The organism is Xanthomonas sp. DAR 80977, assembly GCF_041240605.1.
In the GTDB taxonomy this organism is placed as follows: domain Bacteria; phylum Pseudomonadota; class Gammaproteobacteria; order Xanthomonadales; family Xanthomonadaceae; genus Xanthomonas_A; species Xanthomonas_A bundabergensis.
The window spans coordinates 3,702,013-3,932,698 of the sequence record NZ_CP162487.1 but is presented as its reverse complement, the minus strand read 5'-3'; the positions used below and the strand labels follow the sequence as shown (position 1 = coordinate 3,932,698).

General features: G+C 69.8%; 179 protein-coding genes, 1 tRNA gene and 1 riboswitch (2 of these 181 running past the window's edge). Of the genes, 93 read left to right on the top strand and 87 right to left on the bottom strand.

Annotation, left to right across the window (positions count from 1 at the left end; translation table 11 throughout):
* The 4 genes in view from AB3X10_RS16505 to AB3X10_RS16490 are tightly spaced (at most 45 nt apart) and all read right to left on the bottom strand, a layout consistent with a single transcriptional unit that may run on beyond the window.
* Positions 1–272 carry the beginning of an SDR family NAD(P)-dependent oxidoreductase gene (locus tag AB3X10_RS16505; RefSeq protein ID WP_369976419.1) on the bottom strand. The gene continues 481 nt to the left of window position 1, outside the view, so 272 of the gene's 753 nt are visible here — the first part of the coding sequence; its start codon is at positions 270–272; its stop codon lies off the left edge, out of view.
* Between the two features lie 45 nt (positions 273–317).
* Positions 318–1,643: an MFS transporter gene (locus tag AB3X10_RS16500; protein ID WP_369976417.1), complete on the bottom strand. Its 1,326-nt coding sequence runs from the start codon at positions 1,641–1,643 to the stop codon at positions 318–320.
* The gene (locus tag AB3X10_RS16495; protein WP_369976416.1) at positions 1,640–3,883 is read right to left on the bottom strand and encodes an oligoalginate lyase; all 2,244 of its coding nucleotides are present in this window, start codon (positions 3,881–3,883) and stop codon (positions 1,640–1,642) included. The genes AB3X10_RS16500 and AB3X10_RS16495 overlap by 4 nt, the downstream gene beginning before the upstream one ends.
* Complete coding sequence (locus tag AB3X10_RS16490; protein WP_369976415.1) at positions 3,880–6,078, bottom strand: polysaccharide lyase 6 family protein; 2,199 nt, start codon at positions 6,076–6,078, stop codon at positions 3,880–3,882. The genes AB3X10_RS16495 and AB3X10_RS16490 overlap by 4 nt, the downstream gene beginning before the upstream one ends.
* Before the next feature lie 281 nt (positions 6,079–6,359).
* Here AB3X10_RS16490 and AB3X10_RS16485 point away from each other — a divergent pair, with 281 nt between their 5' ends.
* The 10 genes from AB3X10_RS16485 (at position 6,360) to AB3X10_RS16440 (ending at position 24,021) form a co-directional block, all read left to right on the top strand.
* The gene (locus AB3X10_RS16485; RefSeq protein ID WP_369976414.1) at positions 6,360–9,290 is read left to right on the top strand and encodes a TonB-dependent receptor; all 2,931 of its coding nucleotides are present in this window, start codon (positions 6,360–6,362) and stop codon (positions 9,288–9,290) included.
* Positions 9,291–9,395: 105 nt separating this feature from the next.
* Positions 9,396–10,139, top strand: coding sequence for a FadR/GntR family transcriptional regulator (locus tag AB3X10_RS16480; RefSeq protein WP_179570743.1), 744 nt, complete (start codon positions 9,396–9,398; stop codon positions 10,137–10,139).
* A 51-nt stretch (positions 10,140–10,190) separates the two neighbouring features.
* The gene (locus AB3X10_RS16475) at positions 10,191–10,469 is read left to right on the top strand and encodes a hypothetical protein (RefSeq protein ID WP_369976412.1); all 279 of its coding nucleotides are present in this window, start codon (positions 10,191–10,193) and stop codon (positions 10,467–10,469) included.
* Positions 10,470–10,572: 103 nt separating this feature from the next.
* Entirely contained in the window at positions 10,573–19,281 is an 8,709-nt protein-coding gene (locus AB3X10_RS16470; protein WP_369976410.1) for a GH36-type glycosyl hydrolase domain-containing protein, read from the top strand.
* Positions 19,278–19,502: a hypothetical protein gene (locus tag AB3X10_RS16465; RefSeq protein WP_369976408.1), complete on the top strand. Its 225-nt coding sequence runs from the start codon at positions 19,278–19,280 to the stop codon at positions 19,500–19,502. Before AB3X10_RS16470 ends, AB3X10_RS16465 begins: the two co-directional genes overlap by 4 nt.
* A gap of 121 nt (positions 19,503–19,623) precedes the next feature.
* The gene (locus AB3X10_RS16460) at positions 19,624–20,787 is read left to right on the top strand and encodes a zinc-dependent alcohol dehydrogenase (RefSeq protein WP_369976406.1); all 1,164 of its coding nucleotides are present in this window, start codon (positions 19,624–19,626) and stop codon (positions 20,785–20,787) included.
* A 210-nt stretch (positions 20,788–20,997) separates the two neighbouring features.
* On the top strand, positions 20,998–21,981 hold the full coding sequence (locus AB3X10_RS16455; RefSeq protein WP_369976404.1) for an acyl-CoA dehydrogenase: 984 nt from the start codon (positions 20,998–21,000) through the stop codon (positions 21,979–21,981).
* Positions 21,969–22,733, top strand: coding sequence for a PIG-L deacetylase family protein (locus AB3X10_RS16450; protein WP_369976402.1), 765 nt, complete (start codon positions 21,969–21,971; stop codon positions 22,731–22,733). Before AB3X10_RS16455 ends, AB3X10_RS16450 begins: the two co-directional genes overlap by 13 nt.
* On the top strand, positions 22,730–23,326 hold the full coding sequence (locus AB3X10_RS16445; RefSeq protein ID WP_369976400.1) for a class I SAM-dependent DNA methyltransferase: 597 nt from the start codon (positions 22,730–22,732) through the stop codon (positions 23,324–23,326). Before AB3X10_RS16450 ends, AB3X10_RS16445 begins: the two co-directional genes overlap by 4 nt.
* A complete protein-coding gene (locus tag AB3X10_RS16440) occupies positions 23,323–24,021 on the top strand; it encodes a glycosyltransferase (protein WP_369976399.1) in 699 nt (232 codons plus the stop codon). The genes AB3X10_RS16445 and AB3X10_RS16440 overlap by 4 nt, the downstream gene beginning before the upstream one ends.
* A 1,176-nt stretch (positions 24,022–25,197) precedes the next feature.
* Here the strand turns inward: AB3X10_RS16440 and AB3X10_RS16435 are convergent.
* Entirely contained in the window at positions 25,198–27,312 is a 2,115-nt protein-coding gene (locus AB3X10_RS16435; protein WP_369976398.1) for a catalase, read from the bottom strand.
* Between the two features lie 460 nt (positions 27,313–27,772).
* On the opposite strand from AB3X10_RS16435, the gene AB3X10_RS16430 reads away from it, so the two are divergent.
* Positions 27,773–29,248 (top strand): GGDEF domain-containing protein, encoded by a 1,476-nt coding sequence (locus AB3X10_RS16430; RefSeq protein ID WP_369976397.1) that lies wholly within the window; start codon positions 27,773–27,775, stop codon positions 29,246–29,248.
* A 303-nt stretch (positions 29,249–29,551) separates the two neighbouring features.
* Positions 29,552–30,283 (top strand): hypothetical protein, encoded by a 732-nt coding sequence (locus AB3X10_RS16425; RefSeq protein ID WP_369976395.1) that lies wholly within the window; start codon positions 29,552–29,554, stop codon positions 30,281–30,283.
* Positions 30,284–30,709: 426 nt separating this feature from the next.
* Here AB3X10_RS16425 and gcvP read toward each other — a convergent pair whose 3' ends face one another.
* On the bottom strand, positions 30,710–33,571 hold the full coding sequence (gcvP, locus tag AB3X10_RS16420; RefSeq protein WP_369976394.1) for an aminomethyl-transferring glycine dehydrogenase: 2,862 nt from the start codon (positions 33,569–33,571) through the stop codon (positions 30,710–30,712).
* A 101-nt stretch (positions 33,572–33,672) separates the two neighbouring features.
* Positions 33,673–33,780: riboswitch (glycine riboswitch) on the bottom strand.
* A gap of 357 nt (positions 33,781–34,137) precedes the next feature.
* Here gcvP and AB3X10_RS16415 point away from each other — a divergent pair.
* The 5 genes from AB3X10_RS16415 (at position 34,138) to AB3X10_RS16395 (ending at position 43,386) form a co-directional block, all read left to right on the top strand.
* Positions 34,138–35,388: a multidrug effflux MFS transporter gene (locus tag AB3X10_RS16415; protein ID WP_369976392.1), complete on the top strand. Its 1,251-nt coding sequence runs from the start codon at positions 34,138–34,140 to the stop codon at positions 35,386–35,388.
* A 53-nt stretch (positions 35,389–35,441) separates the two neighbouring features.
* On the top strand, positions 35,442–35,852 hold the full coding sequence (locus AB3X10_RS16410; protein WP_145701340.1) for a hypothetical protein: 411 nt from the start codon (positions 35,442–35,444) through the stop codon (positions 35,850–35,852).
* Between the two features lie 4 nt (positions 35,853–35,856).
* Complete coding sequence (locus AB3X10_RS16405) at positions 35,857–36,387, top strand: GNAT family N-acetyltransferase (RefSeq protein ID WP_369976390.1); 531 nt, start codon at positions 35,857–35,859, stop codon at positions 36,385–36,387.
* 457 nt (positions 36,388–36,844) lie between these two features.
* Positions 36,845–42,430: an RHS repeat protein gene (locus tag AB3X10_RS16400; RefSeq protein ID WP_369976388.1), complete on the top strand. Its 5,586-nt coding sequence runs from the start codon at positions 36,845–36,847 to the stop codon at positions 42,428–42,430.
* 11 nt (positions 42,431–42,441) lie between these two features.
* Positions 42,442–43,386: an RHS repeat-associated core domain-containing protein gene (locus tag AB3X10_RS16395; protein WP_369976386.1), complete on the top strand. Its 945-nt coding sequence runs from the start codon at positions 42,442–42,444 to the stop codon at positions 43,384–43,386.
* Between the two features lie 875 nt (positions 43,387–44,261).
* Here AB3X10_RS16395 and AB3X10_RS16390 read toward each other — a convergent pair.
* The 3 genes from AB3X10_RS16390 to AB3X10_RS16380 all read right to left on the bottom strand — a co-directional run bounded on the left by AB3X10_RS16390 (position 44,262) and on the right by AB3X10_RS16380 (position 48,809).
* Complete coding sequence (locus AB3X10_RS16390; RefSeq protein WP_369976384.1) at positions 44,262–46,235, bottom strand: M2 family metallopeptidase; 1,974 nt, start codon at positions 46,233–46,235, stop codon at positions 44,262–44,264.
* A 109-nt stretch (positions 46,236–46,344) separates the two neighbouring features.
* On the bottom strand, positions 46,345–48,030 hold the full coding sequence (locus tag AB3X10_RS16385; RefSeq protein WP_369976382.1) for a phosphoethanolamine transferase: 1,686 nt from the start codon (positions 48,028–48,030) through the stop codon (positions 46,345–46,347).
* Positions 48,027–48,809 (bottom strand): phosphatase PAP2 family protein, encoded by a 783-nt coding sequence (locus AB3X10_RS16380; RefSeq protein WP_369981870.1) that lies wholly within the window; start codon positions 48,807–48,809, stop codon positions 48,027–48,029. Before AB3X10_RS16380 ends, AB3X10_RS16385 begins: the two co-directional genes overlap by 4 nt.
* A 306-nt stretch (positions 48,810–49,115) precedes the next feature.
* Here AB3X10_RS16380 and AB3X10_RS16375 point away from each other — a divergent pair, with 306 nt between their 5' ends.
* Both AB3X10_RS16375 and AB3X10_RS16370 read left to right on the top strand, forming a co-directional pair.
* Entirely contained in the window at positions 49,116–49,817 is a 702-nt protein-coding gene (locus tag AB3X10_RS16375) for a response regulator transcription factor (protein ID WP_369976381.1), read from the top strand.
* Positions 49,807–51,099, top strand: a complete 1,293-nt coding sequence (locus AB3X10_RS16370; RefSeq protein WP_369976378.1) for a sensor histidine kinase — start codon at positions 49,807–49,809, stop codon at positions 51,097–51,099. Before AB3X10_RS16375 ends, AB3X10_RS16370 begins: the two co-directional genes overlap by 11 nt.
* A gap of 402 nt (positions 51,100–51,501) precedes the next feature.
* Here AB3X10_RS16370 and AB3X10_RS16365 read toward each other — a convergent pair whose 3' ends face one another.
* From AB3X10_RS16365 to AB3X10_RS16345, 5 genes are all read right to left on the bottom strand, one after another.
* The gene (locus AB3X10_RS16365; RefSeq protein WP_369976376.1) at positions 51,502–51,999 is read right to left on the bottom strand and encodes a hypothetical protein; all 498 of its coding nucleotides are present in this window, start codon (positions 51,997–51,999) and stop codon (positions 51,502–51,504) included.
* A 244-nt stretch (positions 52,000–52,243) separates the two neighbouring features.
* Positions 52,244–52,501, bottom strand: coding sequence for a cell division topological specificity factor MinE (gene minE / locus AB3X10_RS16360; RefSeq protein WP_009608870.1), 258 nt, complete (start codon positions 52,499–52,501; stop codon positions 52,244–52,246).
* A 2-nt stretch (positions 52,502–52,503) separates the two neighbouring features.
* Positions 52,504–53,313 carry a septum site-determining protein MinD gene (gene minD / locus AB3X10_RS16355; protein WP_369976374.1) on the bottom strand — a complete coding sequence of 270 codons (810 nt, stop codon included), beginning with the start codon at positions 53,311–53,313 and terminating at the stop codon, positions 52,504–52,506.
* 37 nt (positions 53,314–53,350) lie between these two features.
* The gene (gene minC, locus AB3X10_RS16350; protein ID WP_369976372.1) at positions 53,351–54,106 is read right to left on the bottom strand and encodes a septum site-determining protein MinC; all 756 of its coding nucleotides are present in this window, start codon (positions 54,104–54,106) and stop codon (positions 53,351–53,353) included.
* A 2-nt stretch (positions 54,107–54,108) separates the two neighbouring features.
* Complete coding sequence (locus AB3X10_RS16345; protein WP_145701320.1) at positions 54,109–54,702, bottom strand: GNAT family N-acetyltransferase; 594 nt, start codon at positions 54,700–54,702, stop codon at positions 54,109–54,111.
* Between the two features lie 139 nt (positions 54,703–54,841).
* On the opposite strand from AB3X10_RS16345, the gene AB3X10_RS16340 reads away from it, so the two are divergent.
* From AB3X10_RS16340 to AB3X10_RS16320, 5 genes are all read left to right on the top strand, one after another.
* On the top strand, positions 54,842–56,032 hold the full coding sequence (locus AB3X10_RS16340; protein WP_369976370.1) for a sensor histidine kinase: 1,191 nt from the start codon (positions 54,842–54,844) through the stop codon (positions 56,030–56,032).
* Complete coding sequence (locus AB3X10_RS16335; RefSeq protein ID WP_003465620.1) at positions 56,032–56,673, top strand: response regulator; 642 nt, start codon at positions 56,032–56,034, stop codon at positions 56,671–56,673. The genes AB3X10_RS16340 and AB3X10_RS16335 overlap by 1 nt, the downstream gene beginning before the upstream one ends.
* Before the next feature lie 612 nt (positions 56,674–57,285).
* Positions 57,286–58,452 (top strand): polyketide cyclase, encoded by a 1,167-nt coding sequence (locus AB3X10_RS16330; protein ID WP_369976368.1) that lies wholly within the window; start codon positions 57,286–57,288, stop codon positions 58,450–58,452.
* Positions 58,453–58,551: 99 nt separating this feature from the next.
* The gene (locus AB3X10_RS16325) at positions 58,552–58,923 is read left to right on the top strand and encodes a DUF423 domain-containing protein (RefSeq protein ID WP_369976366.1); all 372 of its coding nucleotides are present in this window, start codon (positions 58,552–58,554) and stop codon (positions 58,921–58,923) included.
* 4 nt (positions 58,924–58,927) lie between these two features.
* The gene (locus AB3X10_RS16320) at positions 58,928–59,602 is read left to right on the top strand and encodes a DNA-3-methyladenine glycosylase family protein (RefSeq protein WP_369976365.1); all 675 of its coding nucleotides are present in this window, start codon (positions 58,928–58,930) and stop codon (positions 59,600–59,602) included.
* Positions 59,603–60,059: 457 nt separating this feature from the next.
* Here AB3X10_RS16320 and AB3X10_RS16315 read toward each other — a convergent pair whose 3' ends face one another.
* The 11 genes from AB3X10_RS16315 to AB3X10_RS16265 form a co-directional block, all read right to left on the bottom strand.
* On the bottom strand, positions 60,060–60,500 hold the full coding sequence (locus AB3X10_RS16315; protein WP_369976363.1) for a hypothetical protein: 441 nt from the start codon (positions 60,498–60,500) through the stop codon (positions 60,060–60,062).
* A 185-nt stretch (positions 60,501–60,685) separates the two neighbouring features.
* Entirely contained in the window at positions 60,686–62,119 is a 1,434-nt protein-coding gene (locus AB3X10_RS16310; protein ID WP_369976361.1) for an FAD-binding oxidoreductase, read from the bottom strand.
* Between the two features lie 39 nt (positions 62,120–62,158).
* Complete coding sequence (locus AB3X10_RS16305; RefSeq protein WP_369976359.1) at positions 62,159–62,749, bottom strand: hypothetical protein; 591 nt, start codon at positions 62,747–62,749, stop codon at positions 62,159–62,161.
* A complete protein-coding gene (locus AB3X10_RS16300; RefSeq protein WP_369976357.1) occupies positions 62,746–63,552 on the bottom strand; it encodes a M15 family metallopeptidase in 807 nt (268 codons plus the stop codon). The genes AB3X10_RS16305 and AB3X10_RS16300 overlap by 4 nt, the downstream gene beginning before the upstream one ends.
* 15 nt (positions 63,553–63,567) lie before the next feature.
* A complete protein-coding gene (locus tag AB3X10_RS16295; RefSeq protein ID WP_369976355.1) occupies positions 63,568–64,125 on the bottom strand; it encodes a PH domain-containing protein in 558 nt (185 codons plus the stop codon).
* 5 nt (positions 64,126–64,130) lie between these two features.
* Positions 64,131–65,423, bottom strand: a complete 1,293-nt coding sequence (locus AB3X10_RS16290; RefSeq protein WP_369976353.1) for an alpha/beta fold hydrolase — start codon at positions 65,421–65,423, stop codon at positions 64,131–64,133.
* Between the two features lies 1 nt (position 65,424).
* Positions 65,425–65,610, bottom strand: coding sequence for a DUF4177 domain-containing protein (locus AB3X10_RS16285; protein ID WP_179570776.1), 186 nt, complete (start codon positions 65,608–65,610; stop codon positions 65,425–65,427).
* The gene (locus tag AB3X10_RS16280) at positions 65,607–65,786 is read right to left on the bottom strand and encodes an Arc family DNA binding domain-containing protein (protein WP_369976351.1); all 180 of its coding nucleotides are present in this window, start codon (positions 65,784–65,786) and stop codon (positions 65,607–65,609) included. Before AB3X10_RS16280 ends, AB3X10_RS16285 begins: the two co-directional genes overlap by 4 nt.
* 61 nt (positions 65,787–65,847) lie before the next feature.
* The gene (locus AB3X10_RS16275) at positions 65,848–66,732 is read right to left on the bottom strand and encodes an SPFH domain-containing protein (protein ID WP_369976350.1); all 885 of its coding nucleotides are present in this window, start codon (positions 66,730–66,732) and stop codon (positions 65,848–65,850) included.
* A gap of 421 nt (positions 66,733–67,153) precedes the next feature.
* Positions 67,154–67,780: a DapH/DapD/GlmU-related protein gene (locus AB3X10_RS16270; protein WP_369976349.1), complete on the bottom strand. Its 627-nt coding sequence runs from the start codon at positions 67,778–67,780 to the stop codon at positions 67,154–67,156.
* Positions 67,770–68,921 (bottom strand): aromatic ring-hydroxylating oxygenase subunit alpha, encoded by a 1,152-nt coding sequence (locus AB3X10_RS16265; protein WP_369976347.1) that lies wholly within the window; start codon positions 68,919–68,921, stop codon positions 67,770–67,772. Before AB3X10_RS16265 ends, AB3X10_RS16270 begins: the two co-directional genes overlap by 11 nt.
* Positions 68,922–69,259: 338 nt before the next feature.
* Here AB3X10_RS16265 and purT point away from each other — a divergent pair, with 338 nt between their 5' ends.
* A complete protein-coding gene (gene purT / locus AB3X10_RS16260; RefSeq protein WP_369976345.1) occupies positions 69,260–70,447 on the top strand; it encodes a formate-dependent phosphoribosylglycinamide formyltransferase in 1,188 nt (395 codons plus the stop codon).
* Between the two features lie 80 nt (positions 70,448–70,527).
* On the opposite strand, the gene AB3X10_RS16255 is transcribed toward purT, so the two are convergent.
* From AB3X10_RS16255 to AB3X10_RS16225, 7 genes are all read right to left on the bottom strand, one after another.
* Positions 70,528–71,148 carry a hypothetical protein gene (locus AB3X10_RS16255; protein WP_369976343.1) on the bottom strand — a complete coding sequence of 207 codons (621 nt, stop codon included), beginning with the start codon at positions 71,146–71,148 and terminating at the stop codon, positions 70,528–70,530.
* Positions 71,145–71,786: a hypothetical protein gene (locus tag AB3X10_RS16250; RefSeq protein ID WP_369976341.1), complete on the bottom strand. Its 642-nt coding sequence runs from the start codon at positions 71,784–71,786 to the stop codon at positions 71,145–71,147. The genes AB3X10_RS16255 and AB3X10_RS16250 overlap by 4 nt, the downstream gene beginning before the upstream one ends.
* Positions 71,787–71,796: 10 nt before the next feature.
* The gene (locus tag AB3X10_RS16245; RefSeq protein ID WP_369976339.1) at positions 71,797–72,552 is read right to left on the bottom strand and encodes a PhnD/SsuA/transferrin family substrate-binding protein; all 756 of its coding nucleotides are present in this window, start codon (positions 72,550–72,552) and stop codon (positions 71,797–71,799) included.
* On the bottom strand, positions 72,549–73,049 hold the full coding sequence (locus AB3X10_RS16240) for a PAS domain-containing protein (protein WP_369976338.1): 501 nt from the start codon (positions 73,047–73,049) through the stop codon (positions 72,549–72,551). Before AB3X10_RS16240 ends, AB3X10_RS16245 begins: the two co-directional genes overlap by 4 nt.
* Positions 73,050–73,059: 10 nt before the next feature.
* A complete protein-coding gene (locus AB3X10_RS16235; protein ID WP_206229898.1) occupies positions 73,060–73,443 on the bottom strand; it encodes a roadblock/LC7 domain-containing protein in 384 nt (127 codons plus the stop codon).
* A gap of 132 nt (positions 73,444–73,575) precedes the next feature.
* Positions 73,576–74,889 (bottom strand): endonuclease/exonuclease/phosphatase family protein, encoded by a 1,314-nt coding sequence (locus AB3X10_RS16230; RefSeq protein WP_369976336.1) that lies wholly within the window; start codon positions 74,887–74,889, stop codon positions 73,576–73,578.
* Between the two features lie 81 nt (positions 74,890–74,970).
* Positions 74,971–75,783, bottom strand: coding sequence for an arginyltransferase (locus AB3X10_RS16225; RefSeq protein WP_369976335.1), 813 nt, complete (start codon positions 75,781–75,783; stop codon positions 74,971–74,973).
* A gap of 163 nt (positions 75,784–75,946) precedes the next feature.
* Here AB3X10_RS16225 and AB3X10_RS16220 point away from each other — a divergent pair, with 163 nt between their 5' ends.
* Positions 75,947–76,561 carry an EF-hand domain-containing protein gene (locus AB3X10_RS16220; RefSeq protein WP_369976333.1) on the top strand — a complete coding sequence of 205 codons (615 nt, stop codon included), beginning with the start codon at positions 75,947–75,949 and terminating at the stop codon, positions 76,559–76,561.
* A 320-nt stretch (positions 76,562–76,881) separates the two neighbouring features.
* Here AB3X10_RS16220 and AB3X10_RS16215 read toward each other — a convergent pair whose 3' ends face one another.
* The 3 genes from AB3X10_RS16215 to AB3X10_RS16205 all read right to left on the bottom strand — a co-directional run bounded on the left by AB3X10_RS16215 (position 76,882) and on the right by AB3X10_RS16205 (position 79,177).
* Complete coding sequence (locus tag AB3X10_RS16215) at positions 76,882–77,412, bottom strand: putative signal transducing protein (protein ID WP_369976331.1); 531 nt, start codon at positions 77,410–77,412, stop codon at positions 76,882–76,884.
* Between the two features lie 10 nt (positions 77,413–77,422).
* A complete protein-coding gene (tesB, locus tag AB3X10_RS16210; protein ID WP_369976329.1) occupies positions 77,423–78,334 on the bottom strand; it encodes an acyl-CoA thioesterase II in 912 nt (303 codons plus the stop codon).
* Between the two features lie 63 nt (positions 78,335–78,397).
* Complete coding sequence (locus tag AB3X10_RS16205) at positions 78,398–79,177, bottom strand: enoyl-CoA hydratase/isomerase family protein (protein WP_369976327.1); 780 nt, start codon at positions 79,175–79,177, stop codon at positions 78,398–78,400.
* A gap of 48 nt (positions 79,178–79,225) precedes the next feature.
* On the opposite strand from AB3X10_RS16205, the gene AB3X10_RS16200 reads away from it, so the two are divergent.
* Positions 79,226–79,711 carry a copper chaperone PCu(A)C gene (locus tag AB3X10_RS16200; protein WP_369976326.1) on the top strand — a complete coding sequence of 162 codons (486 nt, stop codon included), beginning with the start codon at positions 79,226–79,228 and terminating at the stop codon, positions 79,709–79,711.
* Between the two features lie 179 nt (positions 79,712–79,890).
* On the opposite strand, the gene AB3X10_RS16195 is transcribed toward AB3X10_RS16200, so the two are convergent.
* Together AB3X10_RS16195 and uvrA are read right to left on the bottom strand one after the other, a co-directional pair.
* Positions 79,891–80,322, bottom strand: a complete 432-nt coding sequence (locus AB3X10_RS16195) for an acyl-CoA thioesterase (RefSeq protein WP_369976324.1) — start codon at positions 80,320–80,322, stop codon at positions 79,891–79,893.
* Complete coding sequence (gene uvrA, locus AB3X10_RS16190; protein ID WP_369976323.1) at positions 80,319–83,282, bottom strand: excinuclease ABC subunit UvrA; 2,964 nt, start codon at positions 83,280–83,282, stop codon at positions 80,319–80,321. The genes AB3X10_RS16195 and uvrA overlap by 4 nt, the downstream gene beginning before the upstream one ends.
* Before the next feature lie 294 nt (positions 83,283–83,576).
* Between uvrA and rplU the strand changes: the two genes are divergently transcribed.
* The 3 genes from rplU (at position 83,577) to cgtA (ending at position 85,478) form a co-directional block, all read left to right on the top strand.
* Positions 83,577–83,897 carry a 50S ribosomal protein L21 gene (rplU, locus tag AB3X10_RS16185; protein WP_145701260.1) on the top strand — a complete coding sequence of 107 codons (321 nt, stop codon included), beginning with the start codon at positions 83,577–83,579 and terminating at the stop codon, positions 83,895–83,897.
* A gap of 12 nt (positions 83,898–83,909) precedes the next feature.
* Positions 83,910–84,185 (top strand): 50S ribosomal protein L27, encoded by a 276-nt coding sequence (rpmA, locus tag AB3X10_RS16180; protein ID WP_369976321.1) that lies wholly within the window; start codon positions 83,910–83,912, stop codon positions 84,183–84,185.
* A gap of 222 nt (positions 84,186–84,407) precedes the next feature.
* Positions 84,408–85,478 (top strand): Obg family GTPase CgtA, encoded by a 1,071-nt coding sequence (gene cgtA, locus AB3X10_RS16175; RefSeq protein ID WP_369976319.1) that lies wholly within the window; start codon positions 84,408–84,410, stop codon positions 85,476–85,478.
* 124 nt (positions 85,479–85,602) lie between these two features.
* Here the strand turns inward: cgtA and rpsT are convergent, their stop codons facing one another.
* Positions 85,603–85,875, bottom strand: a complete 273-nt coding sequence (gene rpsT, locus AB3X10_RS16170) for a 30S ribosomal protein S20 (RefSeq protein WP_003469619.1) — start codon at positions 85,873–85,875, stop codon at positions 85,603–85,605.
* Between the two features lie 116 nt (positions 85,876–85,991).
* Between rpsT and murJ the strand changes: the two genes are divergently transcribed.
* From murJ to AB3X10_RS16140, 6 genes are all read left to right on the top strand, one after another.
* Positions 85,992–87,584, top strand: a complete 1,593-nt coding sequence (gene murJ, locus AB3X10_RS16165) for a murein biosynthesis integral membrane protein MurJ (RefSeq protein WP_369981868.1) — start codon at positions 85,992–85,994, stop codon at positions 87,582–87,584.
* A 290-nt stretch (positions 87,585–87,874) separates the two neighbouring features.
* Complete coding sequence (locus AB3X10_RS16160; RefSeq protein ID WP_369976316.1) at positions 87,875–88,897, top strand: bifunctional riboflavin kinase/FAD synthetase; 1,023 nt, start codon at positions 87,875–87,877, stop codon at positions 88,895–88,897.
* A 6-nt stretch (positions 88,898–88,903) separates the two neighbouring features.
* Positions 88,904–91,735 (top strand): isoleucine--tRNA ligase, encoded by a 2,832-nt coding sequence (ileS, locus tag AB3X10_RS16155; RefSeq protein ID WP_369976314.1) that lies wholly within the window; start codon positions 88,904–88,906, stop codon positions 91,733–91,735.
* Between the two features lie 109 nt (positions 91,736–91,844).
* Entirely contained in the window at positions 91,845–92,348 is a 504-nt protein-coding gene (lspA, locus tag AB3X10_RS16150) for a signal peptidase II (protein ID WP_369976312.1), read from the top strand.
* Positions 92,349–92,355: 7 nt separating this feature from the next.
* On the top strand, positions 92,356–93,306 hold the full coding sequence (ispH, locus tag AB3X10_RS16145; RefSeq protein ID WP_369976309.1) for a 4-hydroxy-3-methylbut-2-enyl diphosphate reductase: 951 nt from the start codon (positions 92,356–92,358) through the stop codon (positions 93,304–93,306).
* A gap of 35 nt (positions 93,307–93,341) precedes the next feature.
* A tRNA-Thr gene (locus AB3X10_RS16140) sits at positions 93,342–93,417 on the top strand.
* A gap of 138 nt (positions 93,418–93,555) precedes the next feature.
* On the opposite strand, the gene AB3X10_RS16135 is transcribed toward AB3X10_RS16140, so the two are convergent.
* The 12 genes from AB3X10_RS16135 to AB3X10_RS16080 form a co-directional block, all read right to left on the bottom strand.
* The gene (locus AB3X10_RS16135; RefSeq protein WP_369976307.1) at positions 93,556–95,454 is read right to left on the bottom strand and encodes an XVIPCD domain-containing protein; all 1,899 of its coding nucleotides are present in this window, start codon (positions 95,452–95,454) and stop codon (positions 93,556–93,558) included.
* 35 nt (positions 95,455–95,489) lie between these two features.
* Positions 95,490–96,035, bottom strand: coding sequence for a hypothetical protein (locus AB3X10_RS16130; RefSeq protein WP_369976305.1), 546 nt, complete (start codon positions 96,033–96,035; stop codon positions 95,490–95,492).
* 114 nt (positions 96,036–96,149) lie between these two features.
* Entirely contained in the window at positions 96,150–97,889 is a 1,740-nt protein-coding gene (locus tag AB3X10_RS16125) for a peptidase M61 (RefSeq protein ID WP_369976303.1), read from the bottom strand.
* Positions 97,890–97,914: 25 nt separating this feature from the next.
* Positions 97,915–99,618, bottom strand: a complete 1,704-nt coding sequence (locus tag AB3X10_RS16120; RefSeq protein WP_369976301.1) for a hypothetical protein — start codon at positions 99,616–99,618, stop codon at positions 97,915–97,917.
* A complete protein-coding gene (locus AB3X10_RS16115) occupies positions 99,615–100,055 on the bottom strand; it encodes a RidA family protein (RefSeq protein WP_369976299.1) in 441 nt (146 codons plus the stop codon). The genes AB3X10_RS16120 and AB3X10_RS16115 overlap by 4 nt, the downstream gene beginning before the upstream one ends.
* Positions 100,052–101,329, bottom strand: coding sequence for an aminotransferase class V-fold PLP-dependent enzyme (locus AB3X10_RS16110; protein ID WP_369976297.1), 1,278 nt, complete (start codon positions 101,327–101,329; stop codon positions 100,052–100,054). Before AB3X10_RS16110 ends, AB3X10_RS16115 begins: the two co-directional genes overlap by 4 nt.
* A 23-nt stretch (positions 101,330–101,352) precedes the next feature.
* The gene (locus tag AB3X10_RS16105) at positions 101,353–101,880 is read right to left on the bottom strand and encodes a RidA family protein (RefSeq protein ID WP_369976296.1); all 528 of its coding nucleotides are present in this window, start codon (positions 101,878–101,880) and stop codon (positions 101,353–101,355) included.
* Positions 101,877–103,907, bottom strand: a complete 2,031-nt coding sequence (locus AB3X10_RS16100) for an amidohydrolase family protein (protein WP_369976294.1) — start codon at positions 103,905–103,907, stop codon at positions 101,877–101,879. The genes AB3X10_RS16105 and AB3X10_RS16100 overlap by 4 nt, the downstream gene beginning before the upstream one ends.
* Positions 103,904–105,406, bottom strand: a complete 1,503-nt coding sequence (locus AB3X10_RS16095) for a S10 family serine carboxypeptidase-like protein (RefSeq protein ID WP_369976292.1) — start codon at positions 105,404–105,406, stop codon at positions 103,904–103,906. The genes AB3X10_RS16100 and AB3X10_RS16095 overlap by 4 nt, the downstream gene beginning before the upstream one ends.
* A 58-nt stretch (positions 105,407–105,464) precedes the next feature.
* Positions 105,465–107,702: a TonB-dependent receptor gene (locus AB3X10_RS16090; RefSeq protein ID WP_369976291.1), complete on the bottom strand. Its 2,238-nt coding sequence runs from the start codon at positions 107,700–107,702 to the stop codon at positions 105,465–105,467.
* Between the two features lie 85 nt (positions 107,703–107,787).
* Complete coding sequence (locus AB3X10_RS16085; RefSeq protein ID WP_369976289.1) at positions 107,788–109,233, bottom strand: S10 family peptidase; 1,446 nt, start codon at positions 109,231–109,233, stop codon at positions 107,788–107,790.
* A gap of 78 nt (positions 109,234–109,311) precedes the next feature.
* Positions 109,312–110,901, bottom strand: coding sequence for a S10 family serine carboxypeptidase-like protein (locus tag AB3X10_RS16080; protein ID WP_369976288.1), 1,590 nt, complete (start codon positions 110,899–110,901; stop codon positions 109,312–109,314).
* Positions 110,902–111,165: 264 nt separating this feature from the next.
* Between AB3X10_RS16080 and AB3X10_RS16075 the strand changes: the two genes are divergently transcribed.
* From AB3X10_RS16075 to cyoD, 5 genes are all read left to right on the top strand, one after another.
* A complete protein-coding gene (locus AB3X10_RS16075; protein ID WP_369976286.1) occupies positions 111,166–111,939 on the top strand; it encodes a helix-turn-helix transcriptional regulator in 774 nt (257 codons plus the stop codon).
* 382 nt (positions 111,940–112,321) lie between these two features.
* The gene (cyoA, locus tag AB3X10_RS16070; RefSeq protein ID WP_369976284.1) at positions 112,322–113,263 is read left to right on the top strand and encodes a ubiquinol oxidase subunit II; all 942 of its coding nucleotides are present in this window, start codon (positions 112,322–112,324) and stop codon (positions 113,261–113,263) included.
* Positions 113,263–115,263, top strand: a complete 2,001-nt coding sequence (gene cyoB / locus AB3X10_RS16065) for a cytochrome o ubiquinol oxidase subunit I (RefSeq protein WP_369976282.1) — start codon at positions 113,263–113,265, stop codon at positions 115,261–115,263. Before cyoA ends, cyoB begins: the two co-directional genes overlap by 1 nt.
* 3 nt (positions 115,264–115,266) lie before the next feature.
* Positions 115,267–115,881, top strand: a complete 615-nt coding sequence (gene cyoC, locus AB3X10_RS16060; RefSeq protein ID WP_369976280.1) for a cytochrome o ubiquinol oxidase subunit III — start codon at positions 115,267–115,269, stop codon at positions 115,879–115,881.
* Positions 115,881–116,219 (top strand): cytochrome o ubiquinol oxidase subunit IV, encoded by a 339-nt coding sequence (cyoD, locus tag AB3X10_RS16055; protein WP_369976278.1) that lies wholly within the window; start codon positions 115,881–115,883, stop codon positions 116,217–116,219. The genes cyoC and cyoD overlap by 1 nt, the downstream gene beginning before the upstream one ends.
* A gap of 298 nt (positions 116,220–116,517) precedes the next feature.
* On the opposite strand, the gene AB3X10_RS16050 is transcribed toward cyoD, so the two are convergent.
* The 3 genes from AB3X10_RS16050 to AB3X10_RS16040 form a co-directional block, all read right to left on the bottom strand.
* A complete protein-coding gene (locus AB3X10_RS16050; protein WP_369976277.1) occupies positions 116,518–117,348 on the bottom strand; it encodes an SDR family NAD(P)-dependent oxidoreductase in 831 nt (276 codons plus the stop codon).
* A gap of 102 nt (positions 117,349–117,450) precedes the next feature.
* Complete coding sequence (locus AB3X10_RS16045) at positions 117,451–118,452, bottom strand: NADP-dependent oxidoreductase (RefSeq protein ID WP_369976275.1); 1,002 nt, start codon at positions 118,450–118,452, stop codon at positions 117,451–117,453.
* A 79-nt stretch (positions 118,453–118,531) separates the two neighbouring features.
* Entirely contained in the window at positions 118,532–119,362 is an 831-nt protein-coding gene (locus tag AB3X10_RS16040; RefSeq protein WP_369976273.1) for an alpha/beta fold hydrolase, read from the bottom strand.
* 310 nt (positions 119,363–119,672) lie between these two features.
* Between AB3X10_RS16040 and AB3X10_RS16035 the strand changes: the two genes are divergently transcribed.
* Positions 119,673–120,257, top strand: coding sequence for a TetR/AcrR family transcriptional regulator (locus tag AB3X10_RS16035; RefSeq protein ID WP_369976271.1), 585 nt, complete (start codon positions 119,673–119,675; stop codon positions 120,255–120,257).
* A gap of 67 nt (positions 120,258–120,324) precedes the next feature.
* On the top strand, positions 120,325–120,858 hold the full coding sequence (locus AB3X10_RS16030) for a PaaI family thioesterase (RefSeq protein ID WP_369976269.1): 534 nt from the start codon (positions 120,325–120,327) through the stop codon (positions 120,856–120,858).
* A 51-nt stretch (positions 120,859–120,909) separates the two neighbouring features.
* On the opposite strand, the gene AB3X10_RS16025 is transcribed toward AB3X10_RS16030, so the two are convergent.
* Entirely contained in the window at positions 120,910–121,389 is a 480-nt protein-coding gene (locus AB3X10_RS16025; RefSeq protein ID WP_369976267.1) for a VOC family protein, read from the bottom strand.
* Positions 121,390–121,566: 177 nt separating this feature from the next.
* Here AB3X10_RS16025 and AB3X10_RS16020 point away from each other — a divergent pair, with 177 nt between their 5' ends.
* From AB3X10_RS16020 to AB3X10_RS16010, 3 genes are all read left to right on the top strand, one after another.
* The gene (locus AB3X10_RS16020; protein WP_369976266.1) at positions 121,567–123,456 is read left to right on the top strand and encodes a M61 family metallopeptidase; all 1,890 of its coding nucleotides are present in this window, start codon (positions 121,567–121,569) and stop codon (positions 123,454–123,456) included.
* Positions 123,457–123,731: 275 nt separating this feature from the next.
* A complete protein-coding gene (gene radA / locus AB3X10_RS16015; protein WP_369976264.1) occupies positions 123,732–125,117 on the top strand; it encodes a DNA repair protein RadA in 1,386 nt (461 codons plus the stop codon).
* Positions 125,118–125,201: 84 nt separating this feature from the next.
* The gene (locus AB3X10_RS16010; RefSeq protein WP_369976263.1) at positions 125,202–125,588 is read left to right on the top strand and encodes a DUF805 domain-containing protein; all 387 of its coding nucleotides are present in this window, start codon (positions 125,202–125,204) and stop codon (positions 125,586–125,588) included.
* Positions 125,589–125,899: 311 nt separating this feature from the next.
* On the opposite strand, the gene AB3X10_RS16005 is transcribed toward AB3X10_RS16010, so the two are convergent.
* The 6 genes from AB3X10_RS16005 to AB3X10_RS15980 form a co-directional block, all read right to left on the bottom strand.
* The gene (locus tag AB3X10_RS16005; protein WP_369976262.1) at positions 125,900–127,204 is read right to left on the bottom strand and encodes a jacalin-like lectin; all 1,305 of its coding nucleotides are present in this window, start codon (positions 127,202–127,204) and stop codon (positions 125,900–125,902) included.
* Between the two features lie 112 nt (positions 127,205–127,316).
* Positions 127,317–128,618, bottom strand: a complete 1,302-nt coding sequence (locus tag AB3X10_RS16000; RefSeq protein ID WP_369976261.1) for a histidine-type phosphatase — start codon at positions 128,616–128,618, stop codon at positions 127,317–127,319.
* A gap of 155 nt (positions 128,619–128,773) precedes the next feature.
* Positions 128,774–131,668, bottom strand: a complete 2,895-nt coding sequence (locus AB3X10_RS15995) for a TonB-dependent receptor (protein ID WP_369976260.1) — start codon at positions 131,666–131,668, stop codon at positions 128,774–128,776.
* Positions 131,669–131,999: 331 nt separating this feature from the next.
* Entirely contained in the window at positions 132,000–133,010 is a 1,011-nt protein-coding gene (locus tag AB3X10_RS15990) for a FecR family protein (protein WP_369981866.1), read from the bottom strand.
* Between the two features lie 65 nt (positions 133,011–133,075).
* Positions 133,076–133,600: an RNA polymerase sigma factor gene (locus AB3X10_RS15985; RefSeq protein ID WP_145701194.1), complete on the bottom strand. Its 525-nt coding sequence runs from the start codon at positions 133,598–133,600 to the stop codon at positions 133,076–133,078.
* Between the two features lie 244 nt (positions 133,601–133,844).
* On the bottom strand, positions 133,845–135,569 hold the full coding sequence (locus AB3X10_RS15980) for an IlvD/Edd family dehydratase (RefSeq protein WP_369976258.1): 1,725 nt from the start codon (positions 135,567–135,569) through the stop codon (positions 133,845–133,847).
* Positions 135,570–135,742: 173 nt separating this feature from the next.
* On the opposite strand from AB3X10_RS15980, the gene AB3X10_RS15975 reads away from it, so the two are divergent.
* Positions 135,743–136,540 carry an SDR family NAD(P)-dependent oxidoreductase gene (locus tag AB3X10_RS15975; protein WP_369976257.1) on the top strand — a complete coding sequence of 266 codons (798 nt, stop codon included), beginning with the start codon at positions 135,743–135,745 and terminating at the stop codon, positions 136,538–136,540.
* A gap of 278 nt (positions 136,541–136,818) precedes the next feature.
* Here AB3X10_RS15975 and AB3X10_RS15970 read toward each other — a convergent pair whose 3' ends face one another.
* Positions 136,819–137,814 (bottom strand): LysR substrate-binding domain-containing protein, encoded by a 996-nt coding sequence (locus tag AB3X10_RS15970; protein WP_369981864.1) that lies wholly within the window; start codon positions 137,812–137,814, stop codon positions 136,819–136,821.
* A 151-nt stretch (positions 137,815–137,965) separates the two neighbouring features.
* Here AB3X10_RS15970 and araD1 point away from each other — a divergent pair, with 151 nt between their 5' ends.
* The 10 genes from araD1 to AB3X10_RS15920 all read left to right on the top strand — a co-directional run bounded on the left by araD1 (position 137,966) and on the right by AB3X10_RS15920 (position 150,704).
* Positions 137,966–138,973, top strand: a complete 1,008-nt coding sequence (gene araD1, locus AB3X10_RS15965) for an AraD1 family protein (protein ID WP_369976255.1) — start codon at positions 137,966–137,968, stop codon at positions 138,971–138,973.
* Positions 138,974–138,990: 17 nt separating this feature from the next.
* Positions 138,991–140,430, top strand: coding sequence for an aldehyde dehydrogenase family protein (locus tag AB3X10_RS15960; protein ID WP_369976253.1), 1,440 nt, complete (start codon positions 138,991–138,993; stop codon positions 140,428–140,430).
* Between the two features lie 97 nt (positions 140,431–140,527).
* Positions 140,528–141,520 (top strand): ABC transporter substrate-binding protein, encoded by a 993-nt coding sequence (locus AB3X10_RS15955; RefSeq protein ID WP_369976251.1) that lies wholly within the window; start codon positions 140,528–140,530, stop codon positions 141,518–141,520.
* A gap of 12 nt (positions 141,521–141,532) precedes the next feature.
* Positions 141,533–143,047, top strand: a complete 1,515-nt coding sequence (locus AB3X10_RS15950) for a sugar ABC transporter ATP-binding protein (protein WP_369976249.1) — start codon at positions 141,533–141,535, stop codon at positions 143,045–143,047.
* Positions 143,044–144,099 (top strand): ABC transporter permease, encoded by a 1,056-nt coding sequence (locus AB3X10_RS15945; RefSeq protein ID WP_369976247.1) that lies wholly within the window; start codon positions 143,044–143,046, stop codon positions 144,097–144,099. Before AB3X10_RS15950 ends, AB3X10_RS15945 begins: the two co-directional genes overlap by 4 nt.
* On the top strand, positions 144,096–145,124 hold the full coding sequence (gene yjfF / locus AB3X10_RS15940; RefSeq protein WP_369976245.1) for a galactofuranose ABC transporter, permease protein YjfF: 1,029 nt from the start codon (positions 144,096–144,098) through the stop codon (positions 145,122–145,124). Before AB3X10_RS15945 ends, yjfF begins: the two co-directional genes overlap by 4 nt.
* A complete protein-coding gene (locus tag AB3X10_RS15935; protein ID WP_369976243.1) occupies positions 145,121–147,079 on the top strand; it encodes a glycoside hydrolase family 127 protein in 1,959 nt (652 codons plus the stop codon). The genes yjfF and AB3X10_RS15935 overlap by 4 nt, the downstream gene beginning before the upstream one ends.
* On the top strand, positions 147,055–149,046 hold the full coding sequence (locus AB3X10_RS15930) for a glycoside hydrolase family 97 protein (protein ID WP_369976240.1): 1,992 nt from the start codon (positions 147,055–147,057) through the stop codon (positions 149,044–149,046). Before AB3X10_RS15935 ends, AB3X10_RS15930 begins: the two co-directional genes overlap by 25 nt.
* Positions 149,047–149,266: 220 nt before the next feature.
* Positions 149,267–149,887 carry a glutathione S-transferase family protein gene (locus tag AB3X10_RS15925; protein WP_369976238.1) on the top strand — a complete coding sequence of 207 codons (621 nt, stop codon included), beginning with the start codon at positions 149,267–149,269 and terminating at the stop codon, positions 149,885–149,887.
* Positions 149,888–149,984: 97 nt separating this feature from the next.
* Positions 149,985–150,704: a hypothetical protein gene (locus AB3X10_RS15920; protein WP_369976237.1), complete on the top strand. Its 720-nt coding sequence runs from the start codon at positions 149,985–149,987 to the stop codon at positions 150,702–150,704.
* A gap of 105 nt (positions 150,705–150,809) precedes the next feature.
* Here the strand turns inward: AB3X10_RS15920 and AB3X10_RS15915 are convergent, their stop codons facing one another.
* On the bottom strand, positions 150,810–151,076 hold the full coding sequence (locus tag AB3X10_RS15915) for a DUF2798 domain-containing protein (protein WP_369976236.1): 267 nt from the start codon (positions 151,074–151,076) through the stop codon (positions 150,810–150,812).
* Between the two features lie 143 nt (positions 151,077–151,219).
* Here AB3X10_RS15915 and AB3X10_RS15910 point away from each other — a divergent pair, with 143 nt between their 5' ends.
* Positions 151,220–152,152 (top strand): LysR family transcriptional regulator, encoded by a 933-nt coding sequence (locus AB3X10_RS15910; RefSeq protein WP_369976234.1) that lies wholly within the window; start codon positions 151,220–151,222, stop codon positions 152,150–152,152.
* A 21-nt stretch (positions 152,153–152,173) separates the two neighbouring features.
* Here the strand turns inward: AB3X10_RS15910 and AB3X10_RS15905 are convergent, their stop codons facing one another.
* Complete coding sequence (locus AB3X10_RS15905) at positions 152,174–153,442, bottom strand: cation:proton antiporter (RefSeq protein WP_369976233.1); 1,269 nt, start codon at positions 153,440–153,442, stop codon at positions 152,174–152,176.
* A 197-nt stretch (positions 153,443–153,639) separates the two neighbouring features.
* Here AB3X10_RS15905 and AB3X10_RS15900 point away from each other — a divergent pair, with 197 nt between their 5' ends.
* Positions 153,640–154,803: a dipeptidase gene (locus AB3X10_RS15900; protein ID WP_369976231.1), complete on the top strand. Its 1,164-nt coding sequence runs from the start codon at positions 153,640–153,642 to the stop codon at positions 154,801–154,803.
* Positions 154,804–154,860: 57 nt separating this feature from the next.
* On the opposite strand, the gene AB3X10_RS15895 is transcribed toward AB3X10_RS15900, so the two are convergent.
* Together AB3X10_RS15895 and AB3X10_RS15890 are read right to left on the bottom strand one after the other, a co-directional pair.
* The gene (locus tag AB3X10_RS15895) at positions 154,861–155,943 is read right to left on the bottom strand and encodes a GlxA family transcriptional regulator (protein ID WP_369976229.1); all 1,083 of its coding nucleotides are present in this window, start codon (positions 155,941–155,943) and stop codon (positions 154,861–154,863) included.
* Positions 155,944–156,019: 76 nt separating this feature from the next.
* The gene (locus AB3X10_RS15890; RefSeq protein WP_369976228.1) at positions 156,020–157,024 is read right to left on the bottom strand and encodes a DJ-1/PfpI family protein; all 1,005 of its coding nucleotides are present in this window, start codon (positions 157,022–157,024) and stop codon (positions 156,020–156,022) included.
* An 820-nt stretch (positions 157,025–157,844) separates the two neighbouring features.
* On the opposite strand from AB3X10_RS15890, the gene fusA reads away from it, so the two are divergent.
* A complete protein-coding gene (fusA, locus tag AB3X10_RS15885) occupies positions 157,845–159,899 on the top strand; it encodes an elongation factor G (protein WP_369976226.1) in 2,055 nt (684 codons plus the stop codon).
* A gap of 128 nt (positions 159,900–160,027) precedes the next feature.
* Entirely contained in the window at positions 160,028–160,486 is a 459-nt protein-coding gene (locus tag AB3X10_RS15880; RefSeq protein WP_369976224.1) for a hypothetical protein, read from the top strand.
* A 98-nt stretch (positions 160,487–160,584) separates the two neighbouring features.
* Here AB3X10_RS15880 and AB3X10_RS15875 read toward each other — a convergent pair whose 3' ends face one another.
* The gene (locus AB3X10_RS15875; RefSeq protein WP_369976222.1) at positions 160,585–162,177 is read right to left on the bottom strand and encodes an alpha-N-arabinofuranosidase; all 1,593 of its coding nucleotides are present in this window, start codon (positions 162,175–162,177) and stop codon (positions 160,585–160,587) included.
* 624 nt (positions 162,178–162,801) lie between these two features.
* On the opposite strand from AB3X10_RS15875, the gene AB3X10_RS15870 reads away from it, so the two are divergent.
* Positions 162,802–163,854 carry an aldose epimerase family protein gene (locus AB3X10_RS15870; protein ID WP_369976221.1) on the top strand — a complete coding sequence of 351 codons (1,053 nt, stop codon included), beginning with the start codon at positions 162,802–162,804 and terminating at the stop codon, positions 163,852–163,854.
* A gap of 162 nt (positions 163,855–164,016) precedes the next feature.
* Here AB3X10_RS15870 and AB3X10_RS15865 read toward each other — a convergent pair whose 3' ends face one another.
* The gene (locus tag AB3X10_RS15865) at positions 164,017–164,811 is read right to left on the bottom strand and encodes a cytochrome C assembly family protein (RefSeq protein ID WP_369976219.1); all 795 of its coding nucleotides are present in this window, start codon (positions 164,809–164,811) and stop codon (positions 164,017–164,019) included.
* Between the two features lie 162 nt (positions 164,812–164,973).
* Here AB3X10_RS15865 and ffh point away from each other — a divergent pair, with 162 nt between their 5' ends.
* From ffh to rplS, 7 genes are all read left to right on the top strand, one after another.
* Positions 164,974–166,353 (top strand): signal recognition particle protein, encoded by a 1,380-nt coding sequence (ffh, locus tag AB3X10_RS15860; protein WP_369976217.1) that lies wholly within the window; start codon positions 164,974–164,976, stop codon positions 166,351–166,353.
* 398 nt (positions 166,354–166,751) lie between these two features.
* Positions 166,752–167,822 (top strand): NAD(P)H-dependent flavin oxidoreductase, encoded by a 1,071-nt coding sequence (locus tag AB3X10_RS15855; protein WP_369976216.1) that lies wholly within the window; start codon positions 166,752–166,754, stop codon positions 167,820–167,822.
* The gene (locus AB3X10_RS15850; protein WP_369976214.1) at positions 167,819–168,619 is read left to right on the top strand and encodes an aminotransferase class IV; all 801 of its coding nucleotides are present in this window, start codon (positions 167,819–167,821) and stop codon (positions 168,617–168,619) included. The genes AB3X10_RS15855 and AB3X10_RS15850 overlap by 4 nt, the downstream gene beginning before the upstream one ends.
* 96 nt (positions 168,620–168,715) lie before the next feature.
* Positions 168,716–168,976, top strand: coding sequence for a 30S ribosomal protein S16 (rpsP, locus tag AB3X10_RS15845; protein WP_369976213.1), 261 nt, complete (start codon positions 168,716–168,718; stop codon positions 168,974–168,976).
* A gap of 43 nt (positions 168,977–169,019) precedes the next feature.
* A complete protein-coding gene (gene rimM / locus AB3X10_RS15840) occupies positions 169,020–169,532 on the top strand; it encodes a ribosome maturation factor RimM (protein WP_053840665.1) in 513 nt (170 codons plus the stop codon).
* A gap of 77 nt (positions 169,533–169,609) precedes the next feature.
* On the top strand, positions 169,610–170,392 hold the full coding sequence (gene trmD / locus AB3X10_RS15835) for a tRNA (guanosine(37)-N1)-methyltransferase TrmD (protein ID WP_369976211.1): 783 nt from the start codon (positions 169,610–169,612) through the stop codon (positions 170,390–170,392).
* Between the two features lie 130 nt (positions 170,393–170,522).
* On the top strand, positions 170,523–170,939 hold the full coding sequence (gene rplS, locus AB3X10_RS15830; protein WP_128421712.1) for a 50S ribosomal protein L19: 417 nt from the start codon (positions 170,523–170,525) through the stop codon (positions 170,937–170,939).
* Between the two features lie 445 nt (positions 170,940–171,384).
* On the opposite strand, the gene AB3X10_RS15825 is transcribed toward rplS, so the two are convergent.
* Positions 171,385–172,845 (bottom strand): MATE family efflux transporter, encoded by a 1,461-nt coding sequence (locus tag AB3X10_RS15825; protein ID WP_369976209.1) that lies wholly within the window; start codon positions 172,843–172,845, stop codon positions 171,385–171,387.
* A gap of 462 nt (positions 172,846–173,307) precedes the next feature.
* Here AB3X10_RS15825 and AB3X10_RS15820 point away from each other — a divergent pair, with 462 nt between their 5' ends.
* Positions 173,308–173,715, top strand: a complete 408-nt coding sequence (locus tag AB3X10_RS15820) for an RNA-binding S4 domain-containing protein (RefSeq protein WP_369976208.1) — start codon at positions 173,308–173,310, stop codon at positions 173,713–173,715.
* Between the two features lie 340 nt (positions 173,716–174,055).
* Here the strand turns inward: AB3X10_RS15820 and katG are convergent, their stop codons facing one another.
* Together katG and AB3X10_RS15810 are read right to left on the bottom strand one after the other, a co-directional pair.
* Positions 174,056–176,302 (bottom strand): catalase/peroxidase HPI, encoded by a 2,247-nt coding sequence (gene katG / locus AB3X10_RS15815; RefSeq protein WP_369976206.1) that lies wholly within the window; start codon positions 176,300–176,302, stop codon positions 174,056–174,058.
* Positions 176,303–176,606: 304 nt separating this feature from the next.
* Positions 176,607–179,909, bottom strand: coding sequence for an AAA family ATPase (locus AB3X10_RS15810; RefSeq protein WP_369976204.1), 3,303 nt, complete (start codon positions 179,907–179,909; stop codon positions 176,607–176,609).
* Positions 179,910–180,355: 446 nt separating this feature from the next.
* Between AB3X10_RS15810 and AB3X10_RS15805 the strand changes: the two genes are divergently transcribed.
* Positions 180,356–181,066 (top strand): helix-turn-helix transcriptional regulator, encoded by a 711-nt coding sequence (locus tag AB3X10_RS15805; protein WP_369976202.1) that lies wholly within the window; start codon positions 180,356–180,358, stop codon positions 181,064–181,066.
* 56 nt (positions 181,067–181,122) lie between these two features.
* Positions 181,123–181,779, top strand: coding sequence for a glutathione S-transferase family protein (locus AB3X10_RS15800; protein WP_369976200.1), 657 nt, complete (start codon positions 181,123–181,125; stop codon positions 181,777–181,779).
* Between the two features lie 95 nt (positions 181,780–181,874).
* Here the strand turns inward: AB3X10_RS15800 and mutS are convergent, their stop codons facing one another.
* Complete coding sequence (gene mutS, locus AB3X10_RS15795) at positions 181,875–184,502, bottom strand: DNA mismatch repair protein MutS (RefSeq protein WP_369976198.1); 2,628 nt, start codon at positions 184,500–184,502, stop codon at positions 181,875–181,877.
* 449 nt (positions 184,503–184,951) lie between these two features.
* Here mutS and AB3X10_RS15790 point away from each other — a divergent pair, with 449 nt between their 5' ends.
* The gene (locus tag AB3X10_RS15790) at positions 184,952–186,880 is read left to right on the top strand and encodes an alpha-L-fucosidase (RefSeq protein ID WP_369981862.1); all 1,929 of its coding nucleotides are present in this window, start codon (positions 184,952–184,954) and stop codon (positions 186,878–186,880) included.
* Between the two features lie 272 nt (positions 186,881–187,152).
* On the opposite strand, the gene galA is transcribed toward AB3X10_RS15790, so the two are convergent.
* The 4 genes from galA to AB3X10_RS15770 form a co-directional block, all read right to left on the bottom strand.
* The gene (galA, locus tag AB3X10_RS15785; RefSeq protein ID WP_369976196.1) at positions 187,153–189,714 is read right to left on the bottom strand and encodes a beta-galactosidase GalA; all 2,562 of its coding nucleotides are present in this window, start codon (positions 189,712–189,714) and stop codon (positions 187,153–187,155) included.
* Positions 189,711–190,892, bottom strand: a complete 1,182-nt coding sequence (locus tag AB3X10_RS15780; protein ID WP_369976194.1) for a glycoside hydrolase family 53 protein — start codon at positions 190,890–190,892, stop codon at positions 189,711–189,713. Before AB3X10_RS15780 ends, galA begins: the two co-directional genes overlap by 4 nt.
* 22 nt (positions 190,893–190,914) lie before the next feature.
* Positions 190,915–193,602, bottom strand: coding sequence for a TonB-dependent receptor (locus tag AB3X10_RS15775; protein WP_369976193.1), 2,688 nt, complete (start codon positions 193,600–193,602; stop codon positions 190,915–190,917).
* A gap of 427 nt (positions 193,603–194,029) precedes the next feature.
* Positions 194,030–194,926 carry a LysR substrate-binding domain-containing protein gene (locus AB3X10_RS15770; protein WP_369976192.1) on the bottom strand — a complete coding sequence of 299 codons (897 nt, stop codon included), beginning with the start codon at positions 194,924–194,926 and terminating at the stop codon, positions 194,030–194,032.
* A gap of 102 nt (positions 194,927–195,028) precedes the next feature.
* On the opposite strand from AB3X10_RS15770, the gene AB3X10_RS15765 reads away from it, so the two are divergent.
* Both AB3X10_RS15765 and AB3X10_RS15760 read left to right on the top strand, forming a co-directional pair.
* Positions 195,029–196,036 carry a YeiH family protein gene (locus tag AB3X10_RS15765; protein WP_369976190.1) on the top strand — a complete coding sequence of 336 codons (1,008 nt, stop codon included), beginning with the start codon at positions 195,029–195,031 and terminating at the stop codon, positions 196,034–196,036.
* A gap of 272 nt (positions 196,037–196,308) precedes the next feature.
* Complete coding sequence (locus AB3X10_RS15760; RefSeq protein ID WP_369976188.1) at positions 196,309–197,301, top strand: cation diffusion facilitator family transporter; 993 nt, start codon at positions 196,309–196,311, stop codon at positions 197,299–197,301.
* A 163-nt stretch (positions 197,302–197,464) separates the two neighbouring features.
* Here the strand turns inward: AB3X10_RS15760 and AB3X10_RS15755 are convergent, their stop codons facing one another.
* Positions 197,465–199,528: a 3-hydroxyacyl-CoA dehydrogenase NAD-binding domain-containing protein gene (locus AB3X10_RS15755; protein ID WP_369976187.1), complete on the bottom strand. Its 2,064-nt coding sequence runs from the start codon at positions 199,526–199,528 to the stop codon at positions 197,465–197,467.
* A 238-nt stretch (positions 199,529–199,766) separates the two neighbouring features.
* Here AB3X10_RS15755 and rpoE point away from each other — a divergent pair, with 238 nt between their 5' ends.
* The 9 genes from rpoE to recO all read left to right on the top strand — a co-directional run bounded on the left by rpoE (position 199,767) and on the right by recO (position 209,029).
* The gene (gene rpoE, locus AB3X10_RS15750; RefSeq protein WP_369976185.1) at positions 199,767–200,387 is read left to right on the top strand and encodes an RNA polymerase sigma factor RpoE; all 621 of its coding nucleotides are present in this window, start codon (positions 199,767–199,769) and stop codon (positions 200,385–200,387) included.
* Positions 200,384–201,349, top strand: a complete 966-nt coding sequence (locus AB3X10_RS15745; RefSeq protein WP_369976183.1) for a sigma-E factor negative regulatory protein — start codon at positions 200,384–200,386, stop codon at positions 201,347–201,349. The genes rpoE and AB3X10_RS15745 overlap by 4 nt, the downstream gene beginning before the upstream one ends.
* 101 nt (positions 201,350–201,450) lie before the next feature.
* Entirely contained in the window at positions 201,451–203,007 is a 1,557-nt protein-coding gene (locus AB3X10_RS15740; protein WP_369976182.1) for a DegQ family serine endoprotease, read from the top strand.
* 216 nt (positions 203,008–203,223) lie between these two features.
* Positions 203,224–205,014, top strand: coding sequence for a translation elongation factor 4 (gene lepA, locus AB3X10_RS15735; protein WP_369981860.1), 1,791 nt, complete (start codon positions 203,224–203,226; stop codon positions 205,012–205,014).
* Positions 205,015–205,126: 112 nt separating this feature from the next.
* The gene (gene lepB, locus AB3X10_RS15730) at positions 205,127–205,927 is read left to right on the top strand and encodes a signal peptidase I (RefSeq protein ID WP_369976181.1); all 801 of its coding nucleotides are present in this window, start codon (positions 205,127–205,129) and stop codon (positions 205,925–205,927) included.
* 23 nt (positions 205,928–205,950) lie between these two features.
* Positions 205,951–206,328: a DUF4845 domain-containing protein gene (locus AB3X10_RS15725; RefSeq protein WP_369976180.1), complete on the top strand. Its 378-nt coding sequence runs from the start codon at positions 205,951–205,953 to the stop codon at positions 206,326–206,328.
* Positions 206,318–206,998 (top strand): ribonuclease III, encoded by a 681-nt coding sequence (gene rnc / locus AB3X10_RS15720; protein WP_369976178.1) that lies wholly within the window; start codon positions 206,318–206,320, stop codon positions 206,996–206,998. The genes AB3X10_RS15725 and rnc overlap by 11 nt, the downstream gene beginning before the upstream one ends.
* Positions 206,995–207,897, top strand: a complete 903-nt coding sequence (gene era / locus AB3X10_RS15715; RefSeq protein ID WP_369976177.1) for a GTPase Era — start codon at positions 206,995–206,997, stop codon at positions 207,895–207,897. Before rnc ends, era begins: the two co-directional genes overlap by 4 nt.
* Before the next feature lie 331 nt (positions 207,898–208,228).
* Positions 208,229–209,029: a DNA repair protein RecO gene (recO, locus tag AB3X10_RS15710; RefSeq protein WP_369976176.1), complete on the top strand. Its 801-nt coding sequence runs from the start codon at positions 208,229–208,231 to the stop codon at positions 209,027–209,029.
* A 183-nt stretch (positions 209,030–209,212) separates the two neighbouring features.
* Here the strand turns inward: recO and AB3X10_RS15705 are convergent, their stop codons facing one another.
* A complete protein-coding gene (locus tag AB3X10_RS15705; RefSeq protein WP_369981858.1) occupies positions 209,213–209,929 on the bottom strand; it encodes a response regulator transcription factor in 717 nt (238 codons plus the stop codon).
* A 279-nt stretch (positions 209,930–210,208) separates the two neighbouring features.
* Here AB3X10_RS15705 and rlmD point away from each other — a divergent pair, with 279 nt between their 5' ends.
* The 8 genes from rlmD (at position 210,209) to AB3X10_RS15665 (ending at position 217,176) form a co-directional block, all read left to right on the top strand.
* Positions 210,209–211,561 (top strand): 23S rRNA (uracil(1939)-C(5))-methyltransferase RlmD, encoded by a 1,353-nt coding sequence (gene rlmD, locus AB3X10_RS15700; RefSeq protein ID WP_369976174.1) that lies wholly within the window; start codon positions 210,209–210,211, stop codon positions 211,559–211,561.
* A 110-nt stretch (positions 211,562–211,671) separates the two neighbouring features.
* Positions 211,672–212,178: a CYTH domain-containing protein gene (locus AB3X10_RS15695; protein ID WP_369976172.1), complete on the top strand. Its 507-nt coding sequence runs from the start codon at positions 211,672–211,674 to the stop codon at positions 212,176–212,178.
* A gap of 119 nt (positions 212,179–212,297) precedes the next feature.
* Complete coding sequence (locus AB3X10_RS15690; protein WP_369976170.1) at positions 212,298–212,975, top strand: DsbA family oxidoreductase; 678 nt, start codon at positions 212,298–212,300, stop codon at positions 212,973–212,975.
* A 142-nt stretch (positions 212,976–213,117) separates the two neighbouring features.
* On the top strand, positions 213,118–214,125 hold the full coding sequence (gene nagZ / locus AB3X10_RS15685) for a beta-N-acetylhexosaminidase (protein WP_369976168.1): 1,008 nt from the start codon (positions 213,118–213,120) through the stop codon (positions 214,123–214,125).
* The gene (locus AB3X10_RS15680) at positions 214,125–214,679 is read left to right on the top strand and encodes a hypoxanthine-guanine phosphoribosyltransferase (RefSeq protein WP_369976167.1); all 555 of its coding nucleotides are present in this window, start codon (positions 214,125–214,127) and stop codon (positions 214,677–214,679) included. The genes nagZ and AB3X10_RS15680 overlap by 1 nt, the downstream gene beginning before the upstream one ends.
* An 82-nt stretch (positions 214,680–214,761) precedes the next feature.
* Complete coding sequence (locus tag AB3X10_RS15675) at positions 214,762–215,508, top strand: S-methyl-5'-thioinosine phosphorylase (protein ID WP_369976165.1); 747 nt, start codon at positions 214,762–214,764, stop codon at positions 215,506–215,508.
* Between the two features lie 86 nt (positions 215,509–215,594).
* Positions 215,595–215,801 carry a cold-shock protein gene (locus AB3X10_RS15670; RefSeq protein ID WP_003488188.1) on the top strand — a complete coding sequence of 69 codons (207 nt, stop codon included), beginning with the start codon at positions 215,595–215,597 and terminating at the stop codon, positions 215,799–215,801.
* A gap of 97 nt (positions 215,802–215,898) precedes the next feature.
* Positions 215,899–217,176, top strand: coding sequence for an FAD-dependent oxidoreductase (locus AB3X10_RS15665; RefSeq protein ID WP_369976164.1), 1,278 nt, complete (start codon positions 215,899–215,901; stop codon positions 217,174–217,176).
* Between the two features lie 167 nt (positions 217,177–217,343).
* On the opposite strand, the gene pdeM is transcribed toward AB3X10_RS15665, so the two are convergent.
* From pdeM to AB3X10_RS15645, 4 genes are read right to left on the bottom strand one after another with little or no spacing between them, the layout of a single operon-like run.
* Positions 217,344–217,994, bottom strand: a complete 651-nt coding sequence (pdeM, locus tag AB3X10_RS15660) for a ligase-associated DNA damage response endonuclease PdeM (protein WP_369976162.1) — start codon at positions 217,992–217,994, stop codon at positions 217,344–217,346.
* On the bottom strand, positions 217,984–220,521 hold the full coding sequence (locus AB3X10_RS15655) for a ligase-associated DNA damage response DEXH box helicase (RefSeq protein ID WP_369976161.1): 2,538 nt from the start codon (positions 220,519–220,521) through the stop codon (positions 217,984–217,986). Before AB3X10_RS15655 ends, pdeM begins: the two co-directional genes overlap by 11 nt.
* Positions 220,518–222,110, bottom strand: coding sequence for an ATP-dependent DNA ligase (locus tag AB3X10_RS15650; RefSeq protein ID WP_369976160.1), 1,593 nt, complete (start codon positions 222,108–222,110; stop codon positions 220,518–220,520). Before AB3X10_RS15650 ends, AB3X10_RS15655 begins: the two co-directional genes overlap by 4 nt.
* Positions 222,107–223,111: a ligase-associated DNA damage response exonuclease gene (locus AB3X10_RS15645; RefSeq protein ID WP_369976158.1), complete on the bottom strand. Its 1,005-nt coding sequence runs from the start codon at positions 223,109–223,111 to the stop codon at positions 222,107–222,109. The genes AB3X10_RS15650 and AB3X10_RS15645 overlap by 4 nt, the downstream gene beginning before the upstream one ends.
* A gap of 95 nt (positions 223,112–223,206) precedes the next feature.
* Between AB3X10_RS15645 and AB3X10_RS15640 the strand changes: the two genes are divergently transcribed.
* Positions 223,207–224,862: an acyl-CoA dehydrogenase family protein gene (locus tag AB3X10_RS15640; protein ID WP_369981856.1), complete on the top strand. Its 1,656-nt coding sequence runs from the start codon at positions 223,207–223,209 to the stop codon at positions 224,860–224,862.
* Between the two features lie 98 nt (positions 224,863–224,960).
* On the opposite strand, the gene AB3X10_RS15635 is transcribed toward AB3X10_RS15640, so the two are convergent.
* The 6 genes from AB3X10_RS15635 to AB3X10_RS15610 all read right to left on the bottom strand — a co-directional run.
* Positions 224,961–225,329, bottom strand: coding sequence for a hypothetical protein (locus AB3X10_RS15635; RefSeq protein WP_369976156.1), 369 nt, complete (start codon positions 225,327–225,329; stop codon positions 224,961–224,963).
* Positions 225,326–225,868 (bottom strand): bactofilin family protein, encoded by a 543-nt coding sequence (locus tag AB3X10_RS15630; protein ID WP_369976155.1) that lies wholly within the window; start codon positions 225,866–225,868, stop codon positions 225,326–225,328. The genes AB3X10_RS15635 and AB3X10_RS15630 overlap by 4 nt, the downstream gene beginning before the upstream one ends.
* Before the next feature lie 207 nt (positions 225,869–226,075).
* A complete protein-coding gene (locus AB3X10_RS15625) occupies positions 226,076–227,785 on the bottom strand; it encodes a diguanylate cyclase (RefSeq protein ID WP_369976154.1) in 1,710 nt (569 codons plus the stop codon).
* A 196-nt stretch (positions 227,786–227,981) separates the two neighbouring features.
* Positions 227,982–228,341 (bottom strand): hypothetical protein, encoded by a 360-nt coding sequence (locus tag AB3X10_RS15620; protein ID WP_145701055.1) that lies wholly within the window; start codon positions 228,339–228,341, stop codon positions 227,982–227,984.
* Between the two features lie 90 nt (positions 228,342–228,431).
* Positions 228,432–229,985: a J domain-containing protein gene (locus tag AB3X10_RS15615; protein WP_369976152.1), complete on the bottom strand. Its 1,554-nt coding sequence runs from the start codon at positions 229,983–229,985 to the stop codon at positions 228,432–228,434.
* Positions 229,982–230,686 carry the 3' end of an Hsp70 family protein gene (locus AB3X10_RS15610; protein WP_369976150.1) on the bottom strand. Its footprint extends 984 nt past the window's final position, so the window shows 705 of its 1,689 coding nt (coding positions 985–1,689); the start codon falls outside the window, past its right edge; it ends in the stop codon at positions 229,982–229,984. Before AB3X10_RS15610 ends, AB3X10_RS15615 begins: the two co-directional genes overlap by 4 nt.

Genomic DNA, 230,686 nt, shown 5'->3' with positions numbered 1-230,686 from the left:
ACGTTGACCAGGATGTCGATGCGCTGGCCGAATGCCTGCTGCGTCGCCGCGACCAGCCCGGCCACCGCCTGCGCGTCGGCGGCATCGGCGCGGTGCACGATGGCCTGGCCGCCGCCAGCGAGGATCTGCTGCAGCGTCGCCTCGGCGCTGGCCGCGTCGTTGGCGTAGTTGATGCACACCTTGGCGCCGGCCGCGGCCAGCTTCAGCGAAACCTCGCGGCCGATGTCGCGGCCGCCGCCGGTGACGATGGCCACCTTGTCGTTGAATTGCATGAGCGATGAGTCCTTGTTGCGAGGGGGAAGGAACCGTGCGCGCGATCAGTCGCGCGCGGGGAGGGCGTCGAGCTTGTGGATGCGGCCGGTCACCAGCCACAGCGCGGCCAGCGAGGCCGGCACCAGCGCGGCGACGAGGATGAACATCGGCGCGTAGGAGTGGGCGGTCATCACCGGCACCAGCCAGGTGGTGATCAGGGTGCCGGCGACCGCGGCCATGCCGCCGATGCCGGCCAGCGAGCCGACCGACTTGCCGTCGAACAGGTCGCCGGGCAGGGTCTGGATGTTGCCGATCGCGATCTGGAAGCCGAACAGCACCGCGGCGATGGTCAGCACCGCCACGGTCGGATCGGCGGCCAGCACCGCGCCGAGCAGGGCCGGCGCCATGATCGCCCCGCCCAGGGTGATGGTCCATTTGCGCGCACGGTCCACGCTCCAGCCGGCCGCGATCAGCCGCCCGGACAGCCAGCCGCCGGACAGGCTGCCGAGCATCGCGCCGACGAACGGCACCCAGGCGAACGCGCCGATCTGCTTGATGTCGAAATGGAAGGTCTCGGCCAGGTAGATCGGCAGCCACGACACGAACAGCCACCAGATCGGGTCGATGAAGAAGCGCGCCAGCACGATGCCCCAGCTCTGCCGGTGCGACATGATCTGGCGCAGGCTGGGCAGGTAGGCGGGCTTGTCCGACACGCTGCCGTCGGCCGGCGCATCCAGGATCAGCGCGCGCTCGGCGGCATCCACCCACGGATGTCGGTCCGGGCCGGCGCGGTAGATCACCAGCCATGGCAGCAGCCACACGAAGCCGAGCGCGCCGACCAGCACGAAGGTGCCCTTCCAGCCCAGCCACAGGAACAGCAGCGCGATCAGCGGCGCCGACACGATCGCGCCGATCGAGGCGCCGGCGTTGAAGATACCCTGCGCCAGCGCGCGTTCGCGCGCCGGGAACCACTCGGCGTTGGCCTTCACCGCGCCCGGCCAGGCGCCGGCCTCGCTGATGCCCAGCATCGCCCGCACCACGCTGAAGGAGACGATCGAATGGGTCAGCGCATGCAGCGCGATCGAGATCGACCACACCGCGATCGACAGCGCGAAGCCCAGGCGCGTGCCGATGATGTCGAACAGGCGCCCGAACACGAACTGGCCGGCGGCGTAGAACAGCATGAAGATCGTCACCAGCAGCGCGTAGTCTTCCTTGGTCGCGCCGATGTCCTGCGAGATCGCCGGCCACATCACCGCCAGCGCGTTGCGGTCGATGTAGTTGATGACCGTGGCCACCGCGATCAGGCCCACGATCATCCAGCGCACCGCGCTGCGCCTGGTCGGCTTGCCCGGCTTGGTGGCGCCGGCGGCGGAGGCGGGCGTGCTCATTTGCCGCCCGCGGCGCGGTCGAAGCGCGCATAGCCGCCGCGCCAGGTGTAGCGCTGGCCCTGCGCCTGCAGGGTGTGCTCGCGGTCGGCGGCGGCATCGTCGGCCACCGCCAGCGCCAGGGTCTTGCCCGAGGCCAGGGTCAGCACGACCACCTCGGCGTCGTCGCCGCGCACGCGGGCGATGTCGCGGATGCGGCTGTCGGCGCCGTGCACGTATTCGGCGGTGCCGTTGTATTCGCCGTGCGGTTCCAGCACGCCGAAGAAGCTGACCTCGGCCTGCCCGTCCACGCGCTGCAGCAGCATCGGTTCGCGGCGCAGGTTGAAGTCGGGATCGTGGGCGCCGCTCTCGGCCAGGATCGCGCGCGACGGCGCGCTGCTGCCGAAGCGATACGTGTAGAAGCGCCCGTCCAGCAGCCAGCTCAGGCTGCGCGGTGCCGGCGAGGCGTCGCTGCTCGCGTCCACCCACAGGTGCTGGTAGCCGTTGGCCTTGCCCAGCACCGGGCGTTCGGCCAGCGCGCGCTTGGCGTCGAAGCCGACCTGCATGATGTGGCCGTTGAAATGCAGCGGCAGGTCGTAGCGCGCCGGCTTGGCGCCGTGCACGCGCAGCAGGTCGATCACGATCGGCAGGCCGAGATCCGGATGCGTCAGCAGCGCCTGGGTGCGGGTAAAGCTGACGCCGTCGTAGGCGTGGTCCATGCGCGCGGACACGATCTGGGTGTCCTCGTCGCGGGCGAACAGCAGCGGCGTCGGCGCGTACTCCTCGCCCACGCGCCAGTCGCCGTCGAAGTGGCTGCGCTCGTTCACCACCAGCGTGTTGTGCGCTACCGTGGTCTTGGCCCAGGTGGTGTTCTCCGGCAGGTAGATGCCGCCGGACTTGGCCTCCACGTTGAGGAAGCGCGCCGCGCCGTAGTCGGTGACCACGCGCTGGCCATTGTCGTAGAACAGCCAGTTCAACTTGTCGAAGTGGCCGTGGCCCATGCCCTGCGAGGTGTTCTTCATCACCAGGGCCTGGCCGTCCTCGCCGCCGGCGTGCAGGATCGCCAGCGCGCCGTGCTCGCCGTCGGCGCCGTCGCGCAGCAGCGCGGAGCGGAACGCGAACGGCCTGGCCTGGTCCTGCGCCAGCGCCGCGGCCACGCCCAGGCCCTCGGGGGTCAGCAGCACGCGCTGCTGGCGCTGGGCGATCGACAGCAACCGCGCGTCGTGGCTCTGCGCATAGGCGATGCCGAGCCCGGCGACCAGTTCCTCGGTGTCCAGGCCCTTGTCCAGGATCGCGTCGTTGAGCGGGAAGAAGTAGCCGGCGTAGCTGCTCTGCACCAGCGCATCCACCGCCTTCAGCAGCACCCCGTCGCGGCGCTGGAAGATCTTCTGCTGCGGCTGGTTGCGCTCGATCGCATTGGCGAACAGCACGAACGGCGCCAGTGCGTAGCGCTGGTAGTAGGGGCCTTCGGCGTAATAGCCGTCGGGCGAGAACAGCAGGTCGATCTGCTTGAGGAAGCCGGCGCCGCCGTCCTGACTGCTGCCGCGCAATGCCTTGTCCACCAGCGTCTGGTCGCGCAGCACGTAGCCGGTCATGCCGACCGCGGCCACCGCCCAGGTGGCGTGGTTGTGGATCTTGTCGAAGTTGTCCGCGCTTTCGTCGCACAGGAAGTGCGCCATGCGCCGGAACACCTGCGCGTCGATGGTGTCGCGCTCGGCCGGGGTGAGGCCGTCGCGGATCGCGTCGTAGCCCTGCGCGGCGTAGACCAGCCACACCGAGTCGTTGAGCGATTGCCAGAACAGCCGGCCCGGTACCTGGCCGCGCCCGGCCGGGTGCGCGCCCAGGGTCGGGTACAGCCTGGCGTAGGCCAGCAGCAAGTCGCGCGCGTAGTCGGCGTAGGCGCGGTTCCCGGTGAGCCGGTACAGCGCGCCGGCGGCCTGGATCGCCTGGTAGTTGCGCTTGTGCTGCTCGTGGCTGGCGCCGCCGCCGGGGTCCTTCGGCAACGGCACGTCGATGCCGGCCTGCATCGCCTTGCGCAGGCTGGCTTCGGCGCGCGCCTGTTCGCGCGCGAACAGCGGGTAGCGCGCGCCCTCGCTGGCCATCTGCCGCCATTGCGCGGCGGTGACCAGCACCGGTGCGCTGTCGTTGGCGACGTTGCCGCGCGCGGCCGGGGCGGCGGGCCTGGCGGCAGGCGCGGCCCAGGCGGCGGGCGCGCTGGCGGCGACGGCCAGCACCAGCAGCATCAGGCGGGTGGATCGGGTCATAGCAAGGGCTCCGCGCCGGCATCGGCCGGCAGGGCCGGGGTACCGAGGAATTGGTTGCGGGTGGCGATCAGCTGCGGCGTGCCGGTGGTGCGCACGTTGCTGATCGCGGCGCTGTCGATGAACTGGTTGTCGCGCAGGACGGTGCGCTGCACGCCGTGCAGGCGCAGCGACGGCGCATCGGCGCCGCCGACGCGCTCGAAGCGCGAGCGCTCGATCGTCAACACCGGGCCGAAGGTGCTCTCGTCGCGGCCGCCGCGGTACAGGTCCACCACCGGCCCGCCGATGCGGCGGAACTGCGAATCGGCGATCTCCACGCGCGCGGCGTTGTAGGTGCCGCGGTCGTCGGTCTCCGCATGCGCCGACAGCACCGCGCCGGACACGTCTTCCACCACCACCCGGCGCAGCGCGATGCGCTCGGCCAGGGTGCCCTTGCCCAGCGCGATCATGTCGAAGCCGCGATTGACGGTGAGACCGTGGATGCGGCTGTCCTCGACGATCAGCTGGTAGTTGGCGGCATTGGAACCGGGCGCGGTGCGGATCACCGCGTTGCCTGCTTCATCCGGCGCGGCGCTGCCGTCGATCTGCAGGCGCGCCAGCTTCAGCGCGCCGCCGGCCTCGATCTGGAACAGGGTGGCGCGCGAGAACGCGATCTGCGCCTGGCCGCGCGCCGGGCCTTCGACGCTGAGCGGATGGCGCAGCGCCAGCACCTGATCGACCTGGTAGCGGCCGGCATCCAGTTGCAGCCGATCGCCGGCACCGGCGGCGGCCACCGCCTGGGCCAGGGTGTCGTCGCCGGGCCGCACGCGCTGGCGGCGGCCGCTGTCCAGCGCGACCGGCACCGTCTCCTTCGCGTACCAGGCCACGCCGACGTCCTCGCGCGGGATGTAGGTCAGTGCGGGATCGGCGCCGATGCCGCCGGCATCCGCGGCGACCAGCAGGCCGGTCGCCGCGCGGGTCATCGTCAGCGTGCGGCCGGCGACGCCGCCGGGCAGCAGCGGCGAGGCGGCCGGACTCTGCAGGTTGCCGGCGAAGGCGATGCCGGACAGGTCGCCGAGCACGCGCACCGGGTCGTGCTCGGCAACGATCAGGTTGTCGGCGAAATCGCTGTCGATCGGCGCTGCGCTCCGCTCGTCGTCCTTGCCGGCGCCGAAGAACAGCTGCTTGCCGGCGACGAAGGTGTTGTGTTCGATCAGCGCCTGCTGCACCTGCACGTAGCGGTTGGCCGGCGAATCGGGCACGCCGTACATGATGCTCAGCGCCGCCGAATAGTCGTCGCCGGCCAGCCCTTCCAGGTAGTTGTTGCGCACCGTCTGCCTGCGGTTGATGACGCGGATGCCGCCGGTGTCGTCCTTGCCGTCGCCGAAGAACACGTTGTTCTCGACCAGGTTGCCGTCGCCGTGGCGCAGCACCAGCGCGCCGCGCGAGCGCTTGAACACGTTGCCGCGGTAGGTGTTGCCGCCGGACTTGTTGGAGACGATCTCCACTTCGCCGTCGCAGCCTTCGAACCAGTTGTTCTCGACCAGCGAGTTGGAATCGGAGCTGGCGTCGTTGCTGGTGCCGATGCGCAGCGTCTCGCCGCCGTTGGCGCCCAGGTTGGGGCGCGGGCCGAACCAGTTGTGGTCGATGCGGTGGCGGTTGTCCAGGCCCTGCACCGTGTCGCGGACCACCACCATGGTCGGGCCGGCGTTGTTCTTGCCGACCAGGTGGTTGTGGTCGAAGCGGTTGTGGCTGTCGTACATGGCCACCCAGTTGTCCGAGCGGCTGCGCTCGGGCTGGTTGAAGCGGTCGACCACCACGCGGGTGATGCGGCTGTGGCTGGCGCGCTGCTTGCTGGAGACCCGGTAGGACAGGACCGCCTCGGTCGGGCTGTAGCCGTCGCGGAACACCAGGTCGCTGACCACCAGGTAGGCGCCGGCCATGCGCAGATTGGACTGGCCGGTGACGATGACCTTGCCCGGGGTCTGCGCGCTCAGGCGGATCGGCTGCGCGGCAGTGCCGGTACCGGTGAACACGATCTGGAAGTCGCGCCATTCCCCGTTCGCCAGGATCACATGGTCGCCGGGCTGCAGGGCGCCGGTGGCGGCGCGGTATTCGGCAGGACTGCCGACCAGGATGTCCGCGGCATTGGCCTGGCCGGTGGCAAGGGCGAGGAACAGCAGTGCGAAGCGGTTGCCCGGAACGGTGGTCGATGCCATGGGTGCCTCTCTCCCTGATGCGCGCCCGGGGCGTCGCCGTGGGCCGGATGGTAGCAGAGGTCGAACGCTCGTCAACCAGATATGCATACCAAAATAGAATCTTCTGGCTAGCTATTTTGGCGCATTGGTGTGCTGCAATCGCACATAAATAGGCGTGCAATTACGCGGACCAATTGGCCTAGGTGGATATTTCTACCAATTTGTTGACATTGGTCGTGGACGGGTGAAGGCTCCGCTCCCACGTCGTAGCCCTTTACGGCGTTCACTCGGGAGGAGAGACCATGCGGCACCCCTATGCGGCCCCGTCCGCCAGACGCGCCGGCGCGCGCACGCTGCGCAGCGCCCTGGCCTGCGCCATCGCGGCATCGTTGAGCGGCGTGGCCTGGGCGCAGGAGGCGCCGGTCGCGCCGGCCGAGGCCGCCGCGGCACCGGCGCAAGCGCCGGCGAGCGGGGCGACGACGCTGGACCAGGTCCAGGTCACCGGCATCCGCGGCTCGATCCAGTCCTCGATCAACAAGAAGCGCGACGACACGGTGATCTCCGACGTGCTGTCGGCCGAGGACATCGGCGACCTGCCGGCGCCGTCGCTGGCCGATGCGATCGAGACGCTGACCGGCGCGGCCTCCACCCGCGACAAGACCGGCGCCTCGGAGATCTCCATCCGCGGCCTTGGCGCGTTCCTCAGCAGCACCCAGTTCAACGGCCGCGAGATCACCAACGGCAGCGGCGACCGCTCGGTGAACTTCAACATGTTCCCGGCCGAGCTGATCAACACCGTGGCCATCTACAAGACCCAGCGCGCGGACCTGATCGAAGGCGGCGTCGCCGGCGCCATCGGCCTGGAGACGGTGAAGCCGCTGGACTACGGCAAGCGCGCGATCCAGATCGACGGGCGCGGCAGCTGGGCCGAGTACGACAACAGATACCGCGACAAGGACGGCATCGGCTGGCGCGGCACCGCCAGCTACATCGACCAGTTCGAATTCGCCGACGGCGGCAAGCTCGGCGTGTCGATCGGCCTGCAGGCGCTGGATGGCACCGATCCGGAAGAGAGCATGACCAGCGGCTCCACCTGGTACGCCTGCGACGGCACCCAGAACGTGGCCAACGCCAACTGCGCCGAGGTCGGCGCCAACGCCATCGCCAACGGCGCGCCGTACTACCTGGTGCCGAGCAGCCGCATCTACCGGCTCAAGCAGGAGCGCAACGACCGCCAGTCCGAGTTCGCCGCGGTGCAGTGGAAGCCCAACGAGGTGCTGGAGGTCAACGTCGACTACGAACACACCGACCGCAACTGGCACGAGCAGCGCTCCGACCTGAGCCTGTCCAATACCCGCCGCGGCATCGTCAATCGCGAAGTCGACGACAACGGCGTGCTGCGCCGCTATTCCGGCAACACCTCGATCGACTCCACCTCGACCCTGTACGACCGCAACGAGGAATACACCGGCGGCGGCCTCAACATCGTGCTGCGCCCGAGCGTGGCCTGGGAGATCGCCACCGACCTGTCCTACTCGCACACCGTGCGCGAGGACACCCAGCGCATGACCCGCCTGCGCGCCAACGCCCGCGACGTGAACAACGCGGTGGTGCCGGGGATCAGCAGCGGCACCACCGGCTATGTCAGCTACGATTGGGAGAAGCGCGGCGAGGTGCCCAGCATCGCGCTCAACCCGGCGTTCGACGTCGGCGACTGGGACGCCTATACCGGCGCGGCGCGGGTCAGCTCCGAAGAGGAGAAGAACGACCACCGCATCCGCGCCGGCCGCTTCGACTTCAGCTACCTGCCCGAGGACGGGCTGCTGACCAAGCTCAGCGTCGGCCTGCGCGCCAGCCAGGCCGACTACCGTTACTTCGACAACACCATCACCACCGACATCGCCTCCAGCGGCGCCGGGCGCGCGCAGATCATCGCCGCCAACCAGGCCTGCCGCGCCGCGTTCCCGCAGGACGACTTCCTCGACGCGGCCAGCGGCAACACCATCTCCAGTTGGGCCTACTTCGATCCGGGCTGTCTGTACGAAGCGTTCCGCGGCAGCAGCGCCACCGGCGTGGATCCCGACTACATGGATCCGAACAACGTCGATGTGGTGGAGAAGACCAAGGCGCTGTTCCTGATGGCCGACTTCCGCAGCGAGCTGTGGGGGCTGCCGGTGACGGGCAACCTGGGCGCGCGCTGGGTCAAGACCGACGTGCGCTCGCAAGGCGTGCGCGCCGACCTGGAGCTGATCGACAACGGCGCCGGCACCCTGCGCCTGCAGCCGACCGGCCGCTACCAGACCCTGGTCGCCAAGGCCGGCAACGACAAGCTGCTGCCCAGCGCCAACGCCGCGTTCGAGCTGCGCGACAATCTGCTGCTGCGGCTGGCCGGCTACCGCGCGATGTCGCGTCCGGACATCGCCGCGCTGGGTTCGGGCCGCAACGTCAACCTCACCGGCACCGAGAACTTCACCAGCCTGGAGGAGGCGCTGGCCGGCATCACCGCCACCGGCAATCCGGAGGCCAAGCCGCTGATGTCCTGGAACGGCGACGTGTCGCTGGAGTGGTATCCGAACCAGGACAGCCTGCTGGCCGGCGCGGTGTACTGGAAGCAGTTCAACGGCGGCACCGAGACCGCGCTGTTCGAGGAGACCTTCGTGGTCGATGGACAGAGCGTCACCGTGCCGGTGCCGCGCCAGGTGACCACCGACAGGAAGAGCACGCTGACCGGCTTCGAGCTCAGCGCCGCGCACCGCTTCTCCTACCTGCCCAAGCCGCTGGACGGGCTCGGCTTCAAGCTCAGCTACAACTACGCCGACACCGATTACCAGACCCAGGATCCTCGCCTGGGCGAGCAGGTCGATGCGCTCACCGGCAGCGTGATCCCGGCGATCGTGGCCCCGGCCGGGCTGAGCGGCTTCTCGCGGCATGTGCTGTCCGGTTCGCTGTACTGGGAACTGGGCCGTTTCGACATGCAGGCGATCGGCAAGTACCGCTCCAGGTACTACCAGGACTTCACCGGCAACACCGCGCAGCAGAACCGCTACTACGGCGACAACACCAGCGTGGATTTCCGCGCCCGCTACCGGGTCACCAAGCAGCTGTCGCTGTCGCTGGAACTGATGAACCTGAGCAACGAACCGCGCGTCGCATCCCAGCCTGTCTACGGCAACTTCCGCGAGTACGTGAGCTACGGGCGACGCGCATATTTCGGTGTACGATACAAGTTCTGAACGCAGCGGCGCGGCTCCCGGGCCGCGCCGTTTTTCGAGCCGCAGCGGGCACCGGCGCGTCGTCCCGGCGCCGCTGTGGAAACCACCAGATGGGTCCCTAGCTCGATGTCCGAAAGCCGCCTCTACCAGTCCATCGCCGCGAAGATCCTGTCGCTGATCGAATCGGGGGAATTCCCGACCGGTTCGCGGCTCCCGGGCGAGCGCGATCTGGCCGAGCGTTTCGGGGTCAGCCGGGTGACCATCCGCGAGGCCGAGATCGCGCTGGAGGCGCAGGGCTGGATCGCGATCAAGACCGGCTCGGGCGTGTACGTGCGGCCGCGCCCGATCGATGCGCAGGGCGCGCTGCCCGACGTCACCGCGTTCGACCTGACCGCCGCGCGCACGGTGATCGAGGCCGAAGCCGCGGCGCTGGCCGCCGGGCGCCTGACCGATGCCGACATCGAGGAATTGCAGACCCTGGTCACGGCGATGTCCGACCCGGCCACCACCGAGGAAATGGCCGGCGAATACGACCGCCGCTTCCACCTGGCCATCGCGCGCCTGTCCGGCAACCCGGTGGTGGAATACTGCATCCACCTGATCTGGCGCATGCGCAACGAACTGCCGCGGGTGCGCCAGGTGTACGCGCACGTCTGCCACCAGGACGATGCGACCCGCACCGACGAACACGCCGCGATCCTGGAGGCGCTGAAGACGCGCGATCCGGCGGCCTCGCGCAACGCGATGCGCAATCACTTCCAGCGCCTGTTCGAATCGATGCTGGAAGCCACCGAAAGCCAGGCCCTGGCCGAGATCCGCCGCCGCACCCAGCAGGACCGCGAGCGCTTCCTGGCCACCACGCGGATCTGAGACCGTCGGGCGCGGTCGCTGTCGTCCGCTGCCGGCGTCGCGGTGAGGGGCATGCGCAACGCGGTCGTGCGTGGCGCCATTTCGCCTTCGCGTCGACGGTACGGCTTGCTTCGCAGCTTCCGTAATCTGCGCAATCGCGCCGCACTGACGCTGCAATGCGCCCTCTGGCGCTGCTGCCTGCATCGGCGCCTGAACGCCGCCGGCGCGTTGCGCGCCGGCCGCAGCGTCAACCGCAGCGCGGCTGCGGCGCGCGCAACGTCGTCATGCCGATGCGCAATGGCCTGCAGTGCGGCGCGCGCATTCACGCCCGGCGCTGCCCGCGACTGCTAAGCCTGGAGCCAAGCGGGCTCTGTGGCCCCTCTGGATCATCATGGCGTCCCCCTGGCGTGCGTTGCGTAGACGGCTACTTCCCTATCGGCGTGGCCTCTCCGGCATGCGCGCGCGTTTCCTGCGTCATGGCCGCACGCGGCCGCTGGCCGAAGAGCCGCTGCGCGCGCAACTGCTCAGCGCCGAACAGATGGCTGCGCACGGCGAAGCCCTGGCGCGGACCCACCGGGTGCATGCCGGGCGCAGCCCCGAGGTGTTGCTGGCGCGGCTGAAACAGAACGAGGACGTGCTGCGCGACGCCCTGGCGATGCTCGCGGCGATGGTCCGCGACGACATCCGCGTCACGCCCGCCGGCGAATGGCTGCTGGACAATTTCTACCTGGTCGAAGAACAGATCCTGATCGCGCGGCGGCATCTGCCGGCCGGCTACAGCCGCCAGCTGCCGGCGCTGGCGCAAGGCGCCTCGGCCGGGTTGCCGCGCGTGTATGCCTTGTCGATGGACGCCATCGCCCACGGCGACGGCCGCATCGACGCCGACATCGCCAGCCGCTTCATCGCCGCGTACCAGACGGTGACGCCGCTGAAGCTGGGCGAGCTGTGGGCGATCCCGATCATGCTGCGCCTGGGCCTGCTGGAAAACCTGCGCCGGGTCGCGGCGCGGGTGATGCGCGACGGCATCGACCACCGCCTGGCCAGCGACTGGGCCGACCGGCTCAATACCACCGCCGTGCAGGATCCCAAGAGCGTGGTGCTGGTGGTCGCGGACATGGCGCGCTCGCAGCCGCCGCTGTCCGGCGCGTTCGTCGCCGAACTGGTGCGCGGCCTGCACGGGCGCGGCGGGGTGCTGGCGATGCCGGTGACCTGGGTCGAGCAGTGGCTGGCCGACGGCGGCCAGCGCATCGACGACATGGTGCATGCGGAAAGCCAGCAGCAGGCCGCCGACCAGGTCTCGATCAGCAACAGCATCGCCAGCCTGCGTTTGCTGGCGACGCTGGACTGGCGCGATTTCGTCGAGGAGCTGAGCGCGGTCGAAGCGCACCTGCGCCGCGATCCGCATGGCACCTATGCGCAGATGGACTTCCAGACCCGCGACAGCTACCGGCACAGCGTCGAGCTGTTGGCGCGGCGCAGCGGCGCCAGCGAGGACGCGGTGGCCGCGTGCGTGCTGCAGCTGGCGCAAGCGGCGAGCGTGGACGACCGCCGCCATGTCGGCTACTACCTGGTCGACGACGGCCAGCGCGACCTGCCGGCGGCGATCGCCGCATTGCCGCGCGCGCGGCGCCGGCCGTCCGTGGCGCGGCGCACGCTGCCGTTGCCGGCGTATCTGCTGCCGATCGCGGCCATCGCCGGATTCGGCAGCTGGACGTTGCTGGGCCAGTTGCAGGCGCTGGCCACTGTGCCGGCATGGCTGTGGGCGAGCACCGCGCTGCTCGGCGGACTGGTGTTCAGCGAACTGGGCGTGGCGCTGGTCAACTGGGCGGCGACGCTGCTGGTGGCGCCGCGCACGCTGCCGCGGATGGATTTTTCCAAGGGCATTCCGGCCGGCGCGCGCACCCTGGTGGTGGTGCCGAGCATGCTCAGCGACGCGGCCACGATCGACGAACTGGCCGAGGCGCTGGAAGTGCGGTTCCTGGCCAATCGCGATGCGCAGCTGCATTTCGCGCTGCTGACCGATTTCCTGGACGCCGCCCAGGCCACGCTGCCCGGCGACGCGGCGCTGCTCGCGCATGCGGCGCAGCACATCGTGCGGCTCAACCAGCGCTATGCGCCGGAAAGCGGCGACCGGTTCTTCCTGTTGCACCGCCCGCGGCTGTGGAGCGCCGGCGAACGCGCCTGGATCGGCCACGAACGCAAGCGCGGCAAGCTGGCGGCGCTGAACCGGCTGTTGCGCGGCGGGGCCGCCGACGCCGATTTCAGTGCGGTGATCGGCAGTACCGCGCTGCTGGCCCAGGTGCGCTACGTGATCACCCTGGACGCGGACACGCGGCTGCCGCGCGATGCGGCACGCGAGTTCGTCGCGACCCTGGCGCATCCGCTGAACCGCGCGCGCATCGATCCGGCGCTGGGCCGGGTGACCCGCGGCTACGGCATCCTGCAGCCGAGCGTGGGCAGCAGCATGAGCGGCCACCGCATCACCCGCTACGCGCGCCTGTTCGGCAGCGAGCCGGGCATCGACCCGTACACGCGCACCGTGTCCGACGTGTACCAGGACCTGTTCGGCGAAGGCTCGTTCGTCGGCAAGGGCATCTACGACGTGGATGCGTTCGAGCAGGCGCTCGACGGCCGCCTGCCGGACAACCGCATCCTCAGCCACGACCTGCTGGAAGGCTGCTACGCGCGCGCCGGCCTGGTCAGCGACGTGCGCCTGTTCGAGGACTATCCGGCGCGCTACGCGACCGACGTGAAGCGCCGCGCGCGCTGGATCCGCGGCGACTGGCAGCTGTTGCCATGGCTGCTGCCGTGGGTGCCCGACGCCGCCGGCCGCTACCGGCGCAATCCGCTCTCGGCGCTGTCGCGCGGCAAGCTGCTGGACAACCTGCGCCGCAGCCTGGTGCCGATCGCCGCCACCGCGTTGCTGGCGACCGGCTGGCTGTGGCTGCCGCGGCCGGCGGCGTGGACCGCCTGGCTGCTGGGCCTGTTCGTGCTGCCGATCGTGGTGCCGGCGCTGCACGACGTGGTCGCCAAGCCGGTGGACATGGCCTGGCGCATGCACCTGGGCACGCTGGGCAAGGCCTGGGCGACGCAGTTGCAGCGCGCGCTGCTGGCGCTGGCCTGCCTGCCGTACGAGGCGGGCTATGCCGCGTCGGCGATCGTGCGCACGCTGTGGCGCATGCTGGTCAGCCGGCGCCGCCTGCTGCAATGGCATGCGTCCGGCGACGTGGCGCGCAGCCTCGGCCGCGGCAATGCGGCCGAGCTGGGCGGGATGGCGCCGGCGGCGCTGTTCGCGCTGGCGCTGCTGGGCCTGCTGGCCTGGCGGCAGCCGCATACGCTGTGGGTCGCCGCGCCGATCCTGGCACTGTGGAGCGTGGCCCCGGCGCTGATGGCGTGGATGGGCCATGCCGACGCGCCGCGCCGCGCACAGCTGGCGCCGCCGCAGCGCGCCTTCCTCGGCCGGCTGTCGCGCCGCACCTGGGCGTTCTTCGAAGTGCACATGCGCGCGCAGGACCATTGGCTGCCGCCGGACAACGTGCAGGAGCATCCGCAGCTGGTGGTGGCGCGGCGCACCTCGCCGACCAATATCGGCCTGGCCCTGCTCGGCAACCTGGCCGCCTACGACCTGGGCTACCTGCAGCCGGGCGGGGTGATCGAACGCACCCGGCTGACCCTGGCGACGATGGAGACGCTGCCGCGCCACCGCGGCCATTTCTACAACTGGTACGACACCGAGACCTTGCAGGCGCTGCCGCCGACCTACCTGTCGACGGTGGACAGCGGCAACCTGGCCGGGCATCTGCTGACCCTGCGCCAGGGCCTGCTGGCGCTGTGCGATGCGCCGTTGCTGGCGGTCGCGACCTTCGACGGGCTGGCCGACACGCTCGGCGTGCTGCGCGAGACCGCGCACGACAGCCACCCCGAGGTGGCCGCGCTGCAACCGGTGTTGCAGGACGTCGAGCAGCGCCTGGAAGCATTGCGTGCGGCCCCGCCGCAGACGCTGGCGCAGGCCTGGCAGGCGCTGTGCGCGCTGGCCGTGCAGGCGGCGGTGATCGCCGAGCGCTGGCCGCCGCCGCTGCCCAGCGCGGAGCGGTCCGCCGACGCACTGGCGCCGCACTGGCCGCAGGCGCTGCTGGAGGCGTGCAGCACCGCGCAGCAGGAGCTGCATGCCTTCGCGCCGTGGGCCACGCTGGCCGAGCGCGACGACGCGTGCATCCCCGCCACCGAGTCGCCATTGCCGACGTTGCGCGAGCTTGCGGCGCAGACCCGCGACGCCGAGGCCGCCGAGCGCGCGCGGGCGCGCATCCACCAGCTCGAGCGCCTGGCGCACATCGCCGGGCAGCTGTCGCTGATGGAATACGGCTTCCTCTACGATCCGGCGCGGCGCCTGCTGGCGATCGGCTACAACGTCGACGAGCGGCGCCTGGACCAGGGCTATTACGACCTGCTGGCCTCCGAAGCGCGGCTGTGCAGCTTCGTCGCCATCGCCCAGGGCCAGCTGCCGCAGGAAAGCTGGTTCGCGCTCGGCCGCCAGCTCACCGAGGTCGACGGCGAAGCGACGCTGCTGTCGTGGAGCGGCTCGATGTTCGAATACCTGATGCCGCAGCTGGTGATGCCCAGCTATGCCGACACCTTGCTCGACCAGACCGCGGTGCATGCGGTCAACGCGCAGATCGCGCACGGCGCGCGGCATGCGCTGCCGTGGGGCGTGTCCGAGTCCGGCTACAACGCGGTCGATGCGCGGATGAACTACCAGTACCGCGCATTCGGCGTGCCCGGGCTGGGCCTCAAGCGCGGCCTCGGCGAGGACCTGGTGATCGCGCCGTACGCCAGCATGATGGCGCTGATGGTGGCCCCGGAAGCGGCCTGCGCCAACCTGCAACGGCTCACCGAGGCCGGCTTCGGCGGCCGTTTCGGCCTGCACGAGGCGATCGACTACACCCCCAGCCGGGTGCCGCCGGGCCAGGACCACGCGCTGATCCGCTCGTACATGGCGCATCACCAGGGCATGGGCCTGCTGGCGCTGGACCACCTGCTGCGCGAGCAGCCGATGCAGAAGCGCTTCGCCGCCGATGCCGAGTTCCAGGCCACCTTGCTGCTGCTGCAGGAGCGGATTCCGCGCGTGGGCGTGTTCCATCCGCAGGAAGCGGACGGCGCCGCGCGCGGCGCCCAGGACGCGCGCGAGGACGAGACCCAGCTGCGCGTGTTCCGCGATCCCGGCGCGTCGCGGCCGGCGGTGCAACTGCTCTCCAACGGCCGCTACCACGGCCTGCTGACCAGCGCCGGCGGCGGCTACAGCCGCATGCGCGACATGGCCATCACCCGCTGGCGCGAAGACGCCACCCGCGACCATTGGGGCAGCTTCTGCTACCTGCGCGACGTGGACAGCGGCGACTACTGGTCGGCCGCCTACCAGCCCACCGCGGTGGCGGTGGACCAGTACGAGGCGATCTTCTCCGACGCCAAGGCCGAGTTCCGCGGGCGCAAGCGCGGCTTCGACACGCACCTGGAAGTGGCGATCTCCGCCGAGGACGACATCGAGCTGCGCCGCCTGCGGGTCAGCAACCGCTCGCGCCACCCGCGCACCATCGAGATCACCACCTATGCCGAAGTGGTGCTGGCGCCGGCGATCGCCGACGAACTGCATCCGGCCTTCAGCAACCTGTTCGTGCAGACCGAGATCGCCCGCGACAAGCAGGCGCTGCTGTGCACGCGGCGCACGCGGGCGCACGACGAGGTCGCGCCGTGGATGTTCCACCTGGTGGCGGTGCACGACGCGCACATCGGCGCGATTTCCTACGAGACCGACCGCGCGCGCTTCCTCGGCCGCGGCAACAGCGCGCGCAGTCCGCGTGCGCTACGCGAGGACGCGGTTCTTTCCGATACCGCCGGCTCGGTGCTCGACCCGGTGGTCGCGATCCGCTGCCGGATCGTGCTGGCGCCGGAGCAGACCGCGATGATCGACATGGTCTACGGCGTGGGCGGCGACCGCGCCGCGTGCGCGGCGCTGATCGACAAGTACCGCGACCGGCGCCTGGCCGACCGCGTGTTCGACCTGGCCTGGACCCACAGCCAGGTGGTGCGTCGCCAGATCAACGCCTCGCAGGCCGACGCGCAGCTGTACGAGCGCCTGGCCGGGTTGATGGTGTACGTGCATCCGGCGCTGCGCGCCGACAGCGAACTGCTGCTGCAGAACCGGCGCGGCCAGTCCGGGCTGTGGGGCCATGCGATCTCCGGCGACCTGCCGATCGCGCTGCTGCAGATCGGCGATGCCGACAACATCGAACTGGTCCGGCAGATGGTGCAGGCGCATGCGTACTGGCGGCTCAAGGGCCTGCATGCGGACCTGGTGATCTGGAACGAGAGCCAGAGCGGCTACCGGCAGCAACTGCAGGAGCAGATCCTGGGCATGATCGCGGCCGATCCGGATGCCAGCGTGCTGGAGCGCCCCGGCGGCATCTTCGTGCGCCCGGTGCAGAACATCTCGCAGGAAGACCGCATCCTGCTGCAGGTGGTGGCGCGGGTCATCGTCAGCGACCAGCGCGGCACCCTGGCCGCGCAGATCGGCCGGCACCTGCCGCCGCCGCGCGGCGTGGCCGAGCTGGTGCCGCTGCCGGCCGCCGCGCTGGCCGAGGCACGCGAGCACGCGCAGGCGCTGGCACCGCTCGCGCACGCGGCCGGCGATGCGCACGAGGATCCGTGGCCGTTCGCGCCGGCGCAGGCCGAGGTGCTGTTCGACAACGGCACCGGCGCCTTCGCCGCCGACGGCCGCGAATACCTGGTGACGCTGCGCGAGGGCGCGCCGACCCCGGCGCCGTGGTCCAACGTGCTGGCCAATGCGCAGCTGGGCACGGTGCTCAGCGAAAGCGCCGCCGGCTACACCTGGTTCGAGAACGCGCACGAGTTCCGCCTGTCGCCGTGGCACAACGACCCGGTCGGCGACGCCTGCGGCGAAGCGTTCTACCTGCGCGACGAGGACAGCGGCCGGGTCTGGTCGCCGCAGGCGCTGCCGCGCCGCGGCGAAGGCGAGTACCGCACCCGCCACGGCTTCGGCTACAGCGTCTACGAGCACGTGCACGACGGCATCGCCAGCGAGCTGTGGGTGTACGTGGCGCTGCACGAGGCAGTGAAGTTCTCGGTGCTGAAGCTGCGCAACCTGTCCGGGCGCAGCCGGCGCCTGTCGGCGACCGGCTATGTGGAATGGGTGCTGGGCGACCTGCGGGTGAAGTCGCAGATGCACGTGGTCACCGAACAGGACGGCGCGCATGGCGCGCTGCTGGCGTGCAATCCGTACAACGCCGAGTTCTCCGCGCGCACCGCGTTCTTCGACGTGGACGCGGCCGCGCGCAGCTGCAGCGGCGATCGCACCGAGTTCCTCGGCCGCAACGGCGACATGGCCGACCCGCAGGCGCTGCGCCGCGAACGCCTGTCCGGGCGCCTGGGCGCCGGGCTGGATCCGTGCGCGGCGATCCAGGTGCCGCTGGGCCTGGCCGCCGGCGCCGAGTGCGAGACCGTGTTCCGGCTCGGCGCGGGCAAGGACCGCGATGCCGCGGTGGAACTGGCGCGGCGCATGCGCGGCCGCGACGCCGCGCACGACGCGCTGGATGCGGTGCGCATCCACTGGCGCCAGTTGCTCGGCGGCCTGCAGGTGAAGACCCCCGATCCGAGCGTGGACCTGCTGGTCAACGGCTGGCTGCCGTACCAGACTCTGGCCTGCCGCTACCTGGCGCGCAGCGGCTACTACCAGTCCGGCGGCGCGTTCGGTTTCCGCGACCAGCTGCAGGACATGATGGCGCTGGTCCACGCCACTCCGGCGCTGGCGCGCGAGCATCTGCTGGCCAGCGCCGCGCACCAGTTCCCGCAGGGCGACGTGCTGCACTGGTGGCATCCGCCGCAGGACCGCGGCGTGCGCACGCGCTGCTCGGACGACTACCTGTGGCTGCCGCTGGCGGCGTGCCGCTACCTGCAGGTCACCGGCGACCGCAGCGTGCTCGACGAGGACGTGCGCTACATCGAAGGCCGCAGCGTCGGCGCCGACGAGGAGTCGTACTACGACCTGCCGGCGCCGTCGAACCAGCGCGCGCCGCTGTATGCGCACTGCGTGCAGGCGCTGCGCCGCGGCATGGACCTGCTCGGCGAACGCGGCCTGCCGCTGATCGGCACTGGCGACTGGAACGACGGCATGAACCGGGTGGGCGAGGGCGGCAAGGGCGAGAGCGTGTGGCTGGGCTTCTTCCTGTTCCATGTGCTGCAGCAGTTCGCGGCGCTGGCGCGCAGCCGCGACGACGGCGCGTTCGCCGACGAGTGCGACGCGGCGGCGCATGCCTTGCGCGGCAATCTCGAAGCGCATGCCTGGGATGGCGACTGGTACCGCCGCGCCTGGTTCGACGACGGCACCGCGCTGGGCTCGGCGGACAACGCCGAATGCCGCATCGACTCGATCTCGCAGAGCTGGTCGGTGCTGTCCGGCGCCGCCGCGCCGGCGCGTGCGCGGCAGGCGATGGCCGCGCTGGACCGGCACCTGGTCAAGCGCGATGCCGGCCTGATCCAGTTGCTGGAGCCGCCGTTCGACCGCATCGAGCACGATCCCGGCTACATCCGCGGCTACGTGCCGGGCGTGCGCGAGAACGGCGGCCAGTACACGCATGCGGCGGTGTGGGCGGCAATGGCCTTCGCCCGCCTCGGCGACGGCGAACGCGCCTGGGAACTGGCGCGGATGATCAACCCGATCCGGCACAGCCTGGATGCGGCGGCCAGCGAGCGCTACAAGGTCGAACCCTACGTGCTCGCCGCCGACGTCTATGGCGTGGCGCCGCACGTGGGACGCGGCGGCTGGACCTGGTACACCGGCTCGGCGGGCTGGATGTACCGGCTGCTGGTCGAATCGCTGCTGGGCCTGCAGCGCGAGGGCGACAGCCTGCAGCTGCGGCCGTGCCTGCCGGCCGACTGGGCGCGCTGCGAGCTGCATTACCGCCATGGCGGCAGCAGCTACCACATCGAACTGCTGCAATCGCTTGCCGATCCTGCGGAGGTCGGCGCGGATGCCGACGACGGCAGCGGCCTGTTCGTGGACGGCGTGCGCCAGGACGATGCGCGCATCGCGCTGGTCGACGACGGCAAGACCCATCGCGTGCAATGGCGGCCACCGCGCGCGCCGGCATGAACACGCACGCGCAGACCCAGGCGGCGCTGGCGCATCTGGCGCAGATGCTGCCGGAGTGGACCGCGCATCTGCAGCATCCGGCCGAATTCTGGCCGCAGTTCAGCGCGCTCGCGCAGGAACTGCTGGATGCGGCTGCCCCGTGCGATCGCGCGCAGGCGCGCCAGGCGCTGGCGGCGATGCTCGCCAGCAACGCGATCGACGCCTGCATGCTGCCTCCCTGAATGCCGCGCTGAACGCATTTGCATGGCACCGCCACGCTGGGCTCACGGCATGGTCACCCGGGTTGCACGGCGCCTGCGCCCACACTGCGTGCCACGCCGTCGCAAACAGGACACCTCCCCGATGCAAGCCCTCACCTATCACGGCACCAAAGACGTGCGCGTGGAAACCGTTCCCGATCCGGTCCTGATCGACGCCGACGACATCGTGCTGCGCGTCACCGCCACCGCGATCTGCGGCTCCGACCTGCATCTGTACCGCGGCAAGATTCCCGATCTGCACAGCGGCGACGTGCTCGGCCACGAATTCATGGGCGTGGTCGAAGAGGTCGGCCCCGACGTGACCCGGGTGAAGAAGGGCGATCGCGTGGTGATCCCGTTCGTGATCGCCTGCGGCGAGTGCTTCCACTGCCGGTTGACCGAGTACGCCGCCTGCGAGACCACCAACACCGGCAAGGGCGCCGCGCTGAACCAGAAAGGCATCCGCCCGCCGGCGGCGCTGTTCGGCTACAGCCACCTGTACGGCGGCGTGGCCGGCGGCCAGGCCGAGTACGTGCGCGTGCCCAAGGCCAACGTCGGCCCGCTGGTGGTGCCGGACGCGCTGCACGACGAGCAGGTGCTGTTCCTGTCCGACATCCTGCCCACCGGCTACCAGGCCGCGCTCAACGCCGGCGTGGGCCAGGGCAGCACGGTGGCGATCTTCGGCGCCGGCCCGGTCGGCCTGATGACCGCCGCGTGCTGCCGCATGCTCGGCGCCGAGCGCATCTTCATGGTCGACCGCTATGCGTACCGGCTGGATTTCGCGCAGAAGACCTATGGCGTGATCCCGCTCAATTTCGAGGACATCGACGATCCGGCCGACATCATCGTCGGCCAGACCGACGGCCGCGGCGTGGATGCGAGCATCGATGCGGTCGGCTTCGAGGCCAAGGGCAGCACGGTGGAGACAGTGATGGCCACGCTGAAGCTGGAAGGCAGCAGCGGCACCGCGCTGCGCCAGTGCATCGCCGCCACGCGCCGCGGCGGCACGGTCAGCGTGCCCGGCGTGTATGCCGGCTTCATCCACGGCTTCCTGTTCGGCGACGCCTTCGACAAGGGGCTGAGCTTCAAGATGGGCCAGACCCACGTGCAGCGTTTCCTGCCGGAACTGCTGGAGCACATCGGCGAAGGCCGGCTCAAGCCGAACGAGATCATCACCCACCGCATGGGCCTGGCGCAGGCGGCCGATGGCTACGCGATCTTCGACAAGAAGGAACAGGACTGCCGCAAGGTGATCCTGACGCCGTAACCGGCGTGCCGCGTCGCCGCCGCCGATGGCGGCGGCAAGGCGCAGGCGCGTTGCATGAACTCTTTATCGATGTGCACGCCGCCGCGCGGCGTGCACACGTTGCGTGCGCGTCGCGCCTGCTGTGATCGCGCCTCCCCCCGACATCGCACCCGACGCACGCCAGTGCGGCCACCGCCGGCGCTGCCTGCCGCCTTTGCACAGAGAAGCCTCTTGACCGAATTGCGTTCCCCCACCGCCCTGGGCGATGCCTGCGATCTGCGCAGCGCCGCCCTGCATGTCCTCGCGCGCCATCCGCAGCTGCCGTTGCCCGGCGGTGGCGACACCCTGGACCGCTGGCGGATCCTGGCCGAGATCGCCGCCACCGACGTGTGCCTGGCCAAGGTGCTGGAGGCGCATTACGACGCGCAGGCGATCCTGGCCGAACTCGGCGCCGCGCCGCCGCCATCCGGGCAGCTGCTCGCGGTATGGGCCGCCGAAGCGCCCGATGCGCGCCTGGCCTATCGCGGCGACGCGGCGCACGGTGGCCACGTCGACGGCCGCAAGGCCTGGTGCTCCGGTGCGGGCATGGTCGATGGCGCGCTGCTCACCGCCCACGACGCGGACCGCCAGCAACTGGTGCAGGTACAACTGCGCCAGCCCGGCATCGCCATCGATACGCAGGCCTGGGCGGCGGTGGGCATGGCGCGCGTGGTCAGCGGGCCGGTGACGTTCGCCGCGGTGCCGGCGAGCGCGGTCGGTGCGCCGGGCCAGTATCTGGCGCGCCCGGGGTTCTGGCACGGTGGCGCCGGCATCGCCGCCTGCTGGTTCGGCGCGGCGTGCGCGGTGGCCGAGCGCCTGCGCGCGCATCCCAAGCTGCAGCGCGACGCGCACGCGGCGATGCACCTGGGCGCGATCGACCAGCAGCTCGGCGCGGCGCGCGCGCTGCTGCGCGAACTGGCCGCGGCCATCGACGCCGCCCCCGAGGACGAGCACCGGCATGCGGTGATCCGGCTGCGTTCGTTCGTGGAACGCGCCGCCACCGACATACTCGATCGCGTCGGCCGCGCGCTGGGACCGGCGCCGCTGTGCAGCGATCGCGAACACGCCATGCGTTGCGCCGATCTTGCGGTGTTCGTGCGCCAGAGCCATGCCGAACACGATTGGGCGGCGCTGGGCCAGGCGCTGGGCGAGCAGGCGCAACCATGGCGGCTGTGAGCGCGCCGCGGATCCACGGCGCCGGCACGCCGGAGTCGGCATGGCGGCGCTCGCCGTGGCTGGCGGCCTTGCCGCAGCGCCCTGTGGAGGACCTGATCGCCGGCGCATCCAGGCTGGTGGTGGTGTCGCCGCATCCGGACGACGAAGCGCTGGGCTGCGGCGGCGCGGTCGCCTGCGCGCGCCGGCTGGGGCTGCCGGTGTGCCTGATCGCGGTGACCGACGGCGAAGCCTGCTACCCGGACGACCCTTACTGGACGCCGCAGCGCCTGCGCGCCGTGCGCCGCGCCGAACTGGCCGTGGCCGCGCGCTGCCTGGGCGTGGTGGACGCCGCTGCGATCTGCCACCTGGGCGTCGCCGACGGTCAGGTCGGCAAGGGCGAATCGATGATCGCCGAACACCTCCACGCGCAGCTGCAGGCCGGCGATCTGGTGCTGACCACCTGGCGCCACGATGGCCATCCGGATCACGAGGCCTGCGCACGCGCGGTGCGGCACGCGGTCGCTGCCAGCGCCGCACGCCTGGCCGAATTCCCGGTCTGGGCCTGGCACTGGCTGGACGCCGACGCATCGCCGCAGGCCCTGCAGGGCGCGGTCCGCTACACCTTGCGCGATGCCGACTGGCAGGCCAAGCAACAGGCGCTGCGCTGCTTCGCCTCGCAACTGGGCACCGCGCACCCGCCGGTGCCGGCGCCGATCCTGCCACCGCAGGTGCTGCAACGTTTCGCCCGCCGCTTCGAGGTGTTTGTCGCATGAGTTCGGTCCAGGAGTATTTCGGCGCCATCTACCGCGACGACGATCCGTTCGGCTATCGCGAGCGCTGGTACGAAGCGCGCAAGCGCGCGCTGTTGTTGGCCAGCCTGCCGCGCGCACGCTTCGAGCGCGCCTGGGAATTCGGCTGTTCCAATGGCGAATTGACCGCGGCCCTGGCGCCGCGCTGCGCTGCGTTGTTGGCCACGGACCTGTCCGAACGCGCGGTGGCCCTGGCCACGCAGCGCAATGCCGATGCCGCGCATGTGCAGGTGCGGCAGGCCGAGCATCCGCGCAGCTGGCCGCCGGGCCGCTTCGACCTGATCGTGTTCAGCGAGGTCGGCTACTACCTGCCGTTGCCGCTGCTGCAGGACTGCATCCAGCGCCTGCGCGCGTCGCTGACCGAACAGGGCGTGCTGGTCGCCTGCCACTGGCTGCATCCGTTCGCGCAGGCGCGCATGGACGGGCGTGCCGTGCATGACTGCCTGGCGCAGACCCTGCAGCTGCCGCGGCTGTTGCGCTACGAGGACGACGACGTGCTGCTCGAAGCCTGGAGCGCCACGCCGTATTCGGTCGCCGCCGCGGAGCGCCTGCGGTGATCGCGGTGCTGATTCCGGCGCACGACGAGGAACTGCTGATCGGCGCCTGCCTGCGCTCGGTGGCGCTGGCGGCGCAATGCGCCGGCCTGCGCGGCGAGCCGGTGCAGGTGTTCGTCGCCCTGGACCGCTGCAGCGACGGTACCGCCGGCATCGTCGCCGCCCATGGCGCGCAGGCCATCGTGCTGCACGCCGGCAATGTCGGCAGCGCACGTGCGGCGGCGGCGCAGGCCGCGCTGGCCGCCGGCGCGCGTTGGCTGGCGTGTACCGACGCCGACTCGGTGGTGCCGGCGAACTGGCTGTCGGCGCAGCTGGACTGCGCCAGCGATGCGTTCTGCGGCATCGTCACGGTGACCGACTGGGACGACTACGACACCGCCATGCGCGACGCCTACCAGGCCGGCGAATGCCGCCGCGACGACCACCCGCACGTGCATGGCGCCAACCTCGGCATCAGCGCCGAACTGTACCGGCGTTGCGGCGGATTCCTGCCGCTGGCCGCGCACGAGGATGTGGCGCTGGTGGAGGCGATGGTGCGTGTGCAGGCGCGGATCGCGCGCCGCGCGCAGCCGGTGGTGGTCACCAGCGCGCGGCGCGTGGCGCGCGCCCGGGGCGGTTTCAGCGACTACCTGAAGCAGATGGAGCGCAGCCTGGCCGAATCCCTGCTGCCGACACCGGGCGGCGACGTGCTGGCCTGAGACAGCCGCTAGCCCCTCTCCCCTCGGGAGAGGGGTTGGGGTGAGGGTTCCGGCGCGAAGCGTCTCGCGGAGTTGGGTGCACGAGGCTTGCGCCCGTCCCCTCATCCGGCCCTGCGGGCCACCTTCCCCCGAAAGGGGGGCCGTGGTCCCGACGGGAGAAGGAAAAGCCTAGCCCCTCTCCCATCGGGAGAGGGGTTGGGGTGAGGGTCCGGCGCGAAGCGTCTCGTGGAGCTTGGGTGCACGAGGCTTGCGCCCGTACCCTCATCCGGCCCTGCGGGCCACCTTCCCCCGAAAAGGGGGCCGTGGTCCCGATGGGAGAAGGGAGCAGCCTTTAGCCCCTCTCCCATCGGGAGAGGGGTTGGGGTGAGGGTCCGGCGCGAAGCGTCTCGTGGAGCTTGGGTGCGCGAGGCTGGCGCCCGTCCCCTCATCCGGCCCTGCGGGCGCCTTCCCCCGAAAAGGGGGCCGTGGTCCCAGGGGGAGAAGGAACAGCGCGAGCCTGTCGCGCGTAGCCGCCAGCCCCACTGGCCAAGAGGCGGTCGCGGCAACCAGGCACCGGATCCATTCCCATGTCCGTCTCATGACGGCGACGATGCAACAGCCCGCGCATGCCGCCACCAAGGCCCGGGCAATGCGCATTCAGCCATATACGCGGAACCGCGTTCGTGGCGGCCATGCCTCGGGATAAGTTTTGTCCCCGCTTTGTTGCGGGACAGCACCGGACGCCGGCGCAGATCGGGGTTTGTCAATAGGCTTCAAGTGCATCTGCTTATATTTCAACAACTTGAACCATGGCGCCTGCCGCGCCGCCGCCGCCGACGTTGTCCACAAGGGGTGTGGATGACTTCTGCATAAGGGTGTGGATAAGCCCATCGCGGCCACGTGCCACAAGACTGTCAAGAGACATGGCGAAAAATTAGACAGGCGATTTTCGGCGCCCGCATCCGCGCCCCGACCGGAGGGCCGGCGTGGCCATTCGGCGCCCCCGGGCAGGACAATGCCCACCTGCCGCCACGACCATGCGCGGGCGCGTTCGCAGTTTGCCGGCCGGTCGCAGGGGACCGGCTGCGCTTGCCGGGAAAACGTTGCCGCAAGCCGAGCCACCCGCCGCCGCAAACGAAAACCGCGCCATGCGGGTGCATGGCGCGGTCGGGCAGGCATGTCGCGTGCGGCGCAGGCTCAGGCGAGCATGCGCAGCTTCGGCTCGCGGTCCCATTGGCGGGTCTTGGCCGCCTCGATGAAGCCCTTGGCGTTGCCGGCGTCCAGCACGCCGGCATCCTTGACCACGTTGCCGGCCTTCAGCAGCGGCTGCGCGCCGGCATCGGCGGCGATCGCCTTCAGGTGCGCGAAGGCGTTGCTGACGAAATCCACTGCCGCCGACTCCTTGCTCAGCAGCTTGCCCGCCTCGGCCGACAGCACCACCGCCACCGCGTCGAACACGAACGATGGAGTGCCGGCCAGCTGCCCGTCCGCGGCCAGCTTCTTGCCGTCGCTGAGCTTGGCGCCGCCCACCTTCGGCGCGACGATCTTGACCGTGGCGCCGGCATCGCGCGCCGCCTTCTGCAGGGCCTTCACCGTGGCCGCGTCGGAGCCGTCGTGGACCAGGATGCCGATCGTGCGGCCCTGCAGGATGGGCTTCATCTTGCCGATGATCTGCAACGCCGGCGACGGCGGCAGGTCCTGCGGCGGCACCGCGGCCGGCGGCGCCGGCGGCAACGCGTCCATGCCCAGGCCGTCGGCCACGCGCTGCGCCAGCGATGGATCGATGTGGCGCAGGTGCCCGACCACCGCCGCACGCACGTGCGCGGTCTCCACCTTGGACAGTTCGAACACCAGCGCCGAGGCGACATGCGCCTGCTCCGGCTTGCTCTGGCTGCGGAAGAACTGGCGCGCCTGGCTGTAATGGTCGGCGAAGCTCTCCGCGCGCACGCGGCCCTTGGCGCCGTCCTCGCTCGGCGTGGCGTGGCTGGGGAAGCCGCGCGCGCTCTCGCGCGGGGTGTCGTCCTGCAGCGAGCTGGGCTCGTAGGCGACGCGGCCCTTGGGCACGCCCATCTGCATATGCCCGTCGCGCTGCATGTTGGCGAACGGGCACTTCGGCGCGTTGATCGGGATCTGGTGGAAGTTGGGCCCGCCCAGGCGGCTGAGCTGGGTGTCCAGGTAGGAGAACAGGCGGCCCTGCAGCAGCGGATCGTTGGAGAAGTCGATGCCGGGGGCGATGTTGGCCGGGCAGTACGCCACCTGCTCGGTCTCGGCGAAGAAGTTGTCCGGCCAGCGGTCCAGCACCATGCGCCCGACGATCTGCAGCGGCACCAGTTCCTCCGGAATCAGCTTGGTCGAATCCAGGTGGTCGAACGGGAACGTGTCGGCCTCTTCCTCGGTGAACAGCTGCACGCCCAGTTCCCATTCCGGGAAATCGCCTTGCTGGATCGCCTCGAACAGGTCGCGGCGATGGAAGTCCGGATCGGCGCCGGCCAGCTTCACCGCTTCGTCCCAGACCGTGGACTGCAGGCCGAGCTTGGGCCGCCAGTGGAACTTGACGAAGGTGCTGTTGCCGTTGCCGTCGAGCAGGCGGAAGCTGTGGATGCCGAAGCCTTCGATCATGCGCAGCGAGCGCGGGATGGTGCGGTCGCTCATCGCCCACATGATCATGTGCAGCGATTCGGGGGTCAGCGAGATGAAGTCCCAGAACGTGTCGTGCGCGCTGGCCGCCTGCGGGAAGCCGCGGTCCGGCTCCATCTTCACCGCGTGGATCAGGTCCGGGAACTTGATCGCGTCCTGGATGAAGAACACCGGGATGTTGTTGCCGACCAGGTCCCAGTTGCCTTCCTTGGTGTAGAACTTGACCGCGAAGCCGCGCACGTCGCGCGGCGTGTCGACCGAACCGGCGCCGCCGGCCACGGTGGAGAAACGGGTGAACACCGGCGTCTTGACCCCGACCTCGGTGAGGATCTTGGCCGTGGTGTACTTGGCCAGCGAGGCGGTCAGCTCGAAGTAGCCGTGCGCGGCGCTGCCGCGCGCGTGCACGATGCGCTCGGGGATGCGTTCGTGGTCGAAGTGGGTGATCTTCTCGCGCAGGATGAAGTCTTCCAGCAACGTCGGCCCGCGCGGCGTGGCGCGCAGCGAGTTCTGGTTGTCGGCGATCGGAATGCCCTGGTTGGTGGTCAGCGGCGGATGCGTGCCGCCGGCGTGCTGGTGCAGTTCGTCGCCGCGACCGCGCTGGTCGGCGACCGCGCTGGTGTCGACCGGCGTGCTGGAGGGGGTGGGCTTGCTGGGCTTGCGAGGCTGGCTGGCCATGGATGAACGCTCCGGGGGATGAGGCGATACGGCAGAAGAGAGTCGCGCTGCGAACGGATGCAGGCTGTGCGCGGAGAGGTGCATCGGGGTCCGGCCGATGCTGTGCCGGCAGGCGTGAACGGTCCGTGCAACTTGTCCGAGCATGGTGTGAGGACGGCGCGACACCTGTGTCGCAGGTCGCGAAACACGGCGGGGCGTTTTGCATGCAGGGGTGCTGCTTGCCGGCGCCGAATGGCGTAGCGGTCGGCGTTTGCAGCACGCCATGGCCACGTTCGCGGCGGCGGGTGGCTAGGTGCCGGCGAGCGTCCGCGTGGCGAAGCTGTCGTCACAAGGCTACAGGACCGCGGCGCGTGGCCGATAGTGCGTTGGGTCCCACTCCTTCCGAGGGGGCTGCGAGCGTGGGAGGCGTGCAGCGGCCGCGCCCGACGCAGTGCAACAGGGCGTGCGACGGAGACCGAACGTGTTCTTGCCTATCGTCGTCATCGGCTTGCTGTCCGCCCATGCGCTGGTCGCACACGGCGGCGGCACCGGCACGCCCGCCGCGCAATGGTGCGGGCTGGCGGTGCAGGCGATGGCGGTGCTGGCCGTGCTGCGCCGGCTGCGCCGCGCGCCGGCGGCGGACCGCATGCCATGGCGGTTGCTGGGCGCCACGGTCGGCGTGCAGATGCTGTGGACCGGCTGCAATCTGCTGGCGCTGCTGTTGCCGCAGCACGGCGCGGCGCTGCAGCAGCTGGGCGTGATGTTTTCCGGCTCGTCGATGATCCCGGCGCTGTTCCTGATCGCGCGCTCGTTCAACCGGCCACAGCCGCGGCTGATCGTGGCGCTGGATGCGCTGCTGGCGCTGGCCGGCGCCGGCCTGCTGTATCTGCTGATCGACCTGGCGCTGTCGGCCAGCAATGGCTTTTCCGAACCCGACGTCAGCCTGATCATCAACCACGCCGATGCGATGGACCTGCTGCTCGCGTCGATGGCCACGCTGCGCCTGCTCGGCGCCGGCGGCTGCAGCCGCCGCCATTTCTATCTCAGCGCCAGCACCTACCTGTGGGTCAACGGCGCGGTGGCGGCGCTGTACAACCGCATCGAACTGGGCGGGCTGCCGTGGTGGGGCGGGCTGCTGATCGACCTGCCGGGCACGGCCCTGGTGCTGGTGGCGTCGCTGCCGCGCGGCCGCTGGCTGCGCCGTGCGCGGCCGAGCCTGCGTTGCGCGGAGCTGATCGCCGCGTTCGCGCCGATCGTGTTCTCGCTGGCGGTGCTGTTGCTGGCGATCAGCGTGTCGCGGGTGAGCTTCTTCTGGGGCATGGCCGCGGCCACCCTGGCGGTGATGGTGTACGGCGTGCACGTGGCCTTGCTGCACAGCGAGCACCTGGAGATCCAGCGCCTGAGCCGCTTGAGCACGCGCCGCCTGCAGCAGCAGGTGGCGCGCGACCCGCTGACCGGCATCGCCAATCGCGTCGGCCTGGCGGCGCGGCTGCGCGACCTGGACGGCGGCCTGGACTGTTCGCTGCTGATGATCGACATCGATTTCTTCAAGCAGTTCAACGACAGCCACGGCCACGTGGTCGGCGACGCCTGCCTGGTGGAGGTGGCCACCGCGCTGGCCGAGGCCTTGCCCGCGCAGACCGCCACGGTGGCGCGCTACGGCGGCGAGGAATTCGCGGTGGTGCTGCCGGACACAAAGGCCGAAGTCGCGCACGCCATCGCGCGGCGCCTGCTGGCGGCGATCGAGCAACGGCAGATCCCGCACCCGGCCAGCCCGCTGGGCGTGGTCACGGTCAGCATCGGCATCGCCACCCACCCGGCCAGCGCCGAGGCGGTGATCGACCTGCTGCACCACGCCGACGCCGCGCTGTACCGCGCCAAGCGCAACGGCCGCAATTGCTGCGCGCATGCGCAGGACAAGGACGGCGCCCAGGCGGCGACATCGCTGCCGGCCTGATGCGGCACCGCCGCGGTGCGAGTGTGCTGGCCTGGACCGCAGACCAGGATATCCGCGCGGTCAGGCCGGCGTGACGTTCGCCTGGGCGCGCGCGGCGTGGACGAGCGACCCGAAGCGCATGGACGGTGCCGCGTTGCGTCGGGCCAGGCGCGCGCTGGCCACTGCCGTGCATGTGCGGCACCAAGCGCTGGAGACGGGGCGCCGCCGCGCCAGGCTGATGCGGTGCGGGGTGTGGCGCATGCGCGGCCAGGGCGGTGCATCGTGCCATCATCGCGGTTCCATTCCTGCGCCTGTGATCCTGCGATGACGCCCAAGCCCGCCTGGTCGTGGTTACCCGTGTTGCTGGCCGTGGCCGTGGCCGGCGCCGCGCAGGCGCTGGACCCGCCGGCGGTGGCGTATCCCACGTTGCCGGCGCAAGGCCGCGATGCGTCCGCCTTCGTGCCGGCCGGGTGGCGGCTGGAGTTCGAACGCCGCGGCGATCTGAATGGCGATGGCCGCGCGGATCTGTTGCTGGTGCTGAAGATGGCCGAACCGCGCAACGTGCTGGACAACACCGGTTTCGGCCCGGATCGTTTCGACACCAACCCGCGCATGCTGGCGGTCGCCTTCGCCGAGGACGGCGGCTACCGGCTGGCACTGCAGGATCACGCGCTGATCCCGCGGCCGGACGCGCCGAACATGGAGGACTACCTCGACGGCGCCGAACCTTCCATCGCGCGCGGCGCGTTCTCGGTGAACCTGCACCAGTTCGCCAGCGCCGGCAGCTGGAGCACGTCCGAGACCACGTTCCTGTTCCGCTACGGGCATGGCTGTTTCCAGCTGATCGGCTACGACGTGCATGGCATGCACCGCGGCAGCGGCGAAGTCAGCGAGCTCAGCGTGAACTACCTGACCGGCAAGGCCAAGCTCAGCAAGGGCAGCATCGAGGACGCTGCGCTGCGCACGACGTGGCGCCAGCTGCCCAGGCAGGCGCTGCGCTGCCTGCAACAGATCGGCGACGGGCTGGCCTTCGACCCCGGAGTCGAGCGCGACTGAGCGCAGTTGCCGGCGCGGTCGCATGCCGCGTTCCTGTCGGCGTCGCCGCGATCCAGCGCGGCCTTGTCCGCCGCTGGCGGGAGCGAACGCGCGGCGCATGTGGCGGCTCGCGAAAAAGATATCCCTGGCGTGCCGAACGCTCCCCCGGCCGGCGGCGCAGGCCTGTCCATGCGCGTCGTCGGCTCCGGCGACGTCTGCAACCTGGCGGTGACGGAAAGCTGAGGCAATGACGCCCGGTCGCCTGGCGCTGCAGTTGCCTCGGCGGCGGCGTCGGGACGCCGCAAGGCGTCTGGCGCGCTGCGCGCCGCGTTCGGGCATGGCCCTCGAAGCGGCGTGTCCCCAGCCGATCTTCGGCGTTTGCGAAACAAAAAAACCAGCCGCGGAATCCGCGGCTGGTTTTCGGCGCCACTCGGCGATGGCGGCGCGTTACGCCACCACATCGTCCTTGTAGGCATCCACCGGGATGCACGCGCACATCACGTTCTTGTCGCCGTAGACGTTGTCCACCCGCGCCACCGGCGGCCAGTACTTGGCCTGCTTGAGCGTGGGCAGCGGGAACGCGGCCAGCTCGCGCGGGTAGGCGTGGGTCCACTCGCCGGCGGTGACCTGCGCGGCGGTGTGCGGGGCGTGCTTGAGCGGGTTGTCCTCGCGGTCCAGGCGGCCGTCCTCGATCGCGGCGATCTCCTCGCGGATCTGGATCATCGCGTCGATGAAGCGGTCCAGCTCGTGCAGCGATTCGCTCTCGGTCGGCTCCACCATCAGCGTGCCGGCGACCGGGAAGCTCAGCGTCGGCGCGTGGAAGCCGAAGTCGATCAGGCGCTTGGCCACGTCCTCGGCGCCGATGCCGGTGGTCTTCTCCAGCGGACGCACGTCGAGGATGCACTCGTGCGCGACCAGGCCGTTGCGGCCGGTGTACAGCGTCCGGTAGTGCGGGGCCAGGCGCTTGGCGATGTAGTTGGCGTTGAGCAACGCGACCTGGGTCGCCTTGCGCAGGCCGGCGCTGCCCATCATGGTGATGTACATCCAGCTGATCGGCAGGATCGAGGCGCTGCCGAAGCTGGCCGCGCTGACCATGCCGACGTCGCCGTCGCCGCCGAGGGTGCGCGGCAGGAACGGCGCCAGGTGCAACTTCACCGCGCACGGGCCGACGCCCGGGCCGCCGCCGCCGTGCGGGATGCAGAAGGTCTTGTGCAGGTTCAGGTGCGACACGTCCGAGCCCCACTTGCCGGGCTTGGCCACGCCGACCAGCGCGTTCATGTTGGCGCCGTCGGTATAGACCTGGCCGCCGTGCGCATGCACCGCCTCGCAGATCGCCACCACGTCTTCCTCGAACACGCCGTGGGTGGACGGGTAGGTGATCATCAGCGCGGCCAGGCGCTCGCTGTACTTCTCGGCCTGGGCGCGGATGTCGTCGACATCGACGTTGCCGTTGGCGTCGCACTTGGTCACCACGACCTTCATGCCGCACATCTGCGCCGAGGCCGGGTTGGTGCCGTGCGCGGACTCGGGGATCAGGCAGATGTCGCGATGCGCCTCGCCGCGCGAACGGTGATAGGCGCGGATCGCCAGCAGGCCGGCGTATTCGCCCTGCGCGCCGGAGTTGGGCTGCAGGCTGACCGCGTCGTAGCCGGTGCATTCGACCAGCATCGCTTCCAGTTCGCCGATCAGCTGCGCGTAGCCGGCGGATTGCGCGGCCGGCGCCAGCGGATGGATCGCGCCGAACTGCGGCCAGGTCACCGGGATCATCTCGGCGGTGGCGTTGAGCTTCATGGTGCAGCTGCCCAGCGGGATCATGGTGCGATCCATCGCCAGGTCCTTGTCGGCCAGCGCGCGCATGTAGCGCAGCAGTTCGTGCTCGCTGTGGTGGGTGTTGAACACCGGGTGCTGCAGGAACGCGCTGCTGCGCAGCAGGCCCTGCGGCAGCGCATCGGCGGTGGCGGCATCGAGCGCGTCGATGTCGACGTGCGCGCCGAACAGCTGCGCCAGCGCGACCACGTCGGCGCGGGTGCTGGTTTCGTCCAGGCTGATGCCCAGCGCCTCGCTGTCGATCGCGCGCAGGTTGATGCCGGCCGCGCGCGCCTTGGCATGGATCGCCTCGGCGTCGATCGCCTTGACGTGCAGCGTGTCGAAGAAGCGCTCGCCGACGGCGACGCCGGCGCTGCGCAGCGCCGCGGCCAGGATCGCGGCCAGGCGATGGGTGCGCCGGGCGATGCGGGTCAGGCCGTCGGGGCCGTGGTAGACCGCGTACATCGAGGCCATCACCGCCAGCAGCACCTGCGCGGTGCAGATGTTGGAGGTGGCCTTCTCGCGGCGGATGTGCTGCTCGCGGGTCTGCAGGGTGAGGCGGTAGGCGGGGTTGCCGGCCGCGTCGATCGACACGCCGATCAGGCGCCCCGGCATCGAGCGCTTGTAGGCGTCGCGGCAGGCCATGAACGCGGCGTGCGGGCCGCCGAAGCCGAACGGCACGCCGAAGCGCTGCGAGTTGCCGACCACGATGTCCGCGCCCCATTCGCCGGGCGCGGCGATCAGGGTCAGCGCCAGCAGGTCGGTGGCCACCGCGACCAGGCCGCCGCGCGCATGCACGGCCTCGGCCAGCGCCTTGTGGTCGCCGATGTGGCCGAAGCTGTCCGGATACTGCAGCAGCACGCCGAAGCACTCGGCCTGCAGCGCTTCCTCCGGCGTGCCCACGCGCAGCACGATGCCCAGCGGCTCGGCGCGGGTGCGCAGCAGTTCCAGGGTCTGCGGATGCACCGCGTCGTGCACGAAGAAGGTGTCGGACTTGGCCTTGGCCGAACGCTTGGCCAGGGTCATCGCCTCGGCCGCGGCGGTGGCCTCGTCCAGCAGCGAGGCGTTGGCGATCTCCATGCCGGTCAGGTCCGCGCACATGGTCTGGAAGTTGATCAGCGCTTCCATGCGGCCCTGCGAGATCTCCGCCTGGTACGGCGTGTAGGCGGTGTACCAGGCCGGGTTCTCGAGGATGTTGCGCAGGATCACCTTCGGCGTGTGGGTGCCGTAGTAGCCCTGGCCGATGAAGCTGCGCAGCACCTGGTTCCTGTCGGCGATGGCGCCGATCTTGGCCAGCGCCTCCTCTTCGGTGATCGCATCGGGCAGCGCCAGCGCGGCCGGCGACTTGATCTTGCCCGGGACGATGGCGTCGGTCAGCGCCTCCAGCGAGTCGTGGCCGACGGTGCGCAGCATGTGCGCGATTTCGGCGTCGTTCGGGCCGATGTGGCGCTCGACGAAGGCCGAGTGGTGTTCGAGGTCGCGCAGCGAGGGGGTGTGAGACATGGCGGTCGTCCGGCAGAGGAGGGCACGAAGGGCGGGGGACGCACGAACGCCGCCGTCGGCCGCAGCTGCGGACACGACCGACGGGAAGCCGCGCGTCTTCCCAGTGCCCCTCTGTCCTTTTGCCTGAGAGTTTGGAAGCGGCGGCGGGCTGCGCTGCGCTTCGTGCCCCTTCGGCGCCGGGTTGGACCGGTCTCTCCAGAGTCTTGGTGCGGGTGGTATCGGGCCTGAGCGATTACGGGCGTTTGCGCCTTCGGCAGCGGGTCGCCCCGCTTCTCCCACCATGCTGCCTGGCGATTATAGCGTGGCCGGCGGCGCCCACGGCGGCCGTGCAGGCAGGCCCGGCCGCGCCCGCGACCGGCTTGCTGAACATGGCGGGTTGCCGGCTCCGCGGCGTGGCCGATCCTGCTGGCGCCGCAGGCCAGGCCCGGCCGGCGCTTAACGCGGCGCCCGCGAGGGCTTATCATGTCCCCATTCCCTTTCCCCAAGCGCCGTCCCCCTGCCGGGCGGTGCCGTCGCGCGTTCGCCCGCCGCCCGGCTGGCGCGACCGGCCTTCCAGGATTCTGCGCATGACGCTCCCGACGATCTCGACCCGCCGCCTGGCACTGCTGCTGGCCGGGCTGGCGATGTTCGGCCCGTTCTCGATCGACACCATCTTCCCGGCGTTCCCGCAGCTGGCGCAGCGCCTGCGCGCCGACCCGGTGGCGATCCAGCAGACGGTCAGCGTGTACCTGCTGGCCTACGCGCTGATGGGCCTGGCGCACGGGCCGCTGTCCGATGCCTGGGGCCGCAAGCGGGTGATCGTCGGCGGGCTGGTGGTGTTCATCCTGGCCTCGGCCGGCTGCGCGCTGTCGCGCGACCTGCCCACGCTGCTGGCGTTCCGCGCACTGCAGGGGTTTTCCGCCGGCGTGGGCATGATCGTCGGCCGCGCGGTGATCCGCGACCTGTACCACGGCCACGACGCGCAGCGGCTGATGAGCCAGGTGTCGATGATCTTCGGCATCGCCCCGGCGATCGCGCCGATCATCGGCGGCTGGATCCTGGCCACCGGCGCCGGCTGGCCGATGATCTTCTGGTTCCTGGTCGGGTTCTCGCTGCTGCTGCTGGTCGCCACGCTGCGCTGGATGCCGGAGACGCATCCGCCGCAACTGCGCACGCCGCTGGCGCCGCGCACGCTGTTGCGCGACTACGTGTCGATCGCGTTCAATGCGCGCTTCCAGCGCCTGGCCGCGGCCGGTGCGTTCAATTTCGCCGGCGTGTTCCTGTACATCGCCTCGGCGCCGGTGTTCATCATCGACCTGCTGCACCGCACCGAGCGCGATTTCGCCTGGCTGTTCATCCCGACCATCGGCGGCATGACCCTGGGCTCGTTCCTGTCCGGGCGCATGGCCGGGCGCATCGGGCCGATGCGGCAGGTGCGCATCGGCTTCATCTGCTGCGGCGTGTCGGTGGTCGGCAACATCGCCTACACCGCGATCGCGCCGCAGATCGCGCTGCCGTGGGCGGTGCTGCCGATCTTCGTCGCCGGCGTGGGCATGGCGCTGATCTTCCCGATCCTGGCGCTGGCGGTGCTGGACATGTACCCGCGCCAGCGCGGGCTGGCGTCCTCGCTGCAGGCCTTCACCCAGCTGATGCTCAACACCGTGGTGGCCGGGGTGCTGTCGCCGCTGCTCAGCGGCCGGCCGATCCACCTGGCGCTGGGCTCGGGCGCGTTCTTCCTGCTCGGCTGGGGCTTCTGGCGCTGGGAGCGGCGCAGCGGCAAGCGCCTGCCGCGGCCGGGCAGCCAGGTGCCGCAGTTGGAGCCGGCCGACCCGGTATGAGCGCCGGCGCCGCGGTTGGGCTATCGTCTTGCGGTCACCGTTGAGGAAACCGCATGTCCATCCAGTCCAAGCAGCGCCGCGACGTGCGCAAGAAGCTGGCCGAACGCCTGCGCCACCGCAGCGAGGCCGCCGCCGCGGCCACCGCGATCGAACCGCACGCCGAGCTGCGCGACCAGCAACGCACGCTGCTGGCCGGCATCGTGCGCCGCGACGGCGAGTGGGTGCTGGGCATGGACGGGCGCATCGCCGGGCAGAGCGAGAGCGCCGCGCAGGTGCTGTCGCTGATCATGCAGGCGGCCGAGCTGCACGAGCGCGCCGGCACCCCGGTGCGGCTGGTGTATTCGGACGCGCTGAAGGACGCCGCGCAGGCCGATGCGCAGGCGCAGGGGCTGAGCTTCGACGAGTTCAAGGACCGCCACGCGCAGGTCATGCAGCGCGGGGCCGGCGCGGCGCTGCCGGGCTGAGGCCATGGGCCAGAGCGCGAGCCAGGCCGCCGACGCCGCCGTGTCGCTGGCACGGGTGCGGCGCCGCGACGGGCTCGCGCTGATCCAGGCGCACCGCGCCAGCACCGCCCTGCATCATCCGTGGGCGTATCCGTTCACCGACGTGCCCGGCTTCAACGCCTGGTACGCGCAGACCCTGGACGGCAGCAACGTCGCGCTGCTGGCGCGTGCGCGCGACAGCGGCGAGGTCGCCGGCCTGTTCACCTTCAGCCAGATCGTCGGCGGCTGCTTCCAGAGCGCCTACCTGGGCTACCACGCCATGGTTGGCTGCGAAGGCCGCGGCCTGATGACGCATGCGCTACGGTTGTGCGTGGCCTATGCGTTCTCCGACCTGGGCCTGCACCGCGTGGAGGCCAACATCCAGCCGGACAACGCGCGCTCGCTGGCGCTGGTGCAGCGCGCCGGCTTCCGCCGCGAAGGCTATTCGCCGCGCTACCTGCGCATCGGCGGGGTGTGGCGCGACCACGAGCGCTGGGCGCGGCTGGCCGACGATTGAGTCGGCGGGCTGGTGGCCGCGTCGCTTGGGCTCGTCTTGGGAAATTTCCTTGTTCTGCCTATCCCGTTGCCCACGTTTCATAGCAACTTGCCCTTGGGCATCGAACTCCTCTTGACAAGCCTGAGTGCGCTCTATCACAGTTGTGGGGCGGGTGATCGGCGGTGCAATGCTGCTGTGGATTGATGGCTGCGCCGTCTGCGAAGGGCTTGTGCTCCGCTGCGCATCGAACTGAAGCGCAGCGGTGCATGGTGTCGAAATCAGGGGAAAACATGGATCGTCATTCGGGTGCTGTCGTGCTTGCCGCAACGGTGGGCGCTGTTTCATATCAACGGATACCAGTGACGTAAAGCGTCGCAGATGGTCGATGCGTTCGATCTATCGATCGGCGCTGCAAACTCATGCATTGAACCCAGGCACTCCTGCGGCTCATGGACACATGCCATGCCGCGGGCGAGGCATGGCCATCTATTGGTCGCTGATCGAGTTCGAGAACAACATGGAAAAGTTCGACACATTTCTTCGCCTGCGCGCAGGTGTGGTCCTGCTGGCGATGGCGTTCGCAACGCTTGCCAATGCGCAGGAGTTGAGGTTCGATCAGAAATATATCGAGCGCATCAAGCAGTCGCAGGACATCGGTCGGCTGAGCGTCGACTCTTTCGGCGAACAGGTCAGCCTGAAGAACGGTGCGGTGGAGTTCAACTGGACCGATATCGACATTCCAGGCAACAGCAAGCTCCCCGTCCGGCTGCAACGTTCGCATGTCATCGAGGACGAGGGCGCGGGCCGTAGCGGCAAACTGGGCGGGTTCGGCGTCGGCGGATCGCTCGATGTGCCCTATCTCAAAGGCGTCTTCAGCACGAACGGCTGGCAGGTGTACGGCTCCAGCCCGAACAGCCGCTGCAGTCAACCCGCGCAGCCGCCGAACTACACCTTGACCGCCTCGGACTACTGGTCGGGAAACTGGATGCACATTCCTGGCGCCGGCGAGCAGGCGATGCTGGACGAACCCGCCAGTCAGCTGCCGGCGCCGAGCAACGGCACCAGCTACCCATGGATCACCAAAAACTTCTGGCGCATTTCTTGTCTGGCCAGCACCAAGAACGGATATCCGGGCGAGGGATTCGTGGCGCTGTCGCCGGAGGGCGACAAGTATTATTTCGATTGGGTCGTCAGTAAGGCGCACCCCGACATCTCCAAGCGCATTGGCAATTATTCGGCCAAAGCATCCATGAGCCGTTTGGCGGTCTTCTTCCTGGCGACGCGCATCGAGGACCGTTTCGGCAACTGGGTCACCTACACCTACAACGGCGACCAGCTGTCGCGGATCGACGCCAGCGACGGCCGCTACATCAGTGTGACCGGCACCTCCGGCGGCAACATCACCGCAGTCGAGTCCAGTGTGGGAAATTGGACATATACCTATGGCGATAAGTCGTTGACGGTGACGCAGCCCGATGGTGCGCAGTCGCGCTATGTCCAGACCGGCAACATGGAGATTCTTCCCAGCCCTTCGTTGCCGCTGTACACAGACACGGCTCGGTGCCCGCTGCCGGAGCCTTCGAGCGGGGATTTCACCTATGCGGTGACCTTGCCGAGCAATGCGACCGCAACCTATTCGTTCTCGGTGAAGCGGCACTTCCGCCACAACATTCCCAAACAGTGCAACAGCTTCCTCGATGCCGCGGGCCCCAGCACCACCTACCAGTATCTGACCATTCCGAATTTCTCGGATACCCTGACGCTGGTCAGCAAGTCGATCGCCGGGCCCGGCCTGCCATCGATGCAGTGGACCTATACCTATGATATCGGCGCACGGCCGCTGGCCTACGAGGAAACCTGCGCGCGCACGGATCTTCCCAATCCCGAACTGACCTGCAGCAAGTCGATGCAGACCGAAATGCGGGGTCCGGACAACGACTTCAAACGCTACAAGTTCGGCGCCTGGTACCAGCTCAACGAAGGCGTGGACCTGGGGGCGGAGACCGGGACCGTGACCACTGGAAGCTCGGGCGATGTCGTGACGATCCTGAGCACGAGCGAGAACGAGTATGTCGCCACCGCGGATGTCGCTGCCATGCCGTTCCCGAATCTTGTCGGCTCCGACAATATGGGCAACAACGACGATATCTCGACATCGGGGCTGCGTCCGCTGAAGCGGACCACGATCACGCAGCAGGGCGTTTCGTTCCAGTCGCTGGTGAATGCCTACGACGTGTTCGCGCGCCCGACCAGCGTCACCCGTTCCAGTACGATGGGGAACTCCCGGACCGAGGCCACCGCCTACAGCGACAACCTGGGCAAGTGGGTGCTGGGGCAAGTGGCCTCGGTGACCAAGACGGCACCGGGTGCGGCAGAGGTCATGTCGAGCACCAGCTACGACGCTGCGACTGCGCTGCCCACGCAGATCAGCCGTTTCGGCAAACTGATCCAGTCGATCGGCTACAACACCGATGGCACGGTGGCGTCGGTGACCGATGGCAACAGCAACACCACCACACTGGGGGGATGGAAGCTCGGCCTGCCGCAGAACATTGCCTATGCGGATGGAACCAGCGACTCGGCCGTGGTCAGCAATCGCGGCTTGATCGACTCGGTGACCGATGAGAACGGCTATACGACGTCCTACACGTACGATGCGATGGGGCGCATCAGCGGCATCGCCTATCCCTCGGGCGATACCGTGGCGTGGGCGCCGACCACGCTGTCGTTCGAGCGTGTCGATGCGGCCGAGTTCGGTATTGGCTCCGGGCACTGGCGGCAGACGATCGCAACCGGGAACAGCAGGAAGATCACCTACTTCGATGGGCTGTTTCGTCCATTGTTGGTGCAAGAGCAGGACACGGCCAACGTCGCGGCCACGCAACGCTTCAATCGTTACCAGTACGACCACGCTGGGCGTGTGCTGTTCGCTTCCTATCCGGGTACCACCGACCAACTGGGAACGGGAACCTGGACCGAGTACGACGCCCTGGGCCGGACCACATCGGTTTCCCAGGACAGCGAGCTGGGCCTGCTGACCACCACCACCCAATACCTGTCCGGGTTCCTGACCCAGACCACCAACCCCAGGAATCAGAGCAACATCACGGGCTACATGGTGTTCGACCAGCCGATCTTGGACTGGCCAGTGAGCTTGAGCCTTCCCGAAGGCGCCTACATGGACATTGGGCGCGACACGTACGGCAAGCCGCTGTCGCTGACCCGCCGTAATGCGGACGGCAGCATCGCGGTGACGCGCAGCTTCACCTACGACGGCTATCAGCAACTGTGCCGCAGCGTCGAGCCGGAAACCGGCGCGACCTTGTCCGCCTACGATGGCGCCGGCAACCTCGCCTGGTCGGCGGCCGGTCTGGATCCCTCGACTGCCTGCGATGCCAGCGGCACGGCGGCGCCGATCGCCGCGCGCAAGGCCGCCCGGACCTACGACGCGCGCAACCGGATCAAGACGCTCACCTTCCCCGACGGCAACGGCAATACCACCTACACCTACCAGCCGGATGGCCTGGTCGCCTCCATGGTCGCCAGCGACGCCTCGGGCAATGCGGTCACCACTACCTACGGCTACAACAAGCGGCGCCTGCCCAGCAGCGAGCGGCTGCAATGGGGTGACGTCGATTGGTCCGCCGGGTACGCCTACAACGCCAACGGCCATCTGGCCGTACAGACATCGCCCGGCTTGAGCGTGGACTACGCGCCCAATGCCTTGGGTCAGCCTACCCAGGCAGGTACGTACGCCACGGGCATCAGCTACTACCCCAACGGCGCGGTCAAGCAATTCACCTACGGCAACGGCATCGCCCACACGATGGCGCAGAACGCGCGGCAATTGCCCGCGCGCAGCAGCGATGTCGGTGGCGGCGGCCCACTGGACATGGCCTACGCCTACGACGCCAATGCCAATGTCGCCTCGGTCACCGATTATGCGACGACGCGGCAGACCCGCAGCATGACCTACGACGGCCTGGATCGGTTGATCACGGCAGAGTCGGTGATGTTTGGCGGCGACAATGTCGCGCGCTACTCCTACGACGTGCTCGACAACCTGGCCAGCGTCCGTGTGCATGGGCGCGATCACAGCTATGTCTACGATGCGCACAATCGCTTGAGCAACGTGACCCAGGGGGCGGGAGGGTCTACCGTCATCGGCCTGGCCTACGACGTACAGGGCAACCTGTCCAACAAGAATGGCGAGTTGTACCAGTTCGACTATGGCAACCGGTTGCGCAGCGTTGCCGGCAAGGCCAGCTACGCATACGACGGCGCCGGTCGCCGGGTGCTGGACTACACCACCGGCGGCAAGCGCAGCTTCTACAACCGCGATGGACAACTGCTGTATGCCGACGACCTGCGCCAGGGCAAAGCCATGGCGTACGTCTACGTGGCAGGGAGCCTGGTCGCCGGCATCTCGACCACCACCGCCGTGCTGCCGCCGCCGCCGGCGCCATCGTCCGCGCCTGCGCTGAGCGCGCCGTCCGCCAACAGCACCGGCAGCTACACCGTCTCCTGGACGAGCGTTGCCGCCAGCACCAGCTACCCGCTGGAGGAAAGCAGCAACGGCGGCACATCCTGGTCGCAGATCTACAGCGCCAACGACACCACCAAGGTGATCAGCGGCAAGGGCAGCGGAACCTACACCTACCGCGTCCGCGCCTGCAACGCGGGTGGCTGCAGTGCGTACTCGAACGTGGGGACCACCGTGGTCCAGCTTCCTCCCGCGAGCGCGCCTAGTTTGTCTGCTCCTGCGAGCAACGCCACAGGCAGCTACTCGGTGAGCTGGACCGCGGTGGCGTCCGCCACCAGCTATCAACTGGACGAAAGCGGCAATGGCGGCGGCAGCTGGTCGCAGATCTACAACGCCAGCGGCACCAGTATCGCGATCAGCGGCAAGGGCAACGGCGCCTATGCCTATCGAGTGCGGGCGTGCAACACCAGCGGGTGTAGCGCTTACTCGGCGACTGCGACGACGACCGTGGCGTTGCCTCCATCAGCCGCACCGAGCCTGTCGGCGCCCGCCAGCAGTGCCAACGGTAGCTACTCGGTGAGCTGGTCCAGCGTCGCCACCGCGTCGAGCTACCAGCTGGAAGAAAGCGGCAACGGCGGCGGCAGTTGGTCGCAGATCTACAACGCCGGTGGGACCAGCGCCGCGATTTCCGGTAAAGGCAACGGCAGCTATGCCTACCGCGTACGCGCGTGCAACGGCTCCGGTTGCGGCGCCTATTCGGCGACCGCAACGACCACTGTATTGTTGCCACCGTCCACTCCCAGCCTCTCCGTCCCCGGCAGCAGCACCAACGGCAGCTATTCCGTGAGCTGGTCGGGCGTGGCGACCGCCTCCAGCTACCAGTTGGACGAGAGCGGCGACGGCGGCAGCAATTGGAGTCAGGTCTACAACGGGAGCGGGACCAGCGCTGGGATCTCTGGCAAGGGCAACGGCAACTATGCCTACCGCGTGCGTGCCTGCAACGGCTCCGGATGTAGTTCCTATTCGGCGAGCGCAACGACCACCGTGTTGTTGCCGCCGTCCACCCCCAGCGTCTCCGTGCCCACCAGCAGCAACACCGGCAGCTACTCCGTGAGTTGGTCGGCGGTGGCGACGGCCACCAGTTACCAGCTGGAAGAGAGCAACAACGGCGGCAGCAGTTGGAGCCAGGTCTACAACGGTGGCGGGACCAGTGCCGGAATCTCCGGCAAGGGCGATGGCAGCTACGTCTACCGCGTTCGCGCGTGCAACGGCTCGGGGTGCAGTGGCATGTCCGGGACGGGAACGGTAGTGGTCGCCTTGCCGCCGCCGGTGCCGACGGGTCTCAAGGCTTACTACACCACCCCCAGCACCAGCCAGACGCGCTACAGCGCCAGCTGGGGGGCATCGACCGGCGCGACCAGCTACATGCTCAACGGTCCGATCGTCTACAACGGCCCCAACCGGATGACCGCCAGCACCGTGAGCGGCACGCCGAACGTGTCGGCGAAGTTCAAGGTCTGCGCCTGCAACAACAACGGGTGCTCTGCGTGGTCGGCCGAAGTCACGGCCGTCGGGCAATAAGGGGGAATGCCATGAAGCGCACTATCATCCTCATGTTTTTGCCGTCACTGTTCCTGGTGGCCGCTGCGCATGCGCAAACCGTCATCTACTACCACACCGATGCACTGGGAACGCCAGTCGCGGTGACCGACGCCAGTGGCAATGTGGTGGAGCGTAGTGAATACGAGCCGTACGGAAGTCTGTTAAATCGCCCGCTGACAGATGGGCCCGGCTACGCAGGACACGTGATGGATGCAGGGACGGGGCTGGCGTATATGCAGCAGCGGTACTACGATCCGGGAGTCGGGAAGATGCTGAGCGTAGATCCGGTAACGGCCTATGACAACGAGGATATGCGGCACTTCAACGTCTATGCGTATGCGTATAATAACCCGTATAAATTTAACGACCCGGATGGACGGGTTGGAAAGCTTTACTGGTCGGCATCAAATCGGGTGACCTATACTGTGCATTATGTTCTGACTGGAGTGACGTCACCCGTTTCTGCTGCCCAGATTAATTCAAGAATAGCTCAGGATTATTCGGGAACTGTCAATGTGAATGGAATTAATGTAACCGTGACGGCGCAGGCTATTCAGGAGCAAAATGCTGGATCTGGCATAAATACGGTCAATGTTGTTCAAAACACAGCAGGTGTTACTCAGAGTGGGCGTTCTGAGACAAATTCAATTGGCGGCAATCAAATTACCATTGGAAAAACTGGTCAGGACGCCGCAACTTCAGAAACGGTGTCGCATGAACTGGGGGGGCATGCCGGTGGCGCGGGTGATCAGTATTCAGGTGGCGTAGGAGCAAATGGAGTGAGGCTCTCGGCGGACGTGGCTGGGCCTGCCAATGTTATGAAGGATTTATCTGGGCAGCCTGCAAACAGCCAGACTCTCAGTGAAATCATAAATGCACCGACGAATGTGAATACATGTGCGCCAGGGGTTACTGCCGCAAATGGAGGTTGTTGATGAAGCTCTTGACTTTAATGTGTGGGGTGGTGTTCTTTTCTGTAGCTTTTCGTGTTTCGGCATCTCCGCCGACTATAGCCGCAGGCTCTCCAATACGTGGATGTGAATTTCGGCTTGCGTCTTGGTGTATCACTGAGGGAGCGTATGTGGTTACAAGGACGCTAGCGACAGATCGTGTTCATGACCGTGTATGGTCGTTAATAGGGCAATTTAAGGCCGACTCAAGGCTCTTGGTGCAAGAGCCAAATGGTTGTAAATCTGGTTATGCTAATACGCTTGTACTTCTGAGCTACGAAAGTGCGGTGAATATCAAGGGTGTTTCTTGGGATCGGGCGCGAGTTAGACTGAAGGCGGATGGTTCGTGTGATCTTGAGATTTTAATGACTCCGTCGGATGGAGATCCCATGGAGTGGGCATTTTCCACTGGAATTGGATTGATTAGAGGGTGTAAGGACGAGGGTTGTACTCCTCTTCCGCTCAATGATCTAAAATTGCAGATCGAAAGAAAAAGGAAAGGTTTGCCTGATTAGGCTCAAATTTGCGGCTAGCATTCAGCTTGTTCGCATTCAGTGGCATAGATATGAATTTATCTATTGTTTAGTAGTGGGATTGCTGGAGGAAAGTTGTGTCGATACATTTGCGGATTGATCTTGTTGATATTGATTTTTGGTCATTTTATTGTGCGAGAAATTTTACTAGTTGAGTGTAAGAGGTTGGCCTGGAAAGGCTGTACTTTGGCGAGCTAAATTGGCGAGGCGCAATGCAATGCGTATGTCGTTGTCCGGAAAATAAGAGCTCGACATGTAGCTGCGTCGCTTGTCTTGCGCCGGTTTCGCGTCTGCGGCTAGGGTTTTTTAAATAGATATATGCAGTATTTACAGGTGTGCTGTTGCATGCACGGCTTTTGGTAGCTCCCACCTGCACATCTGCCCCTGGTTCTGCTGCTTGAGCCACTCCTGCATCGGCGCGAAGTATTCCAGCAGCGGGGCGGCGTCGAGCTTGTCGTTGCCGGTCAGTTCCTTGAGCGTGAGCTGCCACGGCTGGCTGCCGCCACGTTGCAGCATCGACCAGAACTTCTGCCCGGCCTCCTTGTTGCCGTAGAAGGTGCATTCGTAGAGCGGGCCCTTGTAGCCGGCCGCGTCGCACAGGCCCTTGTAGAACTGGAACTGCAGGATGTGCGACAAGAAGTAGCGGGTGTACGGGGTGTTGCCGGGCACGTGGTATTTGGCGCCGGGATCGAAGAAGTCCTCGCCGCGCGGGGTGGGTGGGGCCACGCCCTGGTACTTGGCCTTCAGGTCCCACCAGGCCTGGTTGTAGTGCTCCGGCGCGATCGAGCCGTCGAACACGCCCCAGCGCCAGCGGTCGATCATCAGCCCGAACGGCAGGAACGACACCTTCGCCAGGGCCATGCGCATCTGCGCGTTGATCAGCGCCTCGCGGCTGAGCTGCGGCGCCTCGACCAGGCCGATCGAATGCAGGTATTGCGGGGTCATCGCCAGCACGATGGTGTCGCCGATCGCCTCGTGGAAGCCGTCGTTGGCGCCGCCCTGGAACAGCGGCGGCAGCGGGTTGTAGGCGAGGTCGTAATAGATGTGGCCGAGCTCGTGGTAGATGGTGGTGAAGTCTTCCTCGTTCGGCTTGATGCACATCTTGGTGCGCACGTCGCCGGCCATGTCCATGTCCCAGGCGCTGGCGTGGCAGACCACGTTGCGGTCCAGCGGCTTGATGAACTGGCTGCGTGCCCAGTAGCTGTCGGGCAGCTTGGGCATCGCCAGCGAGGTGTAGAAGTCCTGCGCGCGCTCGGTCATCTGCTTGGCGCTCTGCAGCTGCGCGTCGCGCTGGGCCATGAACCGCGCCTCCGGCGAGGTGTCGCCGTTGCGCCGTGCCAAGGCCGCGCCGAGGTTGCTCTGGTACTGCTTTTCCAGCGTGTCGGTGATGTCCAGGCTGCCGGCGCCGGGGTAGGGCTGCAGCAGGTCCCACAGGTTGCTCCAGTCCTGCTGCCACATGTTGCCGAGCAGGTGCGCCGGCAGCAGGCCGCCGGCGACCTCGCCCTTGTCCTTGCCGTACTCGGCGTCGAGCTTGCCGCGGGTGTAGCAATGCAATTGCTCGTACAGCGGCTTGACCTGGCTCCACAGCCGGTCGGTCTCGGCGGCGATCTGCGCCGGCGGCATGTCGTAGCCGCTGCGCCACATCGCGCCAGTGTCGGCGTAGCCCATCTCGCGCGCGCCTTCGTTGACCAGTTCGACGAAGCGCTGGTAGTCCTTGCGCAGCGGCTGCGCGGTGCCGTGCCAGCCCTGCCAGGCGTCGAGCTGCTGGTCGTAGTCGCGGCTGCGGCGCAGCACGTCCTCCAGTTCGCCCAGCTGCCGGCAGCGGCGCGCGTCGCCTTCGCCGGTGCAATAGGTCGCCGCGCCGTAGGCGCCTTCCATCTTCGAGGCGAGCGTGGCCAGTTCGGCCAGCTTGGCCGGATCGCGCGGCGCCGGCATCGCGGTCATCAGCTTCAGCAGCTGCAGCGCACGCGCGCTGTCGGCGGACATCGGCGTGCCCTCGTAGCGCTTGGCCTGCGCGATCCAGCCGTTGAGCGTGGTCAGCCAGCGCTCGTTGGCCTTGGACACCAGCCGCTCCGAGTCGCCGTTGATGTAGGTGATCGACAGCCACTGCGCCGAGGTCAGTTCCGGCAGCAGCGCGCGGTACTCCTCGTTGATGCGGGCGACGAACTGGTCGGCGCTCTCGCTAGGCGCTGCCGGCGCCGGCGCGGTGCCGGTCTCGGTGGTCGCTTCCTTGCGGCACGCGGACAGCGCAAGCACGCTCGCGCCGATGCACAGCGCAAGCAGTAGATGGCGGTGGTTCACGGCGAATCCTTCGATGGCGAATGCGACGAAGGCTAGTGGTCCGCTCGGTTCGCCGCAAGGGCCACCCGCGCCGCGGCAACGGCGCGTGGCGTCCGCCGCCGCCGGGCCGCTACCGGTTGTTGAGTGCCGCCTGCGATTCGCCTGCCGCCCTGGCGCACTGCGCGAACAGGTCGCGCGAGCGGTCGTAGACTCCGGTCTTGACCTGCATCAGCCCTAGCACCGACGGGAACAGGTTGTCCTGGTCGGTGTACTGGTGGGCGCGCGCGCGCAGGCACGACAGGTCCAGGCCGCGGTCGCTGGCGAAGCCGGGCGAGAACCACATCACCATCGGTACATGGGTCTGCTCCTGCGGCGCGATCGCATAGGGCACGCCGTGCAGGTACAGGCCCTTCTCGCCCAGCGATTCGCCGTGGTCGGACAGGTAGATCATCGCGGTGTCGTAGTCGGGCATCGCCTCCAGCGTGGACACGGTGCGCGCCAGCAGGTGGTCGGTGTACAGCAGCGAGTTGTCGTAGGCATTGGCGATCAGCTCGCGCTCGCAGTTGCCCAGGTCGGCGGTGTCGCAGGTCGGGGTGAAGCGGCGGAAGCCGGCCGGATAGCGCTCGAAATAGCTGGGGCCGTGGCTGCCGAGCTGGTGCAGCACGACCACGCGGTCGCCGGGCTTGGCGCGCACCTGCGCGGCCAGGTCCTGCAGCAGGATCTCGTCCATGCAGCGCCCGTCCTTGCACAGCTGCGGGTCCTTGGCGTCGTCCAGGCGCTGGATCGTCAGGCCGTCGCACACGCCCTTGCAGCCGGACTGGTTGTCGCGCCACAGCGTGGCGATGCCGGCGTGCTCGAGCACGTGCAGCAGCGACTGGTGCTTGCGGATGTTGCCTTCGTTGTAGTCGTGGCGGCCGAACGGCGAGAACATGCACGGCACCGAGACCTCGGTGCTGGTACCGCACGAATGCATGTCGGGGAAGTTGATCACGTCCAGCTGCGCCAGCTGCGGCGTGGTCTGGCGCACGTAGCCGTTGAGGCCCCAGTTCTGCGCGCGCGCGGTTTCGCCCAGCACCACCACCAGCAGCCGCGGCTTGCCGCCGGGCGCGCGCGGGGTGGCGACCGCGTCGTGTTCCAGCGGCAGCTTCGGCGCCTTGTGCGTGGGGCTGTCGGACTTGAGGTTCTGCCGCAACGCGACCAGGTAGTTGATCGGCGTGGCCAGGTAGCGGATCTCGCGATGGTTGCGCATCATCGCCGACAGGTCCTGGAACGACAGCATCGCGCCGATGCCGCCCAGCGCCAGCATCGCCAGCAGGAAGCCGGCGCGGATCGCCAGCGCCTTGCCCGGCGGTCGCTTGACCAGGCGCAGCCGCCACAGCGCCAGGATCGGCAGCGCCGCGTAGAACAGCAGCGGCGCGATCAGCGCCGGGGTCATCAGTTCGCGCGATTCCTTGTGGTCGGTGGCCAGCACGTTGCGCAGCATGTCCGCGTCCAGGTAGACGCTGTAGCTGTTCATGTAGTGCGTGGCGAACGCGGTGGTGAGCAGCAGCACGGTCAGCAGCGGCTTGGCCACGCCGCGCCACAGCAGCAGGCCCAGCAGCAGCCCGTGCACCGACAACAGCAGCAGGAACAGCGACAGGCCCAGCTTCAGGTCGCCGGGGTGGCCGCTCATCGCGCTGCGCCAGAACATGCCGTTGCAGACCAGGGCGAAGAACGCACTGGCGGCCAGCGCCAGGGCCTCGTTGCTCAGCAGCGGGCGGTAGCTCCACCAGCGGGTCTTGGATTGGGCGCCGGGATGCGGCAGCGAAATGCTCATGCGCGACTTTCCTTCACGACAGGCAAGGGGACATGCATGGATCGGGCCGAAACCTGCGGCCGCCACAGCAAGGCGCGGTACAGGCCCAGGGCCACGCCCCAGCTCAGGGACAGCGTCCACAGATCGTGGGACAGGAAGTGCGCGCCGCGCAGCTGCTGGCCGAGCCCGAACAGCAGCCCGGCGCCGAGCCCGACCGCCAGCGCCGGCCAGCGCCAGGACGGCTTCAGCGCCAGCGCGACGAAGTACAGCGCCACCCAGGCATAGCCGGCGCTGGAATGCCCGGCCGGGAAGCAGGCGGCGTGCGGCATGCCGGCCGGGCGCGTCTCGAACAGGCCGATAAAGGGCAGCTGGCCGCCGTAGCGGCTCAGGTCCCAGGGGCAGTCCATGTGGGTCAGCGACTTCAGCAGCGACACCACGCCGGTGCTCAACGCCACCGCCAGTGCCAGGTACAGCAGCGGCAGCCGGTAGCGTTGGCCATCGGCGTGGCGCCAGGTCCATACCGCCAGGCCGGCCGTCACCACCCAGGCGGCGGTGCTGAGCAGCTTGCCGTCGTGGTGGATCAGGTTGCGGGTCAGCGCCGCGTTCTTCAGCGCCCACTGGCCGCCTTCCCAGCGGTACAGCAGGTCGGCGAACCAGAAATCCCCGCCCAGGCCCATCAGCACGCCGCTGGCCAGCAGCGCCGCGGCCAGCGGCAGCAATGCGTGGGACAGGTAGAAATTGCCATGCGCGCTGAGGCGGCTGGCGCTCACGGTGGGAATGCCTAGGGACGGACTGTGCATGGTCTGCAGACGCAGCCTGGGACGGTAAGTGCGCATATGGTTACCGTGCCCTTGTCGGAGAGTGGTCGGATTGTGAAGATAGCGGCGATGCAGGCTTCAGCTGCAGTTGGATTTCTCAGACGCTGGATACGCATCCCACCCGGAACCATTGCTGCGATGCGGCATGGCGGGCCGCGCGCCGGCGGCGATGCGTGGCTTCCGGCCGCCAGACGTGGCCAACAAAGACGCAGCGTTCCGACCGCGTTCCGACGCGTATCCGCTAGCATGGCGCCATCCCCCGGCGTCCCGGAATGCGAGCGAAGTGCCATGCGGCTGTTGGTGATAGAAGACAACCGGAACCTGGTGGCGAACCTGTTCGACTACTTCGAGGTGCGCGGCCATACCCTGGACGCGGCACCGGACGGCGTCACCGGCCTGCACCTGGCCACCACCCAGCACTACGACGCGGTGATCCTGGACTGGATGCTTCCGCGCCTGGACGGCCCACAGGTGCTGCGCGCGATGCGCGAGCAGCACCACGCCGAAGTGCCGGTGATCATGCTCACCGCGCGCGACGAACTGCCGGACAAGATCGCCGGCTTCCGCGCCGGCGCCGACGACTACCTGACCAAGCCGTTCGCGCTGCCGGAGCTGGAAGTGCGGCTGGAGGCGCTGCTGCTGCGCGCCAACGGCCGTGGCCGCAGCAAGCTGCTGCGCGTGGGCGACCTGCAGCTGGACCTGGGCACGCTGGAGGCGACCCGCGGCGGCCGCACCCTGCACCTGTACCCGGCCTGCCGCAAGCTGCTGGAAGTGCTGATGCAGGCCAGCCCGGCCGCGGTCACCCGCGACCGCCTGGAGCAGGCGCTGTGGGGCGACGAGCCGCCGGACGGCGACATGCTGCGTTCGCACATCTATGACCTGCGGCGCAGCGTCGATGGCCCGTTCCCGTCCAAGCTGATCCATACCCTGCCGCGCATCGGTTATCGGCTCGCGGTGGTCGGCCCGCACGAGCAAGAGCATGCCGCGTAGGACCGGGCTGCGGCAGCGCATCACCCTGTGGCTGGTCGGCTATGCGGCGCTGCTGTCGCTGGCGGTGTTCGTGCACGGCTACATCGTCAACGACCAGGCCGAACAGCTGACCTGGCGCTCGCTGCTGAGTTCGGAGCTGGAGCATTTCCTGGCGCGCAGCGCGGTCGATCCGGACTACCGCTGGATCGATACCCGCACCGTGAGCCTGTACGGCGACGAAGGCGGCGAACCGCTGCCGCCGGCGGTGGCGGCGCTGGCGCCGGGCCTGCACGACGACGTGCCGCTGGAAGGCCGCGACAAGGTGGTGCTGGTGCAGGACGTGCACGGCCGCCGCCTGGCGCTGTCGCTGGACATCACCGAGCTGCAGAAGCACGAGGAGAACCTGGCGCTGTGGATGCTGCTGTCCAACGTGATCGCGGTGCTGCTGCTCGGCGCGCTGGTGGCCTGGGGGCTGGGCCGGGTGGTGCAGCCGCTCACCGACATGGCGCAACGCATCGGCAGCCTGCGCCCGGACCGGCCCGGCCAGCGCATCGACGTGCATCCGCGCGCCAGCGCCGAGCAGGTGGTGATCGCCGATGCGTTGAACGACTACCTGCTGCGCAACGACCTGTTCGTCGAACGCGAGCGCGCCTTCATCGACAGCGCCAGCCACGAGCTGCGCACGCCGGTGGCGGTGATCGGCGGCGCCGCCGAACTGGCGCTGGAGCAGACCGACATCCCGCCCAGCGCGCGCAACCAGCTGCTGCGCATCCGCCGTACCGCGAGCGGCGTCGGCCAGTTGATTTCGCTACTGCTGGTGCTGGCCAAGGATCCGGCGCGGCTGGCGCGCGGCAGCGACCTGGTGCGGCTGGACCAGTTGCTGCCGGACATCGTCGAAGACCATCGCCACCTGTGCGCCGACAAGCGCCTGGAACTGGTGCTGGCGCCGTTGCCGGCGTGCGAGGTGCTGGCGCCGCTGGCGATCGTGCAGGCGGCGATCGGCAACCTGCTGCGCAACGCGATCGAGAACAGCGACCAGGGCGTGATCCAGATCGCGATGCCGGCGCCGGGCGTGGTGCGCATCGACGACCCCGGCCATGGCATGGCGCCGGAGGAGATCAGCGCCATCTACATGCGCATGGCCCGCGGCGGCGGCCGCGAGGGCAGCGGCATCGGCCTGGACCTGATCGCGCGCCTGTGCGAGCACCTGGGCTGGTCGCTGCAACTGGATTCGGACGCCGGGCAGGGCACGCGGGCGACGCTGGACCTGAGCGCGGCATTGAAGGGTGGCGGCGCGGCGTAGAGCGCAGGGCGTTGTGCGCTTGCACAGGCGCGGCATCGCGGCGCTGGCGGCGTAACCCTGCAGGAGCGGCCTCAGCCGCGACCGTGTCCGCAGCCGGTGGGCATCCGGACTTCGTTCGTCGCGACTGAAGTCGCTCCCACAGTGGCTTGCGGTTGGCCTGCTGGGTGCATTGTGGGAGGGCTTCAGCCCCGTCGGTGTCCCGCAGCCGGCCGGCGTCCGCGCTTCGTTCGTCGCGACTGAAGTCGCTCCTGCAAAAAGCTTGCGGATGGCTAGCCTGGTGCACTGTGGGAGGGACTTCAGTCCCGACTGTGTCCGCAGCCGGTCGGCGCCCGCGCTTCGCTCGTCGTGGCTGAGCCGCTTCTGCGAGTGCTCCGGGCCGGCGATGGCAGGGTGGGCGAAGCCTCAGTCCGGTTGCGGCAACAATCCGCGTTGCAGCAGCCAGGCGCGCGCGTCTTCGGCGTCCTGTTCGAACCAGGCGCGGGTGGAGCCCAGCCGGTAGGTGTAGCCCCATGCATCCATGTCGGCCATCAGCCGCGCGCTGCCGACGCCGGGCAGCGCGTCGGCCAGCACGATCTGCAGGTAGCAGGTGGCGTCCTCTTCCTCGACCGAATCGGTGGCATCGGTATGCACCTGCGCGCGCCGTTCCGGCGGCAGCACGATCAGGTGGCAGGCCTCGTGCAGCAGCGAGTGCACCGGCGTGTCGTCGCGCACGTACACATCACTGGCGATCACGCCGGCTTCCGGTTCGCCCCAGTAGCTGCCGGGAATCGCCGCGCCATCGGCGACCCGGTGCAGGCGCAGGCCATGGCCGGCCAGCAGCGCGCGCGGCGCGTCCAGGCCGATGGCGCCGACGGTCAGGACCTCGGCAGCGGGTGCGGAGCGGGAGTCGTTGGTTTGCATCGGGAGGTCGGGAAGGAGGAGCGGCGCGAGACGCACTCGGCAACGTATTGGCGGCGGTTGGGCAGGCCGACAGCTCGACTACCGTGCCGCTCAAGCTCATGCGTTCGGTGAGCAGCTGGGGTTGTGCGGGCAGCCATGGCGCATTGCCGGCGTCGTAATGCAGCTTCGTCGAACACACCACCGAACAATGCGGCGCAGGCTGCGCGCCACGGTCGCCATCTGCGACCGCAGCGCGCTGCGCCACTCAGGGCGTCGGCCCTTCCGGCAGCGCCACCGAGATGTCGAGCACGTCGTGTTCGCCGTCCTTGACCAGGTCCACCTTGACCGCATCGGCGTCGATGTTGACGTACTTCTTGATCACTTCCAGCAGTTCGCGCTGCAGCAGCGGCAGGTAATCCGGGCCGCCGCGGTGGTTGCGCTCCTGCGCGATGATGATCTGCAGGCGGTTCTTGGCCGTTTCGGCGGTGTTCTTCTTGGCCTTGAGGAAGTCGAATAGTCCCATGCTCACCCTCCGAACAACTTGGTGAAGAAGCCCTTCTTCTCCACGGAGATGAAGCGCATCGGGCGGTCTTCGCCCATGATCCGGGCCACCGCGTCGTCGTAGGCCTGGCCGGCCGGGGACTCGCCGTCCAGGATCACCGGCTCGCCCTTGTTGGAGGCGTTGAGCACGTCGCCGGATTCGGGGATCACGCCGATCGCCTTCAGCCCCAGCACTTCCTCCACGTCGGTGATGCTGAGCATCTCGCCGCCTTCCACCCGTCCCGGGCTGTAGCGGGTCAGCAGCAGGAACGCCGGCACGGTCTTGCCTTCCTCGGCCTTGCGGGTCTTGGAGTCGAGCAGGCCGATGATGCGGTCGGAGTCGCGCACCGAGGACACTTCCGGGTTGACCACGACCACCGCGCGGTCGGCGAAGTACATCGCCAGGAACGCGCCCTTCTCGATGCCGGCCGGCGAATCGCAGACGATGTACTCGAAGCCGTCGTCGGCCAGGTCCTTGAGCACCTTCTCCACGCCGTCCTGGGTCAGCGCGTCCTTGTCGCGGGTCTGCGAGGCGGCCAGCACGTACAGGTTGTCGAAGCGCTTGTCCTTGATCAGCGACTGCTTGAGCGTGGCCTCGCCATGCACCACGTTGACGAAGTCGTACACCACCCGGCGCTCGCAGCCCATGATCAGGTCGAGGTTGCGCAGGCCCACGTCGAAGTCGATCACGGCGACCTTCTTGCCGCGTCGCGCCAGCCCGCAGGCCAGGCTCGCGCTGGTGGTGGTCTTGCCGACGCCGCCCTTGCCGGAGGTGACTACGATAATTTCAGCCAAAGGAATGTCTCCTGATACGTTCGGTTGTAGGGCCGCGTCAGTCTTGCGCGGCGATCTTGATCTGGTCCTGCTCCAGCCAGACCTGGACGGCCTTGCCACGCAGTTCCTTGGGAATATCGTCCAGCACCTTGTAGTGGCCGGCAATGGCGACCAGTTCGGCGTGGAAGTCGCGGCAGAAGATCCGCGCCTCGGTGTTGCCCTGCGCGCCGGCCAGCGCGCGTCCGCGCAGGCTGCCGTAGATGTGGATGCTGCCGTCGGAGATCACCTCGGCGCCGGCGCCGACCGTGGCCACCACGGTCAGGTCGCAGTTCTCCGCGTACAGCTGCTGGCCGGAGCGCACCGCGGTCTTCTGCATGCGGCCCGGTTGCGGGCGCGCGGCCGGAGCGGGCGGCGGCGGGGGCGGCGGCGACACCGGGGCGGGCGCGGCGGCGGGGGCGCCGCCGTCGATGCGTTCGTACTGGGCGCGGAACTTGGCCAGCAGCGGCAGGCCCAGCGCCTCGGCCAGCTGCTCGATCTCGCGGGTGCCGTAGGCCAGCGCCACCGGCAGCACGCCGGCCTCGCGCAGGCCTTCCAGCAGCGCGCGCGCGGTGGCGGTGTCGGGCGCCTGCGCCAGGCCGCCGAAATCGATGATCACCGCGGCGCGGCCGAACAGCTTGGGCGCGCGCTGCACCCGCTCGCGCATCTCCTGGGTCAGGCGCGCCACGTCCAGGGTGCGGATGCGCAGGTTGGCGATGCCGACCTGGCCGATCTTCAGTTCGCCTGCCTGCTCGAAATCCAGATTCACCGACGACACGCTCAGGTCCCGGTCGGGCGCGTCGCCCGTTGCAGGCGGCGGGCATGGCCGACCCAGGGCAGGTCGGGCAACTGGTCGCCGTAGGTCTCGCGGACCCAGGCGTAACTGCACAAATCCTTCAACAGCATGCTGGCACGCACCTCCACCTCGTTCATCGTGTTCTGGCCCACTTCGCGGAAACCGAAGCTGCCATGGAACAGCAGCGCCGCGTCCGCGCCATGGTCCAGGAAAACCTCGCAGGCCAACTGCGGGTAGCGCAGCTCGGCATAGCTCTGCACGTCGGCATAGAACGCGCGGCCGACGCCGCCGCCGCGGCGGCGGCTGGCCACCACGATGCGGTCGATATAGAAGAACGCGGGGTAGCGCTCGCGGAACCAGGCGAAGTTGCTGCTGTCGTGGTCGCTGTCGGCGCCGAAGCCGACCAGGAAGCCGGCCAGGTTGCCGTCGCGTTCGGCGACGCGGAAGTATTCTGCGGTCTCGTAGAAGCGGTGCAGCTTGGCCGAATCCAGCGGCAGGATCGCCAGTCCGGCGTTGTTGTTCAGGGCCAGGACCGAATCGAGCTCGTGCTCGCGCACGTCGCGGATGACGATCGACATTGGGACTCCGTTGCTGATGCGCGCGCGGCCAGATGCGGACCGCCAGCCGGATTATCGCACGCGGGGGGCGGGGCGGCGAGCCGCGCATGCATGACTTCCGTGGGAGTGCAATGCGCGCCGTTCATCCTAAGATGCGTGCATGTTGGAGTCTCTCAGTCATGCCCGCGTCCTGCGCTATGCCGGCCTGTTCACCTGGGCCGTCATCTGCATGCCGTTGCTGTACCTGTACTGGGAGCCGGCCGAGGAATCGAGCCGGATGCCCAGCGGCGAGGTGTGGCTGCTGCTGGCCAGCTACCTGGGCTTCGGCCTGGGCTACTTCCTGCTGACCTGGCGCCTGCAAAGCGGCGCCGGCGCGCGCTGGTACGGCCGCGGCATGCTGGTGCTGCTGACCGTGTGCGCGCTGGCGGTCGGCTACCTGCACCGGTCCGGGCTGGGCAGCATCCTGATGATGGTGGCGGCCGGGGTGATCCCGTGGCTGCTGCCGGTGCGCGCCGGCGTGGCCTGGCTGCTGCTGAGCCAGCTGGCGGTGCTGCCGGTGTACCTGGTGATGGGCTTCCCGGTGTTCGAGGCGCTGATGCAGTCGCTGCTGTACGGCGGCTTCTCCATGTTCATCTTCGTCACCAGCCTGGTCGCGCGGCAGCAGGTCCAGGCGCGCGAGGAGCAGCGCCAGCTCAATGCCGAGCTGCGCGCCACCCGCGCGCTGCTGGCCGAAAGCGCCCGGATCAACGAGCGCACCCGCATCTCGCGCGAGCTGCACGACCTGCTCGGCCACCACCTGACCGCGTTGAGCCTGAACCTGGAAGTGGCCGGCCACATCACCGAGGGGCGCGCGCAGGAGCACGTGCACCAGGCGCATACCCTGGCCAAGCTGCTGCTGACCGACGTGCGCGAGGCGGTCAGCCAGCTGCGCGACAGCGGCGCGATCGACTTGGCGGCGGCCCTGCGGCCGCTGGCCGAACGGGTGCCGGCGCTGCAGATCCACCTGCAGGTGGAGGAGCCGCTGACCGTCGAGGACCCGGAGCGCGCGCATGTCTTGCTGCGCTGCACACAGGAAATCATCACCAACACGGTGCGCCATGCGCAGGCCGACAACCTGTGGATCCAGGTGCGCCGCGACGGCCCGCTGGTGGTGATCCAGGCCCACGACGACGGCCGCGGCTGCGAGACCCTGCTGCCCGGCAATGGCCTGCGCGGCATGCGCGAGCGGCTGAGCCAGTATGGTGGCAGCCTGGAGATCGATGCGCCGCAGGGGGCGGGCTTCCGCCTGCGCGCCGCGGTCCCGAGCGCGGCCGCGTTGCTGCCGCCCGCCGTTCCACAAGGAGTGCTGTGATGATCCGTGTCTGCCTGGTCGACGACCAAACCCTGGTGCGGCAGGGGATCCGCTCGCTGCTGGCGCTGGACGGCGGGATCGAGGTGATCGCCGAGGCCAACGACGGCCGCCAGGCGGTGGAGCTGATCCCACAGGTGAAGCCGGACGTGGTGCTGATGGACATGCGCATGCCGGCGATGTCCGGGCTGGAGGCGCTGCAGATGCTGTCGCGCAACGGCACGCTGCCGCCGACCATCATCCTCACCACCTTCGACGACGACCAACTGGTGCTGGCCGGGCTCAAGGCCGGGGCCAAGGGCTATCTGCTCAAGGACGTGTCGCTGGAACAGCTGGTCGGCGCGATCCGCGCGGTGGCCGCCGGCGGTTCGCTGGTGCAGCCGGCGGTGACCCAACGCCTGCTGTCGGGCCTGGAGCACATGCGCAACGACTTCGTCAGCCTGGACCGGCCGGACCCGCTGACCGACCGCGAGACCGAGATCCTGCGGCTGATGGCCAGCGGCTTCTCCAACAAGGAGATCGCCAACTCGCTGGGCGTGGCCGAGGGCACGATCAAGAACCACGTGTCCAACATCCTGTCCAAGCTCGGCGTGCGCGACCGCACCCGGGCAGTGCTCAAGGCCTTCGAGCTGCAGTTGGTCTGACCGACAGGATGTCCGGCCCGGCTCAGCGCGCCGGGCGTTCGCGGGCGCACGAGCCAGTGGCTCCCCGGCGGCGTCCGCTCACCTTGTCCAAGCTGGGCGTGCGCGACTGCACCCGCGCGGTGCTGAAAGCCTTCGAGCTGCAGTTGGTCTGATCGGCAGGTGCCCCCGCGGCGGAGTAGAGCATCCGGCGCGCGCGGGGGCGGCCCGCGAGCCCCTTGTGGGAGCGACTTCAGTCGCGACGCGCGAAGCGGCAGGCGTCCCCCAACCCACAGTCGGTCCAGGCCGCCGGCCCGCCGCGGCCGCGGTCCGGATTCAGTGGTCTGGCCGCCCGGCCCGGCCGCGGCGCCCGCCGGCGGCCGCAAACGCCACGCCTCGTCTGGCTTGCCTGCGGCGATCCGGCGCCGGCACCGGCCTGTCCGCCACTGCCCGGGCGACAATGGTCTGGTCGCCCGTTCGGCCGCGCGGCTGCGCTTTGCACGGCGCGTTCGCGGGGTTTTCGCCACTATGCCGAATTCCGCGTCGCCATCTGCTGACCACAAGCCGCGAAGCCTGCTAGGATGGGCGCTTCGCTTCATTAACCCGGCCGTGGGATCGGCCCCGGAGACCTCCTGAATGACCCGTATTATCGAGTTCCTGATCGCACTGGGGATCGTGGCTGGCCTGTTCGTCATCGTCGGCCTGGTGTTGCCTTCGGAGCGTCACATGTCCGAGAGCGTCGAGACCAATCGACGCATGACCATTGTCTATGACACGGTGAACAGCCTGCGTCGGTTCAAGGACTGGAACCCTCTGGTGCTGCGCGATCCGCGTATCCAATTGAAGCTTTCCGGTCCCGAAGCCGGCGTCGGCGCCCGCCTCGACTACACCTCCAACGAGGGCTACATCGGCAAGGGCAGCTGGACCATCACCTCGACCGAGAAGAACAAGCAAGTCGTCATCGGCATCGAAGACGAGAGCAAGGGCAGCGACAAGACCACGTCGTTCAAGCTCGAGCCGACCGGCAAGAGCGGTCGCAACGTCAAGATCACCCAGGACTACACGGTCAAGTACGGCTGGGACCTGTTCGGTCGCTACGCCGGCCTGTACGTGAGCCGCCATGTCGGCGACGACATCAAGCTGGGCCTGTCGCGGCTGAGCAACGTGCTGGCCACCGTGCCGAACGTCGATTACCGCGCCGAGGAAACCCCGTTGAAGGACCTGAAGGTCGTCGACGTCCCGGCCGAGGATCTGCTGGTGGTCAACGCCGGCAATGTCGACCGCGACAACGACACCATCAAGAAGTCCATCAAGGACAACCAGGAGTGGATCAAGCGGGTGATGGACGCCAACGGCCTGGAAGCTGCGGGTCCGGTGCGCATCGTCACCACCGACTTCGGTTCCGACAAGTACGCCTTCGACGTGTCCCAGCCGGTGCGCAAGCGTGCCGGCGGCGCGCCGAAGCCGGACGTGGCGGCCAAGCCGGAAGAGAAGAAGGACGACGCAGCCGCGCCTGCCGCCCCGGTCGACGCGACCCCGGTCGCCGCCAGCGGCGAACCGCTGAAGCTGACCATCCCGCAGGGCGCGCCGGTCACCTACCTGCGTACCGAGGCGCACCGTTCCGCGTTCGCCAGCTACACCGGCCACATGGCGGGCCTGGATGCGGCACGCAATGCGGTCCGCGCCTGGGCCGCGACCAGCGGCTACGACGTGACCGACCGTCCGTACGAAGCCTGGAAGGGCGGGGTGGACAAGTCGTTCTCGCCGGAAGGCACGTACGACATCTACTGGGCGATCAAGTAAGCCGTCGCCTGGATGGATGAGTGACCACGAAACGCGCCGCTGCTTGCGGCGCGTTTCGTTTATGGGGAGCCGGAACACCGGCCGCAACGGAGCATCGTCATGCTGAATTTGGAGCGGCGTTCGCGCAAACGGTCGTGGCTGGCCTGTGCCGGCGGCCTGCTGGCGGCCACGGCGATCGGCCTGTCGGCCTACGCCTCGCACGGGGTGAGCGAGCCGCTGGCGCAATCGCATCTGCAGACCGCGGCGCTGTACGCCTTCGGCCACGGGCTGGCGCTGGCGGCCCTGGCCCGCAGCAGCGAACGCCTGCTCGCGCGCGCCGCGCTGGCCCTGCTGTTGCTCGGCACCCTGCTGTTCGCCGGCAGCCTGGCCGGCAACGCGCTGGCGCAGTGGCCGACGCGGCTGGCCCCGGTCGGCGGCACCACGCTGATGCTGGGCTGGGTGCTGTGGGCGCTGGACGCGCTGAGGCGGTAGCGCGGTGCCCCGCTACCCGCGCGGATTCGATACCCAGGCGGCCTACGACGACCTGAGCCGGCGCGACCGCAGGCTCGGCGCGTGGATGCGCCGGATCGGCCCGATCGCGGCGCAGCCGGGTTGGTCCAGGCGTTTCGACCCGGTCGATGCGCTGGCCCGCGCGATCCTGTTCCAGCAGCTCAGCGGCAAGGCCGCGGCCACCATCGTCGGCCGCGTCGAGGCGGCGATCGGCAGCGCGCGGCTGCACGCCGACACGCTGGCGCGGATCGACGATACCGGCCTGCGCGCCTGCGGCGTATCCGGCAACAAGGCGCTGGCCTTGCGCGACCTGGCCCGGCGCGAGGCGGCCGGCGAGATCCCCTCGTTGCGCAAGCTTGCCTTCATGGACGACGAGGCGATCGTGCAGGCGCTGCTGCCGATCCGCGGCATCGGCCGCTGGACCGTGGAGATGATGCTGCTGTTCCGCCTGGGCCGGCCGGACCTGCTGCCGGTGGACGACCTGGGCGTGCGCAAGGGTGCGCAGCGGGTGGACAGGCTGGAGCTGCCGCCGACCGCGAAGGAGTTGCTGGCCCGCGGCGAGCGCTGGGGGCCGTACCGCAGCTACGCGGCGTTCTACCTGTGGAAGATCGCCGACTTCAGCGACGCCGCGAAGCTGCCCACGCCGCGCTCGCAGGAGTAGCGGGCTACGTTTTTTTGTAGGAGCGGCTTCAGCCGCGACCGGGCATTACCGAGAAAGGCCGGTCGCGGCTGAAGCCGCTCCTACAGGAGATGCGCCTGGAGTTGCCGTGGGGCCTTCCTACGCATGTCGGCATGTCGGCATGTCCAGTGGATCCCGTGGAAGATCGCCGACTTCAGCGACGCCGCGAAGCCGCCCACGCCGCGCTCGCAGGAGTAGCGGGGCTACGTTTTTTTGTAGGAGCGGCTTCAGCCGCGACCGGGCTTTACCGAAAAAGGCCGGTCGCGGCTGAAGCCGCTCCTACAGGTCCTACAGGACGTGCGCCTGGAGTCAACGTTGGGCCTTCCGCCGCATCTAACGGCGATGTCCAGTGGCCCACCCTGCGAAAGATCGTCGCCTTCGGCGATGCCGCAAAGCGGCTAACGCCGTGTTCGCGGGAGCAGCGCCGATCGCCGCTGGTTCAGGGCGCTGGTGACGCGGCACTTTCAGGTGCAGCCTGGGCCGCTGGCGCTGGCGTGCGGAACAGCGGATCGTCGCTCAAGCGCGGTCGCTGCGAGGACGGGAAGCGCCGTTCCTGCTGCAGCCAGCGGTGGTATTCGAAGGTGGCGCGCGCCGCGCTCAGGTAGACCAGGATCACGATCACGCCGAGGACCGCGCCACTGAGATGGCCGGTGAGCAGCATGGCGATCCGGGCGAGGACGTAGTAGGCCAGCAACACGCTTGCCGCCACCCGGTGTTTGCGCTGGACGCCACAGGCCAGCGCTGCGATGAACATGGCCTCGATCACGCTGGCCACGCCGACGGCGGTGTTGCCGTTCTTGAGTGCGACCAGTCCGCCGAGCAGGTTGATCGCCGCGCACAACGCGGCCACGATCCAGCCGACCTTGATCCTGCGCAGCACGCTGTCCGGCGCCTTGCTCAGTGGCGCGGCGGGAGCTGCATGGGCGCCGGCTGCCGGCGCCGAATAAGGGTTCTGTTCCATCAGCGTGGATCTCCTCGAAGTGTCGCTGCGACATCGGCCGCAGGCGCGGCAACTTGAGCGCCAGGCCGCCGCAGATTTCTGCCGCGAGCGCCAGCGTGCCGGCCTCATGCCGGCAGGTACTTGTCCCACAGCCGGTTGCGGAAGCGCTGCTGCGGATCGATGCGGCGCTTGATGCGCGCGAACGCCTCGGCTTCGGGATAGGCCGCGGCGAACTGGCGCGGCGTGGCGTGCAGCCGGTACGGCAGGTAGTGGCGGCCCCCGTGCGCCAGCGCCGCGTCGATCAGCTGCCGGGTCCACACCGCCGCGGCCCGGTCCGGGGCGGCGCCGCTGCGCTGCTTGTAGTACAGCACGAAGGAGAACACCGGCTGCGGCGCCCAGCGCAGCAACGACACGGTGTCGGCAGGCGAGTGGCGGATCGAAACGTTGAGCGCGTTGACGTCGTGGCGGCGCAGGATCGCGCCCATCGCGCGCGCGAACGCGGCGAAGGCCGGCAGCGGCAGGAAATACTCCTGCAGCAGGTAGGTGGACATGCGCCGCGTGCGCGGTTCCAGCGAGCGCGCATCCAGGCTGGCCTGGCAGTTGCGGCGCATCACCGCCGGCGTGTGCAGCAGCGGTTCGGTCTGGTAGCGCTCGCGCAGCGCCTCGCCCAGCGGCAGTTCCGAGGCCGCCCAGATCAGGTTCTGTTCGCGCGCATAGTCCTGCCCGCGCGGCACCAGCCGGCGCGTGTCGGTGGGCGCGGCATCGCTGCGCCGCCAGGTCACCGCCAGCGGGCGGTCGAAGTGCGGCGGCATCAGGTCGGCGTTGTGCAGCACCGCGCGCGGGTCGGCGGCGATGCGTTCGGCGAAGAACGCCGGATAGTCCGCCAGCGCCACGCGCTGCGCATGCCGCTCCAGCATGTCGTTGCGGGCCAGCGACAACTCCACCTCGGTGACCACGCCGAGTCCGCCGTAGCCGCCGATCGCCGCGGCGAACAGTTCGGCATCGTGTGCGCGGTCCAGTTCGTGCACCTGGCCCTGCGCGTCGACCAACTGCAGCGCCTGCACCGTGTGCGCGATCGGTCCGGCATGCAGATAACGGCCGTGGCAGTTGACCGCGACCGAGCCGCCGACGCTGAAATTGCTGTAGCTCTGCATCACCGCGATCGCCAGGTCGTGCGGATCGATCAGGTCCTGCAGGTCGCGCCAGCGCATGCCGCTGCGCACGCGGATGCGCTGCGCAGCCGGATCCAGCCGCACCAGCCCGACCAGGTCGCGCAGATCCAGGTGCAGCGAGCCGGCGGCGCCGATCTGCCCGCCCATGCTGTAGCGCGCGCCGCCGATCGAGACCGCGCCGCGGCTGTCGCGCAACAGCGCGGCGACCTCGGCCACGCTGCGCGGCCTGGCGATGCGCGCGACCGCGGTGCGGTCGATGCCGGCGATGTCGGCGACCTGCGGCGCGGCGGCGGTGTCGCGCCCGCATCCCGGCAGGACCAGGGCGGCGCCGGCGCCGAGCAGGGCGGCGCTGGCCGCGCGGCGTTGGGTGTCGATGTGCTCGTCCATAAGCAAGGCGCTCTCGGTGGTGTTGGCAGGGGTGGGGCGTCAGTCCGCGACCAGTTCCACCTGCGTCTGCACGCGCACCCAGGCGTCCTGGCTGGGATCGTGGAGCGTGGCGTGCAGCGTATAGGTGCCGAGCGGATCCTCCGGCTCGAAGCGCAGCTGCAGCGACAGCGGCGCCAGTTCCAGCATGCCGGGCGCGGCCGGCTTGCCGCCGCCGATGGTCAGCGGCCGCGCCGGCTCCTGCAACGCGGCGCGGCCGTCCGGACCCAGCATGCGCAGGCTTAGCTGCGCGTCGCAGGCACCGTCGTTGTTCGGACTGGGCGCGCAGCCCGAATACAGCACGACCACGCGCAGCGGCTCGCCGCGGCGCACGCGTGCGGTCGTGCGCAGGTGCGGGCTGTGGCGGCTGTCGGTCTCGGTCCATTCTTCTCCGAACCGCGCGAACGCGGCTTCGTCGGCGACATGGACCGTTGCCGCGAAGTTCTTGTCGTGCGCGCGCCCGGCGCTGTCGGGCAGCGGCGTGCCCCGGCGATCGTGCCACTGCGCGGAGGCGGCAAACGACAGGGCCAGCCCGCCCAGGGCGCAACACGCCAGGCTGCCGCGCAACAGCAGGCGCGCTGCGCGATGGCTCATGCCGGCGCCTGCGCGTGCCAGCGCCAATGCCAGGGCTCGTAGACGATGCCGTGCCGATTGCCGCGCGGATAGCTCATCCGGTAGCCGAAGCCGCCGGCGTGCGCCTGCAGCCAGGCGAAGGCCGCGGTGCGCTCGAAGCTCTCCTCGGCCGGCGGCTCGCCGGGCGTGCCGATGTCCAGCGCGTCGCCGCTGTGGTGCTCGCTGTAGCCGGGCGCGGCATTGACCTGCAGGATCTGCTGCAGGCTCTGCCCGCGCGCGAACTTGCGCGCGAAGATGCCCAGTTGGTAGTCGTGGCTGCGGTAGCCGGAGATCGCCTCCAGCACCACGCCGTCGCGCGCGGCCGCGCGCTGCAGTGCGTGCCAGGCGCGCGCGGCACCGGCGCTCAGCCACAGCGGGCGCCGGTAGCGGTCGCGGCCGGCGGCGTGCAGGGTGGCGGGTTCGGCCTGGATCGACAGGCCGGTGCTGCGCGCGTAGTCCTCGGCATCCAGGCCGAGGCCGGCCAGGCGTTCGTGCAAGGCGCTCAGCGGCAGCAGCGTGGCGTCGTCGGGCTGCCGGCGCAGGGGCAGGGCGTCGAGGCGGTCCAGTGCCGCGTCGATGCCGGGTTCGTGCATCAGCCGCGGCAACAGTGCGTGCATGCCGTGCGCGGAGGCGACGGCGAGGTAGCGGCCGTCGCACTTGCGCCGCAGCAGCCAGGTCGCCTGCGCGAGCAGACGCGCGTCGGCGTTGCTGCGCGCGCGCAGCAGCGCGGCCGGCAGCAGTTCGATGCATTCGGTATTGAGCAGCAGGGCGGGAGCGGGGCGCATCCGCACAGGGTAGGGCTAAGTGCGGTGCGCGGCCAGCCGTTGCAGATCCTGCAGCAGTTGCCGCGGCTGTTCGGGACTGAGCAGCAGCCAGCGCCCGTCGCGCAGCGGCAGCGCCAGCACGCGGCTGGCATCGGTGAGCAGGCAGAACGCGCGGGCGCCGTTGCGCATGCGGAAATGGCCGGATTTGAAGCCGGGCAGGCCATAGCCGATGGTCTTGCGGGTCGGCGCGAATTCGCCGTGTTCGGCCAGGTCCACCACCCGCGCATGCGCCAGGTCCATTGCCGCGAGGTCGGTGCGCGAGGTGAACAGGCTGGAGCGGACCAGCAGGGTCGGTCCATCCAGGCGGATGCCGCGGCGCAGGTACAGCAGGCTCAGCACCGTGCCGGTCGCCGGCAGCAGGACCAGCGTGGCCCAGTGCAGGCGATGCCCACGGTCCGGGCTGGACAGGCCCACTGCGGCGACCAGGCCGGCGGCGAGCAGCAGCGGCAGCCACAGGCCGAGCAGCGGCAGGCGGCCGGGCGGGGCGACGCGGTAGCCGCGGGCGGCAGGCGTGGCGCGGGAGGTCCGGTGCATGCCGTTCATCGCTGCGCCCGGATCCACTGCGCGGTATCGGCGATCAGCTGCGGGTCGACATGGCCGGGCTGCCCGTACTCGGCCGGCGATGGTGCGCCGCTGCCGGCGATGCCGAGGTGATTGAGCTGCGCATAGCGGTGCAGGGTCGCGCGCCGGTCCTCGCCCAGCGCCTGCTGCCAGCGCTGCCAGTCCGGCGCGGTGACCTGCACGTCGCGCTCGCCCTGCAGCCACAGCACCGGCATCGGGCCGAGCGTGCGCAGCTCGGCGACCGGGTCGATCCGGTCGAGGTCGCGTGCGTACGCGGCGGGAACCGGGATGCCGAGCAGGCGCACCGTGTCGCCGGCGGCCGCGCCCGCCGGAGGAGGCTCGCGGATGCGGCGGACCTCGGCCTGCACCTGGTCGATGGCGGACTGCGGCGAGCCCAGCGCGCGCATCTGCTCGAGCAGCAGATCCAGGAACGGGCGTGCCGGTGCGCCCAACAGCACGATGCCGGCCACGTGCCGCGAGCGCGCGGCGATGCGCGGCGCCAGCAGCGCGCCCTGGCTGTGGCCGAACAGGTAGATGCGGTTCGCGTCGATCGCGCGGTTGCCGGCGAGCGAGGCGATCGCGGCCACCGCGTCGTTGGTGGTCTCGCCATCGACGCTGAGGCGTGCGCCGGCCATCGATTCGGGTTTGGCGTAGGTGCGTTTGTCGTAGCGCAGGACCGCGATGCCATGCTCGGCCAGGCCATGCGCCAGGTCCAGGAACGGCTTGTTGGGGCCGATGGTTTCGTCGCGATCGTGCGGGCCGGAGCCATGGACCAGCACGACGGCGGGGAAGGGGCCGGTGCCTTTGGGCAGGGTAAGCGTGCCTGGCAGGTCGCCGACGCTGGCGGCCTGTTCGGTGTAGCGGGCGTCGGCGTCGGGCGCTGCCGGTGGCGCGGCGGAAGCGGCGGGCACGATCAGCAGGCTGGAGATCTTGCCCTCGGTATCGACGCCCACGCGCGCCTGCAGTTCGCCCTTGGCGTACTGCAGCGGCACCAGGACCAGCGTCGTTGTGCCCTCGGTCTGCTGCTCGGAGTGTCCGCGCTCTTGCAGCGGACCGAGTTGGCGTTGCAGTGACGTCCAGACCGCGGCGAGCTTCTGCGGCGTCAACGCGGCATGCATGCGCGCATCGAAATCGGCGGTTGCGGCGGTGTAGTCGCCGGCCTGCAGGCGATCCAGCAGCGTGTTCGCTGCCTGCTGAGGCGAGGCCGCCAGTGCAGCGGCCGGGAACAGCAGCGATGCCAGCATGGGACCGAGGTGGCGGCGTGGGCGCATGTCAGCTCGCCTTCTTGAACACCAGCAGCACCGGCCACAGCCGCGGCGAGCTGATCACGTTGACCAGTTCCCAGCCCAGGGCGCCTTGCTTGTTCAGCTCGGCCTGGATCGGTTCGGCGTCCACCTTGCCGAGAAAGGTGGGCTTGAGATTCACTTCGACAGTGAGGTAAGTCCAGCGCGTGGTCATGGCTTGGGTTCCTTGTCCTCGCCGGGCTTGGGCAGCCGGCCGGCCTTGCGCAGCGCGTCGCGCAACACGTATTCGATCTGCGCGTTGAGGCTGCGCAGCTCGTCGTCGGCCCAGCGCTGCACCGCCGCCAGCACGTCGGCGTTGATGCGCAGCGGATAGGCCTTCTTCTCGCTCATGCGGAACGGCTCCTTTGCATCCGTGCGGCCGCTGCCGCATGGAAGTGGCAGGGCTGGCGCATCAGTACAGCGAGCCGGCGTTGACGATCGGTTGCGCGCCGCGGTCCGAGCACAGCACGGTCAGCAGGTTGCTGACCATGTGCGCCTTGCGTTCCTCGTCCAGTTGCACGGTGCCGTTCTTCTCCAGCTCGGCCAGCGCCATCTCGACCATGCCCACCGCGCCGGAGACGATGCGCGTGCGCGCGGCGATCACCGCATTGGCCTGCTGCCGCTGCAGCATCGCCTGGGCGATTTCCGGCGCATAGGCGAGGTGGCTGATGCGCGCCTCGATCACGTCCACCCCGGCCTGGGTCAGGCGTTCGTCGAGGTGGCGCTTGAGCTGCTCGCTGATCTCGGCCGGGTGGCTGCGCAGCGAGATCTGGTTGTCCTCGTGCTGGTCGTAGGGATAGCTGGTGGCCATCGCGCGCAGCGCCGACTCGGACTGGATGTGCACGAAGCTTTCGTAGTCGTCGACGTTGTACACCGCCTCGGAGGCGTCGATCACCTGCCACACGATCACCGCGGCGATCTCGATCGGGCTGCCATCCAGTTCGTTGACCTTGAGCCGGCCGCTCTCGAAGTTGCGCACGCGCTGGCTGACCTTCTTCTTCGAATAGAAGGGGTTGTTCCAGCGCAGGCCGTTGTCCTTGACCGTGCCCACGTACTTGCCGAACAGGCTCAGCACCGCGGCCTGGTTCGGCTGCACCGTGTACAGGCCGCACAGGCTGACCAGGGCGGCGGCGCCGAGCAGCAGCGCCAGCAGCACCAGCCACAGCGAGGTCGGCCCGCCGCTGACCGGGTCCTTGATGATGCCGATCACGAACAGCCACAGCGCCAGCCCGGCCAGCGCCAGGACGCCGAGCAGGAGCGGAATGCCGGGCAGCGAGCGAAGCGTGCGTTCTTTCATGACGGTCTCCCCAGGTGTGTAGCGAGAAGATATCACTTTGATATCGGTTTGCAAGGGGCTGAGAATCGGGAATCGGGAATGGGGAATGGGGAATGGGGAATGGGGAATCGTGGAAGCGGGTCCGTGCGGGCCGACTGGTCCAAGAGGCGCCTTGTGAATCGCCACTCCCCACTCCTGCGGCTACGCGCGGTACCCGCTGTCGAGGATCAGAAGGGGGCGACGTCGCGAGGTCTGGGAGAGGCATGCGGCTACGGCCACGGCCGGGATGCCGGCCTGGCCGGCGTCGGCCGGTGTGCATGCATCGGCCGCGCGCACTGCTACGCCGGCGCCGATTCGGCGCTCTTGCGAATCCCTAATCCCGATTCCCGATTCCCGATTCCCGATTCCCGAATCCCGAATCCCGGCCGCCGCAAGCGCCCACTCAGCCGCCGATGATGACCACGGGCGTGCGCAGCGAGGCCAGGTGATGGGTGCCGACGGCGATGTCGCTGCGGTAGCAACCGGGGACCTCGACGGTGCAGCGCTTGCCGACCCGGACCCCCGCGGCGATCTCCACGCGCCGCCCCAGCGTCGCATGGCTGCCGATGACGGCTTCGGCGCCGACGAAGACGCCGGCGTCGATCCAGGCGGATGCGCCGACCTTGGCGCCGTGTTCCAGGACGGCGGCCGTGCCGATCCAGGCATTGAACGCGATGTCGCAGTGCGCGCCGACGATCGCTCCGGCGCCGATCATGCAGTTCTCGCCGATCCTGGCGGTGGGCGCGACCACCGCGCCACGGCACACCAGCGGCGGCATCTTCACCCCGCGCGATTTCAGTTCGCCCATCAGTTCGAGGCGGCGGAAATTGAGGAATTGCGATCCCCAGGCGACGAAGGCGGTCGCATCGCTGCCGGCCAGCGCGGGCAGCGACGCCAGGTCGAAGCGGTAGTCCTGGTCCTGGCCGACGTCCACCGGGTGCAGCACGGTGTCCGGCGCCGCTTCGGCCCAGGCGGCCAGCGCCCACTGCAGCAGCGCCCCGGAGCCGATCAGGTATTTCTCAGAGGGCATGCCGGCCCTCCATGACATCCATGTACCAGCGTTCGACCTGCATGTTGCCATGCTCGTAATCGCCCAGCACCGCGCGCGGCGCGCCGCTGCGCAGCCCCGATTGCACGCTTTGCATGATGTCGATGTCCTCGCGCAGCACCTGCTCGGCGCCTTGCAGGTGCGCCAGCAGCACCGCATCGGAGGTCGCGTAGCGGTGCTTCTTGCGCGCGGTGACGTAATACACGGTGAGGTCGGTGCGCTGCGCGGACAGCGGCTGGTGGTGCTCGATGATGAAGGAATAGCCGCCCGAGCCCGAGGCGATGTGCAGGTTCGGATACAGCAGCCAGTTCAGGTACCAGTCGTCGTTGCCGAAGCGCTCGACCTTGTCGTGCCAGGCGTAGTGCGGCAGCGACTGCAGGGGTTCGTTCAGGCCGCCATTGCTGAAACTGCGCAGGCGGGCCAGGTGTTCGGCCTGCGAGGCGCTGCCCTGCGCATGGTAGCGGTGCGCATCGGCGATGCCGGCCTCGTCCATCTGCGCCTGGAACTTCACCTGCCGGGCCAGGGTGCGCGCATGCACGAAGCGTGGGTGCAGGCTGTCGCGCAGGTTCTCGTAGGCCAGCTTCCAGTTGAAGTTGGCCTCGAAGGTGGCTACCAGTACCTCGTTGTCGAAGTGCTCCGACGCCCTGCGCAGCATGTCCAGCGCCGGCAGCGAGAACTGCGCTTCCAGCGGGAGCGGATTTGCGGAAAGATTCACGAACACCAGGTTGCCGATGCAGGCCACGGCGAAGCGCTTGAGCCGCAGGCATTCGCGCTGCTGCGGCGGCAGGCGGTAGGCGTCGTCGTGGAACGGAATGTTGTCCACGCCGCCGTCGGCGCCGTAGCGCCAGCCGTGGTAGCCGCAAACCAGCGGCCGCACGCCCTGCGGCTGTTGCTGCAGCGGGTTCTGCCGATGCAGGCACAGGTTGTCGAACGCGCGCAGTTCGCCGTCGAAGTTCTGCACCACCACGTCCACCCCGCACACCGAGCGCCGCACGAAGGCGTTGTGCCTGTCCAGCAGCATGCGCGGGGCGACGAACTGCCACAGCGGCCGCATCAGGCACTCGCGCTCGCGCGCGAACCATGCCTCGTCGATGTAGGCCTCGGCCGGGATCAGCGAATGCATGCGCGGCGTTCTTCGGTTCGCGCTTCGCCGACCACGGCCACCGGCGCCGGCGAACCCGGGCGGCAGGGCGGGTTCGGCTTCGGCCCGAGGCGGCCTGGCCCGGCGAGCGATGCCGCTGCGGCGCTGCGCGCGGACGCATGCGGATGCCGGCTGCGCCACGCGGTGCGTGCCGATCGGCGTGTGCGCGCGGCGGTGCGTTGGTTCATGGCGGCGTCCCGGGCTGGTGCGAGGAAGATAGCATCCCGATGTCGGCTTGCCAGCGGGGCGGCCGCCGGCATCGGCGGCGGCGCGCGGCCGCTAGAATGGCGTCCTCTCTCCTTCGCGCAGGCACCGCCGCCATGACCACCCTGGGAACCCCGCTGTCCGCTTCCGCCACCCGCGTGCTGCTGCTGGGCTCGGGCGAACTGGGCAAGGAAGTGGCGATCGAACTGCAGCGCTTCGGCGTGGAGGTGATCGCCGCCGACCGCTACGCCGATGCGCCGGCGATGCAGGTGGCGCACCGTTCGCACGTGCTGGACATGCTCGATGCGATGGCGCTGCGCGAGCTGATCGCACGCGAGCAGCCGCACCTGATCGTGCCGGAGATCGAGGCCATCCACACCGAGACCCTGGTGGCGCTGGAACGCGAGCACGGCCAGCGGGTGATCCCGACCGCGCGCGCGGCACGGCTGACCATGGACCGCGAGGGCATCCGCCGCCTGGCCGCCGAGACGCTGGGCCTGCCGACCTCGCCGTACCGCTTCGTCGATACGCCGCAGGAGTACCGCGCCGCGATCGCCGCGGTCGGCCTGCCGTGCGTGGTCAAGCCGGTGATGTCGTCCTCGGGCAAGGGCCAGAGCACGCTGCGCAGCGAAGCGGACATCGACCCGGCCTGGGAATACGCGCAGACCGGCGGCCGCGCCGGCGCCGGCCGCTGCATCGTCGAAGGCTTCATCGACTTCGACTACGAGATCACCCTGCTGACCGTGCGCCATGCCGCCGGCACCTCGTTCTGCGATCCGATCGGGCATTGGCAGAAGGACGGCGACTACCGCGAGAGCTGGCAGCCGCAGCCGATGTCGGCGCTGGCGCTGCAGCGGGCGCAGGACATCGCGCGCGCGGTCACCGACGACCTCGGCGGCTGGGGCCTGTTCGGCGTGGAACTGTTCGTCAAGGGCGATGAGGTGTGGTTCAGCGAAGTGTCGCCGCGGCCGCACGACACCGGCCTGGTCACCCTGGTCTCGCAGGAGCTGAGCGAGTTCGCGCTGCATGCGCGCGCGATCCTGGGCCTGCCGATCCCGGTGATCCGCCAGAGCGGGCCGTCGGCCTCGTGCGCGCTGCTGGCGCACGGCGAAGGCGTGCCGCTGTTCGGCAACGTCGCCGCCGCGCTGCAGGCCGCGGACACCGCGCTGCGCCTGTTCGGCAAGCCCAGCGTGCACGGCCACCGCCGCGTCGGCGTGACCCTGGCGCGCGGCGCCAGCATCGACGAAGCGCGGCACACCGCCCGCGACGCCGCCGCGGCCCTGACCATCGAACTGAAGGCCTGACGGCACGGAAAAGGGACGCGCTCGTCACGCCGTTCCCAATCCCCAATCCCCAATCCCGAATCCCCAATCCCGGCCACTCCTCAACCCGGCGGCGCGAACCGCGCCGCCGCCAGGCGGATGCTCCATACCAGTTCCACCATCGCCAGGTTGTTGAGCAGCGCCTCGCCGCCGAGGATCAGCCAGTAGCCGGCGCCGTCCACCCAGAACGGCACGAACGACCAGTCCGCCAGCAACAGCTGCGGCTCGCTGTAGAACGACACGTAGCGCTGCGCGCCGCTCCAGCCGCGTGCGCCCTGGCGCTGGGCGAAGCCGGAAAAATCGGCCGCGGCCACGCTCAGCGTGTCGGCCTCGTCCTGGCTCAGCCCGGCCTGGCCCAGGCAGAAGCCGCCGTCGGAGGCGAGCACCGCGCGGCGTTCGGCCGACAGCGGCGCGATCACGTGCTGGGCGAAATCGTCCAGGCGGATCTCCGGGCCGGGCACCGGCCGCCGCAGCAGCTGGATCCACTGCCGCTCGCGCGCTTCGTGCAGCAGGCGCTGCACGTCGCCGTCCACGCGCATGCGCCATTCCTGCAGCGACAGCGCGCCGTGCGCGCTCAGCAGCAATTGCAGCGCGCGCTGCATGCGGTCCGGTGCGGCGCTGGCGAAGCCGTGCAGCACGCCGTGCGGCGTCGGCATCAGCCAGATGGGTTCTTGCTCGTTCATGGCCGATGGCTTGCGATGGGGAAGGGAAGGGTGGCGGCGCTGCGGCCGCCGAGCAGGTCGCGCTGCTGCAGCCAGCGCGCGGCGCGGTCCCAGCGGTCGTCCAGCGCCAGCGCATGGCGGCGCAGGTCGCGGCTGGCGAGCATGAAGGCGAGCTTGTCCTGGCAGCTGATGCAGTAGTCCAGGAATTCGCGTTCGGTGCGGGCGGCGGCCAGCGGTTCGCCGTCGCACAGCGCATCCACCACTTCGCGCGCCAGCCGCCGCGAATGGTCCGGATTGGCCCGGCGCATGCGCGCCGGCACGTCGGCCGACGGCCGCGCCAGCACGCTCCAGCGCGTGGCCAGCGCGGTGATCGGCAGCAGCGCATGGCCCTGGCTGTGGCGCAGGAACGCTGCGGCGACGTGCGGCGGCAGGCGCTGCTCGGCCATCTGCAACGCGGCGTGGCGCAGCGCGCTGTCGTGCCGCGGCAAGCCGACGAACAGGTCGGCGAGCACGCCTTGCACCGGTTCGTCGTCGGCCAGCTGCAATGCCGCATGCAGCCGCGCCAGGTGCGCGCCCGGGTCGTGCGGATCGCGCAGCAGCGCACGCGCATGGGTGCGCATCACCAGGCGGGCCGGATCTGGAGCAGGGCGGTGGGCCATGGCGGTGCGCTCAGTCCAGCAAGGTGTCGATCAGGTCGATCATGAATTGCGCCTGTTCCATGTCCATCGCCTCGAAGCCGTGCGGCAGTCCCAGCGCATCGAGCACGGCCTGGTCGTCGCGGTGCGCGGCATCGCCCAGCGCCAGCAGCGCCGCGCGCAACGCGGGCAGCTGCGCGGCGATGCGCGGGTGCGCCAGCAGCACGTGGCCGATGTCGCACAGCGCGCTCTGCACCAGCGGCCGCAGCCGCTCCCGGGTCAGCCGCGACAGGCCGTGGTAGGCGTCGGCCAGGAACAGGCCGGCATCGGCCTCGCCCTCCAGCAGCAGCCGCGCCACCGCGGCGTAGCTGCTGGCCGGGCGCCAGGCGATGCGCTCCGGATCCAGGTCGGCCGGCTCCAGCAGGCGCAGCGCGATCAGGCGCACGTCGTGGTTGTCGGTCAGCGCGATGCGGCAGCCGTAGGCCAGGTCTTCCACGCAGCGCGCCGGCGCGTCCGCGGCGGTGGCGATCACCACCTCGTCGGCGCGATCGCGCGGGCGCGCCAGCGGCAGGTAGCCGCGGGTGCGGATCAGGCCGCTGGCGTCGAACGGGCTGGCGTACACCAGGTCGACCGTGCGGGCGTCCAGCAGCTGTTTCTGCTCGGCGGCGTCGGCCGGCATCAGCAGGTGCAGGCCGACGCCGGCGCGGCGTTGCAGCACGGTGCTGAGCAGGTACCAGCCGCAGAAGTTCTCCGGCGCGAAGTCCGGCGCGACCAGGAAGTCCAGGCTCATGCCGGCGTCCCCGCGCGTTCGTCCTGCAGCCACTGCGCGTACAGCGGCTGCAGCGCGTCGATGCGCCGCCGCGAGGGCTTGCGCCGCACCGAAGTGAAGCCGACCACCTTGCCGTCGCGCACGTTCGGCAGCGCGGTGGCGTAGACCCAGTAGCAGGCGCCGTCGCGGCGCAGGTTCTTGACGTAGCCATGCCATTTCTCGCCGCCCAGCACCGTGTCCCACAGCTCGGCGAACGCGCGCCGCGGCATGTCCGGATGGCGCAGGATGCAGTGCGGCGCGCCGATCAGTGTCGCCCGCGGCCAGCCGCTGAGTTCGACGAAGGCGTCGTTGGCGTGGGTGATGACGCCGTCCAGGTCGGTGCGCGAGACGATCAGGCGCCCGTCGGGGTAGGCCACTTCGCGTTCGCTCCAGTACACCAGGCGGCGGCTGCCGTCGTGGTAGCGCAGCTCGGCGCTGCGGTGCGGTTCGTGCGGCGGATCCATCGGCGGCAGCGGCATGGCGGCGGCCCTAGAGGATCTGCTGCAGCGCCTGGGCGGCGCGCTTGATGTCCAGGAACACCAGGCCGAGCTTGGCGCTGGGCTTGGCCAGCACGGTCAGCACCGCTTCGCGCCCGGCCGCGCTCATGATCACGTAGCCCAGTTCGCCCTGGATCAGCACCCGCTCCAGCGGCCCGCGCGCCAGTTCGCGCGCGCTGCGCTCGCCCAGCGCCAGCAGCGCGGCGGACATCGCGCCGACGCGGTCCTCGTCCATGCCCTGCGGCATCGCCGAGGCGATCATCAGCCCATCCAGGGAGATCAGCGCCGAGGCCTCGATGTCGGCGGTGGCGCCGTTGAGGCCTTCCAGCGCCTGTTGCAGCTGTTGCGTTCGCATGCTCGCTATCCGGTGACGCATCCCGACGGGGTGCGGGATGCATTGGATAGCGTTTGCGCGCACTTGCCCTTGATCTGGATCAAGGCCGGGGTGCGGCGACCCCCAACGTCTGGATCAGCTCAGCCGCCGGCCGCCCGCCGGCGCCACCCATCCCTAATCCCGACTCCCCACTTCCGGCTCCAACGCCACATCCACCCACACCAGGTGATGGTCGCTGCCGTCGGCGATCGCCGCCGCCGGTGCGCTGGAAGCCGGCCAGAACACGGCGCTGTCCAGGTAGCGGAAGGTGTTGGAGGGCAGCACGTAGTCCAGCCGCATGGTGCCGGCCTTCGGCCCGAAATCGCCGGTGACCTGCTCGGGCGGGCCGCGATGGACGATGCCCTGCGCGGCGTAGGCGCGGGTGGTTTCCGCGCCGCCGGCGCCGAGCGGGGTCGGGTAGCGCAGCACACGGCGATGGTCGATCAGGGCACGGATGGCGTCGTGGCGGCCGTCGCCGTCGATCGGATCGTTGTTGAGGTCGCCCAGGATCACGAAGCGCGCATCGGCGGCCAGGCCGCCGCAACGGCCGGCGTCGTCGCACAGCCACTGCGCCGCGCCGCCGGTATCGTCGAGATACTCGCGCCACAGCCGCAGTTCGTCGTGGTTGCGCGCCAGGTTGCGCTTCTCGGGGCCGTCGAACACCGGTGGGGTAGGATGCGCGACCAGCGCGTGGACCACGCCCAGCGGCGTGCGCACCGGCACGTCCCAATGCGACTTCGACGACAGCCGCAGTTGCGCCCACACCGCGTCGCTGTGGAACGGGCGGCCGCTGGCCGGATCGATCGGGCGCAGCGCGCCGGGCATCGCGCTCCACTTGAGCAGGCGGAAGCTGCGCACCGCCTTGGCGTCGATCGGGTATTTGGACAGCAGCAGCATGCCGTACTGGCCCGGGTGCAGGCCGTAGCCCCAGGCATCGTTGCCGAGCGCGCGGCCGTTGCCGCCGACGCTGCCGTCGTTGTCCAGGTCCAGGCCGCTGGGCACGCCGGTGTTCACTTCCGCCAGATAGCGGTACGGGTAGCGCAACGCGGCGCCGCCGAGCGGCTGCGGCACTTCCAGGTAGCGCTGCTGGAACAGGTCGGCGGCGCGGTGCGCGTCGTCGTAGTCGAATTCGTTCAGCAGCACCAGGTCCGGGCGCACCTGCTGCAGCACCGCGGCGATCTTGCGCGCCTGCGCGCTGTCGCCTTGCAGCGCGGCGATCAGGCCGCCGGCCTCGTCCGAGTTCAGCGAGGTGTTGTAGGTGGCCAGGCGCAGCGGCGCGGCGCTGGCCGCGGCGGGCGTGGCCGCGCTCGGGACGGGGTCGGTGTGCGTGCAGGCGCCGCACAGCAGGGTCAGGGCAAGCAACAGGAGGCGTGGGTTCATGCGCGCAGTTTCGCATGCGCCGCATGTCCGGACGATGGCGCCGCGGCCGCCGCCGTGCAGGCGCTGCATGGCGGTGCGGCGCCGTGCTTGATTGTCGGCGCCGCAGCGCGGCGCGAGCGCAGCGCGTGGTTCCGGCAGGCTGTCGCAGGCTCAGCCGCCGAGGCGGCCGATGTAGTCGTCGAACGCGCGCCAGATGCGTCCGTCGTAGGCCTGCAACGGCGCGAAGCGGCGCTTGTAGTCCATCTTCTGGTGGCCGCGGATCCAGTAGCCCAGGTACAGGTGGCTCAGGCCTTCGCGCCTGGCCCATGCGATCTGCTGCAGGATCGCCAGCGTGCCCAGGCCGCGCGCGGCCGCCTCGGGATCGTAGAAGGTGTAGACCGCCGACAGCGCCTGCTCGGCGATGTCGGTCACCGCCACGCCCAGCAGCGGGCCGCGTTGTCCGTCGGCGGTCTTCTGCCGCATCTCCAGGAAGCGCCCGTGCGACCAGCGGCCGATCAGGAACTGGTCGAATTCGTGCGCGCCGTGTTCGTCCATGCCGCCGCCGGGGTGGCGCATGCGCAGGTAGCGCTGGTACAGCGCCAGCTGCTCGTCGTTGCGTTCGGCGGCGACGATGCGCGTGTCGATGTCGGCATTGCGCGCCAGGCAGCGGCGCTGGCTGCGGTCGGGCACGAACTCGGCGACCGGGATGCGCACCGCCACGCAGGCGCGGCAGTGGTCGCAATGCGGCCGGTAGACCAGGTCGCCGGAGCGGCGGAAACCCCAGCTCAGCGCCAGCGGATACAGCGCGCCCAGGCGCGGGTCGTGCGGGTCCAGCACCAGGTCGCGCGCCTGCCGTTCGGGCCAATAGCCGCACGCATGCTGGCCGGTCTGGAACAGCCGCAGGTCGTCGCTGGCGTCGGTGTGGATGGCCATGCCCCGAGCATAGCGCTTCGCGGTCGCAGCGGCCGCGACTGTCCGCCGCATGAATGCGCCCCGGCGCCGGTCAACCGTGCCTGCGCCAGGGCGTTGACTGCAGTGAAGGCGCCGATGCGCCGGCCCGCCTGGCGGTCCGACGTGTCAGCGCTGGTGACTGCCGCACGCGCTTGCCGCGCCGGCAGGTTCCTTCCTTTCCCTCAGGGAGTTTTCCATGAATTACCGCAACCCGCTGCTCGCCCTGGCCATGCTCGCCGTGCTGTCCGGCGGCGCCTATGCCGCCAACCCGCCGCCGTCGGATCCCGCCGCGCCGGCCGATGGCGGCGGCTTCGCCAAGCTGGACAAGAACGGCGACGGCGTCGTCGACCGCAGCGAGGCCGCGGCCAACCCGCGCCTGGCCGAGCACTTCGACGCGCTGGACAAGAACCACGACGGCAAGCTGACCCCCGACGAGTTCCCGCGCCATGGCCGTCATGGCGAACGCGGCGAGCGCGGCGGACGCGGCGACCATCGCGCGCTGCTGGCCAAGCTGGACACCAACAAGGACGGCCGCATCAGCCGCGACGAGGCCAAGGCCGATCCGAAGTTCGCCGAGCGCTTCGCGGAGATGGACGTGAACAAGGACGGCTTCGTCGATCGCGCCGACTTCGAACTGCGTGCCAAGCAGCATCGCGACGCCTGGTTCGCCAAGGCCGACACCAACAAGGACGGCATGCTCAGCCGCGCCGAGTTCGACGCCGCGCAGTCCATGTGGATGCACAAGCCCGGCCAGAAGCCCGGTCAGAAGCAGGGCCCGAAGCCGGCACCGGCCGCACCCGACGCGAACTGACGGTTACACCCCGCAACACGCAACAAGGCGCCGCTCGACACCCGCCCCTGCGCAGCGATGCGCAGGGGCGTTTTTGTGTGTGGACAGCGGCGGCATCGGATGGCTCATGCTGCGGATATCGGCCGCGGCAAACGCGCTTGTCCACATCCAGGCCGCATTGCCGATCGGTGTTGAAAAAACCTCCTGCCCCGACCAGCCAAGCGCCGAGCTTCCCCTGTAGGAGCGGTTTCAACCGCGACAGGCACAAGCCGGAGACAGTGAACGTCGACAGCCTGCACGGCCGACGCCCCGTGCCAGGCAGCGAGAGAGGTGCCGACCGCTCAGTTGCCGCGCGGCGCCGGTTGCTGCTGCGTCGGTTGCACCCGCACCCGCACTTCGTCGCTGTCCTGTGCCGGTCGCGCCGCGGGTGCGGCAACTGGTGCCGTAACCGGTGCAGCCGGCGGCGCAGCCTGGTTGCCGCGATGGCGCAGCACCGTCACCAGCGCCACCGCGCCGATCGCCAGCAGCAGCGCGACGCGGATCCGCCACGCCCAGCGCTTGCCGGTGTCCGGCACCGCCTGCGAGCGGAACTCGCTCAGGTACGGCAGTGTCTGCGCCGGGTCGTTGCGGGTGCTGTCGATCAGGCCCGATTCGCGCAGCAGGGCGCGCGCGCGCGGCTGGTCGTCGGCATGCACCACCCACACCGTCGGCTGCGCCTGCGCCGCGGCCGGCTCGATGTAGCTGAACTGGCCGCTGCGCCGGCTGCGGTAGGAGCGGCCGTTGCTCAGCCGCACCTCGATGCCTTGCTCGCGCAGCAGCTTGGCCACGCCCTCGGCGGTTTCCACGCGCTGACTGCTGAAGATCTGCCGCATCGTCGTCGCCTCAGTGCTTGGCCGGGACCTGCGCCGCGGCGCCGGCGTCGGGCACCACGCGGATCAGGCCTTCCTGCGCGGTGCTGGCGACCAGCACCCCGTCGCGGGTGAAGAACTGGCCGCGCGCCAGGCCGCGCGAACCCTGCGCGCTGGGACTGTCCAGCGAGTACAGCAGCCAGTCGTCGGCGCGGAACGGGCGGTGGAACCACAGCGCGTGGTCGAGCGAGGCCATCTGCACGTTCGGCGTGTAGTAGCTGATGCCGTGCGGGAAGGTCGCGGTGCCCAGCAGGTGGAAATCCGAGGCGTAGGCCAGCAGCGCCTGGTGCAGTTCCGGCGCGTCGCCGACCGGCTCGCTCAGGCGCAGCCACATCTGCTGGAACGGCGGGCGCTTGGGCGGGTTCAGTTCGTCGCGCGGGTACACGTGGCGGAATTCGAACGGGCCGCCGCGCGAAAGCCAGCGCTGTACCTTGGTCGGCAGCGTCGCCAGCACGTCCGGGCGCGCCGCCAGGGTCGGCTCGATGTCCTCCGGCTGCGGCACTTCCGGCATCTTCAGCTGGTGGGTCGCGCCGTCTTCCTGCTCCTGGAACGAGGCGGCGCAGAAGAAGATCACCTTGCCGTGCTGGACCGCGGTGACCCGGCGCACCGAGAAGCTGCCGCCGTCGCGGGTGCGGTCCACGTCGTAGACGATGGGGTGGTCGATGTCGCCGGCGCGCAGGAAATAGGCGTGCAGCGAATGCACGCGGCGCCCGTTCTCCACCGTCGCCTGCGCCGCCGACAGCGCCTGGCCCAGCACCTGCCCGCCGAACACGTACTTGGTGCCGATGTCGCGGCTCTGGCCGCGGAACAGGTTGTCCTCCAGCCGTTCCAGCGACAGCAGTTCGATCAGTTCGGAGACGACGGGGGCGGGCGGCTTGGCGGACAAGAGGCGGGGCCTGGGCGAGGACTGGCCGCGATTATACCGGGCGGCCCGTGTCGGCCCGCGCGCTCAGCGCTTGCCCAGCCGCGCCACCAGCGCGTGCAGCGCGGCCTGGGTGTCCGGCGCCTGCCAGCCGTCGACGAAGCGCTCGAGCTGGATCAGGTCGTCGGCCAGCGCGGCGCGCAGGTCGGCGCGGGCGATCGCGCGGGTCTGCAGCATCGGCTGCCGCGGCCGCTGCAACAGGTCCTGCAGCCAGGCCACCGCGCGTGCGACCACCAGTTCGGCGTCGGCCAGTTCGTCGACCAGGCCGATCTCCAGCGCGCGCTCGGCGCTGACCAGTTCGCCGGCGACCAGCAAGCGCTCGGCGCGGTGCGCGCCGACCACGCGCCGCAGCAGGCGCTGGATGCCTTCCGGCGCGACCAGGCCGACCTGGGTCTCGTTGAGGCCGATGGTGACCGGGTGCGCCGGCTCCGGACTGCGCGCCAGCACCCGGTAGTCGCAGCACAGCGCCAGCACGCAGCCGCCGGCCGGCGCATGCCCGGTCAGCGCCGCCACCACCGGGATCGCGCTGTCGGCCAGCGCGCGCGCCGCGCCGAAGAAGGCCTGCCAGCTGTGCAGCAGCTTGGCGCGGTCGTTGCCGTGCCCGAGCAGGTGCGGCACGTCCATGCCGGCGGAGAAGATGCGCTCGCTGCCGGACAGCACCAGCGCGTGCACCGCGTCGGCCTGCGCCTGCGCGATGGCCGCGGCCAGGTCGCCGCACAGGGCGGTGTCGAGCGCGTTGACCGGCGGGCGCGCCAGGCGCAGCTGGCGGATGGGGCCGTGGTCGAGAACCTGGATCAGCGAGGTCATGCGGAGTTTCCGTCAGGCGGCGCGGTGCGGGACGGCTATCATAGGGCCATGAAGCTCAAACCATCCGCATGCGTACGGGGGCTGGCCATCGGGCTGGCGTGTCTGGCCACGTTGGCACCGGGGGCCGCCTTCGCAGCGCCGGCGGCGGCCAAGGCTGATCGTTGCCTGCCGCAATGGCAGGCCGGCTGGGTACGGCTGCCGCCGAACGCGGCGATGCCGATGGCCGCCGGTTTCGGCCGCCTGCACAACCCGTGCAAGCAGGCGCTGGCGGTGGTGTCGGCGCGCAGCGCGGCGTTCGCCGACGTGAGCCTGCACCAGACCACGCAGGTGGACGGGGTCAGCAAGATGCGCGAGATCGAGCGCCTGCCGCTGGCGGCCGGCGCCGACGCGGTGCTGCAGCCCGGCGGCCTGCACCTGATGCTGATGCAGCCGGCGCAGCCGCTGCGCGAGGGCGCCAGCCTGCCGATCAGCTTCGTGCTGGAGGATGGGCGCGAAGTGCAGGGCGAGTTGAAGGTGAGCGCGGGAAAGCCATAGCGATTAGGTTGCCGTGCAGTGGCGCAATCGCCGCTGCAGCCGGTGGGTTCGGCGCGTCGCGACTGAAGTCGCTCCTGCAAGAGGCTGGGATTGGGGATTGGGGATTCGGAAAAGCGGATCCTGCGCGGGATTGGGGTCGGCCAATCCCCAATCCCGAATCCCCAATCCCGGCTTCTCAATCAGCTGCAGGCCGCGCGGATCTCGTCCGGCAGCGGCGCGCTCTTGCCGGTCTGCGTGTCGATCCACACCACCACCACGTTGCCGTCGGAGTGCAGCACGCTGTCGTCCTTCTGGTCGACGATGCGATGGCCGACGGTGATGCTGCTGCTGCCCATGCGCTCGACGAACAGTTCCACCACGATGTCGTTCGGCCACACGATCGGGCGCCGGTAGTTGACGTTGGTCGCCGCCACCACCGGGGCGATGCGGTTGCGCATCGAGAAGCCTTCCACCTGCAGCAGCCAGCGCACGCGCGCCTCTTCCAGGTAGGAAATGTACTTGGCGTTGTTGACGTGGCCCATGCTGTCCATGTCGCGCCAGCGCACGCTGATCGGCACGCGCGCCAGCGGCTTGTGCGAGGTGGAGGAGGAATCGGCGGGGGATGCGCTCATCGTGCGGCCTTCTTGGTCGTGGTCTTCTTGGCCGCCTTCTTGGCGACCTTCTCGGGTTTGCTCTTGCGCGGCGGCAGCGCGTCGGGCTTGTTGGCCATCGCCGCCGGCTTGGTCGGCTTGGCCACGGTGCCGGCGGGCAGCAGCTTGGCCAGGAACTGGCCGGTGTAGGAATCCGGATGCGCGGCGATGTCCTCCGGGGTGCCGGTGGCGAGGATGGTGCCGCCGCGATGGCCGCCCTCCGGCCCCAGGTCCACCACCCAGTCCGCGGTCTTGATCACGTCCAGGTTGTGCTCGATCACGACCACGGTGTTGCCTTCGTCGCGCAGCTTGTGCAGCACGCCCAGCAGCGCCTCGATGTCGTGGAAGTGCAGGCCGGTGGTCGGCTCGTCGAGGATGTACAGGGTGCGGCCGGTGTCGCGCCGCGACAGTTCCTTGGACAGCTTCACGCGTTGCGCTTCGCCGCCGGACAGGGTGGTCGCGCTCTGCCCCAGCTTGATGTAGCTCAGGCCCACGTCGACCAGCGTCTCCAGCTTGCGCGCGATGGTCGGCACCGGCTCGAACAGCTTCAGCGCATCCTCGACGGTCATCTGCAGCACGTCGTTGATGTTGAAGCCCTTGTACAGGATCTCCAGCGTCTCGCGGTTGTAGCGCTTGCCGTGGCACACGTCGCAGGGCACGTACACGTCGGGCAGGAAGTGCATCTCGACCTTGATCAGGCCGTCGCCCTGGCAGGCCTCGCAGCGGCCGCCGCGCACGTTGAAGCTGAAACGGCCCGGCGAATAGCCGCGCGCCCGCGATTCGGGCACCTGCGCGAACAGCTCGCGCAGCGGCGTGAACAGGCCGGTGTAGGTGGCCGGGTTGGAGCGCGGGGTGCGGCCGATCGGCGACTGGTCGATGTCCACCACCTTGTCGAACAGGTCCAGGTGCTCGATCTCGCGGTACGGCGCCACCGCATGCGAGGCGCCGTTGATCTCGTTGGCGGCCAGGGTGAACAAGGTGTCGTTGATCAGCGTCGACTTGCCCGAGCCGGACACGCCGGTGACGCAGGTCAGCAGCCCGGCCGGGATGTCCAGGTCCACGCCCTTGAGGTTGTTGCCGGTGGCCCCGCGCAGGTGCAGGGTCATCTTCGGGTTGGCCTTGTGCCGCTTGGCCGGGATCTCGATGCGGCGCTTGCCCGACAGGTACTGGCCGGTCAGCGAACGCGGCGCCTTCAGCAGGTCCTGCACCGTGCCCTGGCCGACGATCTCGCCGCCGTGCACGCCGGCGCCGGGACCGATGTCCAGCACGTAGTCGGCCAGGCGGATCGCGTCCTCGTCGTGCTCGACCACGATCACCGTGTTGCCCAGGTCGCGCAGCCGGGTGAGGGTGCCGAGCAGGCGCTCGTTGTCGCGCTGGTGCAGGCCGATCGACGGCTCGTCGAGCACGTACATCACCCCGACCAGGCCGGCGCCGATCTGGCTGGCCAGGCGGATGCGCTGCGCCTCGCCGCCGGACAGGGTGTCGGCCTTGCGCTCGAGGGTGAGGTAATCCAGGCCGACATCGACCAGGAAGCCGAGCCGCTCGGCAATTTCCTTGACGATCTTGCTGGCGATCTCGCCGCGCCAGCCGGGCAGGTCGAGCTGGCGGAAGAAGCGCAGCGCATCGTCGATCGGCAGCACCACCAGGTCCGGCAGCGGGCGGTCGGCGACGAACACGTTGCGCGCGGCCTTGTTCAGGCGCGCGCCCTTGCAGTCCGGGCACGGCCGCTCGCTGATGTACTTGGCCAGTTCCTCGCGCACCGCCGGCGATTCGGTCTCGCGGTAGCGGCGCTCCAGGTTGGGGATGATGCCTTCGAAGCGGTGCTTGCGCTGGGTGCGGCCGCCGGCATCGGTGAAGTAGGTGAAGGTGATGGTCTCGTCGCCGCTGCCGTACAGCACCGCCTGGCGCACGCTCGCCGGCAGCGACTGCCACGGCGCGTCCACGTCGAACTTGTAGTGCTTGGCCAGCGAGGCGATCAGCTGGAAGTAGTAGGCGTTGCGCCGGTCCCAGCCGCGCACCGCGCCGGCCGACAGCGACAGCTCCGGATGCACCACCACGCGCTCGGGGTCGAAGAACTCGGCCACGCCCAGGCCGTCGCAGCTCGGGCAGGCGCCCATCGGCGCGTTGAACGAGAACAGGCGCGGTTCCAGCTCCGGCAGCGAGTAGTCGCAGACCGGGCAGCTGTACTTGGAGGAGAACAGCTGCGGCGCGGCGTCGGCGGCGTCCAGGCTCTGCACCGAGACCATGCCGTCGCCGAGCTTCAGCGCGGTCTCCAGGCTCTCGGCCAGGCGCTGCTTGATGTCCTCGCGCGGGCGGAAGCGGTCGATCACCGCCTCGATGGTGTGCTTCTGGCGCAGCGCCAGCGCCGGCACCGCGTCGATCTCGTACAGCTCGCCGTCCACGCGCACGCGCACGAAGCCCTGCGCGCGCAGCTGCTCGAACACCTGCGCGTGCTCGCCCTTGCGGTCGCGGATCACCGGCGCCAGCAGCATGTAGCGCTGCTCCGGGTCCAGGGTCAGGATCTGGTCGACCATCTGGCTGACCGTCTGCGCCTCCAGCGGATAGCCGTGGTCGGGGCAGCGCGGCTGGCCGACGCGCGCGTACAGCAGGCGCAGGTAGTCGTAGATCTCGGTGATGGTGCCGACCGTGGAGCGCGGATTGTGCGAGGTCGACTTCTGCTCGATCGCGATCGCCGGCGACAGGCCTTCGATGTGGTCGATGTCGGGCTTTTCCATCACGCTGAGGAACTGCCGCGCGTACGCCGACAGCGACTCCACGTAGCGGCGCTGGCCTTCGGCGTAGATGGTGTCGAACGCCAGCGACGACTTGCCCGAGCCGGACAGGCCGGTGATCACGATCAGCTTGTCGCGCGGCAGGTCGAGGTCGAGGTTCTTGAGGTTGTGCGTCCGCGCGCCGCGGATGCGGATGAAATCCATCGCCATGAGGGGTCCGTGTTGTGCCGGCCGGGCGACAGCCCGGGGCCAGCGTGGGGGCGGAGAGGGGACGGCAATCGATCAGCGTACCCAGCTTGTCAGGTGGGGGCAATTGCCGGATTTGCCAGGATCGCCGGGGCGCCGCGGCTGGCCGGTTCAGGCAATCGCGGCCGCGTGCCGGGGCCGCATCCGCGCCGGGCTGGGGACTTGACCCTAACCCGCTGAAGCCATTACAATTCCGCTCCTGTCTGCCCGAAGAGGCACGGCAGGGGCGACCACAATAACTACAGAGGAAGTCTGGTCATGTACGCAGTACTGGTAACCGGCGGTAAGCAATACCGCGTCGCGCAGGGCGAAACGCTCCGCGTGGAAAAGCTCGAAGTCGAGGCCGGCAACGAGATCAAGTTCGACAATATCCTGATGCTGGGCGACAGCGACGGCATCAAGCTCGGTGACGCGCTGAAGGGCGCCACCGTCACCGCGAAGGTCGTGGCCCATGGCCGCGCCGACAAGGTGCGCATCATCAAGTTCCGCCGCCGCAAGCACCACATGAAGCGTCAGGGTCACCGGCAGCATTACACCGAAATCGAGATCACCGGCATTGCCGGTGGCGACAAGAAGTAAGGAGCAGCAGTCATGGCACACAAAAAAGGCGTAGGTTCCTCGCGCAACGGCCGCGACTCCAACCCGAAATACCTGGGCGTGAAGATGTTCGGCGGCCAGGCGATCGAGGCCGGCAACATCATCGTGCGTCAGCGCGGCACCCAGTTCCACCCGGGTACCGGCGTCGGCCTGGGCCGCGACCACACCCTGTTCGCGCTGGTCGACGGCAAGGTCGAGTTCTCGGTGAAGGGCGCCAAGAAGCGTCGCACCGTGAGCGTGGTCGCCGAAGCGGCCAGCGCCGAGGCGTAAGCGTTTCGCCTCCAGGGCCCGCGCCACGGCGCGGGCTTGCTGACGAAAGCCCCGCTTCGGCGGGGTTTTTCGTTGGAGGGCCGGGATGGCGGGATTGGGGATTGGGGATTCGCAACGGCGGATCGCTTCAAGTCCTTGCCGTCACCTCGGTTTATCGGGGCCGCTAAACTGCGGTGGCCGGTGTTTTTCCAATCCCGAATCCCGAATCGCGAATCCCAAATTATGAAGTTGGTAGACGAAGCAGAAATCCAGGTCGGCGCCGGCAATGGCGGCAACGGCTGCATCGGCTTCCGCCGCGAGAAGTTCATCCCGCTCGGTGGGCCGGACGGCGGCGACGGCGGCAACGGCGGCAGCGTGTGGCTGGTCGCCGACGAGAACCTCAACACCCTGGTCGATTTCCGCCACCAGCGTTCGTTCCGCGCGCAGCGCGGCGAGAACGGCATGGGCCGGCAGATGTACGGCAAGGCCGGCGAAGACCTGGTCATCACCGTGCCGGTCGGCACCGTGGTGATCAATGTCGATACCGACGAGACCATCGGCGACCTGGTCGCGCATGGCGATCGCCTGCTGGTCGCGCAGGGCGGCAAGGGCGGCCTGGGCAACATGCATTTCAAGAGCTCGGTGACGCGCGCGCCGCGCAAGGCGACGCCGGGCGAAGAGGGCGAGGAGCGCACGCTGAAGCTGGAGCTGAAGCTGCTCGCCGACGTCGGCCTGCTCGGTTTCCCCAATGCCGGCAAGAGCACCTTCATCCGCGCCGTGTCCGCGGCCACGCCGAAGGTCGCCGACTATCCGTTCACCACGCTGTATCCGAACCTGGGCGTGGTCAGCGTCGAGGCCTACCGCAGCTTCGTGATCGCCGACATCCCCGGCCTGATCGAGGGCGCGGCCGACGGCGCCGGCCTGGGCGCGCAGTTCCTGCGCCACCTGCAGCGCACGCGTCTGCTGCTGCACCTGGTGGATCTGGCGCCGATGGAAGGCGGGGTGGACGGCGTGTCGCCGACCGAGCAGGTGCGGGCGATCGAGCGCGAGCTGGAGAAGCACGACCCGGAACTGCTGGCCAAGCCGCGCTGGCTGGTGCTGAACAAGGCCGACCTGATGTTCGAGGACGAGGCGCGCGCGTTGGCCGAGCAGGTCGTCGCCGATCTCGGCTGGACCCAGCCGTGGTACCTGGTCTCGGCGCTGGGCCGCGACGGCACCTGGCCGATCATGAAGGACGTGATGGCGTTCTTCGACCGCCAGCGCGAGGATGCGCTGGAAGCGGCCGCCAATGCTCCCGCCGCCGATGCGCTCTGAGCACGGCGGCCGGCCCGGCGCGCGGTTGTCGCGAGCGGATCGCACGCACACGAAAAACCCGGCCGAGGCCGGGCTTTTTCGTAGTGCCGGAAGCGCAGGCGCCTCCGGCAACGACCGCAGCCGATCAGGCGGCGGTCTTGATCGCCTTGATGCGGGCGGTCAGGCGGCTCTTGTGGCGCGCAGCCTTGTTCTTGTGGATCAGGCCGCGCGAGCTGAAACGGTCGAGGATCGGCTGGGCAACGGCGAAAGCGGCTTCGGCGCCGGCGGCGTCGTTGGCGTCCAGGGCCTTGATGACCTTCTTGACGGCGGTGCGCAGCATCGAACGCTGAGCCGTGTTGCGCGCGTTGCGCACGACGGTCTGCTTGGCGCGCTTCTTGGCGGACTTGATATTGGCCACGGTGGTGGTTTCCTGGAAAGCTGTGTGGTGGATAAAAACAAGCGGGAGAGTATGAAGGTTCTAAACAACTGCGTCAAGCCAATTGTCAAGAGGGTCGCTGCATGAGCGCGCCGCGCATGCTCCGCGGGCTGCTCTCGTTCAGCAGCATGACCATGGTCTCGCGCGTGCTGGGGCTGGTACGCGATCAGGCTATCACCATTTCGTTCGGCGCCAACGCCACCACCGATGCATTCTGGGTCGCGTTCCGCATTCCCAACTTCCTGCGCCGGCTGTTCGCGGAAGGCTCGTTCGCCACCGCCTTCGTGCCGGTGTTCACCGAGGTGAAGGAGACCCGGCCGCATGCCGACCTGCGCGCGCTGATGTCGCGGGTGTCCGGCACCCTGGGCGGGATCCTGCTGCTGGTCACCGCGCTGGGGCTGATCTTCACCCCGCAGGTGGCGCTGCTGTTCAATCCCGGCTCCAGCGACGATCCGGCCAAGTTCGGCCTGATCGTGGACCTGCTGCGGCTGACCTTCCCGTTCCTGCTGTTCGTGTCGCTGACCGCACTGGCCGGCGGCGCCCTGAACAGTTTCCACCGCTTCGGCCTGCCGGCGCTGACCCCGGTGATCCTCAACCTGTGCATGATCGCAGGCGCGCTGTGGCTGGCGCCGAAGCTGGAGGTGCCGATCCTGGCGATGGGCTGGGCGGTGCTGGTGGCCGGCGCGCTGCAGTTGCTGTTCCAGCTGCCGGCGCTGCGCGGCATCGACCTGCTGACCCTGCCGCGCTGGGGCTGGCAGCACCCGGACGTGCGCCGCGTGCTGACGCTGATGGTGCCGACCCTGTTCGGCTCCTCGATCGCGCAGATCAACCTGCTGCTGGACACGGTGATCGCCTCGTTCCTGTTCGCCGGCTCGCAGAGCTGGCTGTCGCAGGCCGACCGCTTCCTGGAGCTGCCGCTGGGCGTGTTCGGCGTGGCGCTGGGCACGGTGATCCTGCCGGCGCTGTCGCGGCACCACGTCAAGACCGACCACGCCGGATTCTCCAATGCGCTGGACTGGGGCCTGCGCACCACGCTGCTGATCGCGGTGCCGGCGATGCTGGGGCTGATGCTGCTGAGCCAGCCGCTGGTGGCCACGCTGTTCCAGTACGGCAAGTTCACCGCGTTCGACACGCGCATGGCGGCGATGTCGGTGTTCGGGCTGAGCTTCGGCCTGCCCGCGTTCGCGCTGCTGAAGGTGCTGCTGCCGGCGTTCTACTCGCGCCAGGACACGCGTACCCCGGTGCGCGCCGGCGTGGTCGCGCTGGTCGCGAACATGGTGCTGAACCTGCTGTTCCTGGCGATCCTGTACCAGCTGTGGGTGCCGGCCGAGCTGCGCGCGCAGGGCGTGCGCGCGGCGCTGGCGGCGGTGCCGGGCCTGCACCTGGCGCTGGGCCTGGCCAGCGCGGTGGCCAGCTACATCAACCTGTCGCTGCTGTGGCGCTGGCTGCGCCGGGCCGAGGTGTACCGGCCACGGCCGGGCTGGGCCGGCTACCTGCTGCGGCTGGGCGTGGCCTGCACGGCGATGGCCGCGGTGCTGGCGCTGGGCCTGCACTGGCTGCCGGGCTTCACCACGATGGACAAGTGGCACCGCATCGGCAGCCTGCTGGCGCTGGTCGGCGGCGGCGGCGCGGTGTACCTGCTGGCGTTGCTGGCACTGGGGTTCCGGCCGCGGGATCTGAGGGAGCATTAGGGGCCGGACTCGGGACTCGGGACTCGGGACTCGGGACTCGGGACTCGGGACTCGGGACTCGGGACTCGGGACTCGGGACGGGTCTCATCGGTCGGTGAGTCGGCGCCGTAGTCCGTTGGATCATCCGCAAGAGGTGCTGGCGCGGTCGGCTCCTGCTTTTACGGGTCCCGAGTCCCCAGTCCCCAGTCCCGTGTTACCCAGCCAAGTCCCGAGTCCCGCACCACCCAAGCTATACTCGACGGTTACGCATCATCGGCCGGCGCACGCGCGCCGGCGCTTCGGACCGAGGAATGAGCAGGCTGTTTAGAGACGTCGAGGGCGGGACTTTGTTCCCGCAGGGAAGCGTGGTCTGCATCGGCGCCTTCGATGGCCTGCATCTGGGCCACCGTGCGCTGGTGCGCCATGCGCTGGCGCGTGCCCGCGCGCTGGGCGTGCCGGCGGTGGCCTTGAGCTTCGAGCCGCTGCCGCGCGAGTTCTTCGCGCCGTCGGCGCCGCCGCCGCGGCTGACCCTGGCGCGGGCCAAGGTCGAAGGCCTGCAGCAGCTCGGCGCGGACAGCGTGGGCCTGCTGCGCTTCGACCTGCGCCTGTCGTCGATGAGCGCGCAGGACTTCGTGCGCCGCACCCTGGTCGATCGGCTGCAGGCGCGCGAGGTGTGGATCGGCCCGGCGTTCCGCTTCGGCCACAAGCGCGGCGGCGACATCGCGCTGCTGCGCGAGATGGGCGCGCAACTGGGTTTCGCCGCCGGCGAGATCGAGCCGGTGCACCTGCGCGAGGAACGCATCTCCAGCACCCGCATCCGCGAACTGCTGGTGGCCGGCGAGTTCGCGCATGCCGCCGAACTGCTGGGCCGCCCGTACGCGATCGACGGCCGGGTGGTGCGCGGCAAGCAGCTCGGCCGCACCCTCGGCTATCCCACCGCGAACCTGCGCTTCAACCGCACCCCGGCGCTGTCGGGTATCTACGCCACCTGGGTGCACGGGGTGGGCGAGCGGCCGTGGCCGTCGGTGTCCAGCTTCGGCACGCGGCCGACGGTGCAGGGCGTGGAGCCGCTGCTGGAAGCGCACCTGTTCGATTTCCAGGGCGACCTGTACGGGCGCCACATCGCCGTGGAATTCGTCGCCAAGCTGCGCGACGAGGAAAAGTTTTCCGATCTGGCGGCGCTGACCGCCCAGATGCACCGCGACGCCGCACTGGCGCGGCGCCTGCTCGCGTCGGCGCAGGAACCCGCGCTGGCGCACGCCGACGCCGACGGCGCGAGCCGTGCGCACCAGCCCGCGCCTGCGCGCGGACTCTCCAATGAAGACAACCGGTAAATCCCCGTGACCCAGGACTACAAAGCCACCCTCAATCTGCCGGCGACGGACTTCCCGATGCGCGGCGATCTGCCCAAGCGCGAGCCGGACACGCTGGCCCGCTGGGAAGGCGAGGGCCTGTACGCGCAACTGCGCGACAACGCCCAGGGCCGGCCGCTGTTCGTGCTGCACGACGGCCCTCCGTACGCCAACGGCGCGATCCACCTCGGCCATGCGGTCAACAAGATCCTCAAGGACATCATCGTCAAGTCCAAGTACCTGGCCGGCTTCGATGCGCCGTACATCCCGGGCTGGGACTGCCATGGCCTGCCGATCGAGATCGCGATCGAGAAGAAGTACGGCAAGGTCGGGGTCAAGCTGGACGCGGCGCAGTTCCGGCAGAAGTGCCGCGAATACGCCAACGAGCAGATCGACATCCAGCGCCGCGACTTCAAGCGCCTGGGCGTGATCGGCGACTGGGACAACCCGTATCGCACGCTGGACTTCCATTTCGAGGCCAACGAGATGCGCGCGCTGGCCAGGATCGTCGACAACGGCCACCTGACCCGCGGCGTGAAGCCGGTGCACTGGTGCTTCGATTGCGGCTCGGCGCTGGCCGAGGCGGAGATCGAGTACGCCGACAAGCAGTCGCCGACCGTGGACGTGGCCTACACCGCGCGCGACGGTGCGGCGCTGGCGGCCGCGTTCGGCGTCGCGCTGCCGGAGGATGTCGAGGTCGCGGTGCCGATCTGGACCACCACGCCGTGGACGCTGCCGGCCTCGCTGGCGGTGTCGCTGGGGCCGGACCTGGTCTACGCGCTGGTCGAAGGCCCGGCGCACGACGGCCGCCGCCGCTGGCTGGTGCTGGCCGATGCGCTGGCCGAGCGCGCGCTGCAGCGCTACGGCGTGACCGAGGTCGTGGTGCACGGCCGCGTCGCCGGCGCGGCGCTGGAAAACCAGCTGCTGGCGCATCCGTTCTACGACGAGCGCGACATCCCGCTGATCCTCGGCGCTCACGTCTCCGACGAGGACGGCACCGGCGCGGTGCACACCGCGCCCGGGCACGGCCAGGAAGACTACGTGGCGGCCAGGCAGTACGGCCTGATCGAGCGCTACAGCGCCGCGCAGATCAACCCGATCGACGGCCGCGGCGTGTACCTGCCCTCGACCCCGCCGGCCGATGGCGTGGCGCTGGCCGGGCTGCACATCTGGAAGGCCAACGACACCATCGCCGAGGTACTGGCCGCGCGCGGCGCGCTGCTGGCGCACGCGAGCATGGTGCACAGCTATCCGCACTGCTGGCGGCACAAGACCCCGATCGCGTTCCGCGCCACCCCGCAGTGGTTCATCTCGATGGAGCAGGCCAACCTGCGCGCCGACGCGCTGCAGGCGATCGAGGGCGTGCACTGGTATCCGTCCTGGGGCCAGGCGCGCATCGCCGGCATGGTCGCCGGGCGCCCGGACTGGACCATCTCGCGGCAGCGCACCTGGGGCGTGCCGATCGCGCTGTTCGTGCACCGCGAGACCGGCGAGCCGCATCCGCGCAGCACCGAGCTGATGCGCCAGGTCGCCGACCGCGTCGAGGAGGGCGGGGTGGACGTGTGGTACACGCTCGACGCCGCCGACCTGCTCGGCGAGGAGGCCGCCGACTACGACAAGATCACCGACATCCTCGACGTGTGGTTCGATTCGGGCGTGACCCACGAGGCGGTGCTGGCCGAACGCGGCATCCCCAAGCCGGCCGACCTGTACCTGGAAGGCTCGGACCAGCACCGCGGCTGGTTCCAGTCCTCGCTGCTGACCGGCGTGGCGTTGGACCAGGCGGCGCCGTACCGGCAGTGCCTGACCCACGGCTTCACCGTGGACGAGCACGGCCGCAAGATGTCCAAGTCGCTGGGCAACGGCATCGAGCCGCAGGACATCATGAAGACGCTGGGCGCGGACATCCTGCGCCTGTGGATCGCCTCCAGCGACTACAGCAACGAGATGTCGCTGTCGCAGGAGATCCTCAAGCGCAATTCCGACGCCTACCGGCGCCTGCGCAACACCGCGCGCTTCCTGCTCGGCAACCTGCACGGCTTCAATCCGGCCGCGCACCTGCGCACCTTGCCGGAGCTGGTGGCGCTGGACCGCTGGATCGTGCATCGCGCCTACGAGGTGCAGGAGCAGATCAAGGCCGCCTACGCGCGCTACGACTTCGCCGCGATCGTGCAGGCGCTGCTGAACTTCTGCAGCGTGGACCTGGGCTCGCTGTACCTGGACGTGACCAAGGACCGGCTGTACACGATGCCGGAGGACTCGCACGGCCGGCGTTCGGCGCAGACCGCGATGTTCCATGTCGCCGAGGCGTTCGTGCGCTGGATCGCGCCGATCCTGAGCTTCACCGCCGACGAACTGTGGGGCTACCTGCCCGGCGCGCACGTGGGCAACGTGCTGTTCGCGACCTGGTACGAAGGCCTGGCGCCGCTGCCGGAGGACGCGGCGCTGAGCGCGGCCGATTTCGAGCAGCTGCTGGCGCTGCGCGAGCAGGTGGCCAAGGTGCTGGAGCCGATGCGCGGCAACGGCGTGATCGGCGCGGCGCTGGAGGCGGAGATCACCGTTGCCGCCGACGCGGCTACCGCGGCCAAGCTGCAGCCGCTGCAGGAGGAACTGCGCTTCCTGTTCATCAGCGGCGACGTGGTGGTGCGCGAGGCCAGTACCGACGAGATCTTCGTCAGCGCCCAGGCCACCGCCAAGCACAAGTGCGTGCGCTGCTGGCACCACCGCGCCGACGTGGGCGTGGATCCGGCGCACCCGGAACTGTGCGGCCGCTGCGTCGGCAACGTCGAAGGACCGGGCGAGGAGCGCCACTGGTTCTGATCCGTTCCTGCGCGATGGGGACCGCGGCGGCGACGCGTTCGGCGTCGCCGCCGCCTTCCCCGCGCAGATTCCCGTTGCATCCATTCTTCGCCCGAGGCGGACCCCGCGCATGACCGTACGACCCAAACCCTCCGCCCTGATCTGGCTGCTGCTGTCCGCGCTGGTGATCGGCCTGGACCAGTGGAGCAAGGCCTGGGTGCTGTCCAGCCTGCCCGAGTTCACCGCGGTGCCAGTGATCCCCGGTTTCTGGAACTGGTATCGCACCTACAACACCGGCGCTGCGTTCAGCTTCCTGAGCCGGGCTGGCGGCTGGCAGCTGTGGTTCTTCACCGCGCTGGCGGTGGGCATCAGCGGCCTGCTGGCCTGGTGGCTGGCGCGCACCCCGCGCGGCGACTGGCGCAGCGCGATGCCTTATGCCCTGGTCATCGGCGGCGCGATCGGCAACGTCATCGACCGGCTGATGCACGGCCACGTGGTGGATTTCATCCAGTGGTACGTGGGCGACCACTACTGGCCCTCGTTCAACATCGCCGACTCGGCGATCGTCGCCGGCGCCGTGGGCATCGCCCTGTTCGGCGTGTTCGACGGCAAGTCGAAGCGAAAAGCGGGATAATTGGGCAATGGACGTCCTGCTCGCCAATCCCCGTGGTTTCTGCGCCGGCGTCGACCGTGCGATCGAGATCGTCAAGCGCGCCATCGAGACCCTGGGCGCGCCGATCTACGTGCGCCACGAGGTGGTGCACAACCGCTTCGTGGTCGACGACCTGAAGCAGCGCGGCGCGATCTTCGTCGAGGAACTGGACGAGGTGCCCGACGGCAACACGGTCATCTTCAGCGCCCATGGCGTGTCCCAGGCGGTGCGCCAGGAGGCCGAGCGGCGCGGGCTGAAGGTGTTCGACGCGACCTGCCCGCTGGTCACCAAGGTCCATTTCGAGGTGGCCCGGCACTGCCGCGCCGGCCGCGACGTGGTGCTGATCGGCCATGCCGGCCACCCGGAAGTGGAGGGCACGATGGGCCAGTGGAACCGCGAACGCGGCGCCGGGCGCATCTACCTGGTCGAGGACATCGACCAGGTCGCCACGCTGGACATCCAGCAGCCGGAGAACCTGGCCTACACCACCCAGACCACGCTGTCGGTGGACGACACCCGCGGCATCATCGACGCGCTGCGCGCGCGCTACCCGGCGATGCAGGGGCCGAAGAACGACGACATCTGCTACGCCACCCAGAACCGCCAGGACGCGGTGCGCGACCTGGCCAGGCAGTGCGACTTGGTGCTGGTGGTCGGCTCGCCGAACAGCTCCAATTCCAACCGGCTCAGCGAGCTGGCGCGGCGCGACGGGGTGGAGTCCTACCTGATCGACGGCGCCGACGAGATCGACCCGGCCTGGGTCGCCGGCAAGCGCCGCATCGGCCTGACCGCGGGCGCCTCGGCGCCGCAGGTGCTGGTGGACGGGGTCATCGCGCGGCTGCGCGAGCTGGGCGCCGACGGCGTCGGCGAACTGGCCGGCGAGCCGGAGTCGATGGTGTTCGCCCTGCCCAAGGAACTGCGCCTGCGCCTGGTCAATTGACCGGCGGCCGGCACCCCCCTAGAATTGGCGGTTCAGCCGGAATAGCTCAGTTGGTAGAGCGGCGCATTCGTAATGCGTAGGTCGTAGGTTCGATTCCTATTTCCGGCACCAGATGCAGCGAAAAGCCCCGGCCTTGGTCGGGGTTTTTTGTTTGGGCGTTGTGCGGTTGGTTTCAAGAATTGACGAGTCGGGAGCGAGTTGGGGCCGTTGTTGAGCTCTGCCCACATTTTTCGCATTGCCGAGGTCCGTTTACGACATCTTCGGTCCGCTCTTGCTTGGATCGTCCAGACCACGATCATGTGTTTGCGCGAGTTCTTGCGAACGCGTCTGCTCCTGCATATCCCGAGCCTGATTGGCGGCCAGGTATTGTTGCTCCTGCGATGCTGCCAGCGCCTCGCTCGTCGGCATTTGAGCACGGTTGGCGTAAGGATCGGGAGATGCGCCAGGACCGGAACGCATTACGAACATGGTCTCGCCAGCCGATTGCGTTGCTGTAGGCAAGTTCAATGCGACCGCCACTTTGTCATCGGGTTTGAACCCTGCCTCCACTGCCATCCTGTATGCGCTGGCGACCATTTGTTCACTGCGTTCGTCCCAAGGCTTGTTGGCCTTTTCATCGAGTCCGGCGACAGATGAGCGCAATTGCTCCACCATCGCGGCATCTTCGGGCCTTGGGCCGGAAGGGGTGAGCCCTCCCTCCTTTTGCGGAGCCGCCTGAGAGCGTGCGTCGCCGCCGCCAGCTCCGCTCAGCGTGATCCCCAGCTGGCCGCTCTGGAAATTCTCGATCACCGCCGGTTCTCGCAGCGCCTGATCGGTGGCCAAGGTGTCGGTGACCGAGAGGTTGTTGTTTTCGAGAGTGTAGATGAAGCGCCCATCTTCGCTGCGGTAGGTATTGGCGGGATCGGAGTCCGAGTGCCTGCCGCCCGTCAGTTGCTGCCCGCCCCAGCGCACTTCACCCATGCCGTCGCTGTCCATCACCGTATCACCGGCCCCGATCACGTAGGTGTCACGGCCTTCTCCGCCTTCCATTCGGTCGCGGCCCTTTCCGCCGATCAGGATGTCGTTACCGAGGTGGGAGCGCAGGGTGTCGTTGCCGCCGCCGCCAATCAGCAAGTCGTTGCTTTCGACCTCGGCATTGCCGCTCATCCTTCTGGAATCAATGGTGGTGGCATGGTTCTCATCAACATCTTGCGTGGTGTTATTACGCTGGTCCTGGCGAAGGTTGTTGCCGGTACGAAGCTCCCTTCCGGGGTCAAGATAGATCGCGGTAGTTGTGAAATTTTCATTCTGCAGCCGGTCAGCCAGTTCAGGGTTCTCGGTCCTGAGCTCTTCCAGAAGTCTGTTCCTAGCTGGTTCCAGAGCGGAGGACAGTGTCTGAACTTGCCCATACTCCTGTGTCAAATCTGGGTAGTTGTTATTGGCCTGCACGATGGCACTTGTTTGCGCTTGGTTGCCGTCTAGGTCAACCCCCCAATTGCGTTCGTTCTCCAAAATATCGTCGCGGTGGAGCTGGAACATCCTATAGACGTTGCGAGCCTCGTCAGGTGTTACGTTTAGCGGATCATTGTAGAGGCCGAAAATCTGCGATTCCATGTTGCGACGAGCGCGCAATCCAAGCTGTACTTCTGGATCAGGGTTGGTTCCTCGGCTGTTGTAACGTAATTGATACCATGCCTCCGCGCGGTCGCCATCTCTGATCGCATCATTGAACCCTTGCATATGGGTCGCCATGCGTCCGGCACCACGATTGTATGTAAGCGACACGACAACAGCCCGCTCATCTGAGAATGGCATGTTCAGGCTCGTGGCATGACCTTCGTACCTGGATATGCTGGCGTTTTCCAGCAAGCTGCGGGCTTCATCGCGTGTAATTTGTACGTTGAATGCAAGTCCCAAAGCAGTTCTCTGCCCCGCAGGCGCTCTGTCGATAGCAGCTAGCTGCTGGCGCTCGGCTTGAGACAGTTGTACGCCAGCCCTGTCCCATAGTTCGACATTGTTTTCCCTATTGAAAGTGTACCCATACCCTATAGTGGCCATATCGTCGCGAGCGTCGTAAGGCGCGGCACGGTATCCCTCGAAGTTCTGGATCATCACGCTGGCCCGCTGGCGATACTGGTCTTCCGTGCGCTCTCTATAGTCGATTGGCATTTAACGCCTCCTTCGCTCGCCTTGGGCCGGTGATTTCAGCCCTGCTGGTCTGCCCACTGGCACGGGGCTGATTCAAGTTCTTTAAGATGCTTGATGTATTCGGGCGCGGTTGTTTGGGATAGTGTGCTTTCCTTTGGAATGATCGGCGGCTCGTCATCCAGTCCGGCCACCACCATGCCCACGCGGCGCCATACAAGGTCCGTTCCGGAAATTTCACCATTCGCCAAGTACCAAGCGTTGTTTCTTGTGCTCTTGATCAAAAGGACCGCGTTTTTTCCATTGAATGTGCCTATCACGGTTCCAGGATCACTTTCATCAAGCCGAGATAGTCCTGGAGTGGCAACGAAGTGGTCTCCGCAGATCCTGTCGCCATTCTGGGTGAGATACAGGTCGAAGCTACCGCATTGCAATTGCGGGTTTGCTTCGTCGCACAATTTGACCGACCAGACGCCGTTGAAATCAGCCTTTGCTGCCTTTAATGGCTGGCTAGAAGCGCAGGCGGCCATGCCGACGCACAAAGCCAGGAGCGTACCCACGAGAAAACGAGCGGGGCTGCCTGTCCGATGATTCCCATAGGCCATGCGGTTCTCCTGATACCTATCAGATGGGTATCAGTCTAGCCAAAGATGGATTCTGGTCCTACTTCTGCAGGCTAGGGATTTTCCTACTTTGACGTCAGAGAACGTCTCTGTCGGCTACTCCGCGTGCGTGGTGGCGGGCAGCGAGCAATTGGTGTCCGCGTCGCCGGGCTTGCGCTTCCACTGCCATGTCGCCACGGTCTCCCCACGCGGTTTGTACGACACCGTCAACGGCTTACCCTCGCGCAGGAACTGCAAAGTGAGGATGCCCTCCTGCTCCCCCTGCAACTGATCCTGGCCGACCGGGCGGGTGATTTCATCGCCGTTACGGACGCCGGCTTTTGCGGCGGCCGAGCCGGGGATCAGGTCGCGGACGATGCGCGGGGATTCGGTCAGCACCGCGGGGGCGAAGCCGAGTTCGTAGCGGCGCATGGACTGGGAGATGCGTTCGAAGCAAGGGCCGAAAGCGTCGCTGGCGGGCAGCGGTGCGGCGCCGTCGAGCATGGCGTGCAGTTGGCGGACCGCGTCCTCGCCGAGGTTGTCGCGCAGCAGCGCTTCCCAGTCGGCGATGCCGAGCGGCTTGTCGCCTTGCCGGCGGTGCAGCATCGCCAGGATCAGGTCGTCCAGCGATTTGCGGCCGCCGCTCGCTTTGCGCATCGCGTCGTCCACCGTGACGAAATACAGGAAGCCGCGATCGTAGGGTAGGGTGCGGATGCGGGTGTCCTGCCAGAACTTCGTGGACACTTCGCTGTTGGGGGCGTTGCCGAGGAGGTTGGTGTAATAGCGGGCGGCAGTGAAGTTGAGGTCCTTCAGGAACGCATCGGCGTCGATCATGCCGTAGCGGAATGGCAGGCGCGCCTGGTAGAACACCGCAGTGCCTTCGTTGAACCAGGAATCGGCAAGCGTCTCGCCGTCGTACTGCGAACTCATGTGCGGCTGGAAGGTGTGGAACATCTCGTGGGCGAGGGTCAGCTCCAGCTGTTCCGGATCGTTGCCGCGGTCGTCGTCGTAGGTGACGATGAAGGAGTTGTACATGCCCATGCCGCCGCCGGGGTTGACCCGGTTGCGGCGCAGGAACACGCCGTAGGGCGTGGCCGGCGCGGCGAAGAAGGCCTGGTAGTGCTGACGCAGTTGTTGGGTCCACGCCAGCAGTTTTTGCGCGTCGAACGGGGTGTTGCCCTGCCAGGCGGAGAAGAAGCCGGTGGCGTCGGGCGACTGCGGGTAAAGGCCGATCTTGCCGGCCATGAAGTAGCTGCTGTCCAGCGCTTCCATGCCGACGTCGCGGGCGTTGCGGTCCTGCAGGCTGCTCACGGCATGCGCGCCGGCGCCCAGTGCGGACAGGTCCCAGTGCAGCTCGATGTCGTGCCGGCCGCTGGTCGGATGCAGCAGGAAGGTGGCGCCAGCGCCGGAGAAGGCGCCTTCCTCGCTGCGCAGTTCAATGGGTGGCGCGGCGCCGCGCGCGGCCAGCGCTTCGGTCATCGCCGCGCGATAGGAGAAACGCAGGGTGCCGGCGACAGCGCGGTCGGCATACCACTCGCGCTGCCGGGCCGGGCCTTCGCCCTGGTCGCGATAGCGCAACTGCACGGCGCCTTGATCGTCGCGCGCGGCCAGTTCGCCGACGCTGGCGGCGATGGTGGGCACGTTGCTGGTCACGTGCGGCATCGCCAGCACGGTGGTGCCGGCCGGCGTGGCCGGCAGCGGGATGGCTTCGTCCACCAGCAGTGCCTCGATCCTGCTGCCAGCGGCGTCCGCCTGCGCATGGATGGTGATCGCGTACGGCGCCTCGGTCGCGGCCAGGGCCGGAGACGCGGCCGCGGCGAGGGCGAGTAACAGGCAGCGTTGGCGTGGCATCTTCATCGGCAAGGGTCGCGGCAGGTGGGGATCAGGGCGAACAGCGGGCGGCCAGCGCCGGATCGACGGCGAAGCGCCAGGCGTCCACGCGCGCGCTGCGCGGCAGGTAGTCGATCTGCACCCGCTTGCCGTCGCGCTCCAGTTTCAGCTGCATGTGCGTGCGCTCGTCGGCCATCGCCTGTTCCAGCGGGGTGTATTCGACGATGCGGTCGTTCTCCTGCACGCCGGCACGGGCAGCGGCGGACTCGGGCAGCAGGTTCTTGACCACGCCCATGCGCATGCGATCGAAGCCGAGTTCGAACGGCTGGTGCGGCGCGGACACGACGCGGTAGCAGCCGAACGCCGGGGCCGCCGGCACGATCAGCTTGCCGGCGACCATCGCGTCGAACGCGGCGCCGGCGTCGGCGCCGAGTTCGCGCACCACCATCGCGCGCCATTCGGGCACGCCGATGCTCTCGCCGGCGCGTTGGCGCTTGAGCACTTCCAGCACCAGGTCGTCCACCGAATGCGCCTGCCGGCCGTGCTGGCGCAGTTGCGCATCGACGTCGACCAGGTACATGAAGCCGCGGCCGTACGGCACGCGCTGGGCGCGCGCGTCCTTCCAGAAACGTTCGCCGGCGGCCGTGTTGTCGAGCGCGCGGAACGGGTTGTCGTAGTAGCCGTCGGCGCGGTGGTTGATCGCCTGCAGGAAGGCGTCCTTGTCGTACACGCCGGCGCGCAGCGACAGCAGCAGCGAATAGAACTCGGCGGTGCCTTCGGTGTACCAGGCGGTGAGCGCGTGCTCCTCGCCGTCGAGCTTGGGCCAGGTATGGGCCATCTCGTGCGCCAGCAGCGCCTGCGGGCCTTCGGCGATGGTCTGGCCCTGCGGCCCGTAGCCGAACATGAAGGAGTGCGCCAGGCCGGTGCCGCCGCCGGCCGGATACGGGTTGCGGCGGGCGAAGGCGCGATAGGCCGAGCCGTCGTCGCCGAAGAAGCGCGCCATGTAGCGGTACAGCTGGCCGGTCTGCTTGGCCAGCAGCTGCGCGTCGAACGGCGGGGTGTCCATCCAGTAGAAATGGAAGACGTCGTCGTCGCTTTCCGGCACCCGCTGCATCCTGCCCACGGCGTAGTAGGAGAAGCGCAGCAGGTCGCTCGGCGCGGTGGCGCGCTGTTCGCCTTCGCCGACGCTCCACACGCCGCGCGCGCCGGCCGGCAGCGCGCCCAGGTCCCAGCGCAGGTGGATCTGCCGCGGCGCCTCGCCCGGCGGCAACGCCATGAAGTAGACGCCGGCGCCCATCAGGCCGCCGTCCTGCGCGCGCAGGTCGAACAGCGGGCCGTTGCGGGTGTCGGCATCGACCGCGCGCGGCGGCGTGGCGTAGTCGACCTCGACGTCGCCGACGCTGGCGCGGGTGGCCAGGTAGTTGCGGTACCTGCCGGACGGATCGGGCGCTTCGTCTTCGGCGCGCAGCGGCAGGGCGCCGCGCGCGTCGCGCACCTGGATCTGCTCGGCGCGGTAGGCGGCGGTCGGCGTGGACACCAGTTCCACCGGCATGCGCAGCAACGGCGCGCCGGCCGCGACCTTCGGCGCGGGCAGGTGCAGGTGTACCTGCAGCGCGCCGATCCGGCCGGCGTCGGCCTTGGGCGTGAGCACGACTTCCAGCGGCACCGGGGCCGCAGGCGGTTCGGCGGCGAGCGCGGCGCAGGCCGGGGTCAGCAACAGGGCGAGGTGGAGCCAGCGGGAAGTGCGTGCGGTCATGGTGTGGCCTGGGGCAGGTAGGCGATGCATTCGATTTCCACCTTCGCGCCCAGCGCCAGGGCGTTGGCGCCGATGGCGCTGCGTGCGGGCAGGTGGCCGGGTTTGAAGCGGCGCACGTACAGGGCGTTGAACGCCGGCCACTGCGCCATGTCGGTCAGCATCACCGTGCACTTGGCGATGTCGTCCATGCCGGAGCCGGCCAGGGCCAGCGCGCTGGCGACGTTGTCCAGCGCGTTGTTGGCCTGGGCCGCGAAGTCCTCGGGCAAGCCGCCCTGCGCGGCGCTGCCGATCTGGCCGGAGACGTAGAGCGTGTCGCCGGCGCGCACCGCGGCCGAGAACGGCGCGCCGGGCGCGGTGCCATAGCGCTGCAGCGGTGCCGGCGCGGCCTGTGCGGTCCACGCCAGCAGCGCGCACAGCAAGAACGGGAATCGCTTCATGACAGGGCCTCGATCAGGCGTTCGACATCGTCGCTGCCGTTGTAGAACGACGGCGACACGCGGAAGTAGTTGCGGTACAGGGTGACGGCGACGCCGGCCGCCTTCAGCTTCGGCGCCAGCCGCTTGCCGACATCGCGCTGGGCGAAGGAGACCAGGGCGGAGCTGGAGTCCGGCGGCGTCATCGCGTCGAAGCCGAGCCGCGGGATCGCATCGTGCAGGCGCGCCAGCAAGGGTTGCCGCCATGTCTGGATGGCGTCCACGCCGAGGCGCTCGATCAGTTCCAGCGACGTCGCCAGCGCGGCCGCCGCGGAATTGTTGAGGGTGCCGACCTCGATCTTGCCGGCCAGCCCGCCGATCGCCTGCGTCTCCAGCGGCGGCTCGCCGGGCGGGTCGAACGGCAGGATGTGCGAGACGCTGTCGCCTTCCTGGCGGTAGCCCCACACGATCTGCCGCAGCGCGTCCTGGCTGGCGCGGCGCGCGTACAGCACGCCCAGGCCGAAGTCGCCCATCATCCACTTGTAGGTGGAACTGGCGGCGAAATCCACGCCGCTGCCGTGCAGGTCGATCGGGGTGTTGCCGGCGGCCTGGATCAGGTCGGCGTAGACCAACGCGCCGCGGCTGTGGGCCAGGTCGCAGACCGCCTTGAGGTCGTGCTGAAAGCCGTTGACGCTGGACACCAGGGTCAGCGCGACCAGGCGCGTGCCGGGGGTGATCGCCTTGTCCAGGTCGTCGAGCCGGATGCGGTTGTCGCGCGGGCGCACCACCTGCACGTCGAGCCCGCGCTTGGCCAGTTCCATGTACATGAACAGCGAGCCGTTGAAGTGGTAGGCGTCGGTGACCACGCGCTGGCGGCTGTGCGGGATGCCGAGGCCGTTCAGCACCAGGTTCTCGCCGAACATGGTGCTGGGGATCCACGCCAGTTCGTCGCGGTCGGCATGCAGCAGCCGGCCCAGTGCGGCCATCGCGCGTTCGCGGTCGCCTCCCATGTCGACCTTGTCGGCGCCGGCGTTGATCAGCCGCGCGTCGAGGAAGCCGCGCTGCGCCTGCGCCGCGGCGCGGCTGACCGGATGCATGTAGGCGCCGTTGAGGTAGCAGCCGTCGATCTCGAAGGCCTGGTTGAGTCCTTGCAGGCCGCGCGCGGGCGTGGCGGCAGTGGCGGCGGCCGCGGCGGCGTTGCCGGCGATGCCGGACAGCGCGGCCGACAGCGGCAGCGCGCCGGCCGCCGCCAGCAGCTGCCGGCGGGTGGGATCGAAACGGGGCGTTCGCGTGTCCATGGTGGCGTTCCTGCAGGCGAGGGTCAGTGCAGTTCGGCTTCGGCTTCGATCTCGACCGGGATGCCGAACGGAAGCTCGGCCATGCCGACCGCGCTGCGTGCATGTTGGCCCAGTTCCGGGCCCCACAGTGCCAGCAGCAGGTCCGAGCAGCCGTTGATCACGCTCGGCTGGCGCTGGAAGCCGGGCGCGCAGCGGACCATGCCGAACACGCGCACCCAGCGCTTGATCCGGTCCAGGCTGCCCAGGCTGCGTTCCAGGCTGGCCAGCATCGACAGGGTGGTCTGGCGCGCGGCGGCATAGCCCTGCGCCTCGTCCAGCGCTTCGCCGATGCGGCCGACGCCGCCGGCGGTACTGCCGTCCGGATGCTGCGGGCCGTGGCCGGAGATCAGCACGCGCTTGCCGATCACGTGCACCGGGGCGAACGGCAGGATCACCCCGTCGGGCACGCGCAGCGGCGGCGGCAGGACCAGGCCGAGCGCGTGCAGGCGTGCGGTCACGGTGTCCGACAGGGAGAAGTGCGGGGTTTGCATAGGAGAGGTGGCCGTGCTCATTGGAGGGTCTTGGGGGGCGGCGCGAACGGTTCCACGCCGAGGGCGCGGTAGATCTCGGCGGGCAGGTACAGCTGCCGGTCCTTCACCACCAGCGCGGGCTGGCGGATCGCGGCGATGTCGGTGGTCGGGTCGCCGGGCAGCAGCACGAAGTCGGCCTGCTTGCCCGGATGCACGCTGCCGAGCCGGTCGGTGCGGCCGAAATGCAGCTCGCTCTGCCAGGTGCCGGCGCGCAGCGCCTGCTGCGGGCTCAGCCCGGCGGCGACGTACAGCTCCAGCTCGCGGTGCACGGTGAAGCCGGTGGTGTCGTCGGTGCCGGGCAGCAGCACGGTGCCTTGCCGGTGCAGGCGGCCGATCAGTTGCAGGGTCTTGTCCAGCGCCTGCCGGTATTGCGCGTCGGTCTGCGGCGTGAGATCGGGCACGAAGGTGCGCTGGCGGTAGCGCTGGTAGGCGATCGGCATGTGCGACAGGTACGGCGCATCGGCCGGCAGCACGCTGCCGGCGCGGCTGAGCATCAGCCGTTCCAGGATCACGTCGGTGGTGTCCAGGGCGATGTCGCGCTGGCGCATCAGCTCCAGCGTGCGCCGCACCTGCGGCGCATCGAGGTCGAGATCGGCGACGCGCTTCATCGCGGTCAGCCGCAGCGGCGTGCGCGTGTCCTCTCCGGGCGCGAGCACCCAACCCAGCATCAGCTGGTTGATGTGGGTGATCTCGTCGTAGCCGGCGGCGATCATCGCGTCGGCGTTGGTGAAGGCCGGCACGTGGCCGGTGACGCCCATGCCCAACGCATGCGCGCGCGCGGCGATCGGCGCCACCCAGGCCGGATTCATCGAGTTGTAGAGCTTGATCTGCCAGTAGCCGTGGTCCTTGTACCAGGCCACGTCCTTCAGCGCGTCGTCGAGGCGGTCGACGACGAAGCCGTTGCGCGCCGAGTACGGGCTGCGGCCTTCGAGGAACCCGTTGCGGACGATGCGCGGACCGGCGATCTCGCCGCGTTCGATGCGCGCGGTCAGGTCGAGCAGGAAGGCGTTGTCGTTGCCCATGTCGCGGGTGTTGGTGACGCCCGCGGCCAGGTACCACAGCCCCGAGGACAGGGTGCTGTGCGAATGCATGTCGTGCAGGCCCGGGATCACCGTGCCGCCGCCGCCATCGTAGACGCGGTCGCCGGGCGCCGGTTGCCACTGCGCGTCCACCGAGACGATGTGCCCGTCGGCGACGTGGATGTTCACCGCGTCGCTGCGCAGCCCGTTGATGGGATCGAACACGTGCACGTTGCGCAGCCACAGGCCATGCGTCAGCGGATGCGCGAGCTGGCGCTGCAGGACCTGCGCGTGGGCGAACTGTTGCGCTTTCACCGCGTCGGTCAGCGTCGCCAGTTGCGCCTGGTAGCCGTCGCGGATCGCCACGGCGTCGTCGTCGAGGTCGGCCAGCAGCGCGCCGTCGGCATCGACGGCGAGGTAATGCGGTTCCAGGTCCAGCCCGGACAGCCGCAGCAGCCGCGCCTGCAGCGGCGGCGCCCCGGCCTGGCCCGGCAGCGCGAGCGTGCCGACCAGCTCCAGTTGCATGCGCCCGCTGGGCAGCACGTCCAGGCGATGCCCGGGCGCCGCCAGCAGCGCCTTGGCGTAGGTCCACATCGCCCAGGGGCTGCTGTCGTTGGTGATGTACAGCATCGGGTGCGGCTGCGCGCTGCGGCCGCTGTCGGCCTGGCTGTTCCATTCGGCGACGCCGTCGTGCCAGCGGTAGCGCTCGGCGACCTGGCCGCCCATCAGCGAGGTGCCGGTGACCGACCAGGCCAGCGGCAGCGCGTGCTCGCCGAGCACGATGGTCTCGTGGTGCTTGGGGCCGCGGCCGTTGTTGTCGACGTGGTAGTCGACCTCGTAGGTGTCGCCGTTGGCGGCGGCCTTCAGGTAGCCGGCGGTCTCGCCGTTGGCGATCAGCAGCAGCGATTGCGGCGGGTTCGCGGCCGGCGCGGCGTGGGCGGCGAAGGCGAAGGCGCCGGCCAGGGCGGCCGCAAGCAGGGGGCGGATCATTCGAGGAAGTCCTTCAGCAGCGCATGCAGCTGCGGGCGCAGCGCCTCGTCGGCGAACACGGCGTGGCCGCCGGGCAGGACGCGGAACGCGATGCGCGCCGGATCCAATCCGCTGTGGTGCAGGGCATGCCAGGGGCCGAGCGCGGGCACGGCCAGGTCGTAGTAGCCGTTGAGCGCCAGCACATGGAAGCCGGGATTGGCCTGCGCCAGCCGCGCCAGGTTCGGCGTGGGATTGAAACGCATCGCGCTGCCGAACGGGCGCGGGCCGGCGCCATCGTCGGCGGCGAAGCGCCAGGCCATGGCGATGTCGATGTCCAGGCTGACGTAGTCGCGCGGCAACCCGTCGCCGAACAGACCGTGCAGGTAGTCGGCCAGCAGCGCCGAGTCGATGCGGTTGCCGTGGCCGAGGCCGAGCGCCGGATCGTTGGCGGCCGAGGGCCGATCCGGCGCGGCCGCTTGCGGCGCCGGCAGCGCTGCGGCGATGCGGCTGTCGAGCCGGCCGATCTGCTGGCCGTCGGCCGCCAGCACGCCGAGCCGGAAGCTTTCCACGTCCGGACGCAGGTCGGCCGCCAGCAGCGCCTGCTCCGGCAGGCCCAGCAGCGCGGACAGGCGCGCGGCGATACGGCTGCGCGCGTCGGCCGGCAGGGCGCTGCCCTGCAGCAGCGCCTGCGCGTAGTCGCCGAGCGCGAACGCACGCGCCTGCGCATAGACGTGTTCGACCGCTTGCCCGGCCAGTTCGCCCTTGCCGTGGGCGGCCGCCGCGACCGCCAGCGAGGGCAGGTCGAACTCCGCGCGCAGGTCGTTGCCGGCGCTGTCGTCGCCGCTGGTGGCATCGAGCAGCGGCGAGACCAGCAGCACGCCGGCCGGACGCAGGTCGGCGACGTCCGCGGCGAGCAGCGCCAGCCGGTAACCGCCGTAGCTTTCGCCGGCGATGTACAGCGGCGCGCGTTCGCGCCCGTGCGTCTTGAGCCAGTGCCGGATCATCGCCTCCACCGCCTTGGCGTCGCCATGGTCGGACCAGTAGCGCTCGCGCGCGGCGGCGTCGGCCGGCGCCTGGCTGAAGCCGGTGCCGGGCGGATCGATGAACACCAGGTCGGCGGCATCGAGGATGCTGTGCGGATTGGCGCGCAATGTCTGTCGCTTGCCGTCGCGCACTCGCAGCAGCGGGCCGAGGCCTTCGACCTGCAGCACCGACGATGCGCCGGGGCCGCCATTGAAGGCGAACAGCACCGGCCGCGTGCCGGCATCGGCGCGTTCGGCCAGATAGCCGATGGCGCTGATCGAGGCGGCGCGCGCGCCGTTGCTGCCGACGAAATCGAGCTGGTCGAAGCTGACCCGGTAGCGCAGCCGTTGCGCGCCGAGGCGGGCCTGCTGCGGAGCGGACAGCAGGGTCGGGTACGCGACCGGCGCCGCTGCGTCGTCGTCGGCAGCATCGTCGGCAACGGCGGCGAACGGCAGCGCCGTCGCCAGCAGCAGCGCCAGGCCGTGGATCCAGTTCATCGAGACATTCCGCAATGGGGAAAGGGGCCGGCCGCCCTGCGGCGGCCGGCGGCGCGCATCAATAGTCCCAGGCCAGGGTCAGGCCGACCGTGCGCGGCTGGATCAGCGTGGCGCCGAGCGTCGAACTGGCCAGCGAGCCGCGGCGATTGGCGTTGATGTAGCCGACCTCGTCGGTGAGGTTGCGCACGTACAGCGTGGCGCTCCAGGCCTGGCCCTGCACGCCGGCGTTGAGGCCGACGGTGGTGTAGCTGGGCAGGTGGATGCGCGGGATGTTGGCCGAGGTGGTGAACTCCATGTCGCGATCGCCCATGTAAGCCGCGTCGGCGCCGACGAAGCCCTCCAGGTTGTCGCCCAGCGCGAAGTAGCGCTTGAGCGAGGCCGAGGCGCTGTTGCGCGCCGAGTACGGCAGGCGATCGCCGTCCTTGCCGTAGGCGGAGGAGCCTTCGACGTAGCCGGGGATGTCCTGGGCCAGCGTGGCATGGGTGTAGGCGTAGCTGGCGCTGACCTTCCAGTCGGCCGACGGCACCCAGTTGACCGACAGCTCCAGGCCCTGACTGGTGGCCTTGCCGGCGTTGGTGGTGTAGCTGCTGCCGAAGGTCGGCTCGACCTGCGAGATCTGCAGGTCGCTCCAGTCGATGTGGAACAGCGCCGCGTCCAGGCTCAGCGAGCGGTCCAGCAACTGGGTCTTCAGGCCCAGCTCGTAGCTCCACAGGCTGTCGGAGCTGTAGGAGAACGGGATGTTGGCCACCAGCGTGCCGTTGCTGCCGCCGGCGCGGTAGCCGGAGGCGATGCGCAGGTAGGTCATCAGCTCGTCGTTGAAGCGGTAGCGCGGCGAGAACAGGTAGGTGGTGGCGCTGTCCTTGTTGCTGTCGAAGCCCAGGCTCGGGTCCTGCAGCAGGCCGCCTGTATCGCTGTTCTCGCGCAGGCTGTTGCGCGCATAGCGCGCGCCGAGCTGGATGTCGAACTGCGGGGTGAAATGGTAGGTGCCGTCGGCGTACACCGCCTTCTCGCGGTAGCTGTTGTCGCCCAGCGAGACCAGCAGCGGGAAGTCGCGATAGATGGTGCCGCTGGACTTGTCGGCGATGTAGAAGTTCTGCGTGCTCTTGGCCTCCTCGTCGCTGTAGAACGCGCCGACCTGCCAGTCCAGCGCGCGCTCGCCCTGCGAGACCAGCCGCACTTCCTGGGTGGTGCGGTTGGTGTTGTAGCGGTTGTCGATCAGCGAACTGGGGTTGGCGCTGTCCAGCCCGAAGATGCCGGCGAACACCGGCGCGAGCCGGCCGATGGTGGTGTAGCCCACGTCCTGGTAGGCACGGCTGCGGTGCTGCGCATAGCCGCTGATGCTGTCCAGCGTGGCCCAGCCCAGGTCCCAGCTGACCTTGGTGGTGTAGAAGCGCACCTGGCCCTTGAAGGTGTCGCCGCCGCTGATGCGGTCGTGGCTGTACTGGCCGTACAGCGGATGCAGCTCGGGGTCGGTATCGACCACCGAGCTGGAGCCGGTCTCGGTGTCCTGGAACAGCGCCGAGGAACGCACCGTCACGGTGTCGGTGACGTTCCACAGCGCCGAGACGCGGCCGCCGCGGACCTGGCTGTCGTTCTTGTCGTCGCTGTTGGTGTTGTGGACGAAGTCCGGGTCGCGACGCTGGAACAGGCTGACCCGCAGCGCGAAGCGGTCGGAGAACGGCAGGTTCACCGAGGTGCGCGCGTTGTAGCCGGAGCCGCCGTGCGCGGCGCTGGAGCCGCCGGCCTCCACGCGGCCGAAGGTCGCGCTGGTGTCCGGATCGGTCATCGCGTACTTGATCAGCCCGCCCATGCTGCTGGCGCCGTACAGCGTGCCCTGCGGGCCGCGCAGCACTTCGATCTGCTGCAGGTCGGACGGGTCCAGGTCGGGGATCGCGCCGGTGCTGAGCGCCGAACCGTAGGGCACGTCGTCGATGACGATGCCCGAGGTCGGGCGGCTGCCGAGGCCGGAGTCGGTGGCGATGCCGCGCAGCACGATGTTGCTGCTCATCGGCGACTGGATGTAGGACAGGCCGGGCAACTGGGCGAAATAGTCGGCCAGCTTGTAGCTGCCTTCGCTGCTCATCTTCTCGGTGTTGAGCACCTGCACCGACATCGGTACGTCCTGCAGGCGCTCGCTGCGCTTCTGCGCGGTCACGGTGATGGTGTCCAGCTGCGTGGCGGCGCCGTCGTCCTGCTGGGCGAGCGCGACGGAGGGCAGCAGCAGGAGCGCGCTGGCGGGGCAGCACAGCACGCGCGAAATGACCTGGGAAAGACGGTGGCGGGCGACGGATGACATGGGCGGGACTCGCTGGCTGGCGGTGGGCGGGGCGGGGTGGATGGAGCGCGAACGACGGGTGCTGCGGGAACGGCGGAATGTCATGTCACCAGCTGCGGCGGACCATCTGGCGGATGTCCTGCGCGAGATCGGCGGCGCTGCGCTCGACCGTGTACATCATGTGTCCGCCCTCGTAGTAGCGGGTGCGCACCTGCTGCATCGGCAAGCCGGACTGCGCGGCGAGATAGTCCATCGCGCCGATCGTGGTCTGGCTGTCGTAATAGCCGTTGCCGACCAGCAGCCGGCAGTCCGGATTGGACGCCAGCAGTTCGCGCAGTTGCCCGACCCAGGGGTAGTCGCCGAACGGCGACTTGTTGGCGTCCCAGTCCCAGGCGTTGAAGTCGCTGGAGGTCGGCATCGCGGTGGAGTAGCGGCCGGCCTGCGCCGGCACCTTCAATACCTGCCGGTAATAGCGTTGCGCGACGGCGTTGTAGTCGGGCACGCTGGCCGAATCGCCCTGCGCGTCGAGCAGGTAGCGGCCGTCGCTGGCGGACAGGATCTGCCCGGGGAACAGCTGGCGCGCGTAGGCGACCTTGGAGACCTTCAGGTCGGCCTTCAGCCAGGCCTGCGCCGGCAGGCCGGTGAAGCCCTGCAGCGCCTGCGCCACCTCCTCGCGTTGCTGCGCGCTGGCGCGGTTGCCGAGGAACAGCGTGGTCAGGTAGCGGTCGCGGCCGTAGGCGGCCGCGGCCTCGACGAACTGGGCGAGGCTGCGCCCGCCGCGATCGACCTTGCCGTGGTACCAGCCGAGTGCGGCCAGGGTCGGCAGCGACACCGCGTAGCTGACGATGTTGTCGCGGCGCTGCGCGTATTCGAGGATGTTGGCGGCCTGGCCCAGCAGCACGATGCCGTCCACCGCGATACCGGCCGCCTTCAGCTGCGTGGCCGCTTCCGGCGCGCGCAGGGTGCCATAGCTTTCGCCGAGCAGGTACACCGGCGCACCGCGACGGCCGTGCCGGTCCAGCCACTGCGTCACCAGTTGCGCGAGCTGGCGCGCGTCGGCGCGGGTGGAGAACTGGCTGGCCGGCGCCACGCCGTCGGCGACGCGGCTGTAGCCGGTGCTGGCCGGATCGAAGATGACGATGTCGGCCACGTCCAGCGGCGAATAGCGGTTGTCCACCAGCCTGAAGCCGGCCGCCTTGGCATGCAGGTCGTCGGGCACGGCCAGCCGTTGCGGGCCGAGCAGGCCGAAATGCAGCGGCGTGCTGGCGGCGATGGGGCCGCCGTTGAAGGCGAAGATCACCGGCCGCGCGCTGCCGGCGGACGCGGCGATGTAGGCGGTGGACACCAGGCGCGCGAGCGGGCGTCCGTCGGCGCCGTCGATGGCGTAGGTTTCCACGGTCGCGCTGTAGTCGATGCGCTGGCCGTTGAACGTGCCGCGGTGCTGCGTGGTCACCGGCGTCGGCAGCGTCACCCGGTCCAGCGTGGCCGGATCGACGAAGCCCGGCTCGGCGGCATGCGCGCTGCCGGCGGGCAGCGCCATCGCCATGGCCATGGCAAGCGCCAGGATCGGCAACACCGCTCGGGTCTTCGGCGGCGCAGGGCCGCGGCGTACGCGCGTGGATCGCATGGGCTAGTCCGTGCTGGGAAGGGTGGGAGAGGCGGCGAGGAAGTGCTCGAACGCGTGGCGGCCCTGGGCGCGGCTGGCGCGTTCGGAGTACCACATGTGCCCGCCCTGCAGGCACAGGTTGGTCACCCGCGCGGCGTAGCGCGGGCCGGCGGCGCGGGTGGTTTCCACCGAGCTTTCGCAGGGCCAGCCGTCGTAGCGGCCGCGCAGGGTCAGCACGCGCAACTGCGGGTCCTGGTCCATCGCCTTGCGCAGCGGCGCAGCGGCGCCGTCGGGAATCTTCTGCGAGAAATCCCACAGTTGCGCCATCCAGTCGTCCGGCATGCCGCTCTTCGGGTCGATCGAGCGCGGCAGCGGATGCACCGCGTTGCCGAACGGGCCGCGATACAGCAGGTCGCTGTCGAAGCCCAGCTGCTGGCGCAGGTAGCGGTTGAACACGCGCGAGGTGCCGTTCATCAGGCCGGCCATCGGCTGCAGGCTGGGGTCGATCCCCGGCAGCCACGGCGCGTCCTTGGCGCGGCGCGGGGCAGTCATGCGCAGGTCGTAGCGGCCCAGCTCCAGGCCCCGGTCGGCGAGCAGGCGGTCGGCGAAATCGGCGGTGGACACGGTCAGCTGCTTGGCATCGATGTCCTGTGCGCGCAGGCCGGTGAAGCGCACCAGCCCGTCCAGGATGCGGCGCCGCGCTTCGGGCGTCTGCGCGGCCGGGGCGGACAGGAACGGCAGGTAGTCCTGCTGCATCCACGCCTGCGCGCGGGCCACCGCGCTCGCTTCGTCCAGCGCCTGCAGCGTCGGGTCCAGGCGCCGGTGGTAGTGCGCCGCGGCGGTGAACTGCGGCAGGTTCAACGCGTCTTCCGGGTACGCCGCCGGCGCCGTGCCCAGCTCGAGGTTGTAGGACACCAGCACCACGCCGCGCACCGGCATGCCGCGGCGCTCCAGCACTTCGGCGACCAGCATCGCGCGGGTCACGCCATAGCTTTCGCCGGCCAGGTACAGCGGGCGGTCCCAGGCGTCGTGGCGGGTCAGGTAGACCCGGATCGCCTCGGCGATCACTTCCGCATCGCCATGCGAGGTGTACAGCGTGGGCAGGTCCCTGGCCTCTGCCGCGCGGCTGTAGCCGGTGCCCACCGGATCGACGAACACCAGGTCGCTGGCGCCCAGCCAGCTGTCGGCGTTGTCGACCAGCGGCCGTTCGCTCTGCGCCGGCGTCCAGTCCGGCAGGCGCGCGGCGGCGTCCAGGCGGCGCGGGCCGACGCCCATGTGCAACTGCGCGGAATTCGAGCCGGGACCGCCGTTCCACAGGAAGGTGAGCGGCCGCGCCGCGCCGGCGCCGGCCGGGACGCTGTAGCCGACGAAGAACACCGAGGCCAGCAGCCGCCCGGTCGCGTCCTCGTGGATCGGCAGCAGGCCGGCCTCGGCGCCGTAGCGCAGCGTGCCGTGGCCGTCGACGGCCACGCGGCCGGCCGAGCGCAGCTGCACGTCGGCATGCACCGGCACCGCCGCCGCGGCACCGGCGATGCCGGACAGCCACAGCGCCGCCGCGGCCGCGAACGGGCGCAGCCAGGCATCGGCGCGACAGCACGATCTGGCGGACGGCATGGACGTCGGCATGGACAGCACGGTGTTTCCCCTGGCGAAGCGTGGCTGGACGCCCGATGCATGGGCGGCGGCGGCCCCCTTGGCCGCGATGCGATGCTGCTTCAACAGTTTGTTGATATACAAAAATAATTTGTATGTCAAGGCCGCGTCACGATCTTCCTGTCCGTTTGCGTGCCGGCACGCTGCCGTCTCGACGCCTGCCGGCGCAGCCGGCAAGATGGCCGGTGCGCATTCGCCGGGCACTCCTCAGGACGGAACGATTCGATGGCAACAGCGAAAAAGGGCGCGGCGCCGGCCGCCAGGCGCAAGCGCGGCCAGGCGGCGCCGGCGCAGGGACTGGGGGCGGGCGTGCAGGTGCGCGACCTGTTCGCGCTGCTCGAGCCGGTGGTGACCCTGCTCGGCGGGGTGATCGGCGAGAACATCGAGGTGGTGCTGCACGACCTGTCCGCGCCCGGCTCCTCGGTGCGGGCGATCGCCAACGGCCACGTGTCCGGGCGCAACCTCGGCGACCCGATCCTCAGCGGCCCGCGCGAGGACGCCGGCTTCAGCGAGCTCTACCGCGACGTGGCCGGCACCGGCACGATCAGCTGGTCGATCGTCGACGAGTACCAGACCACCAATGCCGCCGGCCGCCAGCTGCGCTCGGCCACCCTGCTGTTCCGCGACGGCGCCGGCCTGCCGGTGGCCGCGCTGTGCCTCAATGCCGACATGACCGTGTTCGAGATGGCGCATGGCTGGCTGGAGCAGATGCTGCACCGGAAGGCCAAGCCGCCGCGCAGCGAGGCGCCCGCCGCCGAGGTCGGGCTGGAGGCGATGATGCAGGAGATCATCGACGACGCGGTCAAGCGCTTCATGAAGCCGCCGGCGCTGATGAACAAGGAAGAGAAGATGTACGCGGTGGAGGCGATGATGCATCGCGGCCTGTTCCTGATCCGCAACAGCGTGGAGCAGGTGGCGGCGGCGCTGGGGGTCAGCCGCTTCACCATCTACAACTACATCGAGCAGATCAAGCAGAAGAAGGCGGCGGCGCGGCCGTAGCGCCGGGCGCCGCGGCCGCCTGCACGGCCCGCACGCATCCGCGCGCGTCCTTTGCCCAGAGGGGAGGGCGGCGCCGCGACGGGGGCTGGCCGGTGCCCGGTTGCATCTCCGATGCCTGCGAAATGGGCGCGCGCCGCGGGCGCGGCGGCCCGGCTGCGGCGATCCGTCGCACGCGGGTGCGGCAATGTGTCGCACACGAAAACGCGCCTGTGCGCACGCTCGGGCTTGTCAATGGCTTTCGGAGATGCCGCAGGGCAGCATAAAATGCGGGGTCGATCGCGCATGCCGGCCAGGATGCCGCAGGAAACGTGGAAAGGCCCGTCTGCGCCGCTCCCCGTTCGCCACTGCGCGGTCCGCATCCCCTACGCAATTGGATCGTTCGATGATTCCGTTGAAACAACTCCGGCGCTCGCTGCGCTCCGGTCTGTCGCTCCTGCCTGCGCTGCTGCTGGCCGGCTGCGACGCGGCCATCCTCAACCCCAAGGGACAGATCGGCCACGACGAAAAGACGTTGCTGATCACCTCGGTGGTGCTGATGCTGCTGGTGGTGATCCCGGTCATCGTGATGACCCTGGCCTTCGCCTGGCGCTACCGCGCCTCCAACACCAAGGCCCGCTACGAGCCGAACTGGTCGCATTCCACCGCGATCGAGGTGGTGGTGTGGTCGATCCCGTGCATGATCATCCTGGTGCTGGCGGTGCTGACCTGGCGCTCCTCGCATGAGCTGGACCCGTACAAGCCGCTGGATTCCAAGGTCAAGCCGATCACCATCGAGGCGGTGGCGCTGGACTGGAAATGGATGTTCATCTACCCGGAGCAGGGCATCGCCACGGTCAACGAGATCGCGTTCCCGGTGGATACGCCGCTGAACTTCAAGATCACCTCCGACACGGTGATGAACTCGTTCTTCATCCCGCACCTGGGCACGCAGATCTACGCGATGGCCGGCATGGAGACCAAGCTGCACCTGATCGCCAACGAGCCTGGCGAGTACTTCGGCCTGTCGGCGAACTACAGCGGCCACGGCTTCTCGAAGATGGGCTTCGCCGCGCACGCCACCGACCAGGCCGGTTTCGACGCCTGGGTGGCCAAGGTCAAGGCCGCGCCGAAGGCGCTGGACCAGGCGGAGTTCCAGATCCTGGCGGCCAACCGCAACGACAAGGCGCAGTACCCGGTGACCTACTACTCGTCGGTGCAGGACGGCATGTTCAAGTCGTTGCTCGACAAATACATGATGGGCAAGGGCCACAAGATGGAAGGCCACGACGCCCATCCGGCATCGGCTGCTGAGCCGGTCGCCATGTGCACTTCTGGAGACAAGTGATGCTAGGCAAACTCACGCTCGAGGCGGTTCCGTACCACGAGCCGATCATCATGGGCGCCCTCGGCGGCGCCGGCCTGCTCGGCCTGCTGGTCGTGGCGGCGATCACCAAGTACAAGAAGTGGGGCTACCTGTGGCACGAGTGGTTCACCTCGGTCGACCACAAGCGCATCGGCGTCATGTACATCGTGGTGGCGCTGGTCATGCTGCTGCGCGGCTTCGCCGACGCGGCGATGATGCGCACCCAGCAGGCGATCGCGCACGGCGGCAACGAGGGCATCTTCCCGCCGCACCACTACGACCAGATCTTCACCGCGCACGGCGTGATCATGATCTTCTTCATGGCCATGCCGTTCATGACCGGCCTGCTGAACCTGATCGTGCCGCTGCAGATCGGCGCGCGCGACGTGGCGTTCCCGTTCCTGAACTCGCTGAGCTTCTGGCTGTTCGTGGCCGGCGCGGCGCTGGTCAACATCTCGCTGGGTGTGGGCGAATTCGCCCAGACCGGCTGGCTGGCGTACCCGCCGCTGTCGGGGCTGGAATACAGTCCCGGGGTCGGCGTGGACTACTACATCTGGGCCTTGCAGATATCGGGCCTGGGCACATTGCTGACCGGCATCAACTTCTTCGTGACGATCATGCGCATGCGCACGCCGGGCATGACCCTGATGCGCATGCCGATCTTCACCTGGACCGCGCTGATCACCAACATCCTGATCATCGCCGCGTTCCCGATCCTGACCGTGGCGCTGGCGCTGCTGGGCGCCGACCGCTACCTGGGCACGCACTTCTTCACCAACGACGGTGGCGGCAACGCCATGATGTACGTCAACCTGATCTGGATCTGGGGCCACCCGGAGGTCTACATCCTGATCCTGCCGGCGTTCGGCATCTTCTCCGAGCTGATCGCCACCTTCAGCCGCAAGCGCCTGTTCGGCTACACCTCGATGGTCTACGCCACCTCGGCGATCGGCGTGCTGTCGTTCATCGTGTGGCTGCACCACTTCTTCACCATGGGCTCGGGCGCCAACGTCAACGCCTTCTTCGGCATCACCACGATGATCATCTCCATCCCCACCGGGGTGAAGATCTTCAACTGGCTGTTCACCATGTTCCGCGGCCGGGTGCGCATGACCGCCCCGGTGCTGTGGACGATCGGCTTCATCATCACCTTCACCATCGGCGGCATGACCGGGGTGATGCTGGCGATCCCGGCGGTGGACTTCGTGCTGCACAACAGCCTGTTCCTGATCGCGCACTTCCATAACGTGATCATCGGCGGCGTGGTGTTCGGCTACCTGGCCGGCCTGACCTACTGGTTCCCGAAGGCGTTCGGCTTCAAGCTCAACGAGACGCTGGGCAAGGCCTCGTTCTGGTGCTGGATCGTCGGCTTCTTCGTCGCCTTCATGCCGCTGTACGTGCTCGGCTTCATGGGCATGACCCGGCGCATGAACAGCTACAACCACCCGGAGTGGGCGCCGTGGCTGATGGTGGCCGCGGCCGGCGCGGCGATCATCGGCATCGGCATCTTCCTGAACCTGGTGCAGATCGGCTACAGCCTGTGGAAGCGCAAGGACAACCTGGACCTGACCGGCGACCCGTGGGACGGCCGCACGCTGGAGTGGGCCACCTCCTCGCCGCCGCCGTTCTACAACTTCGCCGTGCTGCCGCACATCGACGACCGCGACCAGTTCTGGGAAGACAAGCTCAAGGGCAAGGGCTGGACGCGTCCGGCCAAGTACGAACCGATCCACATGCCGCGCAACACCGCGGCCGGGGTCTGGATCGGCGCCTTCAGCGTGGTGCTGGGCTTCGGCTTGATCTGGCACATCTGGTGGATGGCGATCATCGGCCTGGTCGGCATGATCGGCAGCTTCATCGCGCGCACGTTCGACGACGACGTCGACTACTGGGTGCCGGCAGAGGAAGTGGAACGCATCGAGAACGCGCGTTTCGCCCTGCTGGAACAGCAACAGGCGGCACATGCCGCAAAGGCGGTCTGAACCATGTCCTCGACCACGCTCGACAACCACGCCGTCCACGCCGACGACCACGCGCACCACGACAGCGGCGGCAACACCGTGTTCGGGTTCTGGGTCTATCTGATGAGCGACTGCCTCATCTTCGCCGGCCTGTTCGCGACCTACGCGGTGCTGGCCGGCGCGACGGTGGACGGCCCGACCGCCAAGGAACTGTTCGACCTGAAGTTCGTGCTGGTGGAAACCTTCCTGCTGCTGTTCAGCAGCCTCAGCTTCGGCCTGGCGATGATCTCCGCGCACAAGCGCAGCCTGGGCGGCCTGTACGGCTGGCTGGCGGTCACCGCGGCGCTGGGCCTGGGCTTCCTGGGCATGGAAATCTACGAGTTCAACCACCTGATCCACGAAGGCGCCGGTCCCGGCCGCAGCGCGTTCCTGTCCGCGTTCTTCACCCTGGTCGGCACCCACGGCCTGCACGTGGCCTCGGGCCTGCTGTGGATGGCGGTGCTGGTGATCCAGATCGCCAAGAACGGCCTGACCCCGCGCAACACCACGCGCCTGGCGTGCCTGAGCCTGTTCTGGCACTTCCTGGACGTGATCTGGATCGGCGTGTTCACCATCGTCTACCTGCTGGGAGCGCTGTAATGGCCAACCACCATTCCTCCGACGCACACGCCGAGCCCTCGCATGGCGGCGGCCTGAAGTCCTACCTGATCGGCTTCGTGATGGCGGTGATCCTCACCGTGATCCCGTTCGGCATGGTCATGAGCGGCGCCTTCCCGAAGGGCGTGACCGTCATCGTCATCGCGGTGCTGGCCGCGGTGCAGATGCTGGTGCACCTGATCTACTTCCTGCACATGGACCGCTCCGCCGAGCAGCGCTCCAACGTGCACGTGGGCCTGTTCTCGCTGCTGATCATCGGCATCGTGGTGGTCGGCTCGCTGTGGGTCATGCACAACCTCAACGTCAACATGATGCATTGAGATCGGGCACGCGGGACCGTCCGCGTGAACCGTCCCGCTGGCGCACCTGCTCCCAGGGCCAGCGGGGCCTGGGCGCCATCCGGGCCGTGCGAGCGGCCCCGCAGCGGCTCGCCGATGCCGGCGGTCACCCACCACTGTGGGTTGCACGTGGAACTATCGCAGTTGGCTCGGGCCGCAGGAACATCGGGTCGGAGCCGAGCGCATTCATCGCGCCGGACCTGGCTGAGGCAACGGCTCGGGCGCCTTGTCCCCGCTGCATGCCGATGCTCTCGTCGCCGCAGTGCGGCGCCACCGGCCGTCAACCGGGCTGCGTCGATCGGGCCGGCAATGCCAGGCGCGGTTTGCCGAGGACCTGGGTCGCCACCCGCGAAGCGAACCGTCGTGTCAACAGGCGCACGCCGAAGCACGAGATCTTGTTGAACAGGCCGGGCACCAACGTCCGCTTCCCCGCCAGCATCGCGCGGATCGCGGCGTGCGCCACGAACTCGGCGCTTTTCGTGGATGCGTTCGCGATCCATGAGTAATCGCCCCCGCCGGACGCGGCATGAAACCCCGTTTCGGTGCCACCAGGGCAAACGCAGGTCACCGACAGCTGCGTGCCGCGGTGTTCGTCGTGGAGGGCCTCGCTGAAATTGCGCACGAACGCCTTCGATGCGGCGTACAGGGCCATGTTCGGCACCGACTGGTACGCGCCAGTGGATGCGATGTTCACCATGTGCGCGCGACCGGTACCTGTCTTGCGCGCGTCGACGAAGCAGCGCGCCAATGCGACCAGGGAGGTGATGTTGAGTTGGACAAGCTCTGCGTCGCGCGCCCAATCGACCTCGTCGAAACGGCGGAAGTAACCAAATCCGGCGTTATTGACCAGGATGTCGATCGGGCCGGTGGCGATCGCCTCGGCCCACAATGCCTGCGCAGCGTCGGGCCTGCCGAGATCGGCGGTGATGATGTCGACGGTCACGCCTTTGCAGCTTGCCGCGACCGCTTCGAGTGCGTCGCGGCGCCGCGCGGTCAGCACGAGATCAATGCCGAGCGTGGCGAGCTCGCGCGCCATGGCCGCGCCAATGCCGCTGGATGCGCCCGTCACCAGCGCGCGTTTGCCGGTGTTGACGCCTGGGTATGAGCTCACCGCGTTCTCCTGTCGTGTGCAACAGCCAAGGAATTCCAATGACGGGTCGGCAATGGGGCGACTGATTCGGGCGGGACCTGGGCGCAGGCGTGCGGGGCGATGCTAGATCACCTGCACCACGACTTTGCCCTTGGCCCGTCCGCCATCCACGTAGGCCAAGGCCTCGCCGGTCTGCGCGAACGGGAATACCCGGTCCATGACCGGGCGGATCGCACCTGCTTCGACCAGGGAGGTGATCTCGCCCAGCTGCTTTCCGTCGGCCCGCATGAACACAAACGTGTAGGCGACGCCATTCTTTCTTGCCTTGCGTCTGATGCCGAAGCTCAGCAGGCGCAACACCTGCTTGAGCGGCCAGGCCAGCCCTCGCGTCTCGCCGAACGCCGGGGTGGGCGGCCCGGAGATGGAGATCAGATGCCCCCCGGGCCTGAGAATCTGCAGCGACTTCTTCAGCTCGTCGTTGCCGAGGCTGTTGAGCACCACGTCGTAATCGCGCAGCACCGTGGCGAAGTCCTGCTTCTTGTAATCGACGACGACGTCCGCCCCCAGGGCCTTCACCAACTCGATGTTGGCCGTGCTCGTGGTCGTCGCCACGAATGCTCCCAGATGCTTGGCCAACTGGATGGCGACGGTTCCCACGCCGCCGGAGCCGGCCTGGATGAACACTCTCTGCCCCTTCTGCAGTTTTGCGGTTTCCACCAGCGCCTGCCAGGCGGTGAGAGCCACCAGCGGCAGGGACGCGGCCTCGACCATGCCGAGATTCCTGGGTTTCAGCGCCAGGGACGACGCCTTGACGGCGATGAACTCGGCGAACGTGCCAATGCGATCGTCGTCCGGGCGTGCGTAGACCTCGTCGCCGGGTTTGAAATCGCGCACGCGCGCGCCGACCCCCACGACCGTACCGGCAAGGTCGTTGCCCAGAATCAAGGGCAACCGATACGGCAGGATCAGCTTGAATTCGCCGCTTCTGATCTTGAGATCCAGAACGTTGACGCTCGCCGCGTGGATCTTGACCAGCACGTCGTCGTCCCCCACCTGCGGTTCGGGCACGTCGCGGAGCTGGCCAGGCTGCGTTTTTCCATAGCGCTCGATGGTGAAGGCTTTCATGGGACGTTGTTCTCCAGGGCTTTTGAATGACTGTGGTGGGTGCCGTTACGATCGAAGGGTGCGATCTGCGCCGTGGGGTTCACCCATCGAGGAAGGCCAGCGCCTGGGCTACGAACGCGTCGTGATACTGGAAGATCCCGCCATGCCCGGCATCGCTGTAGATGACCAGTCGTGCGCCGGGAATGCGCTGTGCCAGGTCGTGGCTATTGGCCGTCGGCACCATGATGTCGTTGTCGCCATTGGCGACCAGGACCGGGATCCGGATGCTGCCCAGATCCTGAGGCGCTTGCCGGCCCCACGCCTTGATCGCCTTCAATTGACGCAGGAAGGCTCTTGGCGTCGGCCCCTTGTCCCGATCCGCCTTGCGTTCTTTCAGCCGCGCCAGGAACGCCCGCGCGGCCTGTCGGCCGTTGGCCGTAGCGGTGAAAAACAGGTAGGTCTTGGGGTCCCGCAGGGTCAACAAGCCCTTGAGCATGCGTGGCCAGGACATTGCCCCGACCTTGTCGATGCCTGCGCCACCCGCCGGCCCGGTCCCGGTCAGCACGAGGCGACGCACCAGGCCGGGGACCGTGAGCACGATGTCCTGTGCCACGAACCCGCCCAGGGAGAAGCCGAGCAGATCGACCTTGTCGAAACCCAGCGCCTGGATGAGCGCAATCACATCGCGGGCCATCGCCTCGACCGTTACAGGTGCCGTTCCACCCGAGGCGCCGATGCCGCGGTAGTCGATTGCGATGACGCGATGTCGGCTGGCGAGTCCATCGACGATGCGGGGGTCGAAGTTGTCCAGGACGGCGCCCCAGTGATTGAGCAGGAGCAGCGGCACGCCGCCGCGCGGCCCCAGGTCGCGGTATGCGAATGCGGTACCGCCAACATCCATGGCGTGGGTGGGGGTGCGGATGTAGGACATGTTCGATCCTGGGCGTTTGTCGTAGGGAGCATCGTCTTGCCGCACTGCGTGCTGTGGCGGCGCCAATGGGGTACGCGATCTGGCGGCAGCGGCGGCCGTCATGCACTCACGTCGACGACGGTGCGCCCTGCACCTTGCTCGCGAGCAGGGTGGGCAAGGGCAGGTGGGTGGCGTCCATTTCCAGAACCCTGTCGAAGGAAGGTCCATTAATGATGTTATCCATCATCTTTAATGTCAATAGGTTTGATGACGGACGACATCAATGTATAGTGACGGCGTTACCGATGGCATCCCCACAGAGGTCCAGGACATGAAGGTCACCAAAGCCCAGGCCCAGGCGAACCGGGCGCACATCGTCGAGACCGCCTCTCATCTGTTTCGCGAGCGCGGATACGACGGGGTCGGGATTGCGGACCTGATGGCGGCCGCCGGCTTCACCCATGGCGGCTTCTACAAGCATTTCGGGTCCAAGGCCGACTTGATGGCGGAAGCGGCGAGCTGCGGCTTTGAACAGGGCACCGCCAAGGCCGTCGGCCTCGATGCGCGTGCCTTCGTCAGCTACTACCTATCCCGGCCACACCGGGACGATCGTAGCGATGGTTGCACGATGGCAGCGCTCTGCGGAGATGCGGCGCGTCAGCCGGAGTCCACCAAGCAGGCTTTTGCGGCCGGCCTTGAGAACATGCTGGCGGGGTTGGCGAACCGGCGCGCCGCGCCGGAGGACGGCAAGGACGAAAGCGACTCGCGCGGCAGGCGTATCGCCCTGATTGCGCAGGTGGTTGGCGCGTTGGTGCTGTCGCGCGCCTGTCCTGACGACTCACCGCTCGCCGATGAGATTCTGGATGCCTGTCGGGCTGCGGTGCTGTCGGGACCGTCCCCGATTGTCGGCGGGTAGGGGGACGACGTACCGCCTGGTCCGCCGCCCTCCGCTGTGGATCCACGTGCTTCCGGAAGGACTCTTTATGACGAGCGATCAGGTGTTGGCGTGCTGGGAGGCGGACGAGGCGCGAGTCCGCGCCCGGCTATGCGCTCCCGACGCTGCGCCGAAGCGGCCGCTGGTCGCGCTCTCCGGCATGCAGCTGTTCGACGCAATCTTTGCCGGCGACCTGCCGCCAGCGCCGATTGGCGAGACGCTCGATTTCGTTCCGATCCACATGCAGCCCGGCAGCGCGGTATTCCAGGGCCGACCGCAGCGACGGCACTACAACCCGTTGGGCACCGTGCACGGCGGCTGGTTCGCGACCCTGCTCGATTCCGCCGTCGGCTGTGCCGTCCACACGACGCTGCCGGCCGGCATGGCGTTCACGACGCTGGAGCTGAAAGTGAACATGGTGCGTCCCCTGACCGACCGAGTGCCGCTGGTGCGCGCCGAAGGGAAGGTGATCCACGCGGGACGCCAGGTCGCCACGGCCGAGGGACGCATCGTCGGACCCGACGGCAAGCTCTATGCGCATGCGACCACGACCTGCCTGATCTTCGAGCACAAAACGCAGTGAACGCCGGGTACTCCGGCTGACAGCGGCGCCTGGGGGCGGCCTGCCCGCGCGCTAGGGCGATGATTCCGCCTTCGGCTGCCACAGTTCGATCTTGGTGCCGTCCGGATCGACGATCCAGGCGAACTTCCCGCTGGGATCGTCGTCGTCGCGCTTGAGTACCGCCACGCCGCTGGCCTCGACCTTCTGCAGGATGGCGTCGAGGTCGTCCACCGCGAAATTGAGCATGAACTCCCGTGCCGACGGGGCCATGTAGTCGCTGTCGCGAGCGAACGCGTTCAACGTCAGCACCGGCGGATGCCCAGGCGCGTCATAGGACAACATGGCGCCGCCCCAGGGTTCGATCTGGATTCCCAGGACGTCCCGATACCACGCCATCAAGGCCTTGGGGTGGTCGCTTTTGACGAAGATGCCGCCGACTCCGGTGACGCGGCCCTTTGGCTGGGCGTGGAGCCCGGCAGGCGCGAGCGCCACGCCCAGGACGACGATCGCAAGCAGACGGCAGCAAGGCATGGCGTTGGTTCCCCGCGACATGGGTGATCCGAGCATAGGCGCCTGCGGTACCCGCTTCAACGCCGGCGGCCGGGAGGCGAGCGCTGCAGCGGACGGATGCGCCGGTGCCCGGAGCATGACCAATGGCATAGAGCGCCAGCGGACGGCAGGCATAGGATCGTGAGTCGCCCGTTCGCCGCATCCCCCACTGGAGACCCCATGACCAAGTCCACCGCCTGGATGGCGCCGCTGCTGCTGGCCGCCACCGCCGCCTTCCAGGCCACGGCGCAGACCGCGCCGCCGCAGGACGTGCCGTTCGCCGGCACGCTGAAGATCGATGTCGACGCCACCGACCTGGCGCACCGCATCTTCCGCGTGCGCACCACCATCCCGGCCACGCCGGGACCGATGACCCTGCTGTATCCGCAGTGGATTCCCGGCAACCATTCGCCGACCGGGCCGATCGACAAGCTGGCCGGGCTGGTGGTCAAGGCCAACGGCCAGGTGCTGCCGTGGAAGCGCGACCAGTTCGACGTGTACGCGTTCAAGGTCGAGGTGCCGCAGGGCGCCAGCGAGATCGTCGCCGAGTACCAGTTCCTGTCCTCGCAGGGCGACGGCCAGGGCCGGGTGATGATGACCCCGGAGATGCTCAACCTGCAGTGGAACACCACCGCGCTGTACCCGGCCGGCGTCTACGCGCGCAACATCAAGGCCCAGGCCAGCGTGACCCTGCCGCCGGGCTGGAGCTATGCCACCGCGCTGGAGACCGCCGGCCGGGTCGGCGACACGGTGACGTTCAAGCCGATCGACTTCGACGACCTGGTCGATTCGCCGATGTTCGCCGGCAAGTACTACAAGCGCATCGCGCTGGATGCCGGCGGCAAGGCGCCGGTGTACTTGAACGTGTTCGCCGACGAGGCCAAGTCGCTGGAGGCCAAGCCCGAGCAGATCAAGGCGCACGCGGCGCTGGTGCAGCAGATGGACAAGCTGTACGGCGCGCGCCATTTCGACCACTACGAGTTCCTGCTGGCCCTGACCGAGAAGCTCGGCGGCATCGGCCTGGAACATCACCGCTCCAGCGAGAACAGCGGCCCGCTCAACTACTTCACCGAATGGGACAAGAGCTGGGACCGGCGCGACCTGCTCCCGCACGAGTTCAACCATTCCTGGAACGGCAAGTACCGCCGCGGCGCCGACCTGGCCACGCCGAACTTCAACGTGCCGATGGGCGACAGCCTGCTGTGGCTGTACGAGGGCCAGACCCAGTTCTGGGGCGAGGTGCTGTCGGCACGCTCCGGGCTGTGGACGCAGAACCAGGCGCGCGACGCGCTGGCCGACGTCGCCGCGACCTACCAGCGCGGCCGTCCCGGCATGGCCTGGCGCGCGCTGCAGGACACCACCAACGACCCGACCATGTCGATGCGCCGGCCGCGCGCCTACCGCAGCTACCAGATGAGCGAGGACTACTATTCCGGCGGGCAGATGCTATGGCTGGAGACCGATGCCAAGCTGCGCGAGCTCAGCGGCAACAAGCGCTCGATCGACGACTTCGCCAAGGCCTTCTTCGGCATGCACGACGGCGCCTGGGACGTGAACCCGTATACCTTCGAGGACATCGTCGCCACGCTCGATGGCGTGGCCAGGTACGACTGGGCGACGTTCCTGCGCAGCCGCGTCGACGGCCATGGCCCGCTGGTCGGCGGCATCGAGGCCAGCGGCTGGAAGCTGGTCTACACCGACCAGCCGAACGAGGCGGTCAAGACCTACGAGGCGACCAAGAAGGGCATCGGCCTGACCTATTCGCTGGGCCTGAGCCTGGACGACAAGGGCAGCGTGCAGGACGTGCTGTGGGACGGCCCGGCGTTCGACGCCGGCATCATCGCCGGCAACAGCATCGTCGCGGTCAACGGCCGCGAGTACAGCGCCGACACGATCAAGGACGCGATCACCGCGGCCAAGGGCGGCACCGCGCCGATCGAGCTGCTGGTCAAGCGCGGCAACCGCTACGACACGCTGCGCATCGCCTACCACGGCGGCCTGCAGTATCCGCACCTGGAGCGCATCCCCGGCAAGCCGGACCGGTTGAGCGAACTGTACAAGGCGCGCTGAGCCGGCAACGCGGGCGGTCCATCGCGATGGGCCGCCCACGCGGCGGCAACGCGGCAACGCGCGAAGCCCTGTGTTCGCCCATGTAGGAGCGGCTTCAGCCGCGACCGGCACCCTCGGCAGAGCCCGTCGCGGCTGAGGCCGCTCCTACAGGGGAGCGGGATGAATGCACAGGGCGCGCCATCGGCGGCGTCGAGTATGCCGCTCCCCGCGCCCGTCGCGGACCTTGAGACCGCCAGCCACTATGCTGGCGCATTCTGTCAGCGGGCAAGAACGAGATGGCGAAGGCGAAGACGGCCTATGTCTGCGGCGAATGCGGCGCCGAGTACACCAAGTGGCAGGGCCAGTGCGCCGAGTGCGGGGCGTGGAATTCGCTGAGCGAGATCGTGCTGGAAAGCGCGGCGGCGGCGAAGGCGCCGGCCGCGGCGCGGCGCAGCGGCTGGGCCGGCAAGGCGGAGACGCCGAAGATCACCGCGCTCAAGGACGTGGAGCATCGCGACCAGGCGCGCGTGTCCACCGGCATCGGCGAGTTCGACCGGGTGCTCGGCGGCGGCCTGGTCGAAGGCGCGGTGGTGCTGATCGGCGGCGACCCGGGCATCGGCAAGTCGACGCTGCTGCTGCAGGCGCTGGCGAAGATGGCCGGCACGCTGCCGGTGCTGTACGTGACCGGCGAGGAATCGCTGGCCCAGGTCGCCGGCCGCGCGGTGCGCCTGGACCTGCCGCTGGACGGCCTCAACGCGCTGGCCGAGACCGGCATCGAGCAGATCCTGCAGCACGCCAGCGCGGCGCGGCCCAAACTGATCGTGGCCGACTCGGTGCAGACCCTGTGGACCGAGTCGCTGACCGCCGCGCCCGGTTCGGTCAGCCAGGTGCGCGAGAGCGCGGCGCGGCTGGTGCGCTACGCCAAGGAAACCGGCACCGCGGTGTTCCTGGTCGGCCACGTGACCAAGGAAGGCGGCATCGCCGGGCCGCGCGTGCTCGAGCACATGGTCGATGCAGTGCTGTATTTCGAGGGCGAGAGCGGCAGCCGTTTCCGCCTGCTGCGCGCGTTCAAGAACCGCTTCGGCGCGGTCAACGAGCTGGGCGTGTTCGCGATGGGCGAGAAGGGACTGAAGGAAGTGTCCAACCCGTCGGCGATCTTCCTGTCCGGCAGCAGCGCCAACCAGCCCGGCAGCTGCGTGATGGTCACGCGCGAGGGCACGCGGCCGCTGATGGTGGAAGTGCAGGCGCTGGTCGATGCTTCGCCGCTGTCCAATCCGCGGCGGGTGGCGGTGGGCCTGGAACAGAACCGGCTGGCGATGCTGCTGGCGGTGCTGCACCGGCACGGCGGCATCGTGGTCGGCGACCAGGACGTGTTCGTCAACGTGGTCGGCGGCATCCGCGTGCAGGAGACCGCGGCCGACCTGCCGGTGCTGCTGGCGGTGCTGTCCTCGCTGCGCGACCGGCCGCTGGCGGAGAAGACCATCGCCTTCGGCGAGGTCGGCCTGTCCGGCGAGATCCGCCCGGTGCCCAACGGCGAGGACCGCCTGCGCGAGGCCGCCACGCACGGCTTCAAGCGCGCCATCGTGCCCAAGGCCAATGCGCCCAAGACCGGCGTGGTCAAGGGCATGGAAGTGATCGCGGTGGAGCGCCTGGCGCAGGCGCTGGAGGCGGCGAGCGCGTAGCTGGAAGCGTTTCCATGCCGCGGCGTTTGTGCCACCATGCCGCCCGCTGCAGTGACGCAGCGGTTCGAAAAAAAAGGAAACACAATGGAATGGATGTTGATGCCGCTCAAGCGCTACGCGGATTTTTCCGGGCGTTCGCGGCGCAAGGAGTATTGGATGTTCACGCTGTTGAACATCGTGGTGATCACCGTGTTGATGGTGCTGGTGGGCATCGGCGGCGGCTTCGGCGGCCAGAACGGCACCAGTGCGCTGTCGATGGCCGCGTTCGTGCTGGTGTGCCTGTATTCGCTCGCAGTGCTGGTGCCGTCGCTCGCGGTGCAGGTGCGCCGTTTCCACGACCAGGGCAAGTCCGGCTGGTACGTGCTGCTGGGCCTGATCCCCTGGCTGGGCGGCGTGGTGATCATGGTCTTCATGTTCATGGAAGGGGTCAGGGGCGCCAATGCCTACGGCCCGGATCCGAAGCAGGCCTGAGGCCTGATCGCTTGCTGCAGCGGCCAGGTTGCGACCCGGTCGCTGCCGCTGCATCGGCACGCATGCTGCGTGTCGTGGCATGGAGCGCCGCTGCGGTGCCGGCGGAAAAGCCGGAAAACATCCCGAACGCCCATCCTTGATCCGCGAGCGAAGCCGCTACGCGGGATAGCGGCGCATCGCCACGCGTGCGCATGCCGGTCCGCGTACGGCGGGGACGATCCGCATCGCTGCAACAACGGCGCCCGTTGCGACGGGCGCCGTTGCCGTTCGTGCGCGACGCGTCGCGCCGCGCCGCGCACGCCGCCGATGCGTCAGTCCTTCTTGTAGACCACGCCGAGCTTGTCGATCTCGTCGCCCGCGCGGCCGGTGAAGCCGGCGATGTGCCAGCCGCTGGGCGCGCTCAGCGTATAGGTCTCGCTGGTCGGCTTGCCCACCTGCACGCTGCGGCCGCTGCTGGTGCGCAGGCTCAGCGAGAACACGCGGGTCGTGTCGTTGTACTTGCCCACGCTGACGGTGGCCGAGGTCAGCGTCTCGTTGGCGCCCAGCGACAGGGTCGTCGCCTGGCCGCCGGTGCCGCCGTGCGCGAGCAGCTTGCCCGTGTCCAGGATCACGCCGACGCTGTCCAGGCGCGCGTCGCCGCGCAGGGTCACGCCGCTGAGCCGACGCAGGCTGTTGCTGTCGGCCAGGTCGTTGAACGGCGTGCCGTGCGGGCCGCCGACCTGGTCGCTGGTGCGCACGTCCGTGCCCACCGCCCAGCCGAACTGCGCGTACAGCGGGTAGTGGTCGGACAAGGGCTTGCCGGCGCTGTCGTAGAAGTTGCCGGGATCGAGCTGGTAGCGGTTGGCGACCAGGGTCAGCTGGCGCGCATCGCGGTACAGGATCTTGTCGACCACCTCGCAGGCGTTGGTCGGCGGCGTGCCGCACAGCAGCGGCTCGGCGCCGGCGGCCGGCGCGCTGCCCTTGACCAGCTCCACCCACGGATCGGTCAGCCCGTTGGCCGCGATCAGCTCGCGGATGTTGTCGTCGGCGCGGGTGTAGCGGGTGTTGGAATCCATCATCACCAGCACCGCGTTGCCGGCCGACCAGGTCTGGATGAACTGCGAGAGCTGGCCGATGTTGGCGCGGCGCGCGGACAGGTCGCCGGTTTCGGTGCCGGCGTTGGGATGGGCGTTGTACACGTCCAGCAGCACGCCGTCGGCCAGGCGCACGCGCATGTAGCTGAAGCCCTTCGGGGTCAGGCAATCGGTGCCGTTGCACTGGTTCCACTTGACCCGGGTGAAGTCGCTGAAGGGATAGTTGCTCAGGGTGTTGAGGCCGTCGCCGATGGCGGCGCCGCCGCTGGTGGCGGTGCGGTAGGGATGCGTGTCGCCGGCATACAGGGTGGCGTGGTAGTTGAAGTCCTCCTGCACGTGGACCAGGCCGTACGGGGCCAGTTTCGGCGCCAGCTGCGCGGTGTTGGCGGAGGGATTGCTGCTGGAAATGCCCTCGGGCAGTCCGGCGATGTTGTAGCTGAGGACGTCGAGCACGCCGGTGTCCGATTGCGCGTGCGCCACGCCGGCACAGGCCAGGCTCAATCCGATGCCGAAGCTCACGAGGGTGCGTAGATGCTGGATCATGAATCGCCTCTTGCGGTGGTGGGAAACAGCGGCTGGCGCGGTGGCCAGGGAAGCGGCGCGGGATGCGCCGATGCAGCAGCCATGGCGCCGGCCGGCGGCCGCGCGCATGGCGTCATTCGGCGAGGAACTGCGGGTCGATCGCCGCGCCGATCAGCGCGGCCAGCGTCGGCAGCGGACAGTCGTAGCCCGGCGTGGCGCTGCTGCAGCCGGGAATGAACACCGGCGCGGACGGCGGCGGCGCCTGCAGCGTCAGCGCACGCCGTTCGCGCAGTTGCGCCAGGCTCTGCGCGGTGTAGCGCAGGCGGATCACGCGTTGCCCATCGGCGCGGCGCCAGCGCTCGAACACCAGCGCGCCGCCGGGCACGGTCTGGTCCGGCTGGTAGCCGGGCAGTTGCCAGTGCAGATCGAGCATGCCGGCCAGCAGGGTCAGCGTGCCGTCGTGTCCGGACAGCACCACCAGCCGCGCGTCGCCGCCGATCGGCGCGGCATGCGTCGCGCTGTCGCTGCCTTGCTGCAGCGTGGCCAGCACGCGCGCGGCCAGCGGCGAACTGGCCATGCGCGCCACCGCCGGCGCACGCAGGCGCAGCGCGAACTCGGCCTGGTGCGGGGCGAACGCGCGCAGCAGGCTGGCCTCGTCCAGGCCTTGCCAGCCGAGCGCGGCGAAGTCCTGGCCGTCGGCCCAGCCCATCAGCAGGCTTTCGCTGATGCCGGACGCGGCCGCGGCCGGGCCTTCGACGCCGGGAATCCCGTCGTCGGCGTCGCCCATGCGTGCGGCCACCGCGTCCAGGCGCTGCTTGCCGGCGCCCGCGTCGGCCGGACATGGCCGCTGCGCGCACTGCAGCAGCAGTTGCTGCAGCGTGTCGATCGCATCGCGCTGCGCCGCGTTCCAGGCGGCGGCATCGTCGCCGATGCGGCCGGCGATGGCCGCGCGCATGAGCGCGGCGGCGGCTGGCGTGCGCAAGGCCGGCGCGCCGTCGAACAACGGATCCGAGGCGCCGTCGGCGACGCCGTGCACCACGTTCGCGCAACCGGGCGTCAGCGTGCTGGCCAGGGCGCGCGCCGAGGCGATGGTGCGCTGGGTGCGGTTGGCCCAGTAGTAGGCGCTGGCGCAGGCGTCGCCGGCGAACAGGCCCTGCGGCGCATAGAGCGCGCGGTAGTATGCGCCGAACAACTGCTCCAGGCGCGCGCCGTGCTCGGTCAGGTGTCCGGCCGGCCCGCCGAAGCGCGGCCATGCGCGCGCCGAGTAGCGGCCCAGCTGTTCCGGGCTGGACATCGCCGAGCGCACGCCGTGGCGCTTGAGGATCAGCACTTTTTCCAGGGTTTCCGGCGCCGCGGCCGTGGCCTGGGCGGCGGCGAGCGGCAGCAGCAGGGCGAGGGCGAGCAGCGTGGCGGTGAGGCGGGATATCGAGGGCATCGGCATGGTCCGGAAGAAGCGGTACGGGAGCGCAGGGCGCGACGTGCCGCAGGCCGTGGCAAGGGCCGGGCGGGCATTGCGCGGACGGCGCCATGGCGGACGCTGTCGCCATGGCGCGCGGCGCCGCCCGGCGGCGGCGACCGCGGCAGCGCGGCTCAGAAGCGCGCGCGCAGGCCCACCGACCAGGTGCGGCCGTAGTCGGTGTAGCCGCCGAACAGGTGGTCGCCGACGTACTGGCGCTGCACCTCGCCGGTGAGGTTGATCGCGTTGACGAACACCGACAGGGTGTCGTTGACCTTGTAGGCCACGTTCGCGTCCAGGCTGCCGAACTTGTCGCTGTTGAGCGTGGCGACGTTGGCGGTGCCGACCGCGTTGAGGATGTCGTCGCTCCAGCTGTAGCTGACCCGCGCCATCAGCGGTCCCTTCTCGTAGAACAGCACCGCGTTGTAGGTGTTCCTGGCCACGCCTTCCAGGCTGTCGGTGAAGGTGCGGGTGCCGTCGCGGTAGGTGGCTTCGCTGTCGGTCCAGGTGTAGTTGAGCTGCATGCCGAGCCCGTCCAGCGGCCCCGGCAGGCCGGCGAACACCTGCTGGTAGGCCACTTCGGCGCCCTTGACCTTGGCCTCGCTGCCGTTGGTCTTGGACGACAGCAGATAGGTCTGGCCCTGGTAGACCAGGTTGGACATCTGGGTCTGGATGAAGCTGGAGATGTCCTTGTAGAACACGCCGCCGGTCAGCGCCGAGGTGCCGTCGATGTACCACTCGAAGGTCAGGTCGTACTGCCACGCCTCGAACGGCTTGAGCCCGGGATTGCCACCGCTGGCGGTGAGGATCTCGCCGCTGGAGTTGAAGGTGAGCTTGGACGACAGGTCGGTGAGGTCGGGGCGGGTGATGACCTTGGCCGCGGAGCCGCGCAGCACCATGTCCTCGCGCACGTCCCAGGCGGCGTTGAACGACGGCAGCACGTTGTTGTAGCTGCGCTCGAAATGCACCGGCTGCGCGGTGCCGTTGACGTCGGCGTGGCCGTCGGTGGTCTGTTCGGTGCGCACCAGGCGCACGCCGAGATTGCCGCGCAGCTCGCGGCCGGCCAGTTCGCTGCCGAAATCGGCCATGGCGTAGGCCGAGCCGATCTTCTCCTTCACTTCATAGGAGTTCTGCAGGTCGGCGCTGTTGGGCGTGTTGACCAGGTCCGCGGCGGTCGGCCAGTTGCCCCAGAAGGTGGATTCGATCGGCGCCAGCCACTGCCGCGGCAGGGTGCCGTTGGCGTCGGCGAGCATGTCGTCCACCGGCAGCGCGGTGAAGTTGCCGGCCGGGAAACGCACGCCGGCGATGCTGTTGAGCAGCAGGTCGGCGCGGTCGTAGCTGCGCGAACGCTGGCGGTACTTGGCGCCGACCTTGAGGTCGCGGAAGAAGTCGCCGTCGAGCGCGCGCTTGGCGTCGAACTGCAGCGCGTCCTCCTTGTCGCGCGCATCGATCTCGCGCCATTCCAGGCGGCGCCCGGCCACGGTGGCCGGGTTGTTCGGATCGAAGCCGTTGGTGAAGCTCCAGTCGGGCACGTTGTCGCCGTCGGCCTGCGGCATCTCCACGCGCATCGACAGGTTGGTGCCGCTGCGCAGGCGGGTGCGCCGGATCGGGTCCGAATCGTAGCTGTGCGCCTGCGAGTGGAACGCCACCGCGCCCAGCGTCCAGCGATCGCCGCTCCAGGTGCTGGACAGGCGCGCGCTGCGGTTGTCGTCGGTGATGCCGGAGGTCTCGCGCGAGATCTGCACCTGGCCGTTGCGGTAGTCGAAGCCGGTGATGCCGCCGTGCTCGACGCGAATGTTGCTCAGCTTGGCCAGGCTGTCGAAGCCCACGCCCATGCTGTATTCGTCGTAGTGCACGGTCTGCTTGGCGTAGAGCAGGTCCAGGTTGGTCTCCCACGCCGCGCTCGGTTTCCACTGCAGCGAGGCGGCCACGCCGGTGCGCTCGCGTTGCTCCAGTTCCAGCGTCGGGCGCAGTCCGGTCGGCGCGTAATAGGCGCCGGGCGCGCCCGGCACGCCGTTGGGGTAGTAGTCCCAGCTCACTTCGTTGACCCGGTCCTGGCGCAGGCTGCGCTGCGCGTAGGCGCCGGAGATCAGCATGCCGAAGCTGCCGTCGGCGTTGACCCAGTTGAACAGGCCGGACACGCGCGGGTCGTTGGCATGGGTGCGCTGCGCCTGGCTCGATTCCAGCGACAGGTTGGTCAGGGTCTTGCCCAGTTCCAGCGGGCGGAACGTGCGCACGTTGACGATGCCGCCGATCGCGCCTTCGTCCAGGTCGGCGGTGGGGCTCTTGATCACGTCCAGGCCGGACACCAGTTCGGCCGGCAGCGTGTCGTAGCGGAACTGGCGGCCGGTCTGCCCCGAGGTGCGCACGTTCTCGTTGACCGCCATGGTCTGGCCGTTGAGCGTGGTGACCTGGAAGTTCGGGCCGAGGCCGCGCACGCGCACGTACACGCCTTCGCCGCGGTCGCGCACGATCGACACGCCGGGCACGCGCTGCAGCGCTTCGGCCACGTTCTGCGCCGGCAGCTTGCCGATGTCCTCGGCGGCGATCACGTCGACCACGCTGTCGGCGTAGCGCTTCTCGCGCAACGCGGCGCTGAGGCTACCGGCATAGCTGCCGAGCACCTGGATGCGGTCCAGTTCCTTCACCGGTGCGTCCGCCGTGGGCGCGGCGGCCGGCATCGCGGCGGAGCTCGCGGCCGGGATCGCCTGCGCTGCGTCGCTCGCCGCGCTCGCGGCTTCGATCGTCACCGTGGTCGGATTGAGATAGCGGTAGCGCAGGCCGGTGCCGTCGAGCAGTTGTTGCAAGGCCTGCTCCGGCGTGGCGCCGGCATTGGTGCCGCGGGTCTGCGGATTGCCGGCCACGCCCGCGGCATAGACGAACTGCAGTCCGCTCTGCCGCGACAGGGTGTTGAGCGCGCGCGCCAACGGCTGTGCGGGAATCGCATCGACCGCGACGGGCGTGGTCTGGGCGCCGGCGGTACCGGCATGCAGGGCGAGGGCGATGGAAAGGAACAGGGTGCGGCGCATCGTCGTTGTCCAGTGGGAGCGGAAGGTGGGGACGCAGCACCGCCGCAAAGGGCGCAATGCTGCGTTGTACCTGGACTACGAGGATCGACAGCGACGATCGGGCACCGGTTTTCGATGAATTTTCTGTGACACGTGCGTGGGGGCGAGGGCGAGCGGCTGTTTTCTCCGCTGGTCGTGCGCGCGAGCGCGAACGCTCGCGCCATGACTGGGTACGCGCTAGGCGGTGATGAGTGGTGCGCCTGCGGGCGTAGTGCCGCGGCACTCGCGGTTGCGCAGCTATCTCGCCAGGCGCGCGGGAGTCGGTCGCCGCAGTCGGCGACCGACGCTGCGGTTAGCGTGCGACTGGCCGCGGCGCCGCGCGGCTGCCGACGCGGATCGCGTCGGCACTGGCGGTCACGCGCAGCGTCGGTTGGTCGGCGAGGAAGGCGCGCAGCGAGGCGATGTCGTCGCCGCGCAAGTTGCCGGTCAGGCGCATCGCACCGGCGCCGGCATCGTCGATCAGCAGGCGGGTGCGGTTGAGCCGGTTGAAATCCTCGGCCACGTTGGCCAGCGGCTCGTCGCGGAACACGATGCGGCGCTGCCACCAGGCATGCATCGCGGCGACGTCCTCGCTGGCCAGTTCGACCTTGTCGCTGGCGTCGTCGATGCGCGCGCTCTGCCCGGCGCCGAGATCGGCCAGCATCGGCTGCCGCGGGCGATCGGCGCGCCAGACGTGCACGCGGCCCTCGGCCACCTCGATACGCGCCTGTTGCCGGTACAGGGCGATGTCGAAGGTGGTGCCGATGTCCTCGACCCGCAGTGCGCCCGCCAGCACCTGCAGCGGACGCCGATCCGGCGCGACCACGAAGCTGGCCTGGCCGCGCAGCAGCTGCAGGCGCCGGCTCCACGGGGTCATGGTCGCGCGCAGCGCGCTTTGCGCGTTGAGGTGCACCGTGCTGCGATCGGCCAGCTGCACGCTGCGCTGCTCGCCGTGCGTGGTGCTGTAGGTCTCGGTGCGCGGCCAGGCCCAGCCGGCCAGCGCCGCCACGCCGCACAACGTCGCGGCCAGGCCCATGCCCCAGCCGCGCAGGCGCGCGCTGCGGCGTTCGGCGCGGGGCGTCTGCGGGGCAGGGCGTGGTGGCCGTTGCGGCAGCGGCAGCGCGATCACGTTGCGTGGCGCCGGGCTGGCATCGGCGCGACGGTCGGCGTCGAGCAGCGCGTCCACGTCCAGGTCCATGCCGCGCATGGCCTCGCCCAGTTCGCCGGCCACGCGCAGCACCGCCATGTATTCGCGCAGGTGCAGCGGCGAGGCGGTCAGCCAGTCCATCAGTTGCGCCTGCTGCGTCGCGTCCAGCGCCTGCATGCGTTGCAGGGCATGCCAGTGCGCGGCCTCGGCGGTGGCGCTGCGCGGCGGGAAGGCGGCCTCGCTCACCAGCTTTCCCCGCTGTCGGCCAGCGCCCGGCGACAGGCCGACAGCCCGCGCACCACGTGCTTCTTGACCATGTGCGCGGACACGCCCATGCGTTCGGCGATCTGCTTGTAGCTCAGGCCGTCGCGGTACTGCATCACCAGCACCGCGCGGGTGCGTTCGGGCAAGCCGGCCAGCAAGGCCTGCAGGCGCTGTTGCCGCTGCTGTCGCTGTGCCGTGTCTTCCACGTCGTCCCCTGCGGCCAGCAATTGCGAAAACTGCTCCATCTCGTCGATGCGCAGCGGCGCCTGCTTGCGCCGCGCGGCCTGTTCGCGCGCCAGGTTCAGCGCCACCGTGTACAGGTAGGCCTCGGGATTGGCGATCGCCTCGCCCTGGTGCTGGTGCGCGCGCAGCAGGCGCAGATAGGTTTCCTGCACCATGTCCTCGGCGTCCTCGTTGGCGCCGCGGCGCACGAAGAAGCCGCGCAGCACCGGACCGTGTTCCGCGAACATGCGCGCCCATGCGCGCTTGGGATGTGCCGCCACCGACCTGCCTTGCCCCTTGGATGCGGCGCAGGCTAGAGGCCATAGATGACGTTTCGGTGACGCGGCGCGTGCAGGGCGCCGTAGTTGCATGTGGCGGCTGCATGGATTTGTGGGGGCGACTTCAGTCGCGACGGGCTCTACCAGTAAGGCCCGTCGCGACTGAAGTCGCTCCCACAACACCGCGTCGGCTGCGAGCGCGTCGGCGCGAGACGCCGTCGGCGGCAATCGCGCCGAGTCGACGCCGCTAGTGCGAATCGCGCGCCACGTCGGCGCCGCTGCCGCCGACCAGGAAATCCAGGTCCGCGCCCAGGTGCGCCTGCTGCACGTGCTCCACGTACAGCTTGCTCCAGCCGCGCAGCGGCGTCGGCAGCGGCGTCCATTCGCTGCGCCGGCGCAGCAGTTCCTCGTCGCTGACCTCCAGGTGCAGCGAGCGCCCGGGCACGTCCAGTTCGATGATGTCGCCGTCGCGCACCAGCGCCAGGGTGCCGCCGGTGGCGGCCTCGGGCGAGGCGTGCAGGACCACGGTGCCGTAGGCGGTGCCGCTCATGCGCGCGTCGGAGATGCGCACCATGTCGGTGACGCCGGCGCGCAGCAGCTTCGGCGGCAGCGGCATGTTGCCGACCTCGGCCATGCCCGGGTAGCCGCGCGGGCCGCAGTTCTTCAGCACCATGATGCAGTCGGCATCGATGTCCAGCGCCTCGTCGTCGATGCGCGTCTTCATGTCCTCGATGCTTTCGAACACCACCGCGCGGCCGCGGTGCCGCAGCAGGTGCGGCGAGGCGGCGGAAGGCTTGATCACCGCGCCGTCCGGGGCCAGGTTGCCGCGCAGCACGGCGATGCCGGCCTGTTCGCGGAACGGCGTGTCCAGCGCGTGGATCACCTCGCGGTTCCAGCACGGCGCGTCGGCCACGTTCTCGCCGAGGGTGCGGCCGTTGACGGTGAGCGCGTCTAGGTCCAGCTCGGCGCCGAGTTCGCGCATCACCGCCGGCAGTCCGCCGGCGTAGTAGAAGTCTTCCATCAAGTACTGGCCGGACGGTTTCAGGTTGACCAGGCACGGCAGCCGCGACCCCAACTGGTCCCAGTCGTCCAGGCTCAGCGGCACGCCCAGGCGCCCGGCGATGGCGAGCAGGTGGATCACCGCATTGGTGGAGCCGCCGATCGCCGCGTTGACCTTGATCGCGTTCGCGAACGCGGAGCGGGTCAGCACCTGCGACATGCGCAGGTCGTCCTCGACCATCTGCACGATGCGCCGGCCGCTGAGCCGCGCCAGCCGCGCGCGGCGCGAATCGACCGCGGGAATCGCCGCGTTTTCCGGCAGCGAAATGCCCAGCGCTTCGACCATGCTGGCCATCGTCGAGGCGGTGCCCATGGTCATGCAGCTGCCCTTGGAGCGCTGCATGCAGGCCTCGGCCTCGACGAACTCGTCCTGGCTCAGGGTGCCGGCGCGGACCATCTCCGACATCTGGATCACCCCGGTACCCGAGCCCAGCGGCTGCCCGCGCCAGTTGCCGGACAGGGATGGGCCGCCGGACAGGCCGATGGTCGGCAGGTCCACGCTGGCCGCGCCCATCAGCAGCGACGGGGTGGTCTTGTCGCAGCCCATCAGCAGCACCACGCCGTCCAGCGGATTGGCGCGGATCGATTCCTCCACGTCCATGCTGGCCAGATTGCGGAACAGCATCGCGGTGGGCAGCATCTGCGTCTCGCCCAGCGACATCACCGGGAATTCCAGCGGGAAGCCGCCGGCCTCGTAGACGCCGCGTTTGACGTGCTCGGCCAGTTCGCGCAGGTGGCCGTTGCACGGGGTCAGTTCCGACCAGGTGTTGCAGATGCCGATCACCGGGCGCCCGTCGAACATGTCGTGCGGGTGGCCCGCGCTCTTGAGCCAGCTGCGGTAGTAGAAACCCTGCTTGCCTTCGCGACCGAACCACGCCTGGCTGCGGCGGACCGGTTTGGTGGGTGAGCCCATGCTGGCGGAATCCTCGAGACCTGATCGGCCCGGATCGGTGCCTGCGCGGCGTCGCCCGGGTGCTTTACGTCGGCGATGCTAGCGGGCATATTGATACATGAAAAATAACAAATATCTGACTATGGATATTTGTTTTCATATATCGAAATCCTATCCACCTAGAGCGAAACGGCATGGACAACACGGCAAGCGCGACGCCCCTCGGCACCGGCAACGCAACCTACGGCAGCCTGCATGGGCGCCGCGTCTTCATCACCGGCGGCGGTTCGGGCATCGGCGCGGCGCTGGTCGAGGCCTTCGCCGGGCAGGGCGCGCAGGTCGCCTTCGTCGACGTGGCCGCCGAGGCCAGCGCGGCGCTGGCCGAGCGGCTGGCCGCGGCCGGCCTGGCCAAGCCGTGGTGGCGCCGTTGCGACGTCACCGACGTGGCCGCGCTGCAGGCGGCACTGGGCGAGGCCGCCGCCGAACTGGGCGATTTCCACGTGCTGCTCAACAACGTCGGCAGCGACGACCGGCATGCGCTGGACGCGGTGACCCCGGAGTACTGGGAGCGCTGCGTGGCGATCAACCAGCGCGCCGCGTTCTTCGCGATCCAGGCGGTGGTGCCGGGCATGAAGCGGCTCGGCGCCGGTTCGATCGTCAACCTCGGTTCCACCGGCTGGCAGACCAAGACCGGCGGCTATCCGGTCTACGCCACCGCCAAGTCGTCGGTGAACGGGCTGACCCGCGGCCTGGCGCGCGAACTGGGCGCGGCGCGGATCCGCATCAACGTGCTGACCCCGGGCTGGGTGATGACCGAGCGCCAGGTGACGCTGTGGCTGGACGAGGCCGGCGAGCGCGAACTGGCGCGCAACCAGTGCCTGCCGGACAAGGTGATGCCGGAGGACATCGCGCGCATGGCGCTGTTCCTGGCCTCGGACGAGTCGCGCGCGATCACGGCGCAGGAATTCGTGGTGGATGGCGGGTGGACCTGAGCGAGCGGGTGCGTCGCTGACATGTCGGAGGGGCTTGGGCTCCGGCCGATCGCTGAAACGGTCGCGCTTCCAGGCTCCGCTCGTCGCGACTGAAGTCGCTCCCACAAGATGGTCGCGATTGCCTGGCGGGTTGCACGGTGGGAGGGCGTCGGCTCCGATGGTTTGGCGGCGCGCATGGGCCGCGGCTGCGTTCGGTCGCGGCTGAAGCCGCTCCTGCAGGGGGCTTGCGGTTGGGGTTGGTCGGCTGGTGCACTGTAGGAGAGGCTTCAGCCCCGACCTCATCCCTGGGGGGGCGCATCCGCCTGCGCCACGTCGTCCCCGGCCGGCGCGACGTAGCCGTACACCGGGCCGGCCGCGGCCTGCAGCGCCTGCAGCATGATCCGCGCGCCCGGCGACAGCAGCCAGTCGGTGCGGGTGATGATGCCGAAGGCGTCCATCCGGCACGACAGTTCCACCGGCACGATCGCCACGCTGCCGTGGTCGGCGAAATGCCGCGCCACGTCCACCGGCACCACCGCCAGGTAGTCGCCCAGGCGCAGCAGTTGCGGCAGCACCACCAGCGCCGAGGTCTCCAGCACCCGCTTGGGCGGCTCCAGCCCGGCGTTCTGGAACATCAGCTCGAAGCGGTGGCGCAGCACGCTGCCGTCCGGCGGCACGATCCAGCCGGCGTCGGCCAGTTCGCGCAGCGCCGGCTGCGGCATCGCCAGGATCGGGTGACCGGGGCGGGCGATCGCGCACACCTCTTCCTCGGCCAGCGCCTGGTAGTGCAGGTTGCGCTTGTCGTGGCGCGCGAACAGCCGTGCCACCACGATGTCGAGCCTGTTCTGCGCCAGTTGCTCCAGCAGCACGTCGCTGCCGTCCACGCGCAGCGCCACGCGCAACAGCGGATGCTGTTCGGTGACCTGGGCCAGCGCCGCCGGCAGCAGGGTCATCGCCGGCCCGGCGATGGCGCCGACGCTGACGCTGCCGAAATAGCCGGCCTTCAGCGCCTCGATCTCGGCGCCGGCCTCGCCCAGGCTGGACAGGGCGATGCGCGCGTGGCGGATCATCGCCTCGCCGTACCAGGTCGGGCGCATGCCGCGCGGCAGCCGCTCGAACAGCGGCACTTCCAGCATGTCCTCCAGGTCCTTGAGCAGCTTGGACGCGGCCGGCTGCGACATGTTCAAGGTCTCGGCGGCGCGGTGGATGTTGCCTTCCTCCTCGATCGCCAGCAGCAACATCAATTGCCGGGTCTTCAGGCGGGCACGGACGAACCAGGGCGTGGCGGCAGGCATGGCGGCCCAATGCATATGAATGTTCGTATACATTAAGCCAAAAACGATATTTGTTGCATATAGGTCATGCGGCCAGAATAGAACCGCATCCGCGCCACCGGCGGTCCGTGCTGCCGCACCGCGCTTTCGTATTCCGACAGGCGACCGATTCATGCGATTGATCCAACTGCTCGACGATTCCGGCATCCCCAGCGTGGGCGCGGTGGACGTGGCCGGCACCCAGGTGCGCCTGCTGCGCGAGGTCGGCTCGACCTATGCGCTGGCCAATGCCGCGCTGGCCGCCGGCATGGGACTGGACGACTACGCCACGCATCAGCTCGGCGACATCGTGCTCGACTACGCCGAACTGCTGGCGAACCACCGCGTGCTGTCGCCGCTGACCCATCCGGACCCGGCGCATTGCCGCGTCACCGGCACCGGCCTGACCCACCTGGGCAGCGCCGCCACCCGCGACGCGATGCACCAGAACCTGCAGCAGCAGGCCGACCAGGGCACGCTCACCGATTCGATGAAGATCTTCCAGCTCGGCGTGGAAGGCGGCATCCCGCGCGACGGCCAGCCCGGCGCGCAGCCGGAATGGTTCTACAAGGGCGACGGCAGCATCCTGGTCGCGCCGGGCGCGCCGTTGCCGTCGCCGGACTTCGCGCTGGACGGCGGCGAGGAGCCGGAGCTGGTCGGGCTGTACGTGATCGGCGCCGACGGCGTGCCGTACCGGCTCGGCTTCGCGCTCGGCAACGAATTCTCCGACCACGTCACCGAACGCCAGAACTACCTGTACCTGGCCCATTCCAAGCTGCGCGCCTGCGCGGTCGGCCCGGAACTGCGCAGCGGCGCGCTGCCGCGCGACCTGCGCGGCAGCAGCCGCATCCGCCGCGGCGATGCGGTGATCTGGGAAAAGCCCTTCGTCACCGGCGAGGCCAACATGTGCCACTCGCTGGCCAACCTCGAATACCACCACTTCAAGTACGCGGCGCATCGCGTGCCCGGCGACGTGCACCTGCACTTCTTCGGCACCGCCACGCTGAGCTTCGCCGACGGCGTGCAGGCCGAACCGGGCGACCGCTTCGAGATCGAGCTGCCGGAGCTGGGCGCGGCCCTGGTCAATCCGCTGCAGCGGGTCGCGGCCGGGTTCGAGCTGGGCGGCGTGCGCGCGCTGTAACCGAACAGGAGAACCGCATGAGCCAGCGTTTCCAGAGCTATATCGACGGCCAGTGGGTGGCCGGCAGCGACATCGCGGCGGACGAGAATCCGTCCGACCTGTCCGCGCCGGTCGGCGAGGTCGGCAGCGTCGACGCCGACGCGGTACGCAGCGCGATCGCCGCGGCCAACGCGGCGCAGGCCAAGTGGGCGGCGAGCACGCCGCAGCAGCGCGCCGACGCGCTGGACTTCGTCGGCAGCGAGATCCTGGCGCGCAAGCAGGAACTTGGCACGCTGCTGGCCTCCGAGGAAGGCAAGACCCTGCCGGAGAGCATCGGCGAGGCCGCCCGCGCCGGGCAGATCTTCAAGTTCTTCGCCGGCGAGGCGCTGCGCATTCCCGGCGAGAAACTCGCCTCCACCCGCCCCGGCGTGGACGTGGAGATCACCCGCGAGCCGGTCGGCACGGTCGGCATCATCGCGCCGTGGAATTTCCCGCTGGCGATCCCGGCGTGGAAGATCGCCCCGGCGCTGGCCTACGGCAACACCGTGGTGTTCAAGCCGGCCGAGATCGTGCCCGGCTGCGCCTGGGCGCTGGCCGAGATCCTCAGCCGCGCCGGCCTGCCCGGCGGCGCGTTCAACCTGGTGATCGGCAGCGGCCGCACCGTCGGCCAGGCGCTGGTCGAGGACCGCGGCATCGATGCGCTGAGCTTCACCGGCTCGGTGCCGACCGGCAACCACCTGCTCAAGCAGGCGGCCGCGCGCGGGCTGAAGATCCAGCTGGAAATGGGCGGCAAGAATCCGCTGGTGGTGCTGGCCGATGCGGACCTGGACCTGGCGGTGGAGATCGCGGTCAACGGCGCCTACTTCTCCACCGGCCAGCGCTGCACCGCATCGAGCAGGCTGATCGTGGAGCGCGCGGTGTACGACGAGTTCGTCGCGCGGGTGAGCAAGCGCCTGGCCACGCTGAAGATCGGCCACGCGCTGAGCCCCGGCATCGACATCGGCCCGGTCGCCAGCGCCAGCCAGTTCGCGCAGGACCGCGACTACGTGCGCATCGCCCAGGAAGAGGGCGCCGAACTGGTGTACGGCGGCGAGGCGCTGGAGTGCGAGCACCAGGGCCACTACATGCGCCCGGCGCTGATCGCCGCGCAGCCGCAGCACCGCATCGCGCGCGAGGAAGTGTTCGGCCCGGTCGCGGCGGTGATGCCGGCCGACGACTACGAGCACGCGCTGGCGCTGGCCAACGATACCGAGTTCGGCCTGTGCGCCGGCATCGCCACGCGCTCGCTGCAGCACGCCACGCATTTCAAGCGGCACGCGCAGGCAGGCATGGTGATGGTCAACCTGCCCACCGCCGGGGTCGATCCGCACGTGCCGTTCGGCGGGCGCAAGGCCTCCAGCTACGGCCCGCGCGAGCAGGGCCGCTATGCGGTGGAGTTCTATACGACGGTCAAGACGGCCTATACATTCGCGGGATGAACTGATCGATCCACTCGCGCGCCTGCCTGGGAGGGTGGGCGGCCGCCGCGGCCCGAACGCCGCGCGACCGCCAGCGTGCAACGAACGAGGAGGGGTTATGCGGAAGTCAGGAGTGCGTGCGGCGGTGCTGGGGATGGCGGTGCTGCTGGGCGCGGCGTTGAGCGCGTGTTCCGGCGGCGGCAAGGACGCGGCCGGCAAACACGGCCAGGTCACGGTCGGCTTCAGCCAGGTCGGCGCCGAGAGCGAATGGCGCACCGCCAACACCGCCTCGGTGAAGCAGGCGATCGAACAGGCCGGCATGAAGCTGAAGTTCTCCGATGCACAGCAGAAGCAGGAGAACCAGATCAAGGCGCTGCGTTCGTTCATCGCCCAGCGCGTGGACGTGATCGCGTTCTCGCCGGTGGTCGAATCCGGCTGGGAGACCGTGCTGCGCGAGGCCAAGACCGCGAACATCCCGGTGGTGCTGACCGACCGCGCGGTCAAGGTGTCCGACGACAGCCTGTACGTCACCCTGATCGGCTCGGACTTCGTCGAGGAAGGGCGCAAGGCCGGGCGCTGGCTGCTCGAACAGTCGCCGCTGAAGGACGGCGACAAGCCGGTGCGCATCGTCGAACTGCAGGGCACGGTGGGCTCGGCGCCGGCGATCGACCGCATGAAGGGCTTCAAGGAGATCATCGCGGCCAACCCGCGCTTCCAGGTGGTGCGCTCGCAGAGCGGCGACTTCACCCGCGCCAAGGGCAAGGAAGTGATGGAGGCGTTCCTGAAGTCGGAAGGGCGCAACATCGACGTGCTGTACGCGCACAACGACGACATGGCGATCGGCGCGATCCAGGCGATCGAGGAAGCCGGGCTGACGCCGGGCAAGGACATCCTGGTCATCTCCATCGACGGAGTGAAGGGCGCGTTCGAGGCGATGCAGGCCGGCAAGCTCAACGTCACCGTGGAATGCAACCCGCTGCTCGGCCCGCAACTGGTGCAGGCGATCCGCGACGTCAAGGCCGGCAAGGCGCTGCCCAAGCGCATCGTGGTCGAGGAATCGGTCTATACCCAGGAGCAGGCCGCCGCCGAGCTGCCCAAGCGCAAGTACTGACGGGGCGCGGCGATGAACCCGGTCGTGCTGCACGCGCAGGGACTGAGCAAGGCCTACGCCGGCGTCGCCGCGCTGGAGGACGTGGCGCTGTGCCTGCGCCGTGGCGAGATCCACGCGCTGATGGGCCAGAACGGCGCCGGCAAGTCGACCCTGATCAAGTTGCTGACCGGGGTGGTCGCGGCCGATGCCGGGCGCATGGCGCTGGGCGGCGACGCGATTGCGCCGGGCTCGCCGCTGCAGGCGCAGCAGCTGGGCATCAGCACCGTGTACCAGGAAGTGAACCTGTGCCCGAACCTGTCGGTGGCCGAGAACATCTTCGCCGGCCGCTATCCGCTCAAGGGCTGGCCGCGGCGCATCGACTGGCGCCGGGTCGAGCGCGAGGCGCGCGACTGCCTGCAGCACCTGGGCGTGGCCATCGACGTGCGCCGCGCGCTGTCCAGCTATCCGGTGGCGGTGCAGCAGATGGTGGCGATCGCGCGCGCGCTGAGCGTGTCGGCGCGGGTGCTGATCCTCGACGAACCCACCTCCAGCCTGGACGAAGGCGAGGTCGCAGAGCTGTTCCGGGTCATGCGCGGCCTGCGCGAGCAGGGCATGGCGATCCTGTTCGTGACCCATTTCCTCGACCAGGTGTACGCGGTGTCCGACCGCATCAGCGTGCTGCGCAACGGCCGCCTGGTCGGCGAATACCTGGCCGCGGACCTGCCGGCGCCGCGGCTGATCGCGGCGATGGTCGGGCGCGAACTCGACGTGGCCGCGGCCGCCGCCGCGGCGGAGGACGCAGCGCCGCCCGAAGACGCGCCGGTACTGCTGCAGGCGCAGGGCCTGGGCCGGCGCGGCCAGCTGCATCCGCTCGACCTGCAGCTGCGCCGTGGCCAGGTGCTGGGCCTGGCCGGCCTGCTCGGCGCCGGCCGCACCGAGCTGGCACGGCTGCTGTTCGGCCTGGACCGCGCCGACTGCGGCCGCCTCTCCATCGACGGCCATGCGGTGACGCTGCGCGGCCCGCCCGACGCGATCCGCCACGGCCTGGCGCTGTGCCCGGAAGAGCGCAAGACCGACGGCATCGTCGCCGAGCTGTCGGTGCGCGAGAACATCGTGCTGGCGCTGCAGGCGCGCATGGGCCTGCGCCGGTTCCTGCCGCTGGCCGAACAGGTGCGCATCGCGCAGGGCTACGTGGACGCGCTGGGCATCAAGACCGCCAGCGTGGAGACGCCGGTGGGCCTGCTGTCCGGCGGCAACCAGCAGAAAGTGGTGCTGGCGCGCTGGCTGGCGACGCGGCCGCGGCTGCTGATCCTCGACGAACCCACCCGCGGCATCGACATCGCCGCCAAGCAGGACATCATGACCCGGATCCTGGCGCTGGCCCGCGAGGGCATGGCGGTACTGTTCATTTCCGCCGAAGTCGCCGAGATCGAGCGCATCGCCGACCGCATCGCGGTGCTGCGCGAGCGGCGCCTGGTCGGCGAACTGCCGGGCGGCTGCGGCGAGCGCGCGGTGTTCGAGCTGATCGCCGGGAGCGCGGCGGCATGAGCGCGGCGGCCACGCCGTCGCCGAACGCGCCGCGGCTGCCGGCGCGCCTCCTCGCCCACCCGTTGTTCTGGCCGCTGGCGACGCTGGCGCTGCTGCTGCTCGGCAACGGCCTGTGGAATCCCGGCTTCCTGGCGCTGCAATGGCGCGACGGGCATCTGTACGGCAACCTGGTGGACATCGGCAACCGCGCCGCGCCGCTGGCGCTGGTGGCGCTGGGCATGACCCTGGTGATCGCGGTGCGCGGCCTGGACATCTCGGTCGGCGCGGTGGTGGCGATCGCCGCCACGGTGGCGGCGTGGATGATCGGCGGCGGCGAGCACAGCCGCTTCCCGCTGTGGGCGGTGATCGCCGCGCCGCTGCTGGTCGCCGCCGCGTGCGGACTGTGGAACGGCCTGCTGGTGGTCAAGGTCGGCATGCAGCCGATCATCGCCACGCTGATCCTGATGGTGGCCGGGCGCGGCGTGGCCCAGCTGATCGGTGACGGCCAGATCCTGACCATCTACTACCCGCCGTACTTCTACCTCGGCAACGGCTTCCTGCTCGGCCTGCCGTTCGCGCTGTTCGTGGTCGCGGCGGTGTTCGTGGTGCTGCAACTGCTGCTCGGGCGCACCGCGCTGGGCCTGTTCGTGCGCGCGATCGGGCACAACCCGCGCGCGGCGCGCGTGGCCGGGGTCAAGGCGCGGCTGATCGCGGTGCTGCTGTACGTGTTCTGCGCGTTCAGCGCCGGCCTGGCCGGGCTGCTGATCAGTTCCAACGTCAAGAGCGCCGACGCCAACAACGCCGGCCAGCTGATGGAGCTGGACGCGATCCTGGCGGTCACTCTCGGCGGCACGCTGCTCGACGGCGGCCGCTTCAGCCTGGCCGGCAGCCTGATCGGCGCGCTGATCATCCAGACCCTGACCGCGACGATCTACGCGATCGGCGTGCCGGCGCAGGTCAACATGCTGATCAAGGCGCTGCTGGTGTTCGCGGTGATGCTGCTGCAATCGCCGCAGTTCCGCGCCAGCGTGCGCGGCTGGGTGCGGCGGCCCGAGCCGGGAGCAGGGCGATGAGCGCGGCCGGCGTACCGATCCAGACCGCGCGCGGCCTGCGCCGCGCCGGCACCCTGCTGCATGGCGCGCGGCTGCCGCTGGCGATCACCGTGGCCCTGTTCGCGGCCATGGCCGGCGCCGGCGGTGTGCTCTACGACGGCTTCCTGTCGCCGCAGGTGTTCGCCAATCTGCTGATCGACAACGCCTTCCTGTGCATCGCCGCGGTCGGCATGACGTTCGTGATCCTGAGCGGCGGCATCGACCTGTCGGTGGGCGCGGTGATCGCGTTCACCACGGTGCTGTCGGCGTCGCTGGTGCAACGCCATGGCTGGTCGCCGGCGGCGGCGATCGCGCTGGTGCTGCTGCTCGGTGCGCTGTTCGGCGCGTTCATGGGCATGCTGATCCAGCGCTACCGGCTGCAGCCGTTCGTGGTGACCCTGGCCGGCATGTTCCTGGCGCGCGGCGCCAGCTACCTGATCAGCGTCGATTCGATCCCGATCGACGCGCCGCTGTACGTGGCCATCGCCCAGTTCCGCGTGCCGATCGGCGCCGGCGCCTCGCTGTCGATCGGCGCGCTGATCGCGCTGGCCACGGTGGCGCTGGGCATGTGGCTGGCGCACTGCACGCGTTTCGGCCGCAGCGTGTACGCGCTGGGCGGCAGCGAGGCCTCGGCGCGGCTGATGGGCCTGCCGGTGGCCGCCACCCAGGTCAAGGTCTACGCCTTCAGCGGATTCTGTTCGGCGCTGGCCGGGGTGGTGTGCACGTTCTACATGCTGTCCGGCTACAGCCTGCACGCGCTGGGCCTGGAACTGGATGCGATCGCCGCGGTGGTGATCGGCGGCACCTTGCTGGCCGGCGGCAGCGGCTACGTCATCGGCACGCTGTTCGGGGTGCTGATCCTCGGCGTGATCCAGACCCTGATCGTGTTCGACGGCACGCTCAGTTCGTGGTGGACGCGCATCGTGATCGGCGCGCTGCTGCTGGTGTTCTGCCTGCTGCAGCGGCTATTGACCCGGCGCATGCCGGACTCGGGAGCGGAACCATGACGGAACAGGACGAGCCAGGCCTGGCCTGCACGCGGCGCGATTTCCTGCACTACGGCGGCGCCTCGCTGGCTGCGCTGGGCATGCTGGCGCAGGGCGAGGCGCTGGGTGCGGCGGCGCCGGCGGCGGTGCCGGAACCGGCCAGGCGGCAGCCGGCGCTGCAGTTGCGCGAGCAGCCGTTCGCGCTGGGCCAGGTGCAATTGCTCGACGGTCCGTTCCTGCAGGCGCGCGAGCGCGACCGCCGCTACCTGATGTCGATCCCCAACGATCGCCTGCTGCACAACTTCCGCCTGGCCGCGGGCCTGGACTCGCAGGCCGAGCCGCTGGGCGGCTGGGAATCGCCGCATTGCGAACTGCGCGGGCATTTCGCCGGCGGGCACTATCTTTCCGCCTGCGCATTGCTGTACGCCGCCACCGGCGATGCCGCGTTGAAGGACAAGGCCGACGCGCTGGTCGCCGAACTGGCGCGCTGCCAGCGCGCGGACGGCTACCTGAGCGCGTATCCGTCCTCGTTCTACGACCGGCTCGGCCGCGGCGAGGAGGTGTGGGTGCCGATCTACACCGCGCACAAAATCCTGGCCGGGCACCTGGACATGGCCCGCCATGCCGGCAACGCGCAGGCGCTGCGCAGCGCGCAGCGCTTCGCCGACTGGCTGGGCGCGTGGATGGACGGCTTCGACGATGCGCAATGGCAGCGCATCCTCGGCGTGGAGTTCGGCGGCGTGCACGAGTCGCTGCTCGAGCTGTACCTGCTCACCGGCGATGCCAGGTACCGGCGCTGGGCCGCGCGCTACGCGCAGGCCTCGCTGCTGGAACCGCTGGCGCAGCAGCGCGACGCGCTGGCCGGCCTGCACGCCAATACCCAGATCCCGAAGATCGTCGCCGCCGCGCGCGCCTACGAGATCGACGGCGACCCGCGCCAGCGCGACATCGCCAGCTTCTTCTGGCGCACGGTCAGCGGCCACCACGCCTACTGCACCGGCGGCACCAGCGACTACGAGCTGTTCGGCAAGCCGGACCATTTCGCCGGGCGCCTGAGCGGGCACAGCCACGAGTGCTGCTGCAGCTACAACATGCTCAAGCTGACCCGGCACCTGTACACCTGGCAACCGGACGCGGCGCTGATGGACTACTACGAGCGCGTGCTGTTCAACGCGCGCCTGGGCACCCAGGACGAAGCCGGCATGCTGATGTACTTCGTGCCGATGGATGCCGGCTACTGGAAGCTGTACAGCACGCCGTACGCCTCGTTCTGGTGCTGCACCGGCACCGGCGTGGAGGAGTTCGCCAAGAGCAACGACAGCATCTATTTCCGCGACGATGCCGGCCTCACCGTCAACCTGTTCATCGCCTCGCAGCTGGACTGGGCCGAGCGCGGCATGCGCGTCGTGCAGCGCACCCGCTTCCCACAGCAGGAAGGCACCGCGCTGGAGTTCCAGTGCAGGCGCGCGCAGCGGATGACGCTGCGCCTGCGCATCCCGTACTGGGCCACCCAGGGCGCGCGCCTGCGCATCAACGGCAAGGCGCAGGCGGTGCAGGCGACGCCGGGCAGCTATCTGGCGCTGGAACGCCGCTTCGCCGACGGCGACCGCATCGAACTCGATCTGCCGATGGCGCTGCATGCCGCGCCGCTGCCCGACGAACCCAGCCTGCAGGCGATGATGTACGGCCCGCTGGTGCTGGCCGCGCAACTGGGCAGCGACGGCATCGATCCGGCGCAGCTGCACGTGTCCGACCAGCGGCCGTCGCTGAACCGGATCGTCGGCCGCCAGCTGCCGGCGGTGTATTTCGCGCCGGACCAGCTGTGGGCTCGGCCGCGCGAGGGCCAGGCCCAGGTGTTCGAGGCCGACGGCATCCAAGGCCCGATCACCCTGGTACCGTTCTACCGCATCGCCCACGAGCGCTATGCGGTCTATTGCCGAGCGAGGCCCGTATGGGAAAAGAACCCGCAATTCTGAGCCGCCGGCGCCGCGCGTCGGCCGCGATCGCGGCGGCCTGCGCGCTGCTGCTGTGCGCGCTGCCGGCGCTGGCCGCCGAGCGCATGGTCGGCGAGGTGGCCAGCCCGGATGCGACGCTGCGCGCGCAGCTGAGCCTGGATCCGGCCGGCACCGCGCACTACCGCGTGTTGCGCGACGGGCGCGAGGTGCTGCTGCGCTCGCGGCTGGGCGTGGTGCGCGACGACGCCGATTTCTCCAAGGGCCTGCGCCTGCTCGCGGTGTCGCCGGTCGAGGCGGTGCACGATCGCTACGAACTGCTCACCGGCAAGCGCCGCATCAACGACTACCGCGCCAACCGCCGCGTGTTCTCCTGGCGCGGCGCCAACGGCGAACGCCTGCAGATCGAATTCCAGGTCTCCGACGACGGCGTCGCGTTCCGCTACGACTTCCCGCAGCGCGACGCGAAGATCCGCCAGCTGCGCGAGGACGCCACCACCTTCCGCTTCGCCGCCGCCACGCGCGCCTGGCTGCAGCCGATGTCGCAGGCGCAGACCGGGTTCGCCAGGACCAATCCGTCCTACGAGGAGTACTACCTGCAGGACATCGCGGTGGGCACGCCGTCGCCGCTCGCCGCCGGCTGGGTGTATCCGGCCCTGTTCCGCCACGACGCGGACTGGGTCCTGCTCAGCGAGGGCTCGCTCGGCCGTGGCCACGCCGGCAGCCGCCTGCGCGAGGTCGCCGCCGCGCCCGGCGAATACGCGATCGGCATGCCCGATCCGCGCGAGGTGCTGCCTGGCGGCGCGGCCAATCCGCAATTCGCGCTGCCGTGGCGCTCGCCGTGGCGCATCGTCGCGGTCGGCAGCCTGAAGACCATCGCCGAGTCCACCCTCGGCACCGACCTGGCCGATCCGCCCGCGGCCGCGCCGGTGGCGCCGCCGCAGCCGGGCAAGGCATCGTGGAGCTGGCCGCTGCTCGGCGACGGCGCCACCACCTTCGAGGTGCAGAAGCGCTACATCGACTTCGCCGCGCGCATGGGCTGGCGCTACACCTTGATCGACGCGCTGTGGGACACGCAGATCGGCGAGGACAGGATGCGCGAGCTGATCGACTACGCGCGCGGCAAGCGGGTCGCCATCCTGCTCTGGTACAACTCGGCCGGCAGCTGGAACGATGCGCCGCAGACCCCGCGCGGACGCATGCTGACCCACGCCAGCCGCATCCGCGAATTCGAGCGGCTCAAGGCGATGGGCGTGGCCGGGCTGAAGATCGATTTCTTCGGCGGCGACGGGCAGTCGATGATCGGCTACTACCTGGACATCCTGCAGGACGCCGCGCCGTACGGCCTGCTGCTCAACTTCCATGGCGCCACCTTGCCGCGCGGCTGGCAGCGCACCTGGCCCGACCTGATGACGATGGAGGCGGTGCGCGGCCTGGAATTCGCCACCTTCGAGCAGGCCAACGCCGACCAGGTGCCGGCGCATGCGGCGATGCTGCCGTTCGCGCGCAATGTGTTCGACCCGATGGACTTCACCCCGCTGGCCCTGGTCAAGCTCAACGACAAGGTGCAGCGCCGCACCACGCCGGGCTTCGAGCTGGCCGAGACGGTGCTGTTCGTGTCCGGCATCCAGCATTACGCCGAGACCCCCGAGAACCTGGAGAAGGCCGCGCCGGAGGTGCGCGCGCTGCTGCGCGAGCTGCCTTCGGTATGGGACGACAGCCGCTATGTGGACGGCTATCCCGGGCGCTTCGCGGTGTTCGCGCGGCGCGGCGGTGCGCGCTGGTACGTGGCCGGCATCAACGCCGACGCGCAGCCGCGCACGCTGCGGCTGAACCTGGCGGAGCTGGGCGTGGGCGGACGCGGCGCGCGCCTGATCGTCGATGGCGACGGCCCGCTGGGCCTGGCCAGCCGGCGCATCGCCGTGGGGCCGGCGCAGAGCGTCGAGGTGGCGTTGCCGGCGCGCGGCGGCTTCGTGCTGCAGTTCGACTGAGCCTGCCTGCCGCTGCCGTGCGCAGGGCGCGCACGGCAGCAACAAGGCCTGCCGATGGCGATGGCGATAGCGAGGATCGCCTGGCATTCGCGGCCGCACCGTCGGCCCAGGCCGGCGCGGCGCCGTTGCATCGGCGGCACGGCGGCCGCACCCGCACGCACCGGCGTCGCCGCTGCGGATGCGGCAGCATAGAATTGGCGCTCGCGACAGGAGCGCTGCCATGCTGAAGATCTGGGGCCGACACAATTCGAGCAACGTGCGCAAGGTGCTGTGGTGCGCCGAGGAAATCGGCTTGGCCTACGAATCGATCGAGGCCGGCGGCGCGTTCGGCAGGACCGGCGATCCGCACTACCGGGCGATGAATCCCAACGGCCTGGTGCCGGCGATCGAGGACCACGGCCTGGCGCTGTGGGAATCCAACGCCATCGTGCGCTACCTGGCCGCGCGCTATGCGCCGGGCACGCTGTACCTTGAAGACCCGGCCGCACGCGCGCTCGGCGACAAGTGGATGGACTGGACCACGTCGAGCTTCGCCGGCGCGTTCCGCGATCTGTTCTGGGGCACGCTGCGCACCGCGCCCGAGGCGCGCGACGCGGCCAGGATCGCCGCCGCACTGGCGCGTTCGGGCGAGTTGCTGGGCATCGCCGATGCGGCGCTGGCGCAACAGCCATGGCTGTCGGGCGCGCAGTTCGCGATGGGCGACATCCCGCTGGGCTGCTTCGCCTATGCCTGGTTCGAGATGCCGATCGAACGGCCCGCGCTGCCGCACCTGCAGGACTGGTACCAGCGCCTGCAACAGCGTCCGGCCTACCGCAAGGGCGTGATGACGGCGCTGACCTGAGATGGCATGGTCCCGGGCCAGCGCAGCGGTCGCGGTGGCCATTGCAATGACGCGTTCGTACGCTCGCCATCCGACCTGACGGCAAGGAGCCGCCACCGTGATCGAACCCCCGAAGATCGTCCTGTGCATTCCCGGCCCATGGCCGGATCGCTCGGATCTGCTCGCGCGCATCGTCCGCGACAGCGGCGGTTATCTGTTCGCCGGGCGGGTGCTGCTGCACATGCAGAGCGGCGACGCGTTCGAACTGCAGTACGAGCCGCACGATGCGCGCATGGCCGAGGCCTTCGCCGCGGCCGGGCCGCACTGGCGCGGCTCCGCCGAGATGGCGCGCATCGGCACGCATGCGTCCGTCGTCTACCTGATCGGCGCCGGCGGCTCCCGGGTGCGCGCCGAGGCGATGATGCGCGCGGCCGCGGCGCTGCTGGACGCCGGCGGCCTGGGGGTGAAGGTCGAGAGCAGCGGCGTGGCGCACAGCCCGGCGGCGTGGCGCCAGCTGTGCGCGGACCTGTCCCAGTGCAGCGCGCATCGGGCCTATGTGTTGAACATCACCGGCGAGCAGGTCCATTCCTGCGGCATGCACCATTTCGGCATGAAGGACGCGATCGTCGCGGCGCAGGCGGCGTCCGATCCGGTCGAACTGCTGCACACCTTCACCTGGTACCTGTTCACCGAAGCGCCGGAGATGCGCGAGGGCCACACCTTCTCGGTCGCGGAAGGCGCGCCGCGCTATCGGATCCAGGCCGAAGCCAGCACCCAGTTCCAGCCCGGCGACCTGTTCGCCAATCCCTACGGACTATGGCGGCTGACCCCGCTGTGAGGCCGGCGCCCCCGGTAGGAGCGGCTTCAGCCGCGACAGCACCTCACCGGCCAGCCGCATCGCCCTCACCCCACGCCGACCGCAACGACGGCACCCGAAAACCGCTCAACGCGGCGCATGCACCGTCGCCGCCACCAGCCGCATCACCAGCGGCCGCACCACCAGGATGCAGCAGAACGCGGTCGGCATCGCCAGCCGGTAGGCGCCGAGCACGCGCTGCGGATAGTCCTCGCCGAGCCCGGCGTTGGCCGCGGTGATCACCAGGCACATCAGCATGGCCATGATCGCGGCCATGTAGAAGGCGAACACGAACGGGGTGGCGCGCACGCCCAGTTTCAGGCGGCGTGGCGCGGCGATATCGAAATCCTGCATGGGCGATGCCTCGGTGGTCGTTGCGGGCCGGACGGCTCGGGAGGCGGCACGTTAGCAAGCCGATCGCAGGGCCAGTAGGCGCGCGCGGCTTGCGACTTTGTAAACTGCAACTTACGAATGCATCGCGTATAGCTGTTTGCGTAGTGAACCTTCTCCAGTCCATCCGAAGCTTCATCCACACCGCCGAGGCCGGCAGCGTCGCCGGCGGCGCGAAGACCTTGGGCGTGAGCGCGGCGGCAGTGAGCCAGAACATCGCGCGGCTGGAAGCGCACCTGGGCGTGCGCCTGCTCAACCGCACCACGCGCAGCCTGGCGTTGACCGAGCGTGGCGCGCTGTACCTGGAGCAGGTGCGGCAGGTGGAACTGGACCTGGAGCGCGCGCGGCAATCGGTCGCGGACCTGCAGGCCGCGCCGGAAGGGCGCCTGCGCGTGGCAAGCACCGCCGCGTTCGGCCGGCACGTGCTGGCGCCGCTGCTGCCGGGGCTGGCGGCGCGGTATCCGCGCCTGTCGATCGAACTGCTGAGCGCCGATCACCGCGTCGATCACGCGCAGGAGGGCGTGGACGTCAGCATCCGCATCGAGCCGCAACTGCACGACGGCCTGGTCGCGCGCTGCATCGCCGCGGTGCCGTTCGTGTTCTGCGCCGCGCCGGAGTACCTGGCGCGGGCCGGCACGCCGACCACGCCGGAGCAATTGAAGGACCACGCCTGCCTGCTGCTGCGCTGGGCGGTGGACGGCCGCTACCTGCGCTGGGGCTTCGTCCGCGACGGACGCCGCTTCGATGCGGAGGTGACGCCGGCGCTGGTCGGCGACGACATCGACGCGCTCGCCGGCATGGCCGCCGCCGGCGGCGGCATCACCCGGCTGGCGGCGTTCGTGGCGCAGCCGTACCTGCAGCGCGGCGCCTTGCGCGCCCTGTTCGAATACGACGCCGCCGGCGCGGTCAACGCCGCACCCGAACCGATGCGGCTGTACCTGTGCGTGGCCGACCGCCGCGATTTCACCCCGAAGGTGCGCGCCTTGCAGGAGCACCTGGTCGCCGGCCTGCCGCCGGCATGGCGCGTGCTCGCGCCGTAGGCGTGCGTTGCGGGCGCCGCGCTACGGCCTGCCGCCGGCCACGGCCGGCGCCGCCTCGCGCGCGGCGGCGCGGCGCATCACCCAGTTGAACAGCGGCGTGGCCATCAGCGTGGACACGATCGCCATCAGCACCAGGATCGAGAACAGGCCCTGCTCGATGACCCCGGCCTGCAGGCCGATGTTGATGATGATCAGCTCCATCAGCCCGCGTGCGTTCATCAGCGCGCCGATCGCCATCGCGTCGCGGTTGTTCTCGCCGCTGACGCGCGCCGCGGCCCAGCAGGCGATGCCCTTGCCCAGGAACGAGGCGAGCAGGATCGCCACCGCGGCGATCAGGATCTGCGGGTCCAGCAGCACGCTGAGCTGGGTCTTGAGCCCGGAGAAGGTGAAGAACATCGGCAGCAGGAACACCACCACGAACGGCTGCAGCTGCTCGCGCAGCTTCTCGGTCAGCGCGCCCTTGGGCAGGCAGGCGCCGAGCAGGAAGCCGCCGAACACCGCATGGATGCCGATCGCGTCCATCGCCCAGGCGCTGAGGCAGAACAGCATCAGCACCACCGCCAGCACGCTGGCGCTGAGCGGCTGGTCGGGGCGCACGTGGTCGGCCAGGCGGCGCAACCAATGGCGGCCGACCAGCATCATGAACAGCGCGTAGCCCACGCCGCCGCCGATCGCCAGGTAGGCGCTGTTCCAACTGCCGCCGAAGCTGGCCAGCACGATGGCCAGGATGCACCAGGCCGCGGCGTCGTCCACCGCGCCGGCGGTGAGCGCCAGGGTGCCGAGCGAACTGCCGGTGAGGCCGCGCTCGTGGATGATCCGCGCCAGCATCGGGAAGGCGGTGATGGCGATGGCCGCGCCCAGGAACAGCGAGGCTTCCAGGGTCTTGGCCTTGGCCGAGAACAGGCCCGGGGTGTGCAGCAGCCACGGCACCAGCGCGAACGCGAGCACGAACGGCACCGCGATGCCGGCCAGCGACACGCTCATCGCGCTGCGGTAGCGCGCGCGGAAATGGTCGCCGCGGAAGTCGGTGCCGACCAGGAACATGTACAGGCCCACGCCGAATTGCGCGACCACGTACAGCATGTCCAGGGTCTGCTTGGGAAACAGCGCCTGCTGCACGTCCGGCAGCAGCCAGCCGAACAGCGACGGCCCCAGCGCGACGCCGGCGATCATCTCGCCCACCACCTGCGGCTGGCCCACGCGCTTGGCGAGCAGGCCGACCAGCCGGCATATCAGCAGGATCGCCGCCGCCTGCAGAAAGAAATACACCGACATCTGCGGGGTGGTCATGAGTGCGCATCCTTGATATGTCGGCGGATGATAGGAGCGTGGCGCGGAGAAATCCACGCAGGCCGGCGCCCGGCGCGCGCGGCGGCAGTACTTTCGGCACTGACCGCCGCGCGCCGGATGCAGTGCTATGCGTGCCGGCGCGCCCGGCCATGCCGGCCAGGCAGCGCGCCACCACTTGGTTGCGGCAGGAGAAAGCGATGAGCGAAGCATGGACCCGGCGGCAATGGCTGGGCCTGTCCGGCAGTGCGCTGCTGGCGGGGCTGCTGCCCGGCACGGCCACGGCGCGCGGCGCCACGGTACCCGCCGCGAAGGACGTGGCCAAAAATGCTGCGGGCGCAGCCGATGCCGAGGCGCTGTACCGGCACGCCCTGGTGCTCGACGCCAACACCCTGGCCTCGATCGGCCAATTGGCCGCCGACGGCGACAGCGATGCGCAGCTGCGCCAGTTGCGCGATTCCGGCGTGACCGCGCTGAAGACCACGCTGGGCGGCGCCGATGGCGACTTCGAGGCGGCGGTGAAGGACATCGCCGCCGCGCAGGCGCTGGTCGAGAACTATCCGCAGCACTTCCTGAAAGTGCTGCAGCACGACGACCTGCAGCGGGCCAGGCGCGAAGGCCGGATCGCGCTGATCTTCTCCTTCGAAGCGGCCGCGATGCTGGAGGACAAGCCCGAACGCATCGACCTGTTCCGCCAGCTCGGCGTGCGCGTGATGCAGCTGTCCTACAACCATGCCTCGCCGTTCGGCACCGGTTGCCTGGACGGCGACGCCGGCGGCGTGACCGCGCTCGGGCGCGAGGCGATCGCGCGGATGAACCGGCTCGGCGTGGCGCTGGACCTGAGCCATGCCAATGCGCAGACCACGCGCGAGGGCATTGCGCTGTCGCAGCGGCCGGCGGTCTTCACCCATGCCGGCTGCAGCGCGGTGTTCGCGCATCCGCGCAACAAGCAGGATCGCGACATGCGCGCGCTGGCCGACAAGGGCGGGGTGATGGGCATCTACATGCTGCCGTTCCTGACCGAGGACAGCCGCCAGCCGCAACTGGCCGATTATCTGCGGCACATGCTGCATGCGCTGGACGTGTGCGGCGAGGACCACGTCGGCATCGGCACCGATTCGATGTTCTTCCCGGTCACCGAGCAGGACATCCGCGAGATGGACGAGGAGATGCAGCAGCGCCGTCGCGATGGCGTCGGCGCGCCCGGCGAGAACCGCCCGCCGTACCTGCCCGACGTCAACAGCGTGCGCAAGCTCGAACGCGTGGCCGACGGCCTGCTGCGCCACGGCTACAGCGCGCGGGTGACCGAGAAGGTGCTGGGGCTGAACTTCGACCGGGTGTTCGGCGAGATCTGGGCCGCCTGACGCGCGCCGGCAGGCGTCTGCCGTCTTTCAGACGTTCGTGCTTGCTCTCATCGTTCCTCAAGGCTGCCGCGTTCCCTCCGCGTCGGTCCCTGCGAGGTGCGTTGAGAAGCGCGAGCGATGCGTGCCTGGATTGGTGCCGAACTGGCGTCGAAACGCGCGTCGCAGCTTCTGTTCGTCGCCATAGCCCACTTGCAAGGCGATGCTCTTCAAGGGCAGCCCGGTTTCCTCCAGCGCACGGCACGCCGCCTCGAGCCGCATCAACTCGACCGTCTTGGCAGGCGTGCGTCCCACCTTCGCAGCATAAATGCGCGCGAAGGTTCGCGGCGCCATGTGCGCGCGCTCGGCGAGCTGCGGGACCGACAGGTCCGCGCCCAGATTCGCCGCCATCCACGCGTGCAGCTCGACGAAGGCATGATCCCGCGTCTGCGCCGCCAACGGCACGCTGAACTGCGATTGCCCGCCTGCGCGCTTCATGAAGACCACCAGGTGTCTGGCAGCGTCGATCGCGACGCGCGGGCCATGATCCTGCTCTATCAGCGCCAATGCGAGATCGATTCCCGAACTCACCCCGGCCGAGGTCCACAGATTGCCGTCCCGGATGAAGATGCTGTCCGGATCGACCTCCAGTTCCGGATGCCTGCGCTTCAATTTGTCGAGCCAGGCCCAGTGCGTTGCCACGCGCCGGCCATCGAGCTGGCCGGCGGCTGCCAGAAGGAATGCGCCCGTACAGACGGAACAGAGCCTGCGCACCGACCCGGCGCGCGCGGCAATGAAATCGCGCAAGGCGGGCGTGACCTCGAACTCCTCGCCCGGACAGCCGCCCGGGGCGATCAGCGTGTCGATCGCGACGTTCGCCAGCGCGGAGACCGGGACGGTGACCACGGGCAAGCCCGACCCGGTGACAATCGGGCCGCCGTTTTCCGATGCCACGATCGTGTCATATCGTGCCGGCGCCCCCGATTCTGCGCTCCGGTTGGCCGTGGCCAGCGCCTGCAACGGACCAGCGAGGTCAAGCAGGTTCATCCCGTCGTAGGCGAGAAGCACCACCCGCAGCGGTCCTTGCGGCTGCCCCACGTGCTCGATGCCGATCGGCTTTCCGTTTAGGGAAGCTGGAACACGCTGCGCTGGCAAAGACGTCATGGGCTATTGTCCGATCGCGGCAGGTGACCACCATGTGCCCCGGACTGGATAACGCCGAGAGAGGGAAGCGCGCATGTCACCGTGCCGCCTTCAGGTCGCCCCACGGGTATTCCATGGCAAGCGCGGACAGGCGTGCGGTGCCGCTGCCGTAACGCTGGGCGATCATATCGAAAGCGGCAGGGAGCGCCGTGCCGGCAGGGGCGGCCGCGGCCAATGCGATGCGCACGTCCGCAGTCGGGGACGCAGCCGCCTGGGTCAGCACGCGCAGGCCGCCGCGCAGCCGTACCGGACCGGCCGTGTCGGAGACAATGCGGACTTCGTTGCGCATCGTGCGCGACCATGCTTCGGCGTGCAGCGACAACGCCACCTCGTCGTCGCCGTCCCGCACCTCCAGCGCCACCACGTCTTCGCGCTCGACGCGCATGTTGGCGCGGTGCGTGGCCTGGTCCGTCGGGAGAACCTTGAACATGTCGCTGTCGTGCGCGGCTTCCCATGACGCAACGCCCAGGCGCTCGGCGGTCGCGCGCGCCGCTTGCGTCCCGGCGATCGTCTCGACCAGTGCGAGGCTGATCGGCAGCGCGGCAGAGACCCCGGCGCTCGAGGCGACATCGCCGTCGGCCACATAGCGCAGGTTCGTCAGCCAGGCGACCTGCGGATAATGCTTGCGACGATCGCGCAGCGAGGCCCAGTGGCCCGTGGCGCGGCGACCGTCGAGCGCGCCGATCTCCGCCAGCAGCTCGACCCCGTCGCAAATCGACACCAGCGCTGCGCCGTGCGCGCGTTGCGCCCGCAACCAGGTCGTTTCCTCGGCATGCTTGTCCGCCGTCGCCGGGACGATCACATAGTCGGCACCATCGGGGTAGGCCTTGTCGAACGCGGCGACGGTCATGTCGGGTAACAGCGTGAGCGGGCCAGCCTTCAACGGGCGGTCCGTCATGTTCAGGGCGATCACGTTTGCCGCGCCGGATTGCGCCAGGACGCCGTATGGCACGACGAAATCCGACAGCACGGCCTTGTCCTGGGCGACCACCACCACCACGGGGAGCACGTCCGGATGCTTGCGGACGTGGATGATCGGCAAGCCCGTAACCTGAGTATTCCGTGGCTGCGGTGCCGCCGCAGAGCCGGCGGCGGCGATCGACCCACAGACAGCGAAGAGGCCGGCGACGGTGAGAACGGCGATGCGGGAGCGGAGACGGGGACTTTGCGACATGGTGAAATCCGATGTGGTTGGGATCCCACTCTCTCGGGATTCACGCTTGGCTTAAAGGTCGATCTTCCTTCATTTTCTGCCAAGACGGGAAGCAAGGGTCCGAAAACTCTTCCGGTCCGCGTCGGTCGCCGCCCTCGCCGGGTGCAGCGCGGTGCGGGCAAAGGCGGGCGACGGGCATCCACATGCTGTCGTTCCCGACCGACGCCGGCTACCAGCCGCAGCTGGCCGACCATGGGCCGCCCGACGCGCACGGCGACAACACCGGCGCGCAGACCTGTCGCGTCGTTGCACGCGCCGCGCCGGACTGTTCCAGCGGCGTGGCGTCGAATGCATTGACCCGCCTGCGGCGCAGGTCCAGACTTGCGCCCTTGTCCACCGTATCGCCCGCCATCCCATGCCGCACGCACCGCTGCTGATATTGCCGAACCACGCCCTGCGCTTCAGCGCGGGCCGGGTGCGCCTGCCTGACGGGATGGACCGAGCCGAGCCGTAGCGCTCCGCCGCCGCCGATCCGCCGCAGACGAGCACCCGATGGGTGCTTTTTTATTGCCTTTTTTCCAGCTTTCCCACTTCCGAGACGCGAAGGAGAACGTGCCATGCACCACGCAGCCGAACCCGAAACCTAGCCGCATGCCCAGTCGCCAACCGGGGCATGCGGCCTCCCCATGTTGGCGCTGGAGCCCATTCTATGAACACCCAAACCCTTTCCCGCTGGCGCAACCTCGGCATCATCGCCCACATCGACGCCGGCAAGACCACCCTCACCGAACGCCTGTTGTGGGCGACCGGCGCGATCCATCGCGTCGGCGAAGTCCACGACGGCGCCGCCACCACCGACTTCTCCGACATCGAACGCGCCCGCGGCATCACCATCGGCGCGGCCGCGGTGCAGGCGCAATGGTCCGCGCGCGGGCAGCCGGCGCATCGGCTCACCCTGATCGACACCCCCGGGCACATCGATTTCGCGATCGAGGTGGAACGCTCGCTGCGCGTGCTCGACGGCGCGGTCGCGGTGTTCTCCGCGGTCGATGGCGTGCAGCCGCAATCGGAAACCGTGTGGCGCCAGGCGCGCCGGCACGGCGTGCCGCTGCTCGCGTTCGTCAACAAGATGGACCGCGCCGGCGCCTCGTTCGAGGGCGTGCTGGCGCAGCTGCGCAGCAAGCTCGACGCCACGGTGTGGGCGGTCGGCGTGCCGCTGCCGGGCGATTCCGGCTTCGACGGCTGGGTCGACCTGGTCGGCCGCCGCGTGCTGGCGTGGGACGGCGACGGGCGCCTGAGCGTACGCGCATGGAGCGCAGACGACAGCGCCGCGTTCGCCGCGGCGCGCGAGCAGCTGATCGCCGCGGTGGCCGAGCACGACGACGCGCTGGCCCAGGCCTATCTGGAAGAGCGTGCGATCGACGACGACGCGCTGCGCGCCGCATTGCGCCGCGCCACCCTGGCCGGTGCCGGCGTGCCGGTGCTGGCCGGCTCGGCGTTCAAGGGCAAGGGCATCGAGCCATTGCTGGACGCGATCGTCGACTGGCTGCCGTCGCCGCTGGACCGCCCGCCGGTGGCGGCGACGCGCGACGCCGATGACGCCAGCGGCGCTCATGCCGTGCAACTGGCGCCTGACCCGTCCGCCGCGCTGGCGGCGCTGGTGTTCAAGGTCGCGCATACCGCGCAGGGACCGCTGGCCTTCGTGCGCGTGTATGCGGGCACCTTGCGCGTCGGCGACACGGTGTGGACGTCGCAGGCGCGGCGCCTGCGCCGGGTCGGGCGGCTGGCGGTGGTGCAGGCGCAACGCACCCACGACGTGGCGCAGGCCTGTGCCGGCGAGATCGTCGCCATCCTCGGCTGGAAGGACGCGGCCAGCGGCGAGACGCTCAGCGACGGCGAGCAGCGTTGGGTGCTGGAAAGCATCCGCACGCAGCCGCCGGTGCTGGCGTGGCGCCTGGGCGCGGCCAATGCCGCGGAACTGGTGCGGATGGGGCAGGGACTGGCGCGGCTGGCGCAGGAAGATCCCTCGCTGCGCGTGGACAGCGATGCCGAGACCGGCGAGACCCTGGTCTGGGGCATGGGCGAGCTGCACCTGGAGGTGACGGTGGAGCGCCTGCGCAGCGAGTGGCACGTGCAGGTGCGCACCGGCGCGCCGCGCGTGGCCTACCAGGAAACGCTGCGCGCCGCGGCGCTGGGCGTGGCCGGGCGGCTGTCCAAGCAGAACGGCGGCCATGGCCAGTTCGCGCAGGTGGTGCTGGACATCGTGCCGCGCGCGGACGGCGAGGTCACCTTCACCGACCGCAGCCGCGGCGGCGTGGTGCCGAAGGCCTTCGTCGCCGCGACCGAGAAGGGCGTGCGCGCGGCATTGGCGCAAGGCCCGCGCGGCTACCCGGTGGTCGGGGTGGAGGTGGCGTTGGTCGATGGCCAGGCGCACGCGGTGGATTCGTCGGACATGGCGTTCCAGCGCGCGGCGTCGGAAGCGGTCAAGGCGGCGCTGGCGCAGGCCGGCACGGTGCTGCTGGAGCCGGTGATGGCGCTGGCGATCGACACCCCGGCGGCCAGCGTCGGCGACGTGCTCGGCGACCTGCAGCGGCGCGACGGGCGCGTCGTGGCGATCCAGGAGCACGGCACGCGCGCGGACGTGGTCGCGCACGCGCCGCTGGCGCAACTGCAGGCCTATGCCACCGCGTTGCGTTCGCTGACCCAGGGACGCGGCTCGGCGAGCATGCGCTTCGACGGCTACGAGGCGGTCAGGGCGGCGTAGCCCGCCGCCTGCCGCAGGCACTGCACGAGGTCGAGGAGCCGGTTCGCCGGCTCCTCTTTTTTTTGCCTGGCGCTTGCGCGCGCGCCGCGATCCGGGCTTCATAGGCGCCCCCGACACTGGAGCCGCGCATGCGTCGATTCGTTGCCATCCTCGCCTTCCTGCCTGCGCTCGCCGCGGCGCAGGCGCCGCCGTGCGCGACGCCGTTGCAGGTGGCCCAGCGGCTGTACCAGGCGCGCGATTTCTACCGGCGGCCGCAGAACCTGGATGGGTTGCTGACGCCGCCCTTCGCCCATGCGGTCGAGACGGGACTTGGCTGTACCAAGCGCAAAGGCGACTGCCGCCTGGGCTACGACCCGTGGACCGATGCGGAGGGCGCCATCGAGGGCGCGCCACGCTTCACCCTGGTGTCCGGCGGGTCCCTCGCCACCGTGCTGGAGGTGCGCATGGACTATCGGCTGGCGCTCGGTGGCGCGGGCTCGGTCAAGATCGAACTGCAGCGCCGCGGCAACGGCTGCTGGGCGGTCAGCGACCTGATCTCGCCGGCCGGCGAATCGCTGTTCGCGCGGCTGTCCGACTCGCAGGAGTAAACGCCAAGCATAAAAAAACCGCGCCGGCCTGCGCCAGCGCGGTTCGGACGACCTGCCCGCGCCCTGCAGCGGGAGGGTAGGCGCGAAGGCGTCCGCGACTAGTGCAGTTTCAGCATCACGATCGCCTTGGCCGGCAGCGCCACGGTCAGCGTGCCGCCCTGCAGGCTGGCGCCGCCGAACGTCGCCGGCTGCACCGTGCGCGGCTGCTCGAAGGTGTTGAGCGCGGTGATCGCCGGCGCGGTCAGGATCTGCCCGCTGACGCCACTGGCCTGCACGCCGTCCACGCTCACCACCACCTGCGCGGCGCGGTTCGGGTCCAGGTTGGTCAGCGCCACGTAGACGTGGCCGTCCTTGGCCTTGACCGCCGAACCGTGCACCGACGGCACCGTGTACTCGCCGTGCTTGTAGTCCGGCGTCTTGATCTGCAGCGGCAGCGCGGTCGCGTCCTGGTACGGCTTGTACATCGCGAACACGTGGTAGGTCGGGGTCAGCAGCATCCTGTCGCCGTCGGTGAGGATCATCGCCTGCAGCACGTTGATCATCTGCGCGATGTTGGCCATGCGCACGCGCTCGGCGTGCTGCACGAAGATGTCCAGGTTGAGCGAGGCCACCAGCGCGTCGCGCAGCGTGTTCTGCTGGCGCAGGAAGCCGGGATTGACGTTGGGCAGGCCGCTGTACCAGGTGCCCCATTCGTCGACCACCAGCGCCACCTTCTTGCCCGGGTCGTACTTGTCCATGATCGCGCTGTGCTTGCTGATCAGCTCGTCCATCAGCAGCGTGCGCGACAGCGTCTCGATCCACGCGGTCTCGTCGAAATCGGTGGAGGACGCGCGCGGCGGCCAGCCGCCGGGGATGGTGTAGTAGTGCATGCTCAGCCCGTCCATGTACTTGGTGGCCTCGCGCATCATCACTTCGGTCCAGTGGTAGTCGGCATCGCTGGGGCCGGGCGCGATCTTCATGATCTTCTGGTCGGCCGGCGCCTTGACGAAGGTCTGGTAGCGGCGATACACGTCGGCGGCGTATTCCGCGCGCATGTTGCCGCCGCAGCCCCACAGCTCGTTGCCGACGCCGAAGTACGGCACATTCCACGGCGCGTCGCGGCCGTTGCCGCGGCGCTGGTTGGCCAGCGTCGACTTGGTCGGCGCGGTCATGTACTCGACCCATTGCGCCATCTCGTCCGGCGCGGCGTCGCCGACGTTGCCGGCCACATAGGCCTGGGTGCCGACCAGCTCGGTGAAGTCCATGAACTCGTGGGTGCCGAAGCTGTTGGGTTCCTCGACGCCGCCCCAGTGGGTGTTGATGCTGGTCGGGCGCTTGGCGCGCGGGCCGATGCCGTCGCGCCAGTGGTATTCGTCGGCGAAGCAGCCGCCGGGCCAGCGGATGTTGGGCACCTCCAGCGCCTTCAGCGCCGCGACCACGTCGTTGCGGTAGCCGCGGGTATTGGGGATCTTCGAGTCCGGCCCGACCCACACGCCGCCGTAGATGCCGTTGCCCAGATGCTCGGCGAACTGGCCGAACAGGTTGCGCGAGACCTGCGCGCCGGGCTGGTCGGCATGCAGCGTGCCGCGCACCTGGACGTCGGCGGCCTGCGCCAGGCCGGCGCCGAAGGTCAGCGCGGCCACCGCGACGGCCAGCGGCAGGCGTCGCCGCCAGCGCAGCGCGGCGTTCTTCAGTGAGCGGGTCGAGAGCATCGTGGGTCTCCTAAGTGGGTGGGACGGCGGTTGCGTGCACGCATGCCGCGTCGGTGAGCAACGGCACTGGCCGCGCGCGGCGCATGCGATGCGACGACGGGGCCTGGCGCACGCGCGGCGCACCGCGGCAGTGGCGGCTGGCAGGGCACGGCATGGTGGCGGTATCGGTGCAGATCGCAGTCCTTGTGACCGGTGATGGTGCGGCGGCACGACAGGCGTCCGGCTGCAGGTCCTGCGGCCGCGGTTCGAGCATAGGCAGGCCGGCGCAGTGCGACCAATGACGTAAATCCTCGCTGCTATAGCCGATTCGCATGGCTGCTGCGGCGATGCGACGTCGTGCGTTGCCGCGCGATACCGATGCGCTCCCCGGTGCGCGACCCGAGGATAGGCGAGCGACGCATGGCCGACCAATGATTTAAATCGGCGCATCGATATGGGGATTGCAATGATGCGATGCCGCAGATGTCGGTGTTTGTGTTGGGCCGCACGTTCCGCGCCGCATCGGGATCGCGATGTCGCTGCGCGGGCGGCCGCGTCGTCGCGCGGCGATGGCTTGCGACCGGCCGCGCTGGTTATGCTGCGCGGCACGCGTGGAACGCGCGCCCACCCAACCAGGACCCCCGCATGTCATCGATCTTCGGCCAGCTTCCCGACGGTACCGCCATCCAACGCCTGGTCCTGGACAGCGGCGCGGGCCTGCGCGCGGAACTGCTGACCTATGGCGGCCTGCTGCGCAGCCTGAGCCTGGACACCGCGCGCGGCCGCACCGAACTGGTGCTCGGCCTGCCGACGCTGGACGCGTACCTGCACGACCCGGCCTATCTCGGCGTGCTGGTCGGCCGCTTCGGCAATCGCATCGCCGGCGCGGCCTTCGAGCTGGACGGACAACGCTACGCGGTCGCGGCCAACGAGGGCGACAATCATCTGCATGGCGGCGCGCTCGGATTCGGGCGCCGGGTGTGGACCGTGCAGGCGCAGTCCGAGCGCCACCTGCAGCTGCGCTACGACTCGCCGGCCGGCGAGGAAGGCTATCCGGGCAACGTGCAGGTCGGCGCCGAGTTCAGCGTGCATGGCCGCACCCTGGAGCTGCAGTTCGCCGCGCACAGCGATGCGCCGACCCCGCTCAATCTCACCCATCATCCGTACTTCAACCTGGCCGGCGATGCCGGCGTGGCCGCCGCGGCGCAGTGGCTGCGGGTGCCGGCCGACCGCTACCTGCCGGTGGCCGATGCGGCGCTGCTGCCGAGCGGCGAGATCGCCGACGTGGCCGGCACGCCGTTCGATTTCCGCAGCCCGCGCGCGATCGCCGACAAGGACATCGCCGCCGATCCGCAGCTGCGCCTGAGCGGCGGCTACGACCATTGCCTGGTGCTGGCGCAGACGCGCGACTGCAGCGCGGTGCTGTATTCGCCGCACAGCGGCGTGGCCATGCGCATCGCCAGTGCGATGCCCGCGCTGCAGCTGTACGAAGGGCACTGGCTGGACCGCCAGCATCCGGGCCTTGGCCGCGGCGTGTGCCTGGAGCCGCAGGGCTATCCGGATGCGCCGAACCAGCCGGGCTTTCCCGATACCATCCTGCGTCCCGGCCAAGTCTACCGGCACCGCATCGAATACCGCTTCGCCGAGGTCGGCGCAGGCGCTGGTTGGGATGAGGTCGAGGCCGCATTGGCCGATTGAGGCGTCCCGTCCACGCTGCCGGCAGGTGTTGGACTCCTGTAGGAGCGGCTTCAGGCGCGACGCCGGCGCCGAGGGAATTTCGGTTGCCGAACTATCTGTCGCGGCTGAAGCCGCTCCTACAGGGCGGGGTGCGTTGAGATCCCGAATGCCGAGCCGCGGCGGTTACTGCGGGTGGCCGAGCACCAGTTCGATGACGAACTTGCTGCCGAAGAACGCCAGCAGCAGCAACAGCATCGCCGCCAGCGTCCAGTGCACCGCCTTGATGCCGCGCCAGCCGTAGCGCCAGCGGCCGAACAGCAGCGCGCCGAACACGATCCACGACAGCACGCTGAGCACGGTCTTCTGCACCAGCCGCTGCGCCAGGAAATCCTGTACGAACAGCACACCGGTCAGCAGGGTCAGGGTCAGCAGGATGAAGCCGACCACGATGGTGCGGAACAGCAGTGTCTCCAGCGCGGTCAGCGGCGGCAGCGCGCGCAGCCACGGATGGAAGTCGCGACGGCGCAGCGCGCGTTCCTGCAGCCACAGCATCACCGCCAGCAGCGCGGCGATGCCCAGCGTGGCGTAGGCCAGCAGCGCCATCCACGCGTGCAGCTGCAGCCGCCAGTCCAGCACCGGCGCCGGCTCGTGGCCGTGCGAGTGGTAGGCCAGCAGCAGCACGGCCGACAGCGGGAACACCACCACGCCCAGCGCCGCCATGCGCCCGCTGGCGCCCACCAGCGCGGTCATCAGCGCCATGCCCAGGCTGACCAGCGACAACGCGGCGAAGAAATGCATGTCCGGCCCGCCGGCGGTGTGCAGCGCCACCTGCACGTGGTAGGCCGCATGCAGCGCCACCGCCGGCAGCGCCGCCCACAGCCAGCCGCGGCTGCGCTCGACCCGGTCGCGCACCACCGAGCCCACCAGCAGGCCGGTGGCGGCGAGGTACAGCACGGTGGCGAGGAGCACGCTGAGCATCGCGCCAGTTTCGCATATCGGGCCTGCGCTGGTGGTGGCGGCCCAGGCGGCGTCGGCGGCAAGCCTGCCGCGGCGGTGCCGGCCGCGCGCCGCGGGCGTCTCCGGGATCGCCGGCCGGCGCGGCTATAATCGACGACCGTTTCCCGTCTGCGACCCGCCCGCATGTTCGAATCCCTCACCCAACGCCTCTCCGGCACCATGCAGCGCCTGCGCGGGCGCGGCCGCCTGACCGAGGAGAACATCCGCGAAGCCACCCGCGAGGTTCGCATCGCGCTGCTCGAGGCCGACGTCGCGCTGCCGGTGGTGCAGGCCCTGATCGAGCGCATCAAGGTGCGCGCGGTCGGCCAGGAGGTGCTCAAGAGCCTGACCCCGGGCCAGGCGCTGATCAAGGTCGTGCGCGACGAGCTGACCACGGTGATGGGCTCGGCGGCCAGCGACCTCAACCTCAACGTGCCGGCGCCGGCGATCGTGCTGATGGCCGGCCTGCAGGGCGCGGGCAAGACCACCACGGTCGGCAAGCTGGCCAAGTACCTGAAGGAAAAGCGCAAGAAGAAGGTGATGGTGGTCTCGGCCGACGTCTACCGCCCGGCCGCGATCGAGCAGCTCAAGACCCTGGCCGAGCAGGTCGGGGTGCTGTTCTTCCCGTCCGAGGCCTCGCAGCAGCCGGTGGACATCGTCCGCGCCGCGATCGCCGACGCGCGCAAGTCCTTCGTCGACGTGCTGCTGGTCGATACCGCCGGCCGCCTGGCCATCGACGCGGCGATGATGACCGAGATCAAGGCGCTGCACGCCGCGATCAATCCGGCCGAGACCCTGTTCGTGGTCGATGCGATGACCGGCCAGGACGCGGCCAACACCGCCAAGGCGTTCAGCGAGGCGCTGCCGCTGACCGGCGTGGTGCTGACCAAGACCGACGGCGACGCCCGCGGCGGCGCCGCGCTGAGCGTGCGCTACATCACCGGCAAGCCGATCAAGTTCATCGGCGTGGGCGAGAAGCCCGACGGCCTGGACGTGTTCCATCCCGACCGCCTGGCCAGCCGCATCCTGGACATGGGCGACGTGCTGTCGCTGGTCGAGCAGGTCGAGCACCAGGTCGACAAGGACAAGGCGCAGAAGCTCGCCGAGAAGGTCGCCAAGGGCAAGAAGTTCGACCTCAACGACATGCGCGACCAGCTCGAGCAGATGCAGAACATGGGTGGCCTGTCCGGGCTGATGGACAAGCTGCCGGGCATGGGCCAGATCCCCGAGCACCTCAAGCAGCAGGTCGCCGGCAACAAGGACGTGCCGCGGATGATCGCGATCATCGGCTCGATGACCAAGAAGGAGCGGCGCAACCCGACCCTGCTCAACGGCTCGCGCCGCGCCCGCATCGCGCGCGGTTCCGGCACCCAGCCGGCCGACGTCAACAAGCTGATGAAGCAGTTCCAGCAGATGGAAAAGATGATGTCCAAGATGGCCGGCGGCGGCATGAAGGGGCTGATGCGCGGCATGAAGGGCATGATGGGCGGCATGGGCGGCCGCGGCGGCCTGCCGTTCCGCTGAGCCACGCAACGGCGCCCCAGAAAGAGGCGCCGCACGCTGAAGCCCCTCTCCCCCCGGGAGAGGGGTTGGGGTGAGGGTACGGGGCGAAGCCACCCAGCCATTTATGGAACGCCAGGACGAGGGTACGGGGCGAAGCCACCCCGCCATCATGGAAGGCCAGTGCGAGGGTACTGAGCGAAGCCACCCAGCCCAGCCAGGCGAGGGGGCGGACCAAGGCGCTTCATCAAGCATGCAGCGGCGAAAGAGGACAGGCGGCCACGCCACCTCGCTCTTCATCCGGAGGCCGTCTCGCCCCGTCGTCGTTCCTGCCCCTGCCGCACCGCGCGACCACTGCGCGGACGCCGGCGATATCATCTGCTGCATCCTCCGACACGCCGCGACCGCGGCATCTGCCTGCCATGAACGATTCGCTGCAACACCGCGTGACCGCCTTCTGCGCGCGCTTCGGCCTGCGCACGCCGATCCTGCTGGCGCCGATGGCCGGCGCCTGCCCGGTGCCGTTGTCGGTGGCGGTCGCGCAGGCCGGCGGCATGGGCGCGATGGGCGCGGTGCTGTCGCCGGCGGCGGACATCGGCAACTGGATGGACGCGTTCCGGCAGGGCAGTTCCGGTCCGGCGCAGGTCAACCTGTGGGTGCCCGATCCGCTGCCGCTGCGCGACGCCGCCGCCGAAGCCGCCACCCGCGACTTCCTCGCGCAGTGGGGTCCGCCGGTCGAGGCTGCCGCCGGCGATGCCGGTCCGGCCGATTTCGGCGCGCAATGCGCCGCGCTGCTGGACGCGCGCCCGGCGGTGGCGTCCTCGATCATGGGCCTGTTCCCGCCCGCCTTCGTCGCGCGGCTGAAGCAGGCCGGCATCGCCTGGTTCGCCTGCGCCACCACGCTGGACGAGGCCTTGGCGGCGCAGGCCGCCGGGGCCGACGCGGTGGTCGCGCAGGGGGCGGAGGCCGGCGGTCACCGCGGCGCGTTCGATGCTTCCCGTGCCGAGCGGCAACTGACCGGACTGTTCGCGCTGCTGCCGCGCCTGGCCGACCGCCTCGATGTGCCGGTGATCGCCGCCGGCGGCATCGGCGATGGCCGCGGCATCGCCGCCGCGCTGACCCTGGGCGCCAGCGCGGTGCAGATCGGCACCGCGTTCCTGCGCACGCCGGAGGCGGCGCTGGCGCCGGCCTGGGCCGCGGCGCTGGCGCAGGCCGAACCGGAGCAGACCATGGTGACGCGCGCGTTCTCCGGCCGCCTCGGCCGTGCGCTGGCTACCGACTACGTGCGCGCCGCGGCCGCCGCCACGGCGCCGCCGCCGCGGCCGTACCCGGTCCAGCGCGGGTTGACCGCGCCGATGCGCCAGGCCGCGGTCCGCGACGACCGGCTCGCGGCGATGCAGGCCTGGGCCGGGCAGTCGGCGTGGATGGCGCCGGCGCAGCCGGCGGCGACGCTGCTCGACACCTGGTGGGATCAGGCGCAGGCGCTGCTGTGAACCCACAGCTGTTCTGCAACGGGCGCCCGGCGACAGCGGACGCGCTGGCCGCGCCGGCGCTGGTCAACTACGGCCACTTCAGCACGATGCAGGTGCGCGCCGGCGCGGTGCGCGGCTTCGACCTGCACCTGCAGCGGCTCGACGCGGCCACGCGCACGCTGTTCGGCACCGAACTGCCGGCCGATCGGATCCGCGCCGAGTTGCGCGCGGCGCTGGCCGCGTTCGGCAGCGCCGATGCGGCGCTGCGTGCCAGCGTGTTCGCCCGCGACTTCGACTTCCGCCGCGCCGATGCGACCTGTACGCCGGAGCTGCTGGTATCGCTGGCCGCGCCCGCACAGCCGGACGCCGCGCCGCTGCGGGTGCGCAGCGTGGCGTTCGCGCGCGAGCTGCCGCAGATCAAGCACGCCGGCACCTTCGCCCTGTTCCACCAGCGCCGGCTGGCGCTGCAGGCCGGCTTCGACGATGCGCTGTTCGTGGATGCGCAGGGCCTGGTCGCCGAGGGTTCGATCTGGAACCTCGGCGCCTGGGACGGGCAGGGCGTGGTCTGGCCGCAGGCGCCGGCCTTGCGCGGCACCCAGGAGCGGTTGCTGCAGGCCGGGCTGGCCGCGCTCGGCGTGGCCCAGCAGGTGCGGCCGCTGCATGTGCGCGAACTGGCCGGGTTCGCCGCGGTCTTCGCCTGCAATGCGCGCGGCCAGCAGGCCATCGCCGCGGTGGACGGGCAGGCGCTGGGGCCGGCCACGGAGCTGTTGCGGATGCTGAACGACGCGGTCGAGACCCAGCCCTGGCAAGCGATCTGACGGAGCCGGGGGCGACTTGGCAGCGTTCCGGGCGCCGGCTATAATCGGCAGTTCACCGCGCCATCCTGGCGACTGGGCAACACCGGAAAACTCACCATGGTCAAGATTCGCCTTACCCGTGGCGGCGCCAAGAAGCGCCCCTTCTACCACATCATCGTCACCGACGTGCGCAGCGCGCGCGACGGCCGCAACATCGAGCGCCTGGGCTACTACAACCCGGTCGCGCAGGGCGCCGAGCCGCGCATCGTGCTCGACCTGCCGCGCGTGGACCATTGGGTCTCCAACGGCGCGCAGCTGACCGACAAGGTGCGCAACCTGTACAAGGAAGCGACCAAGGCCCAGGTCGCCGCGGCCTGATCCTGCGGGCCGCGCCTGGCGCGGCCCTTCGGTTTTTGCACTCATGAAAGACAGCCAGCGCCGTATCCTGCTGGGCAGGATCCTGGGCGCCTTCGGCGTACGTGGCGAGGCCAAGCTCGAGTCGTGGACCGAGCCGCGCCTCGCCATTTTTCGCTACCAGCCCTGGATCGTGCGCAAGCCCGACGGCAGCGAAAGCACCCTCAGCGGCGTGCGCGGCCGCGAATCCAGCAAGCACCTGGTGGTCACCTTGCCCGACGTCACCGATCGCGATGCGGTCGAGGCGCTGCGCGGCACCGAGATCTACGTGGCGCGCGACACCCTGCCGCCGCCCAAGCCCGACGAATACTACTGGGTGGACCTGGAAGGCCTGGACGTGCGCACCGTCGACGGCGTGGCCCTGGGGCAGGTCTCGCACCTGTTCTCCAACGGCGCCAACGACGTGCTGGTGGTGCGCGGCGACCGCGAGCGGCTGCTGCCGTTCGTGCAGCCGGACTACGTCAAGTCGGTGGATTTCGACGCCAACCTGATCGTGGTCGACTGGGACCCCGAGTTCTGAGCAAGGCGGGCGCGCATGCGCCTGCCGTGGCCGTTGCTCCAACCAATCCCCAATCCCGACTCCCCAATCCCCGCCTCATGCGCATCGACGTCATCAGCCTGTTCCCCGAATTCGTCGCCCAGTGCGCCGCATTCGGCGTGGTCGGCCGCGCGCAGGAGCGCGCGCTGCTGGACCTGCACGGCTGGAACCCGCGCGACTACGCCACGGGCGGCTACCGCAAGGTGGACGACCGCCCGTTCGGCGGCGGCCCGGGCATGGTGATGATGATCGAGCCGCTGCAGGCCTGCCTGCAGGCGGTACGCGCCGCCGACCCGCAGCCGGCGCCGGTGATCTACCTGAGCCCGCAGGGCGCGCCGCTGACCCAGGCCAAGGCCCGCCAGCTGGCGGCGCTGCCGCGGCTGGTGCTGCTGTGCGGGCGCTACGAGGGCGTGGACGAGCGCTTCGTCGCCGCCGCGGTGGACGAGGAGATCTCGATCGGCGACTACGTGCTGTCCGGCGGCGAACTGGCCGCGGCGGTGCTGGTCGATGCGGTGACCCGGCTGCAGGAGGGCGCGCTGAACGATGCCGAGTCCGCCGCCCAGGACAGCTTCGAGGGCCCGGACGGGCTGCTCGACTGCCCGCACTACACCCACCCGCGCGAGCACGCGCTGGGCGAGGTGCCGGCCATCCTGCGTTCCGGCAACCATGCCGCGATCGCGCGCTGGCGGCGCATGCAGGCGCTGGGCCGGACCTGGCTGCGGCGTCCGGAACTGCTGGACGAGGCCGCGCTGAGCAAGGCCGACCGGCGGCTGCTGGAGGAGTTCCGCCAGGGCCTGCAAGCCGATCCGGCGCCCGTGCAGGAAAATCCATCCAAGCCCTAGCCACGGCGTCGCGACTGGGTTAAAATGCCCGGCTTTCCGGTCAAGCCCTCTGTGCTTGGCCCATCGTATATCGCGCAATCGCCGTGCGGCGACTGCCGGACCACCTCACCAGACACAAGCGGTGCCCACCATGAGCAAGCTCAACAAGACCATCCTGGCCGACTTCGAAGCCGCCCAGATCCAGCGCAAGCTGCCGGAGTTCAACCAGGGCGACACCGTCGTCGTCAACGTCAAGGTGAAGGAAGGCAACCGCGAGCGCGTGCAGGCCTACGAAGGCGTGGTGATCGGCACCAAGAACGCCGGCCTGAACTCCTCGTTCACCGTGCGCAAGATCTCCCACGGCTTCGGCGTGGAGCGCGTGTTCCAGACCCACAGCGCCATCATCGACTCGGTCGAAGTGAAGCGCCGCGGCAAGGTCCGCGCCGGCAAGCTGTACTACCTGCGTGGCCTGGAAGGCAAGGCCGCCCGCATCAAGGAAGATCTGGCCGCCGCTGCGCAGGCCAAGGTCGCGCGCCAGGCCGCTGCGGCCGCCGCCAAGGCCGAGTAATCCCCCAGCGACCCCGGTCGCTGCCGCGACGGCCGCCTTCGGGCGGCCGTTTGCGTTTGTGGAGCGGTATGACTGCGATTTCGGAGTGATGCGCCGTTGCGTCCAACGCGCTGGCTTGCGCTGGGCATGGCGTGGGCTGGAAATGCCGGTCGGGGCTGAAGCCCCTCCTGCAGTGCACCCAGTCAGCTTCCTGTAGGAGCGGTTTCAACCGCGACCGAGCGAAGCCGTGGACGCTCCGTGCGGCCAGGCTTCGGCGTCGTCGGCCCCCCACCGCGTTCCCTCGATGCCGCGTCGGCCGAGACAAAGCGAGAGCGTTCTCACGCAGTTGCCACAGGCTTTTGCAGGAGCGACTTCAGTCGCGACGGGCTTTACCGAAAGGGCCTGCCGCAACTGAAGAGGCACCCACGAGGCGACACCGCCCGGACCGAACCGCGAGTACCCGCGCTCAGCGCGCCGGATCCTGCGCGATCGCCACGTCGGCGACCGGCGCCGGCGGCTGCCCCGGCACTTCCGCGGGGTGGGCCATTTCCTCCGGGCGCGGCTGCGCCAGCATGCGCGCCTTGCGCCAGTTGCCCCAGCGGTAATAGGCCAGCGACAGCAGCATCGCGCAGGTCGCGCTGGTCGGGAAGCTCCACCACACCGCGTCGGCGCCGAACTGCGGCTGCAGCAGGTGCGCGAACGGCACGCGCACGCCCCACAGCGACAGCGCCAGGATCAGCAGCGGCGGGATCACCGCGCCGGTGGCGCGGACCACGCCGGAAATCACGAAGGTCACGCCGAAGAACAGGAACGACCACACCGCGATGTGGTTGAGATGGCGCGCGATCTCCAGCGCCGCGCTGTGCGGCGGCAGGAACAGCGCCAGGGTCCAGCGGTCGAGCAGGATCAGCGGCGCGATCAGCGCGCCGGTCAGCAGGAAGTTGAACAGCACGCCCTGCCGCGCGGTCGCCGCGACCCGGTCCCAGCGCTGCGCGCCGACGTTCTGCGCGGCCATCGACGAGCAGGCCGCGCCGATCGCCATCGCCGGCATCTGCAGGTAGGTCCACAGCTGCAGCGCGGCGCCGTAGGCGGCGGAGGTGTCGGTGCCGTAGCCGTTGACCATCGAGATCATCACGATCATCGCCAGCGAGATCAGCACCATCTGCAGGCCCATCGGCACGCCCTTGACCACCAGCGCGCGCAGGATGGTCGGGTCGATGCGGAACAGCCGCGCATCCTGCCGGCCCAGCCACAGCACGTGGCGCTTGTGCCGCAGGTACAGCAGCAGCCCGCTCAGCGCGATGCCCTGCGCGATCAGCGTGGCCCAGGCGGCGCCGGCGATGCCCAGCTTCGGGAACGGCCCCAGCCCGAACAGCAGCAGCGGATTGAAGCCGATGTCCAGCACCACCGACAGCAGCAGGAAGCGGAACGGGGTGCGCGAATCGCCGGCGCCGCGCAGCGCCGCGGACAGGAACGCGAACGCGTACAGCAGCGGCATCGCCAGGAAGATCACCCGCAGGTAGGCCTCGGCCAGCGGCAGCGACGCGGCCGGGGTGCCCATCGCCGCCAGCAGGTGCCGCGCCAGCCACCAGCCGCCGGCCGCGATCAGCACCGAGATGCCGATGAAGAACGTGGCGCTGGTGCCCATCACCCGCCGCGCCTGCGGCACGTCGCCGCGGCCCATCGCCTGGCCGATCAGGATGGTGGCGGCCATGCCGATCCCGAACACCGAGCCGATCAGGAAGAACATGATGCTGTTGGCGTTGGCCGCGGCGGTCAGCGCCGCCTCGCCGAGGTAGCGGCCGACCCAGATCGCATTGACCGACCCGTTCAGCGACTGCGCGATGTTGCCGGCCAGGATCGGCAGCGAGAACAGCAGCAACTGCCGGCCGATCGGGCCTTCGGTGAGGGTGGCGGGCTTGGCCATCGCATGCCTGCAGGGACGGAGCGGGGAGCCGCGCACACTAGCACCTGCACGCGACCCCGGGGAGGCGACGCATGGCAGATGTGGCGCGGCCGCGAACGTCCTAGAATGGATGCGTCGATACCAACGTCCGGTCTTGCAGCGAAGACGCATGACCGGGTGGATGGATGCGTCGGCGCAGGACCCACTTGCAATGCCGCGATCGCGCCGCAATCTGCAGGAAATCGGATGCGGCGCGCTGGCGCTGGGACGGGCCGGCTGCGCCGATACCGCGCTGGGGCGATGCCAAGGGCGGCTTGGCGAGCGCCCGAATGCCTGGGCGGCGAGGACGACAGCGCGATCCCCGCAACGCGCCGACGGCCTGGCGCTCGGCCAGCCCGGCAACGCTGCCATCCGCAACAGCCGCTGCAGTGGTCCGGCGAGCGGCGCGACGATCAATCCATGCAGGTGATTTCCGTAAGCACGATGAATGAACCGCTAGCGCAACCGAGTACGGTCCGGCTGGATGTCTGGCTATGGGCCGCACGTTTCTTCAAGACCCGCAGCGTGGCCAAGCAGGCGGTGGAGACCGGCAAGGTCGACGTGGCCGGGCAGCGTCCGAAATCCTCGCGCGCGGTGCGCGTGGGCGAGCAGTTGCGCGTGGAGCGCGGCGAGGAAGTGTTCGAGATCCAGGTGCTGGCGCTCAGCGACGACCGCGGCCCGGCCAGCGTCGCGCAGACGCTGTACCGGGAAAGCGAGGCCTCGCGCGAGCGGCGCGCGCAGCAACGCGCGCAACGCAGCGCCGAACGCAACGGCTACCAGGCGCCCGACGGCAAGCCGGACAAGCGCGCACGGCGCCTGATCCGCGCGCTGGGCGATCTGGACGCGCTGTAGGCGCTGGGCGCAGTTGCTTTCGAGGACGCAGTTCCGGTGGCCACGGCCGCTCGGTCGCGATCGCCGGGCGGGGCGCTTCACCAGGCATCCTGCAGTCGGGACTGAAGTCCCTCCCACAAAAGCCCTCGTGCTTCCGCTTCGCCGGAAATCCCTGCAGGAGCGGCTTCAGCCGCGCCGCCGCGCTACCGATGCCATGGCGCACACGCAAACGCCCCGGCGAGCCGGGGCGTTTTCACGGATGTCGCGTGATGCAGAAACGGCGGCTGCCACCTGCTCCGGATCATCCGGGCAGGCGCGACCGATCGGCCGCCTGGCCGGTGCACCGGCCAGGCGCTCGGCTTCACGCCGCCAGGTCGAAGCGGTCCAGCTCCATCACCTTGCTCCACGCGGCGACGAAGTCGCGCACGAACTTCTCCTGCGCATCGGCGCTGGCATACACCTCGGCCAGCGCGCGCAGGATCGAATTGGAGCCGAACACCAGGTCCGCGCGCGTGCCGGTCCACTTCTGTTCGCCCGTGGCGCGGTCGCGGCCCGCGTACAGTTCCTTGGACTCCGAGGTCGCCTTCCACTCGATGCGCATGTCCAGCAGGTTGGCGAAGAAGTCGTTGCTCAGCGTGCCGGGACGCTCGGTAAACACGCCATGCGCCGATTGGCCGACATTGGCGCCGAGCACGCGCAGCCCGCCGACCAGCACGGTCATCTCCGGCGCGGTCAGGGTCAGCAGCTGCGCCTTGTCGATCAGCAGCGCCTCGGCCGGCACCGCGTAGCGGCGCTTGCTGTAGTTGCGGAAGCCATCGGCCACCGGCTCCAGCACCGCGAACGACTCCACGTCGGTCTGCTCCTGCGAGGCATCCATCCGCCCCGGCGTGAACGGCACGGTCAGCGTCTGTCCCGCGTTGTGCGCCGCCTGCTCGACCGCCGCGGCGCCGCCGAGCACGATCAGGTCGGCCAGCGAGATCTTCTTGCCGCCGCTCTGGGCGCCATTGAACTGCGCTTGGATCCGCTCCAGCGTGGCCAGCACCTGCGCCAGCTGCTCGGGCTGGTTCGCTTCCCAGTCCTTCTGCGGGGCCAGGCGGATGCGCGCGCCGTTGGCGCCGCCGCGCTTGTCCGAGCCGCGGAAGGTGGAGGCCGCCGCCCACGCGGTCGAGACCAGTTGCGCGATGCTCAGGCCCGAGTCGAGCAGGCTGCGCTTGAGCGCGGCGATGTCCTGCGCATCGACCACGGGATGGTCCAGCGCGGGGATCGGGTCCTGCCACAGCAGTTCTTCGGCCGGTACGTCCGGGCCGAGGTAGCGCGCGCGCGGACCCATGTCGCGGTGGGTCAGCTTGAACCAGGCGCGGGCGAAGGCGTCGGCGAACTGTTCCGGGTGCTCCAGGAAGCGGCGCGAGATCGCGGCGTAGGCCGGGTCGAAGCGCAGCGCCAGGTCGGTGGTGAGCATGGTCGGCAGGTGCTTCTTCGACGCATCGTGCGCGTCCGGGATCAGCGCCTGCGCGTTCTTCGCCACCCACTGGTGGGCGCCGGCCGGGCTCTTGCTCAGTTCCCACTCGAACTTGAACAGGTGCTCGAAGAAATCGTTGCTCCACTGCGCCGGGGTGGTGGTCCAGGTGACCTCCAGGCCGCTGGTGATGGTGTCGCCGCCCTTGCCGCTGCCGAAGCTGTTGTGCCAGCCCAGGCCCTGCGCGCCCAGGTCGCTGGCTTCCGGCTCGGCGCCGACGTGGTCGGCCGGGCCGGCGCCGTGGGTCTTGCCGAAGGTGTGGCCGCCGGCGATCAGCGCCACCGTCTCCTCGTCGTTCATCGCCATGCGCGCGAAGGTGTCGCGGATGTCCTTGGCGGCGAGCAGCGGATCGGGATTGCCGTCCGGGCCTTCCGGGTTGACGTAGATCAGGCCCATCTGCACCGCGGCCAGCGGGTTCTCCAGGTCGCGGCTGTGGCGCACCTCGCTGTCGTCGTCCTTGACCAGCACGCCGTGCGCTTCCTCCACGCCCGGCGAGCCGCGCGAGTAGCGCTCGTCGCCGCCCAGCCACTTGTCCTCGCGGCCCCAGTACACGTCCTGGTCCGGCTCCCAGGTGTCTTCGCGGCCGCCGGCGAAACCGAAGGTCTTGAAGCCCATCGATTCCAGCGCGACGTTGCCGGTGAGGATCAGCAGGTCGGCCCAGGAGATGGCCTGGCCGTACTTCTGCTTGATCGGCCACAGCAGGCGCCGCGCCTTGTCCAGGCTCACGTTGTCCGGCCAGCTGTTGAGCGGGGCGAAACGCTGCTGGCCACGGCCGCCGCCGCCGCGGCCGTCGCCGGTGCGGTAGGTGCCGGCGCTATGCCAGGCCATGCGGATGAACAACGGGCCGTAGTGGCCGAAGTCGGCCGGCCACCAGTCCTGCGAATCGGTCATCAGCGCGTGCAGGTCCTGCTTCAGCGCCTGCAGGTCGAGGCTGTTGAAGGCCTTGGCGTAGTCGAACGTCTCGCCCAGCGGATTGGACTTGGACGAGTGCTGGCTGAGCAGGTCCACGCGCAGTTGCTTGGGCCACCAGTCCTTGTTCGTGGTGCCGCTGCTGGCTGCGCTGTGGAACGGGCATTTGGCTTCTGTGTTCATCGGTCTCTACCTTCGTGCGCAAGGGACGCGCCTGTGGGCCAGGCGGTCGCTGGGGATGGGGCGGGGTCGGAAGCGGGTTCGCGACCAGGCGCCGGCGCAATGCGGAAGAGGCGTTCATTGGGCTGGCGCATGGCGGGCTCGGGGCTGATTCGGTAGGTGCAGACTATCGGCGGCTGAATTCTTTATAAAATTGATTGATCGAAATGATTTGATAGGGAGTGCCAATCGCAAGGCGGTGGCGCGGCGATCATGGAGCATGCCGCGCGCGCTGTCTGTGAGCTGCGTGCGCGGCCGCCAGCGCGGCTCAAGCGTTGGGCATCACGTCGAAATCGCCGCCCAGCACGCGCTCCAGTCGGCCGCTGCGCCAACCGCGCACGCTGTCGCGCACCAGCGGCGCCGGCGCGAAGCGGTAGCGCCGGCACACGCGCAGTTCGTCGCCGACATCCGGCGCGCGCCGGGCCTGTCCGGGCAGGTCCGGCGCGACCCGCACCTGTGCGCTGAGCCGGCGCAGCGCCGGTTCGTCGGCATCCTGTTCCTGCACATGCAGGCCGGTCTCCGGTTGCAGCAGATCCAGCGCGCCGAACCCGGCGATCGCCAGCCAGGCGCGGCCCTGCTCGGGATCCTGCTGCAACACCTCCACGCGCATGTTGCGTTGCGCGGCCCAGGCCAGATACATCTGCAGCAACTGCTGCCACCAGCGCCGCGCGTCGGCGCGATGGCGGTGCAGCTCGCTGGCACCGATGCGCAGGTCCAGCAGCGCGTCCTGCGGGCGTTGCTCCTGCAACGCGTCGCTGGCCAGTTGCAGCAGCCACAGCAATTGCGCCAGGCGGGCGACGAATTCGCCGTCGCGCTGCGCGCCGTCCAGCCGCGCGCGCATGCGTCCGGCACTGTCCAGCGCGCTCTCGATGCGATCGCGGCGTTCGATCCGGTCCAGTACCTGGAAGCGGGTGGGCTGCGACCAGAAATCGGGTTCGCCCATGCTGGCGAAATCCGCTTCCCGCGCCAGCCGCCACGCGCTCGCGGCGTGGGCCTCGTGCAGGACGTGCAGGGCCGTGTCCAGGCGCGTGAGCGCCGCGCCGCCGGTGACCGGCGCGTAGACGATGTCGCGCAGGTCCGCCGGTGCCGCCGGGTCGGCGGCGGCGCCCGTTGCAGGCATGGACGCGGGCGCATCGGGGGCGATGAACCGCACGTCGAGGCGATCGCCGGCGCCGCGCACGAACAGGAACTGGTCGCCTTCCGGCGCGCGCTGTTCGACGATGCTGCGCGCCAGCGGCGCGAGCAGGTGCTGCTCGATCGCGCGGCGCAGCGGGCGTGCGCCCAGGTCCGGGGTGAAGCCGCGATCGAGCAGGAACTCGATCGCCGACGGCTCCCATTCCACCGCCCAGGCGCGGTTGCGCAGGCCGCGCCGGGTCAGCGTGCGCTCGAGTTCCTTGTGCAGGATCTCGCGCATCAGCGCGCGGTCCAGCGGGTTGAACAGCACCACGCGGTCGAGCCGGTTGATGAACTCGCGGCGGAAGGTTTCGTATACCGCCTTTTCCACCGCACTGCGCGAGTAGCCGCCGGCGACGGTGGCGAAGCCGGGGCCGGCGCTGCGGGCGAGGGTGGCGCCGACGTTGCTGGTCAGGATGATGATGCTGTGGCGGAAGTCGGCGGTGTTGCCGTTGCGATCGCTCAGCCGCGCGTCGTCGAACACCTGCAGGAACAGGTCCCAGACCTTGGGATGGGCTTTCTCGAACTCGTCCAGCAACACCACCGAGAACGGCTGCTCGCGGATCCGCGCGATCAGCGTGCGCTGGCCGGCGCTGTCGTCGCCGGTGAGCCGCGACAGCGCGTCCTCGCCCTGGAATTCGCTCATGTCCAGGCGCAGCAGGCGCTCGGCGTTGCCGAACAGCAGTTCGCCCAGCGCCTTGGCCAGTTCGGTCTTGCCGGTGCCGGTGGGGCCGGCGAACAGGAACACGCCGATCGGGCGATGGCTGTCGACCAGGCCGGCCTTGAGCATGGCGATGCGGTCGAGCAGGGTCTCCACCGCTTCGTCCTGGCCGAGCACGCGCTGGCGGAAGAACCGGCGCAACGCGTCCAGTTCCAGCCGCTGGCGATCGTCGATCACGTCCAGCGGCAGGCCGCTGCGCTTGGCCACGGCCTGCAGCAGCGCATCGTCGTCGAGCGGCAGGCGTGGCGTCTCGGCGCCGGTCGCGGCCTGCAAGGTCTCGTCCAGCAACTGCAGCAACCGCCCCGGCTCGTGCTGCTCGGGGAAATACTGCGCCGCCATGCGTTCGGCCTCCGCGAGGGTGCGTGCGTCGATCACCTCCGCTTGCAGCGTCTGCCGCTGCGCCTGCGCCCACTGTTCGCCGATCTGCGCCAGTGCGGCGGGTGCGGCCGGCGCCAGCGGGACCACTTCGAAGCGCGAGCGCGTCGCCGGCCGCGCCACCTGCAACTGCGCCAGCTGCCGCGGCGTGATTTCGCCGATCAGGCGCAGTTCGCCGCGCTCCAGCGCCGGCAGCACCAGGTCGAGGATGCCGCGCGGGTCGCGCGAGTGCGAACCCTTGTGCAGCAGGTCGTAGAAATCCGGTGCGCGCCACAACGCGCGTTCGCGGTGCAGTACCGCCAGCATCTCGCGGATGCGGCCTTCCAGCTCGCCGATGTAGCTCTGCCCGGCGAGGATCTCGGCCGCCGACGCCTCGAACACGCGCCAGCCTTCGGCCAGCAGGCGTTCGCTGAGCAGATCGATCAGCACGCTCTTGCCGACGCCGTGCTCGCCGACCAGCAGCACCGGCTGCGGCGGCATCGCCACCAACTGCTCGTACGCGCGCTGCAGCGCCGCGTCCAGCGCGGGATGACGCAGGCGCAGGCGTGGCGGCAGGGTGGCGACGACGCGGCCGAAACCGCCGAGCACGCGCTGCTCGCGGCGCAGGCTGCGCGCGTCCTGCAAGCGCTGCAGGAACGGCTCCAGCACCGGCTCCTTGAACTGGCCGAGGGTGTCGGCCAGCTTGGCCAGGGCGTCGTCGTCGAGTCCGTCGAACTCGACCGCGCGGTCCGCCGGCGCCTTGCCCGCGGCCCAGTGCAGATAGCCACGCAGGCGCTGCCGGAACGGCACGAAGCCCCACCACCAGTCGCGCGCCTGGCGCAGCAGCAGATGCAGGTGATCGGCGTCCGGCAGCGCCTGCAGGTAGTCGAGCACGAAGTTGAGCGGATACGAGCCCAGGTGCGGCAGCAGTTCCAGCACCGCGTCCGGATCGCTGCGGCGGCGCTGCGGCAGCGCCACCGCGGCCATCGACGGCAGCGCGTAGCCGGGGCTGCCGAGCGCTTCGAGCACCGCCTGGTCGGAGAACTCCAGGCTGGCCAGCAGCGTCACGCCTTGCTGGAACTGCGGGATCCGCAACAGGTCGGCCGGGCTCTGGATCTGTTCGTCCAGGGCTTCCACCTGCTGGCGCAACCGCTGCACGTGCTGGGCCGGCGTTTCCGCGGCCAGCGCTTCGGGCGCTTCCGGCTTGGGTTCGGGGTCGGGTGCGGACTGCGGCGTGCGCGGATCGGCCGATCCCGTGTGTCTGAAGACGTGCAACAGCAAACCGCCCACGATGACGCCGATCACGAACAGGTAGATCTCCAAGCGAGGCTCCTTCAGTGCCTACCGATGCGGTTGGAAGCGGCCACGTCGCGGCGCTGGACGGTGGAGCGGATGCCGGACGCCGCTGCGTCGAGCGCCATGCCTGGTCGCGCCGGTTGCGGTGCCGTGGCTTGTGGGCGTATCGACATGCGTTGCCTTTCTTCCTTGTGCTGAGCGCGTCCACCCGCGCGGCTGGTCCAATCGCTTTCCCTGGCCGGCGCATGCGCCGGCAATGCGGCCAGCGACGGCCTTGAGTATAGGGGCGCGTGTTTCGGGCGGGCTACAGCCGCGGCGCGAGCCGCTGGTCGGCATTGGCCGGCCTGTGCGCGCCGGCATGTCGCCGCGCACCGGTTCGATGGCCTGCGCGTGCCCGCCCGACATGCCCCGACGCGCGAGCGGATCCTGCCCGGAACCGACCGGCACACGGCAAAGCCCACTATCCTGTGGCGATGGCCATCCGTGCGACCCGTCTGCTGCACCTGCTCGACGCCCTGCGCGGGCGGCGCCGGCCGGTGCCCGGTGCCGAACTCGCCACGGCGCTGGGCATCAGCCTGCGCACGCTGTACCGCGATATCGCGACCCTGCGCGTGCAGGGCGCCGACATCCTCGGCGATCCCGGCGTCGGCTACGTGCTGCGTCCCGGCTTCCTGCTGCCGGCGCTGAATTTCAGCGAGGACGAACTGGAGGCCTTGACCCTGGGCGCGCGCTGGGTGGCGCGCCAGGCCGATCCGGAGCTGGCGCAGGCGGCGCAACGCGCGGTGGCGCGGATCGCGGCCACGCTGCCCGGCACGCTGCGGCTGTCGATCGAGACCAGCGGGCTGCTGGTGCCCGACGCCAACGCCAACGCGGTGCCGCCGCTGCCGCCGGCGCCGTGGCTGCCGGTGCTGCGGCGTGGCATCCGCCTCGAACACGTGTTGCGGATGGACTATGCCGATGCCGGCGGCAACGCCTCGCAGCGCCGCATCTGGCCGTTCGCGATGGCCTTCCTCGGCGGCTATGGCGTGATCGCGGCATGGTGCGAGCTGCGCGGCGACTTCCGCCATTTCCGCGCCGACCGGGTATTGGCCCTGGCCGACGACGGCGAGCGCCATCCCTCGCGCCGGCACCTGCTGATCAAGCGCTGGCGCGCCGCCACCGGCTATGGCGGCAGCGACTGCTGACAGCAGGTGTCAGCAGGGCGCGACCACACTGCAGGCTCTTACCACGGAGTCTGCCCATGTCCACCGAGATCGTGCTCTACACCCACCCCCAGTCGCGCGGCCGCGTCGCCCGCTGGATGCTGGAGGAAACCGGCCTGCCGTACCGCGCGGTCATCGTCGACTACGGCACCACGATGAAGGCGCCGGACTATCTGGCGATCAACCCGATGGGCAAGGTGCCGGCGCTGCGCCACGGCGCCGCCGTGGTTACCGAGAACGCGGCGATCTGCGCCTATCTGGCCGATCTGGTGCCGGAGCGGCAACTGGCGCCGCCGCCGGGATCGCCGGCACGCGCCGACTACTATCGCTGGCTGTTCTTCCTGGCCGGGCCGGTCGAGGCGCTGTTGACCGCGAAGGAGGGCGGGGTGCTGGCACCGGCACGCAGTGCCGGCTACGGCCGCGAGGCGGACCTGCTGCAGACGTTGGAGCAGGCGGTCGCAGACCGCGAACACCTGGCCGGCGACCGCTTCAGCGCGGCCGACCTGTACATGGCGGCGGTGCTGGGCTTCTACATGCGTATCGGCATGCTCGAGCGGCTTCCGGCATTCGTCGCCTTCGCGCAACGGCATGTCGCCCGGCCTGCGGCACTGCGGGCCGGTGCCATCGACGATGCCTTGATCGCGGCGCATCCGAATCCGGACATGCCGCCCAGCGTGGCGCCGGCGGCCGCCTAGCGGACGCGATTCGCCGGCGGTTGTGCGTGCCGTGCGGACGGACCCTCACCCCAACCCCTCTCCCGGTGGGAGAGGGGCTAAGGCCGCACGTCGCGCTAGAGCAGCGACTTGAGCCGGTACAGCGCTTCCAGCGCCTGCTTGGGCGTCAGCTCGTCCGGGTCCAGCGCCGCCAGCGCCTCCTGCGCGGCCGAGGGTGCGGCGGCGAACAGGCCGAACTGCTGCGGCGCGTCCAGCGCCTGCGGCGCCATCTGCGAGGCATGGCTTTCGCCGCCGCGCTGCTCCAGTTCCGCCAGCCGCCGCCGCGCCTGCGCGACGGTGCTCTTCGGCAGGCCGGCCAGCGCCGCCACCTGCAGGCCGAAACTGCGGTTGGCCGGGCCGTCCTTGACCGTGTGCATGAACACCAGCTTGTCGCCGTGCTCGACCGCGTCCAGGTGCACGTTGGCGATGCCGCTGGCGCCGCCTTCGACCGATTCGTCGGCCAGCGCGGTCAGCTCGAAATAGTGCGTGGCGAACAGGGTGTAGCAGCGGTTGTGGTGCGCCAGGTGGCGCGCCACCGCGTCGGCCAGGGCCAGGCCGTCGTAGGTCGAGGTGCCGCGGCCGATCTCGTCCATCAGCACCAGCGACTGCGCGCTGGCGTGATGCAGGATGTAGCTGGTCTCGGCCATCTCGACCATGAAGGTGGACTGGCCGCGCGCCAGGTCGTCGCCGGCGCCGATGCGGGTCAGGATGCGGTCGATCGGGCCGATCACCGCGCGCGTGGCCGGCACGTAGCTGCCGATGTGCGCCAGCAGCACGATCAATGCATTCTGCCGCATGTAGGTGGACTTGCCGCCCATGTTCGGGCCGGTGATCACCAGCATGCGCCGGGACCTGCCGTCGCGGTCGTTGTACAGGTCCAGGTCGTTGGGTTCGAACGGCTGCTCGCGCACCGCTTCCACCACCGGATGGCGGCCGCGCTCGATGCGCAGGCACGGCGCGCTCTCCAGTTCCGGCCGCGCCCAGTCCAGCGCCTGCGCGCGCTCGGCGAAGCCGGCCAGCACGTCTAGTTCGCTGAGCGCGGCGGCGGCGCGCTTGAGCGGCTCCAGGCGTTCGCCCAGCGTGTCCAGCAGCGCTTCGTACAGCAGCTTCTCGCGCGACAGCGCGCGCTCGCGCGCCGACAGCACCTTGTCCTCGAAGTTCTTCAGTTCCTCGGTGATGTAGCGCTCGGCGTTGGTCAGCGTCTGCCGCCGCGTGTAGTGCACCGGCGCCTTGTCGGCCTGGCCCTTGCTGATCTCGATGTAGTAGCCGTGCACGCGGTTGTAGCCGACCTTCAGCGTGGCGATGCCGCTGCTGGCGCGCTCGCGCGCTTCCAGGTCGATCAGGAACTGGTCGGCATGGGTGCTGAGCCGGCGCAGTTCGTCCAGCTCGGCGTCGTAGTCGGCGGCGATGACGCCGCCGTCGCTGAGCTTGAGCGGCGGCTGCTCGGCGATCGCCGAGGCCAGCAGGTGCGCGATCTCGTCGTGCTGGCCCAGTTCCGCGCCCAGCGCGGCCAGGCGCGGCGAATCCAGCGGCGCCAGCACCGCGCGCACCGTCGGCAGCAGGCCCAGGCCGTCGCGCAGGGTGGAGAAATCGCGCGGGCGCGCCGAACGCAACGCGACCCGGGTGAGGATGCGTTCGATGTCGCCGAGCGCGCGGAACGCGTCGCGCAGGTCGGCATCGGCGCCGCGGTCGATCAGCGTGCCGACTGCATGGTGGCGCTGCACCAGCACCTCGCGCAGGCGCAGCGGGCGGTGCAGCCAGCGCCGCAGCAGGCGCCCGCCCATCGGCGTGACCGTGCTGTCGAGCACGCCGAGCAAGGTGTTGCGGGTGTCGCCGTCCACCCGCGTGTCCAGTTCCAGGTGGCGGCGGGTGGCCGCGTTCATCGCGATCGCCTCGGCGGCGGTCTCCATCGCGATCGCGGTCAGGTGCGGCAGGCGCTGCTTCTGCGTTTCCTCCACGTAGCCGAGCAGGGCGCCGGCGGCGGCCGTGGCGCGAGGCTTGTCGTCGATGCCGAAGCCGCTGAGGTCGTGCAACTGGAAGAAGTTCAACAGCTGGCGGCGGCCGCTGTCCGCATCGAACAGCCACGGCGCGCGGCGGCGCACGCCGCGCCGTTCGCGCAGGAATTCCGGCCACTGGTCTTCGTCGGGCACCAGCAGCTCGGCCGGTTCCAGCCGCGCCAGCTCCGCTTCCAGCGCGTCCTCGCTGTCGACCTCGTTGACCAGGAAGCGGCCGCCGGCCAGGTCGGCCCAGGCCAGGCCGTAGCCGTGCTTGTTGCGCGCGATCGCCATCAGCAAGGTGTCGCGGCGCTCGTCGAGCAATGCCTCGTCGGTGACCGTGCCCGGCGTGACCACGCGCACCACCTTGCGCTCGACCAGGCCCTTGGCCAGCGCCGGATCGCCGATCTGCTCGCAGATCGCCACCGACTCGCCCAGTGCCACCAGCCGCGCCAGGTAGCCCTCGTAGGCATGCACCGGCACCCCGGCCATCGGGATCGGCGCGCCGCCGGAGCTGCCGCGCTGGGTCAGGGTGATGTCCAGCAGGCGCGCGGCCTTGCGCGCATCGTCGTAGAACAGCTCGTAGAAATCGCCCATGCGGAAGAACAGCAGCAGGTCCGGGTACTCGGACTTGGCGGCGAAGAACTGTTTCATCAGCGGGGTGTGCTCCGCTGCGCTTCCAGGAACTTGGGTTTTTTCTCGATTTTGCATCTGATTCAATGGTTTGAGGAATTTCAGGTGGGCTGGCCGTGGGCAAGTATGGACGTGTGCAGCCAGCAAATGACAGGGCGGCGCAGCTTCAGCCCGGCTCCACGGCCGCACGCGCCACCTGCCGATCCAGTGTGGAACTCCGGGTGCCCCCCGTTTCCACGGACACGTGCACGAAGGTCAATCGGTGAGGCAAGGAATGTCCGGTCTGCCCCCAGCACGCGCAACGCCGGGTCCACGCCAACGGCGGTCGCGTTGTCCTGGCGTCGGCTGCATGTGTCCGTGGAAACGGAGATCGGCGACAGCGCGCAGGTCAATTCCCAGGCATGCGGCGAAGGATCGCCATGCGGATTGACCTGCTCCCGATTGCACGACCGTCCGTCGCTTTGCGGGCGGACTCTTCCGTCGTTGGAGAAGCTAAGATCGGAGCTTGTGCAGAGTCGGAGGCGCTAATGATCGATCGTCGTACCTTTCTTGCCACGGGTGTGGTCGCCGTCGCCGCGAGTTTCAGCGCATCCGCCGCCCGGATCGCGGCGGCGCCGCGCACTAATGGGCCGGCCCCGTGGGGCGCCGTGCCCAGCGCGCGACAGCTGCGATGGCATCGGTGGGAGCAATACGCCTTCGTGCATTTTGCGATGAACACCTTTACCGACAAGGAATGGGGCTACGGCGACGAGGATCCGCGCAAGTTCGATCCCAGCGATTTCTCCGCCGATCAGATCGTCGCCGCCGCCAAGGCCGGCAATCTCAAAGGACTCATTTTTACCGCCAAGCACCACGATGGCTTCTGCCTTTGGCCGACGCGCCTCACCGAGCATTGCATTCGCAATTCGCCCTACAAGAACGGCAAGGGCGACATCGTCGGCGAGATGGCGGCGGCGTGCCGGCGCGCTGGCCTGGCCTTCGGCATCTACCTGTCGCCCTGGGATCGCAACCACGCCGAGTACGGGCGCCCCGGCTATCTCGACTATTTCCGCAAGCAGATCGTCGAACTGTGCACGGGCTATGGCGACCTGTTCGAGTTCTGGTTCGACGGCGCCAATGGCGGCGACGGCTACTACGGTGGAGCGCGCGAAACGCGCAAGATCGATGCGCCCGCCTATTACGACTGGCCGCGGATGATCGAACTGGTCCACCAGCACCAGCCGCTGGCCTGCACCTTCGACCCGCTCGGCGCCGATATCCGTTGGGTCGGCAACGAGGATGGCGTCGCCGGCGATCCGTGCTGGCCGACCATGCCCGATGCCCCTTACACCCAGGAAAACGGCAATGCCGGCGTGCGCGGGGCGGCGCTGTGGTGGCCGGCGGAAACCAACACCTCGATCCGCCCGGGCTGGTTCTACCATGCCGACGAAGACGGCAAGGTGCGCAGCCCGGAGAATCTGGTGCGCTATTTCGACACCTCGGTCGCGCGCGGCACCAACATGAACCTCAATCTTCCGCCCGACCGGCGCGGCCGCATCGCCGACCACGACGTCGCGGTGCTGCAGAGCTTCGGCGACGCGATCCGCGCCAGCTTCGCCATCGATCTGGCCAAGGGCGCCAGGGCCAGCGCCAGCGCGTCGCGCGGTCCCGGGTTCGAGCCGGCGCGCGTGCTCGACCGCCAGCCGGACAGCTACTGGTCCACGCCGGACGGCGTCACCACGCCGACGCTGACGCTGGAACTGTCGGCGCTGCGCAGCTTCGACCTGATCCGGCTGCGCGAATACCTGCCGCTGGGCGTGCGTGTCACCCGCTTCGCGATCGAAGCCGAGGTCGATGGGCAATGGCGGCGGTTGGCCGAAGCGCAATGCATCGGTGCACAGCGGATCCTGCGGCTCGATTCCCCGGTCGCCGCGCGCCGTGTGCGTCTGCTCGTGCTCGATGCGCCGGTCTGCCCGGCGATCAGCGAATTCGCGCTGTTCCGTGCCGTCGCGCCGGTTCCGGTCGCGCGGCCGACGGCGAACGCGCCGGACGTGCTGTCCACCGCGGGTTGGCGAATCGTCGAGGCCAGCGCGCCGGGGGCGGAGAAGTTGCTCGACGACGATGCCGGCACGATCTGGATCGTGCCCGCTCCCAAGCCTGGCCATCCCGCGCAGGTGACCATCGACCTCGGCGCGCTGCGTCAGGTCGCCGGCTTCAGCCTCACGCCCTCGCGCGCGGTGCTGAACGGCGCGGCGCCGCCGAAGGGCTACCGCGCCGAAAGCAGCGAAGATGGCCAGCACTGGCAACCGGCTGGCGCCGGCGAGCTGTCCAATATCGCCTACGCGCTCTCGACCCAGCGCCTGAATTTCCCCGAGGTACGCCAGCTCCGCTACCTGCGGCTGTCGTTCGCGGAAACGGCGGTGCCCGCCGAGCGGCTGGCGATCGCCGGGATCGGTGCATTCTCGCGCTTGCGATGACGGCTGGCGATCCCTCACCGCCATGCGCGGTGGGGGGCGCATCGCCGGGGCGACGCAGCTTCCCCGGCTTTGGCATGCGTGAGAGGCGGTGAAGCTCGGTTTCGGGATGAAGCGTCGGCGGCTTCCCCAGACGCGCGTCGCCATCGCTCCGGCCACCGCATGGGCGGAGCGAAGAGGATGCGCCTGCGCGCCTGCGCAGGAGGGGTGGAGTCGGGCGCGCGCGGCGCCCGCCGTGCGTGCGTGGCGCGATGCCTTGAAAGCGCGCGCCCGCGTCAGGCCACGAACGGCCGCGGCTTGCTGCGCACGGTCTTCAACGCCAGCCGCGCAGGCGCCAGCCCGGGTGCGCTCGCTTCCAGTACCAGGGTGCCGGCCGTGCGCGTGGTCTGCAGCAACGCCATGCACAGGCCGTTGAACGCGCGGCGGCTGTCGCCCTTGTCGTTCTCGTGGCTGGCCGGGTCGCCGTTGCCCAGGCCGATCAGCCGGCCGGGGCCGCGTACGGCGAAGCGCACGGCGGTGTCGGCGGTGGGGACGACGCGGCCCTGCGCGTCGACGATCTCGACCGCGACCACGGCGACGTCCTCGGCATCGGCCAGCAACTCCGGGCGATCGCTGCGCAGGCGCACGGCGGCCGGGGCGCCGACGGTCTGGCGGGTCTGCACCAGCACCTGCTTGCCGTCGCGGTAGCCGCGCGCTTCGAGCGTGCCGGGTGCGTACTTCACCCGCCATTCGACGTGGCCGTACGCCGGCACCTGCTGCAGGCCCTGGCTGGCGCCGTTGACCAGCAGTTCCACCGCGTCCAGGTTGCTGTGGCACCAGACGTCGACCATGCCGTTGTCGACCTCGTCCAGCAGGCCGTCCCAGTTCCAGTGCGGGAACAGGTGCAGCACCGGCTCGCGGGTCCATTGCGCGCGGTAGTACCAGTAGTTGTCCTTGGGGAAGCCGCAGCTGTCGAGGATGCCGAACTGCGAGGCCACGTTCGGCCAGCGGTTGTACGGGGTGGGTTCGCCGCGGTAGTCGAAGCCGGTCCAGACGAAGCCGCCGGCGATGTACGGCCGTTGCGCGACGTAGCTCCACCAGGCTTCGGCGCTGCTGGCCCACCACGGGTAGTCCAGGTCGTAGGCGCGGGCGTAGCCGCGCGTGTCGTCGGTGCGGTAGTTGCCGCGCACGCCGACGGTGCTGCCGGTTTCGCTGCCGTAGACCGGGATGTCGGGATGGCGCGCGTGGAACGCGTCCATCTGCGGGGTGCGGTAGTTGAAGCCGACCACGTCCACCACCTGGCCGACGCCGTCGTCGAAGCCCTTGTCCATCGCGAAGGTGGTGGGGCGGGTCGGGTCCAGGCGCCGCACCAGGCGCTGCATGCGCGCGACGATGCGCGCACCGCGCGCGGTGACCATCTGCGGTTCCTCGTTGCCGAGCGACCACAGCATCACGCAGGGATGGTTGCGGCCGCGCCGCACCATCGTTTCCAGTTCCGCCAGCGCCTCGCTGTCGGAGGACATGCGCCGGGTTTCGTCGATGACCAGCAGGCCGAGGCGGTCGCACAGCTCCAGCACTTCCGCTGCGGCCGGGTTGTGCGAGCTGCGGTAGGCATTGCAGCCCATCGACTTGAGCTGGCGCAGGCGCCATTCGTGCAGGCGGTCGGGAATGGCGGTGCCGACGCCTGCATGGTCCTGGTGGTTGTTGGTGCCGTGCAGCTTGAACGGCGCGCCGTTGAGCAGCAGGCCGCGCTGCGGATCGAACTGCAGGCTGCGCACGCCGAAGCGCGTGCTCAGCGCGTCGCAGGCGCGGCCGTCGCCGTGCAGGTGGGTGGACAGGGTGTAGCGCTGCGGCGTGTCCGGCGACCACAGCGCCGGCGCACCGAGATCCAGCGTCTGTTCCACGCGCTGCACCAGGCCCGGGGCCACGGTGACCGGCGCGGCGGTCGCGCGCGCGACGATGCGCCCGTCCGGCGCGCGGATCACCGAGGTGACGCTGCAACTGCGCGGTTCGGCGCCGCTGTTGCCGACCTCGGTGCTGACCAGCGCCTGCGCGGCGCCGCCTTGCCACGGGCTGCGCACGAACACGCCATCCGTCGGTAGGTGCAGCGCATCGGTCTTGCGCAGCCACACGTGGCGATAGATGCCCGCGCCCTCGTAGAACCAGCCCTCGCCCAGGGTGGCGTCCACGCGCACGGCGATGACGTTGCGCTTGCCGTAGTCGAGCACGTCGCTGAGGTCGACCTCGAAGCCGCAATAGCCGCTGGCGTTGCGGCCGACGATGTGGCCGTTGCAGAACACGATGCAGTCGCGGAACACGCCGTCGAATTCCAGGCAGATCCGCTTGCCGAGATCGGCCGCCGGGATCTCCAGTTCGCGCCGGTACCAGCCGATGCTGGTCTGCGGGTCGTTGCGGCCGAGCGGCTTGTAGCCGTGCGCGGCGGCCGGGTCGTCGATCAGGATGCTGGCGGAGACGGGATCCTGGCGCGGCGGCAGCGCCACCGCCCAGTCGTGCGGCAGGTCGATCGCGTCCCAGGCGCTGTCGTCGAAGCCGGGCAGGGCCGCGTCGGCGGTGTCCTTGCCGGCCTTGGCGTAGGTGCGTTGGAACGTACCGAAGTTGAAGTCGCGCGCCGGATCGTCGGCATGGCCGAGATGGAAACGCCAGCCGAAGTCGCACAGCAGGCGTTCGCGCGGCGCTTGCGTGTCCTCGTCCAGCATCGGCGCCAGCGCCGGGCCCGCGTCGCTGGGACTCGCGGCCAGTGCCGCCGGCGCCAAGGCCGCGGCCGCGCCGGGAACGGCCGCCTGCACGCCGCCGGCGACCAGCGAGCGCAGCAGGTCGCGTCGGCTCAGTTCGATCATGGTTGCGGGTCCTGTGCGTGCGGCGCCGGCGCCGCGTCGGTCCTGGCCTGCGGCGCGGGCCGGTAGGCGTGACGCATGAAGCCGATGCCGGGCAGCAGTTCGTTGCCGTGCGCGAAATCGAAGAAGCTGGCGTTCTCCCACGACGAGCCGGTGCCCCAGCGCGTCTTGCAGCTGTTGCTGGTCCAGGCCGGTTCCCAGTACACGACGCCGCTGCCGCCGTTGTCGATCACCAGCTGGGTGAGGTCGACCAGGTAGTCCAGCTGGCCCTGCGGCGTGGCCGGGTAGCCGCGGATGAGCGAGTCCTCGCCCAGCAGGTTGTGCGAGGTGTCGCCGCTGGCGAGCGTCCATGGGTAGGCGGTCTCCACCACCATCACCTCGGCCGGGTAGCGTTGGCGCAGGCGCTTGATGGTGGCGCCGAGCCCGGCCATCGATTCGCTGGACCACTTGCGGTAATAGCTGATGCCGATGAAGTCGAAATCGCCCACGCCGGCCTTGCTGGCCGCGGCGAACCACGGCTCGACGTTCTCCGGCTGGGCGATGTGCAGCATCACCTTGGGCTTGATCGCCGAACGCGCGCCGGCGTCGCGCACCGCCTGGATGCCGGCGCGCAGCAGCTTGGCGTTGCGCGTCCAGTCGATCGGCCGCCGCTTGTCCCACGGCTGGCTGTCCATCAGGTCCGAGTTGCTCTCGTTGCCGACCTGCACCAGCTCCGGCATCAGCCCGGCGCGGTCCAGCGCGCTCAGCGTGTCGTAGGTGTAGCCGTACAGCGTGCGCGCCAGTTCGTCCTGGTCGGTGATCGCGGCCCAGGCCTTGGGGATCAACTGCTTCTCGCCGTCGGCCCAGTCGTCGGAGTAGTGGAAGTCCAGCAACACCTGCATGCCCTGCGCGCGGGCGCGGCGGATGGTCTTCTTGACGTCGCTCAGGTCGCTGTAGCGGGTCCAGCGCGCATCGTTCCACAGGCGCACGCGCACCAGGTTGGCGCCGTGCGCATGGAACAGGACGAACGGGTCCTGCACCGTGCCGTGCTCGCGGTACTGCACGCCGCAGTCCTCCATCTCGTTGACGTAGGACAGGTCGGCGCCCAGGTACAGCGGACCGGCGCCAGCGGCGGCGGAGGCGAGGGCGGCGGCGAGGGCCAGCGCGAGCGCTGGCAGCCAGTGACGGCGTGTGTGCGGCATGCGGTACCTGCGGCAGAAAGGCTCAGAACGTGTAGGTCGCTTCCAGCGCGAAGCGGCGGCCGAACAACTGGTAGCCGCCGTCGTCCTGGTTGGCCAGGCGGTTGCGCTTGTTGTCGCTGTAGGCGCGCAGCGGCTCGTTGGTCAGGTTGCCGACCTGGAACTTCAGCCCCAGGTGCTCGCTGAAGCGCCAGGCCAGGCTCAGGTCCACCGTGCCTTCGCTTTCCAGCCGCGCCAGGCGCGCGGCGTTCCAGCCGTACACCACGGTGTAGGGGCTGTGGTACTTGTAGCCCACCCGCGCTTCGAACTTGCTGTTGCTGTACCACAGGTCGAAGGTGCCGGTGTTGCGTGCCAGGCCGCTGAGCGGCAACGGGTCGTCGGCCGGCGAGAACTCGTGCAGGTTGGACTCGACGTAGGAATAGTTCGAGTAGACGCCGAAGTTCTCCATGTGCGGGATGAAGAAGAACGGGGTCTGGAAGGTCAGCTCGGCGCCGTTGATGTAGCCGCCGCCGCCGTTGAACGGGCCGCTGATCAGGTAGTCGCGGCCGTCGATGGTCTCGTGCTGGGTCTTGTAGCCGATGCTCGAGTCCACCCACTTGCGGTACAGCGCCAGCGCGGCCAGCGCTTCCTTGTGGAAGTACCACTCGTAGGACAGGTCGACCTGGGTGGCGCGGAACGGATCCAGCTGCGGGTTGCCGCCGCTGCCGGTGAGCTGGCCGACGGTGGTGTTGGGATCGTCGAGCGCGCGGCCGGTGCGCAGTTCGTCCAGCGGCGGGCGCGCGATCACCTTGGCCACCGAGAAGCGCAGGATGCGTTCGTCGTCGAGCAGGAAGTTGAGCGTGGCGCTGGGCAGCACGTCGGTGTAGTCGTTGCTGGCGCTGCTGGGCTGGACCACGCCGCCGACGGTGTCGTAGCCGTCGCTGGTGGTGTCGGTGTGGACCACGCGCACGCCGGCGTTGCCGGTGACGTCGATGCCGAACCATTGCGAACTGAACACCGCCTTGGCGAAGGCTTCGCGCACGTTCTCCTCGACGTTCCAGTGGTCCAGCAACTGCTCGTTGGCCAGGCTCGGGTCGAAGCCGCCGAAGCCGAGCCTGGCGATCGCATCCAGGTCGCCGCCGGTCAGCGTCGGCACGTTGAGGTCGGGCATCTGCACCGGATAGATCAGGTCCTGGTAGGCGGAGATCGGCTGGTCGTAGCCGGACTGGAAGCTGGTGAAGTGGCGGTTCTGCTTCTCGCGCCGCGCCGCGCGCGCGCCGAACTGCAGCGCGGTGATCGGCGAATCCTCGATGCTGCGGCTGGCGCTGAGCGCCAGCGCCGCGATCCGGTCGCGCAGCGCCTGCGGCTCGGTCTGTCCGCTGATGCCCCATTCCGGGGTGTCGGAGCTGGTGCTGATGGTGGGGGTGACGCCGTGGCGGAAATCGAAGGACACGGTGTCCGGATTGCTGCCGAAGCGCACCGCGCGCCAGTCGTTGTCGCGCTTGGCCTGCGAGAACGACAGGTCGCCGCCCAGGGTCCACACGTCGCCGCTCCACTTCGCATTGAGGCCGCCGGCGGCGAGCGTCTTGACCTCGCTGTAGTGGCTGATGACGTGGTCCACCTGCAGGTTGGAATTGGCCAGCGTGGCGGCGACCACGTCGCCGTCGACGATGGTGTAGGACGAGCCGGGCGTGGTGTACGGATTGCTGGCCGAGAAGATGCTGTAGCCGAGGTTGTTGAACCAGTTCTGGCGCTGGTCCTCGTCGATCTTGATCCGCGAGTACAGGCCGTCGAGCTTGAGTTCGAGGTTGCCCGAGCGCCACTGCACCGTGCCCATCGCGCCGGTGCGGGTCTGTTCGGTCAGCTTGAGCTGGTCGGCCGCGCCCCACGGCGTGTAGTCGACCTTGCCGTCGCCATCGACGTCGCGCGCATTGCTGTCGTCGGTATAGCCCCAGCTGCCGATCGAGACGCCGGCGTTCTTCTGCTTCTGGTAGGTGGCGCCGAGGGCGATGGCCAGGTTGTCGTTGAAGCGGTGGATCCAGCTGGCGCCGAGGCGGTTGCCCCAGGGCGAATAGCCGTCCACGTCCTTGGCTTCGTCGTAGTAGATCGGGCCGGCGGTGCCGACGAAGCTGGGGCCGGTATGGTCGAGCGGGCTGATCGTGGAGATGTCCACCGTGGCGGCGATGCCGCCGGCCACCAGGTCCGCCGACGGGGTCTTGTAGACCTTGACCGTGGAGACGATCTCGGTGGGGAACACTTCCCAGCGCACCGCGCGGTTGGGTTCGGAGGAGGCGATCTCGCGGCCGTTCACCGTGCCCATGGTCATGCGCGGACCCAGGCCGCGCACCGTGGCCAGGCTTTCGTTGCCGCGGTCGCGGGTGCCGTTGACGCCGGGCAGGCGCACCAGCGCCTCGGCCACGGTGACATTGGGCATCTGCCCCATGTTGTCGGCGGAGATCACCTCGACCACGTGGTCGTCGAGCTGCTTGGCCTGCACGGCCTGGTCGAGGCTGGCGCGCTGGCCGATCACCATCACGTTGTCCAGGGTGACCGGCGCCTGCCCGGCATCGCCGTTCGCGGTGCCGGCGGGCGGCGCCGGATCGGCGCTGGCGGTCTGCGCATGCGCGCCGAAGGCGCTGGCCAGGGCCAGGACGATGGCCGAGCCGAGCAGCGTGCGGGCGACTTGGTGCTGCGCGCGCCGGCAAGCCGGGCGACGCTGTTGTTCGAAAGGCATCTTTGTTCCCTCCCAGGACGAAAGTTACCGAGCAAGTTGGAATGGGGACCGGCAATCCGGTCCTGGCCGCGCTGGCGGGCCGCAGGCCTGTACGCGCGGACATTGCGAAAAGGGTGGTGCATCGTCGCCTCGCGGCACGAGGCGTGTTGCGTTCCGGTCGCCCGTCGCTGGCGGACGTGGCCTCCGTCCGCCGCTCCGGTTGTCTGGAATGGGAGCGAGCATAGGAGTGGCTGCCATTCCATTCCAATGAAGCATTTGCTGCCGGCTATCTCATTTTGGAATTGATCGGCATGCGGCAATGCGGCATCCGCGCTTGGCCTGGCGTGGCGCGCGGCGGTCCAGGTGCCAGGACGATGCCGGGCGGCCGCGCGCGACGCCGGCGCATCGCGGGCCGTATCGCCGCGGCGGCCGCGATGCGCGATCGCTGTCAGCGGCTTGCCTCGGCGGTGTCGCCGCTGTCGAGCAAGGCCGCGGCGGCCGCGCCCAGGCTGCGTTCGCGATGGCGCAGCGCGTGGAAGCTGCGCGCGCCCAGCGCCGCGCCGACGCGCTGCAGGCGGCCGCTCTCCAGCCACGGCGCGGCCGCCAGTTGCGAGATCGCCGCCAGGCTGTGGCCGGCATGCACCGCCGACAGCACCGCCTCGTTCGACGGCAGCGTCAACGCCACGCGCAGGCGTTCCGGGGCGACGCCCGCCGCGCGCAGCGCCGCTTCGAATTCCGAGCGCGTGCCCGAGCCGGCTTCGCGCATGATCCAGGTGCTGGCCTCGGCCAGCCGCGGCAGGCCCAGGCGCAGGCGTCCGGCCAAGGGATGCGTCGGTGCGGCGACCACCACCAGGCGGTCGTGGCCGAGCGCGGACAGCTGCAATCGCGGATCGTGCACGCCGCCTTCGACGAACCCCAGTTCCGCGCGCCCCTCGGCCACCGCGCGCGCCACGCTCTCGGTGTTGCCGACGCTGAGGCGGATCTGGATCTGCGGGAAACGCGCATGGAACGCCATCAGCCTGACCGGCAGCCAGTAGCTGGCCACGGTCTGGCTGGCGTGCAGGTCCAGGGTGCCGCGCAGCACGCCGCGCCACTCGCTCAAGGCCAGTTGCGCGGCGCGGGTGCGCGCCAGGATCGCCTTGGCTTCCTCGAGGAACGCCGCACCGGCGGCGGTCAGCGCGATGCCGCGCCCGACGCGGTCGAACAGCGGTACGCCGTACTGGGTTTCCAGCGCCTTGATCGCGGCGCTGGCCGCCGACGGCGTGCGATGCGCGGCCTGCGCGCCCAGGGTCAGGTGCTGGCGTTCGGCGACGGCGACGAACAGGGCGAGTTGTTCCAGGGTCATGGCGGGATCATTCGATTGGGCCGAACGAACTATCCAGCATTATCCGATGGAATGACAGGATCGGCGGGCGCATCCTGCCGCCACTTCGAGACGGTGGCGGCAATGCACAGGGCACTGAACAAAGGCACGGCGTTGTTGCCGGGCCTGTTGCTGGCGAGCGCGGTGGCGGCGCTGGCGATGCTGGCGCAGCGCCTGCAGCTGCGCTGGCTGGGCCGGCCATGGATCGACGCGCTGGTGGTCGCGATCGTGCTCGGCACGCTGCTGCGTACGGTCTCGGCGCTGCCGGCGCGGCTCGACGCCGGCATCGCCTTCGCCGCCAAGCTGCCGCTGGAAGCGGCGATCGTGCTGCTCGGCGCGTCGGTCGGCATCGGTGCGGTCGGGGCGGCCGGCGGGCTGCTGCTGGGGCTGATCGCGGCCACCGTGCTGCTGGCGATCGGCATCGGCTACGGCATCGGCCGCGCGCTCGGCCTGCCGGCGCGGCTGGCCACGCTGGTGGCGTGCGGCAATGCGATCTGCGGCAATTCGGCGATCGTCGCCGCGGCGCCGGTGATCGATGCCGATTCGGACGACGTGGCCGCGTCGATCGCGTTCACCGCGGCATTGGGAATCGTGGTGGTGCTGGCCTTGCCGCTGGCGGTGCCGCTGTTCGGCCTGGACCAGCGCCATTACGGGATCCTCGCCGGCATGACCGTGTACGCGGTGCCGCAGGTGCTGGCGGCGACGCTGCCGGTGGGGGCGGTCAGCGCGCAGGTCGGCGCCCTGGTCAAGCTGATGCGGGTGCTGATGCTGGGGCCGGTGATGTTGTTGCTCGGGCTGACCGCCGGCCGGCCCGGCGCCGCGCGCTTGCCGCTGCACCGCGTGCTGCCGTGGTTCGTGCTGGGCTTCATCGGCATGATGCTGCTGCGCTCTTGCGGCCTGTTGCCGCAGGCAATGGCGAACGCGGCGCAACGCCTGTCCGCGCTGCTGACCCTGGTGGCGATGGCGGCGCTGGGCCTGTCGGTGAACCTGCGCTCGGTGCTGGCCTCCGGCGGCCGCGTGCTGGCCGCGGGCACGCTGTCGCTGCTGGCGCTGGCCGGACTCAGCGCGTTGCTGCTGTGGTGGCTGCCGTGATGCGCGGCATTTTCGTGCGCATGCGGCATGCCGCCGGCATCGCGGATGCGTCATGGCCCGGGCATCGTGACGTTGGGCCTGCGTCGACGACGCATCGCCGCAATTTCCCATCGATCCGTAGCGCCGCATATCGCGCCGCAAGCGCAGGGTCGAGCGCCATCCGCGCGCGTTGCCGCAGCGGTTGTCGACCTGCGGGGGCGGTGTAATAGTCTCCGCGGCAGGGCCGATCTAAGGTGGCGCATCTTCTTCGCAGGTACCTGCCAGGCCAGCTCATGGGACACGATCACAGCCACGCACCGACCGAGATCCGCCACGAGAAACCGCTGTGGTGGGCGCTGGGGCTGACCGCCACGTTCCTGCTGGTGGAGATCGCCGGCGCGTTCCTGACCAACAGCCTGGCGCTGCTGTCCGATGCCGCGCACATGGCCACCGACACCCTGGCGCTGATGATCGCGCTGGTCGCGGTGCGGCTGAGCCGGCGCCCGCCCGACGCCAAGCGCACCTACGGCTACGCGCGGCTGGAGGCGCTGGGCGCGCTGGTCAACGGCGGCCTGTTGTTCGTGGTCGCCGCCTACATCCTGTGGGAGGCGGTGCAGCGGTTCCGCCAGCCGCAGGAGGTGGCCACGGTCGGCATGCTCGGCATCGCCGCGTTCGGCCTGCTGATCAACCTGATCTCGATGCGCCTGCTCAAGGCCGGCAGCGGCGAGAGCCTGAACATGAAGGGCGCCTACCTGGAAGTGTGGAGCGACATGCTCGGCTCGGTGGCGGTGATCGCCGGCGCGCTGGCGATCCGCCTCACCGGCTGGAAGGTGATCGATCCGATCCTGGCGGTGCTGATCGGCCTGTGGGTGCTGCCGCGGACCTGGGTGCTGCTGCGCGAGGCGGTCAACGTGCTGCTGGAAGGCGTGCCCAAGGGCATGGACATGGCCGCGGTGCGCGGCTATCTGCATGGCGTCCCCGGCGTGGAGGACGTGCACGACCTGCACGTGTGGGCGCTGGCCTCCAGCACGCCGGCGCTGACCGCGCACGTGGTGGTCGCCGACGGCACCGACAGCGATGCCTTGCGCGCGGCGCTGTGCGACGGCCTGCATGCGCGCTTCGACATCGACCACGTCACCCTGCAGATGGAAGCCGGGCATTGCGGCGCGCCACCGTGCGGGACGCCGGCGCGCGCGGCGGCTGGGACGCACGAGGCGCATGCGGATCACGATCACGACGCGCACGACGGCCATGCGCATGGCGCGCATGGGCATTCGCATTCCTGAGTCGGGTCGCTGCGGGTCTGGAATGGGGCAGGTGGAAGGTGCTACTTGTGGGAGCGACTTCAGTCGCGACGGGCCTTACCGGTAAAGCCCGTCGCGACTGAAGTCGCTCCCACAATGGTCCAGGTAGCCGAAACGACCTGGAATAAAACGCGTCGAACCGGACTCAGGCCACCGGCTCGCGCAGCGCCGGCGCATCCCAGCCCGGGCGCGGCGCGAAGCGCTCGCCGTAGCGCGCCTGCAGCGCGCGCAGCCGTTCCAGCAGCGCATCGGCGCCGGCGGCGCGGATGTGCTGGATCGGGCCGCCGCGGAACGGGGCGAAGCCGGTGCCGAAGATCACCCCGGCGTCGAGCAGGTCGGCATCGGCGACCACGCCCTCGTGCAGGCAGGCCACCGCCTCGTTGAGCAGCGGCAGGATCAGGCGGTCTTCCAGGTCGGCCGGCGCCTGGTAGTCCTTGGCCAGTTCCGGCTTCTTCGCCCGCCCGTTCTCCCAGGCGTACAGGCCCTGGCCGTCCTTCTTGCCGCGCTTGCCCGGCTCCACCGTCTGCAGCGCCGCGGGAATCGGCAGGCCCAGGAACGGCGCCAGTTCCGCGCCGACCCCGGCGGCCACGTCCAGGCCCACGGTGTCGATCAGTTCGATCGGCCCCATCGGCATGCCGAACTTCACCGCGGCCTTGTCGAGCGCCGGGCCGGGGATGCCCTCGGCGTAGGCGGTGGCCGCTTCCAGCAGGTACGGGAACAGCACCCGGTTGACCAGGAAGCCGGGGGTGCCGGCCACCGGCACCGGCAGCTTGTCGATCGCCTTGCAGAACGCCGCCAGCCGCTTCTGGTTGTCCGCGGCCAGGCCGTCGTGGCAGACGATCTCCACCAGCGGCATCTGCGCCACCGGGTTGAAGTAGTGCAGGCCGGCGAACTGCGCCGGGCGCTGGATGTGCTCGCGCAGTTCGGTCAGCGGGATCGAGGAGGTGTTGGTGCTGAGCAGCGCATTGGGCTGCATGCGCGGCTCCAGCGACTGGTACAGCTCGCGCTTGGCCTGCGGGTTCTCGATGATCGCCTCGATCACCAGGTCGGCCACCGGCACGCCGTCGCCGGCCAGGTCGCCCTTCAGCCGCGCCGCCACCGCCGGGCGCTTGCTGTCGTCCTTGACCCGCTTGGCGAACAGCTCGCCGGCGCGGCTCAGCGCGCCATCGATGAAGCGCTGCTCGCGGTCCTGCAGGGTCACCTCGAAGCCCTTGTAGGCCGACCACGCGGCGATGTCGCCGCCCATCACCCCGGCGCCGACCACGTGCACGTGGCGGATGCCATGGTCTTTCCCGCCCAGCGCCTTGAGCCGCTCGGTGAGGAAGAAGATGCGGATCAGGTTGCGTGCGGTCGGCGTGCTGGCCAGCTTGACCACCGCCTTGCGCTCGGCGTCCAGCCGCGCCTGGATGCCGCCGCCGCCGCTGCGCTCCCACACGCCGATCAGCGCGTACGGCGCGGGGTAGTGTTCCTTGCGCGCCTTGCGCGCCACCTGCTTGCGCATCTGCGGCGCCAGCAGCTTGCGCGCCGGCCAGGTGTTGGTGGCCCAGGCGGTGGCGCGCTGCTTGAACGGGCGCGCGCTGCCGGTCAAGGCCAGCGCCACCGCGGTATCGAGCAGCACCGCCGGCGCGGCGACCTTGTCGACCAGGCCCATCGCCCGTGCCGCCGAGGCCGACACGGTGCGCCCGGTCAGCATCAGGTCCATCGCCGCCGGCGCGCCGACCAGCCGCGGCAGGCGCGCGCTGCCGCCCCAGCCGGGGAAGATGCCGAGCTTGGTCTCGGGCAGGCCGATGCGCGTGGCGCCGTCGCTGGAGGCGACCCGGTAGCGGCACGCCAGCGCGATCTCGGTGCCGCCGCCCATGCAGAAGCCGTGGATCGCGGCCACGGTCGGGCAGGGCAGTTCGGCGAGTTTCTGGAAGGTGGCCTGGCCGCGGCGGATCGCGTCGTTGACGGTGCCGCGGCGGTCGAATTCCTGGAATTCCTTCAGGTCCGCGCCGGCGATGAAGCCGTTGGCCTTGGCCGAGCGGATCACCACGCCCTTGGGCGGGTCGATGGCGATGCGCTCGAGCAGGTCGCCCAGCTCCAGCAGCACGTCCTGCGACAGCGCGTTGACGGGCGCGTCCTGGCGGTCGAGGCTGAGCACGACGACGCCGTCGTCGCGGATATCCGCTTGCCAGTGACTGAATCGGAGCCCATCGAAGCCTGAGAGCATGGGGAGGACCATCCGCTTGTGTATGGAGAAGATCGTTATCATCCAGAGGTTGTTTCCGTTGCGTCAAATCCCAATCCAAAGGGGAGTGACGCGGGTCCCGCGACCGCTGGCGTGGCGCCAGCCTAACGGAATGCTGGTTAACGTCGTGGGGCGGCGGTCCGCAGGGGCGCTGAACTTTTTTCCGAATTGGCGGTCAGATGGTCCGACGTAGGTTGGGCTGACAGGAGTGCGGCCCGTTATGGCCGATGTCGAAACACCTCAGGAGCTGGACCTGGAACTGGTCCGGCGCGTGCAGCGCGGCGAGAGCGCGGCGTTCGATGTGCTGGTGCGCAAGTACCAACACCGGATCGTCGGCCTGATCGGGCGCTACATCGCCGACTGGAGCGAATGTCAGGACGTGGCCCAGGACACCTTCATCCGCGCCTACCGCGCGATGGGGAACTTCCGCGGCGACGCCCAGTTCTCTACATGGTTGCACCGTATCGCCGTGAACACCGCCAAGAACTACCTGGTTGCGCACAACCGCAGGCCGCCCACCGACGACGTCGACGTGCTCGACGCCGAGCAATTCGACAGCGGCACGCGCCTGCGCGACACCGACACCCCCGAGCGCGAACTGATGCGCCAGGAGCTGGAACAGACGGTGATGAAGGCGGTCGATGCGTTGCCGGAAGAATTGCGTACCGCCATCACTCTGCGCGAGGTGGACGGGATGAGCTACGAGGACATCGCGCAGAAGATGGGTTGCCCGATCGGCACGGTGCGCTCGCGCATCTTCCGCGCGCGGGAAGCCATCGACGCCGAACTCCGTCCCCTGCTGGATACCGACAGCGCCACTCGTGAGCGACACCGCGTATGACCGATAGCACGTCCATTCCCCAGCCCGAGCCGACCCCCGGCGCCATGCCGCCGGACAAGTTCGAACTGCACTACCGGCAGCAGCTGTCCGCGCTGATCGACGGCGAGCTGCCGGCCGACGAGGCGCGCTTCGTGCTGCGCCGGCTGCAGCACGACGAGGAGCTGTCCGGTTGCCACGAGCGCTGGCAGCTGTGCGGCGACATCCTGCGCGGCCGCGTCTGCATGCCGGCGCCGGCCGATTTCGGCGAGCGCGTGCGCCAGGCGGTGGCGGCCGAGGCGCAGCGCGCCGACGCCGCGCGCGCCAGCGCCGCCGCCGGCAGCCGCCGTTCCTGGCGCTGGGGCGGCAGCGCGGCGCTGGCGGCATCGGTCGCCGCGATCGCCTTGTTCATGACCCGCGAGCGCCTGCCCGACGCCGCGCCGATCGCGCCGCCGGCACAGGTCGCCAGTTCCGCGTCTCCTGCGCCTGCTGCGCCTGCGGCTCGCATCGCTGTTCCGCAGGTGCCGGCGGCACCGGCGCCGGCCGATCCGCAGGGCGATCTCGGCGCGGCGGTCGCCGCGGCGCCGGCGGTGGCCATCGCCGCGAACCGTCGCCAGGACGCCGCCGCCCGGCGCGGCGCGACCCGTACCCAGCAGGCCGCGCGCAGCAGCGCCGCGCGTGCTGCCGAACCGGCGCGCGCGATCGCCGCGGCCACGCCATCGCGGCCGACGCCTGCATTGCCGCTCGCGCCGACGGCGGCGGGGCCGGTGGTCGCACAGCAGCAACAACACGTCGGCGATCCGTTCGCGCACCAGGCCGCACCGCTGCAGGCACGGCCATGGCCGCGCTCGGCGCTGGCGCCGGCCGCGTCCGGCAGCGAGTTCACCGCCAGTTTCCCGCGCCAGGGCGCGTCGGCGGCGTTCTATCCGTTCGAGCCGCGGTTGCCGGCCGACGCGGCGTCCGCGCCGTTGCCGCAGCAGCCTTGAACCCAGGCGTCGGCCGAAGCCCGCGCTTCGTTCCGGCGCGCGGTGCCCGCGGCACTGCCCCTGTTTTCCTTCCCTTTTCCCGAACCGGAGGCTCGCGTCCGATGACTCACCGTATCCGCAACCATCTGCTGGGCGTGTTGGCCCTGACCCTGCCGCTGGCCGCCTGCGCGCAGCAGCCCGAGTCGGCCGCGCCCGCCGCCGTGGCGCCGGCCGCGCGTGCGGCGCCCGCGCCGCAGCTGGTCGCCGGCCTGCCCGATTTCACCAACCTGGTCGAACAGGTCGGGCCGGGCGTGGTCAACGTCGAGACCACCATCAGCCGCAAGGTCGCGGCCACGCGCAGCGGCGCCGGCGGCATGCCCGACGATGCGCAGATCCCCGAATTCTTCCGCCGCTTCTTCGGGCCGGACGGCATGCCGGGCCAGCCGGGCACGCCCGGCCAGCAGGGGCCGGACGAGGACGACGCCACCCCCGGCGGGCGTTCGATGGGCTCGGGCTTCATCATCTCGCCGGACGGCTACGTGCTGACCAACCACCACGTGGTCGATGGCGCCAGCGAGGTCAAGGTCAAGCTGACCGATCGCCGCGAGTTCACCGCCAAGGTGGTCGGCAGCGACCAGCAGTACGACGTGGCGCTGCTGAAGATCGACGGCAGGAACCTGCCGACGGTGCGCGTGGGCGACTCCAACACGCTCAAGCCCGGGCAGTGGGTGGTCGCGATCGGCTCGCCGTTCGGCCTCGACCACTCGGTCACCGCCGGCATCGTCAGCGCCACCGGGCGCAGCAACCCGTACGCCGACCAGCGCTACGTGCCGTTCATCCAGACCGACGTGGCGATCAACCAGGGCAATTCCGGCGGCCCGCTGCTCAATACCCGCGGCGAGGTGGTCGGCATCAACTCGCAGATCTTCTCCGCCTCCGGCGGCTACATGGGCATCAGCTTCGCGATCCCGATCGACCTGGCGATGAGCGCGGTCGAGCAGATCAAGAAGACCGGCAAGGTCAGCCGCGGCATGCTCGGGGTGACCATGCAGCCGAACATCAGCGACGTCGAGGCCAAGGGCCTGGGCCTGGCCGACACGCGCGGCGCGCTGGTCAACGGCGTGCAGCCGGGCAGCGGCGCGGCCAAGGCCGGGATCGAGCCGGGCGACTTCATCGTTGCCTTCAACGGGCAGAAGATCAACACGCGCGAAGACCTGCCGCCGCTGGTGGGCATGCTGCCGCCGGGCAGCAAGGCGCGGGTCACCGTGATCCGCGACGGCAAGCCGCGCGACATCAGCGTGACCCTGAGCGAGCTCAGCGACGACGGCGTGGCGATGGGCCAGCAGTTGCCGGGCCGCGGCGGCGCAACGCCTGCGCCGCAGGCCGCCGAGAGCAGCGCGCTGGGCATCAGCGTGGAGGAGATCCCGGCGCCGGTGCGGCAGAAGCTCGGCCTGCGCGCCGACGAGGGCGTGCAGGTGGCGCAGGTGAGCCGCGCGGTGGCGAGCAAGTCGCAGCTGCGCCCGGGCATGATCGTGCTGCAGGTCGGGCGCACCCCGGTGTCCAGCCCGGCGCAGTTCCACAAGCTGACCTCCGGCGCGAAGAAGGGCGACGTGGTGATGCTGCTGGTGCGTGCGCCGGGCAGCCCGGCCAGCCAGTTCATCGCGATCAGCGTCGACTGAGCCGTAGAGCCAGGCAGTGCACGCACGACGGCCAGCGAACCCCCGGTTCGCTGGCCGTCCTTGATTTCATTGGATTTTCTTGCCGTGCGCGGCGGCGTCCCTGGCGCTTCAGGGGGACAGGGCGGCACGGGCGTCCGCATCGCCCCGACCGTGCGATAATGGCCCGTTATCCTGACGACGGTCCTGGCCGCCGCCCACCTCATGTCCTCTGATTCGATGCGGAACATCCGCAATTTCTCCATCATCGCCCACGTCGACCACGGCAAATCGACCCTGGCCGATCGCATCATCCAGCTCTGTGGCGGCCTGCAGGCGCGCGAGATGGAAGCGCAGGTGCTCGACTCCAACCCGATCGAGCGCGAACGCGGCATCACCATCAAGGCCCAGTCGGTGTCCTTGCCGTACACGGCCAAGGACGGGCAGGTCTACCAGCTGAACTTCATCGACACCCCCGGCCACGTCGACTTCTCCTACGAGGTCAGCCGCTCGCTGGCCGCCTGCGAGGGCGCGCTGCTGGTGGTCGACGCCGCGCAGGGCGTGGAGGCGCAGTCGGTGGCCAACTGCTACACCGCGGTGGAGCAGGGCCTGGAAGTGGTGCCGGTGCTCAACAAGATCGACCTGCCCACCGCCGACATCGCCCGCGCCAAGGCCGAGATCGAGGCGGTGATCGGCATCGACGCCGAGGACGCGGTGGCGGTCAGCGCCAAGACCGGGCTCAACGTGGACCTGGTGCTGGAGGCGATCGTGCATCGCATCCCGCCGCCCACGCCGCGCGACACCGACAAGCTGCAGGCGCTGATCATCGACTCGTGGTTCGACAACTACCTGGGCGTGGTCTCGCTGGTGCGGGTGATGCAGGGCGAGATCAAGCCGGGCAGCAAGATCCTGGTGATGTCCACCGGCCGCACCCACCTGGTCGACAAGGTCGGCGTGTTCACCCCCAAGCGCAAGGAGCTGCCCGCGCTGGGCGCCGGCGAAGTGGGCTGGATCAACGCCTCGATCAAGGACGTGCACGGCGCGCCGGTCGGCGACACCCTGACCCTGGCCGCCGACCCGGCGCCGCACGCGCTGCCCGGTTTCCAGGAGATGCAGCCGCGGGTGTTCGCCGGCCTGTTCCCGGTCGATGCCGAGGACTACCCGGACCTGCGCGAGGCGCTGGACAAGCTGCGCCTCAACGACGCGGCGCTGCGCTTCGAGCCGGAAAGCTCCGAGGCGATGGGCTTCGGCTTCCGCTGCGGCTTCCTCGGCATGCTGCACATGGAGATCGTGCAGGAGCGGCTGGAGCGCGAGTACAACCTCAACCTGATCTCGACCGCGCCGACCGTGGTCTACGAGGTGCTCAAGACCGACGGCAGCGTGATCCCGATGGACAACCCGTCCAAGCTGCCGCCGCTGAACAACGTGGAGGAGATCCGCGAGCCGATCATCCGCGCCAACATCCTCACGCCGCCGGACTACGTCGGCAACATCATCACCCTGTGCGAGGAAAAGCGCGGCAGCCAGATCGGCATCAACTACCTGGGCAGCCAGGTGCAGATCAGCTACGAGCTGCCGATGGCCGAGGTGGTGCTGGATTTCTTCGACAAGCTCAAGTCGGTGTCGCGCGGCTACGCCTCGCTGGACTACCACTTCCTGCGCTTCGACGCCGGCCCGTTCGTGCGCGTGGACACCCTGATCAACGGCGACAAGGTCGATGCGCTGTCGATCATCGTGCACCGCAGCCATGCCGACCGGCGCGGCCGCGAGCTGTGCGAAAAGATGAAGGACCTGATCCCGCGGCAGATGTTCGACGTGGCGATCCAGGCCGCGGTCGGCTCGCAGATCATCTCGCGCAGCACGGTCAAGGCGATGCGCAAGAACGTGCTGGCCAAATGTTATGGTGGCGACGTTTCGCGCAAGAAGAAGCTTCTGGAAAAGCAGAAGGAAGGCAAGAAGCGCATGAAGCAGGTCGGCCGCGTGGAGATCCCGCAGGAAGCCTTCCTGGCTGTGCTGCAGATGGATAAGTAGCCGGGATTGGGGATTCGCGATTGGGGATTGGCAAGCGCGCAAGCCTGGCCGATGTCCCGCTCTGCCGAATCCCCACATTCCCAATCCCAAATCCCGTTCCGAAGGAACACGAATGAAATGGTTTGAAATCGCGCTGGTGCTCCTGACCTTCGCCACCGGCATCGTCTGGTTGCTGGACAAGCTGTTCTTCGCCAGGCGCCGTGCCGCGCGCGCCGGCCTGCTGGACACCGAGCCGGTGATCGTGGATTACTCGCGGGCGTTCTTCCCGGTGCTGGCGGTGGTGCTGATCCTGCGCAGCTTCATCGCCGAGCCGTACAAGATCCCGTCCAGCTCGATGATGCCGAACCTGCTGGTCGGCGATTTCATCCTGGTCAACAAGTTCGCCTACGGCTTCCGCCTGCCGATCACCAACCAGAAGGTGATCCCGACCAGCGAGCCCAAGCGCGGCGACGTGGTGGTGTTCAAGCCGCCGCACAAGCCGGACGAGAACTGGATCAAGCGCGTCATCGGCCTGCCCGGCGACCGCATCGGTTTCCACGGCGATACCCTGTACATCAACGGCACGCCGATGAAGTACCAGGTGCGCGGCGAGTACGTCGGCAAGGGCAAGGGCGCGGAGATGACCGGCGCCACGCTGCTCACCGAATACCTGCCGGGCCGCACCCACACCGAGCTGGAATGGCTGGACCGCAACAATCCGGCCGGCCAGGGCGATTGGGTGGTGCCGGCGGGCCAGTATTTCGTGATGGGCGACAATCGCGATAATAGCGAGGACAGCCGGTTCTGGACCCAGACCCACTTCCTGCCCGAGGAGAACCTGCGCGGCAAGGCGTTCCTGGTCTGGCTCAATTGCGAAGGCTGGTTCTGCAGCGGCAGTTTCGATCCCTCGCGGATCGGAACCGGTATCCAGTGATTTCTGGCGTAAGGGGAAGCGCGATGAAGCACAAGCAAAGCGGCATGACCTTGACCTCGTTCGTGATCGTGTTGGCGGTGGTCGGATTCTTCGCCTACATCGGCATGAAGCTGTTCCCGATGTACATGGAGTACTACGCGGTGCGCTCGGCGATGAAGGGCCTGGCTGCCGAAGCCGGCAGCGGCGACATGGATCCGGCGCAGGCCAAATCGCTGCTGTTCCGCCGTCTTGACATCAGCTATGCGGACAACGTGCAGCCGGACGACGTCAAACTCGAGCGCATCGATTCGGGCTGGAAGATGCACGTGGCCTACGAGGTGCGCAAGCCGCTGGTCGCCAACCTGGACGTGGTCGGCAAGTTCGACGTCACCCAGGACCTGACGAAACGCGGTGGCGAGTAAAACCATCCTGCGCGGCGACCGCATCGGTCACCGCTTCGCCGACCCGCAGCTGCTGGCGCAGGCGCTGACCCATCGCAGCGCCGGCGCGCCGCACAACGAGCGGCTGGAGTTCCTCGGCGACAGCATCGTCAACCAGATGATCGCCGAGGCGCTGTACCGGCGCTGGCCCAAGGCCGACGAAGGCGCGCTGACCCGCGCCCGCGCCGAACTGGTGCGCGAGGCCTCGCTGGCCGGCATCGGCCGCCAGCTGGAGCTGGGCGAGCGGCTGACCCTGGGGCCGGGCGAGATGAAGTCCGGCGGCCATCGCCGCGATTCGATCCTGGCCGACGCGGTCGAGGCGGTGGTCGCGGCGATCTACCTGGACGCCGGTTTCGAGGCCTGCCGTGCGGTCATCCTGCCCTGGTTCGAGACGGCGCTGGCCGCACTGCCGGTAGGCAAGGCCGAGAAGGACGCCAAGACCCGCCTGCAGGAATGGCTGCAGGCCCGGCAGCGGACGCTGCCGAGCTACGAACTGATCAGCGAAACCGGCGACGACCACGCCAAGCTATTCCGGGTACGCTGCGTACTCGCCGAGCCTGCCCTCGTCACCGAGGGCGAGGGCACCTCGCGACGGCTGGCCGAACAACAGGCCGCCGCCGCCGCCATCGAGCAACTGGATTCGAGCAAGTGAACGAGCAAGCGCCTCCTTACCGCAGCGGCAGCGTGGCCGTGATCGGCCGCCCCAACGTGGGCAAGTCCACCCTGACCAACGCCCTGGTGGGCGCCAAGGTCAGCATCGTCTCCAACCGGCCGCAGACCACGCGGCACCGGTTGCTGGGCATCGCCAGCTTCCCCGAGGGGCAACTGGTGCTGGTCGACACCCCCGGCCTGCACCGCGAGCAGAAGCGCGCGATGAACCGGGTCATGAACCGCGCCGCGCGCGGCTCGCTGGAAGGCGTGGACGCCGGCCTGCTGGTGATCGAGGCCGGGCGCTGGGACGAGGAGGACACGCTGGCGTTCAACGTGCTCAGCGATTCCGGCATCCCGGTGGTGCTGGTGGTGAACAAGGTCGACCGGCTCAAGGACAAGACCGCGCTGCTGCCGTTCCTGCAGCAGGTCAGCGACGGCCGCAGCTTCGCCGCGGTGCACCCGATCTCCGCGCTCAAGCGCAAGGGCCTGGAAGCGCTGGTGCGCGACCTGCTGGCGCTGGTGCCGGAAGCGCCGGCGATGTTCGGCGAGGACGAGATCACCGACCGCAGCCAGCGCTTCCTGGCTGGCGAACTGGTGCGCGAGCAGCTGATGCGCCAGCTCGGCGAGGAACTGCCGTATGCGACCACGGTGGAGATCGAGCGCTTCGCCGAGGACGGCGCGCTGCTGCGCATCGGCGCGGTGATCTGGGTCGAGCGCGAGGGCCAGAAGGCGATCGTGATCGGCAAGGGCGGCACCCGCCTGAAGGACATCGGCGCCAAGGCCCGGCAGCAGATGGAGCGCCTGTTCGGCGCCAAGGTGTTCCTGGAGACCTGGGTCCGCGTCCGCGAGGGCTGGTCGGACGACGAGGCGGCGCTGAAGGCGTTCGGGTACGGGGAGTAGGGCCGGGATTGGTGATTCGGGATTCGGGATGACCAGCCGTTCGGCTGTGGAAAGCCGGGATTCGGGATTTTCGAAAGTGCGCAGCATGCGCGCTTTCTGTAGGAGCGGCTTCAGCCGCGACGCCTCACCGGTAAGGCGTCGCGGCTGAAGCCGCTCCTGCAGGAAGCCACCGGCCGAAACGGCAAAAGGCCGTTTCCCGCTTGAAGGCAGCGGCATATTTTTTCATCGGATCGCTTGACGGCGATTCGCCTCAGGACATCATCCTGCAGTCCCGAGTCCCGAGTCCCGAGTCCCGAGTCCCGAGTCCCGAGTCCCGAGTCCCGAAGCGTCCATGCTCATCGAACACGAACCCGCCTTCGTCCTGCATGCGCGCCCCTGGCGCGAGACCAGCCTGCTGGTCGAGGTGCTGAGCGCGCGCTACGGTCGGCTGGGGGTGCTGGCGCGGGGCGTGCAGGGACCGAAGAACCAGCCGTTGCGCGCCGCGCTGCAGCCGTTGCAGTCGATCCGCTTCAGCGCGCAGCGCCGCGGCGAGCTGGCCCAGCTGCGTGCCGCCGAGGCGCTGGATACGGCGCCGCGCCTGAGCGGCGACGGCATGCTCGCCGGGTTCTACATCAACGAACTGACCCTGCGCCTGGCGCCGCGCGACGACCCTGCGCCTGACCTGTACCTGGCCTACGCGCGGGTGCGTGCGCGGCTCGGCGCGGAGGCGCCGCTGGCGTGGACGCTGCGCTGCTTCGAGCGCGACCTGCTGGACGCCCTGGGCGTGGGCTTCGACCTGCGCCACGACGGCGACGGCGAGCCGATCGACCCGGCCGCGCGCTACGTGCTGGATGCCGAGCACGGCCCGCGCCGCCTGCTCAGCGACCGCGGCCACGACCAGCGCAGCGGCATGGCCACCGGCCGCGCGCTGCTGGCGCTGGCTGCCGACGAGATGCCGGTGGCCGAGGATCTGCCCGGCCTGCGCCGCGGCATGCGCGTGGTGCTGCTGCACCACCTCGGCGGGCGCGGCCTGAAATCGTGGGAGATGCTGCATGACCTGGCCCAGCAGCGCCGCGCTGCAGTGGCTGTGGAAATGCCGGAGGTGCCCGAGCCGTCGGAAGCGCCTGAAGCGCCCAGGCCAAAGGCCGATTGAGCCGCGCTTCCCCCGGCCGGATGCCTGCAGGAGGGGGTTCAGCCGCGACCGCGCCCGCAGCGTGCCGGCTTACGGGTGGCGTGTGTCGCGGCTGAAGCCGCTCCTACAGGGAGCGGCGCGTGCGGCGAATATGCCGACGCCCCCGCTTTTGCGAATCCCCACTCCCCACTCCCCAATCCCGGCTCAATGCAGCAACGCCGCCACCGCCTCGCTGAACTGGTTGCGCGCCTGCGACGAGGCCGGGTCGCCCTGCAGCTGGCGCACCGCGCGCGCCAACCGTGCGGCGCCGACGAAGCCGCAGCTGGCCTGCAGCCGGTGCAGGTGGTTGCGCACGGCCTGCTCGTCGCTGAGCTGCAGCGCCGAGGCGACCGCGTCGCGGGTGCCCGGCAGTTCGGCCAGGAACAGTTCGCGCAGCGCGATCAGGTGCGAGCGCTCGCCGTTGAGCGCGACCAGCGCGGTGGTCTCGTCCCAGTCCACCGCCACCTCCGCGGCGCTGGGTGCAGCGCCGACCCGGCCGCGCGCCAGCAAGCGGCGCACCGCCTGCAGCAGGCGTTCGGGACTGAGCGGTTTCAGCAGCACCTCGGCGAAGCCGGCGCCGAGCAGGTGGTCGCGGACCGCGCCGCTGGCATCGGCGGTATGCGCCAGCGCCAGGGTGCCGGGGCGCTGCCGTTGCAGCCGCTGCAGCAGGTCGGCGCCGTTGCCGTCGGGCAGGTTGGCGTCGATCAGCCACAGGTCGTGTTCGTGCGCCTGCGCGCTGGCCAGCGCGGCGGAAACGGTGTCGGCCAGATCGACCTGCGCGGGCAGGGATTCCAGCGTCACTTGGAAGAACGTGCGACTGATCGGGTCGTCCTCGACCAGCAAGAGTCGCGTCACAGGGTCCTGGGTCGATGCCATCCTTATGCCTCCATGCGGCCTGGGCGCATCTTAGCGGCTGCGACGATGCGTCGCACCACTTTGCGCCGCCGCCGCCGCGTCCGCAAGCCGGTGCCCCGGGCCAGCCGCCGGGGGCCGCTGGCCGGATCGGCGCAGGCCAAGGCAACCCGACGCGCCGCGTCCGGGCGCCGGTAGGGCGGCGTTAGCGCCCGCGCCCGCGCACCGCAGGGCCGCTCCCCGCGCATCGGCAGGCCCTGGCGCATCTGCGACAATGGCCGCCCTTTTCCGCCCGCAGCCTGCCGCCACGTGGCCCGATCCAGAAACCGCCTAGACCGCACCCCGTTCCAGACCGATATCGCCGACCTCAGCCACGACGGCCGCGGCGTCGCCCGCCCCGAGGGCGAGGGCGGCAAGGTCGCCTTCGTCGCCGGCGCGCTGCCCGGCGAGACGGTCCTCGCCGAACCCACCGCGCGCAACCGCCATTTCGACGAGGCGCGCACCCTGCAGGTGCTCAAGGCCTCGCCGCAGCGGGTGCAGCCGCGCTGCCCGCACTTCGGGGTCTGCGCCGGCTGCGTGCTGCAGCACCTGGCCGAGGACCAGCAGATCCTGGCCAAGCAACGCGTGCTGACCGAGAACCTGGAGCGGATCGGCCACGTGACCCCGCAGACGGTGTTGCCGGCGCTGTCCGGCGAGCCCTGGGGCTACCGGCGCAAGGGCCGTTTCTCGGTGCGCCGGGTGGAGAAGAAGGACAAGACCCTGGTCGGCTTCCGCGAGCAGGACCCGCGCTTCGTCGCCGACCTGTCGGTGTGCCACACGGTGATCCCGCAGATCGGCTTCAAGGTGAGCGCGCTGGCCGAGCTGGTCGAGAGCCTGGACGGCAAGCGCGACATCCCGCAGATCGAGTTCATCGCCGGCGACGCCGCCGTGGCGCTGACCTTCCGCCACATGCAGCCGCTCAGCGCGCGCGACCAGGCGGCGCTGGTGGCGTTCGCCCAGGCCCACGACTTCGCCATCTTCCTGCAGCCCGGCGGCGTGGACAGCGTGCACCCGCTGTACCCGCAGGAGGTGCCGCTGTCGTTCCGGCTGCCGCAATGGGACGTGGAGCTGGCGTTCCGGCCGCTGGACTTCATCCAGGTCAACGCCTCGCTCAACCAGAAGATGATCGCGCACGCGCTGACGCTGCTCGACGCGCAGCCCGGCGACCGCGTGCTCGACCTGTTCTGCGGGCTGGGCAACTTCACCCTGCCGCTGGCGCGCACGGTGCGCGAGGTGGTGGGCGTGGAGGGCGATGCGGGGCTGGTGGCGCGCGCGCGCGACAACGCACAGCGCAACGGCCTGGACAACGCGCAGTTCTTCGCCGCCGACCTGACCCAGGACCAGCGCCAGGCGCCGTGGATGCGCCAGGGCTTCGACAAGCTGCTGCTCGACCCGCCGCGCTCCGGCGCGATCGAGGTGCTGCGGCAGCTGCCGCTGGACAGCTTCCAGCGCATCGTCTACGTCAGCTGCCACCCCGGCTCGCTGGCGCGCGACGCCGGCTACCTGGTCAACGAGCAGGGCTTCGCGCTGAAGGCGGCCGGCGCGATGGACATGTTCCCGCATACCGCGCATGTGGAGAGCATTGCGGTGTTCGAGAAGCCGGGATTGGGGATTGGGGATTAGGGATTCGTTGGGAAGCCGGGATTGGGGATTCGGGAACAGGGATTCGTAACAGCGGCGCCTGCGCGCTGGCTTATGCTTCGACCAATCCCGAATCCCGAATCCCGAATCCCATGCCTTTAGAGATCGAACGCAAATTCCTCGTCACCGGCGACGGCTGGCGCGCCGCGGCGCATCGGGTGATCCCGATGGCGCAGGGCTACATCAACGACCAGGCGGCGATGGACAGCGGCGCGCAGAGGGCGTCGGTGCGGGTCCGCATCCAGGACGAGGAGGCGTTCCTCAACCTCAAGTCGCGCGAGCTGGGGCATACCCGGCAGGAGTTCGAGTATCCGCTGCCGCTGGACGATGCGCGCGCGCTGCTGGCGCTGTGCGTGGGCGGGCTGATCGACAAGCGCCGGCATCTGGTGCGGCACCAGGGCCATCTGTGGGAAGTGGACGAGTTCCTCGGCGACAACGCCGGGCTGGTGGTCGCCGAGATCGAGCTGGACAGCGCCGACGAGGCCTTCGCCAGGCCCGACTGGATCGGCGCCGAAGTCACCGACGACGCGCGCTACTACAACCTGGCGCTGGCTTCGCATCCGTTCTCTCAGTGGCCGGGATTCGGGAGTCGGGATTAGGGATTCGTTGAGGTGCCGGGATTGGTGATTTGGGATTGGGGATTCGCAAAGCGGGTCAAGCGCGGCGATCGGGTTTATGCTTTTGCGACTCCCCAATCTCGAATCCCGAATCCCCGCTCATGCGCCTCGATATCTGGTCCGACGTGGTCTGCCCCTGGTGCTGGATCGGCAAGCGCCGGCTGCAGCAGGGCATCGCGGCGCTCGGCGCGGAGGCGCCGGCGCTGGAGATCCACTGGCATCCCTACCTGCTCGATCCCGACGCCGGCACCGAGCCGGTGCCGCTGCGCGAGGCCTATGCAGCCAAGTTCGGCGGCGCCGCGCGCACCGAGCAGATCCTGGCGCAGACCCAGGCCACCGCGCGCGCCGAGGGCCTGCCGTTCGATTTCGATCGCGGCCAGGTGCGGGTGACCACGCTGCCGGCGCACCGGCTGCTGTGGCTGGCCGCGCGCGAAGGCGATGCCGAGGCGGTGGCCGAGGCGCTGTTCCACGCGCATTTCGCCGAGGGGCGCAACCTGGCCGAGACCGGCACGCTGCTCGCGGCCGGCGCCGCCGGCGGGCTGCCCGCGGCGCGCGTGCAGGCGCTGCTGGACGGCGATGAGGGCCTGGCCGAGATCCAGGCGCAGCTGCGGCAGGCGCAGGCGATGGGCATCCGCGCGGTGCCGACCTACGTCATCGACGGCCGCCACGCGATCCAGGGCGCGCAACCGCCGGAGGTGTTCGCCGCGACCTTGCGCGGCCTGCTGCCGCCGGCGCCCGACGCCGCCCAGGACTGCGGCCCCGACGGCTGCGCCGTCTAGCGGCTGTCGCAGCGCGGCAACCTGGCCGACACACAGCGCGGCTTGGCCGCCGCGCGCCGTCGCGGCCACCTGCCGCCGACGCCGGCATCTGCGACAATGCCGCCCAGGCGCGCTGAACAGCGCTGGCAGGAGAATCCCCCGCATGCTCGCGATCGGCGTCGCCGGTACCGAACTCACCGCACAGGAACGCGACTGGCTGCAGCACGATGCCGTCGCCGGCGTGGTCCTGTTCAAGCGCAACTTCGCCTCCAGGGCGCAGCTCGTGGAGCTGACCGCGGCGATCCGCGCCGCCGCGCCGCGGCCGCAGCTGATCTGCGTGGACCAGGAAGGCGGCCGCGTGCAGCGCTTCCGCGAGGGCTACAGCGCGCTGCCGCCGCTGCACGGTTTCGGCGCGCTGTACGCGCGCGACCGCGATGCGGCGCTGGCGCTGGCCGAGCAGCATGCCTGGCTGATGGCCAGCGAGGTGCGCGCCAGCGGCGTGGACCTGAGCTTCGCCCCGGTGGTGGACCTGGCGCGCGGCAACCGCGCGATCGGCGACCGCGCCTTCAGCGACGATCCGCAGGTGGTGGCCGCGTTCACCGGCGCCTACGTGCGCGGCATGCACAGCGTCGGCATGGCCGCCACGCTCAAGCACTTCCCCGGCCACGGCACGGTGCTGGAAGACACCCATGTCGACAACGCCGAGGATCCGCGCCCGCTGCAGGAATTGCGCGAGCAGGACCTGCTGCCGTTCGCCGCCGGCATCGCCGCCGGCGCCGATGCGGTGATGATGGCGCACGTGGTGTATCCGCAGGTGGCGCCGGAGCCGGCCGGCTATTCGCCGCGCTGGATCCAGCAGATCCTGCGCCAGGAACTTGGCTTCCGCGGCGTGGTGTTCTCCGACGACATCGGCATGGCCGCCTCGTTCGCCGCCGGCGGGGTCGCTGCACGGGTGTCCGCGCACCTGGATGCCGGCTGCGACGTGGTCCTGGTCTGCCATCCCGAACTGGTCGAAGCATCGCTGCAGGCCGTGCGCGACCGCCCGCTCAATACCGCCGCGCTGCTCGGCCTGATCGGCCGCGGCGCCCTCGGCTGGGACGGCCTGCTCGCCGATGCCCGCTACGGCCACACCCAATCCCACCTGCTCGCAACCTTCGGAAAAACCGCCTGATGTCCACTCTCACCATCGCCCAGGCCCTGGCCCAGGCCGACCTGCTGGTCGATCGTCCGCACCTCGACCAGGCCATCGCGCGCATGGCCGACGCCATCGCCGCCGACTACCGCGGCGAGATCCCGGTCTACCTGACCATCATGCACGGCGCGCTGCCGTTCGCCGGGCAACTGGCGCTGGAACTGGGCGCGCGCGGCCAGGACCTGCAACTCGATTACCTGCACGCCACCCGCTACCGCGGCGAGACCGTCGGCGGCGAGCTGGTGTGGAAGCACCGCCCGGCCACCGCGCTGTACGGGCGCCGCGTGCTGCTGCTCGACGACATCCTCGACGAAGGCCTGACCCTGCTGGCGGTACGCCAGTGGTGCCTGGAACAGGGCGCCACCGACGTGCGCATCGCGGCGCTGACGGTCAAGCGCCACGACCGCCGCGTGGACGGCGTCGACGCCGACTACGTGGGCGTGGAAGTCCCCGACCGCTACGTGTTCGGCTTCGGCATGGACGTCAACGAAGGCCTGCGCAACCTGCCGGCGATCTACGCGATGAAGGAGTAGCGCGCGCCGCAGGGCGCCGTTTCTTTCCCGCGCGCCGGCCGTCGTGGCCGGCGCGCGCGTACGTTCTGATTCGAGGATCCGCATGGACAACATCGCACTGGCCGTGATCGGCGGCACCGGCGTCTACAAGCTCGCGCAACTGGACGACGTGGAGGCCCGCGAGGTCGACACCCGCTACGGCAGCCCGTCCGGCCCGGTGCGCATCGGCACGCTGCTCGGCCACCGGGTCGCGTTCCTGGCCCGGCACGGCGAAGGTCATTCGCTGCCGCCGCACAAGATCAACTACCGCGCAAATCTTGCGGCGCTGCAGCAAATCGGCGCCACCCGGGTGCTCGCGCTCAACACCGTCGGCGGCATCGGCGAGCGCTTCGGGCCGCGCGTGCTGGCCTGCCCGGACCAGCTCATCGACTACACCTGGGGCCGCGTGTCCACGCTCAGCGAGGAGCCGGGCAGCGAGGTGCTGCACGTGGATTTCGGCCACCCGTATTCGCCGATGCTGCGCAGCAAGGTGCTGGCCGCCGCGCGCGTGACCGGCGCCAAGGTGGTCGATGGCGGCTGCTACGGCGCGACCCAGGGACCGCGATTGGAAACGATTGCAGAGATCGCGCGGCTGCGCCGCGACGGCTGCGATCTGGTTGGCATGACCGGCATGCCGGAAGCGGGTCTGGCGCGCGAATTGGGCCTGGAATACGTGTGCCTGGCGATCGTGGCCAACTGGGCGGCGGGCTGCGGCGACGCGCAGGAAATCACCCTGGCCGAGGTGCTGGCCAACGTGGAGGCGGCCTCGGCGGGGTTGCCGGAGCTGATCGGCGAACTGGCGCGCGGGTGATTGTCTTCGCTGCGCAAGCTTTGCATACTCCGCCGGTGCGGGATGCCGCACAACCACCCATTCATTGCAAAAGGTCTCGCATCACCATGCCGAACGGTACCGTCAAGTGGTTCAACGACGCCAAGGGATTTGGCTTTATTTCACCGGAAGACGGCAGCGCCGATGTATTCGCGCACTTCTCCGCGATCAACTCCAAGGGCTTCCGCAGCCTGCAGGAAGGACAGCGTGTCAGCTATGACGTGACCCAGGGTCCGAAGGGCGCGCAGGCCTCCAATATTACGCCTGTCGAGTAAATCGCTTGCTCGGCTGAGCTTTTCTTGAACCCCGCTTCGGCGGGGTTTTTTATGGAAGGCGTTGCCGCTGCGGCAGCGCCCGCAATCAGTGGATGCGATGAAGCAACGGATGCAGATCGGCATCGTCGGCTACGGCACGGCGGGCCAGGCCCTGGCGCTGCTGCTGGCGCGCGACGGCCATCGGGTGCAGGTGTTCGAACGCGCGCCGCAGCCGGGTCCGGTCGGCGCCGGGTTCCTGCTGCAGCCCACCGGGCTGCAGGTGCTGTGGCGGATCGGCCTGCTCGAACCGGCGCTGGCGCACGGCGCGCCGGTGCGCCGACTGTACGGCGAGACGCCGTGCGGCCGCGCGGTGATGGACATGCGCTACCGCGACCTGGACACGCGCCTGTTCGGGCTGGGCATGCAGCGCGGCGCCTTGTTCTCGCTGCTGGCGCAGGCCTGGGACGGCTATGCCGAGTTGCAGCGCGACACGCGCATCGTCGCCATCGACGACGGCCTGCGCCGGGTGCAGGACCAACACGGGCGCTGGCATGGCCCGTTCGACCTGGTGATCGCCAGCGACGGCTCGGCCTCGGCGCTGCGCGCGCAGGTGCAGGGCACGCGCCTGGACCGGGTCTATCCGTGGGGCGCGCTGTGGTGCCTGCTGCCGCGCGGCGACTGGGCCTTTGCCGACGAACTGCGCCAGCGCTACGTGGCCGCGCGCAAGATGATCGGCCTGCTGCCGGTCGGCACCCGGCCCGGCGATCCCGAGCCGCGCATGAGTTTCTTCTGGAGCCTGCCCACCGCCGATTTCGATGCCTGGCAGGCGCGCGGCATGGAGGCGTGGCTGGACGAGGTCGCGCAGCTGTGGCCGCAGGCGCGCGAGCGCCTGGCGCAGGTGTGCGCACCGGCGCAGCTGGCGCGGGCCAGCTATCGCGACGCGGTGCAGCAGCGCTGGTACCGCGGGCGCCTGGTGCTGGCCGGCGACGCGGCGCATTCGATGAGCCCGCAGCTGGGGCAGGGCGTCAACATGGCGCTGATGGATGCCTGGGCGTTGAGCGAGGCCTTGCGCGAGGCGCCGGACCTGGACGCGGCGCTGGCGCGCTACCAGGCGCAGCGGCATGCGCACGTGGCGGTGTACCAGTTCTGGAGCCGCTGGCTGACCCCGCTGTTCCAGTCCGAGCGCGACCTGGTGGCGCGCGTGCGCGACCTCGGCATGCTGCCGGCCGGGCGCATGCCCGGCGGCCGCGGGCACATGCTGCGCGTGCTCAGCGGCACCCAGCACGGCTGGTTCGGCAAGCTGCCGCTGGAACCCGGATTCCTGCAGGCGCTGGCGGAGGCGGCAGCAGTGCCACGGATTGCAGCAGGGCAGGCGCAGGGCGAACAGGTGCAGTGAGCCAGCGCGTTCGTGCAGGTGGCGACCGACGTTGTTTCTGCGATCGGCCGGCCTGTTGCGATGCCGCGGCGCCGTCGCTTCCCCGTGGGAGGGACTTCAGTCCCGACGCGTTACCGGTAAGGCGTCGGGACTGAAGTCCCTCCCACAGACGTATCCGCAGCGGCGAGTTATTCGACTGCCGCCGGCAACGCCAGCGTCGCGCCCTCGACGCAGGCGACCAGGCGTTCGCCCGCATCCAGGACCGGCACCACGCCGGCGGTGAACTGCGAGAACGCGGGCAGCACCGTCATCCGTTCGCGCAGCCAGAACGCCGGCCAGCGTTGGCGCATGCCGGGCAGCTTCGCCAGCGGATGCAGGTGCCCGCACAGCACGTGCAGCCGCGTGTGCGGCGCCGGATCGTGGCGCAGCGCGAACGGGCCGTCCTCCACCTGTTCGCCCAGCAAGGCGATGTCCAAGCCGGCGCCGGCCAATGCACGGTCGTGGTTGCCGGCGATCGCGGCCACGCGCAGCTGCGGATGCGCATCGCGCCAGGCATGCCAGTCGCGCTGCCAGGCGGCCGCGGGCGCGGCGCCGTGCAGCACGTCGCCGAGGATCCACAGTTCCTGCGCGTCCTGTGCCTGCAGCAGTGCGGCGAGGCGCTGCAGGTCCAGCGCGGTGCCGCCGCTGGGCAGGCCGATGCCGGCGCGGCGGAACACGTCGGCCTTGCCCAGGTGCAGGTCGGCGATCAGCAGCCGCCGCCGCGCCGGCCAGTACAGCGCGCGCTCGCCGAGCAGGCTCATCGGTTCGCCGGCCAGGGGCCAGTCCAGTTCAGCGCGCATGGCGCTGTTCCAGCTGCGCGGCGGCGCGCATCACCCGCGCCTTCCAGTCCTCGGTGCTGAGCTGGCCGCGGATGCTCTCGGCCCACAGCGGGAACGACAGCGGGGTCAGGCTGCGCGGGGTGTGCAGGGCCAGATCGCGTCCGGCGCAGTCGTGCAGCGTGGCGGCGAGCCGGGTCAGCTCCATCTCGCCCTGCAGCACCTCGCGCTCGGCCTGCGCCAGCAGCAGGTGCCCGGGATCGAAGCGGCTCAGCACGTCGTACAGCAGGCCGCTGGAGGCCTGCAGCTGGCGCAGGCTGCGCGGCGTGCCGCCGGGCAGGCTCGGCGGCAGCAGGCCGGACACGCGCGCGATCTCGCGGAACTGGCGCCGCGCCAGTTCGCCCAGGTTGAGGCTTTCGCGCAGGTCCTCGAACAGGCGTTCGGGGCTGAGCAGTTCGCGCAGCAGGGGTTCGTCGGCGACCACGTCCTGCGCTGGCGACAGCACCAGGCCGTAGTCGTTGGCGGCGAAGCTGAAGGTATTGCGCTGGCGCCGGCCCCAGCGCAGCGCCAGCAGCGCGGCCAGGCCTTCGTGCACCTGGCGCCCGGCGAACGGGTAGACGAACACGTGGCGGCCGTCGCGGGCGCGCACGCTTTCCACCAGCAGCCGCTGCGGAGAGGGCAGCGCCGACAGGGCGCGCTGCAGGCCGAGCAGCGGCGCCAAGGCGCGCAGTTCCTCCTCGCCGCGCGGCTCGGCGAACACCGCTTCCACTTCGCGCGCCAGCGCCGAGGACAGCGGCATGCGCCCGCCGATCCATTTCGGCACGCTGCCGTCGCCGCCCTTGGCCAGGCGCACGTAGGCGGTCATGTCTTCCAGTCGCACCAGTTCCAGCAGGCGTCCGGCGAACTGGAAGCGGTCGCCGCGGCGCAGGCGGCCGACGAACTGCTCCTCCACCGCGCCGAGCCGGCCGCCGCGCAGGAAACGCACCGCGACGCTGCCGTCGCTGGTGATGGTGCCGATCGACAGCCGGTGGCGCAGCGCGATGCGGCGGTCGTGCACGCGGTACACGCCGTCCTCGTCCAGCACCACCTTGCGGTAGTCCGGGTACTGCGCCAGCGCGCGCCCGCCCTGCACGACGAAGTCCAGCACCGCGGCCCAGGTGGCCGCGTCGAGCGCGGCGAACGCGGCGGTGCCGCGTACCTCGGCGAACAGGGCATCGGCGCGGAAGCCGCCGCCCAGCGCGCAACTCACGCAATGCTGCGCCAGCACGTCCAGCGACAGCCGCGGCGCGGGCCGCGATTCGATGCGGCCGTGGGCGATGGCGCGGCGCGCGGCGGCGTATTCGACCAGTTCCAGCGCATGCGACGGCACGCACAGCACGTGGCCGGCCTCGCCGGGACGGTGCCGGGCGCGGCCGGCGCGCTGCAGCAGCCGCGCCACGCCCTTGGGGCTGCCGATCTGCAGCACCTGGTCGACCGCGGGAAAATCCACGCCCAGGTCCAGGCTCGAGGTCGCCACCACGCAGCGCAGGCTGCCGTCGCGCAGGCCTTGCTCGGCGGCGCGGCGCAGCGCCGGATCCAGCGAGCCGTGATGCAGGGCCAGCGTCTGCGCCTCTTCCGGCCATACCGACTCCAGCGCCTGGTGCCACAGCTCGGCCTGCGCGCGGGTGTTGGTGAACAGCAGGCTGGTGCGCACCGCGAACAGCTTTTCCAGCACCCGCGGCAACTGCGCCAGGCCGAGGTGGCCGGCCCAGGGGAAGCGCTCGCCGCTGGCCGGCGTCAGCGTTTCCAGGGTCAGCGTGCGCGGCTTGACCCCGGCCACGATCGGCGCGTGCGCGACATGCGGCAGCAGCACGTCGCGCGCTTCGTCGAGGTTGCCGAGCGTGGCCGACAAGCCCCAGGTACGCAGCGCCGGCGCCCACGCGCGCAGCCGCGCCAGGCACAGCTGCAGCAGCACGCCGCGCTTGTTGCCGAGCAGCTCGTGCCATTCTTCGACGATCACGCAGCGCAACGTCGCCAGCTGCGGCGCGGTGTCCGGATAGGACAGCAGCAGCGCCAGCGACTCGGGCGTGGTCACCAGCACGTCGAGCTTGCCGCTGCGCGCCAGGCGCTTGTCGCGCGCGCTGGCGTCGCCGGTGCGCAGGCCGATCTGCCAGTCCAGGCCCAAGGCCTCCACCGGTTCGCGCAGCGCGCGCAGGGTGTCGGCGGCGAGCGCGCGCAGCGGGGTGATCCACAGCACTTTCAGGTCGCGCTGCGCTTGCCGGCGGGACCTCGGTGCCGACGCAGTCTTGTCGGCACCGGCTGCCTTTGCGCGGCGCGGCCGCTTGTCTGCCGCCGCCTGCAGCGCGGCCTGTTCGCGCAGGCCTTCCAGCAGCGGGCCGCCGAATGCGGCCAGGGTCTTGCCGCTGCCGGTGGGCGTGTGCAGCAGGCCCGAGCCGCCGTCCAGGTAGTGCCGCCACAGTGCGCGCTGGAACGGCAGCGGCTGCCAGCCCTGCGCGGCGAACCACGCGTACAGCGGCGCATCGGCCGGGCGCTTGCGCGCCTGCGCCGTCATCGCGCCAGCGCCTGCAGCGTGGCCAGCCGGTCGGCCTCGGCGAACGGCTTGTCGTGGCGCCAGCGCAGGATGCGCGGGAAGCGCACCGCGATGCCGGACTTGTGCCGGCTGCTCTTGTTCACCGCCTCGAAGCCGAGTTCGAACACGTGGTATGGCGTCACCGCGCGCACCGGGCCGAAGCGCTCGGTGGTGTGCGCGCGGATCCAGCGGTCCAATGCCAGGATCTCGCTGTCGTCCAGGCCCGAATACGCCTTGGCCACGGGCACCAGTTGTTCGCCGTCCCACAGCCCGAACGTGTAGTCGGTGTACAGCGTGCTGCGGCGGCCGTGGCCGGCCTGCGCGTACAGCAGCACCGCGTCGATGGTCAGCGGCTCGATCTTCCACTTCCACCAGTCGCCGCGGCGGCGCCCGGACTGGTAGGGCGAGGACGCGCGCTTGAGCATCAGCCCTTCCACGCCGCGCGCGCGCGCGTCCTCGCGCAGCGCGGCGGCGTCTTCCCACGACGCGGCCTGCACCTGCGGCGACAGCACGATGCGCGGATCGGCGTGCGCGTCGAGCAAGGCCTGCAACTGCGCGCGGCGCTGTGCCAGCGGCTGCTCGCGCAGGTCGATGCCGTCCAGTTCCAGCAGGTCGTAGGCGAGCACCCGTGCCGGCGTATCGGCCAGCGTCTTGGCGCCGGGCTTGCGGCGCTGGATGCGGGTCTGCAGCGCGGTGAACGGCAGCGGCGCGGTCTCGCCGTCGCGCCAGCCCAGCAGTTCGCCGTCGATCACCGCATCGTGCGGCAGCGTGGCCGCGGCGGTCTCGATCTCGGGAAAGCGGCCGTCCAGACGTTCCTCGCCGCGCGACCACAGCGCCACTTCGCCGGCGCGGCGGATCAGCTGCAGGCGGATGCCGTCCCACTTCCATTCCAGTTGCCAGTCGTCGATCGCGCCCAGCGTGGCCACGTCGTTTTCCAGCGGCGAGGCCAGGAAGAACGGGTAGGGCTGCTGGCGGTCGCTGGCCAGCACCTCGAGCGAGAGCAGGTCCTGCAGCGCGGCCGGGGTCGGCGACCACGCGCCCAGCATGCGCTGGGCGATGCGCGCGATGTCGATGCCGGACATCGCCGCCAGCGCCTGCTGCACCAGCCGTTGCGACACGCCCACGCGCAGCGCGCCGGTCAGCAGCTTGTTGAACAGCAGGCGCTCGTCGAAGGCCAGGCTGCGCCAGCCGGCCAGCACCGCGGCGTGGCGCGCGGCCTCGTCCTGTGCGGCGACCGGCAGCAGGCGTTCCTCGATCCAGTCGCGCAGCGGCGCCGGATCGGAGGCCGCGGCCGGGTCGTCGAGCAACAGGGTCAGGGTTTCGGCGAGGTCGCCGACATGGTCGTAGCTGTCGTCCACCAGCCAGCCGGGCAGGCCGCTTTCCTGCGCGATCCACTCGCGCAGCTCGCGGGTGTTGGCGATGCGCCGCAGCTTGCCGCCGCTCAGCAGCCAGATCGCCCACGCCGCGTCGGCCGGCGGCGCCTGCTCGAAATACGCGACCAGCGCGGCGCGCTTGTCCAGCGTCGCGGTGCTCTGGTCCAGTTGCCGGTACAGCGCGGCGAAGCGTTTCATTCCTCGGCACCGTAGTCGGTGCGGAACGCCTCGGCGGCCACGCCGCGTTCGTTCAGGGCGCGGATGATCGCGTCGGTGTTGCCGTGGGTGGCGATGACCCGCTGCGCGCCGGTCTCGGCGATGGTGCGCAGCAGGTCCGGCCAGTCCGCATGGTCGGAGACCACGAAGCCGCGGTCGTAGTTGCGCCGGCGGCGGTTGCCGCGCAGCCGCATCCAGCCCGAGGCGAAGCCGAGTTGCGCGTGGCGGAAGCGGCGCAGCCACGGGCTGCCCGCCGCCGACGGCGGCGCCAGCACCAGTTGCCCGGCGTAGTCGGCGCGCTTGTCCAGCTCGGCGACCGGCCGCGTCTCCAGCATTGCCACCCCGGCCTCGCGGTACACCGCCACCCCGGCCGCTACGGCGCCATGCAGCAGCGCCGGCTGGTCGTCCCACGGCTGCAGTTCGGCCAGCACCCGCTGCGCCTTGCCCAGCGCGTAGCAGAACAGCACCGCGGCCTCGCCGCGCGCGGCGCATTCGCGGCGCCAGGCGACGATCTCGCGCGCCACCGTAGCGGTGTCCGGCCAGCGGTATACCGGCAGGCCGAAGGTGGCCTCGGTGATGAAGGTGTCGCAGCGCACCACTTCGAACGCGGCGCAGGTCGGGTCGGGCTGGCGCTTGTAGTCGCCCGAGGCCACCCACACCTCGCCATCCACGGCGATGCGCACCTGCGCCGAGCCGAGCACGTGCCCGGCCGGATGCAGCGACACCTGCGCGGCGCCCAGCGCGAAGCGTTCGCCGTAGTCGTAGGCGCGATACGCCTGCTCGCCCAGCCGCCAGCGCAGGATCGGCAGGCTGGCCGCGGCGCAGTGGTATTCGCCCATGCCGGCGCGCGCGTGGTCGCCGTGGCCGTGGGTGATGACCGCGCGCGGCACCGGGCGCCAGGGATCGATATGGAAGTCGCCGGCGGGGCAGTACAGCCCTTCCGGGCGCAGCACCACCAGGTCCTGGGAGGCGGGTTTCGGCATGGCCGCCACTGTGTCCAAGCCGGTGTGCAGGAGATGAGAATCCAGGCCGGGCGATTCACCGCGCGCGCGGATCGGCCACAATGCGGCAAGCGCTTCTGGGAGGGAGATGCATGCAAACCGAACTGCCCGCCTTCGCCACGCACGTGGTCGACAACCAGCCGCCGCCGTTCGAGCCGCGCGACCTGTGGGCCGACGATGCGGTGCTGCGCGCCGCGGTCGCGCGCGAAGGCGGCGACGCGTTCGCCGCGCAGCTGGCGACGTACGGCGCGCTGGCCGGCGACACGCTGTACCGGCTCGGCTTCGACGCCAACCGCGACCGGCCGCGGCTGCGCACGCACGATCGCTATGGGCAGCGCATCGACACGGTCGACTTCCATCCGGCCTATCACCAGTTGCTGGCGGCGGCGAAGACGCACGGCGTGGCCGGCCTGTCCTGGCACACGCCGCAGCCGGGCGCGCATGTGGCGCGGGCGGCGCTGAGCTACCTGCACCACCAGGCCGAGGCCGGCACCAGTTGTCCGCTGACCATGACCCATGCCGCGGTCGCGGTGCTGCGCCAGGAACCGGCGCTGCGCGACTGGGCGGACAAGGCCGCCGCGCCGCACTACGACCCGCGCGACGTGCCGATCGCCGACAAGGCCGGCATCACCCTGGGCATGGGCATGACCGAGAAGCAGGGCGGCTCGGACGTGCGCAGCAACGCCACCGTCGCCACGCCGCTGGGCGGCGAGGGCGAGTACGCCTTGGTCGGGCACAAGTGGTTCTTCTCCGCGCCGATGTCCGACGGCTTCCTGGTGCTGGCGCAGGCGCCGGGCGGGCTGAGCTGTTTCCTGCTGCCGCGGCGCCTGCCCGACGGCCGGCTCAACGCGCTGCGCCTGATGCGGCTGAAGGACAAGCTCGGCGACTGGTCGAACGCGTCCAGCGAGGTGGAGTTCGCCGGCGCCTGGGCGCAGCGCATCGGCGAGGAAGGGCGCGGCGTGGCGCGCATCATCGGCATGGTGATGCTGACCCGGCTGGACTGCATGCTCGCCGCCGCCGCGCAGATGCGCATGGCGCTGGCGCAGGCGCTGCATCACGCGCGGCACCGCCTCGCGTTCGGCAAGCGCCTGGTCGAGCAGCCGCTGATGCGCAACGTGCTCGCCGACCTGGCGCTCGAGTCCGAGGCCGCCACCGCGTTCGCCATGCGCGTGGCGCGCGCGGTGGATGCGGCCGAGCGCGATCCGGCCGAAGCCGCGTTCGCGCGCATCGCCACCGCGCTGGGCAAGTACTGGCTGTGCAAGCGCGCAGCGGCCTTCGTCAACGAAGCGCAGGAATGCCTCGGCGGTGCCGGCTATGTCGAGGAATCGATCCTGCCGCGGCTGTACCGGCAGGCGCCGTTGAATTCGATCTGGGAAGGCAGCGGCAACATCCAGTGCCTGGACGTGCTGCGTGCGCTGACGCGCGAGCCGGCCAGCGCGGCGGCGTTGCTGGCCGAGCTGGAAACCGCGGCCGGCAGCGACCCGGACTACGACAAGGCGCTGGACGCGCTGCGCGCGCCGCTGGCCGGCAACGGCGAGGTGGACGAATACGCCGCGCGGCGCATCGCCGAACGCATCGCGCTGGCCCTGCAGGCCGCGCTGCTGCTGTGCAGCGCCAGTCCCGCTGCCGAGGCGTTCGTGCGCAGTCGTCTGGCCGGCGCGCACGGGCTGGCGTTCGGGACGCTGGAGGGGGATGTGCCGGTGGAGGAACTGCTGGCGCATGCCTTGCCGTAAGCGTGCGGCATGGCTGCGCGCCGTACCCTCACCCCAACCCCTCTCCCGGTGGGAGAGGGGCTAGGCTATTCGCGAGTCCCGAGTCCCGAGTCCCCGTCTCAATGCCGCGTCCCGCGCTTGCCGCCGCCCTTGGCCTGGGTCGCTTCCACCGACAGGGTGAAGCTGCGCTCCTCGCCGTCCTGCATCGCGCCGACGCCGACCAGCTGGCGCTTGATCTCCTCGCCGCGGCCGTTGCGGATCGTCACCACCACCGTGTATTCCCACGCGGTGCCGTCGGCGGGATGCTGGATGGTGCCCTGCACGCGCAGCGGCACCGTCGCGGTCGGCGCCGATTGCTGCAGCACCGCCGAGTCGAAGCGCAGGTGGTGCTTGCAGGCAGGGCAGACGCTGGCGCTCTCCAGGATCGTCGCCTTGCAGTGCGGGCAGGTCCGGGTCGCCCCCGGGGTGCCGGGACGCGGCGTGCTCATGCGCCGGCGTCGGGCTCCGTGGCCTTGCCGCCCTTGCGGCCCTTGTCGTCTTCCCAGCCGAAGTCGGCCTGGCCGCGCATCCGCGCGCCGGAGGCCACGGTCAGCGAACCGGCCTTGACGTCGCCGATCAACGCGCCGGACGCCAGCAACTCCACCTGCGAGGCCGATTCGATATTGCCTTCCAGCTCGCCGGCGATGATCACCTTGTTGGCGCGCACGCCGCCGCTGAGCTTGGCTCCGGTCTCGATGGTCAGGTCGCCCTGCACGTTGACGTCGCCCTTGAACTTGCCGGCGATGCGGATATGGCCGGCGCCTTCGATCTTGCCCTCGATGGTGATGTCGGCAGCGATCAGCGACTCCTTCGCCGCCGGCGGTGCGGCGCGCACGGGGGTGGGGGCGGCGGCGGCGACCGCTGCGGCGGACTCGCCGATCGCCGGGTCGGCGGCCGGACGCGGTTCGGGCACGGCAGCGGCCGCGGGCGTGCCGGGCAGCGGCAGGCCGTCCTTGCGCGGGGTACCCTGATCTTTCCAGATGGACATGCGAAGACGTCTCCAGTCGGGGGAATCCCGACTATCGCCGCTCTACCGCTTCGATTTTGTGACAACCATCGCTAAAGCGCGCTTCGTACGCCGCGATCGGGTCCAGGGCCCGCGGCACGATCGGGCAGCGGCATGGCCGTGTGCGGGCACCGGGGCGGCAGATGTCCAGCACAGGCACGGCGCGCCGGCCCCATCGCGCCGATCGCCTCAACCCATCCCGTCCAGCGCCGGATCGAACTGCTGCACCTGGTTGCGGCCGCTGCGCTTGGCCCGGTACAGCGCCGCATCGGCCTTGCGCAGCAGGGTGGTGGCGACCACGCCGTCGCGCGAGTAGCTGGCCAGCCCGATCGAGAGCGTCACCCCCGGCAGCGCCTTGCCGTCCAGCGTGGTGCTGATCTGCTGCGCGGCGCCGCGCAGCTGCTCGGCGATCGCCAGCGCCGCCTCGGCGCCGGTCTCCGGCAGGATCACGGTGAATTCCTCGCCGCCGTAGCGGCAGGCGATGTCCTCGCCGCGCAGCCGCGAGGCGAGCATCTGCCCGACCGCGGCGAGCAGGCTGTCGCCGCCGCCGTGGCCATGCAGGTCGTTGAAGTGCTTGAAGTGGTCCACGTCCAGCATCAGCAGCGACAGCGGCACCGCACGGCGGGCGCAGCGCGCCAGTTCGTGGTTCAGCGACTCCTCCAGATAGCGGCGGTTGAACAGGCCGGTGAGCGGATCGCGGATCGATTGCAGGCGCAGCGATTCGCGCAGGCGCAGGTTGCTCAGCGCCAGCGACAGCTGTTCGGCCGCGGCCTCGGCGATGCCGATGCGCGCCAGCGGCCCGGGACCGGGGCCGGCCAGGAACACGAAGCCCAGCTGCGTGCCCTGCGCCGACAGCGGAATGCAGGCGCTGCTGGCGCCGATGGCCTGCGGATCGTCGAGCAGATGCGCGCACGCGGAGTCGTGGCGCAGCGCGTGCACGAAATGCGCCTTGTCGCGGCGCAATGCCCAGCACTCCTCCGGCGCCACGGTCGGTTCGCTGCGCACAGGCGCCTGGCCCCAGGCGACGATGGACTCGGCGCGGTCCCTGGACGCACGCAACAGGTACACGCTGCCGCCGGCGTCGGGCATCAGCGCGGCGAGCATGCGCGCGGTCACCGCCAGCGCTTCCTTGGGGTCCACGCAGCTCTGCAGCAGGCCGGTGTAGCGGCTGAGCGCATTGAGGTCGGCGCTGGTGCGCTCCAGGTCCTGCACGCTGGCGGCCAGCTTGTCGTTGGCGATCGAGGCGGCCTGCTCGGCGCTGCTGCGGTTGCGCAATTCGCGGAACAGCAGCGCGTAGACCACGCACACGCTGCCCAGGCCGAACGGGATGCCGGCCAGGGCCAGGGCCAGCAGCAGATCGGAACTGCGCTGGTTGGAGCGGTCGCGGCTCTGCAGCAGCTGTTGCTCCAGTTCGATCATCTGCTGCACGTGATCGCGGATCGCGCTGGAGTCCTTGAACACGCTCGGCGCCATCGCCTGCTGCAGCGCCTGCAGTCCGTCGCGCTGGTAGATCTCGAGCATCTGCTGCATCTGCGCCAGCCGCGCCTGCACCAGCCGCCGCAGGACGTCCACGTTGGCCACCTGCACCGGGTTGTCGGCGACCAGGGCACGCACTTGCGCCAGGTGCCGCGGCACGCGTTCGGCGCTGTCGCGGTAGTTGCTCAGGTAGGCCTGGTTGCCGGTCAGTTCGTAGCCGCGCGCCGAGGTTTCGGCCTGCAGCAGGGTCGACTGCACTTCGTCGATGCTGCGCAGCACCTGGTGGGTATGGGCCACGCGCGCCGCATCGGAAATCGAACGCTGCGCACCGGTGAACACGCCGAACCCGATCAGGACGAAGACCAGGGCCGAGAACAGAAGCGCTAGGCGGGTTCTGATCCGCACGCGATGGAACGTCGACATGCGCGGATTGTAACCAGGGACCGGCTCGGCCGACGCGGCGCACGCAAAGAGAGTCGCAGGTCACGCCATGGCTCGGCGAGCTTGCGACGCCAGCGCGGGGCCGCTGTTGCTGTGGCGGCAGCGTGGTGGCGCAGTACGCCGCGGCGCCACGCCACCCGCCGCATCCCGCGCGTTGCGCGGGTGCGGCGGGCTGCGTTCAATGCGTTTCTTTGTCGCCGTTGTGCGGGTCTTCGTTGGCGTTCTCGCGGGCCTTGTCGGCGAGCTTCTGCGCCGCGCTGGCGGTCGCCTCGGTGGCGTCGGCCGCCGCTTCCTTGGCGGCGGCCGAGGCATCCTGCACGGCCTCGGAGTTGGCGGCGCGGTGCGCGGCGTCGCGGGCGTCGGCGGCGACTTCGCGGCCGGTCTGCGCGGCCTGGTCGGCGGCTTCCTTGGCCGCTTCGCCGGTCTGCTCGGCGGCGACCTTGGCGTCGCGTTGCGCCTGTTGCGCTTCCGGGCCTTGGCAGGCGGCCAGCGCCAGGGCGCCCAGCAGTGCCACTGCCACGATCGGGGTCTTGTTCATGCGCGTTCTCCGTTGCTGGGTGATGCGGCGCAGCCTAGGCGGGCGCGCATGCAGCCGGCGTCAATGCCGACGCGCGCCGCCGGCTCGCGTTCAGGAACGCCGCCAGCGCAGCCGGCGGTGGCGCAGCAGGTCCCATGCCCACAGGCCCAGCGCCAGTGCCGCGCCGAGCGGGACAGGGAGCGACTGGGCCAGGCTGGGAGTCAGGAAGGCCAGCCAAAGAACGGTGCTGTTCGGGCGGTAGGGCCGCCCGCTTCGCCGCCATAGCCGCACCATCGACAACAGCAGCGCGATGGTGGCGATGACGCCGCCGACCAGGGACTGCCCGCGGATCTCGCTCACGCCCAGGCCGATGCCCGCCAGCAGCGGAACGCACGACCAGCGTAGCCAGTGCGGCGCCGGCGAGCGCGTGTCCGACTCCGGTTCGCTCTGCCAGCGCAGCAGCGTGCCGGCGAGCAGCCACGCCGCCCACAGCGCCGCGATCGCCAGCGCGCCCATGCCGCTGCGCGAGGCCGCATAGGACATCGACAGCGGCTCCGGCGACAGGACGCTGAGCGCGGCCAGCAGCGACAGCACGACCGTCAGCAGCAGCGCACCCGCGGCGCAACGCGCCAGGCCGACCTGCAGCCGCGCGCGGGTCAGGTAGCCGGCGTCGGTGGCGCTCATCCAGAAGCCGACCTGCTGCCGATCCACCGGTGCCGGCAGCGTGTCCAGACGGCCCTGGTCCAGGCGCAGCAGCAGGCGCCGCAAGGCCAGCGGCCGTCCCGGCAGCAGGCTGGCCCAGAGCGCCTGCGGCAACGCGAACGGACGCGTCAGCTGGCGCATCAGCGCGGGCACCCGGTATTGGTCGGCGCTGGTGGGATAGACCCGCCGGGCCAGCGCCTCGGCGTTTTCCGGCTGCACTTCCCAGACCAGGTGCAGGCGTTCCTGCAGCAGCGGCAAGCTCTGCGCGGCGCTGCCGGCGGCGATGTCGTCCAGGCCGAAGAAGCCGAGCAGGACGGCGAAACTGTCGTTGTGGATCGGCGGTACCCGCTGTTGCAAGCGGCGGCACAGCAGCCAGCCGACCTGGGTCTTGTCGCGCAGCGACCATAGCGCCGGTTGGCGTTCCAGCCACTGCTGCAGCGCTTGCGGCTCGGCGCGCGTGGCCAGGGCGAGGAGTTCGTCGCACAGCGCGTCGGGGTCGAACGCGTGCGGCGCGGCGCTGGGGTGCGGTGATGGTGGCGGCTGTTGCCGCCCGGCCAGGGGCGGGGCGCGGCCGTCGGTTTGCGGGTGGCGCTGGTGGCCATCGAGTTGCTGGCCATCGAGGGAATCGCTGTGCGTGGCGGGCGCCGTCGTCGGATTCGGGCATGCCTCATCACCGTCGTCGCCGTGATTGCCGCAGCCAATGTCATCGTTGGCGCCAACGCCATCGCCGCTGCTCGCCGCGTCCCCCGGGACGCGATCCTCGTCTTCGTCCTCTTCCTCGCCGGATGCCGCATCGCGCGCCTGCGCCCAGGCCAGCGCCGCCTGGTAGGCCGCGTGCAGTTGCTGGAAGCCTTCCGGGTCGGTATCCGGGCGATGCTGGCGCAGCAGCTTGGCGTAGCTGCGCTTGATCGCGTTGGCGTCGGCGTCCGGCGGCAGCTGCAGCCACCGCAACGCCCAGTTCAAGCGCGCCGCTCCAGTGCGTCCAGGGCCTCGCCGAGGCGCTGGCGGTGGTCGTCGATCAGGCGCAGGTCCTGGGTGTCGAGCGCGCCGCGGAAGGCGACGATCCAGGCCTGGATCTGCTCGCGCAGGTCCAGGTATTCCTCGTACATGCGTTCGGCGCGCGCGAGCAGGCTCAGGTTGTCCTGCTGGTCGCGCGGATGGATCTTCAGCGCCTGCAATGCGGCCAGCCGTGCGCGGATCTGCTCGGCGTCGAGCAGGCCGGGGTTCTGCTCCAGGATCAGTTCGTGCTTGCGGCCGCCGTGATGCTCGGTCACTTCCACCTGCAGCAGGCCGTTGTTGTCGTAGGTGAAGCGCGCGGTGACGCCTTTCTCGGCCCTGGGCAGGTGCCTGGGCAGCGTCATCCGCAGCTCGCCGAGCTTGATGTTCTTGGCCACCAGCGGGCTCTCGCCCTGGTAGACGTCGATCACCAGGTGTTCCTGCTCGTCGTGGACCGGGTAGAAGTCGTCCTCGCGGCTGATCGGCACGGTGCTGTTGCGCTGGATGATCGGATGGAACAGGCCGGTGCGCAGCTGGCCTTGCGCGTCGTGCGAGGCGACCTCGGTGCCGAGCGTGTACGGGCACACGTCGGTGAGGATCACTTCCTCCAGCGCGGCGTCGCGAGCCTTCATCCCGGCCGCCACCGCCGCGCCCAGCGCCACTGCCTG

Coding starts and splice junctions, on each gene's coding strand:
- AB3X10_RS16500 (WP_369976417.1), bottom strand. CDS start 1,643: ATGAGCACGCCCGCCTCCGCCGCCGGCGCCACCAAGCCGGGCAAGCCG.
- AB3X10_RS16495 (WP_369976416.1), bottom strand. CDS start 3,883: ATGACCCGATCCACCCGCCTGATGCTGCTGGTGCTGGCCGTCGCCGCC.
- AB3X10_RS16490 (WP_369976415.1), bottom strand. CDS start 6,078: ATGGCATCGACCACCGTTCCGGGCAACCGCTTCGCACTGCTGTTCCTC.
- AB3X10_RS16485 (WP_369976414.1), top strand. CDS start 6,360: ATGCGGCACCCCTATGCGGCCCCGTCCGCCAGACGCGCCGGCGCGCGC.
- AB3X10_RS16480 (WP_179570743.1), top strand. CDS start 9,396: ATGTCCGAAAGCCGCCTCTACCAGTCCATCGCCGCGAAGATCCTGTCG.
- AB3X10_RS16475 (WP_369976412.1), top strand. CDS start 10,191: ATGCGCAACGCGGTCGTGCGTGGCGCCATTTCGCCTTCGCGTCGACGG.
- AB3X10_RS16470 (WP_369976410.1), top strand. CDS start 10,573: ATGCGCGCGCGTTTCCTGCGTCATGGCCGCACGCGGCCGCTGGCCGAA.
- AB3X10_RS16465 (WP_369976408.1), top strand. CDS start 19,278: ATGAACACGCACGCGCAGACCCAGGCGGCGCTGGCGCATCTGGCGCAG.
- AB3X10_RS16460 (WP_369976406.1), top strand. CDS start 19,624: ATGCAAGCCCTCACCTATCACGGCACCAAAGACGTGCGCGTGGAAACC.
- AB3X10_RS16450 (WP_369976402.1), top strand. CDS start 21,969: ATGGCGGCTGTGAGCGCGCCGCGGATCCACGGCGCCGGCACGCCGGAG.
- AB3X10_RS16445 (WP_369976400.1), top strand. CDS start 22,730: ATGAGTTCGGTCCAGGAGTATTTCGGCGCCATCTACCGCGACGACGAT.
- AB3X10_RS16435 (WP_369976398.1), bottom strand. CDS start 27,312: ATGGCCAGCCAGCCTCGCAAGCCCAGCAAGCCCACCCCCTCCAGCACG.
- AB3X10_RS16425 (WP_369976395.1), top strand. CDS start 29,552: ATGACGCCCAAGCCCGCCTGGTCGTGGTTACCCGTGTTGCTGGCCGTG.
- gcvP (WP_369976394.1), bottom strand. CDS start 33,571: ATGTCTCACACCCCCTCGCTGCGCGACCTCGAACACCACTCGGCCTTC.
- AB3X10_RS16415 (WP_369976392.1), top strand. CDS start 34,138: ATGACGCTCCCGACGATCTCGACCCGCCGCCTGGCACTGCTGCTGGCC.
- AB3X10_RS16410 (WP_145701340.1), top strand. CDS start 35,442: ATGTCCATCCAGTCCAAGCAGCGCCGCGACGTGCGCAAGAAGCTGGCC.
- AB3X10_RS16405 (WP_369976390.1), top strand. CDS start 35,857: ATGGGCCAGAGCGCGAGCCAGGCCGCCGACGCCGCCGTGTCGCTGGCA.
- AB3X10_RS16400 (WP_369976388.1), top strand. CDS start 36,845: ATGGCCATCTATTGGTCGCTGATCGAGTTCGAGAACAACATGGAAAAG.
- AB3X10_RS16395 (WP_369976386.1), top strand. CDS start 42,442: ATGAAGCGCACTATCATCCTCATGTTTTTGCCGTCACTGTTCCTGGTG.
- AB3X10_RS16385 (WP_369976382.1), bottom strand. CDS start 48,030: ATGAGCATTTCGCTGCCGCATCCCGGCGCCCAATCCAAGACCCGCTGG.
- AB3X10_RS16380 (WP_369981870.1), bottom strand. CDS start 48,809: ATGCACAGTCCGTCCCTAGGCATTCCCACCGTGAGCGCCAGCCGCCTC.
- AB3X10_RS16375 (WP_369976381.1), top strand. CDS start 49,116: ATGCGGCTGTTGGTGATAGAAGACAACCGGAACCTGGTGGCGAACCTG.
- AB3X10_RS16370 (WP_369976378.1), top strand. CDS start 49,807: ATGCCGCGTAGGACCGGGCTGCGGCAGCGCATCACCCTGTGGCTGGTC.
- AB3X10_RS16365 (WP_369976376.1), bottom strand. CDS start 51,999: ATGCAAACCAACGACTCCCGCTCCGCACCCGCTGCCGAGGTCCTGACC.
- minE (WP_009608870.1), bottom strand. CDS start 52,501: ATGGGACTATTCGACTTCCTCAAGGCCAAGAAGAACACCGCCGAAACG.
- AB3X10_RS16345 (WP_145701320.1), bottom strand. CDS start 54,702: ATGTCGATCGTCATCCGCGACGTGCGCGAGCACGAGCTCGATTCGGTC.
- AB3X10_RS16340 (WP_369976370.1), top strand. CDS start 54,842: ATGTTGGAGTCTCTCAGTCATGCCCGCGTCCTGCGCTATGCCGGCCTG.
- AB3X10_RS16335 (WP_003465620.1), top strand. CDS start 56,032: ATGATCCGTGTCTGCCTGGTCGACGACCAAACCCTGGTGCGGCAGGGG.
- AB3X10_RS16330 (WP_369976368.1), top strand. CDS start 57,286: ATGACCCGTATTATCGAGTTCCTGATCGCACTGGGGATCGTGGCTGGC.
- AB3X10_RS16325 (WP_369976366.1), top strand. CDS start 58,552: ATGCTGAATTTGGAGCGGCGTTCGCGCAAACGGTCGTGGCTGGCCTGT.
- AB3X10_RS16310 (WP_369976361.1), bottom strand. CDS start 62,119: ATGGACGAGCACATCGACACCCAACGCCGCGCGGCCAGCGCCGCCCTG.
- AB3X10_RS16305 (WP_369976359.1), bottom strand. CDS start 62,749: ATGAGCCATCGCGCAGCGCGCCTGCTGTTGCGCGGCAGCCTGGCGTGT.
- AB3X10_RS16300 (WP_369976357.1), bottom strand. CDS start 63,552: ATGCGCCCCGCTCCCGCCCTGCTGCTCAATACCGAATGCATCGAACTG.
- AB3X10_RS16295 (WP_369976355.1), bottom strand. CDS start 64,125: ATGCACCGGACCTCCCGCGCCACGCCTGCCGCCCGCGGCTACCGCGTC.
- AB3X10_RS16290 (WP_369976353.1), bottom strand. CDS start 65,423: ATGCGCCCACGCCGCCACCTCGGTCCCATGCTGGCATCGCTGCTGTTC.
- AB3X10_RS16285 (WP_179570776.1), bottom strand. CDS start 65,610: ATGACCACGCGCTGGACTTACCTCACTGTCGAAGTGAATCTCAAGCCC.
- AB3X10_RS16280 (WP_369976351.1), bottom strand. CDS start 65,786: ATGAGCGAGAAGAAGGCCTATCCGCTGCGCATCAACGCCGACGTGCTG.
- AB3X10_RS16275 (WP_369976350.1), bottom strand. CDS start 66,732: ATGAAAGAACGCACGCTTCGCTCGCTGCCCGGCATTCCGCTCCTGCTC.
- AB3X10_RS16270 (WP_369976349.1), bottom strand. CDS start 67,780: ATGCCCTCTGAGAAATACCTGATCGGCTCCGGGGCGCTGCTGCAGTGG.
- AB3X10_RS16265 (WP_369976347.1), bottom strand. CDS start 68,921: ATGCATTCGCTGATCCCGGCCGAGGCCTACATCGACGAGGCATGGTTC.
- purT (WP_369976345.1), top strand. CDS start 69,260: ATGACCACCCTGGGAACCCCGCTGTCCGCTTCCGCCACCCGCGTGCTG.
- AB3X10_RS16255 (WP_369976343.1), bottom strand. CDS start 71,148: ATGAACGAGCAAGAACCCATCTGGCTGATGCCGACGCCGCACGGCGTG.
- AB3X10_RS16250 (WP_369976341.1), bottom strand. CDS start 71,786: ATGGCCCACCGCCCTGCTCCAGATCCGGCCCGCCTGGTGATGCGCACC.
- AB3X10_RS16245 (WP_369976339.1), bottom strand. CDS start 72,552: ATGAGCCTGGACTTCCTGGTCGCGCCGGACTTCGCGCCGGAGAACTTC.
- AB3X10_RS16240 (WP_369976338.1), bottom strand. CDS start 73,049: ATGCCGCTGCCGCCGATGGATCCGCCGCACGAACCGCACCGCAGCGCC.
- AB3X10_RS16235 (WP_206229898.1), bottom strand. CDS start 73,443: ATGCGTCACCGGATAGCGAGCATGCGAACGCAACAGCTGCAACAGGCG.
- AB3X10_RS16230 (WP_369976336.1), bottom strand. CDS start 74,889: ATGCAGCGCCTGCACGGCGGCGGCCGCGGCGCCATCGTCCGGACATGC.
- AB3X10_RS16225 (WP_369976335.1), bottom strand. CDS start 75,783: ATGCGGCGGACAGTCGCGGCCGCTGCGACCGCGAAGCGCTATGCTCGG.
- AB3X10_RS16220 (WP_369976333.1), top strand. CDS start 75,947: ATGAATTACCGCAACCCGCTGCTCGCCCTGGCCATGCTCGCCGTGCTG.
- AB3X10_RS16215 (WP_369976331.1), bottom strand. CDS start 77,412: ATGCGGCAGATCTTCAGCAGTCAGCGCGTGGAAACCGCCGAGGGCGTG.
- AB3X10_RS16205 (WP_369976327.1), bottom strand. CDS start 79,177: ATGACCTCGCTGATCCAGGTTCTCGACCACGGCCCCATCCGCCAGCTG.
- AB3X10_RS16200 (WP_369976326.1), top strand. CDS start 79,226: ATGAAGCTCAAACCATCCGCATGCGTACGGGGGCTGGCCATCGGGCTG.
- AB3X10_RS16195 (WP_369976324.1), bottom strand. CDS start 80,322: ATGAGCGCATCCCCCGCCGATTCCTCCTCCACCTCGCACAAGCCGCTG.
- uvrA (WP_369976323.1), bottom strand. CDS start 83,282: ATGGCGATGGATTTCATCCGCATCCGCGGCGCGCGGACGCACAACCTC.
- rplU (WP_145701260.1), top strand. CDS start 83,577: ATGTACGCAGTACTGGTAACCGGCGGTAAGCAATACCGCGTCGCGCAG.
- rpmA (WP_369976321.1), top strand. CDS start 83,910: ATGGCACACAAAAAAGGCGTAGGTTCCTCGCGCAACGGCCGCGACTCC.
- cgtA (WP_369976319.1), top strand. CDS start 84,408: ATGAAGTTGGTAGACGAAGCAGAAATCCAGGTCGGCGCCGGCAATGGC.
- murJ (WP_369981868.1), top strand. CDS start 85,992: ATGCTCCGCGGGCTGCTCTCGTTCAGCAGCATGACCATGGTCTCGCGC.
- AB3X10_RS16160 (WP_369976316.1), top strand. CDS start 87,875: ATGAGCAGGCTGTTTAGAGACGTCGAGGGCGGGACTTTGTTCCCGCAG.
- lspA (WP_369976312.1), top strand. CDS start 91,845: ATGACCGTACGACCCAAACCCTCCGCCCTGATCTGGCTGCTGCTGTCC.
- ispH (WP_369976309.1), top strand. CDS start 92,356: ATGGACGTCCTGCTCGCCAATCCCCGTGGTTTCTGCGCCGGCGTCGAC.
- AB3X10_RS16135 (WP_369976307.1), bottom strand. CDS start 95,454: ATGCCAATCGACTATAGAGAGCGCACGGAAGACCAGTATCGCCAGCGG.
- AB3X10_RS16130 (WP_369976305.1), bottom strand. CDS start 96,035: ATGGCCTATGGGAATCATCGGACAGGCAGCCCCGCTCGTTTTCTCGTG.
- AB3X10_RS16125 (WP_369976303.1), bottom strand. CDS start 97,889: ATGAAGATGCCACGCCAACGCTGCCTGTTACTCGCCCTCGCCGCGGCC.
- AB3X10_RS16120 (WP_369976301.1), bottom strand. CDS start 99,618: ATGACCGCACGCACTTCCCGCTGGCTCCACCTCGCCCTGTTGCTGACC.
- AB3X10_RS16115 (WP_369976299.1), bottom strand. CDS start 100,055: ATGAAGCGATTCCCGTTCTTGCTGTGCGCGCTGCTGGCGTGGACCGCA.
- AB3X10_RS16110 (WP_369976297.1), bottom strand. CDS start 101,329: ATGGACACGCGAACGCCCCGTTTCGATCCCACCCGCCGGCAGCTGCTG.
- AB3X10_RS16105 (WP_369976296.1), bottom strand. CDS start 101,880: ATGAGCACGGCCACCTCTCCTATGCAAACCCCGCACTTCTCCCTGTCG.
- AB3X10_RS16100 (WP_369976294.1), bottom strand. CDS start 103,907: ATGATCCGCCCCCTGCTTGCGGCCGCCCTGGCCGGCGCCTTCGCCTTC.
- AB3X10_RS16095 (WP_369976292.1), bottom strand. CDS start 105,406: ATGAACTGGATCCACGGCCTGGCGCTGCTGCTGGCGACGGCGCTGCCG.
- AB3X10_RS16090 (WP_369976291.1), bottom strand. CDS start 107,702: ATGTCATCCGTCGCCCGCCACCGTCTTTCCCAGGTCATTTCGCGCGTG.
- AB3X10_RS16085 (WP_369976289.1), bottom strand. CDS start 109,233: ATGGCCATGGCGATGGCGCTGCCCGCCGGCAGCGCGCATGCCGCCGAG.
- AB3X10_RS16080 (WP_369976288.1), bottom strand. CDS start 110,901: ATGCCGTCCGCCAGATCGTGCTGTCGCGCCGATGCCTGGCTGCGCCCG.
- AB3X10_RS16075 (WP_369976286.1), top strand. CDS start 111,166: ATGGCAACAGCGAAAAAGGGCGCGGCGCCGGCCGCCAGGCGCAAGCGC.
- cyoA (WP_369976284.1), top strand. CDS start 112,322: ATGATTCCGTTGAAACAACTCCGGCGCTCGCTGCGCTCCGGTCTGTCG.
- cyoB (WP_369976282.1), top strand. CDS start 113,263: ATGCTAGGCAAACTCACGCTCGAGGCGGTTCCGTACCACGAGCCGATC.
- cyoC (WP_369976280.1), top strand. CDS start 115,267: ATGTCCTCGACCACGCTCGACAACCACGCCGTCCACGCCGACGACCAC.
- cyoD (WP_369976278.1), top strand. CDS start 115,881: ATGGCCAACCACCATTCCTCCGACGCACACGCCGAGCCCTCGCATGGC.
- AB3X10_RS16045 (WP_369976275.1), bottom strand. CDS start 118,452: ATGAAAGCCTTCACCATCGAGCGCTATGGAAAAACGCAGCCTGGCCAG.
- AB3X10_RS16040 (WP_369976273.1), bottom strand. CDS start 119,362: ATGTCCTACATCCGCACCCCCACCCACGCCATGGATGTTGGCGGTACC.
- AB3X10_RS16035 (WP_369976271.1), top strand. CDS start 119,673: ATGAAGGTCACCAAAGCCCAGGCCCAGGCGAACCGGGCGCACATCGTC.
- AB3X10_RS16030 (WP_369976269.1), top strand. CDS start 120,325: ATGACGAGCGATCAGGTGTTGGCGTGCTGGGAGGCGGACGAGGCGCGA.
- AB3X10_RS16025 (WP_369976267.1), bottom strand. CDS start 121,389: ATGTCGCGGGGAACCAACGCCATGCCTTGCTGCCGTCTGCTTGCGATC.
- AB3X10_RS16020 (WP_369976266.1), top strand. CDS start 121,567: ATGACCAAGTCCACCGCCTGGATGGCGCCGCTGCTGCTGGCCGCCACC.
- radA (WP_369976264.1), top strand. CDS start 123,732: ATGGCGAAGGCGAAGACGGCCTATGTCTGCGGCGAATGCGGCGCCGAG.
- AB3X10_RS16010 (WP_369976263.1), top strand. CDS start 125,202: ATGGAATGGATGTTGATGCCGCTCAAGCGCTACGCGGATTTTTCCGGG.
- AB3X10_RS16005 (WP_369976262.1), bottom strand. CDS start 127,204: ATGATCCAGCATCTACGCACCCTCGTGAGCTTCGGCATCGGATTGAGC.
- AB3X10_RS16000 (WP_369976261.1), bottom strand. CDS start 128,618: ATGCCCTCGATATCCCGCCTCACCGCCACGCTGCTCGCCCTCGCCCTG.
- AB3X10_RS15995 (WP_369976260.1), bottom strand. CDS start 131,668: ATGCGCCGCACCCTGTTCCTTTCCATCGCCCTCGCCCTGCATGCCGGT.
- AB3X10_RS15990 (WP_369981866.1), bottom strand. CDS start 133,010: ATGCAGGCGCTGGACGCGACGCAGCAGGCGCAACTGATGGACTGGCTG.
- AB3X10_RS15980 (WP_369976258.1), bottom strand. CDS start 135,569: ATGGGCTCACCCACCAAACCGGTCCGCCGCAGCCAGGCGTGGTTCGGT.
- AB3X10_RS15975 (WP_369976257.1), top strand. CDS start 135,743: ATGGACAACACGGCAAGCGCGACGCCCCTCGGCACCGGCAACGCAACC.
- AB3X10_RS15970 (WP_369981864.1), bottom strand. CDS start 137,814: ATGCCTGCCGCCACGCCCTGGTTCGTCCGTGCCCGCCTGAAGACCCGG.
- araD1 (WP_369976255.1), top strand. CDS start 137,966: ATGCGATTGATCCAACTGCTCGACGATTCCGGCATCCCCAGCGTGGGC.
- AB3X10_RS15960 (WP_369976253.1), top strand. CDS start 138,991: ATGAGCCAGCGTTTCCAGAGCTATATCGACGGCCAGTGGGTGGCCGGC.
- AB3X10_RS15955 (WP_369976251.1), top strand. CDS start 140,528: ATGCGGAAGTCAGGAGTGCGTGCGGCGGTGCTGGGGATGGCGGTGCTG.
- AB3X10_RS15950 (WP_369976249.1), top strand. CDS start 141,533: ATGAACCCGGTCGTGCTGCACGCGCAGGGACTGAGCAAGGCCTACGCC.
- AB3X10_RS15945 (WP_369976247.1), top strand. CDS start 143,044: ATGAGCGCGGCGGCCACGCCGTCGCCGAACGCGCCGCGGCTGCCGGCG.
- yjfF (WP_369976245.1), top strand. CDS start 144,096: ATGAGCGCGGCCGGCGTACCGATCCAGACCGCGCGCGGCCTGCGCCGC.
- AB3X10_RS15935 (WP_369976243.1), top strand. CDS start 145,121: ATGACGGAACAGGACGAGCCAGGCCTGGCCTGCACGCGGCGCGATTTC.
- AB3X10_RS15930 (WP_369976240.1), top strand. CDS start 147,055: ATGGGAAAAGAACCCGCAATTCTGAGCCGCCGGCGCCGCGCGTCGGCC.
- AB3X10_RS15925 (WP_369976238.1), top strand. CDS start 149,267: ATGCTGAAGATCTGGGGCCGACACAATTCGAGCAACGTGCGCAAGGTG.
- AB3X10_RS15915 (WP_369976236.1), bottom strand. CDS start 151,076: ATGCAGGATTTCGATATCGCCGCGCCACGCCGCCTGAAACTGGGCGTG.
- AB3X10_RS15905 (WP_369976233.1), bottom strand. CDS start 153,442: ATGACCACCCCGCAGATGTCGGTGTATTTCTTTCTGCAGGCGGCGGCG.
- AB3X10_RS15900 (WP_369976231.1), top strand. CDS start 153,640: ATGAGCGAAGCATGGACCCGGCGGCAATGGCTGGGCCTGTCCGGCAGT.
- AB3X10_RS15895 (WP_369976229.1), bottom strand. CDS start 155,943: ATGACGTCTTTGCCAGCGCAGCGTGTTCCAGCTTCCCTAAACGGAAAG.
- fusA (WP_369976226.1), top strand. CDS start 157,845: ATGAACACCCAAACCCTTTCCCGCTGGCGCAACCTCGGCATCATCGCC.
- AB3X10_RS15880 (WP_369976224.1), top strand. CDS start 160,028: ATGCGTCGATTCGTTGCCATCCTCGCCTTCCTGCCTGCGCTCGCCGCG.
- AB3X10_RS15875 (WP_369976222.1), bottom strand. CDS start 162,177: ATGCTCTCGACCCGCTCACTGAAGAACGCCGCGCTGCGCTGGCGGCGA.
- AB3X10_RS15870 (WP_369976221.1), top strand. CDS start 162,802: ATGTCATCGATCTTCGGCCAGCTTCCCGACGGTACCGCCATCCAACGC.
- AB3X10_RS15865 (WP_369976219.1), bottom strand. CDS start 164,811: ATGCTCAGCGTGCTCCTCGCCACCGTGCTGTACCTCGCCGCCACCGGC.
- ffh (WP_369976217.1), top strand. CDS start 164,974: ATGTTCGAATCCCTCACCCAACGCCTCTCCGGCACCATGCAGCGCCTG.
- AB3X10_RS15855 (WP_369976216.1), top strand. CDS start 166,752: ATGAACGATTCGCTGCAACACCGCGTGACCGCCTTCTGCGCGCGCTTC.
- rpsP (WP_369976213.1), top strand. CDS start 168,716: ATGGTCAAGATTCGCCTTACCCGTGGCGGCGCCAAGAAGCGCCCCTTC.
- rimM (WP_053840665.1), top strand. CDS start 169,020: ATGAAAGACAGCCAGCGCCGTATCCTGCTGGGCAGGATCCTGGGCGCC.
- trmD (WP_369976211.1), top strand. CDS start 169,610: ATGCGCATCGACGTCATCAGCCTGTTCCCCGAATTCGTCGCCCAGTGC.
- rplS (WP_128421712.1), top strand. CDS start 170,523: ATGAGCAAGCTCAACAAGACCATCCTGGCCGACTTCGAAGCCGCCCAG.
- AB3X10_RS15825 (WP_369976209.1), bottom strand. CDS start 172,845: ATGGCCAAGCCCGCCACCCTCACCGAAGGCCCGATCGGCCGGCAGTTG.
- AB3X10_RS15820 (WP_369976208.1), top strand. CDS start 173,308: ATGAATGAACCGCTAGCGCAACCGAGTACGGTCCGGCTGGATGTCTGG.
- katG (WP_369976206.1), bottom strand. CDS start 176,302: ATGAACACAGAAGCCAAATGCCCGTTCCACAGCGCAGCCAGCAGCGGC.
- AB3X10_RS15805 (WP_369976202.1), top strand. CDS start 180,356: ATGGCCATCCGTGCGACCCGTCTGCTGCACCTGCTCGACGCCCTGCGC.
- AB3X10_RS15800 (WP_369976200.1), top strand. CDS start 181,123: ATGTCCACCGAGATCGTGCTCTACACCCACCCCCAGTCGCGCGGCCGC.
- mutS (WP_369976198.1), bottom strand. CDS start 184,502: ATGCAAAATCGAGAAAAAACCCAAGTTCCTGGAAGCGCAGCGGAGCAC.
- AB3X10_RS15790 (WP_369981862.1), top strand. CDS start 184,952: ATGATCGATCGTCGTACCTTTCTTGCCACGGGTGTGGTCGCCGTCGCC.
- galA (WP_369976196.1), bottom strand. CDS start 189,714: ATGATCGAACTGAGCCGACGCGACCTGCTGCGCTCGCTGGTCGCCGGC.
- AB3X10_RS15780 (WP_369976194.1), bottom strand. CDS start 190,892: ATGCCGCACACACGCCGTCACTGGCTGCCAGCGCTCGCGCTGGCCCTC.
- AB3X10_RS15775 (WP_369976193.1), bottom strand. CDS start 193,602: ATGCCTTTCGAACAACAGCGTCGCCCGGCTTGCCGGCGCGCGCAGCAC.
- AB3X10_RS15770 (WP_369976192.1), bottom strand. CDS start 194,926: ATGACCCTGGAACAACTCGCCCTGTTCGTCGCCGTCGCCGAACGCCAG.
- AB3X10_RS15765 (WP_369976190.1), top strand. CDS start 195,029: ATGCACAGGGCACTGAACAAAGGCACGGCGTTGTTGCCGGGCCTGTTG.
- AB3X10_RS15760 (WP_369976188.1), top strand. CDS start 196,309: ATGGGACACGATCACAGCCACGCACCGACCGAGATCCGCCACGAGAAA.
- AB3X10_RS15755 (WP_369976187.1), bottom strand. CDS start 199,528: ATGCTCTCAGGCTTCGATGGGCTCCGATTCAGTCACTGGCAAGCGGAT.
- rpoE (WP_369976185.1), top strand. CDS start 199,767: ATGGCCGATGTCGAAACACCTCAGGAGCTGGACCTGGAACTGGTCCGG.
- AB3X10_RS15745 (WP_369976183.1), top strand. CDS start 200,384: ATGACCGATAGCACGTCCATTCCCCAGCCCGAGCCGACCCCCGGCGCC.
- AB3X10_RS15740 (WP_369976182.1), top strand. CDS start 201,451: ATGACTCACCGTATCCGCAACCATCTGCTGGGCGTGTTGGCCCTGACC.
- lepA (WP_369981860.1), top strand. CDS start 203,224: ATGCGGAACATCCGCAATTTCTCCATCATCGCCCACGTCGACCACGGC.
- lepB (WP_369976181.1), top strand. CDS start 205,127: ATGAAATGGTTTGAAATCGCGCTGGTGCTCCTGACCTTCGCCACCGGC.
- AB3X10_RS15725 (WP_369976180.1), top strand. CDS start 205,951: ATGAAGCACAAGCAAAGCGGCATGACCTTGACCTCGTTCGTGATCGTG.
- recO (WP_369976176.1), top strand. CDS start 208,229: ATGCTCATCGAACACGAACCCGCCTTCGTCCTGCATGCGCGCCCCTGG.
- AB3X10_RS15695 (WP_369976172.1), top strand. CDS start 211,672: ATGCCTTTAGAGATCGAACGCAAATTCCTCGTCACCGGCGACGGCTGG.
- AB3X10_RS15690 (WP_369976170.1), top strand. CDS start 212,298: ATGCGCCTCGATATCTGGTCCGACGTGGTCTGCCCCTGGTGCTGGATC.
- nagZ (WP_369976168.1), top strand. CDS start 213,118: ATGCTCGCGATCGGCGTCGCCGGTACCGAACTCACCGCACAGGAACGC.
- AB3X10_RS15680 (WP_369976167.1), top strand. CDS start 214,125: ATGTCCACTCTCACCATCGCCCAGGCCCTGGCCCAGGCCGACCTGCTG.
- AB3X10_RS15675 (WP_369976165.1), top strand. CDS start 214,762: ATGGACAACATCGCACTGGCCGTGATCGGCGGCACCGGCGTCTACAAG.
- AB3X10_RS15670 (WP_003488188.1), top strand. CDS start 215,595: ATGCCGAACGGTACCGTCAAGTGGTTCAACGACGCCAAGGGATTTGGC.
- AB3X10_RS15665 (WP_369976164.1), top strand. CDS start 215,899: ATGAAGCAACGGATGCAGATCGGCATCGTCGGCTACGGCACGGCGGGC.
- pdeM (WP_369976162.1), bottom strand. CDS start 217,994: ATGCGCGCTGAACTGGACTGGCCCCTGGCCGGCGAACCGATGAGCCTG.
- AB3X10_RS15655 (WP_369976161.1), bottom strand. CDS start 220,521: ATGACGGCGCAGGCGCGCAAGCGCCCGGCCGATGCGCCGCTGTACGCG.
- AB3X10_RS15650 (WP_369976160.1), bottom strand. CDS start 222,110: ATGAAACGCTTCGCCGCGCTGTACCGGCAACTGGACCAGAGCACCGCG.
- AB3X10_RS15645 (WP_369976158.1), bottom strand. CDS start 223,111: ATGCCGAAACCCGCCTCCCAGGACCTGGTGGTGCTGCGCCCGGAAGGG.
- AB3X10_RS15635 (WP_369976156.1), bottom strand. CDS start 225,329: ATGAGCACGCCGCGTCCCGGCACCCCGGGGGCGACCCGGACCTGCCCG.
- AB3X10_RS15630 (WP_369976155.1), bottom strand. CDS start 225,868: ATGTCCATCTGGAAAGATCAGGGTACCCCGCGCAAGGACGGCCTGCCG.
- AB3X10_RS15625 (WP_369976154.1), bottom strand. CDS start 227,785: ATGTCGACGTTCCATCGCGTGCGGATCAGAACCCGCCTAGCGCTTCTG.
- AB3X10_RS15620 (WP_145701055.1), bottom strand. CDS start 228,341: ATGAACAAGACCCCGATCGTGGCAGTGGCACTGCTGGGCGCCCTGGCG.